This is a genomic window from Olivibacter jilunii, assembly GCF_900607235.1.
Lineage (GTDB): Bacteria > Bacteroidota > Bacteroidia > Sphingobacteriales > Sphingobacteriaceae > Olivibacter > Olivibacter oleidegradans.
In genome coordinates, this window is sequence record NZ_LR027850.1 from 230,686 (window position 1) to 461,371 (window position 230,686).

General features: G+C 41.5%; 198 protein-coding genes, 1 pseudogene and 1 riboswitch (2 of these 200 running past the window's edge). Of the genes and pseudogenes, 132 read left to right on the forward strand and 67 right to left on the reverse strand.

Annotation, left to right across the window (positions count from 1 at the left end; genetic code table 11):
* From E0E36_RS12210 to E0E36_RS12255, 10 genes are all read left to right on the forward strand, one after another.
* Positions 1-373: the final stretch of a DegT/DnrJ/EryC1/StrS family aminotransferase gene (locus E0E36_RS12210; protein ID WP_130856198.1), read on the forward strand. It extends 707 nt beyond the left edge of the window; the window shows 373 of its 1,080 coding nt (coding positions 708-1,080); the start codon falls outside the window, past its left edge; the stop codon is at positions 371-373.
* A gap of 40 nt (positions 374-413) precedes the next feature.
* Positions 414-1,559, forward strand: coding sequence for a TDP-N-acetylfucosamine:lipid II N-acetylfucosaminyltransferase family protein (locus E0E36_RS12215; protein ID WP_130856199.1), 1,146 nt, complete (start codon positions 414-416; stop codon positions 1,557-1,559).
* A gap of 22 nt (positions 1,560-1,581) precedes the next feature.
* A complete protein-coding gene (locus E0E36_RS12220) occupies positions 1,582-2,382 on the forward strand; it encodes a polysaccharide biosynthesis/export family protein (protein ID WP_130856200.1) in 801 nt (266 codons plus the stop codon).
* 20 nt (positions 2,383-2,402) lie between these two features.
* On the forward strand, positions 2,403-4,748 hold the full coding sequence (locus E0E36_RS12225) for a GumC family protein (RefSeq protein ID WP_130856201.1): 2,346 nt from the start codon (positions 2,403-2,405) through the stop codon (positions 4,746-4,748).
* A 3-nt stretch (positions 4,749-4,751) separates the two neighbouring features.
* On the forward strand, positions 4,752-6,065 hold the full coding sequence (locus E0E36_RS12230) for a hypothetical protein (protein ID WP_130856202.1): 1,314 nt from the start codon (positions 4,752-4,754) through the stop codon (positions 6,063-6,065).
* Positions 6,052-7,062 (forward strand): glycosyl hydrolase 53 family protein, encoded by a 1,011-nt coding sequence (locus E0E36_RS12235; protein ID WP_130856203.1) that lies wholly within the window; start codon positions 6,052-6,054, stop codon positions 7,060-7,062. Before E0E36_RS12230 ends, E0E36_RS12235 begins: the two co-directional genes overlap by 14 nt.
* A gap of 27 nt (positions 7,063-7,089) precedes the next feature.
* On the forward strand, positions 7,090-8,157 hold the full coding sequence (locus E0E36_RS12240) for a glycosyltransferase family 4 protein (protein ID WP_130856204.1): 1,068 nt from the start codon (positions 7,090-7,092) through the stop codon (positions 8,155-8,157).
* Positions 8,145-8,693, forward strand: coding sequence for a serine O-acetyltransferase (locus E0E36_RS12245; protein ID WP_130856205.1), 549 nt, complete (start codon positions 8,145-8,147; stop codon positions 8,691-8,693). The genes E0E36_RS12240 and E0E36_RS12245 overlap by 13 nt, the downstream gene beginning before the upstream one ends.
* Before the next feature lie 156 nt (positions 8,694-8,849).
* Positions 8,850-10,004: a glycosyltransferase gene (locus tag E0E36_RS12250; protein WP_130856206.1), complete on the forward strand. Its 1,155-nt coding sequence runs from the start codon at positions 8,850-8,852 to the stop codon at positions 10,002-10,004.
* A 52-nt stretch (positions 10,005-10,056) separates the two neighbouring features.
* The gene (locus E0E36_RS12255) at positions 10,057-11,289 is read left to right on the forward strand and encodes a glycosyltransferase family 4 protein (RefSeq protein ID WP_130856207.1); all 1,233 of its coding nucleotides are present in this window, start codon (positions 10,057-10,059) and stop codon (positions 11,287-11,289) included.
* A gap of 91 nt (positions 11,290-11,380) precedes the next feature.
* Here the strand turns inward: E0E36_RS12255 and E0E36_RS12260 are convergent, their stop codons facing one another.
* Positions 11,381-12,415, reverse strand: a complete 1,035-nt coding sequence (locus E0E36_RS12260) for a glycosyl hydrolase 53 family protein (RefSeq protein ID WP_130856208.1) — start codon at positions 12,413-12,415, stop codon at positions 11,381-11,383.
* A gap of 312 nt (positions 12,416-12,727) precedes the next feature.
* Here E0E36_RS12260 and E0E36_RS12265 point away from each other — a divergent pair, with 312 nt between their 5' ends.
* From E0E36_RS12265 to E0E36_RS12275, 3 genes are all read left to right on the forward strand, one after another.
* Positions 12,728-13,726 carry a UDP-glucuronic acid decarboxylase family protein gene (locus E0E36_RS12265; protein ID WP_130856209.1) on the forward strand — a complete coding sequence of 333 codons (999 nt, stop codon included), beginning with the start codon at positions 12,728-12,730 and terminating at the stop codon, positions 13,724-13,726.
* Positions 13,727-13,972: 246 nt separating this feature from the next.
* The gene (locus E0E36_RS12270) at positions 13,973-15,049 is read left to right on the forward strand and encodes a GNAT family N-acetyltransferase (RefSeq protein ID WP_130856210.1); all 1,077 of its coding nucleotides are present in this window, start codon (positions 13,973-13,975) and stop codon (positions 15,047-15,049) included.
* A gap of 21 nt (positions 15,050-15,070) precedes the next feature.
* Positions 15,071-16,459: an undecaprenyl-phosphate glucose phosphotransferase gene (locus tag E0E36_RS12275; RefSeq protein WP_130856211.1), complete on the forward strand. Its 1,389-nt coding sequence runs from the start codon at positions 15,071-15,073 to the stop codon at positions 16,457-16,459.
* Between the two features lie 353 nt (positions 16,460-16,812).
* On the opposite strand, the gene E0E36_RS12280 is transcribed toward E0E36_RS12275, so the two are convergent.
* A complete protein-coding gene (locus E0E36_RS12280; protein ID WP_130856212.1) occupies positions 16,813-17,337 on the reverse strand; it encodes a hypothetical protein in 525 nt (174 codons plus the stop codon).
* 376 nt (positions 17,338-17,713) lie between these two features.
* Between E0E36_RS12280 and E0E36_RS12285 the strand changes: the two genes are divergently transcribed.
* Positions 17,714-18,346: a response regulator transcription factor gene (locus tag E0E36_RS12285; RefSeq protein WP_041387262.1), complete on the forward strand. Its 633-nt coding sequence runs from the start codon at positions 17,714-17,716 to the stop codon at positions 18,344-18,346.
* A gap of 173 nt (positions 18,347-18,519) precedes the next feature.
* Here E0E36_RS12285 and E0E36_RS12290 read toward each other — a convergent pair whose 3' ends face one another.
* A complete protein-coding gene (locus E0E36_RS12290) occupies positions 18,520-18,945 on the reverse strand; it encodes a hypothetical protein (RefSeq protein ID WP_130856213.1) in 426 nt (141 codons plus the stop codon).
* Between the two features lie 256 nt (positions 18,946-19,201).
* Between E0E36_RS12290 and E0E36_RS12295 the strand changes: the two genes are divergently transcribed.
* The 6 genes from E0E36_RS12295 (at position 19,202) to E0E36_RS12320 (ending at position 25,511) form a co-directional block, all read left to right on the forward strand.
* Complete coding sequence (locus E0E36_RS12295; RefSeq protein ID WP_130856214.1) at positions 19,202-19,699, forward strand: hypothetical protein; 498 nt, start codon at positions 19,202-19,204, stop codon at positions 19,697-19,699.
* A gap of 124 nt (positions 19,700-19,823) precedes the next feature.
* The gene (locus tag E0E36_RS12300; protein WP_130856215.1) at positions 19,824-20,912 is read left to right on the forward strand and encodes a hybrid sensor histidine kinase/response regulator; all 1,089 of its coding nucleotides are present in this window, start codon (positions 19,824-19,826) and stop codon (positions 20,910-20,912) included.
* A gap of 51 nt (positions 20,913-20,963) precedes the next feature.
* Complete coding sequence (locus E0E36_RS12305) at positions 20,964-21,362, forward strand: response regulator (protein WP_013665325.1); 399 nt, start codon at positions 20,964-20,966, stop codon at positions 21,360-21,362.
* Positions 21,363-21,422: 60 nt separating this feature from the next.
* A complete protein-coding gene (locus tag E0E36_RS12310) occupies positions 21,423-22,547 on the forward strand; it encodes a ThiF family adenylyltransferase (RefSeq protein WP_130856216.1) in 1,125 nt (374 codons plus the stop codon).
* Between the two features lie 2 nt (positions 22,548-22,549).
* A complete protein-coding gene (locus E0E36_RS12315) occupies positions 22,550-23,248 on the forward strand; it encodes a hypothetical protein (RefSeq protein ID WP_013665327.1) in 699 nt (232 codons plus the stop codon).
* Between the two features lie 28 nt (positions 23,249-23,276).
* A complete protein-coding gene (locus tag E0E36_RS12320) occupies positions 23,277-25,511 on the forward strand; it encodes a sensor histidine kinase (RefSeq protein ID WP_130856217.1) in 2,235 nt (744 codons plus the stop codon).
* Here the strand turns inward: E0E36_RS12320 and E0E36_RS12325 are convergent.
* On the reverse strand, positions 25,485-25,949 hold the full coding sequence (locus E0E36_RS12325) for a response regulator (RefSeq protein ID WP_013665329.1): 465 nt from the start codon (positions 25,947-25,949) through the stop codon (positions 25,485-25,487). The two genes, E0E36_RS12320 and E0E36_RS12325, sit on opposite strands and share 27 nt — an antisense overlap.
* Positions 25,950-26,185: 236 nt before the next feature.
* Between E0E36_RS12325 and E0E36_RS12330 the strand changes: the two genes are divergently transcribed.
* The 3 genes from E0E36_RS12330 to E0E36_RS12340 all read left to right on the forward strand — a co-directional run bounded on the left by E0E36_RS12330 (position 26,186) and on the right by E0E36_RS12340 (position 29,887).
* Positions 26,186-27,256, forward strand: a complete 1,071-nt coding sequence (locus E0E36_RS12330) for a Gfo/Idh/MocA family protein (RefSeq protein ID WP_130856218.1) — start codon at positions 26,186-26,188, stop codon at positions 27,254-27,256.
* Positions 27,257-27,453: 197 nt separating this feature from the next.
* Positions 27,454-28,911 carry an MBOAT family O-acyltransferase gene (locus E0E36_RS12335; RefSeq protein WP_130856219.1) on the forward strand — a complete coding sequence of 486 codons (1,458 nt, stop codon included), beginning with the start codon at positions 27,454-27,456 and terminating at the stop codon, positions 28,909-28,911.
* Position 28,912: 1 nt separating this feature from the next.
* A complete protein-coding gene (locus tag E0E36_RS12340) occupies positions 28,913-29,887 on the forward strand; it encodes a hypothetical protein (protein WP_130856220.1) in 975 nt (324 codons plus the stop codon).
* A 312-nt stretch (positions 29,888-30,199) separates the two neighbouring features.
* Here E0E36_RS12340 and E0E36_RS12345 read toward each other — a convergent pair whose 3' ends face one another.
* Both E0E36_RS12345 and E0E36_RS12350 read right to left on the reverse strand, forming a co-directional pair.
* Complete coding sequence (locus tag E0E36_RS12345) at positions 30,200-30,895, reverse strand: response regulator transcription factor (RefSeq protein WP_013665333.1); 696 nt, start codon at positions 30,893-30,895, stop codon at positions 30,200-30,202.
* Positions 30,892-32,355, reverse strand: coding sequence for a sensor histidine kinase (locus E0E36_RS12350; protein ID WP_130856221.1), 1,464 nt, complete (start codon positions 32,353-32,355; stop codon positions 30,892-30,894). The genes E0E36_RS12345 and E0E36_RS12350 overlap by 4 nt, the downstream gene beginning before the upstream one ends.
* Positions 32,356-32,732: 377 nt before the next feature.
* Between E0E36_RS12350 and E0E36_RS12355 the strand changes: the two genes are divergently transcribed.
* From E0E36_RS12355 to E0E36_RS12380, 6 genes are all read left to right on the forward strand, one after another.
* Positions 32,733-35,678, forward strand: a complete 2,946-nt coding sequence (locus E0E36_RS12355; RefSeq protein ID WP_242627197.1) for a SusC/RagA family TonB-linked outer membrane protein — start codon at positions 32,733-32,735, stop codon at positions 35,676-35,678.
* A gap of 30 nt (positions 35,679-35,708) precedes the next feature.
* Positions 35,709-37,355, forward strand: a complete 1,647-nt coding sequence (locus tag E0E36_RS12360; RefSeq protein ID WP_130856223.1) for a RagB/SusD family nutrient uptake outer membrane protein — start codon at positions 35,709-35,711, stop codon at positions 37,353-37,355.
* 42 nt (positions 37,356-37,397) lie between these two features.
* A complete protein-coding gene (locus E0E36_RS12365) occupies positions 37,398-38,840 on the forward strand; it encodes an alpha-L-fucosidase (RefSeq protein ID WP_130856224.1) in 1,443 nt (480 codons plus the stop codon).
* Positions 38,841-38,843: 3 nt separating this feature from the next.
* Positions 38,844-41,156 carry a GH92 family glycosyl hydrolase gene (locus E0E36_RS12370; protein WP_371718394.1) on the forward strand — a complete coding sequence of 771 codons (2,313 nt, stop codon included), beginning with the start codon at positions 38,844-38,846 and terminating at the stop codon, positions 41,154-41,156.
* Positions 41,157-41,227: 71 nt separating this feature from the next.
* Complete coding sequence (locus tag E0E36_RS12375) at positions 41,228-41,953, forward strand: basic secretory protein-like protein (RefSeq protein ID WP_013665339.1); 726 nt, start codon at positions 41,228-41,230, stop codon at positions 41,951-41,953.
* A gap of 217 nt (positions 41,954-42,170) precedes the next feature.
* Positions 42,171-44,456: a GH92 family glycosyl hydrolase gene (locus E0E36_RS12380; RefSeq protein WP_130856225.1), complete on the forward strand. Its 2,286-nt coding sequence runs from the start codon at positions 42,171-42,173 to the stop codon at positions 44,454-44,456.
* Positions 44,457-44,529: 73 nt separating this feature from the next.
* Here E0E36_RS12380 and E0E36_RS12385 read toward each other — a convergent pair whose 3' ends face one another.
* A complete protein-coding gene (locus E0E36_RS12385; protein WP_130856226.1) occupies positions 44,530-44,784 on the reverse strand; it encodes a hypothetical protein in 255 nt (84 codons plus the stop codon).
* A gap of 159 nt (positions 44,785-44,943) precedes the next feature.
* Between E0E36_RS12385 and E0E36_RS12390 the strand changes: the two genes are divergently transcribed.
* Genes E0E36_RS12390 through E0E36_RS12400 form a run of 3 tightly spaced genes read left to right on the forward strand, consistent with a single transcriptional unit; the run spans position 44,944 to position 46,104 of the window.
* Positions 44,944-45,708: a sensor histidine kinase gene (locus E0E36_RS12390; protein WP_130856227.1), complete on the forward strand. Its 765-nt coding sequence runs from the start codon at positions 44,944-44,946 to the stop codon at positions 45,706-45,708.
* A 7-nt stretch (positions 45,709-45,715) separates the two neighbouring features.
* Entirely contained in the window at positions 45,716-45,871 is a 156-nt protein-coding gene (locus tag E0E36_RS12395; protein WP_130856228.1) for a response regulator, read from the forward strand.
* A 17-nt stretch (positions 45,872-45,888) separates the two neighbouring features.
* On the forward strand, positions 45,889-46,104 hold the full coding sequence (locus tag E0E36_RS12400; RefSeq protein WP_130856229.1) for a response regulator: 216 nt from the start codon (positions 45,889-45,891) through the stop codon (positions 46,102-46,104).
* Positions 46,105-46,349: 245 nt separating this feature from the next.
* On the opposite strand, the gene glmS is transcribed toward E0E36_RS12400, so the two are convergent.
* The 10 genes from glmS to E0E36_RS12450 all read right to left on the reverse strand — a co-directional run bounded on the left by glmS (position 46,350) and on the right by E0E36_RS12450 (position 58,024).
* Positions 46,350-48,185 carry a glutamine--fructose-6-phosphate transaminase (isomerizing) gene (gene glmS / locus E0E36_RS12405; RefSeq protein ID WP_013665344.1) on the reverse strand — a complete coding sequence of 612 codons (1,836 nt, stop codon included), beginning with the start codon at positions 48,183-48,185 and terminating at the stop codon, positions 46,350-46,352.
* A 174-nt stretch (positions 48,186-48,359) separates the two neighbouring features.
* The gene (locus E0E36_RS12410; protein ID WP_013665345.1) at positions 48,360-48,902 is read right to left on the reverse strand and encodes a DUF6934 family protein; all 543 of its coding nucleotides are present in this window, start codon (positions 48,900-48,902) and stop codon (positions 48,360-48,362) included.
* A gap of 51 nt (positions 48,903-48,953) precedes the next feature.
* Positions 48,954-49,709 carry a sugar transferase gene (locus E0E36_RS12415; RefSeq protein ID WP_013665346.1) on the reverse strand — a complete coding sequence of 252 codons (756 nt, stop codon included), beginning with the start codon at positions 49,707-49,709 and terminating at the stop codon, positions 48,954-48,956.
* Positions 49,710-49,884: 175 nt separating this feature from the next.
* Positions 49,885-50,796, reverse strand: a complete 912-nt coding sequence (locus tag E0E36_RS12420; RefSeq protein WP_130856230.1) for a glycosyltransferase family 2 protein — start codon at positions 50,794-50,796, stop codon at positions 49,885-49,887.
* 6 nt (positions 50,797-50,802) lie between these two features.
* Entirely contained in the window at positions 50,803-52,512 is a 1,710-nt protein-coding gene (locus E0E36_RS12425; RefSeq protein ID WP_165446976.1) for a right-handed parallel beta-helix repeat-containing protein, read from the reverse strand.
* Positions 52,513-52,569: 57 nt separating this feature from the next.
* Positions 52,570-53,556 carry a glycosyltransferase family 4 protein gene (locus E0E36_RS12430; RefSeq protein WP_013665349.1) on the reverse strand — a complete coding sequence of 329 codons (987 nt, stop codon included), beginning with the start codon at positions 53,554-53,556 and terminating at the stop codon, positions 52,570-52,572.
* Positions 53,557-54,765, reverse strand: coding sequence for an O-antigen ligase family protein (locus E0E36_RS12435; RefSeq protein ID WP_130856232.1), 1,209 nt, complete (start codon positions 54,763-54,765; stop codon positions 53,557-53,559).
* Positions 54,737-55,936, reverse strand: a complete 1,200-nt coding sequence (locus tag E0E36_RS12440) for a glycosyltransferase family 4 protein (RefSeq protein ID WP_013665351.1) — start codon at positions 55,934-55,936, stop codon at positions 54,737-54,739. Before E0E36_RS12440 ends, E0E36_RS12435 begins: the two co-directional genes overlap by 29 nt.
* 70 nt (positions 55,937-56,006) lie before the next feature.
* Positions 56,007-57,083: a glycosyltransferase gene (locus E0E36_RS12445; protein WP_130856233.1), complete on the reverse strand. Its 1,077-nt coding sequence runs from the start codon at positions 57,081-57,083 to the stop codon at positions 56,007-56,009.
* Positions 57,083-58,024, reverse strand: a complete 942-nt coding sequence (locus tag E0E36_RS12450) for a glycosyltransferase family 2 protein (protein WP_130856234.1) — start codon at positions 58,022-58,024, stop codon at positions 57,083-57,085. The genes E0E36_RS12445 and E0E36_RS12450 overlap by 1 nt, the downstream gene beginning before the upstream one ends.
* Before the next feature lie 179 nt (positions 58,025-58,203).
* Here E0E36_RS12450 and E0E36_RS12455 point away from each other — a divergent pair, with 179 nt between their 5' ends.
* The gene (locus tag E0E36_RS12455) at positions 58,204-59,733 is read left to right on the forward strand and encodes an oligosaccharide flippase family protein (protein ID WP_130856235.1); all 1,530 of its coding nucleotides are present in this window, start codon (positions 58,204-58,206) and stop codon (positions 59,731-59,733) included.
* 11 nt (positions 59,734-59,744) lie between these two features.
* Positions 59,745-60,938, forward strand: coding sequence for a polysaccharide pyruvyl transferase family protein (locus E0E36_RS12460; RefSeq protein WP_130856236.1), 1,194 nt, complete (start codon positions 59,745-59,747; stop codon positions 60,936-60,938).
* On the opposite strand, the gene E0E36_RS12465 is transcribed toward E0E36_RS12460, so the two are convergent.
* Entirely contained in the window at positions 60,924-61,127 is a 204-nt protein-coding gene (locus E0E36_RS12465) for a Sec-independent protein translocase subunit TatA/TatB (RefSeq protein ID WP_013665356.1), read from the reverse strand. The genes E0E36_RS12460 and E0E36_RS12465 overlap by 15 nt on opposite strands.
* A gap of 194 nt (positions 61,128-61,321) precedes the next feature.
* On the opposite strand from E0E36_RS12465, the gene E0E36_RS12470 reads away from it, so the two are divergent.
* Positions 61,322-63,061 carry a sensor histidine kinase gene (locus tag E0E36_RS12470; RefSeq protein WP_013665357.1) on the forward strand — a complete coding sequence of 580 codons (1,740 nt, stop codon included), beginning with the start codon at positions 61,322-61,324 and terminating at the stop codon, positions 63,059-63,061.
* A 243-nt stretch (positions 63,062-63,304) separates the two neighbouring features.
* Complete coding sequence (locus E0E36_RS12475) at positions 63,305-64,315, forward strand: 3-oxoacyl-ACP synthase III family protein (protein ID WP_130856237.1); 1,011 nt, start codon at positions 63,305-63,307, stop codon at positions 64,313-64,315.
* Here E0E36_RS12475 and E0E36_RS12480 read toward each other — a convergent pair whose 3' ends face one another.
* Both E0E36_RS12480 and E0E36_RS12485 read right to left on the reverse strand, forming a co-directional pair.
* Positions 64,316-65,218: a magnesium transporter CorA family protein gene (locus tag E0E36_RS12480; protein WP_013665359.1), complete on the reverse strand. Its 903-nt coding sequence runs from the start codon at positions 65,216-65,218 to the stop codon at positions 64,316-64,318.
* Between the two features lie 164 nt (positions 65,219-65,382).
* Positions 65,383-66,438 carry an endonuclease/exonuclease/phosphatase family protein gene (locus E0E36_RS12485; protein WP_130856238.1) on the reverse strand — a complete coding sequence of 352 codons (1,056 nt, stop codon included), beginning with the start codon at positions 66,436-66,438 and terminating at the stop codon, positions 65,383-65,385.
* 196 nt (positions 66,439-66,634) lie between these two features.
* Between E0E36_RS12485 and E0E36_RS12490 the strand changes: the two genes are divergently transcribed.
* From E0E36_RS12490 to E0E36_RS12505, 4 genes are read left to right on the forward strand one after another with little or no spacing between them, the layout of a single operon-like run.
* Positions 66,635-67,582: a glycoside hydrolase family 43 protein gene (locus E0E36_RS12490; protein WP_130856239.1), complete on the forward strand. Its 948-nt coding sequence runs from the start codon at positions 66,635-66,637 to the stop codon at positions 67,580-67,582.
* A 60-nt stretch (positions 67,583-67,642) separates the two neighbouring features.
* On the forward strand, positions 67,643-68,506 hold the full coding sequence (rfbD, locus tag E0E36_RS12495; RefSeq protein WP_130856240.1) for a dTDP-4-dehydrorhamnose reductase: 864 nt from the start codon (positions 67,643-67,645) through the stop codon (positions 68,504-68,506).
* Positions 68,507-68,531: 25 nt separating this feature from the next.
* A complete protein-coding gene (locus tag E0E36_RS12500; RefSeq protein ID WP_013665363.1) occupies positions 68,532-69,062 on the forward strand; it encodes an NUDIX hydrolase in 531 nt (176 codons plus the stop codon).
* A 53-nt stretch (positions 69,063-69,115) separates the two neighbouring features.
* On the forward strand, positions 69,116-70,426 hold the full coding sequence (locus E0E36_RS12505; protein ID WP_013665364.1) for a hypothetical protein: 1,311 nt from the start codon (positions 69,116-69,118) through the stop codon (positions 70,424-70,426).
* A 68-nt stretch (positions 70,427-70,494) separates the two neighbouring features.
* On the opposite strand, the gene gcvP is transcribed toward E0E36_RS12505, so the two are convergent.
* Positions 70,495-73,377: an aminomethyl-transferring glycine dehydrogenase gene (gcvP, locus tag E0E36_RS12510; protein WP_130856241.1), complete on the reverse strand. Its 2,883-nt coding sequence runs from the start codon at positions 73,375-73,377 to the stop codon at positions 70,495-70,497.
* A gap of 255 nt (positions 73,378-73,632) precedes the next feature.
* Between gcvP and E0E36_RS27755 the strand changes: the two genes are divergently transcribed.
* Positions 73,633-73,809, forward strand: coding sequence for a hypothetical protein (locus tag E0E36_RS27755; RefSeq protein ID WP_165446977.1), 177 nt, complete (start codon positions 73,633-73,635; stop codon positions 73,807-73,809).
* 94 nt (positions 73,810-73,903) lie between these two features.
* Here the strand turns inward: E0E36_RS27755 and E0E36_RS12515 are convergent, their stop codons facing one another.
* On the reverse strand, positions 73,904-76,621 hold the full coding sequence (locus E0E36_RS12515; protein ID WP_130856242.1) for a carboxypeptidase-like regulatory domain-containing protein: 2,718 nt from the start codon (positions 76,619-76,621) through the stop codon (positions 73,904-73,906).
* A 458-nt stretch (positions 76,622-77,079) separates the two neighbouring features.
* Between E0E36_RS12515 and E0E36_RS12520 the strand changes: the two genes are divergently transcribed.
* Both E0E36_RS12520 and ruvA read left to right on the forward strand, forming a co-directional pair.
* Positions 77,080-79,377 carry an NADP-dependent malic enzyme gene (locus E0E36_RS12520; RefSeq protein WP_013665367.1) on the forward strand — a complete coding sequence of 766 codons (2,298 nt, stop codon included), beginning with the start codon at positions 77,080-77,082 and terminating at the stop codon, positions 79,375-79,377.
* A 76-nt stretch (positions 79,378-79,453) separates the two neighbouring features.
* Positions 79,454-80,038 carry a Holliday junction branch migration protein RuvA gene (gene ruvA / locus E0E36_RS12525; protein WP_130856243.1) on the forward strand — a complete coding sequence of 195 codons (585 nt, stop codon included), beginning with the start codon at positions 79,454-79,456 and terminating at the stop codon, positions 80,036-80,038.
* Here the strand turns inward: ruvA and E0E36_RS12530 are convergent.
* Positions 79,990-82,542 carry a hypothetical protein gene (locus tag E0E36_RS12530; protein ID WP_041387270.1) on the reverse strand — a complete coding sequence of 851 codons (2,553 nt, stop codon included), beginning with the start codon at positions 82,540-82,542 and terminating at the stop codon, positions 79,990-79,992. The two genes, ruvA and E0E36_RS12530, sit on opposite strands and share 49 nt — an antisense overlap.
* Positions 82,543-87,338: 4,796 nt before the next feature.
* Between E0E36_RS12530 and E0E36_RS12535 the strand changes: the two genes are divergently transcribed.
* The 10 genes from E0E36_RS12535 to E0E36_RS12580 all read left to right on the forward strand — a co-directional run bounded on the left by E0E36_RS12535 (position 87,339) and on the right by E0E36_RS12580 (position 109,138).
* Positions 87,339-97,733: an Ig-like domain-containing protein gene (locus E0E36_RS12535; protein WP_423213032.1), complete on the forward strand. Its 10,395-nt coding sequence runs from the start codon at positions 87,339-87,341 to the stop codon at positions 97,731-97,733.
* 115 nt (positions 97,734-97,848) lie between these two features.
* Complete coding sequence (locus E0E36_RS12540) at positions 97,849-98,856, forward strand: PorP/SprF family type IX secretion system membrane protein (protein WP_013665372.1); 1,008 nt, start codon at positions 97,849-97,851, stop codon at positions 98,854-98,856.
* A 36-nt stretch (positions 98,857-98,892) separates the two neighbouring features.
* Positions 98,893-100,836, forward strand: coding sequence for an OmpA family protein (locus E0E36_RS12545; protein ID WP_130856245.1), 1,944 nt, complete (start codon positions 98,893-98,895; stop codon positions 100,834-100,836).
* 219 nt (positions 100,837-101,055) lie between these two features.
* On the forward strand, positions 101,056-101,694 hold the full coding sequence (locus E0E36_RS12550; RefSeq protein WP_130856246.1) for a response regulator: 639 nt from the start codon (positions 101,056-101,058) through the stop codon (positions 101,692-101,694).
* An 823-nt stretch (positions 101,695-102,517) separates the two neighbouring features.
* Positions 102,518-103,489 (forward strand): polyprenyl synthetase family protein, encoded by a 972-nt coding sequence (locus E0E36_RS12555; RefSeq protein WP_130856247.1) that lies wholly within the window; start codon positions 102,518-102,520, stop codon positions 103,487-103,489.
* Between the two features lie 47 nt (positions 103,490-103,536).
* Positions 103,537-105,483, forward strand: coding sequence for a 1-deoxy-D-xylulose-5-phosphate synthase (dxs, locus tag E0E36_RS12560; RefSeq protein WP_130856248.1), 1,947 nt, complete (start codon positions 103,537-103,539; stop codon positions 105,481-105,483).
* A complete protein-coding gene (locus tag E0E36_RS12565) occupies positions 105,470-106,699 on the forward strand; it encodes a 4-hydroxy-3-methylbut-2-enyl diphosphate reductase (protein WP_130856249.1) in 1,230 nt (409 codons plus the stop codon). Before dxs ends, E0E36_RS12565 begins: the two co-directional genes overlap by 14 nt.
* 58 nt (positions 106,700-106,757) lie before the next feature.
* Positions 106,758-107,732: a terpene synthase family protein gene (locus E0E36_RS12570; protein ID WP_130856250.1), complete on the forward strand. Its 975-nt coding sequence runs from the start codon at positions 106,758-106,760 to the stop codon at positions 107,730-107,732.
* A gap of 444 nt (positions 107,733-108,176) precedes the next feature.
* Entirely contained in the window at positions 108,177-108,449 is a 273-nt protein-coding gene (locus E0E36_RS12575; RefSeq protein WP_130856251.1) for a YtxH domain-containing protein, read from the forward strand.
* Between the two features lie 86 nt (positions 108,450-108,535).
* The gene (locus E0E36_RS12580) at positions 108,536-109,138 is read left to right on the forward strand and encodes a chemotaxis protein CheB (protein ID WP_130856252.1); all 603 of its coding nucleotides are present in this window, start codon (positions 108,536-108,538) and stop codon (positions 109,136-109,138) included.
* Between the two features lie 18 nt (positions 109,139-109,156).
* Here E0E36_RS12580 and E0E36_RS12585 read toward each other — a convergent pair whose 3' ends face one another.
* Entirely contained in the window at positions 109,157-110,233 is a 1,077-nt protein-coding gene (locus E0E36_RS12585; protein WP_242627198.1) for a sensor histidine kinase, read from the reverse strand.
* A 121-nt stretch (positions 110,234-110,354) separates the two neighbouring features.
* Between E0E36_RS12585 and E0E36_RS12590 the strand changes: the two genes are divergently transcribed.
* Positions 110,355-111,083 (forward strand): LytR/AlgR family response regulator transcription factor, encoded by a 729-nt coding sequence (locus tag E0E36_RS12590; protein WP_130856253.1) that lies wholly within the window; start codon positions 110,355-110,357, stop codon positions 111,081-111,083.
* Here E0E36_RS12590 and E0E36_RS12595 read toward each other — a convergent pair.
* Positions 111,076-111,594 carry a lipocalin-like domain-containing protein gene (locus E0E36_RS12595; protein ID WP_130856254.1) on the reverse strand — a complete coding sequence of 173 codons (519 nt, stop codon included), beginning with the start codon at positions 111,592-111,594 and terminating at the stop codon, positions 111,076-111,078. The genes E0E36_RS12590 and E0E36_RS12595 overlap by 8 nt on opposite strands.
* 290 nt (positions 111,595-111,884) lie before the next feature.
* On the opposite strand from E0E36_RS12595, the gene E0E36_RS12600 reads away from it, so the two are divergent.
* The 3 genes from E0E36_RS12600 (at position 111,885) to E0E36_RS12610 (ending at position 115,024) form a co-directional block, all read left to right on the forward strand.
* On the forward strand, positions 111,885-113,918 hold the full coding sequence (locus tag E0E36_RS12600; RefSeq protein ID WP_130856255.1) for a PAS domain S-box protein: 2,034 nt from the start codon (positions 111,885-111,887) through the stop codon (positions 113,916-113,918).
* Between the two features lie 60 nt (positions 113,919-113,978).
* Complete coding sequence (locus tag E0E36_RS12605) at positions 113,979-114,560, forward strand: DUF4142 domain-containing protein (RefSeq protein WP_130856256.1); 582 nt, start codon at positions 113,979-113,981, stop codon at positions 114,558-114,560.
* 77 nt (positions 114,561-114,637) lie between these two features.
* A complete protein-coding gene (locus E0E36_RS12610; protein WP_130856257.1) occupies positions 114,638-115,024 on the forward strand; it encodes a DUF2784 domain-containing protein in 387 nt (128 codons plus the stop codon).
* Between the two features lie 140 nt (positions 115,025-115,164).
* On the opposite strand, the gene E0E36_RS12615 is transcribed toward E0E36_RS12610, so the two are convergent.
* The 3 genes from E0E36_RS12615 to E0E36_RS12625 all read right to left on the reverse strand — a co-directional run bounded on the left by E0E36_RS12615 (position 115,165) and on the right by E0E36_RS12625 (position 119,161).
* Positions 115,165-115,995, reverse strand: a complete 831-nt coding sequence (locus tag E0E36_RS12615) for a ferritin-like domain-containing protein (RefSeq protein ID WP_130856258.1) — start codon at positions 115,993-115,995, stop codon at positions 115,165-115,167.
* A gap of 10 nt (positions 115,996-116,005) precedes the next feature.
* On the reverse strand, positions 116,006-116,722 hold the full coding sequence (locus E0E36_RS12620; protein ID WP_130856259.1) for a ferritin-like domain-containing protein: 717 nt from the start codon (positions 116,720-116,722) through the stop codon (positions 116,006-116,008).
* 339 nt (positions 116,723-117,061) lie between these two features.
* Entirely contained in the window at positions 117,062-119,161 is a 2,100-nt protein-coding gene (locus tag E0E36_RS12625) for a CehA/McbA family metallohydrolase domain-containing protein (RefSeq protein ID WP_242627199.1), read from the reverse strand.
* Positions 119,162-119,408: 247 nt separating this feature from the next.
* Here E0E36_RS12625 and E0E36_RS12630 point away from each other — a divergent pair, with 247 nt between their 5' ends.
* From E0E36_RS12630 to nudK, 4 genes are all read left to right on the forward strand, one after another.
* Positions 119,409-119,699: an HU family DNA-binding protein gene (locus E0E36_RS12630; protein ID WP_041387273.1), complete on the forward strand. Its 291-nt coding sequence runs from the start codon at positions 119,409-119,411 to the stop codon at positions 119,697-119,699.
* A gap of 251 nt (positions 119,700-119,950) precedes the next feature.
* Positions 119,951-120,541, forward strand: coding sequence for a Crp/Fnr family transcriptional regulator (locus tag E0E36_RS12635; protein ID WP_130856260.1), 591 nt, complete (start codon positions 119,951-119,953; stop codon positions 120,539-120,541).
* 57 nt (positions 120,542-120,598) lie between these two features.
* Positions 120,599-120,955: a DUF4406 domain-containing protein gene (locus E0E36_RS12640; RefSeq protein ID WP_130856261.1), complete on the forward strand. Its 357-nt coding sequence runs from the start codon at positions 120,599-120,601 to the stop codon at positions 120,953-120,955.
* Positions 120,945-121,523, forward strand: coding sequence for a GDP-mannose pyrophosphatase NudK (gene nudK, locus E0E36_RS12645; protein ID WP_130856262.1), 579 nt, complete (start codon positions 120,945-120,947; stop codon positions 121,521-121,523). Before E0E36_RS12640 ends, nudK begins: the two co-directional genes overlap by 11 nt.
* Here the strand turns inward: nudK and E0E36_RS12650 are convergent.
* On the reverse strand, positions 121,518-121,949 hold the full coding sequence (locus tag E0E36_RS12650) for a VOC family protein (protein WP_242627201.1): 432 nt from the start codon (positions 121,947-121,949) through the stop codon (positions 121,518-121,520). The genes nudK and E0E36_RS12650 overlap by 6 nt on opposite strands.
* A 285-nt stretch (positions 121,950-122,234) precedes the next feature.
* On the opposite strand from E0E36_RS12650, the gene E0E36_RS12655 reads away from it, so the two are divergent.
* Positions 122,235-122,591, forward strand: coding sequence for a response regulator transcription factor (locus E0E36_RS12655; protein WP_130856263.1), 357 nt, complete (start codon positions 122,235-122,237; stop codon positions 122,589-122,591).
* 19 nt (positions 122,592-122,610) lie between these two features.
* Here E0E36_RS12655 and E0E36_RS12660 read toward each other — a convergent pair whose 3' ends face one another.
* Together E0E36_RS12660 and E0E36_RS12665 are read right to left on the reverse strand one after the other, a co-directional pair.
* Entirely contained in the window at positions 122,611-123,084 is a 474-nt protein-coding gene (locus E0E36_RS12660) for a hypothetical protein (protein ID WP_130856264.1), read from the reverse strand.
* A 78-nt stretch (positions 123,085-123,162) separates the two neighbouring features.
* Positions 123,163-123,516, reverse strand: coding sequence for a response regulator transcription factor (locus E0E36_RS12665; protein WP_130856265.1), 354 nt, complete (start codon positions 123,514-123,516; stop codon positions 123,163-123,165).
* Positions 123,517-123,829: 313 nt separating this feature from the next.
* Between E0E36_RS12665 and E0E36_RS12670 the strand changes: the two genes are divergently transcribed.
* Together E0E36_RS12670 and E0E36_RS12675 are read left to right on the forward strand one after the other, a co-directional pair.
* A complete protein-coding gene (locus E0E36_RS12670; RefSeq protein ID WP_130856266.1) occupies positions 123,830-124,369 on the forward strand; it encodes an RNA polymerase sigma factor in 540 nt (179 codons plus the stop codon).
* A gap of 1 nt (position 124,370) precedes the next feature.
* Positions 124,371-125,204: an anti-sigma factor gene (locus E0E36_RS12675; protein WP_130856267.1), complete on the forward strand. Its 834-nt coding sequence runs from the start codon at positions 124,371-124,373 to the stop codon at positions 125,202-125,204.
* A 57-nt stretch (positions 125,205-125,261) separates the two neighbouring features.
* Here E0E36_RS12675 and E0E36_RS12680 read toward each other — a convergent pair whose 3' ends face one another.
* The 3 genes from E0E36_RS12680 to E0E36_RS12690 all read right to left on the reverse strand — a co-directional run bounded on the left by E0E36_RS12680 (position 125,262) and on the right by E0E36_RS12690 (position 128,404).
* A complete protein-coding gene (locus E0E36_RS12680) occupies positions 125,262-125,714 on the reverse strand; it encodes an OmpA family protein (RefSeq protein ID WP_130856268.1) in 453 nt (150 codons plus the stop codon).
* A complete protein-coding gene (locus tag E0E36_RS12685; protein WP_130856269.1) occupies positions 125,695-127,299 on the reverse strand; it encodes a hypothetical protein in 1,605 nt (534 codons plus the stop codon). The genes E0E36_RS12680 and E0E36_RS12685 overlap by 20 nt, the downstream gene beginning before the upstream one ends.
* A 130-nt stretch (positions 127,300-127,429) precedes the next feature.
* Positions 127,430-128,404, reverse strand: a complete 975-nt coding sequence (locus E0E36_RS12690) for a YihY/virulence factor BrkB family protein (protein ID WP_130856270.1) — start codon at positions 128,402-128,404, stop codon at positions 127,430-127,432.
* 872 nt (positions 128,405-129,276) lie between these two features.
* On the opposite strand from E0E36_RS12690, the gene E0E36_RS12695 reads away from it, so the two are divergent.
* Genes E0E36_RS12695 through E0E36_RS12710 form a run of 4 tightly spaced genes read left to right on the forward strand, consistent with a single transcriptional unit; the run spans position 129,277 to position 136,562 of the window.
* Positions 129,277-131,604: a TonB-dependent receptor gene (locus E0E36_RS12695; RefSeq protein ID WP_130856271.1), complete on the forward strand. Its 2,328-nt coding sequence runs from the start codon at positions 129,277-129,279 to the stop codon at positions 131,602-131,604.
* An 18-nt stretch (positions 131,605-131,622) separates the two neighbouring features.
* Positions 131,623-132,216: a MotA/TolQ/ExbB proton channel family protein gene (locus E0E36_RS12700; protein WP_130856272.1), complete on the forward strand. Its 594-nt coding sequence runs from the start codon at positions 131,623-131,625 to the stop codon at positions 132,214-132,216.
* A gap of 1 nt (position 132,217) precedes the next feature.
* Positions 132,218-132,562, forward strand: coding sequence for a DUF2149 domain-containing protein (locus tag E0E36_RS12705; protein WP_130856273.1), 345 nt, complete (start codon positions 132,218-132,220; stop codon positions 132,560-132,562).
* Positions 132,552-136,562 (forward strand): cobaltochelatase subunit CobN, encoded by a 4,011-nt coding sequence (locus E0E36_RS12710; RefSeq protein ID WP_165446978.1) that lies wholly within the window; start codon positions 132,552-132,554, stop codon positions 136,560-136,562. Before E0E36_RS12705 ends, E0E36_RS12710 begins: the two co-directional genes overlap by 11 nt.
* 22 nt (positions 136,563-136,584) lie before the next feature.
* On the opposite strand, the gene E0E36_RS12715 is transcribed toward E0E36_RS12710, so the two are convergent.
* Positions 136,585-137,028 carry a pyridoxamine 5'-phosphate oxidase family protein gene (locus E0E36_RS12715; RefSeq protein WP_130856275.1) on the reverse strand — a complete coding sequence of 148 codons (444 nt, stop codon included), beginning with the start codon at positions 137,026-137,028 and terminating at the stop codon, positions 136,585-136,587.
* Positions 137,029-137,733: 705 nt separating this feature from the next.
* On the opposite strand from E0E36_RS12715, the gene E0E36_RS12720 reads away from it, so the two are divergent.
* On the forward strand, positions 137,734-138,039 hold the full coding sequence (locus tag E0E36_RS12720) for a hypothetical protein (protein ID WP_130856276.1): 306 nt from the start codon (positions 137,734-137,736) through the stop codon (positions 138,037-138,039).
* A 249-nt stretch (positions 138,040-138,288) separates the two neighbouring features.
* Positions 138,289-139,782: a glycoside hydrolase family 130 protein gene (locus tag E0E36_RS12725; protein WP_130856277.1), complete on the forward strand. Its 1,494-nt coding sequence runs from the start codon at positions 138,289-138,291 to the stop codon at positions 139,780-139,782.
* Here the strand turns inward: E0E36_RS12725 and E0E36_RS12730 are convergent.
* Positions 139,779-140,789 carry a glycosyltransferase family 4 protein gene (locus tag E0E36_RS12730; protein WP_130856278.1) on the reverse strand — a complete coding sequence of 337 codons (1,011 nt, stop codon included), beginning with the start codon at positions 140,787-140,789 and terminating at the stop codon, positions 139,779-139,781. The two genes, E0E36_RS12725 and E0E36_RS12730, sit on opposite strands and share 4 nt — an antisense overlap.
* Positions 140,740-143,022 (reverse strand): glycosyltransferase family 4 protein, encoded by a 2,283-nt coding sequence (locus E0E36_RS12735; protein ID WP_130856279.1) that lies wholly within the window; start codon positions 143,020-143,022, stop codon positions 140,740-140,742. The genes E0E36_RS12730 and E0E36_RS12735 overlap by 50 nt, the downstream gene beginning before the upstream one ends.
* 301 nt (positions 143,023-143,323) lie before the next feature.
* Here E0E36_RS12735 and E0E36_RS12740 point away from each other — a divergent pair, with 301 nt between their 5' ends.
* Positions 143,324-143,515, forward strand: a complete 192-nt coding sequence (locus E0E36_RS12740; protein ID WP_130856280.1) for a cold-shock protein — start codon at positions 143,324-143,326, stop codon at positions 143,513-143,515.
* A 194-nt stretch (positions 143,516-143,709) separates the two neighbouring features.
* Here the strand turns inward: E0E36_RS12740 and E0E36_RS27760 are convergent, their stop codons facing one another.
* Positions 143,710-143,868 (reverse strand): hypothetical protein, encoded by a 159-nt coding sequence (locus E0E36_RS27760; protein WP_165446979.1) that lies wholly within the window; start codon positions 143,866-143,868, stop codon positions 143,710-143,712.
* Positions 143,869-144,294: 426 nt separating this feature from the next.
* On the opposite strand from E0E36_RS27760, the pseudogene E0E36_RS27765 reads away from it, so the two are divergent.
* Together E0E36_RS27765 and E0E36_RS12745 are read left to right on the forward strand one after the other, a co-directional pair.
* Positions 144,295-144,365: pseudogene (locus E0E36_RS27765) on the forward strand.
* Between the two features lie 360 nt (positions 144,366-144,725).
* Complete coding sequence (locus E0E36_RS12745; protein ID WP_130856281.1) at positions 144,726-145,787, forward strand: PAS domain-containing sensor histidine kinase; 1,062 nt, start codon at positions 144,726-144,728, stop codon at positions 145,785-145,787.
* Positions 145,788-145,874: 87 nt separating this feature from the next.
* Here E0E36_RS12745 and E0E36_RS12750 read toward each other — a convergent pair whose 3' ends face one another.
* Complete coding sequence (locus E0E36_RS12750; RefSeq protein WP_130856282.1) at positions 145,875-146,060, reverse strand: hypothetical protein; 186 nt, start codon at positions 146,058-146,060, stop codon at positions 145,875-145,877.
* Positions 146,061-146,284: 224 nt separating this feature from the next.
* Positions 146,285-146,473, reverse strand: a complete 189-nt coding sequence (locus E0E36_RS27770) for a hypothetical protein (RefSeq protein WP_149105288.1) — start codon at positions 146,471-146,473, stop codon at positions 146,285-146,287.
* Between the two features lie 441 nt (positions 146,474-146,914).
* Between E0E36_RS27770 and E0E36_RS12755 the strand changes: the two genes are divergently transcribed.
* The 13 genes from E0E36_RS12755 to E0E36_RS12815 all read left to right on the forward strand — a co-directional run bounded on the left by E0E36_RS12755 (position 146,915) and on the right by E0E36_RS12815 (position 160,300).
* Entirely contained in the window at positions 146,915-147,388 is a 474-nt protein-coding gene (locus E0E36_RS12755; RefSeq protein WP_130856283.1) for a hypothetical protein, read from the forward strand.
* A gap of 111 nt (positions 147,389-147,499) precedes the next feature.
* Positions 147,500-148,006, forward strand: coding sequence for a spore photoproduct lyase family protein (locus E0E36_RS12760; RefSeq protein ID WP_341273587.1), 507 nt, complete (start codon positions 147,500-147,502; stop codon positions 148,004-148,006).
* Positions 148,007-148,530: 524 nt separating this feature from the next.
* A complete protein-coding gene (locus E0E36_RS12765; RefSeq protein ID WP_130856285.1) occupies positions 148,531-148,785 on the forward strand; it encodes a hypothetical protein in 255 nt (84 codons plus the stop codon).
* Between the two features lie 179 nt (positions 148,786-148,964).
* Positions 148,965-149,612, forward strand: coding sequence for a carbonic anhydrase family protein (locus E0E36_RS12770; protein ID WP_013665407.1), 648 nt, complete (start codon positions 148,965-148,967; stop codon positions 149,610-149,612).
* 343 nt (positions 149,613-149,955) lie between these two features.
* Positions 149,956-150,276, forward strand: a complete 321-nt coding sequence (locus E0E36_RS12775) for a hypothetical protein (protein ID WP_130856286.1) — start codon at positions 149,956-149,958, stop codon at positions 150,274-150,276.
* Positions 150,277-150,438: 162 nt separating this feature from the next.
* Complete coding sequence (locus E0E36_RS12780; protein WP_130856287.1) at positions 150,439-151,140, forward strand: ABC transporter ATP-binding protein; 702 nt, start codon at positions 150,439-150,441, stop codon at positions 151,138-151,140.
* Positions 151,141-151,152: 12 nt separating this feature from the next.
* Positions 151,153-153,645, forward strand: a complete 2,493-nt coding sequence (locus tag E0E36_RS12785; RefSeq protein WP_130856288.1) for a TonB-dependent siderophore receptor — start codon at positions 151,153-151,155, stop codon at positions 153,643-153,645.
* 14 nt (positions 153,646-153,659) lie between these two features.
* A complete protein-coding gene (locus E0E36_RS12790; protein WP_130856289.1) occupies positions 153,660-155,108 on the forward strand; it encodes an ABC transporter permease in 1,449 nt (482 codons plus the stop codon).
* 2 nt (positions 155,109-155,110) lie between these two features.
* Entirely contained in the window at positions 155,111-156,466 is a 1,356-nt protein-coding gene (locus E0E36_RS12795; RefSeq protein ID WP_130856290.1) for a DUF3526 domain-containing protein, read from the forward strand.
* Positions 156,467-156,470: 4 nt separating this feature from the next.
* The gene (locus E0E36_RS12800) at positions 156,471-158,909 is read left to right on the forward strand and encodes an outer membrane beta-barrel family protein (RefSeq protein ID WP_130856291.1); all 2,439 of its coding nucleotides are present in this window, start codon (positions 156,471-156,473) and stop codon (positions 158,907-158,909) included.
* 101 nt (positions 158,910-159,010) lie between these two features.
* The gene (locus tag E0E36_RS12805) at positions 159,011-159,205 is read left to right on the forward strand and encodes a hypothetical protein (protein ID WP_130856292.1); all 195 of its coding nucleotides are present in this window, start codon (positions 159,011-159,013) and stop codon (positions 159,203-159,205) included.
* 53 nt (positions 159,206-159,258) lie between these two features.
* Entirely contained in the window at positions 159,259-159,750 is a 492-nt protein-coding gene (locus tag E0E36_RS12810) for an RNA polymerase sigma factor (protein ID WP_130856293.1), read from the forward strand.
* Positions 159,740-160,300 (forward strand): hypothetical protein, encoded by a 561-nt coding sequence (locus E0E36_RS12815; protein ID WP_130856294.1) that lies wholly within the window; start codon positions 159,740-159,742, stop codon positions 160,298-160,300. The genes E0E36_RS12810 and E0E36_RS12815 overlap by 11 nt, the downstream gene beginning before the upstream one ends.
* Positions 160,301-160,338: 38 nt before the next feature.
* On the opposite strand, the gene E0E36_RS12820 is transcribed toward E0E36_RS12815, so the two are convergent.
* Positions 160,339-162,729: an ABC transporter permease gene (locus E0E36_RS12820; protein ID WP_130856295.1), complete on the reverse strand. Its 2,391-nt coding sequence runs from the start codon at positions 162,727-162,729 to the stop codon at positions 160,339-160,341.
* A gap of 162 nt (positions 162,730-162,891) precedes the next feature.
* On the opposite strand from E0E36_RS12820, the gene E0E36_RS12825 reads away from it, so the two are divergent.
* The 3 genes from E0E36_RS12825 (at position 162,892) to E0E36_RS12835 (ending at position 164,596) form a co-directional block, all read left to right on the forward strand.
* The gene (locus tag E0E36_RS12825) at positions 162,892-163,386 is read left to right on the forward strand and encodes an AAA family ATPase (RefSeq protein WP_130856296.1); all 495 of its coding nucleotides are present in this window, start codon (positions 162,892-162,894) and stop codon (positions 163,384-163,386) included.
* 146 nt (positions 163,387-163,532) lie between these two features.
* Entirely contained in the window at positions 163,533-164,039 is a 507-nt protein-coding gene (locus E0E36_RS12830) for a hypothetical protein (protein ID WP_130856297.1), read from the forward strand.
* A gap of 101 nt (positions 164,040-164,140) precedes the next feature.
* The gene (locus E0E36_RS12835; protein WP_207303756.1) at positions 164,141-164,596 is read left to right on the forward strand and encodes a GNAT family N-acetyltransferase; all 456 of its coding nucleotides are present in this window, start codon (positions 164,141-164,143) and stop codon (positions 164,594-164,596) included.
* Here the strand turns inward: E0E36_RS12835 and E0E36_RS12840 are convergent.
* Positions 164,593-165,096, reverse strand: coding sequence for a pyridoxamine 5'-phosphate oxidase family protein (locus tag E0E36_RS12840; protein WP_130856298.1), 504 nt, complete (start codon positions 165,094-165,096; stop codon positions 164,593-164,595). The two genes, E0E36_RS12835 and E0E36_RS12840, sit on opposite strands and share 4 nt — an antisense overlap.
* Positions 165,097-165,428: 332 nt before the next feature.
* Between E0E36_RS12840 and E0E36_RS28340 the strand changes: the two genes are divergently transcribed.
* Positions 165,429-165,485, forward strand: coding sequence for a hypothetical protein (locus tag E0E36_RS28340; protein ID WP_371719644.1), 57 nt, complete (start codon positions 165,429-165,431; stop codon positions 165,483-165,485).
* Here E0E36_RS28340 and E0E36_RS12850 read toward each other — a convergent pair.
* A complete protein-coding gene (locus E0E36_RS12850; RefSeq protein ID WP_130856299.1) occupies positions 165,469-166,212 on the reverse strand; it encodes a 3-keto-5-aminohexanoate cleavage protein in 744 nt (247 codons plus the stop codon). The genes E0E36_RS28340 and E0E36_RS12850 overlap by 17 nt on opposite strands.
* A 108-nt stretch (positions 166,213-166,320) precedes the next feature.
* Between E0E36_RS12850 and E0E36_RS12855 the strand changes: the two genes are divergently transcribed.
* From E0E36_RS12855 to xth, 4 genes are all read left to right on the forward strand, one after another.
* The gene (locus E0E36_RS12855; protein WP_130856300.1) at positions 166,321-166,839 is read left to right on the forward strand and encodes a GNAT family N-acetyltransferase; all 519 of its coding nucleotides are present in this window, start codon (positions 166,321-166,323) and stop codon (positions 166,837-166,839) included.
* Positions 166,840-167,104: 265 nt separating this feature from the next.
* On the forward strand, positions 167,105-168,139 hold the full coding sequence (locus E0E36_RS12860; protein ID WP_165446980.1) for a right-handed parallel beta-helix repeat-containing protein: 1,035 nt from the start codon (positions 167,105-167,107) through the stop codon (positions 168,137-168,139).
* 88 nt (positions 168,140-168,227) lie between these two features.
* Positions 168,228-168,416, forward strand: a complete 189-nt coding sequence (locus tag E0E36_RS12865; protein WP_130856302.1) for a hypothetical protein — start codon at positions 168,228-168,230, stop codon at positions 168,414-168,416.
* 20 nt (positions 168,417-168,436) lie between these two features.
* Entirely contained in the window at positions 168,437-169,129 is a 693-nt protein-coding gene (gene xth, locus E0E36_RS12870) for an exodeoxyribonuclease III (protein ID WP_130856303.1), read from the forward strand.
* Between the two features lie 118 nt (positions 169,130-169,247).
* Here the strand turns inward: xth and E0E36_RS12875 are convergent, their stop codons facing one another.
* From E0E36_RS12875 to E0E36_RS28350, 3 genes are all read right to left on the reverse strand, one after another.
* Positions 169,248-169,607: a nuclear transport factor 2 family protein gene (locus E0E36_RS12875; RefSeq protein ID WP_130856304.1), complete on the reverse strand. Its 360-nt coding sequence runs from the start codon at positions 169,605-169,607 to the stop codon at positions 169,248-169,250.
* 423 nt (positions 169,608-170,030) lie between these two features.
* The gene (locus E0E36_RS28345) at positions 170,031-170,294 is read right to left on the reverse strand and encodes an aldo/keto reductase (protein WP_207303762.1); all 264 of its coding nucleotides are present in this window, start codon (positions 170,292-170,294) and stop codon (positions 170,031-170,033) included.
* Positions 170,295-170,297: 3 nt separating this feature from the next.
* Entirely contained in the window at positions 170,298-170,486 is a 189-nt protein-coding gene (locus E0E36_RS28350) for a LytTR family DNA-binding domain-containing protein (RefSeq protein WP_371719646.1), read from the reverse strand.
* 72 nt (positions 170,487-170,558) lie between these two features.
* Here E0E36_RS28350 and E0E36_RS12890 point away from each other — a divergent pair, with 72 nt between their 5' ends.
* Positions 170,559-170,960, forward strand: a complete 402-nt coding sequence (locus E0E36_RS12890; protein ID WP_256377672.1) for a DUF5675 family protein — start codon at positions 170,559-170,561, stop codon at positions 170,958-170,960.
* Positions 170,961-171,146: 186 nt separating this feature from the next.
* Complete coding sequence (locus tag E0E36_RS12895; protein ID WP_130856306.1) at positions 171,147-171,359, forward strand: hypothetical protein; 213 nt, start codon at positions 171,147-171,149, stop codon at positions 171,357-171,359.
* A 55-nt stretch (positions 171,360-171,414) separates the two neighbouring features.
* Here the strand turns inward: E0E36_RS12895 and E0E36_RS12900 are convergent, their stop codons facing one another.
* The 4 genes from E0E36_RS12900 to E0E36_RS12915 all read right to left on the reverse strand — a co-directional run bounded on the left by E0E36_RS12900 (position 171,415) and on the right by E0E36_RS12915 (position 178,134).
* On the reverse strand, positions 171,415-172,995 hold the full coding sequence (locus E0E36_RS12900) for a SusD/RagB family nutrient-binding outer membrane lipoprotein (protein WP_130856307.1): 1,581 nt from the start codon (positions 172,993-172,995) through the stop codon (positions 171,415-171,417).
* An 11-nt stretch (positions 172,996-173,006) separates the two neighbouring features.
* On the reverse strand, positions 173,007-176,351 hold the full coding sequence (locus E0E36_RS12905) for a SusC/RagA family TonB-linked outer membrane protein (RefSeq protein ID WP_130856308.1): 3,345 nt from the start codon (positions 176,349-176,351) through the stop codon (positions 173,007-173,009).
* Positions 176,352-176,486: 135 nt separating this feature from the next.
* Positions 176,487-177,464: a FecR family protein gene (locus E0E36_RS12910; protein WP_165446981.1), complete on the reverse strand. Its 978-nt coding sequence runs from the start codon at positions 177,462-177,464 to the stop codon at positions 176,487-176,489.
* 91 nt (positions 177,465-177,555) lie between these two features.
* Positions 177,556-178,134, reverse strand: coding sequence for an RNA polymerase sigma-70 factor (locus E0E36_RS12915; RefSeq protein WP_130856310.1), 579 nt, complete (start codon positions 178,132-178,134; stop codon positions 177,556-177,558).
* A gap of 280 nt (positions 178,135-178,414) precedes the next feature.
* Between E0E36_RS12915 and E0E36_RS12920 the strand changes: the two genes are divergently transcribed.
* Genes E0E36_RS12920 through E0E36_RS12930 form a run of 3 tightly spaced genes read left to right on the forward strand, consistent with a single transcriptional unit; the run spans position 178,415 to position 182,181 of the window.
* Positions 178,415-178,912 (forward strand): (2Fe-2S)-binding protein, encoded by a 498-nt coding sequence (locus E0E36_RS12920; RefSeq protein WP_130856311.1) that lies wholly within the window; start codon positions 178,415-178,417, stop codon positions 178,910-178,912.
* On the forward strand, positions 178,905-179,924 hold the full coding sequence (locus E0E36_RS12925; RefSeq protein WP_130856312.1) for an FAD binding domain-containing protein: 1,020 nt from the start codon (positions 178,905-178,907) through the stop codon (positions 179,922-179,924). Before E0E36_RS12920 ends, E0E36_RS12925 begins: the two co-directional genes overlap by 8 nt.
* A gap of 16 nt (positions 179,925-179,940) precedes the next feature.
* Complete coding sequence (locus tag E0E36_RS12930) at positions 179,941-182,181, forward strand: xanthine dehydrogenase family protein molybdopterin-binding subunit (RefSeq protein ID WP_130856313.1); 2,241 nt, start codon at positions 179,941-179,943, stop codon at positions 182,179-182,181.
* 19 nt (positions 182,182-182,200) lie between these two features.
* Here the strand turns inward: E0E36_RS12930 and E0E36_RS12935 are convergent, their stop codons facing one another.
* Entirely contained in the window at positions 182,201-183,517 is a 1,317-nt protein-coding gene (locus tag E0E36_RS12935) for a DUF389 domain-containing protein (RefSeq protein WP_130856314.1), read from the reverse strand.
* Between the two features lie 90 nt (positions 183,518-183,607).
* Here E0E36_RS12935 and E0E36_RS12940 point away from each other — a divergent pair, with 90 nt between their 5' ends.
* The 8 genes from E0E36_RS12940 to E0E36_RS12975 all read left to right on the forward strand — a co-directional run bounded on the left by E0E36_RS12940 (position 183,608) and on the right by E0E36_RS12975 (position 189,589).
* Positions 183,608-183,850, forward strand: a complete 243-nt coding sequence (locus tag E0E36_RS12940) for a hypothetical protein (protein WP_130856315.1) — start codon at positions 183,608-183,610, stop codon at positions 183,848-183,850.
* A gap of 97 nt (positions 183,851-183,947) precedes the next feature.
* Positions 183,948-185,024, forward strand: a complete 1,077-nt coding sequence (locus E0E36_RS12945) for an AI-2E family transporter (protein WP_130856316.1) — start codon at positions 183,948-183,950, stop codon at positions 185,022-185,024.
* Between the two features lie 64 nt (positions 185,025-185,088).
* Entirely contained in the window at positions 185,089-185,274 is a 186-nt protein-coding gene (locus E0E36_RS12950; protein ID WP_130856317.1) for a CsbD family protein, read from the forward strand.
* Between the two features lie 433 nt (positions 185,275-185,707).
* Positions 185,708-186,559, forward strand: a complete 852-nt coding sequence (locus E0E36_RS12955) for an STAS domain-containing protein (RefSeq protein ID WP_130856318.1) — start codon at positions 185,708-185,710, stop codon at positions 186,557-186,559.
* Positions 186,560-186,583: 24 nt separating this feature from the next.
* Positions 186,584-186,997, forward strand: coding sequence for an STAS domain-containing protein (locus tag E0E36_RS12960; RefSeq protein WP_130856319.1), 414 nt, complete (start codon positions 186,584-186,586; stop codon positions 186,995-186,997).
* Complete coding sequence (locus tag E0E36_RS12965; RefSeq protein ID WP_130856320.1) at positions 186,969-187,391, forward strand: anti-sigma regulatory factor; 423 nt, start codon at positions 186,969-186,971, stop codon at positions 187,389-187,391. The genes E0E36_RS12960 and E0E36_RS12965 overlap by 29 nt, the downstream gene beginning before the upstream one ends.
* The gene (locus tag E0E36_RS12970; protein WP_130856321.1) at positions 187,384-188,391 is read left to right on the forward strand and encodes a SpoIIE family protein phosphatase; all 1,008 of its coding nucleotides are present in this window, start codon (positions 187,384-187,386) and stop codon (positions 188,389-188,391) included. The genes E0E36_RS12965 and E0E36_RS12970 overlap by 8 nt, the downstream gene beginning before the upstream one ends.
* 1 nt (position 188,392) lies before the next feature.
* On the forward strand, positions 188,393-189,589 hold the full coding sequence (locus E0E36_RS12975) for a sensor histidine kinase (protein ID WP_165446982.1): 1,197 nt from the start codon (positions 188,393-188,395) through the stop codon (positions 189,587-189,589).
* A 169-nt stretch (positions 189,590-189,758) separates the two neighbouring features.
* On the opposite strand, the gene E0E36_RS12980 is transcribed toward E0E36_RS12975, so the two are convergent.
* Entirely contained in the window at positions 189,759-190,214 is a 456-nt protein-coding gene (locus tag E0E36_RS12980; protein ID WP_130856323.1) for a PA2169 family four-helix-bundle protein, read from the reverse strand.
* A gap of 171 nt (positions 190,215-190,385) precedes the next feature.
* On the opposite strand from E0E36_RS12980, the gene E0E36_RS12985 reads away from it, so the two are divergent.
* The 4 genes from E0E36_RS12985 to E0E36_RS13000 all read left to right on the forward strand — a co-directional run bounded on the left by E0E36_RS12985 (position 190,386) and on the right by E0E36_RS13000 (position 192,547).
* Entirely contained in the window at positions 190,386-190,850 is a 465-nt protein-coding gene (locus tag E0E36_RS12985) for a BLUF domain-containing protein (protein WP_130856324.1), read from the forward strand.
* Between the two features lie 61 nt (positions 190,851-190,911).
* Positions 190,912-191,772, forward strand: a complete 861-nt coding sequence (locus E0E36_RS12990) for an SDR family oxidoreductase (protein ID WP_130856325.1) — start codon at positions 190,912-190,914, stop codon at positions 191,770-191,772.
* A 52-nt stretch (positions 191,773-191,824) separates the two neighbouring features.
* Entirely contained in the window at positions 191,825-192,238 is a 414-nt protein-coding gene (locus E0E36_RS12995; RefSeq protein ID WP_130856326.1) for a winged helix-turn-helix transcriptional regulator, read from the forward strand.
* Positions 192,239-192,292: 54 nt separating this feature from the next.
* Complete coding sequence (locus E0E36_RS13000) at positions 192,293-192,547, forward strand: hypothetical protein (protein WP_130856327.1); 255 nt, start codon at positions 192,293-192,295, stop codon at positions 192,545-192,547.
* Here the strand turns inward: E0E36_RS13000 and E0E36_RS13005 are convergent.
* On the reverse strand, positions 192,540-194,381 hold the full coding sequence (locus E0E36_RS13005) for an FG-GAP-like repeat-containing protein (RefSeq protein ID WP_130856328.1): 1,842 nt from the start codon (positions 194,379-194,381) through the stop codon (positions 192,540-192,542). The two genes, E0E36_RS13000 and E0E36_RS13005, sit on opposite strands and share 8 nt — an antisense overlap.
* Before the next feature lie 349 nt (positions 194,382-194,730).
* On the opposite strand from E0E36_RS13005, the gene E0E36_RS13010 reads away from it, so the two are divergent.
* Positions 194,731-194,964: a hypothetical protein gene (locus tag E0E36_RS13010; protein WP_130856329.1), complete on the forward strand. Its 234-nt coding sequence runs from the start codon at positions 194,731-194,733 to the stop codon at positions 194,962-194,964.
* A 210-nt stretch (positions 194,965-195,174) separates the two neighbouring features.
* On the forward strand, positions 195,175-195,831 hold the full coding sequence (locus tag E0E36_RS13015) for a response regulator transcription factor (protein ID WP_130856330.1): 657 nt from the start codon (positions 195,175-195,177) through the stop codon (positions 195,829-195,831).
* 96 nt (positions 195,832-195,927) lie between these two features.
* On the opposite strand, the gene E0E36_RS13020 is transcribed toward E0E36_RS13015, so the two are convergent.
* From E0E36_RS13020 to E0E36_RS13030, 3 genes are all read right to left on the reverse strand, one after another.
* Entirely contained in the window at positions 195,928-196,839 is a 912-nt protein-coding gene (locus tag E0E36_RS13020) for a molybdate ABC transporter substrate-binding protein (protein ID WP_130856331.1), read from the reverse strand.
* A 71-nt stretch (positions 196,840-196,910) separates the two neighbouring features.
* Entirely contained in the window at positions 196,911-197,384 is a 474-nt protein-coding gene (locus E0E36_RS13025; RefSeq protein ID WP_130856332.1) for a DsrE family protein, read from the reverse strand.
* 19 nt (positions 197,385-197,403) lie between these two features.
* Complete coding sequence (locus tag E0E36_RS13030; protein ID WP_130856333.1) at positions 197,404-198,444, reverse strand: c-type cytochrome; 1,041 nt, start codon at positions 198,442-198,444, stop codon at positions 197,404-197,406.
* 392 nt (positions 198,445-198,836) lie between these two features.
* On the opposite strand from E0E36_RS13030, the gene pncA reads away from it, so the two are divergent.
* The 3 genes from pncA (at position 198,837) to E0E36_RS13045 (ending at position 201,520) form a co-directional block, all read left to right on the forward strand.
* Positions 198,837-199,427, forward strand: coding sequence for a bifunctional nicotinamidase/pyrazinamidase (gene pncA, locus E0E36_RS13035; protein ID WP_130856334.1), 591 nt, complete (start codon positions 198,837-198,839; stop codon positions 199,425-199,427).
* A gap of 227 nt (positions 199,428-199,654) precedes the next feature.
* The gene (locus E0E36_RS13040; protein ID WP_130856335.1) at positions 199,655-200,488 is read left to right on the forward strand and encodes an MOSC domain-containing protein; all 834 of its coding nucleotides are present in this window, start codon (positions 199,655-199,657) and stop codon (positions 200,486-200,488) included.
* Positions 200,489-200,789: 301 nt separating this feature from the next.
* A riboswitch (TPP riboswitch) is annotated at positions 200,790-200,884 on the forward strand.
* 48 nt (positions 200,885-200,932) lie between these two features.
* On the forward strand, positions 200,933-201,520 hold the full coding sequence (locus tag E0E36_RS13045; RefSeq protein ID WP_242627204.1) for a CDP-alcohol phosphatidyltransferase family protein: 588 nt from the start codon (positions 200,933-200,935) through the stop codon (positions 201,518-201,520).
* Here E0E36_RS13045 and E0E36_RS13050 read toward each other — a convergent pair.
* Positions 201,517-205,566 (reverse strand): chemotaxis protein CheB, encoded by a 4,050-nt coding sequence (locus E0E36_RS13050; RefSeq protein WP_130856336.1) that lies wholly within the window; start codon positions 205,564-205,566, stop codon positions 201,517-201,519. The two genes, E0E36_RS13045 and E0E36_RS13050, sit on opposite strands and share 4 nt — an antisense overlap.
* A gap of 27 nt (positions 205,567-205,593) precedes the next feature.
* The gene (locus tag E0E36_RS13055) at positions 205,594-207,096 is read right to left on the reverse strand and encodes a GAF domain-containing protein (protein WP_130856337.1); all 1,503 of its coding nucleotides are present in this window, start codon (positions 207,094-207,096) and stop codon (positions 205,594-205,596) included.
* 282 nt (positions 207,097-207,378) lie between these two features.
* Between E0E36_RS13055 and E0E36_RS13060 the strand changes: the two genes are divergently transcribed.
* On the forward strand, positions 207,379-207,633 hold the full coding sequence (locus E0E36_RS13060; protein WP_013665435.1) for a hypothetical protein: 255 nt from the start codon (positions 207,379-207,381) through the stop codon (positions 207,631-207,633).
* Positions 207,634-207,678: 45 nt separating this feature from the next.
* On the opposite strand, the gene E0E36_RS13065 is transcribed toward E0E36_RS13060, so the two are convergent.
* A complete protein-coding gene (locus E0E36_RS13065) occupies positions 207,679-207,894 on the reverse strand; it encodes a CsbD family protein (protein ID WP_013665436.1) in 216 nt (71 codons plus the stop codon).
* Positions 207,895-208,139: 245 nt separating this feature from the next.
* Here E0E36_RS13065 and E0E36_RS13070 point away from each other — a divergent pair, with 245 nt between their 5' ends.
* The 6 genes from E0E36_RS13070 to E0E36_RS13095 all read left to right on the forward strand — a co-directional run bounded on the left by E0E36_RS13070 (position 208,140) and on the right by E0E36_RS13095 (position 214,384).
* Positions 208,140-208,595, forward strand: coding sequence for a hypothetical protein (locus E0E36_RS13070; protein WP_013665437.1), 456 nt, complete (start codon positions 208,140-208,142; stop codon positions 208,593-208,595).
* Between the two features lie 206 nt (positions 208,596-208,801).
* Positions 208,802-210,118, forward strand: coding sequence for a ribulose-bisphosphate carboxylase large subunit family protein (locus E0E36_RS13075; RefSeq protein ID WP_242627205.1), 1,317 nt, complete (start codon positions 208,802-208,804; stop codon positions 210,116-210,118).
* Positions 210,043-211,446, forward strand: a complete 1,404-nt coding sequence (locus E0E36_RS13080; protein ID WP_242627206.1) for a four-carbon acid sugar kinase family protein — start codon at positions 210,043-210,045, stop codon at positions 211,444-211,446. Before E0E36_RS13075 ends, E0E36_RS13080 begins: the two co-directional genes overlap by 76 nt.
* 12 nt (positions 211,447-211,458) lie before the next feature.
* Positions 211,459-212,121: an aspartate/glutamate racemase family protein gene (locus E0E36_RS13085; RefSeq protein WP_130856338.1), complete on the forward strand. Its 663-nt coding sequence runs from the start codon at positions 211,459-211,461 to the stop codon at positions 212,119-212,121.
* Between the two features lie 8 nt (positions 212,122-212,129).
* Positions 212,130-213,416: a bile acid:sodium symporter family protein gene (locus E0E36_RS13090; RefSeq protein WP_165446984.1), complete on the forward strand. Its 1,287-nt coding sequence runs from the start codon at positions 212,130-212,132 to the stop codon at positions 213,414-213,416.
* 74 nt (positions 213,417-213,490) lie between these two features.
* A complete protein-coding gene (locus tag E0E36_RS13095; RefSeq protein ID WP_130856339.1) occupies positions 213,491-214,384 on the forward strand; it encodes a glycoside hydrolase family 43 protein in 894 nt (297 codons plus the stop codon).
* Between the two features lie 7 nt (positions 214,385-214,391).
* On the opposite strand, the gene E0E36_RS13100 is transcribed toward E0E36_RS13095, so the two are convergent.
* Complete coding sequence (locus E0E36_RS13100) at positions 214,392-215,762, reverse strand: alpha-L-fucosidase (protein WP_130856340.1); 1,371 nt, start codon at positions 215,760-215,762, stop codon at positions 214,392-214,394.
* 283 nt (positions 215,763-216,045) lie between these two features.
* Here E0E36_RS13100 and E0E36_RS13105 point away from each other — a divergent pair, with 283 nt between their 5' ends.
* Positions 216,046-216,402 (forward strand): response regulator, encoded by a 357-nt coding sequence (locus E0E36_RS13105; RefSeq protein WP_041388145.1) that lies wholly within the window; start codon positions 216,046-216,048, stop codon positions 216,400-216,402.
* 114 nt (positions 216,403-216,516) lie between these two features.
* Entirely contained in the window at positions 216,517-217,131 is a 615-nt protein-coding gene (locus E0E36_RS13110) for a LuxR C-terminal-related transcriptional regulator (protein WP_130856341.1), read from the forward strand.
* Here the strand turns inward: E0E36_RS13110 and E0E36_RS13115 are convergent.
* The 3 genes from E0E36_RS13115 to E0E36_RS27775 all read right to left on the reverse strand — a co-directional run bounded on the left by E0E36_RS13115 (position 217,128) and on the right by E0E36_RS27775 (position 218,945).
* The gene (locus E0E36_RS13115) at positions 217,128-217,835 is read right to left on the reverse strand and encodes a DUF421 domain-containing protein (protein ID WP_130856342.1); all 708 of its coding nucleotides are present in this window, start codon (positions 217,833-217,835) and stop codon (positions 217,128-217,130) included. The two genes, E0E36_RS13110 and E0E36_RS13115, sit on opposite strands and share 4 nt — an antisense overlap.
* A 6-nt stretch (positions 217,836-217,841) precedes the next feature.
* Complete coding sequence (locus E0E36_RS13120; RefSeq protein WP_130856343.1) at positions 217,842-218,519, reverse strand: DUF421 domain-containing protein; 678 nt, start codon at positions 218,517-218,519, stop codon at positions 217,842-217,844.
* Positions 218,520-218,780: 261 nt separating this feature from the next.
* Positions 218,781-218,945, reverse strand: coding sequence for a hypothetical protein (locus tag E0E36_RS27775; protein ID WP_013665448.1), 165 nt, complete (start codon positions 218,943-218,945; stop codon positions 218,781-218,783).
* A 280-nt stretch (positions 218,946-219,225) separates the two neighbouring features.
* On the opposite strand from E0E36_RS27775, the gene E0E36_RS13125 reads away from it, so the two are divergent.
* Both E0E36_RS13125 and E0E36_RS13130 read left to right on the forward strand, forming a co-directional pair.
* A complete protein-coding gene (locus E0E36_RS13125; protein ID WP_130856344.1) occupies positions 219,226-219,726 on the forward strand; it encodes a hypothetical protein in 501 nt (166 codons plus the stop codon).
* A gap of 5 nt (positions 219,727-219,731) precedes the next feature.
* The gene (locus tag E0E36_RS13130) at positions 219,732-220,184 is read left to right on the forward strand and encodes a DUF421 domain-containing protein (protein ID WP_013665450.1); all 453 of its coding nucleotides are present in this window, start codon (positions 219,732-219,734) and stop codon (positions 220,182-220,184) included.
* Between the two features lie 34 nt (positions 220,185-220,218).
* Here the strand turns inward: E0E36_RS13130 and E0E36_RS13135 are convergent, their stop codons facing one another.
* Positions 220,219-220,575: a response regulator transcription factor gene (locus E0E36_RS13135; protein WP_013665451.1), complete on the reverse strand. Its 357-nt coding sequence runs from the start codon at positions 220,573-220,575 to the stop codon at positions 220,219-220,221.
* A gap of 345 nt (positions 220,576-220,920) precedes the next feature.
* On the opposite strand from E0E36_RS13135, the gene E0E36_RS13140 reads away from it, so the two are divergent.
* The 5 genes from E0E36_RS13140 (at position 220,921) to E0E36_RS13155 (ending at position 223,207) form a co-directional block, all read left to right on the forward strand.
* Positions 220,921-221,154 (forward strand): hypothetical protein, encoded by a 234-nt coding sequence (locus E0E36_RS13140; protein ID WP_013665452.1) that lies wholly within the window; start codon positions 220,921-220,923, stop codon positions 221,152-221,154.
* Positions 221,155-221,440: 286 nt separating this feature from the next.
* Complete coding sequence (locus tag E0E36_RS27780) at positions 221,441-221,614, forward strand: hypothetical protein (RefSeq protein WP_165446985.1); 174 nt, start codon at positions 221,441-221,443, stop codon at positions 221,612-221,614.
* 12 nt (positions 221,615-221,626) lie between these two features.
* The gene (locus E0E36_RS13145) at positions 221,627-222,427 is read left to right on the forward strand and encodes an SDR family NAD(P)-dependent oxidoreductase (protein WP_130856345.1); all 801 of its coding nucleotides are present in this window, start codon (positions 221,627-221,629) and stop codon (positions 222,425-222,427) included.
* A gap of 170 nt (positions 222,428-222,597) precedes the next feature.
* Complete coding sequence (locus E0E36_RS13150) at positions 222,598-222,954, forward strand: nitrogen regulation protein NR(II) (RefSeq protein ID WP_130856346.1); 357 nt, start codon at positions 222,598-222,600, stop codon at positions 222,952-222,954.
* A gap of 34 nt (positions 222,955-222,988) precedes the next feature.
* On the forward strand, positions 222,989-223,207 hold the full coding sequence (locus tag E0E36_RS13155; RefSeq protein ID WP_130856347.1) for a hypothetical protein: 219 nt from the start codon (positions 222,989-222,991) through the stop codon (positions 223,205-223,207).
* Between the two features lie 274 nt (positions 223,208-223,481).
* Here E0E36_RS13155 and glgB read toward each other — a convergent pair whose 3' ends face one another.
* The 3 genes in view from glgB to E0E36_RS13170 are tightly spaced (at most 18 nt apart) and all read right to left on the reverse strand, a layout consistent with a single transcriptional unit that may run on beyond the window.
* A complete protein-coding gene (gene glgB, locus E0E36_RS13160) occupies positions 223,482-225,407 on the reverse strand; it encodes a 1,4-alpha-glucan branching protein GlgB (protein ID WP_130856348.1) in 1,926 nt (641 codons plus the stop codon).
* An 18-nt stretch (positions 225,408-225,425) separates the two neighbouring features.
* Positions 225,426-228,743 (reverse strand): maltose alpha-D-glucosyltransferase, encoded by a 3,318-nt coding sequence (treS, locus tag E0E36_RS13165; RefSeq protein ID WP_130856349.1) that lies wholly within the window; start codon positions 228,741-228,743, stop codon positions 225,426-225,428.
* A gap of 6 nt (positions 228,744-228,749) precedes the next feature.
* Positions 228,750-230,686: the 3' portion of an alpha-1,4-glucan--maltose-1-phosphate maltosyltransferase gene (locus E0E36_RS13170; RefSeq protein WP_242627207.1), read on the reverse strand. The gene runs 7 nt beyond the window's last position; the window shows 1,937 of its 1,944 coding nt (coding positions 8-1,944); its start codon lies off the right edge, out of view; its stop codon occupies positions 228,750-228,752.

Consider the following 230,686-nt stretch of genomic DNA (forward strand, 5'->3'; position numbering starts at 1 on the left):
TCTTCCTTATATTGATGAGATTATGAATTATCGAAAAACGCTTTATAGCTATTACGATCAAAATTTAAGTACCTTAGAAGCAAAAAGAATCGAAATCAACAAGGACTCAGAATTCAACTACGCATACTATCCCCTAATTTTTGATTCGGAAGAAACATTAACAAAAAATGTTGCGGAATTAAATAATAACCGGATTTTCCCCAGGCGATATTTTTACCCTTCGTTAGCGAATCTGCCATATGTAGGGTCTTCAAACACACCAATCGCAAATGATATAGCCAAGAGGGTACTTTGCTTACCACTTTATCATGAACTCTCGTTGGAAGAAGTCAATTTTGTATGTCGTATTTTGTTAAGAGTACAGAATAATTAAAGAAATCGATGTATAAATATTTATGTGAAAAAGAAAAGATATGAATCTACATATACTTGATGACGAGAAGTTCTTTGACCCTTTTGTCCAGAAGCTTGAAGCATTGGGACTGTTAGGTAATAACATTTTTGTGGTAAAAGAATGTGGCTCGCTAAAATATATAAAGCGGCAAGACCTGATTTATTGCAGAATGTGTGATTCTCGGCGGATCGGTAATACAAGACATTATGCAAAGGTCTTCATTCACTGTTTTACGCGAGATCTATTCGAATGGGTATATGATAATGATTTTCAGGAGCTAAATTGGATTATTTGGGGAAAAGACCTTTACCTAACCGAAGACCTATTTGAAAAGCAAACGAAACATATTGTAAAGAAGATTAAAGATCGACGTTCTGCCATTGAACTTCGTTTGACTCGTGCTCGACACTTTTTTCTCAATATTGACTTAAGCAAAGTTTATACAAAGGTGGCGAACGTTTTAACTTGGATAAAACCTGAATATGACTATGCAGTAACCCATATTAAGGGGTTAAAAGCTAATCATTTGGATTTTGCTTACATGTTTGAGTACGATGCCGAATTTATCGTAAGCCAATTTTTGTATAATCGTAATTTTAAACACAAGAAAATTAGTGATTTTAAGATCGTTCTTGGCAATTCGGGTGTTGCTTCCAATAATCATTTAGACGCGTTGGAAGAGTTAAGACAGCTCGGATTTGAAGAAATAGTTATTCCGTTAAGTTATGGTAACGAGAAATATATTAAGATCTTACAAAAAGAAATTGAAAGGAAGCCGTTATTAACAAAAATAACCTACCTTACTCAGTTTTTAACGCTACACGAGTATCTAACCGCTTTTTATAAGTCTGATATATTTGTTAGCAATTCGATTCGACCGCTTGGTATGGGCAACATTTGGATTGCACTTCTTTTGGGTAAGCTTGTTTTCATGAACCCAAAAAATCTTGTGTTCGATTTTTTAAAATCAATGGGACTTCAAGTCTTCGCTATTGGGGAGCTAGAAAGCGTAGAAGATATTGCGCAAACTATAGACGTAAAGGCCAATGTGGACATTGCTATCGATTTTTTATCGACAGCACGAATAGACGCAATGTATAGAAACCTTTTTAGTGCAACTGTAAGAAACACCTCAGAGCTACACCTATGTACATCTACATTATAAATAAATATACCAAATTAAGACTATGAAAACTAAATGCAAAAAGCCTTTGATGATTTTCGTAATGGCAATAATCGCGATTACCTCCGCTTGTACTAGTTCTAGAAAGTTGAAATACTTTCAGGATCTGCCCGAGGTAAAATCGGGAACAGAGTTCGCGATGATCAAATTTGAAGAGGTGAAGATCAAGCCAGATGATATTTTGAATATCCGTGTAAATACAGTAGATCAGGAAGCATCGGAAGCTATTAATAGTGGAAATACGTCAGTACCTGGAAATATTGTAGGAATTGGAACGAGTGTTAACAGTCAAATGGTCTTAGGGTACCTTGTTGGTCAAGATGGAACTGTTGAAATTCCTATTCTAGGCAAGATTGATCTTGCTGGTAGTACGCTTCTGCAAGCGAAGGAAAAAATCCGTGAAATCGCTTCTCAGTATTTTAAGGGCGCTACCGTTAGCCTGAGATTCTCTAATTTTAGGGTTTCTGTATTAGGTGAGGTTGGACGTCCTGGTACCTTTATCATTCCGAATCAACGTGTCTCGGTATTGGACGCTATCGCTTTTGCCGGTGATTTATCAGTGTATGGCCGCCGTTCCAATGTGCTTGTTGTGAGGAAAGATGATGAAGGAAAGGCAGTCGCGGTAAAGATGGATTTAACTTCTAAAGATGTTTTTAATTCACCATACTTCTATTTGAGGCAGAACGATATTGTATATGTTGAACCATCAAAAGCCAAGCTATTAAACGCAGACACTTCTCTTGTTAGATATTTAAGCTTATTAGCATCATTAGTATCGGTGGGTATACTGGTGTTTAGAAATTAATCTCCGTAAAAATTAGGATTATGAAAATGCAAGTAGATAGAGACAACGATAAAAAAATGTCAAGGTTTTTTAAACGCATGGCCAGCTTCTGGTACGTTTATCTTTTAGGAGTTTGTTTCTTTGTTTTGTTGGCATTCGCTTACTTGAAATATTCAACACCTCAATATTTGGTGTCCGGGGTTTTAATGTTAAAGGATCAAAAGAGTATGACGGAGAGTAAAGCTGTAACATCATTTGCAAATGATAACGGACTTTCTTTTCTGCTCAAGCCGACAGAGAACGTAATGAATGAAATGAAGGTGTTGTCTTCTAGAAGTTTAGCACTTGAGGTTGTAAAGGAATTAAATTTGAATATTAAAACGGGAATAAAAAACGGTCCTACATTTAAGGAACTTTTTGATAAAACTCCATTCAATGTATCTGTCAGCAAAATTATTGTCGATTCCGTTAAAGAACGAAACTTTGAAGTCGAAGTTTTGGAAGGTGAGAAGCTCCGTATTATAAGCGAAGATGAAAATTTTAACAAGGTAATTGCGGTCAATAATATCCTTAATACAAAACAATACAATATTGGCATTTCGAAGAAAGAATCGGCGGAATTGCGGATTGGAGAAAAGTATTGGATAAACATTATCTCGGAAAATGCGGCAGCCAACTCATTACTAAATAGTTTTAGTGTAGAGCTAACCGATAAAACTGCTACAACAGCCAACTTACAATTATTCTATCCTGATCCGAAACGGGGCGAGTTGATCCTTCAAACTATAATGAGTAGGTATATAAGTGATAATAAAGATAAAAAAATTAGGTTAGCGGATAGTATGTTGGTGTTTATTGACGACCGATTGAACTTGGTAGCATCTGAATTGACTGATGTCGAAAAGGAGTTGGAAGGATTTAGAAGCAGCAACCGAATTACCGACTTATCTGAGCAATCAAAAATGCTAGTTGGCAACGCGAATGAATATTATAACAGGTTGAAAGACCAGCAGGCTCAATTGAAAGTGATACGTCAACTAGAAGCTTACGTGCAAAATCCTTCGAATAGCCATATACCTAGTTCTACAGTAATCCAAAATGCTGCTTTTAATTCTTCTTTGAACCAGTATAATGTATTGTTGCAAGAATATGAAAAGAAGAAATTATCATATACAGATTCGAACCCCGTAATCATCAACCTTACACAACAGATCAAATCAGAAAGAAATAATCTACTTCAGAACATAGCGTCTTACAAAAAGGAATTGCAAGTGACAAATGAAGAGTTGGGACGGGTAAATAGCGGGTTTAATAGCCAAATAAGCCAAGTTCCAGCCAAGGAAAGGCAGTTTGTTAACTACAGTCGTCAGCAGGAACTTAAACAACAACTCTATGTATATCTATTACAGAAGCGTGAAGAAGCTAATATTGCAAAATCATCTAACGCGGAGCTCGCCAACATAGTTGATGATGCAAAAAGCAGCGAAGGCCCTGTAAAACCCATGCCTTCTGTCATCTATTTAATGGCAACTATGATGGGGCTGATTGTGCCTTTTGGCTTTCTAAATTTGAGAGAATTAACACGTACAAAAATCCAATCTGAATTTGATTTTGAGCGGTATAGTGATGTTGAAATTATCGGAAAGATTGGACATAGTGCTTCCGAACAACAACATGTGGTGGGATCAGGAGCTAGAAACTCAGCACTCTCAGAAGGGTTTAGGAGCTTGCGAGCCAACCTGTACTACGCCTTGCAGTCTAAGCAGTCCAAAACTATAATGGTCACTTCTACTATCAAGGGAGAGGGCAAAAGCTTTATGTCTCTCAATCTAGGTCTTTCTCTTTCATTAACTGGGAAAAGGGTGGTTTTTGTTGAACTTGACTTGCGACAACCTAAGTTGGCAGCGATGATGGGTATTAACGAGCCTGTAGCGGGATTTTCGGAAGTAATTTCAGGCCGTTTAGAGGTGGAAGATTGTATTGTGCAAAGTCCACTTAGCCCGTCATGTTTTCTGTTAAGCGCTGGCATTTCAATCGAGAACCCTGCGGAACTAATTCTTGATGAAAAGGTTGAAGCTTTGTTCGACAAGTTAAAGCATCGATTCGATTACGTCGTTGTTGATTCACCTCCAGTTGGGTTAGTGTCAGATGCTTTTATAATCCAACAATATGTTGAGATGACGGCCTATGTGTGCCGGCATAATTATACTAAAAAAGATCAGTTCGATTTTATTAATGAATTAAATAAAAAGAATCGGCTCAAAAATATGTATTTGATAGTTAATGATATTAATGTAAACAGCTCAGCGTACTATAGCTATGGATATGGATATGGTTACGAAGATACGTTAGAGAGAAAGAACTGGAGAAAACGATTGAAGCTTTAAAGTATGAAAAATGAAAATTTTCCTTTAGAACTTAGTTCTTATGAAGGAGTGGTAAATGAAACATACGGTGTGATGCCATTTTACAGAAGTAGTATCAATTTTGCCGTTTTGTTCTTTCCAATAACATCATTTTTACTTATCCCCTCTGTACAAGGCACAACCATCATAAGTGTACTTATAGCGATTCTTTTTGGGGTTGTATGTGCGTTTCCTGCAGGGAATCAAAAAAAAATGGTCTTAAGAGATTTAAGCGTTTTCTTTTTGATTTATATCTGCTTTAGTATAATCTCTCAATTTCTTAATCTGATCTATGAGTTAAAATTAGATGAGCGAATCGTGCTAATAAATCAGGGTATGTTTTTGGATTACTTTTATCGACCTTCCCATTTGACACAATCTCTCTATTTAATGATCTCAGTTATAATTTATTTGCTGGTTAAATATTACGCCGATCATTCCATTATAGATTATATTTATTGGGCCTTACGTATTTTATGCTTTTACGCGATTTATGAAGTGATCTTTTATATGATAACGGGTAGCCCTGGAGATTTCGTGACCAATAGAAAGTTTGGAGAAACCTCTGCATCTTTGTTTCAAACAACTACTATTGCTGGTATGAGATTTCAGAGGATGAAAGGATATACAGGCGAACCATCAATGTTCACCTTTACTATACAACCTTTTTGGGTGCTAAGTTACGCCTTACGGAGAAAGTTTGATTCTGTGTTATTACTTGTTTGTTTAATTTTTACTTTTTCTACTACCGCATACTTTTCAATCATTGTTTTTTTTATTGCTTGGTTCGTTTACAGAAAACGCTACAAACAAATTTTTTACGTAATGATTGTCGTACTCGCGGTGTTGGCAATACTACAACTGGACGCATTTCGCAGTACATTTGATGCACTTTACGACAGCGTGTTTGGGAATAAGCTCAGCGGCGATAGTAGTTCGTCGCAAGATAGGGGTGGTAAGTTCTCTTATCATCTTGCTTACTGGACCGGGTTACATTTTCCACATAAACTCTTTGGAATAGGATTTGGATATATTCGATCAACGGACTTTATTACAACGATACTTGTAAATAATGGTATCATAGGCTTCCTGGTGTTTTCCTTCTTTATATTGAAGCATACGCGTATTTTTATTCTTCAGCGGGATGTGGCTTTTTGTTATAGTATAGGGCTGTTAATTCTCTATTTTAATTTGATGGCAACGGTCCCTGAGTTTATGTACCCTTCTTTTTGGATTTTTCTAGCGCTAGGCTATATATTGAAAGTTTATTATAAAAACAAATCGGATGCTGTATTTTGAGAAACTCCTTGGGCTTATATTTCTGATATTCTTTTTATCATCGAGTAACCGTGTTAACGGGCAGACAAAGGAAAACAGAGTATTTATTTGGGGAATAAATGGGCATCCTTTTACGCAACAGGCATATAACAAACGTACCTGGGCAGAACAACTTTCATTTTTGAAAGATCTGAAGGTGGATTATTACCGGATTGATGTGCCTTTAGCGAATACAGGGCGATCGAAAAACGAAGCCGCATTTTACGCATTTGTAAGACAACTAAAGTCCATCAATGTGAAACCGATGCCAGCCGTTTTTCCAAGGATTGATACTACTGTAATTGACTCATTGAACACCTATAATTTGTATTATGAACAAGGGAAAACATTTGCAAAAGAATATGGAGACCTAATAGATGTTGTGGAAGTAGGAAACGAGTGGGAAACAAAATTGATAAAAAGCAGAAAGCTTGATGGAACAAGAGCCTCTCACTATGACCTAGTAAAGGCGAAGAAGCGGATGTGGTTGCTGCAAGGGTTTATTAACGGTATGAAGACAGTTAAATCATCTTTACGTGTAAGTATCTCTTTGGGTTGGACGCATTGGTATTATCTAGAGTTGTTAGAAAAGCATCATGTCAACTACGATATTATTGGGTATCACTGGTATTCAGACATGGGGGATATTACAAATGCTAGAAAGCCTTACGGTGATTTTTTGCCGACGCTTAAAGAAAAATATAGAAAGGAAATTTGGGTTACTGAGTTTAATACTCATGCGGGAACAGTAAAGCATTCGTTTGCGTCTCAAAAAGACTATATAGCGAAAAGTATAGAGCGAATTTTGAAGCATAAAGTAATTAGTGGTTTATTTATTTATGAGTTATTCGATCAACCTGCGCTAAAGCCAAGATATCCAGATGAACCGAATTATGGTTTGATATACATGGAAGGAAATCAACGTCGTTTAAAACCTGCTTATTTAATTTTTAGACAATTTATAGCTTCGACGAAATAATAACTAATTTTATTTCTCTCATAATTCATGACAATATATATTAATGGTAAATACCTTACACAGCGACTTACGGGTGTGCAGCGCTACGCTTTTGAGATTACAAAAGCGTTAGTATCACTAGAGGTAGATGTTAAAGTAATTATTCCCTCTTTCTTGGAAACTACTGAAATTGATCTGCCGGGGCATGTATTGTTACCTCTAGACGGATGTAAAAGCATAATACTTTGGGAACAGCTAACTATTGCACGGTTTTTAAAAAACAAAAATGACTATATTTTATTGAACCTTTGTAATATAGGCACTCTTTTTAACAAAAATCAAGTGCTTTGTATTCACGACATGACATATAGGGTAGATCCTAAATGGTTTAGTTGGGCGTTTAGCAAATATTATCAATTTATGATACCAAAACTGGTAAGGATAGCAAGGGAGATTGTAACCGTTAGTGAATTTTCCAAAAAGGAAATAGCCGATCACCTTGATGTGAGTAAGGATCGTATTACAGTAATTTATAATGCACCATCGAATGATTTTGTATATAGCAGTGTCGAAAATATAGTATGTAACAAAGAAGACTTCTTTTTGTTTGTAGGGTCTATGCATCCCAGGAAGAATATAAATCTATTAATTAAATTATTTTCTTTGGAAGAGTTCAGAAATCAGAGACTGGTCGTTGTTGGAGCTAAATCGAAAGAGTTTGCAGAAGTGGATTTCGATTTGCCTACAAATGTTGAGGTATTTGATAAATGCAATGATAGTCAGTTAGCAAGTTTATACCTTCGAGCAAAGGCACTATTGAATCCGTCGATATATGAGGGTTTTGGAATACCGATAGTCGAAGCAATGGCTAGCGGATGTCCTTTGATAATATCTGATATACAAGTTTTTAAAGAAATAGCTGGGGATGGTGCTATTTATTTTAATCCAAACTCTTTAATGAGTTTAAAAAATGCTTTTAATACTTTTTTAAGTAAATCTCAAGAAGAGGTAACCCATATTATTCAATCTAATTTTACACGTAGTAAAGAGTTTACTTGGGAGCGTTCGGCAAAAAAATTATTGGATCTTATAAATAAATCGCAATGGGTTGGATAAAAGAGACAGGACGAGATCTTCGACAGCTGAAAAAAGTTTATGAAATCAATTATTTGCTGGCAGTGTTAGCGAATCGTGGCTTTCACGCACTTTTTGTATATAGATTAAGCAACTGGTTGTATAAAATAAAGATCCCATTACTACCTTTAATATTAACAAGATGCATCCAAATACTTTATGGTATAGATATCGATTACCGATCGTCCATCAGCGGCGGGATTGTGATCATACATGGAGTGGGGTTAGTAATCGGAGAAGGAGTTGTTATTGAGGAGGGCGTGACCCTGTACCATGGGGTTACCTTAGGTAGAAAGAGACAAGGAAAGGTAGTGCCAAATGATGATGGGTTTCCCTCCGTTGAAGCAAACAGTGTAATAGGTGCCGGTGCCAAGTTAATCGGTCCGATAAAAATCGGTAGAGGGAGTTTGGTTGGGCCAAATTGTGTCCTTACTCAAAGTATTGATGCAGAAACTCTGGTGAAAATAAGTCAACAAAGTTATATATTAAAAAATATTCGATCAACTTCAACTAGTTAAGGGTCAAGAAATAAAGTCGACAATCCTATTTGAATAAGGAAAACTTTGATGTTTTAATATCATCACAACTATTACCCTAGTCATTAGTTCGCTTAAATCTTGAATCTTTATAAAGAAGATTTTTAGTCAAATTACAGACCGCAAACATTACTATATATGAAATTAGCAATTGTTCAAGACGATATTGTTCGAAGAGGGGGGGCCGAGCAGGTAGCCTTAAGTTTTCATCAGGCTTTTCCAGATGCACCGGTTTATACACTTGCATATGATCCTCACGCTACATATGAAGAATTTAAACAAGTGAACATTAAAACAAGTTGGTTTGGTAAGCTTGTGAGAAATGAGGACACGATGAAAAAGCTCTTTTTCCCTTTTGGAGTTTGGGCAATGAGACAGTTAGATCTAACTGCCTATGATGTTATACTTCAATCTACGACACATTGCGCTAAGTATATCAAAACAAGAAGTGATGCATTGATCATTACGTACTGCCATACGCCATTTCGCTTAGTTTGGCGATCAGAAACCTACGAGCAGGTGAGAAATGCGTCGTTCTTAAAGAGAATAGCGTTTCAATATGTTATTAATCGTTTGCGAAAAATTGATTTAAAATCTGCGAGAAGGACTGATTGGTTTGTTACAAACTCTAGCGAAGTTGTACCCAGAATTGAACAGGCTTATCATCCTAAGCAACCAATTAGCGTTATTAATCCATCAGTTAAATGCAAAAATTTTTATGTGGATGAAAATCCTGAAGATTATTTTTTGGTTGTCTCCCGATTTGAGCCTTATAAAAAGGTTGACTTAGTGATTGAGGCATTTAATCAAATGCCTGATAAAAAGCTATTGATAGTGGGAAAAGGAACAAAGGAAAATGAATTACGCTCTATGGCAGGACCTAATATTCAATTTCTTAAATCACTAAGCGCTGATGCATTAGCAACGGTTTTTGCGAGATGCAAAGCACTGATATTTCCGCAGCTTGAAGATTATGGTATAACACCTCTTGAAGCAAGTGCTTCAGGCAGACCTGTAATTGCTTATGGTAGTGGGGGCGTACTCGATACTATGATACCGGTTAGTGATATTTCAAGCGCTGAGAGATCGACGGCTCTATTTTTCAACACACAAACAACCGAAGCGATTATACATGCCGTGAGTATATTTGACAACTTTGCTTTTAATTCGGCCTTTATCAGGAAACATGCTGAATCATTTGATGAAGAACAATTTGTAATGAAGATAAAAAAGTTTGTAATTGAAAAGCATAAAGAGCATTGCGAAGCTAAGGTATTCGACTTTGTGAATTAATTCAAAGAGCTCGAGGTGATTATATATTTAGCGTAAAATTAATATAAAAGTTGTGAGAATACTTTTGGTGAATACGTTTTATTATCCGAAGCTCATTGGAGGAGCTGAGGTTTCAGTTCAGTTACTTGCTGAGGGGTTGAAAGAACAGAAGCACGAGGTATTTGTAATAACACTGGGTGCTAAGGATGAAGTGGTGAAATTAAATGGTGTGGTTATAATACGGTTGAAAGAGAGAAATATTTTCTCCCCCTATTCAGGTATAAAGAGAAATCTCATTCAAAAAATAATCTGGTTCTTTATTGACTCGGGAAACCCTTTTTATAATTCCAAATTGGGGAAAATTTTAAAAAGAATTAAGCCAGATATCATTCACACAAATAATATTCAAGGCTTTTCGCCGCATATTTGGAAAACGTTTAAGAATATGGGATTTCCTGTCGTTCATACGATGCGTGACTACTATCTGCTCTGCCACCGCTGTAATATGCACAACAAGCTAGCAAATTGCGAAACATTATGTACGCCTTGCGCTTTTACCCATTATATCAAAAAGAGATATATGGATTATCCGGATGTATTTGTGGGAATATCCAAATTTATTGTCAATAAACACCGAATTTTTGGTGATTTCTCGAAAATGAAACATGCTAAAGTGGTATACAACGCTGTTGATATGCCAAAATCGACCCTTATAAAGGCTGCAAACGAGAAGGTCGTTTTTGGATTTATGGGTAGAATAGCGGAAGATAAGGGGGTCAGTTACCTGGTTGAACAATTACGAATCGTACATGCTAAGTTCCCAGATAGCTTTTCTTTGGTGTTAGCAGGGAAAGGGGATGATCTTTATCTGAACATTATTAAAGAAAAGCTTGACGGTATAATCTGTCATTTTGTTGGCGTAGTAAGTCCTACGGAATTTTACAAGCAAATAGATGTATCCATCGTGCCATCAATTTGGGAGGAGCCCTTTGGTAGGGTTGCGATTGAATCTTTAGCTCATAGCGTGCCAGTTTGTATGTCAAGTAAAGGAGGGTTGCCCGAAATCTTTAACGGCGAATGCGCATGGCTTTTCAATCCCGAAAATGACGAGTTATCGGAAATTTTATTAGAAATAATAGACAATAGGGAGTTGATAGAACAGAAAGGCAAGCTCTCGAAAAAACATGTTGTTCGATTTAACAATGAAAATAATATCACAAACTATCTGCGTCTATATAGTCAAGTAACCAATAAAGAGGATTTACTTCATAAGGATAATCATGATGATATGCACCTTATAGTCTAGCATTTTCCTATGGTGTAAAAAAATAGAGGCCCCTTTTAGAGAGCCTCTACTTAGCAGTGATCAACAGTCTTAAATACTAATAAAAAAATGGCTATCTAGCGAAAGATTTCGCACGGTACTCGGTATATTGTTTAGCCCATTTAAAAATGCCGTAATTAGCTTCCAGTCCGGTCCCTTTTTGTGGTTCGTCGAATAATTGGTAAATGATGGCAGCGCGGACTTGCGGATTATTCCTGCATTTAGCAATGAATGGATCGAGAAAAGCTTTCTGCTCAGCTTCTGAGCGAGTGCCGGTTTTGTTCCGGACACCGACTTCTAGGAACCATATCGGTTTATTAAACTTAGACGATAAAAATTGTGTAATGTCACTGATGTTATGGTTTTTTAAAGCTAAGGACTCCATTTCATCGTACCAATGATATCCAACAATGTCAAATTTAACTCCATGGCGTTCGAGCATGAGAAGGTACTGATAGTGCATCCAGTTGGCGTTAATTATGGTTTTCGCATTTGGATCTTTGGATTTGATACCATCGTTCATCCCTTTTAAATAAGCGGCGACTACTTTGAACTTTTTTTGATCATAATGCGATACTGACGCTCCAGAGAGTGACCCCGATAGAAGGCACCTTAATTCCATTTCGTTTCCGATATTATAATAGGTGAAATCATTCCCATATCGACGGGCAAAACGATCGCCAAGAACACGTCCTCGTTCGTAGGATTGACGCTCAGAGAGATTTATGTCAAAATCTCTTGGATAAAGCATAGGTAGTAACGTAACTCCCGCAGCGTCAGCGGCTTCTTTAAGCGGTTTATACAAATGAGGTACTGTTATATAGCCGTTATCTAATTGAGATTGCACATCAATTCGATAAATGTTCATGCCCATACCTTTTAACAGATTAATTTGAGTTTTCGCGGGTACACTTGTGTAGGGTTTGGTGCCCAGGGGATGACCGTTTACTCCGTAAAAAAAAGTTGACGAACTTTTCCCCGATGTGGACATAGTAGCTGAAGGACCTTCAGTTAGTTGCGTTTCTTCTATTAAATCTTGTTTTGAACATGCGGCAGCCAGTAACAGCGCACTTGCGGTTGAGAAAATAAAAAAGAATTTTTTTTTCATTTAAGTGTTGAATTGTGTAATAATAACGAAACTGAGGCAAAAGAAAACACAACGGTTGGTTGTAAATTGTAAACTCCGCCAAAAGTGAGCGTTATTCGTTACGGTTGGATTAAAAAAATAACGTTGATCACTGCTTAATACTAACGGCTGTGTGCCAAAGAAATTGTACTGCTAGTGTAAATCTGACACGCAAAGATAGATAAAATTTTCTAATTGATAAGTTTTTAAGTATATAAATCGGAAAAATGCCTTAGAATAGGCGTGACTAAACAGTATATAACTCATATAAATCAATCATTTCAAATAAAAGCAATGAAAAAAGAAAGAGTATTAATCACCGGAGCTGCTGGTTTTTTAGGGTCTCATTTATGCGATAGATTCACCCAAGAAGGATTCCACGTCATTGGTATGGATAACCTGATAACAGGCGCCTTGGCTAACGTAGAACATTTGTTTAAATTACCAAACTTCGAATTTCATCATCACGATGTTTCTAATTTCGTACATGTTCCTGGAAAACTCGATTACATTCTCCATTTTGCGTCGCCAGCAAGTCCCATAGATTATCTCAAGATTCCTATACAAACTTTGAAAGTTAGTTCTTTAGGGACTCATAATCTTCTTGGTTTGGCTATGGAAAAAAAAGCCAGAATTCTAGTTGCTTCTACGTCAGAGATATACGGTGATCCTTTAGTTAATCCGCAACCTGAGGAGTATTGGGGGAATGTCAATCCTGTTGGACCTCGAGGTGTCTATGATGAAGCGAAAAGATTCCAGGAAGCGATTACCATGGCCTATCATACTTTCCATGGTTTGGAAACGAGAATAGTGCGAATTTTTAATACCTATGGTCCTAGAATGCGGCTAAATGATGGGCGAGTTTTGCCAACTTTTATTGGGCAAGCATTAAGGGGAGAGGATTTGACCGTTTTCGGCGATGGTTCACAGACGCGTTCTTTTTGTTTTGTGGATGATCTAGTAGATGGAATTTACCGACTACTTTTAAGTGATTACGCACTTCCTTTGAATATCGGTAATCCAGATGAAATTACTATCCGTGAATTTGGAGAAGAAATTTTACGTCTGACTGGTGCGAATCAAAAACTGATATGTAAGCCACTACCAACAGATGACCCTAAACAAAGACGTCCTGATATAACAAAGGCGAAAGAAATATTGGGTTGGCAACCTAAAGTATCAAGATCTGAAGGATTAAAAATTACATACGAGTACTTTAAGCAGATAAAAGATAAAAATCAGCAATTTAAAGATTTTACTCACTTTAATAAACATACAATTTCAGTGAGGTGACGTGAAGGATTTCTCTTTTTTTTACATAGAATATTCTCATGTTTTAAGGTTTTTTCACACTTCTGCTTTCCTTATACGATAATCCACAATAGCGTAACATGTGCTGAGAAGATACGCTAATCGATCTCGATTAGCGATATCTTTGCTTTGTCATTCAACTATGTGTTTTATATGAGCTGTTGTTTATGAGGGCGCTTTTGGGAAATAGCTTTTGGTATTAATAATAATTTCTCTAACACACAAAACATGAACATACTTTTAACGAACACATTTTCTACAGCTAAAATAACAGATGCAAATGGTATAAAAGAGAAAGATACTTGGAATCACTATATTAAAGAGAGTACCGAATTCGACTTTTATCATACGCATGACTATCATTTAATGGACCATGGAGGTGATCCTTTTATTTTTGTTTACCAGGAAGGTAGTCGATTTCTGAGCTTACCTTTTATTAAACGCAAAATCGAACAAACACCATATTTCGATTGTACATCGGTTTACGGTTATACTGGTGCGCTAACCAACATAGATAGAACTAATTTTGTAGACGATGGCTTTATCGATAGGTTTTCAGATGCACTTAAAAAATTCCTGCTAAAAGAAAATATCATTTGCTGTTTTAGTGTGCTTCATCCGTTATTTGATCAAAAAGCAATTTTTAAAAGTATTAAAGATGGGCAATTATTAGACGTTGGGCAGACTGTTGCTATTAATCTTCAAACTTCACTAGAGGAACAACGATCAAAATATCGGCGCCCCATACGGATGAAAGTTAGCCAGTTGAGACGCAAAGGCTACGAGGTGCATCGGGCAGATTCTGAATTACAATTAAGAGAGTTTATCACGATTTATCGAGAGAATATGATAAAGGTGGGTGCGTCTGAAAAGTATTTTTTTGAAGATGAATACTTCGAACGTTTTATGCATGCTACAGATTATCAAACAGAGTTACTGCTGGCATGCTATGAGAATAAAATAGTGGCTGGAGCGATGGTAGTATTAACAAACGACATTATGCAACTTCATTTAGCTGGAACTAGGAGTGAATTCTTTTCGGAGTCGCCAATGAAGCTAATCTTTGATGAAGCTACGCTACTGGGCAGAGCTAGAGATGCTCGGCTTCTGCATCTTGGCAGTGGAGTAGGTGGAAAAGCCGACTCCCTTTTTCATTTTAAAATAGGTTTTTCTGATAACCTATTCGACTTTACGACATGGCAGTTTATCGCTAATGAAACGATTTACAATGAATTGGTTCAGAATAAAATTGAGAGAGGATTAACTCCGAATCCGCTCTATTTTCCGTTATATCGATCTTGTTAATATTTACCTCATCTATCTACTATGAAAACACGTTATTTATACTTATTGATTTTTATTCTCGCTGTAAGCGATCTTTTAATAGTAAACGTCAGTTACCTTGGCACTTTCTATTATTTTGTGGCAGATGATTCTCGCTTGCAAGGAATTTATATGGACGGATTGATTGTGAGCAATTTAATTTGGCTTGTATCATCCTTCTTTTGCAAGTTGTATACTGAGAAGACGGTCCGTCGAATTGATTTTATTTATTCAGCCACCTTAAAAAGCTTTTTATTGCATTTTGCCTTATTTGCCTGTTATACGGCTTTTTTCAAAGAAAAAGCGATTTCTCGCGAATTTCTGCTGGTTATGTATATAGGTTTGTCGCTGTGTCTCTTTGTCAGTCGTTTTTTGGGAACCTTTTTTGAAAACAGACTTTTACGGTATTTTAAGGCAAGCAGGCCGGTCGCGGTGTTGGGAATGAACAAAATGGGACTTCGTTTAGCGGCCTTTTTTGAACAAAAAAAGAATCAGTATGAATTCAATGGCTTCCTAGATGATAGTGAGGAGCTCAGTATTGGCGAGGACGGACGGCTACTGCCTATGGTTTGTCAGCAAATAGAAGTTGCCGCCAAAAGCGGTATTCAAGAGGTATACGTACCCCTTACTCCTGAAAATATGGCGAATGCAAATGTCTTGTTGCGGGAAGGTGAGCGGCAGTGCGTCCGTATGAAATTTGTCCCTGATTTAACTGGAACGCTTGTTACACCATTTAAGTTGAGTTATATGGAAGAATTCCCAGTGATTAGCATGCGGCATGATCCTTTGGAAGAAATTGAGAATCGATTTAAAAAACGTATTTTTGATATTGTTTTTAGTCTATTGGCAATTGTTTTTGTCTTGAGCTGGTTATATCCTATCATCGGACTTATTATTAAGATTCAAAGTCCAGGACCTATTCTTTTTAAGCAAAAGCGTGACGGGCGCAATAATCAGACATTTTACTGTTATAAATTCAGGAGTATGAAGGTCAATAATGAGAGCGATACTCGTCAGGCTACTAAGAATGATGACCGGATTACACCAATTGGTCGCTTCATTAGAAGAACTAGCCTTGACGAACTACCTCAGTTCTTCAACGTATTGTTTGGAGATATGAGTGTAGTAGGACCAAGACCTCATCCACTTTCTCTTACAAAGCAGTATCGTGAAATAATTGATCAGTACATGGTAAGGCATTTTTTGAAGTCAGGGATTACGGGCTGGGCGCAAGTGAACGGTTTTAGAGGCGAAACTAAGGATCCCGAGCTCATGAGAAAACGCGTAGAGTACGACGTTTGGTATTTAGAAAATTGGTCTATTTGGCTTGATGTCAGAATTATTTTGCAAACTGTAATCAATATGATTAAAGGCGAGGAAAATGCTTATTAATACGCATCATTCTTCAGTTCATTGAGATACATTCTACAGAAAAGCCGGTTTATCTAAAAGCCGGCTTTTTTCTGTAGAAAATGTACGGATAAATTTGTTGTTCAATTTAAATCCGAAACATTTAACTCAGATGATTGAAGTACCATATGCTCATTTCTCTTGAGATACTACAGCGTCATTTCAGGAATATTAATATAGTAAATAAAATAGAACCCGCTTACTATATTACTATAATTTCTTTCTCAATATATTAAACATTGAATTTTTGGCTAACTTGTTTAATAAAATGCCCCTAGCAACATGTTGCTAGGGGCTAATGCATTTCTACTTAGAATAGCTGTTTCGGTAAGCGATTAATCTCTACAAGGACAATGTAATTCAATACTCCCTTGGCGGCTAGCCGCTGTTTTCGTCTCTCCGTTCTCTTTATACTGTATATCGGAATTGTCAGTCGATACAATAGACCAGCTCATCGTCTTTTCAGTGAATGCGGTCACTTCATATTTGTCTAACTTTCCCGAGTCCCAGGTAATATTTACATAGTCTTTTTTATCCTCTCGCGAAATATTCCAAGCTCCTGAAGTCAGCTTATTCGTAAACTTGTCTAGTCGTGTCACCCGATGATCGTCCGGAGTTGCCTCGTTAGGTCTAAAGTTATACTGTATACTTTTATTTCTAAAATCTTCGTATACTTTACTGCTTTGATAGACAGTGGTTCCATCACTCGCTTTGTACTCGTATTTTTCCGAAACGGTATTCCATACCGTGCGGATAAGCGTTTGATCGATGGTTTTCGGGATTTCTACTCCAGGATCCTCTGTTTTATCACATGATAAAATGAATAATACCAATGGTAAAAGTAAAATGCGCTTTGACATAATAATAGATGTTTTTAATAATTTAATTACTCTCCAAATTTCGCAAGTATATCCTAAGAAAATGGGCGTAAAAGCGGATTGTATAAGGAAATAGGAAATTTTGGGTATGAAAATATGGGAATTAATAAAGTACTTGTTGGGCACTGTGTTGCACTTGTGCTTAAAATGGGAAAATAGAGCCATACATTTGAAGTATTTTTCCTATTATAGTGATAGTTTATTTTTTGTGTTATATCTTTAAAGAAAAAAATCAAAGGTATTTGAAAGATTGGTCGAGACGGGCAAAAACCACATTTGTTAATCTTTAGAAATCTTCAATAGATGGAACGAGATTTGTTAGTTAAGCAACGTATTTTATTTAAAAGGTGGTAAACATATGATGAAAGGAACTATCGGTATAGTTGACGATCAACAATTGTTCTTGAAAACTGTAGGTATGTTTGTCAATACCTTCCCGGATTTTGAAGTGATATTATATGCATCTAATGGACCCGACTTATTACAGAAGCTAAAATCTCAGAACCCCTTACCTGACATTCTGTTGATTGACGTTAACATGCCTGAAATGGAAGGAGCTGAGATTGTTTCAACGATTAGGAAGACATATCCAAGTATTAAGATGGCAGCACTCTCCATGATGGAGGATTCGCAAAACGTAATTAGGATGATTAAGGCAGGGTGTTGTGCTTATCTTTTGAAAAATATGAATCCCAATGAACTGGAATTGGCATTAAAGGAAATTTTACTACGGGGATTTTATAATACCTATGTGACAAATATGTGTTATCAGGAGATGTTTAATAAGGACTCTATAGATTTGAAAGATAGAGAGCGTGAGTTTTTAGAACTAGCATGTAGTGACTTAACCTATCAACAAATAGCGTCGAAAATGTTTTTGTCAATCAAGACGATCGACGGCTATCGAGCAGCTCTTTTTGAAAAGTTCCAGGTTAAAAGTAGAGTAGGTCTCGTATTGGAAGCTATCCGGCAGAACGTTATATCTGTATAATTAGCCAGCCGTACGTATAGGATTTTTCCTGTTTGATTTTACGGCTTTTCCCTTAATATAACTAAAATAATAATTGTTAATTTGTGCGGCAAATTAACGCGTTAATGAAGATGAAACCAACGTGTTTCAGTGTGTGGAACGTGTTTTTTTAAGTTTGGTGCCATTTAAGGTCATTATCGCGGAGTTGATTGTTCTTTGATTTGCAGATTGGTCGTTAATTTCTCGAGGGAATGGAGGATGTCTTGCATTGTTAAAACTTCCGAACGGATACTTCGGATTTCAGCTGCTGTATTTAGCATGGTTTCCTTCCGGTATGAAGATGTCGTTGATAATGTCGAAATGGTTGATAGATCTATATCAGACAATTTAGTGCCGTCTTGCGGAGATGAAACTTTGATGTCGCTCCCGAGATCAGTAAAGGGTTGGTGTTCCAGATTGTTTTCTACTCGTGCTATGTAACCGTTGGCAAACACTTCTAAGGACACGGATATGTTATTATAAATACCATCATAAATGCCTTCGATAGAGTTTTGTTTATTCTCTGCGTACATCGTCCTGCAGAATCCCAATCCAATTAAACCATTTCTAATACTGATCATAAAAAAAATACCTATTGCAAATATAAAATATCTTTATTCGCATTAATCGATATGAAGAATATTTTAATATTTTGTGTATCGATAACTGTGCCAATTGCCAATGAAGAAATAAAGGAAGATTGTATTTTGTATAAGATCGATCTGTATATTGATAAATGGCATGATTCTTTGTGATTTAAATTGCTTAAGTTTGACATTAAAAAGAACTTTTACGTCCAACCGTTATGAAGATTTACGTTTTTTTAGAATATTTTTAATGAAGGATTTGAGGATAAAACAAACACCAGGGAAATCTTTTATCGATCTGAAGCCTACAAAGGACGATCATATAAGGCAGAACAATTTGTTACTGTCGGTAAATGAATGGTCTGGTGAAGGAAGTAAAGTATGCAGTATATATTTGAATATCGAGCAAACGAGCGTGCTTTATGAATATTTGAAATCTTTTTTAGAAGAAAAGGGCGAGGTACTTGCTTACCACCATCAAGAAATAAAAGAAAAAAAGCGTATGTTGAATGATGTTTACGAAGAATCTAAAGACAGCGGCTTGATAACAAGCGGGCAGATCAATAACTTGAGTAAAATAGGAGTTCCGATTGTGTCGCTACTGGCAAAAGATCTTCAAGTCCCCGCGCACGAGATTATAGCAATAGCAGAAAGCAATCCGTTGCCCTTTGCTCTTTTGAACAAACATTTCCGAACTTGTTGGGAATCGGTTCTAACAGAACCTCTTCCTTCCAATTATTTGTTCTAAAAAATGAGTATAGAAAAAATGTCAACAAGCGAAGTGTTAAAATAAAAATTATAGTTGTTACATCTTTACTTGTGCAAATAACATTTCATAAAAATGGACAAAGAAATAAACCGAGTTGATCAGTATGAATGAAGAGATAAAAATTTTATACTTGGATGATGAAGTGAACAACTTGGTTGCATTTAAAGCATATTTTCGACTGGATTATCAGATTTTTGTTGCTGAAAATACAAACGAGGCACTTAAAATATTGGAAGAGCACCCTGATCTGCGAATTATATTTACAGATCAACGGATGCCGGACAAATTGGGTACAGATTTTCTGGATGAGATTCGAGTAATTTATCCGTTACCGGTTAGAATTCTGCTAACAGCTTATACGGACGATTTAAATACCGCAATAGATGCGATAAACAAAGGTAATGTTTATCGTTATGTGAAAAAGCCGTGGTCGGTTGAAGCAATTTCAGCTGTTATAACCGATGCCAATAGGTATTATTTAACGAACTCATTGCTATCTGTAAAGAACAGAGAATTAGAACAAGCTTATAACGAACTGGATAAATTTGCTCATAGTGTAAGCCATGATATCCGTGGGCCGTTAGCAGGCATAATGGCCGCTGCTCAGCTGGCACAAGATATAAGTGATCTTAGTGAAATTGGTGAACTTTTGCAAATAATAGTCAATTCTGCCGAAAAGCTTGATCGCTATATTTTGACAATACACGACTATTACAGTGTCCGGCGAGGTGAGTTTAATATCATGGATATCGACCTTAACACCTTAGCTGACGATCTGCGGGTAATGTATGAAGCTATTGCGAACGCGAAAGGCATCCGATTTACAATAACGATCAATAACTCGGATGTTTTTAGGTCGGATGAGGTTTCTGTAAAGTTAGTGTTGAATAACTTATTATCTAACGCCTTTAAATATCAAAAGAAGGATTACAATTACAAGTATGTGCACTTGGAAATGGGAGTAGAGCGAGGTGTTGCTACTTTTGTTGTAAAGGACTCCGGAATAGGTATTCCGGAAAAATATCTAGGCGAGATTTTTAAGTTGTTTTTTAGGGCTACTTTGCTCGAGGCTGGTAGCGGGCTCGGACTTTATAACGTTAAGAATATTTTAACGAAGTTAGGAGGGCAGATAATAGTGAACTCTGTTGAAAACGTTGGTACTGAGTTCGTTGTGGCCATTCCGACAAAGTGATTTAATGTTAGATGGAAAATTTGAATTGAATATTAATGTATTGTTAGATAAATGAAATATCCTTTTATAGTTATTGATGATAGTCCGATCGATTGTCTCATTGTAAAGAAAGTGATTGGTTTTAGTGGAAAGAGCTCGGACGTAAAGGTTTTTAATGACGCTACACTTGCCCTTCAATACATAGAAAGTAACGAAGAAAGCCTAAGCGCGTCTATTTCTTTTATAACATTGGATATTATGATGCCGATCATGAATGGTTTTGAGTTTTTAGATAAATTTATAGATCTGCCAAAATCAATTCAAGAGCGCTATAAAATCATTATTCTCTCCTTGTCTAATAATGAACATACAATAAAAAGATTGCAGAAATACAAGGTAATAGAGGCCATTGTAGAAAAGCCTATTACCATGGATAAATTCGCTGCGGTCATCGGGAAATTTCAAGAGTAACGAAGATCGTTCATCAGATCTTGCATTATCTATATAATATAGGTGCTATAAAATCATCAAATGGGAGAAACACGACAAGAGGCCGTCGGGAATAATTTTCGGCCTATTATTTTTAGAAGAAGGCATCTTGAGGATAGCAAAGAAATGGATAAGTTATTGGCAATTGAAGGAGCCGTACAAATAATCGATACCATTGATATGCAGTTAGCTGAATTGATCAAGATCGAAAATCCGTCAGAGGGTTTCGATGAAAAGAAGCTCAGAACATATATAGATGCTTATATATATCCATCTTCATCTTTTGATTTTGGCGCATGGGTTTATTATCCCTGGTTAAATAAAATTATACATTTATTGGATGAGCCTGAATTTGTAAAGGTTAGGACCAGCAGAAATATATATAAGATTAAGCCTGAAGAGATCAATGTGCTAAAGGAAAAGAAAGTAGGAATAGTTGGATTATCCGTTGGGCAAAGTATAGCATTGACTTTAGCAATGGAGCGGAGTTGCGGAGAGCTACGCTTGGCCGACTTCGATTCAATTGAATTAAGTAATATGAATCGTATCCGTGTTGGTGTACAGGATTTAGGACAGAGTAAGGTTATTACTGCTGCAAGACAAATCGCCGAGTTAGATCCGTATATCAAAGTGCTTTGTTTTACGGACGGTTTAGATACCGGCAATATGGACCAATTCTTACTCGAAGGAGGAAAACTAGACATGCTGGTTGAAGAATGCGATGGTATTGACATTAAAATTATTAGTCGACTGAAAGCAAGAGCATATGGTATACCGGTAATCATGGATACAAACGACAAGGGTATGTTGGATATAGAGCGGTTTGATTTAGAAAGAGACCGCCCCATTCTTCATGGACGACTTCAAAAAATAGAAGGTTATACCATTCAAGACATGGAAGTACAACTAAAAGAACTGGACCTTGAGCAAAAGATAGCGTATTTAGTGGATATAATAGGTTTTGAAAATGTTTCTGAAGCAATGAAACTATCACTCCATTATATGAAAAAAACCATCATTGGATGGCCACAGTTGGCCTCAGCTGTCACGTTGGGCGGCGCAATGGTTACTGATGTGGTAAGACGGGTGTTTCTTGATCAATTTAATGATTCAGGGCGGTATTTTGTTGATTTCGAAGAGTTAATTCATAACACTAAAGTTGATTAACTATGATCCATATACGAACTTTTAGAGCACCAGATGATCCGGAAGCATGCGAAAAGTTCATAATTGGACATAGAAAATTATTGGAAATTTTTGGCATTAGCCAGATTACTTCTAATCGGCAAGATTGGGTGGACGATAGGGATACTATTGTTATCTTAGTAGAAAATACGGAAACAAAAACGGTATATGGCGGTGCTCGCGTCCAAATGGCCAATAGTAAATATGCGCTGCCTATAGAAACTGCAATTGGAAGATATGATGCTAAAATATACGACCTAATACAACATGACCAAGCTCGTGGAGGAACTTGCGAAATTTGCGGATTGTGGAATTCAAGGGAAGTAGCTGGTATGGGAATCGGTAGTTATATTCTGTCGCGAGTTGGGGTCGCAATCACAAAGCAGCTGCCAGTTGTTAGTCTTTTTGTACTATGTGCACCTATTACAGTTAAAATGGGAATCCGATTGGGTTGTAAGGTAGAAAAGACGTTGGGGAACAATGGATTGTTCTACTATCCAAAAGATGATTTAATTGCGACCGTAATGCGTATGGAGGACATAAATGACCTGTCGTTAGCAACAGATCTGGAAAGGGAAAAAATTTTGTCTTTGCGAGACAGGCCCCACCAAGAAGTACTGGAGCGAGGCCCGAAAGGTGAGTATCCTGTCACTTATGATCTCGTTATTCCAAATTTTCCTTAGTCATGTAACATAAAAAAGACTGAAAGCAATGAAAAACGTTAGTATCTTTTCGAAATTCAGAACTTTTTTAATACCTCTTGTCGTGCTGTTATGCCTTTGCAAAATAGGTCATACCTTCCAGCACGACCGTATAGTCAGATTTAGTGATGCGAGTAGCGAACTTTTATTAAATCGTCATATTTCTATTTTTAAAGACGCTTCAAAGAAGCTGCCTATTAATTCCGTTAAGCAACAAAACTTTGCAGGTTATCCAAAAGACGGTATTATCAATTTAGGAGCAACAAAAGACAGGGTGTGGCTAAAATTTACCGTTCAAAATGATACCGACGATGAAGATTTATATTTATTATTGCAGCAAGCAACAATTGATGAAGCCATTTTATTCCTTGAACATTCGAATGGTGACGTTTTAATCGATACTTTAGGAAAATATAAACCATTTGAGGAAAGAGCGGTTTATGCGCCCGATTACATCTTTCCAATCAATGTGAAAAAGGCAAGTAACGCAACCATTTACCTCGGCGTTTCTTCAAACGATCAGATGCAGTTGCCTCTCTATATCGGCAGCAAGGAAGTCATCTCGACAAAAATGTCAACGAAAAACCTTTTGTTCGGATTGTATGCAGGGGCAGTGTTGATCATGATGCTGTATAATCTATTTATTGGCCTTTCTACACGCAACGGCAGTTATATCTATTATATTGTTTATATATTCACTGTAGGACTTACGCAGGCAATGTTTCAAGGATATGCTTATATGTATCTTTGGTCCAATAGCCCTTGGATGGCAAGTCGAAGTTCTATTATTATTCCCTTCCTTTCCGGTTTAGCCACGATCGCATTCATCAAGACTTTTCTACATACGAAAACAAATACCCCTAAACTCGATAAAGGAATTAACGTAATCGTTATTTGCTATTTCGTAGGTTTATTCATTGGCCTATTCGATGTTTTTCAGGGGGCCATCGTTTTGCAAACAATGGCCTCTTTGGGCATTATATATGTGATGTATGTCGTTAATCAGATCCGTAAAAAAGGATATAGACCGGCAGTTTTTTTTCTAATTGCTTTTACCTTGTTTTTTTCCTGTGTTATAGCGTTTGTTCTCCGTAATTTTAACCTAATTCCTTACAATGGATTCACCGCTTATATTCTAGAGATTGGTTCGATTGTAGAGATTTCATTACTTTCTTTTGCATTGGCTGATCGGATAAATTTCTATAGAAAAGAGAAGGAGGCATCGCAAGCGCAGGCGTTGCGAATATCACAAGAGAATGCGAGAATTATAAGGGAGCAAAATCTATTATTGGAAACGGAAGTTGATAAACGAACCAAAGATCTGAAAAGAACTAATGAGAGTTTAAATGAGGCCATGTACAATTTAAAGCAAGCTCAGGCTCATTTGGTTGAATCCGAAAAACTAGCTTCATTAGGTATGTTAACTGCAGGCATTGCTCACGAGATTAACAACCCAATAAACTTTGTAACCGGCAGTATAAAGCCTTTAAGTAGAGATGTGGATCAATTAATTGAGGCGCTGAAGGTTGTTGAGGAAATAGCATTCAAGGATATTCCCGAGGAGTCAAAGATTGCCGAGCTGGAGAGTTATAAAGAAGATATTGATTTAGCGTTCTTAAAAGAGGAGATTCAGTTATTATTAAAAGGGATACAAGAAGGGGCTTTTAGAACAGCGGAGATCGTAAAAAGCTTACGGGTTTTTTCAAGGGTGGACGAAGACGACTTAAAACTGGCAGATATTAATTTGGGACTTGAATCCACTTTAGTCATCTTAAACAGCATGTTTAAAGATAGGATCAACGTTAAAAGACATTACGATGAAATTCCATATGTGGAGTGTTTCCCGGGAAAGCTAAATCAGGTTTTCTTAAATTTGCTAACCAATGCCTTCCATGCCATTGACCAAAAATTCAAAGGAAAGCAAGGAGGGAAAATCACTATCAAAACGTACTATAAGGACGATTTGGTATATATTTCTATAAAAGATAATGGGGTAGGGATAAAAGAAGAGTTGAAAGATAAAATATTTGACCCCTTCTTTACAACCAAAGATGTAGGAGAGGGAACGGGATTAGGTCTTGCAATCGTTTCACAAACGGTGGCGAAGCACCATGGTAGTATCTCCCTGGTTACTGAAGAAGGTAAGGGATGTGAATTCATTATTAAGATACCCACAGTTCAACCAAATGATAATCAACTAAACAACGAAAATGTCCAATCAGGAGAGGAGTTTCTGTCGAAGTAAAAATTCCAATTGTTCATTGGTAATGGACAATAACTGATTCTCATCTTTCATCTTTTTCTTTTCCAAATATAACTGATAGGCTTTTTGAATTGTACTATCCAACTCTTCTTCATTCCAAGGTTTGGTGAGATAATGAAAAATCTTTCCCTTATTAATAGCATCAATAACAGCAGCCATATCCGTATAGCCGGTTAAAAGGATGCGAACGGGGTCGGGGTGTGTCTGTATGATCTGCTCGAGGAATTCAACACCGGTCATCCTAGGCATTCGCTGATCGGTTATGATAATATCAAACTCTAGATTCTTAAGTTTTTCAATCGCCTCTAAACCACCAATGGCTGTTTCAATTTTATATCTGGTTCTAAAAGTAGCTTTGAAAGAGATCAAATTGTGTTCCTCGTCGTCGACAAAAAGGATTCGAATTTTCTGCGGTTCCATAACAATCCATTTAATAAGTGTACCTTAACAATTCTTCTGCCAAGACGGCTCTAAAAAGAAAAAAATGCTGCAATTTCGAGTCGATTATATTTTATGTATCGATCAAGTGCTATGCATCACCGTTAACTTCGTTAAATGTAGAAAAATATAGTGTATTAACTCATGTTTTCCGAAAACGAGCAAAATAATTTTGAAAGAGCTATCTTGCAAGATTAAAAAGCAAATGTTGACAAATTATGGAGAAAATCAAAATTTTAGTGGTGGGTTGCGGTAATATGGGGGCTTCACATGCCAAAGCCTATCATTCGATGGATAAATTCGAGATTTGCGGATTGGTTTCCACCGGTAAAAGTAAAGAAGTGCTAAACCGGGAACTAGGTGGTTTGTATGAGCTATATGACAAATATGAAGAGGCCTTGCGTTTAGCAAAACCGGATGCTGTTTGCATAGCTACTTACCCCGATACGCACGAAGACTTTGCGATTAAGGCTTTTCAAGCAGGATGTCACGTTTTTATCGAGAAACCTTTAGCAGATACCATTGATGGAGCAGAAAGGGTAGTGGCTACAGCCAATAGATATAATAAAAAACTAGTTGTCGGTTATATTTTGCGCTATCATCCTTCTTGGGAGATGTTTATTGAGCAAGGGAGGAAGCTTGGTAAACCCTTGGTAATGCGCATGAATTTAAACCAGCAAAGCCACGGTTACATGTGGAAAGTACACCAAAATTTAATGAAAAGTTTAAGTCCTATTGTCGATTGCGGTGTGCATTATATTGATGTTATGTGCCAAATGACAGATGCGAGGCCTGTTCAAGTAAGTGCGATTGGCGCAAGGCTAACTCAGGACATTCCTCCGGATAATTACAATTATGGCCAGCTGCAAATTAAATTCGAAGACGGATCAGTAGGTTGGTATGAGGCGGGTTGGGGACCGATGATAAGCGAGACGGCCTTTTTCGTAAAAGATGTAATTGGGCCGAAAGGCTCTGTATCGATCGTTGCGAAGGAAGCATCAAAAACCGGAAAATCCGATGCCGTAGAGTCGCATACAAAGACCGAGTCTCTTAAAATACATAACGCTCAATTAGATACAGATTACAACTTTGTTCACAGAGATACTTTGGTTAATTTGGAAGATGAACCTGATCACCAAGAGTTGTGTAATAGGGAACAGCGATTTTTCTTGCAGGCTATACTTGAGGATTTAGATTTAACAAAAGCTAATATCGACGCCATCAATAGCTTACGGATTGCTTTGGCATGTGATGAATCCGTAAAAACAGGAAATATTGTCCGTATGTAAGGTGTATTCACGTACAAAGTTATTCCTTCATTTTATTATAATAAATGGTTTAGAGGTTTCCATAGATAATTTGAGAATAAATGTGATGTAAGGCAACATAAAATGTACGTTCGGGGAAGAATGGTTGGTAGGCGTCCTAAATAACTTTAATATTGTTCTCGCTGAAATAAGATTTTATTAACTAAAGCGGTGACAATATGTTGTTTAACTCCATCAGCTTTGCTGTTTTTCTACCAATTGTTTTCATTCTCTATTGGTTTGTTGTAAACAGGTCTCTTAAGCAACAAAATATACTTTTGTTGATCGCAAGTTATTATTTTTATAGTTGTTGGGACTGGCGCTTTTTGTTTTTACTTGCTTTTTCTACTTTTCTCGACTACTTCTCCGGCTTGGCAATTCATCGTGCCGAAAGTCAGAAAAGTAGAAAATTTTGGCTTATTTTAAGTATAGGAATCAATCTAGGCTTTCTCGCATTCTTCAAATATTATAATTTTTTTGTAGAGTCGTTCGCTGATCTCGTTGGCCAGTTTGGGTTTAATCCGAATATATCGACGTTGAACATTATTCTGCCTGTTGGCATCTCTTTTTACACCTTCCATGGATTATCTTACGTACTGGATATTTATAACAGAAAGATCGAACCTAGCACGAATTGGGTGCATTACTCGTTGTTTGTCAGTTTTTTTCCGCTCCTGGTAGCGGGGCCAATCGAAAGGGCCACGCATTTGTTGCCTCAAGTAGAGAGAAAGCGGAACTTTGATTATACGCGAGCTGTTGACGGATTGAGGCAAATTCTTTGGGGCTTTATTAAAAAAATCGTTATTGCGGATAATTGTGCGGAATATGCAAATATGATTTTCAACAATTCATCCGCTTACTCCAGTGGCGTGCTAATCATAGGCGCTGTTTTATTCGCATTTCAAATCTATGGCGATTTCTCTGGTTATTCTGATATTGCCTTAGGGGTGGCACGGCTGTTTGGTTTTGAACTTTTAAAGAACTTCAACTTCCCTTACTTTTCGAGAGATATTGCCGAATTTTGGCGCAGATGGCATATTTCCTTATCGTCATGGTTTAAGGATTATCTATATATACCCTTAGGAGGCAGTAGAGGAGGTCTATGGATGAGCATACGCAATACATTTATCATATTTTTAGTAAGTGGATTCTGGCACGGCGCGAATTGGACGTTTATAGTTTGGGGCGGATTGAATGCGCTCTTCATTATGCCGTCTATAATTTTCAGGACGAACCGGTCGAATCTCGATATTGTTGCTAAGGGACGTTTGTTCCCTAATTGGCGAGAATTGCTCCAGATAGCAACTACGTTTATTTTAACGGTGCTGGCGTGGATCTTTTTTCGAGCCGCAAGCCTCGATCATGCCTTTAGTTATATTGGCGGGATATTTTCACATGTTGGAGATGGATATATTCCTTTACAATCGAACGAGTTAAGAGGTACCTTCATTTGCTTCCTGCTCATTATACCATTTGTCATGATAGAATGGCTTGGGCGAGAACAGAATTATGCAATCGAAAAAATCGGCTTTATTTGGCCGAGAATCATAAGATGGTCTTTCTATTCTATCATGCTCTTTGTCATCTTGATGTATATGCAAACAGGAGGAACAGAGTTTATATATTTTCAATTTTAACATGAAAAAGTTCTTCATATCCTTAATTGCTTTTGCTGGAGTCGCATGCATTATTTGTTGCTTGGGAATCATCGCTTTTGGACGCTTTGTTCCCTTTTCCGTTCGATCAAACTTACCTTATGTTTTGGGCGGCGTGGGGTATTCTTACACAAGATTTAACGAAGCGAAAGAAATTGATAGAAATGTAGATGTGCTTGTTGTGGGATCCTCTCATGCTTATCGTGGTTATGATCCTCGAATTTTCGAGCAATATGATTGGAAACTCTTTAATTTAGGCTCTTCCGCACAAACACCTGTTCAAACTGCATACCTATTCGATAAGTATATTGCTAAATTCAGACCTAAATTGGTTGTTATTGACGTTTACCCCGTTCTGTTCAAATCCGATGGGATAGAGTCGGTTATAGATTTGGTTTCAAATGGCGAGCTTGATGAAGAGCTCGTACGTTTAAGCGTTGCTCAAAATAATATCAGTGTGTATAATACGCTGTTTTATAGAGCTTTTGCAGATGCTTTTGGATTCAATAAAGGTTTTGTTGAGAAGAATCCAAGCAGCACCGGCGACTTGTATGTTTCAGGTGGATATGTAGAATCAAAGGGCCGTTTCAAAGGAAAGAAAGAATTTAAAGCAACGAGTTATTCTTTTCTGCCAAATCAGGTCGATGCGTTTGAACACATCATTGCGAAAATGCGGCAACGGAATATTCCCTATATCATTCTACAATCGCCTATTCCGCAGGCGAAATATGCACGTGTTACCAATAATGCCTATGCTGATGCATTTTTTTCTAAATATGGCTTTTATAGGAATGCGAATGAAGTATTAAAGTTGCCTGATAGTTGCTTTTTGGATGAAAGCCATTTAAATCAATGGGGTGTTAATCGATATAATGAATATGTGGTTAATTTGATAGAGGAAAAGGGGTATTTGAACGTGAAGAAGAGGGAATATCGATTCGCTTCTAAATACGAATGATAAAAAGTCCCTCAGTTCTTGTCGAGAAGACTGGCGGATTGCTTATTCCTGGCTTCTTTATAAAAAGTAAGAAGAAATATAACAGAATCAATAAAGATTATAGGAAAATCTTCAAAATGATCGTTTTCTTATCATAAACTCATCGTAAATACTGCGTAAAATTTACGATCAATTTACGATAGATTTACGATGAATTTACGACAACATTGAATATTAATCAGGTTTCTTTATTTTTTCTAACGATGTTTTAAGTAGCTTTTATTGTGAAAAAAGGAAAAAAGAAGGGTATAACGAACCTCAATTGATCTACGATTAGGAAACACTGAAAATAAATCCAACGCCATACACGTTTTCAATATTGACGCGAGTGGAATGTGTCAAGGCCTTCCGAAGTCTGGAGATAAAGACATCTAGGCTTCGTCCCAAGAAATAATCATTTTCACCCCATAGATGCAATAAGATTTCTTCTCTTTTTAAAATACGATTGCTGTTGAGGTGTAAATACTCCAGTAGCTCCGCTTCCCTTAGGGTAAGTGATACTGCTTTTTTATTTGGCAACGATAACTTCAATAACTCCTTTTGAAAAATGAGATCACCGATTTGCAACTCACCGGGAAGTATTTCAGGGCGTATTTCTTTATTATTTCTCTTAATGATGTTTTTTATTCTTAATACCAGCTCGTCAATGTCAAATGGTTTGTTGATATAATCGTCTGCTCCAATATGGAGTCCGTGTATGCGATCTTTTTTTTCATTTCTTGCTGTTAGAAAAAGAAACGCTTGGGTTTTATTCTCTTTGATTATCTTTTCCGCCAGTTCAAAACCATTGTAATCAGGTAACTGTACATCAATGATGAGCAGGTCATAACTGTGACTTTGTTGATAATGTAGAAGCGCTTCATGAGCACTCATGCACCAGATAACATTAAAGTTCATGAACTCTAAATACTGTTTGACAACATTTCCAAGATCTTGTTCATCTTCCACGAAAAGTAAACTATGTTTCATAAGCCTGTATTATTGGTATGATAGGGGATAAAGATACAAAATTCACTTCCTACACCAATTTGACTTTGTAAGTGTAGTCGCCATCCGTGCGCTTCTAACGATTGTTTCACATAAAAGAGACCTAAACCTAAACCACCGGTTTGTAAATTATGCTTTCCACGGTAGAATTTTTCAAAAATATGTGAAATCGTACTCTCTGCCATTCCAATGCCATTATCTTTGATTGAAACAGTTAAGTGTCTTTCCTTCCAATCCGTTATTACGGTAATATTTTTGATAGCAGCGTTATTGTACTTTAACGCATTGTCGAAAATATTGTAGAGCATTGTGGTAAAGAGAAATCTATTTAGCAGGACGATCGAGCCAGATGTAAAAGCAGTGTATCGAATTTGAACTTTCTCCGGGGTTTTCAATTCATAATCGTTTATAATTTCTTCTAACAATTTTTCCAAGTCATGTGATTCTTTTTCAATATTTTCTTTACTCATCGAAGTGATATCCAATGCTTGATTGACTAAGGTTTGAAGGCGGTCTGTCTGCCTTTTTATAATGCCTGTTAAGGTGTTGACTCGTGTATAATTCGTTATGATGTCCGGGTTTTGCAGGCTTTTGTTCGCTACAAGAATAGCTGAAATGGGTGTGTTGAACTCGTGTGTAATACTGTTCAGAAAATCAGACTTCATATCCGCCAATTTTTTTTGTTTCAGCCAATTCCTATACGTAAAGTAATAAATGAGCAACACAAAGGCTATGGACATCAAAGACAAGCTTAGGGTAGGGACCATCTGTTTTAAAATCGCTATTTGCCTATTATATTGGTCAACGTATAAACTGAAGCTAACTTGTAGGGTATTGGGCGAGGGGTCTGAAATGCTGATGCTTGTGACCAAATTTTCCCGATTAGCGAAGGACAAATCACCATCAATCAGCATCCCTTGGCTTACCTCACGAATATTAACCGGAGCATCGCCAAAAACACCTTTATGGTATATCGGTATATAGCTAATACCATCGAAAGTAATGGCGATATTGTTTAAAATAAGAAGGAATTGTAGATCGTTTGTCAGTGCAAGTTGCGTATGGATTGCCCGAAATAAACTATCCATTGTGCTATAGCGGGTAAGATCTTTGTATAGCTCTTCACTGACCTGCTTTTGAAAGGCTTCAAATTCTTTTGGCCCGTTGGTGTAAAGTTCTTGGAATTTCACCAGGTTATTGTCTATATGTTGCTTCAGGATTTTCGCACCACCGGGAAATAAGACTTCATTCCGAATCGCCTGTTTGTAAGCGTCGTTGATAAGTTCTTTTTCATCTAGATTATATTGGCGATTCTTCAGCTCATAGGTGTTGTATATGAGTTTTGCCTGAACAACAATGAGAATGGCCATACAGCAGATAGCAATCGATCGATATAAAATGATCGACGGTAACAACAATCGATTAATCTTTTCTTTAACCATTTGATTTTCGTTGATTGTCTTGTTAAGATTCTGTTAACAATCTGTTATGATTTGGTTGACAACTTTTTCTTTCGTCTAGACTTACCTTTACGCGAGTAATCAGACTAATACTTTAAGCCTGTTAAACTTTCGGGATAGAAATAATGATCTCTTTGCTATAGCTAGTGTTTAGGCAAAGCTAAAACGTTTTTATTAACAAAACAAGATACAATGATAAGATAGTTTACGAATTACTTTCTAATTATGACAGGTCAACAGTCGCTTGACTAGCTTACAATTAAACAAATACCAACCAATCATTTAACAATATGTATCATTTTTTACCAATCAAAAAAAGTAAAAGGACAATATTTCCGAAATGGCAGTTTCTTTTTACGATGTTTATTTTATTCAATACTACGCTTTGGGCGCAAAATCGAACAATTACGGGTATTGTTACAAGTGGGGTGGATCAAGCACCTTTACCTGGGGTTTCTGTTTTAGTAAAAGGTACTAGTACCGGTACTACCACGGATGAAAAAGGAAGATTCACTTTGTCTGTACCGGAAAAGGCTGTTCTATCGGTTTCGTATATTGGGTTTTTGTCAGAGAACGTGGATGTCGGTAAGCAAACAAACTTGTCAATCATACTTCAATCAGATACTAAAAGTATGGACGAAGTAGTCGTAGTAGGATATGGCAGCATCAAGCGAGGAGATTTGACATCTGCAACAGCGCATGTAGGCCCAAAAGATTTTAGACAAAGTGGCGCCAGAAATGCGATGGATTTATTGCAAGGAAAGGTTGCTGGTTTGCAGGTCACTAGATCTGGCAGTAATCCGAACAGCGGTGTTTCAATCCAATTGAGAGGAGCTACTTCGATCATGGGAGGAAACTCGCCACTGATTGTTGTCGATGGGATACCTGGTGGTAACATGGACTTACTTCAACAAGAAGATATCGAGTCAATCGATGTGCTTAAAGACGGCTCCGCTGCTGCAATTTATGGTACGCAGGCAAATGGCGGAGTTATCTTGATAACGACAAAAAAAGGGAAGCCAGGGCAAACGCGTTTTGATTATGCGAATTATTTCCGAAAAGAATTTGTTCAACGTCAACCGAAGTTTCTTTCAGCTGACGAATATCGAAAAAAAATGGAGGATGGAGTTTTTACGGGTACAGATGGCGGAGCTAATGTAAACGCTTTCGACGAATTAATCAATAAAGACAATATCAGTCAATATCATACCTTGGCTATCTCTGGTGGCGGAGAGAATAACAGCTTTCGTGCGAGCACTTACTATCGGAATTTAGAGGGGATTGCCAAAGAAAACGGGCGACAAGAGTATGGCATTAGAGCCAATTTCAATGGGAAAGGGCTCAATGATCGCTTAAATACCTCCGTTAATTTAGTTACCAATTACAACAATGCAAATTTATTAGGTGGTGGCGGATGGGAATGGGCTTATACCAGAAATCCAACACAACCATTAAAAAATGCTGATGGTTCTTGGTATTACGAGCAAACAACGACGAACGAAGTAGCTCGTTTGTATGAAGAAAAATATAGGCGACAGCAACAGACATCTTCGCTCGACGGAAAAGTGAGCTATATGTTCTTAGATGGATTAAACGGATCTGTTTTTGGATCTATACAGCGAAATTCCTATACAGATAGTTATTACGCAAGCTTGAATTCAGAACCGTCATTTAAGAATGGTAACGGTTATAAGGGTGAAGCGGAACAAACTTCTTTTTTGCGTACGGATTATGCGTTTGAGCCTACAATCGATTATAAAACGATTGTTAACGAGGATCACTCAATTACAGCAGTAGCGGGTTACAGTTATCGCCGTTCGGTAGAACAAGGATTTGATGCTAAAAATTTCGGTTTTTCAAGTGATGTACTTGAAGACAATAAGTTGCAAACAGGAAACGCCTTAATTGACGGGAAAGCCGAGATGAACAGCAATAAATGGGATAGCAAATTGATTGCCTTCTTCGGTCGAGCAAATTATTCTTATAAGGGGAAGTATATGTTCCAAGGAATTTATAGAAGAGAGGGATCTTCCCGTTTCGGGGCGAATAACAAATGGGGAAATTTTGGATCAGTGTCTGCTGGTTGGAATATTTCTGCAGAAGAGTTTATGAAAGAGGTCTCTTTTGTGGATGACTTGAAACTAAGGGCAGGCTACGGAGTTACAGGAAATCAGGATATCGGAAACTATAACTCTCTTGTAACGTTGGGCACAGGGAATTTTTATATTTTTCCGGAAGGAGAGAATGGAATTTGGAGACAGACCTACGGCCCTAATAGAAATCCTAATCCAAATTTAAAATGGGAAACGAAAAAGGAATTCAATATAGGTTTAGATTTCTCTCTGTTTAATGGGAAATTAGGTGGGTCAATTGACGCATATAAACGAGTTACGGACGATTTATTGGGCGAATATAAATCGCAGCAACCTCCTTTTATAAGGGATTTTTTAGTTACAAATGTAGGCCAATTATCCTCGAAAGGTATCGAATTGACTTTAACGGCATCGGTAATTCAGACGGATAAAGTTACATGGCGAACAGATTTTATAGCTAGCAGCAATAGTGCCCGAATGGATAGCTTTTCAAATGATGTTTATAAGGTTAGCTATCGTGACTTCGGCTCAATTGGAGGTGCTGGCGCACTTGGTGACGCTTTCAGAGTAATGGAAGGTGGAAAGCTCGGAAATTTCTATGGAAAACGTTTTGCTGGATTTTCTGAGGATGGCAAATGGCTTTTTTATAAAAAGGATGGTTCAGCGGTGCCGTTTGATCAAATAAACGACTCGAGAACGGATTTAGAAAATACCGATTTGGCGGTTATTGGCAATGCCATTCCGAAATTTTATGCTAGCTGGAATAATACCATAACCTATAAGAATTTTGACCTAAGAGTGTTTTTTAGGGGACGTTTTGGATATGATGTTTTAAATACAACAGAGCTTTCCTACGGCAATCGCGTGGCGTTACCTAATAATGTGTTGGAATCAGCCTTTACTAAACATGAAGCCTTGAGTGACACTTATATGTATTCCGACTACTATATAGAGAGTGGTTCTTTTGTGAAGCTTGACGAAGTGACTTTGGGCTATACATTTAAGCTTAACACAGCGAAGTTGCGTAATTTTAGAATATACGTAACCGGACAAAATTTAGCAACCTTTACAAGTTACTCGGGTGCCGACCCGGATTTTATCCTAGATAATGGCTTCGGAAATGAAATTAATGGTAGAAGGCTAGGTTTGGATCCAAGAGACCCTTACCCAAGTACGCGCTCCTTTTTAGTTGGGCTGAATATCGGATTCTAGTTTAGTTGATTCACTGAAAATATTTTTGAAATGAAATACTTAAAAAATATCGGTCGTGCTGTATGTTTCTTGGCACTGTCGTTACATATAAACGCATGTACTAATTTGGATGAGAAAGTTTATGATGAATTGGTAACAGATAATTATTATAATAATAGAGAGCAGGTTTTATCAGCTGTTTTACGACCGTATACCCATGCAAATGCTTGGGCTACGCCTGGACAGGATGGTTGGTGGAGACTCAGTGAGTATGCAGCTGACCAGTTGGCGTGGCCAGTTAAAGGACGTCATGGACAGGATGGAGGAAAGTGGATGCGCTTGCACTATCATACTTGGATTCCCGACGATACCTTTATTTCAGGTGCCTGGAATTTAATGTGGTGGGGTATGGGTTTATGTACTGATCCTATCGAAAACTTAGAGAAACGTGATATTGCTGCAATGGGAATAACAGAGGAAGAAAAGGCGGCATTTATTGGAGAGCTAAAATTATTTAGAGCCTTCCACTATCTAAAAATTATGGATCTTTGGGGCAATGTTCCAATTGTGACCAAGGTTGGTGAACCCCTAAGCCCGGAAACTGCTTCGAGACAGGACGTATTTAATTTTATTGAAAAAGAGATTCTGGAGAATATGAATAATGTGCCTGTTCTTTCTAGGCAAATGTTGGGAAGAATGTCGCGTGCGGGAGCTTACGCGATGTTGGTAGAATTATACTTAAACGCAGAAACATGGACTGGCACACCTAGATGGGACGATTGCATAAAGGCTGCGGACGCCTTAATCAATGGGGAGGCTGGCGGACAAAACGGCGCTTTGGTATTGGAGCCCAATATTTTTGACGCATTTAAACCCCAAAATGATATTTCAAAAGAGGTGGTGTTTTCCATTGCGTATGATTTTCAACGAGCTAACACCCAGCCGCAGTGGACAGGTGATATGTTTTATTTTAATCAACGTGGTATCACGGGAGGCGGAAGAAATGGCAACGATGGTTGTGTCGTGATTCCCGGTGTATATAGTACATTTAATGAAAAAGATAAAAGGAGAAATGAATGGCTGCTAATTGGCCCGCAATATCGTTTTGATGATCCAACAAAGCCTGTTTTAGGAGCCAATGATGAATATCAAGATCAGCCTCTAGTGTTCGTAGATAATATCCGTAAAAATCTCGAAGCAATCAACAACGGGACGGATCCGGAAAAATTACCTTCCAATATGAATACAGGGGAAGGCAATAGTGGAGTACGTTTCAATAAGTACCAATTAGGCGATTTAGCTCATCCATATTATAATAGCACAGATTGGAACGTGTATCGTTTAACTTGGATTTACTTTGCCAAGGCGGAAGCACTGATGCGAAAGAATGGCGGTGTAGCGACACAAGAAGCTGTAGATCTCATAAATGCAAGTAAAAGACGCGCTTTCGAAGCCGAAGATTGGGATGCGATTGCTTATACTACAGGATCATTAACTCTGGATGAATTACTCGCTGAAAGAGGACGTGAATTTATTTTTGAAGGTTTTAGAAGAACGGACTTAATCCGCTTTGGTAAATTTCATACGGAAACTTGGTGGGATCATCAACCAACCGATGCCACAAAGGCTTTGTTTCCAATTCCCAATCAACAGCGTATATTAAACCCTAACCTTCAACAAAATCCAGGTTACAATTAAGTACATTTGATCCATGGATGCAAAGAAACCTCATTTGCATCCATGGATACCAATACAAGCCATTATGAAAAGCATATGATACGATACCTAAAGCAAACAAAATCTATTCTAGCTGTAGTCATTGCCATTAGTTTAAGCTGGTCTGTTGCCTATGGACAGCAGAATTCTTCCGTACTCAAGGATAGGCAACAAGCCTTTATTGATTTGGCATTCGGTATGTTCATCCATTATAATATACCTACGTATATGGAAGATGACTGGGCTGATCCTGATGCATCACCGGCCATTTTTAACCCCAAGCGGCTAAATACTGATCAATGGGCAGAGGCTGCGAAAAGCGCGCACATGAGTTACGGATGCCTTACAACCAAGCACCATAGCGGTTTTGCTATTTGGGATACGAAGACAACCGATTATAACGTAATGAATAGTCCCTTGAAACAAGATGTTGTAAAAGCTTACGTCACCTCCTTTCGTAAAGCAGGACTGAAGGTCATGTTGTATTATTCCATTTTGGATATCCATCACCAGCTTAGACCGGGCCATATAACAACCGAGCATATTAAGATGGTAAAAGACCAATTAACTGAACTACTTACTAATTACGGAGAAATTGAGGCACTAATTATCGATGGATGGGACGCACCTTGGTCACGTATTTCTTACGACGATGTACCCTTTGAGGAGATATATAGACTTATAAAGACCCTACAACCAAATTGTCTGGTAATGGATTTAAACGCTGCGAAATATCCCACAGAAGCACTTTTCTATACAGATATAAAATCTTACGAACAAGGAGCAGGGCAGCATATATCGAAAGAACAAAATAAATTGCCGGCACTTTCTTGTTTGCCTTTACAGGCGAATTGGTTTTGGAAGTCGTCTTTTCCAACTTCTTCCTTAAAAGATGTAGAAAGTTTAGTGAACGACAACCTTATACCTTTTAATCAGGTTTATTGTAATTTTATTCTGAATGTAGCTCCAAATCGTGATGGTATAATCGATGACAATGCTCTCGAATCATTAAAGAAAATAGGGCAGCTTTACCAAAGACCAAAGAATCTACCAACATTACCACCCAACGATGGGCCAATTATTTCATCCAATTTGGCTAAAATGAAGTCAGCTAATAGTAGTTGGAGCTATGACATGAATATTATGGACTTTGCCAACGACGATAAATTTAGCACCTTCTGGCGTGCTCATCCAAGTGTAAAAGAACCTTGGCTAGAGATCGATTTGGGAAGAGAACAGCCGTTCAATAGCGTGGTAATAACAGAAGAGAAATCCAATGTGTCGGCTTATACATTAGAGTATTATGCAGAAGGAAAATGGACACCCTTAGCAAATGGACGCGATGAAAAACGCGTGAAGATTATTCGTTTTGATACTGTTTGGGCACAAAAATTAAGAGCCCGCTTTGGTAGTTTCAAAGAAGCACCTGCCATAGCGGAATTTGGCATTTATAATGAAAGACGATAAGATATGATGATAAATAAAATAAAGGCGTATGCTTTTGCTGTCTTCATGATCAGCGGCTTAGGGGCCCTGCAGCCTGCATGCGCGCAAAGTAATGAAGTAATGGTCGACCCGGTCGACTACGTAAACCCCTTAATGGGCACCGACTCAAAAGTTTCCTTGTCTAACGGAAATACATATCCTGCAATTGGATTGCCTTGGGGAATGAACTTTTGGACACCGCAAACGGGTAAGAATGGCAATGGCTGGCAGTATACATATGCGGCTGATAAAATTCGAGGTTTGAAGCAAACGCATCAACCATCCCCTTGGATGAACGACTACGGACAATTCTCTCTTATGCCGGTAAGTGGTAAAGCGGTATTTGATGAAGAGGACCGAGCCAGCTGGTTTTCGCATAAAGCGGAAGTATCTAAACCTTATTACTACAGCGTGTATTTGGCAGACCATGACGTAACCGCCGAGGTAACGCCTACCGAAAGAGCAGCCATGTTTCGTTTCTCTTTTTCCAAAACCGATAGTGCGTTTGTAGTATTGGATGCTTTTGACCGTGGTTCGAAGGTAAAAATAATCCCGGAAAAGAATATGATCGTTGGATATTCTTCCCGTTACAGCAGAGGAAAGCTAAAGAATTTCAAAAATTATTTCGTAATCGTCTTTGATAAACCGTTCAGCAATTTCGCAACTTGGGCCGATTCAACGAAATATCCCAATCGAACGGAATTGGCTGCTGATCACGTAGGTGCCGTTGTAGGGTTTTCAGTGCGTGGAAAGACAGATCAGGTACATGCAAAAGTGGCCTCTTCTTTCATTAGCGAAGAACAAGCATTGCTTAATTTGAAAGAACTCGCCAATGATTCATTCGATCAAATTGCCGGCAAAGGACGTGCAGTATGGAATGAGAAGCTGGGCAGACTGCAGGTAGAGGGTGCCAGTGTTGATCAGTTGCAAACTTTTTATTCCTGCTTATACCGTACGCTATTTTTCCCCAATAAGCTTTATGAAGTAGATGCAAAGGGCAAAATTGTCCATTATAGTCCTTATAATGGTGAAGTTCTTCCAGGATACATGTTTGCCGGGACAGGTTTTTGGGATACATTTAGAGCTCTTTATCCATTTTTAAACCTGATGTACCCTTCCATCAATAAAGAAATGCAAGAAGGGCTTATTAATGATTACAAAGAAGGGGGATTTTTACCTGAATGGAGTAGTCCTGGTTTTGCTGATATTATGGTCGGTAATAACTCAGCTTCAGTTGTAGCTGATGCGTATATAAAAGGCCTAAGGGGATATGACATTGAGAAATTATATGAAGCCTTGATTCATGGCGCCAATAATGAGGGGCCGATGTCTGCCGTTGGAAGAAAGGGCGTTGAATACTACAACAGTTTAGGCTATGTTCCCTACGATGTAAAGATTAATGAGAATGCGGCGAGAACATTGGAATATGCCTATGATGATTTTGCCATTTATCAACTGGCAAAAGCACTTAAAAAGCCAAAGAAGGAAATCGAATTGTATGCAAAACGCAGTCAAAATTATCGTAATCTGTTCGATAAAGAATCGAATTTAATGCGGGGAAAAAATAAAGACGGCTCTTTTCAGTCGCCTTTTAATCCGCTTAAGTGGGGAGATGCGTTTACCGAAGGTAACAGCTGGCATTATTCCTGGAGTGTTTTTCATGATGTGCAGGGACTTATCGACTTAATGGGTGGTGAAAAGATTTTTGTAACCATGCTCGATTCTGTATTTAACCAGTCGCCCACCTTTGACGATAGCTATTACGGAGGTGTTATTCATGAGATTAGGGAAATGCAGATCGCTAATATGGGGCAATATGCTCATGGAAACCAGCCTATTCAACATATGATCTATCTTTATAACTATGCGGGGCAACCCTGGAAAACCCAATATTGGGTACGAGAGGTTATGAACCGGTTATACTTAGCTACTCCTGACGGCTACTGTGGAGATGAAGATAACGGCCAAACATCGGCATGGTATGTATTTTCCGCGTTAGGCTTCTATCCGGTATGTCCTGCCACTGATCAATATGTTTTGGGTGCCCCTTTGTTCAAAAAAGTAATATTACGCCTCGAGAACGGTAAAAGATTCGAAATTGCGGCGCCGCAAAATAATAATGAAAATCGTTACATCAAAGACGCCTTGTTAGACGGTAAGGCTCTTGATCAAAATTGGATAAGCCACCAACGTATTTTAGATGGTGGTCAGTTGTTATTTCAAATGGATAAAACACCCAATAAAACGAGGGGGACCAACGCAAAAGCATATCCTTTTTCGTTTTCATCAAGCAATTAGTAACGAAACCAAAAAACGCAGCAAGACACGTTGCTTAAAAGGCTTCTGGTCATGCATTAAAATTTTCAATAATGTTTATTTCAAAATTCAAAGTACTTTCACTAATCGGGTTCATTTATATACAGTGTCAGGTCGCTCATGCTCAAAATCGCTGGGATGCAGTAGATGAAGATATAAAAATAGCTACGTCTGTCGATACAATGAAGCAGGGAAAATATAGTTTGATATTTATTAACAAATCGGTGGACTTCGATACGGTGGTTAAAAAGAGGCTTGTTGAAGTCTTTTTTATAAATTATCCCAAAGAGGCTAAAATATATAATAAGAAAACGACAAGGAAGGTTGTTTTTGTAATTGATCCCGATTATAAAGGTGTTGCTGCTGCGGCTGGAGGTGTCGTACGTTTTAATCCCCTATGGTTTAAGAAGAATCCAGGTGATGTAGATGTCGTTACGCATGAAGTGATGCACCTTGTCCAATCTTATCCGGACGGTGCGGGGCCAGGCTGGATAACAGAGGGGATTGCGGATTACGTGAGGTTTACTTTGGGTGTCGACAACGAAGGGGCAAACTGGAAACTACCGGAATTTGACGAAAAACAATCTTATGAAAACGCATATCGGATAACTGCCCGCTTCTTCTACTGGATTGAAAAAAACATAAAAAGGGGCACGATTAAAAAACTAGATGCAGCAATGCGCACTAAAACGTATTCGGATATTTTTTGGGAAAAGAATACCGGTAAAACCGTAGACGAACTATGGGCTGAGTATGCAAAAAAACCAACAATTAGCTAATATATTTACACGTAGACGGCCGTTCAATCCTCATTTTGGTTTGTTGATAAGGATTGCGGCTGTCTTTATTATAAGAGCAATAACGTATTCCTCTTAACGTTTTATAAAAATATTTCGCTTTTAACACTAAAATGGCTTATTTTAAGAAGTAGGTGTAGTGAAGCGAACCCTTGGGTACTCTTTAAGATAGCAGTGGATAATAAATAAGTAACTATATATGAATAAATGGAAGAAAATCTTGATTTTTCTTATGCTCCCGATAGGGGCATATGCGCAAGATTTATCGTTGGTGCAGTATGTTAAACCAATTATCGGAACAGCAAAAATGGGACATACCTTTCCCGGAGCGACGGTACCGTTCGGTTCGGTACAGCTTAGTCCGGATACCGATACCATTCCGTATGCCGTGGATGGGAAATATAATGGGGAAGTATACAAATATTGTGCGGGTTACCAGTATGCGGATCCTACAATCGTAGGTTTCAGTCATACGCATTTTAGTGGAACAGGCCACTCCGATTTAGGCGATTTTTTAATTATGCCTACCACAGGAGACGTGCAGATGAATCCGGGAACGAGTGATCAACCTGAAAATGGTTATCGTTCAGCCTACAGCCATGATAATGAGGTTGCAGAGCCTAATTACTATCGGGTAAAACTAGATGATCATCAGATTTTGGCAGAATTGACTACCTCTGCTCGGGTTGGATTTCACCAATATACGTTTCCAAAATCAAGTAATGGTCATATTATTCTCGATTTGATGGCTGGAATTTACAACTATGATGATAAGAACGTATGGACTGTTGTACGGGTAGTCAATGATAGTTTAGTGACCGGTTATAGACAAACTAATGGTTGGGGGCGAACGCGAACGGTTTACTTTGCGATGAGTTTTTCGAAGCCTTTTAAAGAATATGGTACCCAAAATAATGACCCTGTACAGGTATACAAAGGCTTTTGGCGAAAATTCAATCAAGAGAAAAATTTTCCGGATCTTGCTGGAAAAAAACTCAGAATGCACTTCGATTTTAGTACTGAAGAGGGAGAAAAGGTCAAAATAAAATTTGCCATAAGTCCTGTAAGTATGCAAAATGCGCTGGCTAATATGCAAGCTGAAATTCCGCATTGGGACTTTGACCGAGTTAAACACCATGGACAGCAATTATGGGAAAAAGAGTTGCAAAAGATCGTTGTTGATGTTCCAACTAATGAGGATCGTATTAACTTCTATACGGCAATGTATCATGCGGCCCTTATGCCGACAATGTACATGGATAACAACGGTCAGTATAAAGGCTTGGATCAAGAAGTGCATCAGGCGGATGGATTCACGAATTATACATCTTTTTCGTTGTGGGACACGTTTAGGGCTTTTCATCCCTATCTTAATCTCGTCAATCCGAAACGAAACGCCGATATGGTAGCTTCTATGATGGCACATTATCAACAAAGTGTTTTGCATATGCTTCCTATTTGGTCGCATTATGCAAACGATAACTGGTGTATGAGCGGTTATCACAGCGTATCGGTTATTGCAGATGCTATCATAAAGGGTGTTTATAAAGGGGATGCATTGGCCGCATTAGAGGCTTGCATCCAAACTGCAAATGCCAGAAACTATGATGGTATTGGTGCCTATATCGACAAAGGATATGTTCCTGCCGATATTTCCGGAACCGCTGTATCCAATACACTCGAATATGCCTATGACGATTGGTGTATCGCTCAGTTAGCTAAAAAATTGGGAAGAATGGATGTGTATCAGGATTTTATTAAACGGTCATCCAATTGGAAAAACGTATATGATCCTTCCGTTGGATTTATGCGTCCGCGGATGACTGATGGCACCTTTAAAAGAGATTTTGATGTACTTAAGACCGATGGACAAGGATTTATTGAAGGGAATGCATGGAACTTTAGTTTATATGTGCCTCACGACCCTGAAGGAATGATGGTCAATATGGGCGGTAAGAAGCGTTTGTCCCGCTATTTAGACTCGCTATTTAGTATGCATTTGCCAGATGAGTTCTTCGCACATACGGAAGATATTACAAGAGATGGCATTATCGGGAATTATGTGCATGGAAATGAGCCTTCGCACCACGTAGCTTACTTGTATAATATAACAGGTGAGCCTTGGAAGGCTCAGCAAAAGATCCGAATGATTCTTAAGCATCAATATCACAATGGGGCAGACGGTTTAGGTGGAAATGATGACTGCGGCCAAATGAGTGCTTGGTTCATCTTTAGTTCGCTAGGCTTTTACCCGGTGGCTCCGGCATCTGACGAATATTGGTTGGGAAGCCCCGCCGTTCGAAATGCAAAATTACAGTTCGACAATGGGAACACCCTCATAGTAAAAGCGATTAATCAGTCAGATAAAAATGTTTTTGTTAAGAAAGTAACGCTAAACGGTGAAGAAGTTAAGAGCTATAAGCTAAAACACGCTGATTTAATGAACGGAGGAGAGCTCATCTTTTATATGAGTGAAAAAAAGTAAATAAAAAGCCGATGACTGCCGCGTAACGGCAATCATCGGCTTTTATGACGCCTTAAACGCTTAACTGATTTCTCTATTCTCCTGCATCAATTTCGATTTCAATACCTTTCTCTTGATAATAAGAAAAGTTATTAAGTACTTCGTCTATACCCAATAACTCCTTTTCACTTAACGCTGTAACGGACGCATCGTCCATAAGTTCCCCTCTTTCAGGCTCTTTGCTCGGAATGTATACTAAGTCGTCGCCGTCCCGGGCACTTGCTATTAATGTAGTAAATCCGTTTTCCTTCAATTTTTTTAATAAAGGAACAGTTATTGGCTCGTTCATAAAAATTTGTGTTGATAACTACTTAACAAATAGAGGCATTTGGGTGTTTTATTATTTTATATAAATATGCGCAGAAAAAATATTAGCTTTAACGATAAACATCAAAAAGACAATATTTTTGAACAATGGGTTTGGTGTTTTCTAATCGATTTGTTATAAATGCTATCAAAAAGTAAAGAGGAACTATTAGCAGTCATCGCAGAGCAAGAGAGAACTATCTTGAAGTTGGAGGAGAGTAATCAATTGAAAATAAAGTGGATTAGTTTGCTTGTGCATGACCTGAGAGGTTTTCTGGGAAATACAATTTGGTTTGTAGATAACTATTTAAAGCGCGGAATTGGCGACGAGGTGTTTTTGGAGCTATTACCGGAATTAAAAAAAACAGCCGAGCTGCAGTTGGAGGGGTTTAACAAAACCGTTGTTTGGGCAAGAGAGCAATCGGTGGTGTTAGATGAGGACCCCGTAGCACTTAATTTGAAAGCCATTATAGCTTCCGTATTGGAACAGCATAATGCTGCTATCCAAGCAAAGCAAATAACAGTCTCCGTCTCTTATTATGAAGAAGTAATGCGCGCTAGTGGCTATCCAATGCTGACTCAGTTTGTTATTAAGCATGTGCTGGATAATGCTATTAAATTTACTGATAAGGGAGGAAGTATCTCTATTAGATTGGAACAAGTGGATAATAGCAGAATATATGTTGACATTGTAGATGCCGGAATAGGAATGAATGAAGAAACACTCAAAAATATTTATAATCCAGGTAAGATCAAGTACCTTGGGACTGCAGGGGAAACAGGAATTGGGATTACGTTAATGATTTGCCGAGATTTTATGGATATGCAAAAGGGAAGACTTTCTGTACAGTCGTCCCTTGGAAGCGGAACAACAGTAAGACTTGAATTTATAAAAGCTACTAATTGATGAATTTATGGCCACGCCCCACATATTAATAGCCGACGATCATTCTATTGTTAGGTTGGGTATTTCCCTTATTATTCAAAAGCAATATCCCAAAGCCATTATTAGACAAACGGATAACTACCAGGGGGTATTGGACATGGTAGCAAAAGAAGACTTTCATTAATCGTATTAGATATCAAAATGCCAAATGGAAGTTTTCAAAAGACCTTGAATTTTATCAAAAAGAAACGATGCGAAACAAAGGTATTGGTTTTTTCTACACTTGAGGAAGAACTTTACGCCGCTAAATATTTGAAGGCAGGAGCTGACGGCTTTCTTCAAAAACAAGTAAGTGAAGAAAGTGTGAGGACTGAATTGGAGAAAATGATACGGAAAACAGGGTACACCAACAGCTGATAGCTAGGATAGCAGCTTGTAAAACCAAAATTGTTTGTGTACCAACTGTTCCTTTTTGTAAATAAGTAACACTTTGAAAAAATATTTGAATTTTTTTTATTAAAATAAAAAATAAATTGTATTTTTATCAAAGAATATAAACTTATATCATATCGACGTTTTTCATGTGTGAATAGTCTAAGCACAATAAGTACCCGTTGGTGGTTCTACGGGTACTTGTGCTGGACGCTTTAAAATCTTAACCATTATTCTACCGTTACTGATTTTGCCAAGTTTCTAGGCTGGTCGACATTGCAACCCCTCATAACGGCAATGTGATAGGATAGCAGTTGCAGCGGGATTGTGGCTAAAATAGGTGTTAATGCTTCTTCACAAAACGGAATTTCGATGATATAATCTGCTATGTCTCGGATGACCGTATCTCCCTCGGTTACAATAGCGATGATCTTACCTTTACGTGCTTTCACTTCCTGTATATTACTGATAATTTTTTCGTACGAAGAATCTTTAGTAGCAATAACTACAACAGGCATTTGCTCATCTATTAAAGCAATCGGACCATGCTTCATTTCTGCGGCAGGATAGCCTTCGGCATGAATGTAAGAAATTTCTTTTAGTTTAAGTGCCCCTTCAAGTGCTACAGGAAAGTTGATACCGCGGCCAAGGAATAAGCAATTCGTACTGTCCTTAATTTCGCTTGCAATTAATTGTACAAGTGGCTCGCTTTTTAAGCAGCTTGTGATGAGATCCGGTGTTTTTTGCAATTCGGCTAGTAAGGTCGCAATTCTGGAGGAAGGCAAACTGCCTTTATGCTTTGCTATATAAAGGGCTAAAAGTGAAAGCGCGGTCACCTGCGCCGTAAAGGCCTTGGTAGAAGCGACGCCGATTTCCGGGCCTGCATGGGTATACATCCCGGCATGCGATAGTCGTGGAATAGAAGATCCGACAACATTGCATATTCCAAAGATCGTTGCTCCGGCTTTTTTTGCTAACTCTACCGCTGCCATCGTATCTGCTGTTTCGCCTGACTGCGAAATGGCAATGACTATATCGTCTTTACCGATAATAGGATTCCTATACCTAAATTCGGAAGCATATTCTACCTCCACGGGTATCCGTGCATATTCCTCAATTAGGTACTCACCTACCAATCCAGCGTGCCATGAAGTTCCGCAAGACACAATAATAATCCGTTGTGCCTGCAAAAATTTATTGGCGTATTCGCTTATTCCTCCAAGGTTGATTCGTGCTTCCTCTGCATGGATTCGTCCGCGCATACAGTTGGCAATGGAACGCGGCTGCTCATGAATTTCTTTAAGCATAAAATGTTCGTATCCACCTTTCTCTAACGCTTCCAGTTCTAATTCAAGCTCTTGAATATATGGAGTAATTTTCAGATTTGCGAGGTCTCTTATCTCCATATTTTCTCTGTTAAGAAATACAAGCACATTATCATCAGGATAATATACCTGCTTCGTATACTCAACAATCGGCGATGCATCAGAGGCAACAAAGTATTCATGTTCTCCTATTCCAATTACCATAGGGCTCCCTTTCCTGGCAGCAATTAATAAATCCGGTTCTTCTTTACTTAAGATTACGATGGCGAAAGCACCTGTAACATGTGTCAATGCAACTCGAACGGCTTCTCGCAAATCAGATTCACCCTCCATTTGAATCTGTTCTATTAATTTAATAAGAACTTCCGTGTCGGTGTCGCTTAAAAATGTATGTCCTTTTTGAACAAGCATTTCCTTGATTGCAGCGTAATTTTCTATAATTCCGTTGTGAACGATAGCTAATTTTTGGCTCCCGGAAAGATGGGGGTGTGCATTTCTGTCACTCGGTGCTCCATGAGTAGCCCATCGTGTATGCCCCATTCCTAAACTACCGGACAGTTCTTCATTTTCTGCAAAGCGCTCGAGGTCATTCACTTTACCGGCTTTTTTGTAAATGTTCATTTCTCCATTTACAAGTGCGACACCCGCACTGTCGTATCCTCTGTATTCTAATCTTTTTAACCCTTTGATTATTATTTCCCAGGCATCCCTATGCCCAATATAGCCTACAATTCCACACATAAATAAAGCGTTTTTTTGAACGTGATTGTTTATAATATTTGTAAGGAGCTAAAATAGAACAAAAAGATAATCAACGCAACCGATTGCGTAACTATTTTATGGAGGCAATAGAGAAAGGTCAGTGCACAAACTTTATATTACATGTGAAGTATATTCAGCTAAAATATACCTGGCCTATAGTTTGGATTTTCGCCGCAAAGAATAGGCTTTGTAATCCAAATCAGGCTTAACTGAAACCCAAGAGCCATCATAAAGCCCCTGAACGTCAAAAAGTGCTGTAAATTCCTTCCACAAACTTTTTAAAAGGACTTGAAAAAGCCCCGTATCTTTCTCAATAATCAATAACGCATCGGGTTGGCTGATCATAAAATCTACTAAAATTTGTGCAAGCGTATCATGGAGATTATCTGAAGGAATGTAAGTGTAATTAATAAAGTTGTTGATCTCGTCATCGTTCAGATTGCTTTGTTGTTTGATGTTAAGGTAATAGCTGTTCTCAATGACTAATTTCCGAAATTGAATGACTGCATAGTTTTGTTGCGACGGTTGGTCACAATAAAATACATAATTCAATATACCCTCTTTTGGAGAGGTTGGCTTGCCGCTTTGTGTATGCAAAAAAGAAGAGAAAGGCCTTAAGCTTCTCTTCTTATCTAGTATGGTGTGGTTTATGTAAGGTGGTTTGGAATTGCTGTCTCCAATAGTTTGTTTTTTCATTATATAAATAGATAGATGCTATAACATTTTTACAAAAATGATGCCTAATATCTATTTACCTTTTCCTTGAAACATGACCTTTACCGTCTTAAAAATTATTTGGAGGTCGGCAAAGAAGTTAATTCCTTGTAAATATTGCAAGTCTAATAACATCCGCTCACACATTTCATCAACCGTTTGCGCATATCCAAAATTAACCTGTCCAATAGAAGTAATACCTGGTTTGATAGTCAATAATTTTTTATAGCTCGGGGCTTTATCTACAATTTGCTTAATAAAATGTGCTCTTTCCGGACGAGGACCAACAATTGACATATCACCTTTTAACACATTCCAAAATTGCGGAATTTCGTCAAGGCGCGTTTTACGCATCAGCCTTCCCCATGGTGTGATACGTGGATCTACATCCTGAGCTAACTGCGGACCAAACTTCTCCGCATCAATATACATGCTTCTAAACTTATAGATGAAAAATGGTTTCTCATGTAAGCCGATACGTTCTTGTTTGTAAAAAACGGGCCCTTTTGAGCTTAGCTTGGTAATAATGGCAACTAATAAAAATAGGGGAAAGCCAAGAATCAAAGCCACTAGAGAAAATACGATATCAAAGCTTCTTTTGAAAAATTTAGACGTTATATCGAGCGCTTCACCTTTATTAATAAGAATGATAGGGAAGTCTGCATAGTGCAAAAAATTGTTTTCAATTAAACTGGTAAACGATGTTCTTAGCATCACATTAGGCACAACAATGCTTTGATCTACACTGGTAGCCTGCTTCATTTCTTGTATTTGCGAATCTCTTAACATGTCTCTTCTAATTATATGTTAAGCAAAAGCCAAGAAATATGCCAAATCCCCGAATGCCTGTTTATAGGTATTTAAACCCACTTTTTAGATTCAATTTCAATTTGTTAGCGATAATAAGTGGGGATTTTTTTCCACAAAATGGAGGGTTCGATTAGCGATCTATATTGCTTTGAGATCATTTCCAATACGCTTTATGCATGGAAAAGCATTTATTCCAAAGGGTGGGTAAATATCTATGGGCCAGTCCAAGCTTGTAACCGAACCATTTGGCGGCGGTAGAGAAAAAAGCTTTTGGAAGTTCAGTAACATGATGTTTAACGATATAAGAAAATTCAGACTTTACATATTTAAAACCTTCCGATTCTGCATGTCCAAAGTTTTGAAATATCCACGCATTGGTGGCGTGGAAAACGCCGATATCGAAATATCGTTTGAACTCTTCTTTTACCGAATAACTATGGGAATGATGGGCTTGCGCATCTGCGAGGTAGGCAAGTTGCCAACCATTTAAGATAATACGCCCGGCTGCTATAACATCTTCTCCCAAAATAGTGCCGCTCGGAAAGCCACCGGCTTCTTCAAATGCTGTTCTCCGATAGGCAGCAAAAGAGTTTGAGCAGGAGGCCGTTTTAATACCATACTTACTTCTATTATCCAGCCCGCGCAATTGCGAGTGTGCGGGGTAGTTAAATAGCCGGGCATGAGCTTCTAATCCTTTCGCTCCAATATGTGGAAGTTGGCGTCCGTAAGCTACTCCAATTTGAGGATTTTTGTCAAATACCTTTATTAGATTGCCTAGGGAATGCGCATTGGCAAGGACTGCATCTTGTGTCAGAAAAACGTATATGTCAGCATCGGGGAAGCGATTAACCGCCATCTGCCTCGTCCCTCCATGGTCAAAATCTTTTTTATCAATGTGGATAATCTCGAAATCTTTCATGGAAGGGTGCGACAGTGTACCATCGGTTGAGCCGGAGTCAATAATTACAACCTTATCGGGTTGAACAAGCTGTGTCTTAATGCTTTGAATTACGTCTGCCCATAACTTTCCGGCATTTAGGGTGGGAATATATAATATCGTTTTCATTTCTAACTACAACTTCTTAACAACAACCTTACCATAATCAGGATATCCGCTAACAATTTCCTCGTCGGCAATATAGGCGTGTCCGGTACCTTCTAAACGGATTGAGTTGTCCGTTTTGCCACCTTTATGCGTATTGCCTCTCAGTATAAGGTTGTTAGGGTTTTGGCTTATTAATGTTCTATTTAATTTTCCACCCTGAAGAGAAATAAGTTCGTTAAACTCTACTACTAAGTTCTTGGAGCCTTCATCTATAATACAAGCGTTAACCGATTCGATAATATTGTGTTCCAGACGAACTGCATCGGCTGTCTTTCTAACAGTAATAGCATAACCGGAAGTACTCTTTATACTATTATTTGCAAGTGAAGCACTCTTTGATTTGACAAGTAGGACGGCGCCGGTTGGTTGGTTGCTGAAAATCTTATTTTCGTTCAGTATTACACGACCTTGCAGGTTAATATTCAAGCTCGCATTGGTAAGCAAGTTACGGGTTAAAATGAGCGAATCTATCGTAATACCATTTGGTAGCAATAAAGTTCGGAGCTTATTCCCTGCTAATTGTAAAGTAGTACCTTTCGTGTTTGCAAGTGCAGTTAAGGCATCGAACGTGTTATTCTTTAAAAAAATCGTATTAAACGACTTTACAATTTCTACTTTATTATCAGTGATATTGTTTTCGGCCTGGATAATACCGCAGCGTTCTAAGTAAAGTGCCGGGCGATTCGATCGCTGCGATCTATTATTGAAGAGTTGAACTTCGCTTACATTAACTAAAGTAGCCAATCCCGATCCGTCCACTGTTGATTTGCCTGCAACAAATCCGTTATTCAAGCTCCTGTTGCTTTTTATAATACAGTGAATGGGAAAAGGGTCGGAAGTTATTTTATTGTTGATATCAATAGCATCGGCCGCGTTATGATTCAATGTATTGTTGGAAATGTCAAAGTACTGCTCTTTTTTTGCTTTCCCGAAGCCAATCTGAATAGCACTCATTCCATTGTACGCGATGTGGTTATTTTTTATAGTTGCTCTGCCGCTTCCGTGCATAAAAATACCATTCTCGCCATTTTTTATTATCTGATTGTTTTCGATCTTAATGTTACTGCAAGATAGTAATCGAATCCCGGTTCCTGCTTGGTAGGTCGAGGCTGACTGGCGCGCGGAACCGTAGGAGGTGATGTTGCTGTTCCTAATAGCGATGGTATCACACTCATAAAACAGCATGCCGGGAAAGGCATATATTTTTTTGTCATTTCCTTTGATGTGGGTATCTGTAATGCGAATATTGGTGCTTTTTGAGACATACAATGCTTCGTTTACGGTAAATGCGCGAAAACGCAGGTTTACGTTCCTTAAATTTCTTCCAAAGAATAGAGGAGCGGAGGAATTTTGGACAACACGGGTGAAGTTCTGTGTGTCGCTCGGAAGAACTTGTTTTAATAACCCTAAACATTTTATATTAATATCCGACTTCAAAACCAGTGTTTTTACTAAGTAGGTCCCTTCCGGGATCAAAATAGTATCTCCTCTTTGTGCCGCCTTGATGGTTCGTTGTATATTTTCCGTATCATCTGCCTTACCGTCTCCTTTCGCTTGAAAGGCTTGTACATTCAACACCTGATAAACTTGTGTGTTTTCGGTTTTCTTGGTATCGGCGCCCTTGTTGGATTTCGGCTTTGTTTGGCAGCATGAACAGCACCAAAGAATGAGGCTCATAGAAATAAACCAGAATTTTGTAAGTAGCACTTTTTTCATCTTGACATGCTCTACGAGTTATGAAAGTATTGCTTTCCAGGTCTGAATTGCGGTATGTTCCCACTGAAAAGCGTTTATTCGTTTCCTTCCTTCTTCGATATAATAATTCCTAAGTTCGTTATTGTTAACCAATTGCTCGATTCCATTTGCCATTTCGTTAATATTGAAAGGGTCAACGCATAAAGCACCGGGGCCGGCTATTTCCGGAAGTGAGCTGACGTTTGACGTCAAAACAGGCGTGCCGGATGCCATCGCTTCCAATATAGGTAATCCAAATCCTTCCATTAAGGATGCGTAAAGAGTGACCAAAGCACCCTTATAAAGTTGTGGCAAAGTCTCTTCTTGTATGAAACCTAAAAATTTTATTCTTTCGCGGACGCCCGAACGTTCTGCCTCTTGAAGCAAGAAAGTATCAGGCTCACCCGAAAGCGCGAAAATTATCTCTTTATCTATTGCAGCACGCGCAAAAGCGCGAATCATTGCAGGAATGTTTTTATTCTTGCGCCGGTTACCAATATACAATAGGTAAGGACGGTCAAGCTTTATACGCTCCTCATTCTGAATAAACCGTTCGTCTACACCGTTGTAAATGACTGTAATGAGGTGTTCATCAATACCAAGAAGTTGGACCAGTTGCTGTTTGCTGTGGTGTGAAACGGTGATTATTTTTTTTGCTTTCTTTGCTAATCGCGCAATGACTTGTTGATAGTATATTTTATGTAGAGGAGAGTAATAAAATAAGTGCATCAAGTCGTGTATCGTAATGACAAAAGGTATGCTAGAGAAAGCGGGTGGCATAAAGGATGGACTGTAGAAAATGTCTGCAGTAGAAGAACGGATTGCTTTTCCCAACATGAAGGGGGAATAAAGGCTCCCCAATCGCATATTGCTTTTAACATGCTCACCCACTACATGTGGTGGTTTTCTGTCCATTACCTCTCGGTACAGCCTGCCAATTCCTGTATTTCCTGCCCACCTGCTGTCAATAAGCACCTTTGTGTTCATTTAAAATCCGATTTTTATTTTTTCCTTAACTATTGTTTGAAAAGTTCCCAATACAAATGCCAACTGTAAATAAAGTATGATGTCGTTATCATATCCTGAATAGAGAATCATCATAATGGCTAGTAGAGGCAAAAATACTGCCAGCCAGAAACTACGGAGATTATTCATATGTATACAGTAGCGATAAAAAAACCAAAGGAAGAGGCAATAAGAGATGAATCCTACGATACCAAGTTCCAGGTAATTGGACAAAAAAGTGTTGTGAATATGAGGCTCACCATGGTAGTAAGCTGCGTGTCGCCGTAAAAAATCCCCTCCCTTCAAGAAACCATTGCCCCACGGACGGATTTCATCAAAATGTTGAAAAAAGGCCTTCCAATAAGTTATTCGTACCCCCATACCATCATTGGAAGCCGTGAGTGTGTCTACACGTAAAACTTTTACAAATAGGTAAGGCGTCAATGCGCATAGACCAACAAGCAAAGCAGCTCTGATTGGCTTTTTTGCAAAAAACCAAAAAACAAGAAACACGCCAATGAGTAATGCTACGATAGGCGTTCTCGATAGTGAAAGAAAGGCGAGCAAAAAAACAAGTAAGATCCGCAGACAACTTATACGGGAATCCCTTATCAGCGGAATTAAGAGGTAGATGAAGCCTAATAAGGCCAGTCTGGCTCCAAACATATTTTTATCACTTAATCCCCAAAAAAATAATTCTTTATTATATAGAGCGCTGCCCTTAGCGGAAGAAGAGGCACCTGTTAACAAATGAAAATGGAACGCTTGATGGTATACAAGTAATTGTATAAAACACAGTAAAAAGATAATATGCATCGTCCAGTCGATTATACGGACAAGACTTGCTTTGTCAAGCTGATTTAACCGGTAAATGCCGGTTATAAAAAAACAGATATTGATAAGCATTTTTATCAGGCTGTCCCGTATTTGCGGTTGTCCATTTGTTGTAAGGAAGAAGCTTCCGCAGGCGTAGAGAACGAACGCACTGATAGCTAAAAACCAGGGTTGCCGCAGGAACTTTTTCAGGCTTTTTGGATCCAATTGATATGCGCTGATAAAAAATATAACCGATGCAAGAAGAAACACAATGGGGTATACTTTCCACGGTAGAAACACACTCAGTATGGCTAAACAGAATAATAGCTCTGTTAAAAAATAACGTTTATGCCCTGCTTCCACGGATCGTTTCATTTAATACAGTTGAATACTCATTTATCATCCTTTGTTTGCTGAGAATAGCTTCTACCGATTTGCGCGCATTTTTTACCAAGGTATCGTACAATAAGGGCTCGTCATACAAACGCTGTATCGCATCGCCCAACGAGTTCATCTCTTCTGATGTACACAATAACCCATTAAAGCCCTCTATAACGGTCTCTTGTAAACCTCCCACGGCATTCGCAATAACCGGCAGATGGTAAGCAAGCGCTTCTATTGCCACCATGCCTAAGGGTTCCTGCCAAAGTGATGGAACCACTAACACATCAATAGTTTTATAAAATGCCGCCGGATCTGTATAGCCGATAAACGAAATATTCGCACCCTCGGCTTTGGCTTTTAAGAAGCGCTCATAGTCTTCTTTTCCACCACCGGCAATTTGTAGTTGAGCATTGATCGAAAGGCGTTTAAATTGGTCTAATAACCATTCAATCCCCTTCTTTTCTGCTAAGGTGCCTATATAGCCAATGGTGAAATTAGTATCATGCGCTCTTGGCTGTGGTAATGGCGTTTCAGGTATTTCCCTGGTATTGTATATGACGTATTTTTTGGCTTTATCAAAGTATTGATACTGTTCAAAGCGTCTCAGAATAAACTTACTAATACCAATCACCGCGTCTACTTTACCCGACAATTTTTTATGCTTTTGCCTTAATAAAGCACAACTAAAACACTGCGTGTCGCACGAAGCATCATCTTTAAACATATCACTGTTTGGACATAGCAAATACAAATCGTGGAGTACCTGAACAATTGGGATATTCGCAGCTTTTATTTCATCCCAAACCGCAACACTCCAGCCAACTAAATTATGACATGAAACAATATCAGGCTTTTCTTTCTCGATAACCTTTTTAACGACTTGCCTCATGGCTGCATTGTATCGATCCCGTGCATGCCAAAACATTCGATCTAGTTTTCCTGCTCGTATTTTTTCAAAAGGCCAGTATAAATTTTTTAATGCCGTTCTATAAACTTTTATATGGTCAATCTCTTCTGTGCTCAAATCACCTGTGGGCTTTAAACTCAGTACAGCAACTTCATGCCCGGCGGCTTGCATCCCCTCCGCAATAGCTTTTAGGGAGATTTCTGCTCCCCCCTGTATAAGGGGGCTATATAAGGCATTTATATAGAGTATTTTCATGATAATAAATTATCTTAGCGCGATGATACTTCATCTATCAGAGGTACAGTTTATGTTTTCTTTCATCAAATTAGGTATTCTTATTGAATTTATCCGTTAAAAGTTCCCTATACGTACGGATTAAATCCACTCCGATTTGATGGTTATTATTTCGATATTGCACGTACCTAAGTAATCGATCCCCTTTTTCCTTAAAAATATGATTGCTATGCTTCTTTAACGCAACGGCCTTGGCGATGGTTTTTCTCAATATAGGTTCGTGCTCATGCTTGTCGTCATAGTTATAGATAAGCATATCAGCATGCATTTCATCCATATCTGCTATTGTACCAATAAGGGGGCAAATCACAGTTTTTCCGTAAGAAAATGCTAGAATAGCAGTGCCCGAATTTAAACTGCTTTCTAAATCATAGGGTAATATTAATAAATCGGCTTCGCGAAAGAGGCTGGGTATTTCGGCGTCGTCAATAAAACGTAACTGAAGATTTAAGTTATCCGTACCTGTAGCCATCTTTTCCAGTTCTTGTCTGTATTTATCTGTCGAAGGCTTTCCAGCTATGGTCAATTGTAATTCCTTGTTAAATTCCCTTGCTAATTTAATCAACAATTCAATGTTTTTATAAGGCTTAACGACTCCCATAAAAAGCAACTTTAATAAGTTGGAATCTTCCGGGCCCGGTTGAATAGGTCCATATACGTTAATAAAGTTTGGATGGGGTATGTATATGATTTTGGCAGTGGTTTGTCTATCGCGTTGTGCTAATATACTGGCTGAGGCATGGCTATGAATAATGATGCGGTCGGCCCATTTGACAAGCAGGGCAGTAAGGGTGCGACTAAAGAAACGAAGGCCTTTTTCATGCGAACTTCGATTATGCATGGTCCATATGAGCGGCTTTCTAAATAATTTAATCGCTAGAAGTACAATCATTTTTCGGAAAAAACTCCGAAAAGCGACAAAAAAACTGCTGTCATCAACATTTTCGAACCAGTTAAGATGCACTAGATCAATTGATTTGAAATGCTTATATGACGAAAAGAAACTGTCCAACGGGTAGATCTCAAAACCCGATTCACGTAATGGGGCGACCATTAAGCTGATATATTGATTTTCTTTATTATCCGGCGGGTTGAATACAATCTTCACTATTTCGTTTCTCTTAAATTTATACTCTTTACTGCGGCAATAAAAATATCCTTTATTTGTATGTCAAACACGCGACGGTGTTTGAGCCACAGCCAAAAATTGCCAAATAGGGAATAGCGCATGGATAGCGCCATCGTGAAAATTTTTCTTTTGCTCATGAGATAATCTTGCTTCTTCACAAGATACCTGTGAATAACAAGAGCCTCTTCATTAGCTGGTTTTTCACTAAGAAATGCTCTTAACCAGTTCGCATAGCCGATGTTTGCCTCCATTTTATGTAAGTTATTTCCCGTTGAGGTGATGGACAAAGCGTTACTTCTGTATCGGAAAACAGCCTTATTAGTATGTGCAATACCGAGTTGTCCCGTAGCCATAAAAGCTGTTATATCGTCCGAACCCCAGGCAAGGGGGAGCTTATAAAATCCATCTTGCTTTCTAAGTGGTTCAACGCGATATACAAAGTCAGAAATGTAGTTTGAACGATACTGAGCCAAGCGGTGCCAAATGCTATCATATACGTTTTCAAACGACGGATGTGCCGGTGTTAGCATCATGGTTTCACCTTCGTCGTTGATTATTTTGCTTCGACAATGATATACATTTAATGTTGGATATTGTTGAATAAGTTTCGAGAACTCCTGCAAATAATCCGGCTCTAATTCATCATCATCGCCCATAATCATCAGATACTTTCCCTTGGCTAGCGATAAACACTTATTCCAATTGTCAACGAGATTAATGGCTCCGACATTTTTGTCATTGCGGTAATAATGTATCCGATTGTCCTCAAATTGTTGCACGATAAGATCTACAGGTTCGGGGGAACAGTCGTTCAATATAATCAACTCAAAGTTATCGATGGTTTGTTGCAAAATACTTTCTATACACGATTGTAGGTATCGGCTTTTATAAGCAGGTATGCAAATGGAAAATTCAACCATGGATGTATAACGTTTTCCCTTAACTAACAATTTTCAGTCCAATAGTTCAATTTTTAAAGAGGAACGGCACGATTTTTATATAGGTATGGCCGTGTTATTAATTTCGTAGCTTGAAAAGGAGACGAAGGGTTTGACTATATATCTTCTAAGGCCAACACAAAGGTAACTAAAACTAACAAATGCGTGCAGCGAATAGAGTAGCTCTTAATACATCCATACTTTACCTACGAATGTTGGTTACTACCGGCATAACGCTCTATACGACAAGAATAGTACTAAATATACTTGGAAGTACTGATTACGGCTTGTTTAACTTGGTTGCGGGTATTGTATTGATGCTGTCCTTCCTCAATACCACCATGGCCTCATCTACACAGCGTTTTTTGTCATTTTACCAAGGGGCGGGCGACTTAGCGATGCAAAAACGTGTGTTTAGTAATAGTATGCTATTACATATTGTAATTGCTATTATTATCGTAGCCGCTCTGGAAATCGCGGGTTTGTTCTTGTTTAACGGAACATTGAATATTCCGGCGAATAGACTGGAAGCAACACGCTTTGTCTATCATTTTATGGCGGCCACCGTTTTTTTTAATGTAGTGGTTGTTCCTTTTAATGGGGCTTTAATTGCTCATGAGAACATGATCTGGGTGGCTGTCGTGAATGTAATAGAAACATTATTGAAGTTGGGGATTGCCTTATTATTAACAGTGCTTTCTTATGACAGACTAATGGTTTACGGGGCACTTACCGCTCTCGTTAGTGTTGTCAGTTTCTTACTTTATGCTTTTTATTGTTTACGAAAGTATGCTGATTGTTCTTTAAGTGGAATTACAGTACAAGCTGATAAGCCATTATTAAAGGAGTTGTCCACTTTCGCCGGATGGAATCTATTGGGTACACTATGTGGGCTAGGAAGAACACAGGGTCTAGCCATCCTCTTGAATATATTTTTAGGGGCCGTTATCAATGCAGCGTATGGGATCGCTAATCAAGTAGCGGCCCAACTTAACTTTTTTTCCGCAACCTTACTGCGAGCACTCAATCCTCAAATTATGAAAAGCGAAGGGGCCAATGATCGGCCGAGAATGTTACGTCTGGCTATGATGGCCAGCAAATTCGGCTTTTTCTTGCTCGCGGTTATTGCCGTTCCGGCTTGTTTTGAAATGGAAGCGATCCTGAAACTTTGGTTGAAAAATGTACCACCACATACGGTCGTTTTCTGTCAGCTTATTCTCATAGCTACCCTGATCAATCAATTAACAATCGGTTTGCAATCGGCAGCACAAGCTATTGGCAATATTAAATATTATCAGATAGTGGTAGGTACTACGTTGCTATTAAATTTGCCAATTGCTTATATTTTACTCTCACTTCATTACCCGGTATATGCTGTCATCATAAGTTATGCCGTTGTTGAATTCATAGCCTGTGTGCTACGAATGTTCTTTTTAAGACATTTAGGAGGCTTATCCATTCGCACTTACTTGTCAAGAGTAGTCTATCGGGAAGTTATTCCGTTAATAATAGTTTTACTCGTAGGCGTATTGGCAACAAAATATATCCATTATCATTATCGATTTTTAATTACGATCCCGCTCACGGGATTTGTTTTTGGATTGAGCATCTATTTTTTCGGTTTATGTGCAGATGAAAAAATATTGATGCGTAATTTTATGGACAAGATAAAACAGAAAATAACCGGCTAAATTGCTAACAAATGAATAAAATATTAATTATAGGGGCTTTTGACCGATTTAACTACGGCGATTTATTATTCCCGATTATCATCGAGCAACAATTAAAAACATATGGACACCCGCTAGATATCGGATATTTTGGAATGATAGAAAGCGATTTAAGCGATTTGGGAGGAAAACCGACTCAAGATATACAGGCATTTTATCGTGCGTGTAATGCGAACAATGAAAGAGCCAATATCATCGTTGCGGGAGGCGAGGCTATCGCAGTCACTTGGAATTCTTTGTTGGTGGCTTTGAATGAAAGGTATCGGTTAATAAGGCGTTACCAGCATCATTTAGAGAAGTTTATTGACCTTAATAAATGGGCGAAACGCAAATTGAAAGGACAAACGGTGCTTCCTTTTGTGTTCAATAAAACAGATTTTAAGAGCGTTGATCACGTCTTGTTCAATTCACTGGGTGGCTCGGAAATACCAGAGCAAATTTTCACTAAAATAGAGGGCTTACAGCAGAAACTAAAGAATGTCGACTATTTTTCCGTGCGAGACACCATTACCCGGAAAAATCTGAAAAATAAGGGAGTCGAGACGAAATTATACCCTGATTCGGCTATCCTTATGTCTAAATTTTACGCTATTGAACACCTGGACGAATTGGTAAATATTGATGTGCGGCATTTTGTGGCGTTAAAAAAAGGGAAATATGTGTTTTTTCAGATTAATCGAAATCACGCAAAACAAAAAGAGGAAAAAATAGCTGCACTTCTAAATGCTATTCACCATGAAACCGGGGCAGACATCTGTTTATGCCCGATAGGAAAAGCATCAAATCATAATGATGACGAAGCTTTGCAATTGATTTTCCCTCATTTGGACGGCGATGCTCAATTTTTTAACGACGTTACTATTTGGGACATTATGTATTTAATTGCCAATGCGCAATGTTACATCGGTACCAGTTTACACGGCGCCATAACAGCCATGAGTTATGCGGTTCCTTACGTCGGAATAAATGTTAAAAAGCTAAATAGCTATCTCGGTACTTGGGGGGTGGAGAATCTGCAAAATGTTGTAGCCATTGAAAGTCTCTATGATCAATATCTAAAAGCGATCAAAGTTCCGAAACAAGACTTGATAGAATCAAAGAACAAGCAGTTTGCTGCGATAGAAGAGTCGTTCAATCTCATGGCTACACTTTTATTTAGAAGCTGATTCCTCCTTATTTGCAGGCTCGGGTGTTGGCTTTTCATCATATTGTCCTTCTTTAAAGGCACGTACGCCTTGCCCCAATCCACGCATCAGTTCGGGGATTTTCTTGCCGCCGAAGAGCAATAACAATGCAATAACAATGACACCCAATTCAGGCCCGCCAATGACACCTAGTAATATTGAATAAAGCATAATATATTTTTTAGTTTAACTTTGCAAAGTTAACCTGTCTAATATTAGATACAGATTAAAATAAGATTAGGATTGGTAAACAGGAGACCCGTTAACGATTTGGATCATATGGGGAGTAGTATGTTGTAGGTTGGTATACGGGAATGCGTCATTATAGGTGGCAGAAAAGAAGGGGATAAATAGAATGATGATCTATGAAGTTTAAGGTGCAAAGAAAACGAGAGAAGACTTCCGGTATTCTACAAAGACTACTATTTGTCTTCTTAATATTTGTGTTTTTACTCACGGCCGGTTCGCTTCTTTTAAGACACTCCATTGCAGAGAAGCTGGCTTATTTAAGCGTAAAACTTAAAGCACCTCCCGAAACAGGCGAAATAAGTAATGTCTTACTGGAGCTAAGTAGCGCCGAAAATGACTTTCAGCAAGCTAGTCTTTACGGCTATGGTGATAAACTCGATGAGTATCAACGAAAAGTATTGAGCGTCTTTGCTAAAATCGATACTATTTTGCACGAATATCCAATATTGGCGGACAGTCTAGGCAATTCATTGGACGAAAGAGAATTTAAAAAATATGTGGATGGAAAGCTGGATCTTTCGCTCAAAGTTTTCGCGCTAAAGAAAAGTTTCGACTCTTTACTGATAAAAAGTACGGATGAAAATATTTTTGGGAACAGCAAAGTTAGGATAGCTAAGGAAAGAAGACAAATACGCCGAAATGCAGAGCAAGATACCATCATAAGGGAAGTGGCGTCAGCGGTCAAGAAAAAAGGGTTCTTAAAACGTTTAAGGCAAGTTTTCTCCCCTGGTTCAGATACACTTCGTACAAAGTTACTACTCGTTGCGCGGGAAAATGCTGTGCGGGATTCGATTGCAAGAGAGTTGCAGATTCAGAATGAAAAAGGGCAGCAACAGCTCTTGGAAAGGTTAAGCAAAGAACATACATTACTTGCTCAATCTCAACAACAGCTCATATCTTCGAATTTATCACTCATCATACAATTACGGCAGCTTATCGATCAAATCAAAGATAATTACTTATTGACTTGGGAAAGAAATCAACGGGAAACCTTAGCTCAATATGAAGAAGCTGTTGATGATTTAGACAGTTTTACGATTACTGCCACTATCATGGTGCTGATTTTTGTTGCGCTTCTTTTGTTCTATATCAAAAAAGCTGCTAAAGCAGAAGATCAGTATAAAGTTGAAAACGCTCGTGCTATTGCGCTTGCGGAACAGAAATCGGAAATGCTTGCTACAATGAGCCATGAAATTCGAAATCCGTTGACAGCGATAACCGGGTTCGTTTATTTGATGAAAAATACACCGCTGACCGCTGAGCAGAACCGTATGGTAAGCTCAATAAAAGCTTCTTCAGATATGTTAATGGATACCGTGAATGATATTTTGGATATGACTAAAGTTGAAAGCCAACAGTCAGAAGTACTTAAAGTTGTTTCTTTTACTCCATTTCATGAAATTAAGGAAACGGTAGAAACCATGCGCTTCATAGCCATTAAGAAAAATATATCCTTAAATTTTAGTTTTGACGGTTCTCAGGACGAGATGGTTTATGGCGACCCTTTTCGACTGAAGCAGGTGGTCATCAATTTACTTGGGAATGCCATTAAATATACGGACATTGGAGGGGTGGAGGTGTATTGCACAATGAAAAAAGGTGAGCAAGACGGTATGCAGGAACTTACGGTACGTATTAAAGATTCCGGTATTGGCATTCCGCAAGAACAACAGACCAAATTATTTACTAAATATTATCAAGCGGGAAAGGAAAATGCAAGGCCTGGCACCGGTTTGGGCCTGTATATCTGCTACCAGCTGATTAAATTGCAACATGGGGACATCTACGTAGAGAGTGAAGAGGGAAAAGGTTCTACGTTTAGTTTTCGTATTCCCTTTAAATCAGCTAACGTTTGATCAATTGAATAGTAAAAATACAAAAGACTCTCTTATTTATTAAATAAACAACGTCATCCGTTGTAAATATCTTGTTTGATGTGTTTAGTTGATTTTTTGAACCAAATACCGTTTCAGGGTTTGATTTAAAGCCATTTTTCTCCGCCACTTTTATGTAATTTTCTTTGTCGGTTGTGTGGAAAATACCCTGAAAAGGAGTAGGTTTGCACTCTTTATTGAAATTTTGTTAATATAAAACCTTTTATGGGTGCTAGAATACAAGCGATAGAATACTATTTTCCAGAACAAAAAATTACCAACCAAGATCTTAGTGAGGAATTTCCGGATTATGATTTTTCTAAGTTTGAATATAAGATAGGTATAAGTAGTCGGTATGTTGCCGGAACAAATGAAACCGCTTTGGACTTAGCCGAAAAAGCTTGCCTAAAACTTTTTAAACGCATTAATAAGGCTAAAATCGATTATATTTTGTATTGTACCCAAAGCCCCGAATATATTATGCCGTCAACGGCTTGTATATTGCAGGATCGCCTGGCTCTTAATAAGACAGTGGGCGCTTTTGATTTCAATTTGGGATGCTCGGGTTATACCTATGGCTTGAGTATGGCGAAAGCTTTCATAGAAAGCGGCCAAGCCAATCACGTGTTATTGGTAACAACAGATACCTATTCAAAATATATCAATAGGAAAGACCGGTCTAATCGAGCGATCTTTGGCGATGCGGCAAGCGCAACCGTTATTTCGTCAAATGATGACAACGGAATCCATAAATTCAAATTTGGTACCGACGGAAAGGGGTATAATAAATTAATCGTTAAGAACGGTGGTACTCGATTTCCTGTTGATGGCCAAGCTGTGGAGCACCTTTATGGTAGAGGCAATGTTTATACGGAAAATAATCTTTATATGAACGGGCCCGAAATATTCCGTTTCACCAGTACTGTGGTGCCTCCTTTTATTGAGGAAGTTCTTACGCTCAACGCTGTAAAGAAGGAGGACGTTGGGCAGTTTATTTTTCATCAAGCAAATGCCCACATGTTAAAAGTGATGCGAGAACGCTTAACAATATCTCCTCAAAAGTTCTACATCAATTTACGTGATGGGGGAAACACCGTTTCTTCTACCATACCCATTGCATTGAAAAACTATTGCAAGGAGGATCTAACAGAAGAAAAGGCCTCCATTATTGTTGCCGGTTTCGGCGTTGGCTTGTCCTGGTCTGCCGGATTAATCGAAGTTTCAAAAAATCTATAATTATAGCCACCCTTTTTTTCTGAACCAAAAATAAATGGCTAAGGTGATAATCGCCATGACAAGCATTACTATTGGGTACCCTAAGTGCCAGTTAAGTTCCGGCATATAATGGAAGTTCATGCCGTATATCCCTACTATAAACGTTAATGGCATAAAAAAAACAGAGAAGATCGTTAATATGCGCATGATTTCATTTGTTCTATGGGAAGCGATGGAAAAGTAAGCCGATAGAAGCTGTGCGGTATTCTCTGAAAGATTGTCGTATATATTTTGCATTCGCACATATTGATCCCGTAAATCCCGGGTATAGATATTTCGTTGTTTGGGAGTATCTATTTTATCGATAATCTCATAAGACAAGATCAAGAGACGTTTGATCACATCGACTTTTCGTTTTACATAATAAAGCCCTCTTAAAACGGGTGCCTTGCGCTGCTTCAGGAAAACATTCTCTTCAAAATAATCTAACGACTGTGCCAACTTCACACTAGGCTCTTCAAAAGTAAGCAAGGACGCCCGTACAATACGGTTTACTATGCATATGGTGTCCTTACAGCCTCCTGCATCTATCGCTTTGGCTTTAACGTCGGCGATAAGAGGTTGTTCAGTTCTATGAACAGTGATGACATAGTCGGAAGTATAAAAAATGGCAATTTTATTTGTTAATTCCTGTATGGTATCCGCGTCATTCATGGGGTCCTGTGTGTATACTCGGACGATTATAAAGGTATAGCCGTCTACGATTTCATGCTTCGGTAAGTGGTCGGGCTGCATACAATCTTTAATAGATGTTTCATGTAATGCAAATCGTTTGCTTATGTCCAGGATTTCTTCCATAGAAGGATCTGTTAAATCGATCCAATCGAAACCGTGCGTATCCCTTGATGCGAATATTTTTTTCATTAGAATAAATTGTCTTTTAATGGCCATGAAACCCGCTTGCCTACTGCAAGTAACTATAAGCTTGGTTTATTCATGTCGTTCTCTACATGCTGTAGCATATAGTGTTTTCTTAACATCATTCCTTACCTCATCGTTTTTTGATAAACCAACTAAACTCGCTCGTTTTAAATTTCTGTCGGCTCTTGCTTTTTCTCTGTTGCTTCCTGTATGTCTTCGGCATCGGGTATCAAAGCCTCTTGTTGCTCTGAAGCCTTTGCTTCATATTGTATTTTTATAAAGATAGGGAAATGATCAGAATTAAAATTCGATAGTCGTTTCAACTCCCTAAGTTTGAAATCTGTCGAGAAAAAGGCATGATCAAGTGGAAAACGCAAAAAGGGATAATGTGCATGAAACGTGTTGTAAAATCCCCTGCCGCGGCGTGGATCGAGTAATCCACTCATTTTTAAAAATAATTCCGTTGTATAGCTCCATGCTACATCATTTAGATCGCCGATGACAATAACCGGTCTACTGCTTCGTTTAGCTAAATCTGCTATTAGCAACAGTTCTTTGTCTCGTTCCGTAGATCGTGGGTTTTCATTCGGCACAGGGGGAGTAGGATGCACAGCATATAATTGCACCTCAAGTCCACTCCGGAGCGTTAATACGCAATGAATCGAAGGAATGTCCTTTTCAACCAAATAGCCGATCTTGGTAGCTGACAATGGTAATTTGGAATATAGCAGCATGCCATACGTATTCTCTAAGGGCACGCGTACATGATAAGGATATTCTTGGGATAAACTGCGTGTCTCAAGGTCCCATCGCTTGTTGGTTTCAAGCAATAAAACAACATCGGGATCAGCCCGGGTTATTTCTCCTAAGCACCCCGCAGTGTTTTTATTGTCTTGATAAACGTTAGATACCATTAAACTCACCGATTGCTCTTGTATATTGCCTTTGGCATATAATACCTGCTTTTTTGCAAGCGGCGTAAAGGGCATAATTTGTGACGATAGGTAAATGCCATTGATCATGATCACGGTAAGTGCAATCCAGTCAAAGATTACCGAACGGTCAAAATAACCAAGTAATAGTGCAAAACAAATGGCTGTCAATACTAGTTTTTGCAATCGCGGATAATCGAAAACCCTAAAAATCCAATATTCGTGTTTAATAAGGGGAATGAGGGTAAAACAAATAGTTAATAAAGAGAGACTATATATAAAAACGTTCATAGGTAGTATATGCTGTTAATAGTCAAACATAAGAACAAAAACAAATGAATAAAAATTTTTCTTTTTCAGCTGCTTAAACTCTTTGCCGCCCGATTTAAATTAGAAAATCGATTTAGCATATAAAGGATAGTCGCATTAATTTGTTACTTTTAGGCACATTATTTATTGAAATCTTAAACAGATAATATTGATTGAAATGATTCGAGTTTATCGCTATTACGCAGCACTTCTTTTACTAAGCTTTTTCTTAGCCGCTTCAGTTGGTAAAGCGCAAACAAATCCGATTTTCGATGGTTGGTATGCCGATCCCGAAGGTATTAGATATGGCAATGAATATTGGATTTTTCCAACTTATTCAGCGCCTTACGAAGAACAGGTGTTTATGGACGCGTTCTCATCCAAAGATTTGAAAAATTGGAAAAAACACGCCGGAATAATTGACACTGCTGCGGTAAAGTGGGCAAAAAAGGCAATGTGGGCGCCAGCTGTTTTAATGAAGGATAAAAAATATTACCTGTTTTTTGGCGCAAATGATGTTCATGAAGGCGAAGTTGGTGGAATTGGTGTGGCGGAGGCTGAAAAACCACAGGGCCCTTATCGCGATTTACTCGGCAAACCCCTAATCAATGAAATCGTGAATGGCGCTCAACCAATCGATCAATTCGTCTTTAAAGATACTGATGGAACTTATTATATGTACTATGGGGGATGGGGGCATTGCAATGTGGTAAAATTAAAAGATGATTTTACCGGGATTGCTCCTTTTGAAGATGGCACTACCTATAGGGAAGTAACACCGGAAGGCTATGTCGAAGGGCCCTTTATGTTCGTCAGAAATGGAAAATACTATTTTATGTGGTCGGAAGGTGGATGGACCGGGCCCGACTATAAAGTAGCATACGCGATAGCCGATTCGCCTTTCGGCCCTTTCAGACGAATCGGAACAATTTTACAGCAGGACCCCGCTATTGCTACAGGCGCAGGACATCATTCCATCATACAAGGAAAAGGAAAAGACGAGTGGTACATCGTTTACCACCGTCGTCCTTTAGGAGAAACGAGTGCCCACCATCGCGTTACCTGTATAGATAGAATGTATTTTGACGAAAATGGTTTTATAAAACCCGTAGTAATGACTAAATAGTTATCTCTTTATACGTATAATGATCGAAGAAGAGATACAGGTTTAATTGTCAATAAAAAAATGAGTAAAATTATAGTACTAGGAGGCCAGGGGCAACTGGGGCAGTGCTTGCAATCCGTTTGCGAAGATAAGGCCATGGTTTTTTTATCATCGAAAGAGGCCGATATTAGTAATGAAGCTCAATTGGAGCAATGGTTCATTCAGTATAACCCCAGTCATATTATCAACTGTGCGGCCTATACCGCCGTTGATAAAGCGGAAGATGAAAAAGAGGAAGCAAGTAAAATCAATACGATAGCACCGGGTATCCTGGCCGGGTTATGCAAACGCTTCGATGCAATTTTAATTCATATTTCTACTGATTTCGTGTTTGAAGGTAATCAAACGGGTCTGTTAGAGGAAACGAGTATTGCCAATCCGACCGGTGTTTATGGACAAACTAAGTTAGATGGCGAAACGACCATTCAGCAAATATGGAATAAGCATATTATTATCCGTACAAGCTGGTTATATTCTGAGTATGCCAATAACTTTGTTAAAACGATGCTGCGACTCGCTCAAGATCGCGAGGAACTCAAGGTAGTGGCAGATCAGGTCGGAACTCCTACTTATGCACGCGACTTGGCCGAAGTCTTATGCAAAATTATTGATAACAATATTACAGAAGATGAATACGGTCTTTATCATTATAGCAATGAGGGAGTTGCAAGTTGGTACGATTTCGCCTATGCCGTTTTTGAATTGAGCAATACCAATATCCGCCTGTTTCCGATTAAAACTGCTGATTTTCCTACAAAAGCGAAGCGTCCGGCGTATTCTGTAATGGATAAATCAAAAATAAAAAAGCAATTCAATTTGGTTATACCGAATTGGCGGGATAGCCTAAAAAACTGCTTACAACGGTTAAAAGAAATTCAAAACTAATACGCCTCCCATCTATCTTAAACACATGAAGTGGAAAACCCTAACATCCGAATATTTAGTAAAGGCCCCTTGGGCCGTCTTAAGAAAAGATTCGTGCGAAATGCCTAATGGCCATATCGTGCCGGAATATTATGTATTGGAATATCCGAATTGGGTAAATGTGGTAGCATTTACTGAAAGAAACGAAATAATCTTAGTAAGGCAATATCGCCATGGCGCTGGTAAAGAGTTTTTGGAAATACCGGGAGGAGTCATTGATGAAGGTGAAGATGCACTGACTGCTGCTAAACGCGAAATGCTGGAAGAAACCGGCTACGCTTTCACGACAATGGAAAAACTCGTGGATTTGTATCCTAACCCTGCAACGAGCACTAATATTACGACAACTTATGTGGCTAAGGGTGGTGTGAAGGTGAAAGAACAGGCTTTGGATGATCAGGAAGAAATTGAGATTTTGCTTTATTCAGTTGATGACGTCAAAAGGTTGCTAAAAGAAAATAAGATTGGCCAAGCGCTTCATACGGCAGCACTCTTTTATGCGCTTTATGAGTTGTAAAAAACTCCTCATTCATCGTTTAGAACTCTTAACTAAATCTTTACCTTTGCCCCATGGCAAGAGAGATTTTGGAAAATAAGCGTAAAGCGCTAAAAATTAATTTAAGTGAACAGATCTACGGCACTTTTGCGGAAATAGGTGCCGGACAGGAAGTAGCACGAAATTTTTTCACCGCTGGAGCGGCGTCGGGAACCATCGCTAAAACTATGAGTGCATACGATATGGCTTTTAGCGATGCCATTTATGGCGCTGAGGCAAACGGACGCTATGTGAGTAGTTCGCGTTTGGAGAAGATGCTCGATCATGAATACCAGCTGCTTACCGATCGACTGAAAGGGCCTAAATATCAGAACCGTAAGTTCTTTGCCTTTGCCGATACGGTAACTACCTTGAATTTTAGTAAAACGAACGATCCACATGGGTGGATTGGACTTCGCTTTCAATCGGAAGTAGGAGGGGAGCCAAATGATATTATTTTTCATGTACGCCTCTTAGATAGCGACGCTTCATTGCAACAAAAAGTTTTAGGGGTATTAGGTGTTAATCTTGTATTCGCGGCTTATTTTTATATTCATGATGTACAAACGATGATTGAAAGCCTGGTGGACAATTTAGCTGCGGGATCGGTTGAAATCGACTTAGTTAAGCTGAATGGATCTGCATTTAAAAATGTGAGTGAACGGCTGGTTAATTTGTACCTCATCGCTAAAGGCTTCTCACGGGCTGCAATCTTCGATGAAGAGGGGCATGCACATCAGGCAAAAGACTTTCTTTACAAAAAGGATGTTATTATTCTGAGAACAAAATATAAACAGAAATCCAATCCAAATTTTGATTTATTCAATTTGGCTGTTGATCAGTTTAAGCGCAACCTGGGAATCAAGGATAAAAATCTTCTTGTTATGATTGAGGTGCTGATGTCAAACGCGTTGGAGGATCATCCCGTCCTGAGTAACGAAGATTTGGAATATTTCGCTAAGCGAGCTGAAGAACTATGTGCTACGGGGAATCATATTCTGGTGTCTAATTTCACGAGAAATCATAAATTGGCTGAATTCCTTGCCCAGTTTAAACCAAACAATGTCGGTATTTCTACCAATATTTCCAATCTCCGTAATATCTTCAACTCCAAAAACTACGGTGAAAGTTATGCTGATGAGTTGTTAGCCTACGTGAGTGGCATGTTCAGTAAAAACGTAAAGCTGTATGTTTATCCTTATCTAGATAGAAAAAACAATGAAATCATAACTACTCAAAATATGCCGGTATCTCCTGAAGCCAAACCACTCTTTGATTTCCTCATTCAAAACCATTATATTATTGATATAGAAAATTACGACGAACGTTTTGTGAAAACGGTTTAATTAGCTGTTAGCATTTAGGTATTAGCCATTAGCGAACAACTAATAGCTAATACCTAACCGCTTACCTCCTAATAGCTCGCGGCTGCCTCCTCATATTCACTTAAAGGCGGGCAAGAACATACTAAAGAGCGGTCACCGTAAGAATCATTCACTCTTCCTACTGCGGGCCAAAATTTATGTGCAGCAACATATGGGAGAGGATATGCGGCTTCTTCCCTTGTATAAGGTCTATTCCATTCATTGGCACTAACTACTGCCAAAGTATGTGGCGCATGCTTTAATACATTTTCGTTTTTATCCACCGCTCCCGACTCAATGGCAGCAATCTCCCTTCTGATAGCCAAAAGCGCATCGCAAAAACGATCTAATTCTGCTTTTGGCTCCGATTCTGTCGGTTCTACCATAAGCGTACCGGCAACAGGGAAAGACACCGTTGGTGCATGGAAGCCGTAGTCCATTAAGCGTTTAGCAATATCGCCTACTTCAACACCATAACTCTTGAAGCTTCGACAGTCGAGAATCATTTCATGGGCACATCGGCCACTAGCGCCTGCATACAATATTTTATAATCGTGTTCAAGCCTAGCCTTAATATAATTGGCATTAAGAATAGCAAATTTAGTAGCATTGGTTAGGCCGTCGGCACCCATCATCGCGATATAAGCATGCGAGATAAGTAAAATAGAAGCTGATCCAAACGGTGCTGCTGCAACGGCAGAGATAGACTTGCCTTCATTAATATTAACCACTTCATGGCCAGGTAAGAAGGGTACTAAATGCTCGGCAACACCAATAGGTCCCATCCCGGGGCCACCACCACCGTGCGGAATACAAAAAGTCTTATGAAGATTGAGGTGGCAAACATCTGCGCCGATACTTGCAGGACTTGTTAAACCAACCTGCGCGTTCATGTTGGCACCATCCATATATACCTGACCGCCATTTGCATGGATAACCTGGCAAATATCGATAATCGATTCTTCAAATACCCCATGGGTAGATGGGTAGGTAACCATCAAACAACTTAAATTATCCTTATGCAGTTCAGCCTTGGATTGCAAATCGGCCACATCAATATTACCACGCTCATCACAGTTTACAACAACGATTTTCATGCCGGCCATCGAAGCAGAGGCCGGGTTGGTACCATGTGCAGACGATGGAATGAGCACGACGTTGCGGTGATGGTCGCCTCGGTCTTCATGGTATGCTCTAATAACCATGAGACCTGCATACTCACCTTGTGCACCGGAATTGGGCTGAAAACTCATTTTAGCAAAGCCGGTGATGGCAGAAAGCCACCGGTTTAGCTCGTCAAGCATTTGCATATAACCACCAACCTGATCGATGGGGGCAAAAGGATGTACTCTATTGAACGACTCCCAAGATACAGGTATCATTTCGGTTGTAGCGTTTAACTTCATCGTACAAGATCCCAGTGGAATCATCGAATGGCAGAGCGATAAATCTCTAGCTTCGAGCGATTTGATGTAGCGTAGCATTTCGTGCTCAGCATGGTGCGTGTTAAACACTTCATGCGTTAAATAGGCCGAGGTACGTTGCAGCGCGGTTGGGATTACGCTTTCCAGTGCTGATGTTTTGAATTCAACATCCGCCAAATTTTTTGCTTTTACCTTCGCAAAAACACGAACAATTTCTTTGATATCCTCCAAGCTGGTGGTCTCATCTAATGAAATATGGACGGTTTCGCCTTGGTAGTGAAAGTTCATTTCATGGTTCAGCGCTTCTGCATGTAACGGATTACATAAATCACCAAGATGGAAGGTTAGGGTGTCAAAATAGGCCTCATTCTCTTGTCTATAGCCAAGCGATGTAAGCGTATTAGACAAAAGCACGGCTAGTCCATGAATTCTTTCTGCAATAGCGCGTAAGCCTTGTGGTCCGTGATAGGTGGCGTAAAACCCCGCCATAATAGCAAGAAGCGCCTGCGCCGTACAAATATTAGAGGAAGCTTTGTCCCTTCGAATATGCTGTTCACGTGTTTGTAAAGCCATTCGCAGCGCGTAATTCCCCGATGAGTCGATGGTGACCCCAATAATCCTGCCCGGAATATTACGTTTATAAGCGTCCTTTGTTGCAAAGAAAGCTGCATGAGGACCGCCAAAACCCATAGGGACACCAAAGCGTTGCGAGGAACCAACCACAATGTCTGCTCCCCATTCTCCCGGTGGCGTTAGCAAGGTAAGGCTCATCAGGTCGGCCGCAACACTCAAAGTTGCTTGATGTGCATGAACCTTTTCAGCAAAGCTGCGGTAATCAAATACCTTACCGTCGCCGGCCGGATATTGGACTAAAGCTCCAAAGATATTTTCATTAAATTCGATCGAAGTATGATCACCAACTAAAAGTTTGATGCCGTAAGAAACGGAACGTGTCCTTAATACATCTAAGGTTTGTGGAAAAACATTCTCTGATACAAAAAAAGTATCGGCATCTTTATTTTTACGTAGGCTATACTGCATAAACATCGCTTCTGCAGCAGCAGTTGCCTCGTCTAATAAGGATGCGTTCGCTATTTCCATACCGGTAAGGTCAATGATAACCGTTTGGAAATTTAATAAAGCCTGTAATCGGCCTTGTGCTATTTCAGCTTGGTAAGGTGTGTATTGTGTATACCAGCCTGGATTTTCAAATACATTTCGCAAAATAACACTGGGTGTAATCACATCGTAATATCCTTGGCCGATGTAAGATTTGAACACTTTGTTTTTAGAAGCAATTTGCTTCAATCGTTGTAAATATCCCGTTTCAGTTAAAGCCGGTGGTAAGCTTAAGGGACTTTTTAAACGAATTTTAGTTGGAACGGTTTCATCAATCAACTGATCGATGCTATTAACGCCAATAGTTTTAAGCATCTCAGGAACATCTTGCTTATTCGGCGCAATATGGCGTTCCTCAAATTTCTCTTGAAAATTTATGTTTAAGTTCATTCATGTATGAATTATAGACGCAGTTTCAATCTAAGTAACAGAGCATAAAGCTGTTTAAGAGGGATTTAGCTGGTTGTTACCCATTTTAAGATCTCTTCATTTAAGGGCACAAACATAGATAAAATGCCCTTCATTTGCAAGTCATTAACACAGCTTATCTATACACACTTTGTCATTTTTATGTGGCGATAAAATTAAAGAATGGACGCTGTTAAAAAGATTTTACCTAGCTTTGAATATCGAAGACTACTAAGTATGAAAAAATCGTTACCACTGATCGCGATGGTTTCCGGGTTTATATCTTTTATTGGAATTATTTACATGATGCTGCATCCCGAATTACCCAGTATATTGGTTTTTCTAATCTACGGGCTAGCTACCTGTGCAGGTGTATGTGGTTTACTTTTAATCGGAAAAAAAAGAGAACGTTAGCCAATACAACATTTGCATATTGGCTAACTACTCGCTAATTGTAATCGCAAGGTTATGAACCCACTTTGTGCGGTTATCACATTGACGATTGTTTTTATTCCACCTTGTAACGATAAACAGCCCGCCCGATATTGCCGTTCTCATCGATTCCTTCTACCACAGCTTTATAAGTGCCTAGGCCGCTAGCATTATAGAATTGGAAACTCGCTTTCCCTTGACTATCGGTAATAACATCCGGATTCCAATAAACGGTGGTACGCCAATCGATTCCGGGAGTACTGGTTGCCGTATATTTCGGTAGGTAAAAGCTGCGTTCAGCTTGGTAGCCTAAAGGTGTAATCGTTACGATGTTAGATTTTGGCAAAAGATTTTCCAATTCAGCCTTGCTGATGCGCGTACCTTGTGGTTTCTTTTTCGTGTTGATCACCAATACGCCATTGCTTTGGTAGGTTCTGTTTACGGTGCCCAGATCATCACGTAAAAATATCTCCACTGACTCCACCTCTGCCGGACTAACGGTATTGATGCCATTCACATCAATGGCCATTCCATTTAAAAACACCTGTACCGGTGTCCGATTTCCTTGGTTATAATCTCGTGTGATGTAAAAGTTGTTGTCCATAAAGGTTAAACCCATTGCGGCTGTCTGTAAGCAATTAATAAGCAGATTACAACCGGTGAATCGAGCGCCGTCAATCAGGTGGTCGGGGATCGGGCTTAAGCCTGATAAAGCCGGGTACTGCGTATGGCGAGGTTTTGGTGCTACTCTTTCCGTAATAACGACTTCTTCTAAAAGCCGCTCAGTTCGATACTGCCTTGCACTATTTTTAAGATAGGGCGTTAATGTACTATCTATATTAAGTATTTCGTCCGGTGCGGTGAAACCTGGTGTGATAGCAGGAAATGCGTCTCCATTCAATGTGATCTTTAAATTTTTATAGTTCTCATTGTTCCTTGCGCTGATAGTGACCTGTGCCGAGTCAGTAAACATAACATTGCTAAACTTGAAGTTACCCTGTTCATCGGAGTAAGTTTCAACTGTCTTCTTATCATTGCCTATGCTCAATTCGAGTTTGCCGTTAGGTACTGCTATTCCGTTTAATAGGCGGAGTGTGCCGGTGATATCAATGCCCTGTTCCGGTAAGAAAGAAACAGGAGGTATTTTATCACCGATAATATCTTTATAATCAAAACGGCGATACCCTTGCGTCAACATAAGTATGTCTAAATGGCTGCGAGTTTCAGGTGTTACTTTTTTGAAGTAATAGTTCGGTTGCTCCACATAACCCTTGATATCTGAGGTTAACAACAGGCTGCTAAGAATTGTTGTCTCTGCATTTTCGTTGAAAGGAACCTTCGACTCGTCAATAACCGAAACAGAAAAAGTTCCAACGGATTGTGAGCTATCCGTGGATGCATTTAAATGTAATTGAACGGCCTGCTTCGCTGCATAACTTTTTTTATCGGAGCTTAATGTAAGTTTAAGTTCGTTCGCACGTTGAATAAAGACCAGTCGCTCACTCAAAGGGATACCGGAAGGGGAAAGTAGGGTGAATTGTACAATGCCTGACGGAAATTTATTCTTTGGTACGGAGGCATTGATGCTCGCACTGTTCAAAGGGGTTTGCGCTGCATAATAGATTACACCATCGCTTTGCGCGACTAATGAGAAAACTTTATTCTGATTTTGTTGTAGATAAAGATCATTCGAAATAATTTTCACAGCTATGTTTAAACTGTCTGAGGGATCAACGGCCAGACTCGTTCCGAAAGGTCGTACCTTCGGAAGTTGATAACTGTACGTAGCACCGTTTTCGGTTGTAACTTTTGCAGTGTATACAGCATCCGCTTTAGGCGTTAAACTAAATTTGCCCATGCCTAGATGTTGGGTCTCAATGCTTGCAACTTCCTGGTCCTGTTGATCTACCACTTTGCCTTTGATAGCCACTCCCAATCCATCACCTCCTACCGCCTTGAAGGCAACTTCACTTGGTAAATCGGCAATTAAATATCCGCCTTCCGGAAAAAATTGGACATCCGGTGTCTGAAATGCCCCACGTAGTTGATAACTTGTGTTAACGGAGCGGTTATTGTCCAAACTAATGGACGTATTTAATATCCCGTCTTTTAAAGCCTGTTGTTGCTCATTCGATAGACTTACTTGCAAATAGCCATTTTTGTCAGTATTACCTCTTCCTTTGCTTAAGCTGCTTGTGCCGCGTATAAGTTCCCAGGAAACCCGTTTATCTATTAATGGCTTCCCTTCTTCGTCTGTATAGCGGATTCGGCCGTTAACAGTTGTTGCTTTTCCTCCGGGGGCAGCAACAAAACTAGCGTGAGTTTTTACCCTTTTATTGAAAACGTCTCCAATAATGATATTTTTATTAAAAAAATAATTCGGGTCAAAATTCATCATGTATTTTGTATATGCTCTAATGCGATAATTCCCCTGTTTATAGATAAGCGGGTCTAAAACGAGACTTCCATTGCCCGTGCCGTTATTGCTGGGAATCATGGAGGTTTTCATTAAGGAATCTCGGCTATTGAGCACCTCTATGTAGACAACCTTACTAAGATTCGAAAGTTGATGATGACTGGTCAAATAAGATTTAAACCATATGGTGTCGCCCACAGCATAATAGGGTTTGTCAAAATGGAGATAAACTTTTTCAATAGGTTGCTGCGTAGCTAAGGTATTGGTTTTTTCAACAATGGTATTTAAATTAATTCCCTTTTGTCGGGATTGACTCCAGACTTGTAGGCTGTAAAACGATAAAATAGCAAAAAGTAAATATCGGTTGAGCTGTCTCATATAGTGATTGTCGAATTTTTTATAAATCGCTAATTTATCGATTTATTCATTTACTTCTGTTTTTTAACAGATTTTTAACAAAACTTATACTATATCATAGGCCCTCGTTAATCATCATGTACTGCTGCATCCTTAACCTCCTCATCTGCTCATAGCTAGGGTTTAAATAGACATGAAGTAAATGTACGAGCCAAAAATATGTATTTACAGAGAAGGTACTTTAAGGTTACACGAAAGATACTTCATAGGTGCTTTAAGCTGGCATTGCTGTTAAGTGATACCGATTAGGGCATATATTCGCGTTTCCTTCCATGATCTTAACACTTGCTCAAATCAATAGGTGAAATGCTAGGTAGTACTCACAAAACTTCCTACCTTTGGTGCTTCATCAGATTTGCCATACAAATACGATTGTTGGTAAAAATGAGAAAGAATATAGAATAAAAGAAATAATTAAAATGAGCAAAATTAATCGTAAGCAAGATGCGCTAGACTATCATGCTAACGGCCGTCCGGGTAAAATTGCCGTAATACCTACCAAACCAACGAATTCGCAACGAGATTTATCATTGGCCTACTCACCGGGCGTTGCTGATCCCTGTTTGGAAATTGCCGCCAATAAAGAGGATGTCTATAAATATACAGCCAAAGGAAATTTGGTGGCTGTTATCAGCAATGGAACTGCCGTGTTAGGACTGGGTGATATCGGACCTGAGGGGGGGAAACCTGTTATGGAAGGAAAGGGTCTTTTGTTTAAAATATTTGCCGATATTGACGTCTTCGACTTAGAACTTGATACCAAGAATGTAGATGATTTTGTCCGCACGGTTAAAATATTGGAACCTACGTTTGGAGGAATCAATTTAGAGGATATCAAGGCGCCGGAATGTTTTGAGATTGAGCGTCGATTAAAAGAGGAAATGTCTATTCCGGTTATGCATGACGATCAGCACGGTACCGCCATTATCTCCGGTGCTGCCTTAATCAATGCCTGTGAGTTACAAAAGAAAAAGCTGGAAAAAGTTAAAATCGTTGTTAATGGAGCTGGGGCTGCTGCTATTTCTTGTTCACGTATTTATGTTTCGCTAGGTGCAAAGCCGGAAAATATTGTGATGATTGATCGGGCGGGTGTAATAAGAAAAGATAGGGAAAACCTAGACGCATTAAAGGGTGAATTTGCGACTGATCGGAACATTCATACTTTAGAAGAGGCTATTAAAGACGCCGATGTATTCATCGGCCTTTCTGCGGCCGATGTACTAACAGCCGATATGCTAAAAACCATGAGCAAAAATCCCATTGTTTTTGCCATGGCAAACCCAAATCCTGAAATCGCGTACGACTTGGCCGTAAAAACGCGTAAGGATGTTATCATGGCGACAGGCCGTTCTGATTATCCAAATCAGGTGAATAATGTATTAGGTTTCCCTTATATATTCAGAGGTGCCCTTGATGTACGAGCTACAGGTATTAACGAAGAAATGAAATTAGCGGCGGTATATGCTATTGCGAAGTTGGCGAAAGAACCGGTGCCGGAATCTGTAAATCTCGCCTATAATATAAACAACCTCAAATTTGGTAAAGACTACATCATACCTAAACCAACTGATCCGCGTTTGATTACGGAAGTTGCCCCTGCTGTTGCGAAGGCAGCTATCGAATCTGGTATTGCAAGGGCAGAAATTAAAGATTGGGAAGCATATAAAGAAAATCTTAGAAAGCGTTTAGGTTTAGATGACGTCTTAATGCGCGACTTAAGTGCTGCAGCGCGGCAAAGCCCTAAACGTGTTGTTTTTGCGGAGGCAGATAACTATAAAATCCTAAAAGCAGCCCAAATCGTTAAAGATGAAGGTATTGCTCACCCCATTCTGCTGGGTAGAAAGGAGAAGATCCAGCGTATCATCTCCGAGCATGCTTTAGACCTACCAAATGTTACAATCATTGATCCGTTGGAGGAGATCGATACGCCAAAATTTAAACAATATGTAGAGGCACTTTATAGAAAAAGGCAACGTCGCGGTATTACCTTGTTAGAAGCTAATAAATTTATGTTAGATCGTAACTACTATGGCGCAAGTATGGTCGAGTTCGGTGAAGCAGATTGCCTGATTTCCGGTTTGACAAAAAATTATGCGACAACTATTCGTCCGGCACTGCATGTCATTGGTACTCGTTCAGGTAGCCGCGTTGCAGGTATGTATATGATGCTAACAAAGAAAGGGCCTGTTTTCTTTGGAGATACAACTGTAAACAAAAATCCAACTGAAGAAGAATTGGTAGACATCACGGTACTCCTGCATGATGCGGTCAAGAAAATGAATATTGACCCGCGAATTGCCATGTTGTCCTACTCAAATTTTGGTTCAAACGAAGGGGAGATCCCTACAAAGATGCGTAATGCAGTTAAAACGCTGCATGAGAAATATCCTCATATTGTAGTGGACGGAGAAATGCAGGCCAATTTTGCCACTAATAGTCAAATGTTGGCAGAGAATTTCCCGTTTACCAATTTGAGTGGCGGCCCCGCCAATGTATTGGTTTTCCCTACTTTAGAATCAGGTAATATTGCTTATAAATTATTGCAAGAGTTAGGAGAAGCAGAGGCAGTAGGACCAATTTTGTTGGGACTTAATAAACCGGTGCACGTTTTACAGCTAGGCAGTTCTGTCCGAGAAATTGTGAACATGGTCACTATTGCGGTCGTCGACGTGCAAGCCAAAGAGAAAGAAGCGGTAGGGAAAGAGAAAAAGAAGTAGATTTTTTAACTAGCTAGTCGGTGATAACCAACTAGCTAGTAATTATACTAACAACTAAAGGTTAATACCTAAAGAAATGTACGAATATTTAAATGGAAAACTGGCATACAAATGTCCCACGTATGTGGTACTGGATGTGAATGGCGTCGGCTATCATGTTAACATTTCTTTGTATACATTCGGTAAGATCAAGGATTGTGAGCAATGTAAGCTCTATGTTAGTTTTCAGGTTAAAGAGGACGCTCATTCACTATATGGATTTGCAGAAGAAGGAGAACGTAAATTATTCAATCACTTACTGTCTGTTTCGGGTATTGGAGCGAGTACAGGACGAATGATTCTGTCATCGATTACGCCAACTGAAATCCAAACCGCTATTGTCCAAGGCGATGTAAAGCAAATACAACGCATTAAAGGAATCGGACCTAAGTCTGCGCAACGCATTATATTAGAGCTGCAAGACAAGTTAAAGAAAGAGGGTGCCGACACCCTGATATCGGTTCCACAACATCAGTCTGTACCTGAGGAGGCTCTTACAGCCTTAGTAATGCTTGGTTTCAATAAAGCGCAAGCTGAAAAAGTACTAACCGAAATTCAAAAAAACAATGCCGCTCAATTTACCGTCGAGGAATTGATTAAAGAGGCCTTACGGAGGTTATAAAAACTTTCCGGTTTATATCGACTGTGCTCGAACAAGGCTTGCAAAGCAGTTTGATGTTCTGCTATTAAACTCTTTTGATCTTCTTGTAATGAGGAAAGAACATAAACTCTGACTTTTGCCTCGTAAAACTTCAGATTAAACTGTTTTGAAATCAATATTAATTGGCGGGCAAGGTGCAAGAAATCTCTATGCTGGTTTCTTAACAAGTCCAGATCCAATAAGCCTAATTGTAGTCGATTGATCGTGTGGGAGCTATTTGTCTGTACAGCCTCTTCCTTTGCTTGTAAAGCAAGGTCTGTTTGATCCATCGCTAGATATCGTTCGGCGAATGCCAGCTGAATACAGGCTTTAAAGTCGCTGGTCACTTTCCTATTCATATCCAAGCCATACTGATTTACAATCTGAAGATATTGCAAGGTGATTTCCTCGGAAGTTTTAATCTTTAACAAAATGTAGCCCAAGACATAAATAAGTTGTTTATGTACAAGATTTGTGCTCCGCTCAGGATAACGGCAAAATAAACGTATTTCGTCAATGGCATCTTCTTTTAAAACGTTATGCCGATAATAATGGTGGATATTTTCGATAATGAGCAAGGGATTCAATGAAAAGTCTGCAAAATGCTCTCGAGGCATTGAACGTAATATTTCAATATGTTTCAAGGTCTCTTCATCACGCAGATATAGCAATTCAAAAAAGGCTAGTGAAGTGTGAAGTAAAATTTTTTGTTGTGGAGAAATATGATATTGAAGCAATTTTTTAAGTGCTAGCTCATATTCTGTTTCCAATAGTATATGGTCCAGGGCGATATCAATAAAGGCTGAGTTGGCAAAAGCCCGATTAAGGGTGCTACCGATCGCTGGATTAGCATTTATTACGTAATCGAGGTTGCTACAGGTAAATAAAATGAGCGAAGCTTGATAGGGTTCAATGAACTCAACGTCTTGCATGTGGTTGAAAATATCCAAATCACCTGTTTCAAGTGAAAAAATGATAAACCACTTTAATAATGTAAGTTTTATGCTATCCGTATAAGGGCTGCTTTGAACCCAATCGATCAAGGCTTTATCGACCTGCCCATGTTGTTTGTCGAGAACATCCTGAGTGATAAAATAGGAAGCAAGAACTAACGACTTGAACCTTATCTGGTAAGCGGCTCTCGTACCTTTTTCTTCTTGATGTTCATAAAGGATGCCTGCATGCAAAAGTTCGCTATAAATGCTGTTATTTTCTTTAATAATGGCATATGCTTCTTTTTTGTTGATGTATGCGTGATCATCCGAAAAATTCACCATTCCAATCAGCTGGCTGAGCATAACCTGTTTTTCAGCAGCCAATGCGCCCTTAAGAATATTCTTGTGTAAGTATAAAGAGGCAATTGCAAATTCATCTGCCGGATTTAATTGATCAACTCCCAGACTATCACCTTTTAACTGATAGTAATATTGAAAGTGTAAGGGCAAGCTAATTACCGGAAAATATTTTCTGGCATAATCTGTGTCGATAGCCTTGGCATTGCTAATCTTGTCAATTAATTCATGAATCTCCTGGCTTGTAAAGGCTGGTAGGTTAACGGCATTTGCGCGTTTGCTGCAAGGGAAATCGGTAAACCAGAGCTTATTGATTTCTGAATGATTTTCGATGAGGTGCCCGTACTTTTGCCAAGTAGAGGGACGAAGCGTAATGATGATCTTCATCCAAGGATAATTGGATAGATAGACCGTCATATCAATCAGTTGTTTGAAAACAATGTCAAATAATCGATTATTGATAAGATTATTGTTGAAATCGTCTATGATGATATAAAAATTTCCCGGTGCTCCCTTTTCATACTGTAAGATAAAATCTTCAAAATGTTGTTGTTGAGGAAAATTAAGTAAATGTGCCAGCCATTTGTTGCTATGAAATCCAAAACCCGCAGCAAAAAAGAGCGAAGAGCTGTTCACATGTAGAAAAATGTTACTCCTGTTTTCTACATGGTTTGCTGCCAATTGCCTATCTACCCAATGCGTGATACCAATCGTTTTGCCCATTCCTGAAGGTGCACTGATAATGCAGCCCGTGGTATCGGTCTCTAAAAAACGCTGAATATGATCTGTGATCGACTGCCGTTCAATGGTATATAAATAGGAAATTCCACACTTATGTTTATTTGTTTGGATGGTAAAACGTGTGATATTATGTGCAGCTTGTGCGATTTCGTTCCAGGTAATATGTTCTTTGGAATCATCTTTTTGCGTCTCCATCTGTTTGATGAAGTCTGTCCAACTATCGTAACCACAATACTGCGATAGCGCATTCAACGTAAAAGTAGAGGGCGCATAACGGGCGTGTGCAAAACCGTATACACGCTTGATCGTCGTTTGACTGATCGTTTTGTGCGTTTTGGTTGAGATATCCAATGCAAGTTTATAGCAATCAGCGGCGATGATGTTATCAATCTTCGCAATTTCTAATACCTTATTTTTTAACTCTTGAATATGAGGTTGTAAAAATATCTTCATGCTTTCTGTTTTGGTCAACAACTGTGTTAATGCACCGTGTGATAAAGATAAGAGTTAAAGTTTTGGTTAACAAAAACAGAAAGCTTAATAAAAATGAAAATTTCTTTCGCAAAATTTAAAAGCACTTTTTTTTCTTGAGAGCGTAAAGTAGGAGAGCAGTTAGTGTTTTCCATCTACTTAATATGTAAATCCTTTGTTTTATAGCTTTTTAACAATCTTTTTACATCAATAACCTAGCAATCAATTATTGATAAGTAAGTTCTGAACAGTGTGATTAGTGTGAAAAAATTGTGAATAAATGTGTTGTTTGTTTTAAAAACTGAACAAACTGAACATGAATTTGTATTAGTGAACACCGTGAACACGCCTAATTCTAAATGAACATTGTGAACAACTAATTCTTCATTTTGGTGAAATACATTTGTATGACAATTATTATGCGATAATAATGAGTAATACTGTGTGTATTGTATCACTAATTACTCACCATTTATACAACGAATAGTTCACTAATTTATTATTATCGGTTTCGAATGAAAATGTTTGCATGGAGGGAAACTATAGTTGCCTTTTTAATATGCTTTTATTTTAATGCGGAGTGATAGCTGAATTTGGATTATTCTTCAAAAATAGACATTCTACTTAACAGCTGTTGTATGGAAACAACTTTTACGTTCAGAAAATCTTTTTCCCACTTTGTATTTACTGTCCTAGCGGTATTCTTTGCCGTATTTGGTATGACCGGAAAGGGATATGGGCAAACGAAATCTTATGCGACTTGGACACCTAACTCCGGACGAATCCAAATTGGGTTATTTAATGGTGGAGGTGTAACGGACGCGGGTAATGCTGCAATAGCAGATGACACCTATGCAACTATAACATCCCAGAGAACAGTATTGTTGGCTGGAGGAGATGGGTGGTTACAGTTGAAATATCCAACCGCCCAAGCTGCAAATGCAATTTCGTTCATTAAAGTTTCCGAGCTAGCAGAGTCGGGCCTTGGTCTCAACTTAGGTCAATTGTTAGGAGCTCCTAATGATATTATCATTGCTGATTTATACCAGAACGCGAATAACGGTTCAACGACCGCTGATGAGGGAACTCGAATCGCAGGCCTTAATATAGAAACTTCCTTTGTGCGAGACAATAATGGAGATCTATATTTAGCAATAGCTGCGCCTCAAAATACTATTCCATATAACGGCGTAAGAATTAGATTGACATTCCCTCCAGAGGTAAACGTCGCTTCAACTATATCAATGAGGGTTCACCATGCTTTTACCCTATCTGGCACTTCATGTGGATTAGCAACTTACACAGATGTAGGTAAAAGCACGGGGCTAAACGTTGCCTTAACGGATGTCGTCCAAAATCCACAGAATGCAGTTGATAGCGATCCTAACAACTATTCTACAATCAGTACAGGCACCTTGCAAGTTGCGGGCTCTGTATTCCAAACTTTCTATTTTAATGGCTTATCGGCCCCACAGGATTACTTCAAAATCAAATTTTCAATCGGGGGCGGCAGTTTACTGGACCTTAATTTAATAGGTAGCTTTGAAATCCGTGCATATAACGGAAATCAACAAGTCTTTTCAAAGAAATTACAAGGAGGACTCATCAATGGTGTCGATTTATTAGGTCTATTGCGTAATGGCGAAACTGTAACTTTGCCGTTTGGTCCGGGTGTACCGTTCGATCGGGTAGCGATAGGGGTGAACACTTCGGTAGGATTAAGTTTAGCCAGCTCGCCATTAAGAGTCTACAGTGTTGAACGATATGGTGGAGCGAATAGTGGTATACTGACTTGTCCTGACCCTAATCCGATTATTCCTCCAAATCCAACGGATCATATGCTCAGTCAGAAAGATTGCGCAACCAATCTCATTTCTTCTGAATATGCTAATTTTCCTTATAACGCCGTTGACGGTAACAACGACAGTTACAGTACTTTAGAAGCAAGCTCAGGTACAGCCGCTGGTATCGGTTCTTATAGTGGCCATATTGAGCTTGGATTTAGTCAAATAAGACCAGCAGGTACCACCAGCTATATTCGTATAGATTTTGATAATGAGGTGCTCGGAGGATTATTGAATGGTAGTGTTGGACAATTGTTAGGTGGCGCAGTTAATAATGTTTTATTCGGAAGTCATTATTTTACGGTAGAAGCAAAAAATAATGGTGCTTCGGTCTTAAGCGGCTCTAGCAATACAGGTTTTTACAATACTGAAGGTCGTGTAAAAGTTGTTCAAGATAAGTTCGGACGCTACTATATCGCAATTACGCCAAATGGCGATTATAATAGTATACGTATCACAGAAAGCCTCGGAGCCTTGCTTGGGCTCGGAGAGGTGCGAAATATGAATGTCTATCATGCTTGTGTCTCAACCGGTTTCGAGCCATGTGAACAGGCATTTGCTACTTATACTGCTTCTAACGGGATTTCACTTGATTTACTAGGCGTAGGAAATGCCGGTGTAACCAACGCACAGAACGCTATTGACGGTGATGTAAATACTGCTTCTTCTATTAGTATTGGCGCTGCGGGTATAGCAGCAAGCGTTTATCAATATGTCGATTTCCATGGGGTGTCGGCGGAAACAGATCACTTCCGCGTAAAATTGAGAATGGACGGTGGTTCTGCTTTATCAGCCGAGGTATTGGGAAGTATCGTGGTGAAAGCCTTTAACGGTGACCAAGAAGTCTTCTCGCAACGACTTAGAGATGGACTGGTCTCTGATCTTGACTTGCTCGATTTATTACAACGCGGACAAGTACTATCCTTACCATTTGGTCCCGGAAGACCTTTCGACCGTGTAGCGGTAGGTATTGAGTCTTTGTTGAGTGCAAACGTAATTAATAATCCATTACAGGTATTCAGCATTGAGCGTTTCAGTGCAGCTTGTCCGGATCCGGAATTACAAGATCCACCTGTAACGACACCGCCGTTTAATAACCAGGATTGTGGAACAACGGTAACAAGTTTCGAAAACACGAACTTCCCTCTTAATACGATCGATGGGAAAAACGATACGTATGCTACGTTATATGCCGGTACAGGTACAGCGCTAGGCTTGGGTGCCTTTAGCAGCCACATTGAACTGGCTTATTCGAATGCTATCCCGGCAAAAGAAACGTCCTATATCCGTATTGATTTCGAAGATGATATGTTGAACTCCTTATTAGGAGGAAGTTTAGGCGGTGCCCTGGCCGATTTAGCTGGTGGCCTATTACTGGGCAATCACTATTTTGAAGTGATGCTGAAAGACGCAAACGGTAACCAGATATATAACGCATCCAGCGTCGACGGCTTTAGCGATCAAGCGGTAAAAGTAGTCAAAGACGCTAATGGTCGTTTTTACATAGCAGTGACGGCTGATGTCCCTTATCAATCGGTTCGTATCACGCATGGTTTGGCCGCATTGATCGGTGGTAATAACACCGCTACCATGAACGTCTACAGCATGTGCAGAGAAACTGAGTTCAATCCTTGCGAGCAAGCAACCTTTACTTCGTTCGATGGTTCGGGACTTACTTTAGATTTATTGGATATCAGTAAAGGAGGTGTTTTCAATTCACAATATGCAATCGATGAAAACTCATCTAATTACTCCACCATCAATTTAGGTGTCGCAGGCGTCGGTGCTACCGTGTATCAAAATATCTACTTCAAAACAAAATCAGCTGCAACAGATTCACTGAGATTACGGGTACAATTAGATCAGCCAGGGATTTTAAACGTAGATTTGGCAGGATCTTACCGAATTAAGTTATTTAATGGAGATGATGAAGTATATAACCAACCACTTCAAAGCTCACTGATCAATAATCTAGACCTTTTAGGGCTGCTTAATACGGGTGGCATCATCCAATTGACCATTGCACCAGGTGTTGTGTACGACCGCGTACAATTTGGCTTGCAATCGGTAGCAAGTATAAATACCAGCGCTCCTCTGAGATTTTATGGAGTAAGTCGAATCTCTGAAAATTGTCCTGACCCGGATTTCTTGGAACCTCCTTATCGGAACCCGGTTTGCGCCGATGATTTGGTAAGCGCTGAACATACCGACGATTTGCAGAACTTATTTGATGGAAATCATAATAGTTATGCAACGATTCGTTCGGACGCAGGTTTAACCAAATATTCAGGTCATGTAGAATTCGGTTATGCTGCCCCAGTTGCAGCAGGTACTACGTCGTATATACGCATTGATACCGAAGGTGGGTTATTAGACGCATTGTTAGCCGGAAGTGTAGGTAAAGTGTTGACGGATATTCTGAATAACGTCGTACTTGGAAATCATTACTTCCATGTTTATGTAAAAGACGCGAGCGGAGCTACTGTAGTTTCAGGATCGAGCGAAGATTCGTTTACAGGGTCAACAACGGGTATGAACCCAAATAAACAAATTCGTGTCGTTCAGGATAATGCAGGGCGATACTATTTAGCTATCACACCTAACACGGCCTACCAAAGTGTTCGCATTGAAGACCATACTGATGCATTGTTATTGGGACAAAATAACAGCATGAATGTTTATGGTATGTGCTATGAAACCGACTTTGAAGGTTGTGCAGAAGCATTTACTACTTCTTTTGATGGTTCAGGCTTAACCGCTGGCCTAACAGGTATAGGAAATTACGGAGTACAGAATCCTTATCGTGTACTTGACAATAATAATAACGGTGACTATTCCGAGATTAGCCTAGGTGCATTAAGCGTTGCCGGAGCTATTCAACAAAATGTTCAATTTAACAAAGAAATCGAAGCAAACAGCATTTTCAAAATTAAAATGGCTGTTGGCACAGGAACATTGGATGCCGGTGTCTTTGGAAGAATTGATGTGGTAGGATATAACAACGGACAGGAAGTGTATGTTGAAACCTTAGAGAATGCGGTTGTCGGAAATGTTAACCTATTGCAATTATTCAACAACGGCGCTAGTCCCGAAATCAGTGTGTCACCTGATGTAGCAGTAGATGAACTAGCGATTCGTTTAAGATCGCTGGTAGGTGTTACCGTGGTTCCGAATGTAAGGCTCTATTATATTCAACAAGATTGTGATGCGGTATCAGATTTCGTAGCTTGGAAGAGCTATGCAGTAAATGCCGATCCTTCTATTGCTTCAGTAAAAGGAGGTGAAGAAGTAACTTATACGATCCATATTAGAAATACGGGTACGGTGGATCTGGCAGGATTGTCTGTAACAGATACAATACCAGCCCATACTACCTATGTCGACGGATCGGGCGGTGTGTTGGCTGGCAATGCTGTTACATTCGAGAATGTGGCTGTCGCAGCAGGTGCTACCACTACATTGAGCTTTAAGGTGACCGTAAATGCCGACCTAACCGGTGTTGCTCAAATTAGTAATACGGCTTTTGTAAAAACGGATGCCAATGACCCTGGTAAACCAACTTATCCGCCTGCAAATAATGCTACTCCTACAGATCCGGATACAAGCGGACCTACCGGAACTAATATTCCTGTAGATCAAATTTCATCTCTCGTGTCCTGGAAAGCTTATAAAGTAAATGGCGATGCTTCTATCACGTCTGTTAGTGGTGGTGAAGAAATTGAATATACCATTTATGTACGAAATACGGGTAACCAAGCTCTGACTAACGTAAATATTACAGATCCTATTCCAACCGGAACTGAGTACGTGTCAGGTGGGACATCGGCGAACAGCGCTGTAAGCTTTACGATACCAACTTTAGCTGTTGGTGAAACTTCAAGCCCTCAGGTATTTACGGTTAAGGTGAAAGCTAATTTAACCGGGCTTACAGAGATTAGAAATGTCGCCGCTGTGACAAGCAATGAGGTTGGTACGCCTACGGAAAGCTTCCCGCCGGTAGATAATACAAATCCGACTGAACCAAATGATACAGGTGGTACAGGTACGGTTATTCCGGTAGCTCCAGCCGACAACCTGGTATCTTGGAAAGCTTATAAGGTTAACGGTAGTGCTGATAGTACGGCTGTTCGCGGAGGTGAGACGGTTGAGTATGCAATCTATGTAAGAAATAATGGAAATCAGGATCTAACCAATGTGGTGATTTCCGATGTCTTGCCTGCGGGACTTACCTACGTTTCAGGAGGTAGTTTTGCTGGCAATACCGTAACATTTACGATACCTAGTTTAGCGGCAGGTCAGACTTCCACTCCGCAGATATTTACGGTTAAAGTAAATGAAGATTTGACCGGTATCGATGTAATCCGGAACTTGGCGACTGTGGTAAGTGATGAACTGACCACACCTATTGAAAGCTTCCCTCCGGTTGATAATACAACACCAAGTGAACCGGATACTACCGGTACAACCGGCACACCGTTGGATGTAACGCCTCTTCACGATTTAGATTTAGCACTGACTGGTACGAGCGATGGCGCAAATAGTGGACAAGCTGTATCGAATGATGTGATCACTTATACGGTTACCGTAACCAATAATGGTAATAAAGCCTTAACCAATGTTAATTTGGTGGATGCAATTCCACAAAATACGGCGCTTGAAAGTGCTGGCGACTTTACGCAAAACGGAAATAATCTTGAATTAACAATTCCGACACTTGCTGTTGGAGAAACCCAGACATATACCTTTACGGTACGTGTCAATACAATTGACCCAACGGTTGTTACGTCCATCGATAATAGTGTAACAGCAACTTATCGAAACGAAGATAATACGGCCGATAAATCAGAAACGGCTACGCATAGTATGCCAACGGATTGTACGCCAATTGACGCCTCTAATATTACACTTGCCGGGGCTGAAAATCCGATATGTGCCGGCGAAGAGATTACCTTGACCGCGGCATTCTCCGGTTTAACAACGCCACCTAGCGCCGGTTCGGTGAAATGGTATACCACTGCGGATCTTTCCGGTACACCGTTAACCGGTTTATCTATTACCGTGAATCCCGAAGTCAATACCACGTATTACGTAGTGGTTGAAGGTGACGGATTCTGCTTTAATAATCCACCAGCTCAGATTAGCGTAACGGTGTCGGCGATGCCTGAAACACCTACCATCACAGCTACAGGAGCCAATCCTTTCTGTGAAGGAGGTTTCACTACCCTCGTAGCCAGTGGCAATGCCGACTCGTATAAATGGTTTAACAATGGGGTGGAAATTACCGGGCAAACCAGTGCAAACCTTGAAGTGAGCACTGCCGGCCAGTATACGGTAATTGCTTTGAATGCTGGCGGATGTGAAAGTTCAGTGTCTGCAAGTTTTGCTGTGCAAATGAATCCACGTCCTACTCAACCAACTGTTCAATTAGACGGCGACGCGGCTATCTGCTCCGGCACTGAAGTTACTTTAACTTCGAGTGCTACTGATGGAAACCAATGGTTTAAGGATGGTGTTGAAATTCAAGGTGCAACGCAGCAAACACTCACCGTTAATGAGGCTGGCACCTACACGGTTATGGTAACTGATCCAAACACCGGTTGTACAAGCCTTGCTTCTACTGACCTGGTAATCACGGTGAATCCGACTCCTGAGATTACAATAAATGGAAATGCAGCTATTTCCGCTAAGGTGGGAGAGGCTGTTCAAATCCCTGGTGTGACAACAGATCCTACTGGTCTAACACCAACATGGTATGATAATGATGGTAATGTAACTACTAATTTAAATCCAACATTTAGTACACCGGGTGTATATACCTATACAGCTGTTGTAACGAATGGTGGTTGCTCGGCTTCTGCAACGGTTGTAATAACCGTATACGATGAGAATGCTTGTCCTCCATTGGTAGAACGGGTTTACGCCAATACGCAAACTTGGAGTGCGGTGCTTACAGGAGATGTAGAGAACCCGACTAATGCAGTAGATGGTAACCCGCAAACACATGCTACGCTAAGAACATTATTGGGCGTAGCCGGAATCGGTAGCGTTCGCCAAAACTTGCTATTTGCGCAAGAAGTAGAAGCTGGAACACCGGTTAGCGTGAAATTTGGTAAAGAACTGAGTGCTGTGGGTCTTATATCGGGTGTTTCGGTAGTAGGTTTAGATGCAGATGGAAACGAAATAGGAAGACCACAAAATGTACAAGGCGGATTGCTAGATTTATTGGTAGGCGACAATGTTGCTGAGTTTACTTTTGTACCAGCAGATAATAGTGGTCCTAAAAATTATAAAGGAGTACGTGTTATACAAGCGGCCGTATTAAGTGTTGCACAGAATACAAGAGTGTACGGAGCTTACGTTACGCAGAATAGCACAACAAACAATTGTGCACCTGTGGTTCCTGGTGTTAAAGCGAACGTGATTGATGTATTACATGGAGTGAGGGATATTGGCTTAGGAGCGTTAAGTGCGACTTCTTCTGTAAGCAATGCTTGGAATGCGGTAGATAATGATACAACGTCGTTTGCAACGATTTCAAGAGCTGCAGCTGTATTGAATGAAGCATTCTTAACCGTAGCGTTCAAAACACAAAGTCAGCTGAACGATTCGATCCGCATCGTTACAGAAGTGCCTAATGATCCGATCTTACAACTTGAGCTTTTGAAAGGCTATACGATTCAACGCTACCTAGGTGAAACACCAGTAGGTGAGCCATTGGATGAGGACAGCGGTTTATTAAATCTTAAGCTCTTGGGTTTACTTGGCAGCAGTCAAAGGGCAGCAATTATTGTTGCGCCAACCAACGAACCTTTTGATCGAGTACGTATCAGTTATGGAAGTGTAGCTAGTGTATTGGGTAATACAACCAATATTTACGATATCAACTTAAAGCCAACCATTAGTCCTGTAGTGGACCCGGATGGTGAGTTAAAATTATGCCTGGGCGATTCAATTGAATTGAACAAAGTTGATGATTGTACAGTTTATAAAATCTTTGATGCTGCTGAAGGCGGTAATGAATTGACTACTTCCGATGGTTTCCGTTTCGCTTTACCTGATGGTTTGGCTGCCGGCGAACACACATTCTATGTACAGGCGGTTCGCCAAGGTTGCGAAGTAGGCGCTAGAATAGCAATCACAGTTACCATTAAACCAACAGCTGTTGAAGCGGATATTAATAACATATTGGTAAATGGAGCTGAACCTACGGCGCCATTATGCTTGGAGCCAAATGAAGAAGTCGTATTGACGGCATCGTTAAGCGCAACCAGTACCGTTGTTAACCCCGTGTTCCACTGGTATAATGAAGCAGGGGCAGCCGTAAGTGGTGGCGAGAATGGTACCTTAAACTTAGGTGTATTAGCTGCCGGAACTTACACCTATCAGGTCGGTGTGAGTGGGGATAATGTATGTGAAAGCTTACCTGCTGATCGCAAATCAGTAACTTTTGTTATCAACAAACAAGCAGTTGACACTGATATCAATGTAATCGGAGAGGGGGCGCATTGTTTCGGATCGCCGGTAGTGTTAACTCCTAGTGCGAGTGACGCTAATGTAACAAACCCAATATTCAAATGGTACAGCTCGGCTGATAAATCGGTTGAGATTGTCAACGGAACTGTAGCGGGCATCACTTATGCGATAGACGCGGCAACGGGAGTATTAACAATAACCGGTTTACCAATAAATGCAACTCCATACACCTTCTATGTAACAATGTCAGCAGATGGTTATTGTGAAAATGAATCAGGAAGAGCGGTGGATGTAACCGTGAGCAGTGAACTGGATGCACCGACATTTGATACAACTAATCTATTAGTTTGCGAAGGTGAAAATGCAAGCTTTACGCTTACAAATAGCCAGCCAAGCATTACCTACCATTTCTATGATGCAAATGGCGTAGAGATAACGGATCCGGCTCTAATTAGTCATGATGCAACTACCAATGCTGTTGTTATTCACAATGTTACAGCGAGCGTTAGCTACCTGGTAGAATCACGGGATGCAGGAGGCTGTATAAGTGGTGAACGTACTACAATTACTGCCGGTGTGAAACCAGTGTTCACTGAACCAATTACGGTAACGATTAATGGCCAGACGCCGAGCACCGGTATCTGTACAGACCCCGCTGGAAATGTGGTGCTAGCTGCAACGGTTGATGCTGCTATTACGTTAACTAATCCGGTATTCCATTGGTATGATGGTGCAGGAGCAGCTGTTACAGGTGGTGAAGACGGTACTTTGGAACTAGTCTTAACGCCTGGTACCTATACGTATACTGTGGGTGTAAGCAGCGATGAATACTGCGAGACACCAGCGGCTGATAGAACTTCTGTAACCTTTACCATTAACCGTAAGGGAGTTCTGGGAGATATAGATATAGCGACCTATCCTACTGATTTATGCGCAGGTGAAGAGGTAACCTTCACGGCCAGCAGTACGACCGTTACCAACCCAATATTCCGTTGGTATACAACGGCTGACTTATCTGATACACCGGTAGAAGGAGCTAGCTTTATGCCAACTACATTAGCAACAGGTGTGAATACGTTCTATGTGACTGTATCCGGAGATGATGTATGCGAAGGCGATGCATCCGCTGCGGTGTCAGTAACTATCAATGTAAATGCGACTGTTGAAGCACCGCGTGTACAAACAGAGGTGACTGTGAGTGTAGGTCAAAGCATCGATATAACCGCCGCTTTAGGCGAAACACAAACAGGCGATCCTGCAGATTATGAGATTGTCTGGACATATGATAATAACGGGACACCTGCCGAATTTATAGGAGCAACCTTTACGGTGCCAAATGACTTGCCGGTAGGCGTTAAAACATATGAGGTATCTGTTCGGAGCAAGGTGGGGGCACTTTGTGAATCGCCAAAAGTAACGGTTACTGTTAATGTAACCGAGGTGATCAATGATGATTGTTTGGAGGCAAATGCGCAAACAAATGGTACCAATGGCATATGCTTATTATGTGGCGTTTCCGATGCCGGCAATGCTGTAGATGGCAATCCGGAGACATACGCTGTGCTACAGAGAACAGTCAATGTATTGGGTAAAGTATGGCAAGAATTAATCTTCCCGAATGGGGGTAAACAAGGTGATACCGTTTCCGTATGGCTAAGTGGAAACAATTCAATCTTAGATGCAAGCATCTTAGGAGGCTTAAATATTGGTACTTACAACGGTGCAACTAATAATAATGATGGAAGTCAAACAGGAGCGATATTAGATATCACCTTATTCCCTGGAAGTACAACAATACAACAATTTAAATTTATTGCAGGTGCTGATTTCGACCGTGTTCGTATTGAACAATATGAAGCAGTTGGTTTACTGGCAAACGGTCTGCGCATACATGGTGCAAATCTCGAATTACCGGCACCAACCGATATCCAACCGGTTGATGGTACTGCCTACTGTCAGGGTGATGAAATTACCTTATCCGCTACAGCAGCACCAAATACGCAATTGCGCTGGTTTGACGATGAAGGTAATCTAATAGGTGAAGGAGCGACCGTAACAACTACAGCACCGACGGATAAAACGGGCGAAGTTATTTATGAAGTAGTAGCCTTCCGTACAAATACCGGTGGTGAAATCTGTTACGGTGAGCGTATACCGGTTAAATTGGTTATTAATGATAAGCCGGAAATAACAGAACAACCCGCTAATTTAACGTTGGCGCCGGGAAGCACGGCTACCTTTAATGTTGTCGCTACAGGAACCGGTTTGACTTATCAATGGGAACAACTGGAAGGAACTACTTGGACAGCGCTTCCGGGTGAAACAAACAGTAGCTTGAGCTTGACGGTTCCATTGGTTCCTGCGGGTACAGTATACACTTATCGTGTAGTTGTTTCTTCAACTACAGGATGTGATGTGATTTCTGCACAAGCTACATTAACAGTTACTGCTCAAGAAGTAGACTTTACGAAGAGCAATCTTGCAGTAACGAAGGATGGTGCAATTGCAGACGGCGTAGACTATAACGAAGTGACCGCAACCTTACTGGATGCCTTCGATAATCCGGTAGCCAATAAGGATGTAGTCTTCACTATTGTGAATGTGGACGGTACAACGAGAGATACGACGATTACGACCGATGCTAATGGTAAAGCACTTGCCACAATAACTAGTATAAAAGCTGGAGAAGCAAGTGTGACTGCTACGGTAGATGGCACAGCAATTACTGTCGGAAGTCCGGCGATCGTAACCTTCGTAGCGGGCCCTGTTGATCACGACAAGAGCAGGCTGGAGGTGACGAAAGACGGAGCAGTAGCGGACGGAGTGGATTACAACGAAGCAACGGCGACCATCGTGGATGCGAACGATAACCCGATCGCAGGCCAGGATGTGGTATTCGATATCACGAACGTTGACGGCACTACCAGCCAGCAGACGGTAACCACGGATGCGGCAGGTAAAGCGATAGTCCGTGTGACCAGCACAAAAGCAGGTGAGGCAACTATTGCAGCAACGGTAGGCGGAACGGCCATCAGCGGCAGTCCGGTAACGGTAACCTTCGTAGCGGGTCCTGTTGATCACGACAAGAGCAGGCTGGAGGTAACGAAAGACGGAGCAGTAGCGGACGGCGTAGACTATAACGAAGCAACGGCCACGATAGTGGATGCGAACGACAACCCGATCGCAGGTCAGGATGTGGTATTCGATATCACGAACGTTGACGGCACTACCAGCCAGCAGACGGTAACGACGGATGCGGCAGGTAAAGCGGTGGTACGTGTGACCAGCACAAAAGCAGGTGAGGCAACTATTGCCGCAACGGTAGGCGGCACGGCCATCAGCGGCAGTCCGGTAACGGTAACCTTCGTAGCGGGCCCTGTTGATCACGACAAGAGCAGGCTGGAGGTGACGAAAGACGGAGCAGTAGCGGACGGCGTAGACTATAACGAAGCAACGGCCACGATAGTGGATGCGAACGANGGCAGTCCGGTAACGGTAACCTTCGTAGCGGGCCCTGTTGATCACGACAAGAGCAGGCTGGAGGTGACGAAAGACGGAGCAGTAGCGGACGGCGTAGACTATAACGAAGCAACGGCCACGATAGTGGATGCGAACGACAACCCGATCGCAGGCCAGGATGTGGTATTCGATATCACGAACGTTGACGGCACTACCAGCCAACAGACGGTAACGACGGATGCGGCAGGTAAAGCGGTGGTACGTGTGAACAGCACAAAAGCGGGAGAGGCAACTATCGCGGCTACTGTAGGCGGCACGGCCATCAGCGGCAGTCCGGTAACGGTAACCTTCGTAGCGGGCCCTGTTGATCACGACAAGAGCAGGCTGGAAGTAACGAAGGACGGAGCAGTAGCGGACGGTGTAGACTATAACGAAGCAACAGCCACCATTGTGGATGCGAACGATAACCCGATCGCAGGCCAGGATGTGGTATTCGATATCACGAACGTTGACGGCACTACCAGCCAGCAAACGGTAACCACGGATGCAGCGGGTAAAGCAGTAGTACGTATAACCAGTACAAGTGCTGGTCAAGCGACTATTGCAGCTACGGTAGATGGAAAGGGTATCAGTGGTAGCCCGGTTGTTGTAAACTTTGTAAGACCTTATAACTTAAGTATAACCAAGGTTGCCGATCAAGCGAGAGTAAAAGCCAGCGAAAATACTACGTTTACAGTGACAATCACCAATGAAGGTCCGACGGCTATTCCTAGCGGAAAAGTGATTAGCTTGACAGAGCGGCCAGGAAATGGTGTAAGCATTACCGGTTACGAAGTGACATCAGGTAACGGAACCATCAATGGAACAGGTAATACGCCTACGGTGACAACCAGTGCAAACATACCGGTTAATGGAACCATCGTGGTGAAAGTGACTGCACAAATAGCAGTTGACGCTCCGGCAACCATCACAAATGGTATCAGCGTTTGGGGTCCGGATAAACCTATAACAGAGGATCCGGATGATGAAGATGATACACCGGAAATACCTGTTGATCGTGACGCGCAATTAAGCATAACAAAAGTTGCAGATCAAGCAAGGGTGGTGGCTGGTACAAGCACCAGCTTTACGGTAACAATCACGAATAATGGTCCTGCTGAAATCGCTAGCGGTAAGGTGATTACCTTAACTGAAAGACCGGGAAGTGGCGTAAGCATCACTGGTTACGAAGTGACCTCTGGTAATGGAACAGCTAGCGGAAATGCAACGGCTGCAACGGTTACTACAAATAAAGTAATTCCTGTTAACGGAACCATTATCATCAAGGTAACTGCGACGATAGCAGCGGACGCTCCGGCAACCATAACCAATGGTATCAGCGTATGGGGTCCGGACAAACCGACAACAGAAGAACCGGACGATGAAGACGACACACCGGAAATACCAGTTGATTATGTATCAAACTTGAGTATTACAAAAGTAGCGGATCAGGCGAGGGTCCAAGCGGGTGAGTCTACCAGCTTCACCGTAACTATCACGAACAATGGTCCTTCAGATATTTTGAGTGGTAAAGTAATCAATATTGCTGAACTACCAAGTGAAGGATTAAGCATCACCGGGTATGAAGTGACTTCAGGTAATGGTACAGCAAGCGGTAATGGAAATACAGCTACTGTCATAGCTAATACAAAAGTAGCTAGAGGTGGAACGATTACGATGAAGATAAGGGGATTGGTTAATGCAGAAGCGCCGGCAGTAATTAGCAATGGTATCCAAGTTTGGGGTCCAGATAAACCGGTTACGCAAGATCCGGATGATGAGGATCAAACACCGGAAATACCGGTTGATTATCAATTACCGGAAGCGGCGGATGACGAAGCGGAAACAACCTCGGCAACACCGGTTACCATCAATGTGTTGGCAAATGATAGAGCTACTAGATGGCCATTGAATGTCGCCTCAGTAGAAATTGTGAATGCGCCTCAGAACGGTAAAGTTGCAGTAAACGCAGACGGAACGGTGACGTATACATCGGATAAGGGTTATGTCGGTACGGATAGATTCACTTATACAGTGAAAGACGAAAAAGGCAATGTAAGTAATGCTGCCACTGTCATGGTTAATGTGATTCCGAACCCATTGTTCATACCGAATGCCTTTACACCGAATGGTGATGGTAAGAATGACCAGTTTGAGATTATGGGAATAGAAGGCTATGATCGGGTTGAACTCTATGTGTTCAATCGTTGGGGCAATGAAGTATATAATAATCCAAATTACAATAATAATTGGGATGGTCAGAACCTGAATGAAGGTACTTACTATTACTTGATCAAACTGATTAAGGAAGATAAAGTGGAAACGCAAAAAGGTTGGGTATTATTAAAGAGACAGTAGATATTGGACATAGGTTGTAGGGATTGTCCAAAAAGAAACAGGCAAACTTTTTGGACAAGGCCTTACAAACCACATTGCTTCATAAGGCAAAGGACTCGAATGAAAATAAAACGCTATGGATAAGCATAATATAAAGAGATTAGTCATCGTACTGACATTGGCACTCGGTTTGGGAGAGGTCAAAGCGCAGCAAAATATCCAATTCACGCAATACATTTTTAACTCACTGAGTGTAAACCCAGCTTATGCAGGTTACAAAGAGGAATGGTTTGCGCAAATGGCTTTGCGTAGTCAGTGGACTGGTATTGACGGCGCGCCAAAAACGGGACAGGCATCAATAGACGGCGTGTTGGGGATGAATAAGAATACAGGGGTAGGTTTGCAGGTTACTGCAGATAAATTGGGGGCACAAAGTGCTACTTCCGTCTATGCCAATTATGCTTATCGTTTGCGCTTAGATGCTGAAGATACCCAAAGGCTAAGTTTTGGAATCGGGGCAGGTATTACCCAATACGGACTGGATGGAAATGAACTGAGAACAACTTATCCGGGCGATCCAACAATTCCACCGGGAAAAATCAGTAACACGATTCCGGACATACGTTTTGGCGTTTACTATTATAATCCTCGTTGGTACTTAGGTGTTTCTATGATGGACTTACTTTCAGGTGATCAATCCAATAATATTTTCCGTTGGGACGCGAATGCTACTTCCAATTTAAAGCGTAAGCGTCATATGTATTTGATAGGAGGGGCCCTGTTTGATCTATCAGAAGATATGAAACTTCGACCAAGTGTAATGGTTATGGAGGATTTTAAGGGACCTACAAATGTTGATTTGAATGCCATGTTTATCTTTGGGGAACGAGTGTGGTTGGGAGCGGGATATCGAATGGGATTAAAAATGGGTAAATCATACGCCAACGGACAGCAGAATCTGAGAAGCTCTAATGCAATTACAGGTGTGGCGCAATTTTACGTCACCGAACGTTTGCGAATTGGTTATTCATACGACCACATATTAAGCCGTTTGAGCTCTGTTCAAAACGGAACGCATGAGGTCACTATTGGTTTAACCTTTCCTCAAAGCGGTTATAGACTCATAAGTCCACGATTCTTTTAGGCCAGGTAACGAATTAATCAGCTAATGCAGAATCCAATGAAGAAATTATACATATATCCCTATTTATTAGTGCTCATCCTTTTAGGATCGGGGGTACAAGCACAAGAACAACCTACGCTGCGCGATCGGGCAAATCAACTGTATAATGAATACCAATTCGCGAAGGCCGCTCAATTATATGAACGCTTGGTCGATAGTAAAAAACCGAGGCAAAGCGATTTGGAAAATTTGGCGGATTGCTATAGGAAGATGAATAATTACGGAATGGCTGAGAATTGGTACGTTCGTGTATTGGAAGATAGCACAAGCAATCCGATTAACAAACTGCGATATGCTGAAGTACTAAAGGCCAATGCAAAATATGCCGAAGCAAAAAGGGCTTTTCAGGACTATGCAGATAAAGCTGGCAGCACGAATGAAATTGATTTACAAATAAGGGGATGCGATTCTGCCATTGTTTGGATGCAGCAACCGACTACGCATAAGTTAAGAAACGAGTCTTCTGTAAACACAGCCTTGGCAGAATTTGGAGGATATACCGTTGGAGATAAAGTTTATTATGTTGGGGAACCTGATGCTATTATGTTCAAGAATGTTTACGGATGGACGGGTAATCCTTTTTTAAGAGTTTATAGCGCGAAGCATAACGAAGGAAACATCCTGAAGGAATCAAACATTGCAGAGGCGTCATTTAACAATGAACCTTATCATGTGGGGCCCGTGGCGTCTAATAAAGAAGGAACGACACTTTATGTAACGCGTACTCATCCCGGAAAAGAGGTGCAAAAGGAGAAAGAAGATAGAAAAAGATACCGTACCAAAAATTTGGAATTATATATTTATACAAATGATAACGGTACTTGGAACGAAACCCCTTTTGCTTACAATCGAGTGAATGAATATTCAGTAGGCCACGCTGCCTTGAGCCAAGACGGTGAAACATTATATTTCGTCTCGGATATGCCGGGAGGACAAGGTGGAACCGATATATGGTATAGTGAGCGCTTATTGAATGGTGAGTGGGGCGAACCTAAGAATGCCGGTCCGATGATCAACAGTGCCGGAGACGAGATGTTTCCCAGTATAACAAAGGAAGGTGTTCTGTATTTCTCAAGTAATGGTTGGCCAGGTATGGGGAATCTAGATGTTTTTACCGCAATGGGAACTAAAGAAACTTGGTCTAAGGCGGTTAATATGCGTTTTCCTGTTAATTCTCCTGCTGATGATTTTGCCTACACGGTTAACGATATTACCAATCTCACCGAGGCGGGTTTTATGTCTTCAAATAGAAAAGGAGGCTTGGGTAGTGATGATATATATTCTTTTACTTATTTAAAACCGAAATTTACGGTGCTGCTTGCCGGGGTAACTTACGACAAGGAGACCGAAGAACCTTTAGCTGACGCAAACGTTAGTTTGCTTGATGAACAAGGTACCTTATTGGCTAAGAAAACGAGCGAATCGGCAGGTCGATTTGAATTTGAAGTGGATGTAGAGCAGGCTTATCAAGTATTAGGCGAAAAAGTTGGCTACATTGCCGATTCGGCATTTACTAATACCAATGGATTAAATCCGGGCGATACGGTGAAAGTTGCTTTATACCTAGATCAGTTAAAACAAGGGAAGACTTTCCGGTTGGATAATATCTATTATGATTTTGATAAATTTAATATCCGTAAAGATGCCGCGGTTATTTTGGACGGACTCGTAAAAATCATGAAAGACAATCCGACCCTAAAAATAGAGCTCTCATCCCACACAGATAGCAGAGGAAGGGATAAATACAATATGACGCTTTCTCAAAAACGCGCACAGGCTGCAGTTGACTATTTAGTCAGCAGAGGAATTGCGAGAGATAGGATGATTGCTAAAGGATACGGTGAAAGTAAGTTATTAAACCGTTGTGCTAACGGCATCAAGTGCTCAGAAGCAGAACATCAACTGAATAGAAGAACTGAATTTACTGTATTGGAACTTTAATTATAACATGGTTCAAGCAAAAGCGATAAAGTCCATCATCAGGGTATATCGAATCGTGAAAAATACTGAATCTATTCATTCGTTTAACCGTCACAACAGATAAACTATGTCAACATAAGTCAACGCATTATTATATAGTTATTATTCGTTAAACTACTGATCCGGTCAACCTAAACCAATAAATTAAAGTAAGTATTGTTTTAACGATAACGAATAAAAATGAATATCTTGTTAGTCGATGATCACAGTGTTATCCGGTTAGGTGTCCTTTTTATTATTAAGGAAATGTTCGGAAATCCCGTTATTCACGAAGCCGAAACATGGGGCAAAGCGACTGAGCTGATTGACCACTATCCAATTGATTTGGCCATTTTGGATATCGAAATCCCGGGAGGCAAAGGTCTTGATATGATTTCCCTGTTGAGAACAAAAAAGCCCTATCTTAAAGTATTAATGTTTACCGCTTTTGACGAACATGTGTATGCCCTGCGATATCTAGATCAGGGAGCACATGGATTTATACAAAAAACGGCAAATGACCAAGAACTTAGAAAAGCGATCGGCAACGTGTCGGCTGGTAAGCAATATATCAGTACGGCGATAAAAGATATGATTTGGGAAAGCCGGCTCAAAAAAGGTAAATCGATACAAAGTAATCCATTTGAATTATTGTCTAACCGTGAATTGGAGGTCTGCAAATTGATGGTCAAAGGTCTTCGATTAAGCGATATTGCCGCACAGCTGCAATTGCATACCTCTACCGTTGGGACTTATAAAAATAACATTTTTCAAAAGCTTCAGGTTAATAATATACGGTTGCTTCTCGACAAGTTTCACTTATATCAAATGTATAACTGAAGACCAAAACATCATCCATCGGTGCGACTAGTGCCGAACTTTCTAAAGCCAAGCGAAGCTGATTAGTTATGTCGCTTTCAGGACCTGCTAGTGTAAACTGTCGGACCAATTTACTCCACTCCACTTTCATAAACCGTTTACTTATTTAAAAATACATAACCACCATACTATTGTTTGCTTAAAAAGTAGGTAGTCCAAAGCCTACAAGAGATGTTCGGTTTTCTGAAATCCAATGCAAGAATGGTTTTGGGCTACTGCGGGCGGCTTTTTTGTCGTTAAAGCAAACAACGAGTTCTTTCTCTCAAAAAAGAAAGCTACGAACAAGTAAAGCCCTTTTTGTGAATGACTAATTAACTTATTAATTCGTGTAGGATATGTGTACGGGCCTCTTATGGAAATCTCTAGTCTCGAGCTTATCCTAAGATCGCTTAATTAATTAGAGATATCTGATGCTGCTGTCAGTTGAACTGTCTATGGTTTGGCCGAAAGTACCCAAGTTACCAATCGTAAATAGGCGTCTTCCGTACGGTATTAGTTATGATCGAAAGCTATAGTTAATATTGATATTATATTAATTTACGCGCAACTGTTCGAAATTAATTGGGTAATTTTTTATTTGCTGGTAAAGCAAGTTTGTGTGGTGTTTTTAACACGTTGTTTGTTAGCGACTTTGTTGGTGTTAGATTCTTAATAAAGAAAAACTGAACAAGTTGAACATTTATTCTTCCTGCAAAATTAGTTAATTTAGAATAAACGGATTATAATTTCTGATTGGCCGTAAATTCCGTGAGAGTCGGTTTTCTTCACTAAATTATGAGATACCATGCATTCTTTTTCAGCAATATCTGACCTCTATCAGCAAAAAAGAGATTCGTTAGTGTTCCCGCTTACCCCCTCAAATCTTTACGGATCTATCAATTATTTTTTGGATTTACCCGGTAAGAGGATAAGGCCCGCTCTCTGCTTGATGGCCAATGAATTATTTACTCCTATTCGATCCGATAGTTATAGAATAGCGCATGCAATCGACCTCTTTCATAATTTTACGCTCATTCATGATGATATCATGGATCGATCCCCCCTGCGCAGAGGTCGCGCTACCTTACATACAAAATATGACGAAGGTACAGCCATCCTCGCTGGCGATACGTTATTTATTTATTGCTATTTGTTACTCAACAAAGTGGACTTAATTCACCGAACGCATATTGTCGAATTGTTTTCAGAAACGGCCAAACAGGTTTGCGAGGGACAGCAGATGGATATCGATTTAGAAAAGAAGGAAATGGACGCTGTACATTATGCCGATTACCTGGAAATGATCACCAGGAAGACATCGGTACTGTTGGGCTGTGCAGCTCAGTGCGGAGCTATTATGGGTGGTGCGAATGAGCAACAACAGATCAGTTTGTATGAATTCGGCAAGAACATTGGTATTGCTTTTCAGATACAGGATGACTATCTGGATACCTTTGGTTTGACTGCCCGGACCGGGAAACAGGTAGGGGGCGATATCTTGGAAAACAAAAAAACGGCGTTGCTGGTCAAAGCTTTTGAAGTGGCCGACTTCAAACAGAAAATAATGTTAAAGGAAGCTTTCTTACAAACGGGACAAGATAAAGTCCAAGCCGTTATAAACAGTTATAAAGCATTGGAGGTAGATCAATGGGCCACCAAAGCGATCGAGTCATATACAGCAATTGCCTTCGGTAATCTAGAAGAGATTGATGTGCCTGTTTTTAAAAAGGAAAAGCTGATGAAATTGGCGAATTCCTTATTAGTAAGACAGTCTTAAATAGGTAAATCTACGATTATATAATCACCGTCAAATTGTACGCCGTTATGAAGAAAACCAAGTTGTCTTTGCTCGACCAGATCAATAATCCCACCGATCTTAAAAAGTTGAAAAGGTCGCAACTTCCCCAGTTATGTGACGAACTAAGGGAATTCATAATCGAAACTGTAAGCAGGCACGGAGGACATTTCGGAGCCAGTTTAGGTACGGTTGAGCTAACGGCTGCCCTGCATTATGTTATGAATACGCCCTACGATCAGCTAATTTGGGATGTAGGGCATCAAGCTTATGGTCATAAAATCCTAACGGGGAGACGTGACACTTTTCATACCAATCGCAAACATAAGGGCATCAGTGGCTTTCCACGCAGAGAGGAAAGTGTATACGATGCATTTGGAACAGGCCATTCTTCGACGTCTATTTCTGCCGCCCTCGGTATGGCGCTCGCTGCCAAACTTAGTGGACAGCACGATAAGCAGCACATTGCGGTGATAGGTGACGGTGCCATGACGGCAGGTATGGCTTTCGAAGCGCTCAATCATGCCGGTGCGTCAGATACCAACTTAATCGTTATTCTAAATGATAATTGCATGTCCATTGATCAGAATGTGGGCGCCTTAAAAGACTATCTGACACACCTGACCTTAACCGGAACTTATAACAAGTTCCGTAAAAATGTAGGAAAAACAATCACGAAGTTACCACTGGTCGGGGAACGATCTAAAGAGCTGCTGCATAGAACAAAGTCAGGAATCAAGAGCATGCTATCCGAGCAAGCAAATTTTTTTGAGGCATTAAATTTGCGCTATTTTGGGCCACTGGACGGACATGATGTATTGAAATTAGTGGAAACATTGCAGTACATGCGCCATATTCCGGGCCCTAAATTACTCCATGTAATTACAACCAAGGGTAAAGGTTATGCACCGGCAGAACAGGAAAAAACATTATGGCATTTTCCCGGACTTTTTGATAAGGTCACGGGGAAGATACAGAAAGCGATCATTGATGGACCGCAACCTCCCAAATACCAAGATGTGTTTGGACATAGCGTGGTCGAACTCGCCGAGCGCAATGATAAAATTGTAGGTATTACGCCTGCCATGCTGTCCGGTTCTTCTCTCAAATTTATGATGGAGAAGATGCCCGAACGAACCTTTGACGTAGGCATATGTGAACAACACGCGGTAACTTTAGCTGCTGGACTAGCTACGCAGGGAATGACGGTATTCTGTAATATTTACTCATCTTTCATGCAAAGAGGCTATGATCAGCTCGTGCATGACGTCGTGTTGCAACAGCTACCGGTTATTTTCTGCCTTGATAGAGGAGGACTGGTAGGGGAAGATGGCGCTACCCATCATGGCATATACGATATTTCCTATTCGCGATGCTTACCGGGCCTAATTATCAGCGCTCCCATGAATGAATCTGAATTGCGAAACCTGATGTATACTGCGCAACTTTCCGGACTCACACAGCCTTTTATGATCAGATACCCGAGAGGACAGGGAGTAATGCCCAATTGGAGAACTCCATTCCGAAAAATAAAGATCGGCACCGGTCGGAAAATTCGTGAGGGGCGGGACCTCGCCATCCTTTCCTTTGGTCACCCCGGGAACTTCGCCCTGGAGGCCTGTGAAGAATTGGAGGCGGATGGAGTGAATGTGGCACTGTTCGATATGCGATTTGTGAAGCCGATTGACAAGCATCTTTTGCATCATGTTTTTCAGCATTACCGACAGCTGATTACCGTTGAGGATGGTACAATAATCGGTGGGCTGGGAAGTGCGGTATTGGAATTTATGGCAATTAATAATTATCACGCCGACGTACGGATATTAGGCGTTCCGGATCGTATCGTCGAACACGGTAAAGTAACTGAATTGCATAAGGAATGTGGCTTTGATAAAGATGGAATCAAAGCGGTTGTAAAAGAAATGCTTCAACAAGAACGGATCATACAAAAGCTGGTCAAACATGAAAGTCTTTGATATTCCAACCGCATATAAAAGTGAAATGGTTACGGCTATTAAAAAGAGCAGGCAGGAGCGTGATCATCTAAAAAAGGATTTCAGCCCTTCTATTCTTGATTTTGGAAAAGTTCGAATTAACCTGGCACGTCACTTCGGTTTTTGTTATGGTGTGGAGAACGCCATTGAAACCGCATACACTGCCATACAGGAAAACCCACATAAGCGGATTTATCTATTGAGCGAGATTATCCATAACCCACACGTAAACCAAGCCCTTCAGGAAAATGGCGTTAAATTTATTATGGATACCTATGGCAGACAGCTTATCCCATGGGAAGAAATTACGCCTGCGGATGTAGTCATTATGCCAGCCTTTGGCACAACGGTAGAAGTAGAGCAGATGCTAAAGCGGAAGGAAATCAACCGGATATATTACCGAAGTAAATGTCCATTTGTCGAAAAAGTGTGGACAAGAGTATCTCAAATAGCGAATAAAGGTTATACCGTGATTGTGCATGGAAAACCTGACCATGAAGAAACGAGAGCTACTTTTTCGCACAGTAGAAGCGTCGGTGCTTCGATGGTTATTAAAGACCTAAAGGAAGCAGAACTATTAGCCGACTTCATCAGAAATCGAAGGCCCCCAGCTGATTTTTATAGTCTATTTGAAGGACGGTATTCCGAAGGCTTTCACATCACGCAAGATCTAAAGAGAATCGGTGTAGTAAATCAAACTACTTTACTTGCTGACGAAACACAGCAAATAGCTGATTTTTTGCAACAGACCATGGTCGAACATTACCAGTTGACAGATGATCATATAACGGATCACTTTGCCAATATGCGGGATACACTCTGTTATGCCACGCATGACAACCAAAGTGCCGTAACAGAAATGCTCTCGCTGGATGCCGATCTGGCAATTGTAGTAGGCGGGTATAACAGCTCTAACACATCTCATCTTGTAGAATTATGCGAAGCAAAGCTGCCTACTTATTTTATTTCCGCCAGTGAAAGCTTACTGTCAAAGACAGCGATAGAGCATTGGGATATTCACCATCAGCAATTAAAGCTGACGAAAGACTATTTGCCGTCGGAGTCTGTAGTAATACATTTAACAAGTGGTGCGTCTTGTCCGGATATTCTGATTGAAAATGTGATACGTAGGGTGCTCTCTTTTTATCATCTGTCGTTCGATAATTGGCAGATTGCAAGTAAGCTTAAAAATAAATAATGTTATTGACATTCCGAAAATAAAATCTTGTTGGATATTATACTAAACACAAAACAAAATGGAAAAAATTTTTCGTCAAATTCGTTATCCATTCTCCTTTGGCATTTCGCCTTTTGTCGAAGAAACCCATGATGAAATTTTCAACTGGATTAGTAGCTTTGGACTTCTTTCTACGGAAGAATCGGTTCAGCGTTATAGAGAAGAAAAATATATTTGGTGGGCTGCCAGAACCTTTCCCTTCGCCGATAAAACCGGTTTGTATCTGGTAGGATGCTGGACGGCTTTGTTTTTCATTGCTGATGATATGATGGTAAATCCAAGCAATCATAACGAAAAAATTTTAACATCCCTGAAGGATGACGTAATCGACATTCTTATTCATCATAAAACGGTACCGATGCGTATCGGCAATAACCTTGGTGCTTGCTTTAGTGATCTTTGGCAGCAAATAAAGCAACATACGGATCAAGATTGGCAGCGATGGTTTGTGGAAGAGATGTTAAAAATGCTCAAGTCTTGGCAAATGGAAGCGGAGCTGATTAAAACGGAGAAGGGGCTAAGTCTAGCGGATTATATGAAAATGAGGCCTTATTTTTCCGGTGGTAATGTGTGTTGCTGCTTGCTCTCCTTGGCAAGCAAGTTTAGTTTTCCTTTCTATGTCTACCAGCATCCTGTGGTCCAACAAATGCTGCTGATGGCAGTTAGAACGGCTAGCTGGGCTAATGATATTCATTCCCTGGGCAAAGAACTCAACAAAGAGGGAGCAGAAAATATAGTGATCATCCTGGCAAAAGAAAAGAAGTTATCCTTTAAAGAAGCAATAAAGGAATCCCTGCATATACATGATGCTGATCTAATGCGCTTGCAGGAATTGGAACGTACTCTTCCTTCATTTGGTGAAGAAATGGATCGTGAGCTAACTCGTTACATCCAGTCGATAAAAGCACTGATTAGTGGCAATCACGAATGGGTACTGTACGATACCAGTCGTTATAAAGATACAAAAGAGATAATGGAAAGATTGGAGGCTTAATCATAGAAATAAAGCGGATCTGATTGATGTCCTAATGAATTTTCTTTATTTGGATGATGTGGTGGTTGCTAATGAAGGTCGATGTTCAAAGCTCTTTGGTGCAGTCATTTGGGGGATAGGTATCTTTGCTTTTGCATTGGACCTAGCTCCCCCAAATGCCGCGTATATTTATAGTAATTATCGAAACAATAAAACGAGCAGATCCTAAAATTATTGTCTCTTACACCATACTTTTTTTTCAAAGCTAAGCTGGCTAATATTTGTAACGGATCTTGAATAACCTTTCCGCAGTTGATTGCTTGTTTTTTTCTTGCATGCTTGTAAATTCTTATATTGTCTTCTAAAGACGATATGCGAGTTGTTGAGGTAATAACCAAACTTTTGCTTCTGAATATTGTCTTATAAAAAACATCGCAAGTTTAATGAGCTGATAATACAAGAAATATGAACGACGTTGGAAGAGTAATTACATTTTTAGCAGGTTTGGGAGCTGGAATAGCTATTGGGATATTATTTGCACCCGATAAAGGTGAATATACAAGAGAAAAATCAGCTAATTCAATGAAAAACCTGGCGCAAGGTTTTCGAAAGCAGGCGGTAGATCAAATTGAACATTTCAACCATATGAAAAGCGAGTTGACAGAAGCCATTAAGTCTAAGTTAAAAAAGGAACCTTGGGAAATAGAAGGGCAAACGGACGAGCACGCTTGGATATAAGTCCTTTGTACTTAGCGATTACTAACATCGTGTTCCGATAGCCCGCTTTTCCATAGAAGCTATAAACACGAGAGTTCTATGCTGTTATGAAGACAGAAGCAAATGATTTCTTTCTTGTAGGAATAGGCGGATCGAGTGGAGGGATACAGGCCATGCAGACCTTTTTTGAATCAATGCCCTTTCTTCCTAATATTGCCTTTGTTGCTATCACTCATTTATCGCGTGGGTATGTCAGTAATTTGAGTGCTATTTTAGCACGTTATACGCCTTATCGAGTTATCGCAGTGAAGGACGATGTGCAGCTCGCATCGGGAAATATATATGTTATTACCGAAGATAGTTATTTGGAATGTGCTGACGGAAAGCTGTTGAAAAGGCCGCGGCCAAAGGAATCAGACATTAACAGGGCCGTTGACATCTTTCTTCTTTCTCTTGCCGAAACGTTTCGAGAACGCGCCATTGCTATTATTTTATCAGGTGGGGGCAATGACGGCTTGAAAGGGGCCGTTGCCGTTGAAAAACGAGGCGGTCTGGTCATGAGTCAGAGTCCCATTTCTTCGCAATTCCCTCAAATGCCATTGGCTGTGATCAGGGATAATAATCCCTCTGCTGTTTTAGAGCCGGCAGCACTGGCTGAGGCGGTTGTTCAACGTGTTCATGAGAAATCTACTAACAGAATCAGAAAATAACTGAAGCGGAGTAAATCTTTATTGGTTAGTCGGGATTGGAATGCAAAATTCAAAGCATAATCCTTGCGAAATGTTACGAGAAACAGCTAGCTCTTCGCCATAATGTCGCTCCAGTCTTTTGGCTGTGTTTGAAATACCAACACCCTTACGCTGAAAGAGTTCTTCGAGGGATCCGGGGTATGCACTGCCGGTATTATTTACCTTAATCCAAACCTTTTTGCTCTTTACTATACACGAGATCTCTATCTCTCCTCCCTCCAATGCCGGTTCAATGCCATGTTTTACAGCATTCTCAACCAGCGGCTGCAACAACATTGGAGGGATCTGTACTTGAGGAACGTTGGGGGCTATGTTTATCCGGTACTGAAGACGTTTGCCAAATCGCACTTTTTCGAGCGAAAGGTACTTTTCCATAAAACTAAGCTCGTTTGCAAGTGGCACAAATGCTTCTTTCGTTGATAGCAGTGCATACCTAAAAGTGTCGGCTAAGCGAGCTATCAATACCCTGGTTTTTTCCTGTTCCGGAGGCAGTGAAGCGCTTATACTGCTTAATGTGTTGAATAGGAAATGAGGTTGTATCTGCGCTTTCAAGGCGTTAATCTCGCCGCGATAGGCAAGTTCTCGTAATTCCTTTTCAAGACGGACTTGCATTTCCCGCTCGCGGAAAAAATGATACATGTGGAGGATGCTGAATACTTGGATATAAAAAAGTAAATTCGGACCTAAATTCTGCAATATCTGCTGATTGGTCATAGGTAGCTTTCCATCCAACGGATTATAGAGCTGATATAACAACATCCAGATACTATAATACAAAACCGCACTAAATAGGTGAAGGAAAAATCTTTTTTTTAACGACCAATGAGCTAGCCTTCGGAAATGTAGCCACCATACAGGTAAACAGGCTATAGCCATAAACAGACAGTCGACTAATAATTCCTTGATATAGCGAGCTGTCACACTGGTATTTATGAGACTTGGGGTTGCATAAAGGATGCTCATTATAAGGAAACATGAAACAAAAAGCAGGATTTCCTGACGTGTTGCATTGGATATGGATGGATTACGTTGCATTTCGCTTGTAATAAAAATCATTGTACAATTTAAGAATAAATCGGAAATATGATTTGTCGGTCACATTTGTTATTAAACAGACGATGCTACCGCTTGTAGAAAATTATGCTAAATTTGATGTTAACATAATACATTAGGTTTTATGTCCAAACAATCTGTTTTGATCGTCGATGACGAAGAGCATGCGAGGCTGCTCATTAAGCAATACCTAAAAGAACATGCCGGATTTTCGCTAGCGGGCGAATGCCATAATGGTATCGAAGCGGTAAAATATATTAATATGTTGGAACCAGAACTGGTTTTCCTGGACATCCAAATGCCTGGATTAAATGGCTTTGAAGTTCTGCAACGGGTGGAACATGTGCCGAAGGTTATTTTTACAACGGCGTTTGATCAATATGCTATCCAAGCCTTTGAGATAAATGCTATCGACTATTTATTAAAACCCTATACCAAAGATCGGTTCAACGACGCCATAACCAGAATCGGACCGATACCTAAGCTCCTCCCAAATCTTGTCTCGCATTTTTCATCGCGTAACGGAAAATATCCCGACCATGTGATGGTAGAAAGTAGAAGGCGCTTTGTGAATCTCCGAGTCGTAGATATTGTTTACATGAAGGCTGATCGCGACTATACCGAGATATATACTACTGCTAACACTTACATAAGTTCCGTTGGCATAGGCGCCATTCTTCAACACTTTGATCCTGCTCTGTTTCTTCGTATACATCGGTCGGTAATTATCAACTTGGCTCATGTGCGTGAGCTGTATAAAGATATTCATAGAACCTTTATCGTATTGGATAATGGGGTGGAATTGAGCGTGGGAAGGAATTACCTTCCCAATGTCAAAAGTCTGATTATTTGATTTTATACGTAGCGGTTAGAAGATGGCGTCCGTCACTGCCATCTAAATAATGGTGAAGTACCAGGGTGTTCGCATTCGTTGCGGCCACAACATAAACCCGTGCCTTTTGTTGATCATCGGTCATCGTCAGTTCTTTCGTGGAAGGCATATATTTCCAGGTGCCGTTTTCTTTTTCGACCTCCTCCTCTTCGTCACATTTGTCACTTCCAAGATGTCGGTATATTTTATTGTCGTTACGGAATATAATGGCATCGTCTTTATCACAGGGATCAAGCTTTGCCAAAATATCCGTCTCGATTTCGCCATCTATATCCCAATCGATCCCCGGCTCGGCTTTAAAATCAGTGAGCACCCAATATTTATCAGTAAAAGAACCGTCTAGGGTATGGGTGTCATTGTTGTCAAAATGATTCTTACTAAGGCCGGATTGGCAAGAGGACTCCGTATAGAGTACGGCGATGATCATAGCGATAGCAATGATCCAGGCAATGTTTTTCGTCTTTTTATCCATATTGAAAAATGTTAACAGTCAAAAATAGTTTCGGTGATTCGTTCTTCCTTTTATTTTCTACGAAATGCACAAATAGCGGACGAAACGCCTAGGTGAGACTATTAAATTTCGTTGTGCCGGAAACATTTATGGCTAAATCCGAAGCCTCATGAAGGCGTCCGTCAATTTCGTCTTTAAGTTTATTTAGTTGAGGACAAAAGAACATTAGCTTGCTTGAATTGTTGTATAAGAACATTTAGCTACGAGTTAATTTTGAGGGCTCTACCTGAAAATTACCGGCTATACTTATTATGGAAGATAAAGAGAAAACGGAGCATGGCACATACGGCAAATCTGAAGACCGAAGTAGGCAGGGGCACTCATCTGTGCGTCGTGGCAACGCTACATCAAGTAGCTTATCAACCCAAAGGCGGTTCAAATTATCGGACGAAACCTACTATAATCTTTTTAATTCCATAGATGAGGGCTTTTGCATAATTGAAGTGATTTTTGATCGCCAAGAGCGTCCGGTCGACTATCGATTCATAGAAGTTAATGAACCATTCGAGCAACTGACAGGAATTGTCGATGCTGAAGGGCGACGAATGCGAGATATCGCTCCATTGCATGAAAACCTGTGGTTTGAAGTCTATGGTCGCATCGCATTGACCGGCAAACCGGAGCGCTTCCAAATGGTCGCAAGTCAATTGGATCGCATTTACGACGTATACGCCTTTCGAGTGGGAGAACCGGCAGACAATCAGGTGGCCATCCTTTTTAAAGATATCACCGCTCAAAGGCGTGAAGATTTGGATTTGGCCGAGCTTGCCGGTATGGGAGAGCAACTTTCCCGTGCCGATAGTGCGGAGGTAGCCCTTGCAATCTTTTGTGAAAGATTGGGGAATTACTTAAACCTCGGCTTTTGTGCATTTGCAGAAATTGACCAGTCAGAGCAACAGGCAACCGTTGTACATGAGTGGCATAGAAAGGGCTTTCATTCGATAAAAGGTGTGTATGCTATTGCAGACTATATTTCGCCTGGTTGGGAACAGGCCATGCGAGCAGGCAAAAACTTTATTGTAGAAGATTTAAAAGGCTCAGCCCATCCCGGCTTTGAACGATATGCCATGCGCGGTATTGCCTCTTTCATCAGCATTCCGCTGATCCGTAACGGCCGGTGGCTGTGTATGGTTAATCTGTACGATAGTAAACCCCGTAAATGGCTAGATACTGAAATTAAACTGGGCAACGAATTGGCAAATCGCTTTTGGAATCGATATGAAAGACTACGGGCAGAGGAGGCGCTGCGAAAATCGGAAGAGAGTTATCGGGCAATCGTTAATCAAAGCATCGTAGGAATCCTTCGGCTGAATTTTCGAGGCGAAGTTGTTTTTACAAATGATCAGTTTTGCAAAATGCTGGGTTATAGTCCTTCAGAAATGATGAAATTAACGGTGCTTGATTTGATGTATCCTGAAGATTTGGAACGCAATAATCTTCTCTTCAGTAGAATGGTAGCAGAGGGTACTCCTTATGAGATTGAGAAAAGACTAATTTGTAAAAATGGATCCTTGATTTGGGTCAATAATCACGTATCACCAATTTTTAATTCGGATGGGAAGCCGGAGTCTGCGGTGGTAGTGTCAGTCGATGTTACCAGACAAAAAGCAGTCGAGAAAATGAAAGACGATTTTATAGGTGTGGCTAGCCATGAATTAAAGACACCGCTTACTAGTATAAAGGCTTATACTCAGTTATTAAAAAAAAGTACGACAGACGATACACCTGCTTCTTTTATCAATAAACTAAGCAAGCAGGTAGATCGGTTAACAAACCTTGTGTACCTGTTGCTTGATACTTCTAATATTTCCGGCGGGCACTTGATGCTGCAACTAGGCGATATAGACTTGAATGAATTGATCGATGACTGTATTCAAGATTTACAGCCCATCAGTATCGATCACAAACTGATTTTTCATAAAGAGAAGATTCCGCACCTGATCGCAGATAAAAATCGGATCAATCAAGTGCTGACTAATTTAATTTCAAATGCGGTTAAGTATTCTCCTGAAGGTAAGGCAGTACATATAAAAGCGATAGATGTAGGCTACGGCGTCAAAGTAAGTGTACAAGATTACGGAGTTGGTATTGCGGCTGAAGACCAGTCAAAAATATTTAATCGTTTTTTTCGGGTAACTAATAAGGGAAACGACAATATATCAGGCATTGGACTCGGTCTATATATTGTCTCCGAAATTATTAAAAAACATAATGGCATACTAGGCGTAGAAAGCGTTCCGGGACAGGGTGCAACTTTTTTCTTTGAAATCCCGTATCAAAACTAGTAAAAAATCCAGAACATTTTCCCTGTACACACTGTTCTAGTGTAAACAAATAGCTATCTTATGAAAAATAGGTTAATTTTATGGGCGGCCGGTATTATACTGGCCCTTAGTAGTTGCGGTAATGCTTCCAACAAGGATGCAAAAGAAACCGCCGACAGTATTAACGAATCCATGGCAGACACGTCGACAATGTCCACCGATACGACTGCCGCGCAAACAGAGGATGCGAAATTTGCTACCGAAGCGGCAAGCGGTGGTCTTGCTGAGGTAGAATTGGGGAAACTAGCCGAGCAGAAAGCGTCGGACGCAAAAGTTAAGGAGTTTGGGGCTATGATGGTGAAAGATCATTCAAAAGCCAATGAAGAGTTAAAGGCGCTCGCTGCAAAGAAGAACATTGCGCTTCCCGCAGCGCCTGCAGAGGAGAAGCAAAAGAAGATGCAGGAAATCTCCGCAAAGACAGGTGCCGATTTCGATAAAGCTTATGTGGAAGAAATGTTGGCGGATCACAAAAAAGATGTGACACTTTTTGAAGAAGCTTCCAACAGGGTGCAGGATCCGGAGATGAAGCAGTTTATTGATAAAACACTCCCCGTGCTGCGCACGCACTTAGATCATATCCAAAAAATTGCAGAGAAAAAATAGTGTGATAAAGTCCCCCATAAAGCGTCTGACTTTTTGGGGGCTTTGCAGTTCAAGGGCACTTCAACGCCTTCCTGCTTATGCAAAGTAATCTGTTCCATCTACTTGATCTGCTTTTTACAATCATCCACATCTTAATAATAGTTTTTAATCTCTTCGGTTGGATATGGGAAGTAACGCGGAAACTTCACTTTTATATGGTGTGTTTAACGGCATGCTCATGGTTGGTGTTAGGGTTCTGGTTCGGATTTGGCTATTGTCCCATAACAGATTGGCAATGGCAGGTGAAGGATAAGTTGGGCGAACGTAACTTGCCCAATTCATTTATTAAGTATGTGTGCGACAAACTTTTCGATCGCAGTACAAATGCTGAATTCATAGATATAACAACAGGCGTATGTTTTGGCCTAGTCGCAATTTTGTCCGTCTATTTCAATTTTTTCCACAGGAGACCGTTGAATAAATAAGCAGTTCCAACCTTCGGGCGCTAATGAACGATCATGACTTTTTCGATATTGAAATTATGAAAAAGCACTGAAGTAAAAGAAAGAAGAAGTGCCCTTTTGGACACTTCCCCCTCTACACATAACATCCCCTTTGTTTAAGGTTAATTCACAATAAAAAGCCCGGCAATTTGAAGCACCGCTTCTTTTGAAAGAGCTTCGTCAAAAGCTTCCGTTGCAGCGTTTATACTGATTTTTCCTCCCACACCATTCAATGTCGTAATATCGGCACCTGCCTGTACTTTATTGTCTTCGCCCGCATAAATCGGATCCACCGCACCAACGCCTGTGTCGTTAGCCCCGGTGATCCATGGCTTGAGATTTGCTGCAGCACCCCCTCTCGCTCTGCGCATTTGTCTGATATGCGATGCATGCCTGGCCTCCACCGAATGTATATTTAAAGCGTAACGAAGAATATCATCGTTTTCCATTAAATTACCTGCTTGACCCTTATAAGCCCTTACACCCGTATCCTCGAAGGCGTTGGCAACAGCGAGAAATGTATCATAATTTGTAAACACATCGGAAAACGCACCACCGGCAGTAAAATCGAATGTCGGTTTTGACACTGCGGCTGACCCTAACGCGCTTTTAAGAAATGCTACATGCTGGTCTTCATGGTCTTTGATAACCGTTATAGCACCTCTGGCCGTTGCATTAGGGATTAATCCGCCGGCAGCAAGGCCCTTCGTGTAAAATTCGGCTTCTAAATACTCAAGGGTTAAGGCAAAATTTAGAACGTCTACTATTTTCTGTGGAATTGTTTGTCCATATGCTTTTTTAAACATGGTACTCACTGCCAGCGGTATACCCGCCAATGCTACCTTTGCACTGAAAGTGCTGAGGGCTCTGATCGCGGCCCGACGTGGATTCAATCGCTCGTGGATTTCAGCATCCACATTTTCAATTTGCTTAATTATTTCAAAAAGATTCATAATAGTCAAGTTAATAAGTGGGTAAATCTCTTGCGTTTATTTTTGTTTTAATAAAAGGGGCGGCAGCTGTTAATACCTTTGTCGGGCTTAACGATTTTTCAAGCCCATTCATATCCACTACATCGCTACCTGCAAAACTTCCGTTTTGAATTAGATCACGAATTAAGGCAGCGTGCCTTGCCTCCACCGAGACGATTTTGCCTGCCAATAGTAAATATTCTCCTTTCTCAATCAATTGTCCTGCTCCATTGTAAGCCGATACACCCAGGTCTTCGAACACTTTCGCTGTGGCCAGTACACTATCCCTACTGCCAAAGTTAATGGATGAAAAATCAACTTCTAAATCCTGAATAGCGTTCGCTTGCAAAGCCGCTTTGAAAAACTCGCGATGCGCAATTTCATGGTCGCGGATGTCGGTCAGTAAATTTTTTTCCAGCTCCGAAATACCACTATAAGGTGTTTCCGCAACCTTCGTATAAAAAGCTGCCTCTAATTGTTCTAATGCATAAGCATAGTTTAAAATGGCAATATCTCCTTTTCCCAAATACACACCTTCATCCATTCCCGGGAAGTCATCATCGTCTTTGTTACAGCCTGTAACGGCTATTGCTGTAACGGCCATACTGGCGCTGGCATATTTCAAAAAGGAACGTCTTTTTAATGACGAAGTAGTTAAGTTCTCTGTACTATACAAAGTTTCTTTTTCCTTTAAATAATAATCATTCATAGATAATTTATTTAGCGTTTGCAATTGTTTAAAGAGACTTACGATAATAAGGGGAACTTGGATTTACGTACCGCATTTTTTTCTTTAGTGTGATGAGTAAAAAAAGAAAGTTTCAAAATGGAAAGAGGGGATGATGCCAACTGCATTGCCAATGGGCAAGCAATACCGGTCAGGGGCAATCGACGATGGAGAGCTGTTAAGTAAAGATGTCTACACAGGTAATAATCTCCCGTTCTTTAGAAAATGCGTTCTGCTCATCGGACAGAAAGGCTTACGGCGAGTGAGTTTTAACTATAAATTTATAGGGAGCGCCCGATGAAACTGCCGTCATTTACCGGATTACTCCGCTATGTAAAACGACTGGCTAAAGGCTCCATTAGCGGCAACATCCCAAGCTTCAAGGCGTACCCATGCGCGTTTCTCAAGCTTGGTCTTAAACCGGAGCACCTGCGAACCAAAGGCTTCTGTTTTAGTTAAGTCGATCCTTTCCCGGTATACCTGCTGTCCATCGCCGGAGATAACTTCTACAAAATTCATGGGAAAAGTCCAATTTAGTGCCAGTTCAATGGTGGCCATTCCTGAATTATCGAGCGTTATAGTTTCACCCGAATGTTTACCGTTGATGGTTAAGCGTGGCATCAATACCTCGCCGGTTGTAGTGAAAAATCGGCCCTTTTGCATACTGTTGAGTATGGGATCCCAACTATCGGTAAACTTAGGTAGCGAGTCGAGCATCAAATAATTCACATTCATGTGAGCATACATCTCGTTTGCGGGCGTTATCGTAAAAAGATCGGCTTCAGCAATAACGGTTTTTTTTAAGCCCCAGTTATTCATATCATCCATTAAATCAAGCACGCGTTTGCCTAATCTTGGCGAAGATAAATCGGCGGGCATAGGCTTCCAGGCGGCACCCATAAAGCGATCCGATTTAAAAAAGTCCTCATTTTTATAAAGATCGGGTGTGTTTACCGAACCTTTAGTGCGTGCATGAGCGGTCCATGCAAGGCCCTGCTCTTGCTCGAGAAGCTTCAACATGTCTTTCTTGTCTCCAATATGGTATATTTTCCCATAGGAAGGGTGGTTTTCTGAATAGGCCGCTCCGTTTTCACGAGACATAATCCAATAAACCGGTTTGGGGAAGAGAGCAAGCCAGTGGCCTCCAAAGAACTCATTGGGCTCTTCGCCGGGGAGCAGAAGAAAGCGATCATCTGATAAGCGTTTACATTGTTCAAAAAGAGCATGCAGCTCTTTTAACCGTTGTTCATCAGGTCCTTTAGGGTGCGCGGTATAGTGAAACTCTGCTAAGTGCACCATGTCAACTCCCATTCGTTTAAACACGGTGACAAAGTCAGGGACTTCCGGAATGGGTTTGTTTGCCAGTACAACATTCATGATGAATTCATTATGAAAATGGCTGGACATGGTTTTATATCCGGGAAGTTTTACATAGGCATCATTGTGCGTGAATTTTTTTATGGCAGCGAAGGCATTGTCTTCATCTTCCGTACTCAACATGCAAAAAAAGTTCAGGCGCTGTTTGGTCCCCGGAGGAGCATTGAACCAGGGAACAAATCGCTTATCTCCCTGTAGGTCTTGTCGGATTCCGATGCCATATCCATCAACCATTTTCCGATAGTTGTTTCCATACCAGGTAAATTTCAAGTTGAAGGCCTCATCCAATGGATAAAAGTATTGATGTGGAGCAGGAAACAGCGTCAAAATACCCTCTTTTCCCTTTGCGGCAATGCTGCGATATTTAACCGCCACGTTTTTGGAAGTATCCGTAGCAATCATATCCGTAGTTTGCAGGCTATCCGCTGTGTTAATCCAGGATATACTTTTCCATTCCGGCTCACGACTTACCAAACCGGCGTCATAAACAATGGCAGAAGAATCTGCATTTGTAGACATGACAGCGGCAACATTAAAAAGCGGGCTGCCATTATAAAAAGTAATCTCAAGGTCGCCGCTAAAGCGATCGGCCTTAAGCGAAGAGATTTTTACTACGGTGCGACTACCGATGGTTTCCACCGTCGCGTCGGATTTTTCTAGTTTTACTTCATGCGTGTTATAAGGCTTTTGGGGAACTTTATCAAAAAAGATATTCCAGCCATTCTGCGAGACTAAATCCCGTTTACCGATAGTCAGAAGAAAAGATGGATCCAGATTCGATGAGATAAGTTTGCTCACTTTGCCTTTCGTCAGCAAAATACGACTGAACAAGGGTTTCCCTGCTTGCATATTAAGTTCAACCTGGCCATAGCGGTTATCCCCGGCAGGCCATTTTATTTCCAATATATCATTGCGGTAGTTTAAATCCGCGCCGGCTTTTTTGTCGAATTTTTGGCGGCTTACGGTTGGTGTTTGAGCCAACAACGTGTTTGTATAATAGACTAAGAGGAGGCTAATAATTAGGCAGCTGCGCATGTGAATCATTTATAATGGGTTTATACAAAAAAAGGAAAATCGATTTTATCCACAAAGGCAATGCGTTTCAAAATTTCGATAATGCGTATCAACAACCTGCATAATATTGAAAATATCATAGATAATTCAACAAAAGACGCTCGCTAGCTAATATATCTTTTGGAGACAGTAGATAAAAAAGTTATATTTATGGCATATAAAACCAATGGGTATTAGGTCTATTGGTTTGCCGATTTGTAAACTTAACTCTATTACAATGAACAAAGCTGATCTTATCACAAAGATTGCCGCAGATGCGGGCATTACAAAAGTTCAGGCAGAAAAAGCGCTGAGCAGTATCACTAATTCGGTTACTACAACCTTGAAAAAAGGCGAGAGCGTGTCGTTGATAGGCTTCGGAACCTTTACAGTGGGCCAGCGTGCCGCCCGTAGTGGACGTAACCCCAACACTGGAGCCGTCATTAAAATAAAGGCTACCAAGGTCCCTAAATTTAGACCCGGTAAGTCACTTCGCGAAGCCGTAGCCTCAGCAAAAACAAAAAAATAGGACCCTGCGGACTTATTTCATGTGGTCCGATTCCATTAGATCGGACCACATAATCACCGATACGCTTACCATTCCGTCATTACCTGAATCATACTTCCGAAGAAATTACCATCAGATACCATCAATACGAAATCGATATCATCCCTGAAGCACTGTTACAAAGATCGTTTGGAACCTTACTAATTTTAGGTCTTCTTGAGAACAATGAAAAATAATTTAGATATTGTGCTTTCATTTTAAGAGACGCGCCCATGGCCTACGATGTAGTCTTGAAAAACATAAACAAACACATTTCACTGGATACGGATGAAATTTCCTACTTTACCTCGCTCCTGAAAGAAAAGAAAGTTTCCAAAAGAGCCATGATCTTAAAAGACGGGCAGGTATGTAAAGAGATCAGCTTCGTTAAATCGGGTGCTTTGCGAGCATACTACAGAGATAAAACTGGGAAAGAATCAACCATTATGTTTGCTATCACAGATTGGTGGGTTACCGATATGTTTTGTTTCGTAAATGAACAGCCCGCCATGCTCAATATTGAAGCAATAGAAGATAGCGTTGTGCTGCAATTGTTAAAAGCCGATCTGGATAAATTGTACATCAAAATTCCAAAGTTCGAAAGGTTTTTCAGAATAATAATGCAGAATGCATACATCAGAGAACAGCTTCGCGTTATTCAAAACCTCTCGCTCCCGGCTAATGAACGATATAATCTTTTCTTAAGCAAGTATCCCGAGATAGTAAAACAGGTTAAACAAAAGCAGATTGCTTCCTACCTAGGTATCACACCGGAATTTTTGAGTATGCTGCGAAGAAATAAAAGAACAAAAAGGATTTCTTAAACTACATTATTTTTTTTCTTACGTCCGTTCAGTTTTTTTGTAACAAAATAAAAAACTATGTTCATACTTATTGCAGGTCCTTACCGAAGCGGAACTAACGATGATGTAAACTTAATGCGGCAAAATTTAAATAAACTTGAATCGGTCGCTTTACCACTCTTTAGAAAAGGCCATGTCCCTATCATTGGCGAATGGGTCGCACTCCCTCTTATCCATCTTGCAGGCTCTACAAAACCGGGCGACGAAGCATGGGAGGAGGTGCAATATCCGGTGGCTCATCGCCTACTTGAAAAATGTGATGCCGTACTTCGGATAGAAGGGGCATCCAAAGGCGCAGATGAAGATGTGCGAATTGCAAAAGAAAGAGGATTAAAGATCTACTATCATATCGAAGATGTTCCCGATGCAGAGTAATGTGAAAATCCTAAAGACAGAAATCTTGTCTGATAATTGGTATATTTTGAAGAAAATTACCTACGAGTACCTAAAAGGCGACGGGAAAAAACAGGTTCAGACAAGAGAAGCTTACGATAGAGGAAATGGTGCCACCATTTTACTCTATAATAAAGAGCAAAAAACGATCATTCTAACTCGGCAGTTTCGATTACCAACCTTTATAAACGGCAACGAAACCGGCATGTTAATTGAAGCCTGTGCAGGTTTATTGGATAAGGATAATGCAATAGATTGTATACGCCGAGAAACGGAAGAGGAAACGGGCTATAAGGTTACAAATATCACCAAAGTATTGGAGGCTTACATGTCGCCGGGCTCCGTAACGGAGATGCTATATTTTTTTATAGCAGAATACACGAATGAAATGAAAATCACAGCTGGAGGTGGCTTGGAATACGAAGGAGAAAACATTGAAGTATTGGAACTCTTTTTTGACGATGCCCTCCGTATGATGGAAACCGGCGAAATTAAGGACGGCAAAACGATTATATTACTGCAATATCTTCGCCTTAAAAACCTTTTATAATAAAAAGTGATACATTGAGAAAACGAATGATACGCAGATTTTCGAACAAACTCGCTTAAATAGGATTATTCTGACCACACCGCTAGCTCGTAACCATCGGGGTCCGTGATGAAAGCGCTTACCCCCTGGAAAGTTAAAGATATCCTTCACAAGAACACCTCCGGCACTTATCACCTTACGCTTGCTTGTTTCAATATCTTCCGAATAAAGAACGATTAAAATACTTCCGTTAATTGGCTCGCCGGAAGTAAAGCCGCCATCAACATAGTCGCCTTCGAAAGCGGTGTATCCCGGTCCGTAATCCGTAAATTTCCAACGGAAACTATCTGTGTAAAATTTTTTGGCTCGATTAATATCAGTTGAGAGAAACTCGATATACTGTACCTGCTCATGCTTTAATTTTTTTTGCGATTGTATCTTAGTCATAACGTCATCTTTAGTATACAAATGTATCCCTTAAATGACAAGATTAATAATTTTTTGAAATGAGTGCTATTATACGCTAAATGCCGCTAATAGTCAAAACTGAATAATATTCGATTTCTTGATAAATTTTATCTATAGTTTGATTCTGAAAAAAAGCACCATATATTATTGTCGCGCTAAAAAGGATGCATATATTTGGGATTCAAAATAGGCTTATGGCAATGCGGTCGCCTATTGCAGATGTACGATTGAGTTGCTAATAGATCTAAAACAGAATTGGCATATATGGGAACCAAAATTATGGTGCTGGAAGATGATCCTGATATCCGTCGGGTTATCGCTTTGATCTTACTTAGAGAGCGCTTCGAAGTACAGAGCTACGCCAGTGCCACCGCATTTTTAAATGAGATATCGGACATGGATGCCGACCTTTTTCTACTCGACGTCAAGTTACCCGATGGTAACGGAATGGATATATGTAATCAGTTAAAACAGGATAGTCGGACTCGCCATATTCCCGTTATCATGATGTCTGCGCATTATAATTTAGCGAAGGCCGGTGAATTTATCGCTGACGATTTTATATGCAAGCCATTCAATATTACGGATTTCGTGGACACCATTCGGAAGCATATAGCGTGATTTTGGCTTGTCATTGGTCTCATATATTGGAATCAATAATTTCTTTTCCTTTTTGGTATAAATTTTTAAAAAAAATGAAAGGCAGGTTATTCAGTGCCAAGTAATCTTTAAGCTCTTGAGCGGACATTCTCAGTTCTGCCGCCAAGAAGGAAATAACCGGAATACCCAATGCACTTAATTGCTCAATGGTTTCCAGTGTGAAAAAACCTAGGCTTTCCGATTCACGATAGAGCTGTTCAAGCCGTTCCATTCGTCGGGCTACTAACCGCTCCTGTGTGCTAATCTCCTCTTGCCTTTCTTGCAGTATATTTCCGGTAAATAGATGTAGTTGCTTTACATGATGTAACATGATGTTTGCTTCCAAGGTAAGGACATCGTTACCTTTTTTCTCCGATAATCGTATCCGGTATCTTACTTTCCCTTTCGATACTTCCTTCTCTTCCAGTTCAAGGTAAGTAAAGCCGACCTTAAACTTAATCGCTTTATCGGGCATACTGATCTCTATGGCCGTGAGAAAATAGCATTATATTTACCGGCACTCGCTGTAGATTTGGCTGCATAATGATCCTGGTTAACGTATAAGGTGCTTTATTCGACTCACCAGATCGTCGATTTCAAACGGCTTTCTAATAAAATCGGCGGGTATACAATCGCTATTAAGAATGCGATCGGTATGAGCGGACATCATAACAATAGGGATACCTGCCGTCTCTTGTCGAGATCGAAGGTCGCAACATATTTCTAATCCGTTACCGTCGGGCAAACGGATATCCAGCAAGAATAAACTGGCGTCGCTGTGTTCCTCCGCCCAAAAACTCTTAGCCTTATTATAACTCTTCACTTCCATCCCTTCTTTTCGCAAAATATATTCTATTATTTCTCTAATATCTGTATCGTCCTCAAGGATCACAACTGTCTTTTTCATAATACTTGTAACTTTTCCGATAGCTACCAAAAATCTAGCTCCACCATATTTTATATATACGAAATGAGGTAAATTTTGGTTGACCACAAGATCCCTGTATTAAAAAAGTTACGAAACTCATCCATCAGCGACTATGGCGATGCTAATCTTAATGGGCGTAATGCACAAATACAGCACAATATGAAGTTTATAAATCCTATCTACGAATTTTACCGTATATCGTTTCGAGACGACGACCAAAACAATTGCATAGAGGAACATGTTGTAAAGTGAAAAAGTTAACTATATTTACTAGATTTTTATCTGATTATCTTTGTCAACAAAATCCGTCTATACAGAAGAAGAGTTGGTAGCCCTCCTAAAGCGCAGGGATCAGCAAGCGTACAGTTACCTGTATGATAGCTATGCTGCCGCTTTTTACGGGGTTATTCAGCGTATAGTAGGGGAGGGCGAAGAGGTAACCGATATATTGCAGGAGGGCTTTGTAAAAGTATGGAAGAATATTGAACAGTATGATGTAGGCAAAGGAAAGTTGTTTACCTGGATGCTCAACATCATGCGTCATGTAGCCATTGATTATTTGCGATCGGGGATGAGAAAGAAAGAACAGCATACCGACAGCTTGGAACCCGGCACGCATGTAAGAGGAAATGAAACGCATACGAAGGTCGATCACTTGGGCCTGAGCAATGTGTTGGATAAATTGAAGGATGAGCACAGAATTATTATCGAATTGGCGTATTACCAAGGATATACACAAGAAGAAATAGCAAAAGAATTGGACATACCGTTGGGAACGGTAAAGTCAAGAGCAAGGTTAGCACTGGCACAATTACGACAAATATTGAATTAAATTGGATATAAAGGCATACATATCGTCAGGAATTATTGAGATGTACGCGCTCGGTATTGCCAGCGAAGCAGAAGCTCGTGAGCTGGAGAACCTATGTATACAATATCCGGAAATAAAGCAAGCTTTGTTGGAAGCTCAGGAAGGAATGGAACGCTTCGCTCAAGCCAATGCTTCCACCCCGCCTGCAGAGAGTAAGAACCGCATATTACAAACCTTGCAGCAAGAAGGTTTATTAAGCGATCGAGATACCCAATCGGACTCAATTGCATCGTCAACATCGGAGATTATACCCATCCACGATAGCAGGCAACGCCGAAGCTCTACAGCCGTCTTTGTCGCTGCAGCAGCAATCATATTATTGATATTGGGAGCTATCTACCATCTTTATACCGTTAATAAACTCAAAACGGAAATCCTACTAATGGCCACCCAACAGCGATCTTTAAACGCTGAGCTCACGCAATATCGAGATCGGGCAGATACACTCCGGCAACAGCTTGCAATTGTGGCTAAACCGGGCATACGGAAACTGGATCTACAGGGGGTGCCGGGCCATGAAGGAAGAGCGGCTGCTATCTATTGGAACACGACTACAAAAGAAGTTTATTTGGCGCCTAATCAATTAGCGGTACTACCGAAAGGAAAACAATATCAGTTATGGGCCATTATTGACGGAAAACCGGTAAGTGCAGGTGTTTTCAATCAAGGAAGTTTAGAGGCGGTGCAGCAGATGAAAACGGTGCAGCGAGCTGAAATGTTTGCCATTACCATCGAAAAGGAGGGCGGGGCTGAAATACCTAGCTTAGATCAAATGGTGGTTGCCGGTAAAATCTGACGTAAAGCATAAAAAAAGCAGGCCACTTAAACGTGACCTGCTCTTTCTCAAAAAGATTCAATCAACTATTTCGATCTCTACCCGACGATTTTTTTTCCGGCCCTCCGAGGTGGCGTTGGAAGCAATGGGTTTGGTATCGCCGAACTCGGTGGAGGCAATTTTAGAAGCGCTTACCCCCTTGTTTACTAAATAATTTTTAACCTGGTCTGCACGCGATTTAGATAATTTCCAGTTGTAAACATATTCACCTATAGCATCGGCATGTCCGCTGAGTTTAATGGCGTAACCATTTTCTTTTGCTACTGCTACCAGTTCGTCCAGTTCGGCTTCAAAATCTCTTGAAATAGTCGCTTTGTCAAAACCGAATTCAATGTTGTTAAAAGATTCCTTGGCTTTAACAGATTTCGTTATCTCCTTTTTTATCAGATTACCATTTGCAAACGAATAGGTTGAGATGGTGGCCGCTGAAAATAGGGCGGCCAAACCTAAATTAATGGCTGTTTTTTTCATGCTTTCTTTGATTTAATTGTTTATATATAGTGGATTTATCGAGTATATTGATTGTCTTTTTATCCTGACCGGCACCTTGCCTAGCTATTTTTTCGGCGGATCGCCTATTACAGGCGTTATACTTAAAAATATTTAGATACATATCGCTGCATGATAAGTACAATGGAAAATATACCGGATCAATGGGGGGCGGCTGTAGGATCAATACATAGTAATGATCATTTTTGAGCACCTGTAGAAGAAACTTGAAACGTTCGCTGAGTAGACTGCGCTGTAGGAACCAATATGAATCATCGGAGACTAAAAGTGAATTTTCCTGTTTCGCCTTTAAGGATGGGGGACTGAAAAAAATGTGGTCAAGTGGCAAAGCCCTATCACGATGTACTATTTCTTCGATGTGTACAGAAGGATCCAGCACATAATCTTGTAAGAATTTTCGATCTTTATAGACTTCGAGTTCATCTCCCATGGGCGCAAGGTGTATAAGTACCACACGCACGCCAGTCTTCAGTAGCGGCTCGATTAAATTTTCTTGTAATTCTTTCGGGTAGCTCGAATACGTCAGGGCAGTAATATTGACGATGGTTCCGGCAGACAAGGAGTTGTTTTTTATTAGATTGAGGAGATTCCTTTTGGAATCGATGTCCGTCCAGACGTGAAAATGGGCCTGGTCGTTGCTCGTTAAATCCGCAGTTCTCAATACGAATGGAAAGCGATATTTTTTGTAATAAATAATGAGAAGACTTATTAGTAACGAGAGCAAAAATGAAATAACAGCGAACCGGAAAGGTGATCGGGAAAGATTTCGATTCGTTAATGGTTTTAAAGGTTTAGCTTCTGTTAGCTCAATGGATGTGACAAGCTGTTTTGGTAGTTGGTCAAAAGACGACTGATATCGGTGTAGCATGAGTTCGTATCGTTTGGCCGCTTCATCCCGAGATTTTAATAAGCTATTTAACCGATTTATCAAAGAGGATGATAAGGGGTAGTTATGCCCGGGAGGACTTAGTCTTAGCATGGAATCTAATGATGTCAGAATCGCTAACCGAACTTGTATAAGCGTTTGGCTTAAGGATACTCCGCTTTCCGAATCTGCTGCTTGGGTTTTCGCTCTTTCGGTGTGCAATTGGTTGTAAGAAATAATCAAACTGTCTAAAGAACGGTTGTCTGTCGGAAAAGTTGGGATTTGATTAAATTGGGATATAGGAATTTCAGTGTAATTTTTAATCGTTTGCAGTTTGCTTCGCCATAACTTGCTAAACTTTTTCGTTTGTGTGTGCTTTACTAACAATTTGGTCGCTTCTATACTGTCCAGCAAAGCAACTATTTTGCTATCGAATTGATGAATCACCGCGTTTTCCTTCGCCAAATCATTTTCGAGCCTTTTTAGGATAGTTAAGCCGGTCAGCTCGTTCTCTTCCATGGGTAGTTTTTGCTGATCAATTTTTGCCAATACGGATAGAACAAGAACGATCAGAAAAATGCAAGCAGCCAACGGCAGCCAGCCCTTGTTGGGCGAGCAACATTCGGCAACACTTTCTTTTAAAATGACCAGGCTGCGCCGGTATTTTCCTACAAATAACATTAAGGGTATATACGGCTGCGCTTAATGCAAGGATTTTATGTCGGATTGATTGTATAAAAGAATAACGCCAATTGTTAAAAAGTGAGAACTTTCATGAAATGCAACCGATTTTCGCTGTAACACTCGTGTGCTACAATCCTTTCAGAACCTGCTTTGCTTTCTCATCACTCTCTTGTACGGATGCCTTTCCGGTTTCTATTTCAACTTCCTTCGTGGTAACGGCGTAGGTGTTCGGTCTGATTTCGGAACCATATGCTATCACATAAGCTTTGGTGAATTCTGCACCGAAATAAAGGATCATAGCCGAATAATACGTCCATAGCAGTAAAATTACAAGAGAACGAGCAGAACCAAAGGCGTCTCCTGCTCCGCTCCGGCCAATGTAGAACGAGATGGCAAATTTCCCCAAAATAAACAGGATTGCAGTAACAAAAGCGCCTGTAAGTACATCTTTCCATCGTATACGGGCATCCGGAAGCACCTTGAAAATCACCGCAAAGATAAACCAGATAACAGCAAGCGTTATGACCTGGTTTAATATATAAAAGAATACAATAGAAACATTCTCATATCGAACGCTCAGTCGATCACTGAAGCTGTCCAAAAAGGTCGTTATAAGCAGAGATACCAATAAAATGAAGCTTAAGCTTATAATCACCGAAAAGGACAGGAATCTGTTCTGAAGCATTTTTAACCATCCTTTTTTCGGTTTGGGTTTGATGCCCCAAATGTGATTAATGGAGTCCTGAATATCGGCAAAAACCGTGGTGGCCCCTATCAATAATGTTACGGCACCTATAACAATGGCCGTGGTACTGCTGCCATTGATGTTCGCGTTCTTTATCACTTCCTGTATCTGCAAGGCCGTATTCTTGTCAAGAAAAGTACTCAACTGGCCGTATATTTGATTCTCGGCCGCTTCCCTCCCTAAAAAGAAGCCGCACAAGGCGATAACGAGTACCAATAAGGGCGCCATCGAAAATACGGTATAATAGGCTAAGGAACCACTCATTTTCGTAACATTATGCTCCATAAACCCGTTGATTGAAGCCTTCAATATCTGAAATGCCCTGGGCATTAACTTCTTTTTTTCCCTTTTTTCCATAAGATGTTAGAAAATGTTGTCCTTTAATTTCAACAATTGAAGATGCCAATGGTTGAGATGAAATTGAACTACTTGTCCCAGGGATCAGACAGACACAGAGGCCCGTCAGGCTATAAAAAGTAGTTGATAAAATTACCTTGTTTCCTGTAGAAAAATTGGTACAGGTTATTACACTGCCAATACACTAAATCATACATGTTTCTAAATTAAAATGCAATATAGTTGCATATTTGTAGGAATGGGTTTATCTTTGATATGTGTTTGTTTTAAAGAATATCACGCATAAGAAAATTATTGCCCATATATTGCTGGCATTAGTGCTGATTGTTCATGTGGCAAAAGTTTTTCATGAACATGCAGGCTGTTTGGCGAGCAGCGACAAACACGGTATCAAAATTTACCAACATCAGGAGGAGTGTAAGATCTGTACCTTTCACTTGCTGGGGAGCGGCGAGTTCTGTGAATTGCTTTTCACCTTTCTTGTACCTCCAGTAGCGGATGCATTCAATATATTGCCAGTAGATCTTCGCTATTTTAGATGTTGTGACGCCCTTTACCTACGCGGCCCCCCTAGCCGTTATTAAGCAATTTTTCATACATATTGATTAAACCATTCATCTAGGCATCGTTTTGACACCTTTGATTTACATAAAATCAAATTAATAGAAGCCGGAGAAATAGCTGGCATACTTTCAATCGTCGGTCGCCGAGGTTTGGTAGGCCGAGGTGCGAATTATAATGGTTTGTAAGTGCTCGCTATGATCGATCGTTAAAGCAATTGCTTCCTATTCATGCCTTTAATTCGTTTTTAAATACACATAGTTGCATAATTATATCCGTCCGATATTTACGACACATTATAGCTGATTTTCATGAAGTATTCTGAATATTTTACAAACTGTTCCAAACGGTTTGCACAATTCTTATCCGTTGTTATTTTTTTTCTATTAGTTGTTTTTCATCTACCTGTATCTGCTCAAAATGCCAAACCTTCGGACCTGACCGGATTCGTGACCGATTCTACAAAAAAGCCAATCTCCAGTGTTACGGTCGAAATTCGCGGGAAAGGGACTGTAGCTTCTTCCAACAGCAAGGGCAACTTTTCTATCTCTTTGTCGCAGATCAAGTCCTTTACCTTACGGCATATCAACTATCAATCTGTGGAAGTTGATGTCGATTCCATTTCCGCATCCTCTTATCATTGGGTTCTTCAACCCAAAGTCAATATGTTGGACGTTATTTCGGTCACGGCCTCTGCCAAGCCAATTGAGCTTAGAAAAATTGCATCCAGTGTTTCTGTTTTACAAAAGGGAGCCCCGGAACTTCGACAGATCCAAACGATAGACGAGGCATTGGCCTATTTGCCAGGTGTTTCAGTCGACCGCTCTCGGGGTTTAACAACTACCGGAACACATACGAGCGTCATCATGCGTGGAACCGGATCGGCAAATAGAACCCTGATACTGAAAGATGGGGTGCCCATCAACGACGCCTATACGGGAGGAGTTTCCGAATGGAATAGCTTGGCAGGTAATAGCATTGAACGCATAGAAGTGGTAAGGGGACCGGGCTCTTCGATTTATGGTTCTAATTCCATGGGAGGTACCATCAATCTCGTTACGCAAAGCCCTTCGGATAAGCCTACCCTTGGTGCAGATTTTCGCTACGGTTCGATGAATACCTATCAGGCAAGTGTTAAGGCAGGCAAGCAGTTTTCCGATCGGTGGGGGGCAATAGTATTTGCAGAATACAAGAAAACGGATGGTTATGCCTATATGGCCGACAGCCTCTGGAAGAATTATTATGTAAAGCCGAGCATGAAACTGCTCAATGTGAATGCCAAAGTAGCTTATCATTTCCCCTCTGCAGGAACCCTTACGGCCATAGCGGATTACAATCTGCAACAGCCTTTATCGGGTACTACCACCATTTACGATGATCGTAGTGTCGGGGGAAACTATCAGTTGCGTTACACCAATCCAGCAGCTGTATACGCTCCGGATGTACTTGTCTACTATAATGTGCAGGATCGTGAGTCGAACGCCATTAAATGGAATCAGGAAAGCAATGCCTTTGATGAGCGTTATTACGATTCACGAGTGCCATTGGACACCTACGGACTGATCGCCAAGGTACATCGTACCTGGGGAGCAAATGTGGTTACGGTGGGAGCGGACATCCGATTTACCGAAGTAGTATCCCGTAAATATTACTACGAACAAGGTATTCAGGATTTTACCGGCAGACAGGATTTCGTTTCTTTCTTCGTTAATGACGATTTGGATATTACAGATCGCCTCCATGCTAACATAGGACTAAGGTATGACCATTGGGCTAACCGAAACGGGAAATTCTTTGACAATATGTCTGGCAATGATATAGCCATCGCTTACGATAACGCTAGTTCTGACATCGTCAATCCCAAAGTGGGAATCAGTTACGATCTGCTGCATAACCTGCGCCTAAGGGCGGTGTACGCTACCGGATTCCGCGCACCAAGTAGTTTCTATATGTACAATGCCGCCCCCTTGGGCTCGTCTTTCCGTTTGGGAAACCCACGCTTGAAGCCCGAGCGGATGCGGTATTCCTATGATATTGGTGTGGATTTTCAACTATCGGATAAACTGGAGCTTTCCGGTACATTGTATACTTCCCAATACAGTGATTTTCTTGCGGCAGTGCTGATTGATGCCAATGAAGTTCCGGCTTACCTAGATGTTAAGGGCCTGCCGGTACGGCAATATATCAACATTGGAAAAGTGAATCTATGGGGAGCGGAAAGCTTTGCCCGTTACCGCTTAACTTCAGACTTTTCGGTACAGGCTAGCTACTTCTATAATTCATCGGAGATAAAACGGTATGAAACCAATCCGGAATACGAAGGAAATGACATGAGTGATAACCCGTCCCACAATGTGAGCGGGGCATTCATATTTGATCGCGTCCAACTGTTTCATTTGAGCCTGTGGGGCAGACATACGGGAACTTATTATGGTGATCTGGAAAACACGCCGGAAAAAACCATGCCTGCTGTTACGGTTTTCGACATCAAGTTCGGTAAGGCGATCGGACCGTTGACACTCAACGTCAATGTGACCAACCTGTTTGATAAACGCTATTACGGAAGTTATACCTCTCCAACAAGTTATTACTATGCTCCGGGAAGGAGTGTCTTTGCCGGAATAACTTATCAATTGTAAAACAAAAAACTAAAAAAAATGACCGAATTTATTGATCGTTTTCTCTTTCAGCTCACAGAGCTTCTGCATGCCCCGGTTTTATTGGCACTTTTTGCCATGGTAGTCTGGACATTGATCAGTATTGGGGCCTTTTTTCGCACCTGGTTGATGCGCGTACGAAAACCCAGGGAAGCTGTTCATACATTTTTCGCTCAGCACGAAGGCGAAATAACAGCTTTACTAACCGATAGCCCCTATGCTGATATACAGTTGACCGAACTGGTTCGCTCTTGGGAAAAAAAGCAGAACAGCCGTTTGGATAACATTCGTTTTTTAATCAAAACGGGGCCATCCATCGGCTTGGTAGGTACGCTGATTCCTATGGGTCAGGCGCTGTCTTCCCTTTCCAGTGGCGACATGGCGGCCATGTCCGGTAACATGCTGACCGCCTTTACCTCTACCATTATCGGACTGGTCTGTGGAACGGTGGCCTACCTGATTAGCTTGAAATGGGAAAAATGGCTGCATGCAGATTTTCTTGCCTGCGAAGTAGAGGCGGAAACCCGTTTAAGGTTTGCCGGTTTAAAGCAAGCGGAAACCGATTCTACCCTCATTTACAATCAATCGCTTTAGCATGAAATTACTAAGAGTACACCAGGGGCGCGAGGATCAAACACCTCTCGAGGACCCCATAAGTGGCATTGCCAACCTTTTCGATATCAGTGTTGTGCTTATTGTCGCTATGATAGTTGCGTTGATGACGGCGCTCAACATGCTGGAGTTGTTCGATCCCAATACGGAGGTAACCTTAACAAAGAAAAATGCACAGGGTCAGATGGAAATCATCTCCAAGAAGGGAAGGGAAATCAAAGTTAAGAAATTATCGCAAGAAGAAGCTGCCGGCCATGGCGAACGCTTAGGTACGGCCTATCAATTGGAAGATGGACAGATTATTTATGTGCCGGAAAATGTTCAGTAAAACAGTATTTATTCGTATCGTATTATGGAGTCAGCTTGTTCTGTGCTTTGCGTTGGAGGCTTTTTGTGCGCCTGCACCGAAAAAGATAGTGATACTGGTTTCCGAAAATTATAGTAAACCTGTTGCCGAGGCAATTGCCCAACTGCACAAGCTTCCTGGCTTCACCGATGCTTATCTGGTATCAACAGCCATTGACGGAAATGCCGTAGCGGATGTGGGAGGTGCAGATCTAGCCGTCTGCTATGTGCATACCCCGGTCGTACTACAGCGTTTTTCTGCGGAGCTACAGCGCATCGTTAAACGTGGCGGACATGTATATGCGCTTGGTAACACGCCGGAAGCGGATAGTTATGGCAAGCAGGGCATTCGCTTCGACCCGGAAGTGGCTGCTTATTTCGAGCATCCCAGCCCGGATAATCTGGCCAATATGATACTAATGCTGTTGAATAGACATTTGGAATCGACCTATCCGGTAAAGCCGGTTGTCCCCTTTCTGGAAAATGGCATCGTTTCTCTTCGGAGTGGGGAGGTATACGCAAGCTTTGAACGATATGCCCAAGCCGAAAGACTGGGGGAGCGCCCGTTGGTAGGTTTGTATATGTTCCGTTACGAAGCAGTTACCCGTCAGTGGGAGTATATGAAGTCTTATGCGGATGCCTTAGATACGGCTGGTTTCGATGTGATGCCCTTTTATGGCCATCCACTTGATCAGGCAATCGAAGATCATTGTTTGGATGCCGACGGAGGCTCTCGTTTATCGGCCCTGTTGAATTTTTCTTCTTTGCCGGGAGCGTCCAACGAACGGCTTCAGGCGGCATTTTCCCGTATGGGTGTACCGGTAATCAATGCCATCACAATCAGTGACGATACAGCAGCTTGGCATGCCTCCTCCTTGGGGATACCACTTGCGGCGCGTGCCTTATCGCTTGCCCGTCAGGAACTAAGCGGTCAGATACAGCCGATAATAGCGGCAAGCACCGAATCTGTAGCATCCGCCGGTGCGGCTGGATACCGCGTCAAATACGCGCCTGAAAGCCGTGTACGAAGATTGGTGGGGCGTGTAAAAGCGTGGTCAAGATTGCAAAGCCTGCCCAACCGGGATAAAAAAATTGCGCTGATTTATTATAACGGGCATCCGGGTAAAAATAATATTGGTGCCAGTTACCTGAATGTGCTGCCCAAGAGCCTTACGGCCATTTTAAAACGTATGGGTGAAGCGAAATATGATCTTGGTGGTCAAACTCCTGATCCCATTACCGTATTTGATGACGTCATGAACGGAGGCCGTAATATCGGTACTTGGGCACCGGCGGAACTGGATCGGTTAGTGCAGGAAACGCATCCCGTACTGGTTCCGGTGGAGACCTATAAAAAATGGTTCGGACAGTTGCATCCTGCTTTCCAAAAGCAGGTAATAAAAAAGTGGGGTGAACCGGAAGATTCAAAGATCATGACCTGGCGTGATCCGGAAGGAAAGATTTATTTTGTTTTGCCTCGAATCGCCTACGGCAATATTAACCTGATGCCCCAACCGGCCAGGGGTTGGGACGAAGACGCTCAGGCCTTGTACCACGATGTTTCGCTTCCTCCACATCACCAATACGTTGCCTTTTATCTGTACCTACAAAAAGGTATGCCCGCCGATGCGGTCATCCATCTGGGAACACATGGAACACAGGAATGGCTTTCAGGACGTGAAGTGGGGTTTGATGATGACGATGCGCCAGAAGCACTGATGGGTAACCTGGTTAACATTTATCCCTACATTATGGACAATGTAGGGGAAGGAACACAGGCCAAAAGGCGTGGAATGGCCGTGATTATTGATCATTTAACGCCGCCCTTTGATCAGGCCACCTTAAGACCCGAGTTGCGTGAACTTGCGGGGACCATCAACGATTATGATGTGGCTTCCGGCAAAAGTGAAGCACTCGCTGCTGTTCACCTGCGCACAATCAATCGGCTGGCCAGGGAGGCAAATATAGGGAAGGATCTAGGTATTGATGGCGACATTAAAGCAGAAGATGTACAAAGACTGGAACATTACCTGCAGGAAATCCAGGAGACGCTTAGCCCAATGGGAATGCATACCTTTGGGCAATCACCGGATTCGGTGATGGCGATAAAAACGGCAGAAGCTATCGTTGGGCGGATGCAGGGGATACCCAAGGATTCACTTGCCGTGCTACTGATGGATGTTTACCAGCGCATTATGATCAGTGGCCAACGAGAGCTGGATGCACTGATGACAGCTCTTAATGGAAAGTATGTGGAAGCGGGTTCAGGTAATGATCCTATTCGAAATCCTTCGGCACTTCCTACAGGAAAGAATTTTTATTCCTTTGACCCCGACCGTATTCCCACCACAGACACTTATCGAGAAGGAGAGAAGCTGGCTAATCAGTTGATCGCTGATTACCGTGGCAGACACGATGGCCAGTATCCGGATAAGGTGGGATTTAATCTATGGTCGGTGGAAACCATCCGCCATGAAGGTATTATGGAATCTCAGATATTGAGTTTATTGGGGATAAAGCCTACTTATGATGGCTTTGGGCGGTTGAAAGGAGTAGAAGCAATTGCAGATACTGCGCTTGGGCGACCGCGTATCGATGTGGTCATCACGCCCTCCGGCTTGTATCGCGACCTATTTCCCAATCTAATGCTGTTATTAGATAAAGCGGTTTCTTTGGCCTATCAGCAAGATGGTGCTAACTATTTGCGGGAACATATTGACCAAAGTGTGGACAAGCTGTTGTCTTCCGGACTCAAAGACACTACCCTCGCCCGTCAGCTGGCTAGTATACGCCTGTTCAGCACGAAGAGTGGAAGTTACGGAAACGGCTTGAACGATGTGGTTCAGGCCTCCGATAAGTGGAAAAAAGACCAGAAGGTTGGGGCTGTTTACTTTAACCGGATGGGACATTTATATGGGCAGGGTCTTTGGGGAAACATACCGGATGGGGAACTCCCGGAAACAGCAAAGGACCTAGCGGTATCGCTTTTTAAAAGTGCCTTATCCGGGACGAAGGCAGTTGTTCATAGCCGCTCTACCAATGTTTACGGCGCGTTGGATAACGACGATTTTTTTCAGGCATTGGGTGGGATGGCGATGGCGGTACGCCATGTTGACGGGGCGTCGCCCGATGTGATGATTACCAACCTGGCCGACCCGAGAAATACCCGCCAGGAATCGCTAAACAAATTTATCGGAAGGGAGATGAATACCCGTTACCTTAATCCCAAATGGATTGAAAAAATGCTAGATGAAGGATACGCTGGAGCACGGATGATCGGCCAGGTAGCAGATAATATGTGGGGATGGCAGGTCACAACGCCGGAAGCGATCGATGCACAGAAATGGGAGGATTGGATGGATACTTATGTCAATGATCAGTACAATCTGGATGTTAAAGGGCGGTTTGCAAAAGCCGGTAACACTTATGCTTACCAGACGATGCTGGCCCGCATGCTGGAAGTGGTCAGGAAAAACTATTGGAAACCCGACGAACAGCGTTTGCAGCAGCTGATGACCGAATACCTGAAAACTGCCGAAGAAACGGGACTTTCCTGCGCTGACAATGTATGTGGAAATGGAGCCTTGACAGATTTCCTAAAGCAAAGGGCTAATAACACAGGAAATAAGGAGCTAGTAAGCAATCTGATAGAACAGTTGGGTAAAATCCATACAAGTTCATCCAGCTCTGTAAAGGGTAATGCTGCGAAAGCGGTGGCAGAACCTCGAAAACCTGTTAAAGGTCGGGCAAGATCAGGGCGGTGGTCGAAAGATCCCGGAACGACTGGGCAGAATGCTCCCGTAGAAAAAGAAGCAGGGAAGTCCACTCCCGTCAAGGGCTATAAAATGGAAGAAACCAGTTGGCAAGCGAACGATAAGAATCAGAAAGCACAACACGTTTCATCAGCATCTTATGATGGTTTGTTGATAAGCGTCATTGCCTTGTTGATTGGCTTCGGATTTTGGTTTGGCAAAAGGTACTAATCGATATTTTCTTTTATCCACCCTATTGCTCCTCATGAAATTCAAAGCGTCCGGTTCCTTCTTCTATATTTATTCGATAAACGATCAAGCTATTCCGAAGCTCAGGACTTATCGCGTGAGAAGGGTCCCGTCCCGGATCATTGGTGTTTGGCATAATACGTAAAATGAGGCCTTGCATGGCCTGTTGACGCTCCATGTCTTTCAGTTCTTCAAAGGTTCCCCAAAGAATAGCACTTTTCCACTTGAACATGCTTTCAACTTCATCAACCTGAAAACAGACGCGTGGATTTTTCCGTAGCATTTCTATTTTTTTACCTTCACCGGAATGAGCATATATCGCATTATTTTGGTATACATAGTTGATTGGCACTATATAAGTTTCGCCGTTTGCGTGGCATCCAAGCCGGCCGATGAATTGGCTTTTCAATAAATCGACTATTTCTTTCTTATTTAATTCTCCAAGCATGATGCATCTTTCACTAAAAGTACGTAAAACCTTCGATCTTTAAAAGTAATAGTTTTTCAGATAGCTAGTGAGATTCTATACATTGCAGGTGTGAGCATATTTGGAACTATATAAAAAACGGATCGGAGTGCCATATTCCTCATGCCCTGATGGTATTAAATTTTTCGATCAGTTTATAAACATCCGTATAAGGCTCCCCCTTTTTCGTAGGCCGCTTCTCAAATAGTAATTATCTTCTATTTCGTAGATCTCAGTTTAGCTGAGATCTATAGAGATTCAAAAGAATAGGCTATGCGTTTATCGCTACCATCGAACTAGGTGCGTCTGGTATCGATCCCGTTAGAGCTGGTAATACTGCTATTGTACAATTCGCTGTTCGGTTATTACAATCACTTGATTTTGTGGTGTATTGAATTTTGTGTTAAATATGTCAATGATAAGTACAGTCCCCGAAATCCCTGGGCGACTACCGAATCAACAAACTTGTATAATTAATGATGTCTATGAATTAGACATCTGTCCGCCTAAAGTATAGGCATATTTTTAGAATTCAAAAAAAACGCTGCTCGAAATGTAAAGGAAGTTTCAATAACCAGATCAAAACTTTCATCTACTCAATTTTTAAAATTTGTTGCAAACTAAAAGCAAACGTTATAGATGCTCTTTTTATATAAAAAATAACTATATTTACTAAATACATAAATCATGAGTGGTCACACACAAATAAAAGATCCGAACGGTGAGGCGATAATTTTACCCTATACCATCTCGAAGAAAGAAGTTCAATTGGCCGTCTACGGTATTTCCGGAAAAGAATACCGCCTAATTACATATCGAGGAACACAGCAGGTGGATTTTACGATAACTTATTCAAAAGGGCACTGGATACAGCTCGACAAAAACAACCGTGTGATATTAAAAGCCAATCGGATATATGAACTCCTGTTGTCAATTTATACACTCGAAGACGTAGTCAAAAAAAATAAAAATCTTGCGGCTTTGGTCGTATAAACTCCAGCTCTTTATTTATAAGCAGCCACTTCCATTGTTGCCATAAATCCCGTTGTTCTACACGTTCTCATTTTTTTCGACTTCTCCCCACTGATTTTAATCGTGAACTCAGCATAGGTATTCGAGTGAAAACGGCACTTACTTTTAAACAACGTCAACTAAATCAAGTTCTAAAACAACTAACCAGCTATTGATAGGAACCCGATTTGAAGCGAATTCATAACTAAATAACGCCATAAAATAAAGAAAATGCTATTAGAGACAATTAGAAAAGAAAAAATATTTCAACCCGATTCACGTCGGGTCATTGCAAGGTTTCTGTTTGCCGGAGAAGAACGGGCAAAACGTCTGATTTTGGCGATATTAGATCTCAGTCACAAGCAACAAGAAGAACAGTTTGATCAAGTCATCCGCAAATATTCCCGAAGGCATCGTAATATTAGAAAGCGACTAGCGGGCCATTTCCGCCGTCTTATACCCTTGATGGAGCAAATGGAGCTTAATCCCGAAAACTTACGAGAGCACCTGCAATTGCTCATCGGCTCCTATTTTACCATGGAGTATTCCATTGAAGCTGCGGCTTTTTTTAACCCATCTATAGTGGAGCATCCCGACCAGACGCAGCTGAATACAGGACAAAAACGCATTATAATTAGCTTCCGTGCAACCGGCGAGGGGCATATCTCTTCCATTGTTTTTAGAGAGGGGATACTGGATAGGAATCAAAATATCGAAATCTTCGAACCTGGGATGTTGTTAGAAGCTCCTGAACATGTAAAGAACCATGTCTACCATAAAAAATCTTTTTTGAGGAAGCTAAGAGAAATGTGCGACGAAAGCGGACAACATAATGAAGAAGCCTATCAAACCATAAGTAAAGAACTGCAAGATACGTTTACCTATGATGAATTGAAGATTTCATTGCAGAATGCGCAAGCAGTGTTAGAAGTCAAACAGGAAAATACCCTCTTTTTACAAGAAGCGAAATGGCTGGCATCTTCTAATTATGAAATGACATTCTCAACAGACACATCCCTTAGTGAGAGAGTGATCTTTCCGATAGCGGATACAGAGAGAAACGGTATTGAAGATGCTCGCTTCGTGCGTTTTGTGTCGGAAAGTGGTATGGCAACATATTACGCTACATACACTGCCTATGACGGCACTGCTATATTGCCTAAATTACTGAAGACCCACGATTTCCTACATTTTACGGTCATGCCGATTCATGGGTATATAGCCCAAAACAAAGGTATGGCATTGTTTCCTCGGCAGATTAACGGCCGTTATGTTATGTTGTGCAGAATCGATGGGGTGAATAACTATATCGCCTATTCAGACAATATCAATGTTTGGCGCGAAGCAAAACTGATACAGACACCGAAGTATCCCTGGGAATTGGTTCAAATGGGAAATTGCGGTTCACCTTTGGAAACCGAGGCTGGATGGTTGATGATTACACACGGAGTCGGCCCTATGCGTGAGTATGTATTGGGCGTATCCCTCTTGGATCTCGATAATCCAGAGCGGGAAATCGGACGTTTAAGTGAGCCGGTGCTTATGCCGAATGCCAAGGAGCGGGACGGATATGTGCCCAATGTAGTTTATTCCTGTGGTGCCTACATACACGAAGGTGAGCTCGTCATACCTTATGCTATGTCTGATTATACGTCCACCTACGCAACCATCAATGTGAAGGTGCTTTTGGCGGAGATCCTTAAGGAAGAAGTTGCTAGCACTTAACCGTCCAAAATCCGACGGTATACGGTAATATAGTCTTCCGTCATTTTTTCTTTCGTAAATCGGCTTGTAGCCCAATGATAACATCTATCTCTACCAAGATTATGGATACGGTGTATAGCTTGCACCGCCTCTGGTACATCGCTTACCAAAAAGCCTGTTATGCCATCTCGGATCAGTTCGGGCATTGCGCCCTTATTCATCGCAATTACAGGAGTACCACATGCCATAGCCTCCGCAACGCTCAATCCAAAGGGTTCCTCAAACTCGATCAAATGAAGCAATGCTGATGCACCACGCAGTAAATTATTTCTGTCGGCTGGACCGACGTTACCCAAGTACTGAATCTGATCATTGTCAATATGCGGTAGAACCTGTTCGGTAAAGTAAAGCTGATCTTGGATCAATCCCGCCAAGAGCAGCCTTTTCCCAGCAAGCTTGGCTGCCCTAATAGCCAAATGGGCCCCTTTTTCAGGGTGTATACGGCCAAAATAAAGCAGATAGTCTCCTCCGATGGCCGAAAATTGCAACTGAGAGGTGTCGATGCCATTATAGACAGTTGCTATATAATCCAACTCGGAAGACCGATCCGAATTGCTAATAGCAACATAAAAACTATGCTTGTTGTATTTTTTGTAAACAGGAATAATTTTCGGAGATGAAAAACCATGGATGGTAGTCACCATAGGGGTATTTATCAGTTTTGCGTAAGTAAGCGGCAGAAAATCAAAATGATTATGAATGATATCGAAGTCCGCTGCGTTTTCCATAAGTTCACTAATATGCAAGCATTCTTCTACCTTCGGATCCAATGTAGAGTCCTCCGCATAACCGGTAGGACTACTATATCGAAGCTGCGCGTTCGTCAAGGAATCTGCTGTCGCAAATAAGGTCACGTCTATACCCTGTTTAAGCAGTCCTTCCGTTAAATTCGAAGCAACTTGTTCCCATGGGCCATACTTACGTGGAGGGGTGCGCCAGGCGATTGGGGCTAATATTGCGACTTTCATCTTCTATAAATTTGCCGTAAGGTTTTTCAAATGTATGTTGGACAGCAAGGTACGAAATGATATACGCAAGCGTACTTTCCGCTCCCTGATTGCGGTTTACACCGTCCGGTTGCAGGCCATCGCAGCACCCGTGTGTCTCGAAGTCGTACAGGCTGACACGAAGATCGTTCTCTCCCAAAAACCACATGAAAGACGTATGGAGTGAACCGAGATAGCTGAGTTTTCCACTATGGTTATAAGCCTGCAGGTATAGAAGTACCATGGCCATGGCATCGACAGGTTGTTGTGCAAATGGTGAGGGTGTCTCTGTTTGCCGATACCAATTCTGATTGCCGATAAGGCTCAAATGGCCTTTCTGTAAGGTGTGCAGCTCTAGAAAAGCCATACTTTCAAAAGCAGTTTCTTCATAGGTTTTATTTGTTAATACTTCGGCGGCATATAACATCGCCAAAGGAAGCAATGCATTATCGTAAGCTAAAAGTGATTCGTACCAATGCCATCCGTCTTTACGGTGAATTTGGTACTCGTGATGAAGACGAGCCGCTAGTTTCCTTATCAATTCAATCATGCCCTCGTCTGAAGGATTATCTTGTAAATAATAGTACAGACCTATAATGGTGTTGGCAATACTACGTATCGACCGGAGCCTTTCGAATTGTGGCATCGCTCTGAAGAAAAGTTGACGTGCCATCTGGTAATAGGCATCCATAGGTGAATAGGCCATTGCATAGCCTAGGGCCCAAACAGCGCGACCGAAAGCGTCTTCGGAGCTTGTTTCATCCAGGAAGCTACGATTAAACCCCATAAAATTCCGGAAGGTGCCATTTGCGTTCTGTGCATAATTAATATAGCCTAGGTAGATTGCGATGTATTTAATTGTCCTTTCACTTTTTGTCCGCCGGTATGCCATTAGCATCATCAGTAGCGCACGGGCATTGTCATCCAGGCAATATCCCTCGTGATAATTTGGAATACCGTACGTAGCATGCTGAAATATTCCTGTACTATCGGTCAATCTGTCAATATGGTCGAAACGCAACGGCGGGAGTACATTGAGATCCAAAGCCGGATCTTCCTTGATAATCAATTTCGGTGTGATTTCATTCAGGTGTTCGGCCAGTGCATAATACCTACCTCCGGTTTTGGGCCAAGTGATGGTTTTTCCATATTCTCTCGCGCAGGAACGCATTGTCTCTAACTTATTGGGATGAGCAAGTAAATCTAGCAAAATAGCAGCTAATTGCTTGTCATCATTGAAGTTGAACAATTTGCCGCGCCCGCCATCCAGCAATTCAGCGGCATGCCAATAAGGTGTGGATACTACGGCCGATCCGACGCCAACGGCATACGATAGGGTACCGCTTGTGATCTGTGCCTCATGAAGATAGGGGGTCAAATAAATATCCAAGGCACTGAGATATTTGAATAAGTCATCTTGAGAGGCATATTGATTCAGAAATATAACATGATCTTCCAGATTAAGTTTTTTAACAAGCCTATGTAAAAACAAACGATATTCTTCACCGGCATGTCTCACAACGTTGGGATGCGTTTTGCCGAGTACGATATAAACGGTATCCGGGTATGCTTGCACCACTTTAGGTAACGCGCAGATAGCTGTTTCAATGCCCTTGTTGCGCCCGATGAAGCCAAAGGTTAATAGTACGTGTTTTCCTGTAAGCCGTAATTCCTGTCGGACCACCGTTCTATCATATCGGATGTCAGGTACCCCATGCGGTATCATTTCGATTTTTTCCACGGGTACGTCATACAACTCGATGAGCATCTCTACGGCCTTGTTTGCCATTACAACCACTTTTTCCGCTGCCCTTACTATTTCTTTCAAGATCATGGACTCATTGTAAGATGGCTTTTTCAAAACCGTATGAAAAGTCACTATTGCCGGTATTGCTATATGATGCAGTAGGGTTAGGACAAATACACCGTTTTGCCCACCAAAAATGCCGTATTCATGCTGCACCACACAAATATCAATGCCGTTATTGTTTATATAATCGGCAGCTTTGAGGTAGCTATGATGATCATCTTGTTCAATGATAAACTTTACCTCCGGAGGATAAGCGTAAGTATTGTCGGGATCATTGATGGCGATTACAATGTTTTCGGATGCTTGGGAAGATGCTAAATCCTGAATGCTTTCAAACAAGTTCTGCGAGAAAGAGCCAATGCCACACTGCCGAGGTGCATAGGTGCCTATGAATGCGATTTTCATTTTCTTTTTGTTTATCTGTGTGCGTGCCCTTTATCTATAATACATAAAGAAAAGAGAATCTATATTTGTTTGCTTCGGATCGATGCGAATAACGAGGTAGATAGTCCGAAGGATATCGAAGTGATTAAATATACTCATTTTTAATGAGATATACCGTGTTTTTCCAGGCAAAATGAATTTGGTTCTTCGCCAAGCAGTTGCCGATTTTTTATATGTTTAATATACTTTGTTTCGTATAAAGTTATATAACAATAAATTATATGTATCTTTATACCAGTTATTTATTTTTAATTTGTTTTAAATGCAAGAAGGCGTAGTAAAATTTTTTAACGAAACCAAAGGTTTCGGTTTCATCACCCCTACAGACGGTGGACGTGAAATTTTTGTTCATTCATCGGGTCTTAAAGATCGCATACGGGAGAATGATGATGTATCTTTTGATGTAGAACAAGGCCAGAAAGGTCTTAATGCAGTAAATGTTAAATTGATCTAATTAATTTTCGCATATATTGTGAAAGCCGTCTCGAATTTTTCGGGACGGCTTTTTTATATGTTGTTGAATGTTGCTCTATGTGATCTTTTTACCTCTGTCCTTTCAGTATTGTCAACTTATCTATTCATGCCCTCGCTTAATTGCATTTCTCTTTCTTTATACCGAAAAGAACAATACCTTTATTCTTATTTAGCCTACAAAGGCGCTTCTAAAATTGAGGAATTATCACCTTCAGCAAGTCTATTCGCTGAATAAGGTCGGTCGTCCGCTACCATTTCGCTAGCGGATTTGCCGACCAAATCTGCCAGCTTGAAACCAAGCACTGTGCTAGCAACCGCTGTTATTCGATCCATTCACAAAGCTGTAAAAAACAAAACCCCTGTTTCAAAGGGGTTTTGCTATTACTAAAACAACTTGTAAAACTATAACTTTTAATGTATACAACTACTTTAACAACAGGGCAATCATGTTAATGTTTGTAAATCTTCAATAAATGTTTGGTAAAGTGCTTTCTTCAAACTGTTTTTTTCAAGCTCGATAAGTCTTTGGTACTTCTTGATCAGTAAGGATAATTGATGTTTATTCATTTGGATGTGTTTGGATGCCACGAAGCTAATGCCTTAAGATGAAAAATGCATAACCTTTCTGTAAATTTTTTAGATACATTCTAAATAATATTCAATACCCTTTGGAATAAGCAACGCTATTTGTGCAAATTCCGGGCAGGAATTGGGTAGTGCAAACTAACCGAACATTCTTAGATTTGTTTCCACAAAACAGGTCGGATGGCTGAGTGGTTAGGCAGAGCTCCGCAAGAGATCTCACAGTGGTTCGAATCCACTTCCGACCTCAGTAGCACATAGATGTAGTTTTTATTTGTAAAAGTAGCATCTCGACACAAACTTTTTCTCTTGATCAACGTTTGATATCATTGGTTAGAATTGCCAGTTGTTCTTAAGCATAACAATACGACGAACGTTGAAATTGTTAAAACTACATATTGATCTGTAGACTAATAGTGCATGTTGCCCTACCTTTTGGAATCACCTTAATAAATAACGAAGATAGGACAACTTTGTGAACAATCGCTTTTTGGGCTTGACGTGCAATGCATTAAAGCTTGATTTATAATCTGTTAAACAATAAACTCGTATCAAAAAACGTTACAATATATTTGTAGCACCCGCGAACAGATTTATTTATTTCTCTTATGACTATATTGCCGCCCATCACCTCATTAACTGAAAGTTCTAAGTTGCTCTTCTTCTCGTATGATTGCAAAACAAACAGGTTTACTTATGTTAATCCTGCTTTCGAATCTTTTTTTGGACGATCGAGCGACAACTTAGATCTTGCTTTTCTGTTTGAAAAAGTTCATTACGAAGATAGGCAATATGTAAAAGAGAAATTGCTCGATTGCTTAAACGGTCAGGTAGTTCACAGTCTGGAATGTCGAATTGTTTTGCATAAAAAAAAATATTGGTTCCGAATTGAACCGCATTTAGTACGTGATGACGACAATCAACTGCTGGTAGGACACGCAGAAGACATCAGCCTTTATAAAGAACATGATGAAAACCTAAATAGACACAACGATAAAAAAAATGCTATTTTGGGTATCATGTCGCATGATCTCGCCGGTCCCATTGGACTTATAACAAACATCACGGTGCTTTTGAATCGGGAAGTAGATCCCGATAATGTTAAAGTCAAAAAATTTCTATCCATAATTGACAGGGCAAGTAGGGAATGCTTACATCTGATACGCGATTTTTTGGATACGGAATTTTTGGAGACCGCGGAAATCAGATTACTGAAAAGGAGAGCAGACGTGGTGCAGTTAGTTCAGCGTATGATAGAGGAGTATGCCGGAATGCAAGTGGAGTTGAATCGGTCAATATCCTTTGAGTGCAATAGGAAAACCATTTACGCAGACATTGATGAAGCGAAGCTGCCACAGGTAATAAATAATCTCATTTCCAATGCGCTTAAATTTACGAGGGCGGACGACCGCATTACAATCTCACTTGATGAAAGCGATACAACTATTTACATAACGGTTGCCGATACCGGAATTGGCATCCCGAAAGAATATCATGCGACTTTATTTGATAAATTCAGCCCCGCAAGGCGTAGAGGCCTTGGTGGTGAGAGCTCCACAGGCTTGGGCATGCATATCATTAAAACGATTATCGAATGGCATGGAGGTACTATAACCTTCAAAAGTGAAGAAGGCCAAGGCACTACTTTTTATATACAACTACCGAAATAGATGCTAGTAATGCGCTGCAGAAGAGATCTTGGCATGGTTTGAATCTACAAATTACTTAACCTATACACTACTTTCAGTTTGGCTATTCTAATTTTTCCGTACTTTCTTTTCTCTTAAGACTTCACTTTTTCCAGTGGTGTCTTCATCAGAGTCCGGGTCAAATTGTGGTTCGTCCTTATCGATCTGTTTTGCTTTTTCTTTCTCAAACTTTTCCTTCTGCCGCGGAGTAGCTGCCGGTTCGGTAGCTACTTCTTTCTTTTTATCCGATTTCATATGCCTATTAAGAATATAAAAATAAATGTTCGTTGGATTATTCCTTGCTTCAAACGACAGTAACGGATTATTGGTCCCAAAGCTCCTCATCAGGGGCTTTATTCCTTACGCTTTAAAGTGGGCGAAGGTATTTATTTACTAAAAACAAGGTAGAAGAGAATTTCTATTGTATTAAACAAAAAATAAGGTTCTTTTTGTTCAGCAAGGCTAAAAAACTTCTCCTGCTACCTGAAGAAAAAATAGGCTATTGCCAGCGCAATTACGGCAACAATAATCGACCAGTGGATCGTAAAGCCAACTTTTTTGTCATCCTTTTCGTCAAGAGCCACTTTCGGTAATCCCGGATTATCTTCATGCTTGGCATAATTTGTTTCCATTGTCGTTTTTGAACTATTCGTTTTATCCTGTTCCATCTGTTATATGTCTGATACCTATAAATAACGATTTAAACTTCTTAGTGTTTGCGGAGGCTAAAAAAGCAAAGCCCCGCCATAAGGGCTCTGCTCTTACTATGAACAACTTGTAAACTAAAACTTTTATGTAAACAACTATTGCAACAACAACGCAATCTCAATAAGGTTTTAGGATTTGCTGCTAAATCTCATATTCACAATAGTGTTTGCGGATCCTCTATAGCTGTGGTAAAGTACTATTTCCAAACTGTCTCTTTCAAGTTTCAAACGTCTTTTATATTTTTTAATAAGTATGAATAATTGGTGTTTATTCATTTAGATATGTTTAGATGCGCTAAGTTGATACGTAGAGATTAAAGATCCATTTGCGATCGGTAGTCAAACTATAACAAGGTGTTCTTGTTAATGTTATATAGTCAGTTGAAAATAATATCACATATTATGGAAAAACATCATCCCATAGTTGCAGGTACCGTCGGAACAACGTTGATGACACTATTTAGCTATATGGTAGCGGCGTCTAAGGGCGAGAAATTTGAGGAACCGGCTCTTTTGGCCGAAATGGTCGAAAAATTAACAAAAGAAAAAGAACTCGCTCGTATAAGTGGCTGGACAATGCATTTCGCCATGGGCTGCAGTATGGCCTTCGTTTTCCAGCAAATATGGAAACAGACAAAAACCAATCCCGGTATAAAGCAAGGTTTAATTGCCGGTGTACTTAGTGGTTTGTCGGGAATATTAATTTGGAAAGTGGTGTTCAAGTTTCATCCAAATCCGCCTCCGATTCCGTTTAACCGGTATTATGGACATCTGCTATTGGCTCATGTAGTTTTCAGTATGGGCGTGGCATTAACCAGTAGAAATTATAAAAACGAAAAGATACAACAATCTATCGGAAATGAGGAATCTAAATAATTAACTGTTGAGGTTGATCTCGTATCGAAGGGAGCCGAATATCAGTTCATTTTCGGATAAGTCGATTTGTTTGCCAAACTATACCAAATTTAATTCGAAGGGAACTAATTCATGCTAGAGGATAATAAAATCTGTCAGTTGCTATCAATCAGCAGAATATACCACGAGCCAAAGGTTATGGCATATCCGAGAGGACGCGAAATACTCGAGCGGTTCCCTGATGCAGAGCGGATTCAAGTGGCCTCCCACCAAGCTATACCAGAGCTTTTTGGTTTCGAAGGAGCGGTAGAAGACTGGTTATGGAATAAAAAGAATGTGCTGATACTCGGCACCAAAAAAGCACTGCAGGCGCGTCCCAATGCCCGAAGTTCAAACTGGGTAGCACCATCGCATTCCAATGGTTGTTCTTACTGCTATGTGCCCCGGCAGAAAGGGTATACGGCCTTACGGTTTACTTGCATCCTTTTCGGCAACACTGTCGGTTTGCATCGGATACATTTTTTCACTGAGCGTGGAGTCCTGCTCCTTTGGTGCGTCTATGGTATCGGCATCAAACTGTTCCTGGACATCGTCGGGCGATTGACTATCGCATCCACATGCGTAAATCATTACCGTTGAAGAGATAATCAGCAATCCACCAATCAGTTTTTTTTTAAAATTTTTGTGATTCATCATTGTTTTTCGGCTTAACTTGGCTACAAGTACATGTTAAGTTTGCCTTCTATTAAATCGTCAAGCGTTTTTCTAGTATCTCGTTCCTTCAATTCCCATGTTAGAAATCAAAATCATTTATAGCCATTATCAACAAGAAAACCCCAAAAGCGATTGAAATGTTTGAGACCGGCGGCTATTAGTTACCTATAACGCGATAGGCAATAAACAGGAGCATGTAACAAATGTGTGATGGGTATGTTTTGGCACTTCTATTGCTTCAATATACGCAATACTTTAACACCCTATGAAAAACGTAAAGGCTCTTGATCAAGGATCGGGAGCTTTTTCCTTTTTTTCTGCCAACAAATTATGACTTAGGGCATCATGATAAACGATAAATTATCCTCTACAAACATGATGGCTTGTGAATTTGTTAGAAAGTCTGTATTGCTTGCGTTATCACTGCAAGTTATAGATATAAATTAAATATGATTGTAACGCTTACTCCAGACATCGTGCAACAGCTTCACGCAAAAGGCATAACCTTTCTTTATGCTCCGCTCCAATTTAGTCTTGACGATCCAATTTGGGTACCTATGGTTGTCGAATTTTTTGACTGTGATTGGATAGATCCGCAAGCAGATGCTGTATTGTTGCTAAAAGCAGCGCTAGAGATACCCTTCGAGCAGTTTCTAAATCACCGCGTAATGCTGCCCAATAATTGGGATATGCATGTAGTTTAACAACTGTGGAATCAGTCAGACCAATCGGTCGGCTTCGATCTCATTTAACAGCCTATGCCCTTGCTAATAATGCTATAACCATATACGAATTATTTATTGTGAAAAGACGGCAGTGAATTGCTTTCAACTTTTTAACGTTTTTCATAGATTGCACAACATAAAACATCTAAAACATCAAAATGAGAACGCTAACAAAAGAAGATCAACAGGCAATAACACCTCAAAAGGCCTTAAACCTATTGGAAGAGGGCAACAAACGGTTTGTTAATAATTTAAAAATCAATCGAAACCTTTTGCAACAAGCAAATGAGACCTCAGACGGCCAACATCCCTTCGCTGTAATTCTAAGTTGTATCGATAGTCGCACATCCGCCGAATTGATTTTCGACCAAGGCTTGGGCGATGTTTTCAGTATCCGGGTTGCCGGTAATATTGTTAACGAAGACGTTTTAGGAAGCATGGAATTTGGTTGCAAAGTGGCGGGTGCAAAAATAATTGTCGTGTTAGGCCATACCAAATGCGGTGCAATTAAAGGCGCATGCGATCATGTGGAAATGGGAAACCTAACCGCTTTACTCTCGAAAATTAGACCCGCTGTTGATGAAGAATTGACCATAAAGGAGAACCGTAGTTCCAAAAACAGCGAATTTGTTGAAAGGGTCTCTGCTATAAATGTTAACCGTTCGGTCAAATCGATAATAGAACGCAGTCCAATTCTCAAAGAAATGATAGAAAGTGGCGAAATCGGAATAGTCGGCGGCATTCACGATATCACAACAGGCGTAGTTACCTTTTACCCGGACACCTCAATCTTCGGTAAAAATTGATCACGGTCCGGTTTTACCAACCAGAGGAGATGATATGGTAGCCGGCCATTTGATCATTAACACCTATAAGAAAAGTAAAGGCTCTCGATCCCTGATCGAGAGCTTTTTCATTTAAGTTTCGGCTGTAGAAAAGAGGCAACGGATCAGATTAGCCTTATAGGATAGCTGTTTATTTTGTCGCGATACACGAAATAGTTTTTTTGGTAAACCCACTTTTGACGACGGTGAAAAAGACATTAAAAATAAAAAAAAGCATTATATAGATATGCTTTGAATAAAATTGCAACTATATTGCATTTTATGGAAAATGGTTTATCTTTGACTTGTGTTTGCCTCAAGAAATATGATCTGTCGGAGAATAATTGCCTATGCGTTACTCATGCTTATGCTGGTAATCCATATGGTAAAAGCCCTACATGAACATCCTGTTCCTGTCTCGAGCAAGCACAAATATTGCGGTGAGACAGAACAGATCGTTGCCCAGCATAGCGCTCATTGTAAGATCTGTGATTTCCATCTGATAGGAGACAGTGATGTGTCTGTACTGTCTTTCCGTTTCCTTATACCCCAAATTGCTGAGGTGTACGATACGCCTAACGCAAGCTTTTGCTACGCTAAATATTTAATCGTCGTCAGTCTTCGCGGTCCCCCCATATCCTGCTAACGCATTGCATTATTCCATAGTTATATAAGCGGATCATCTGATAGTCACTACTCTCTAGCATTAACCGGATTCCGGCAGCTGAGCGTTCAGGCTGGTTGAAGTGATGAAAATCTTTTCAGATTCCGTTAAACATTATTTCAATCATTCCAAATTTCTTTAAGCGTGAGCGTACTCAAAGCAGAACAGCTTAGCAAGGCGTATAACGACACCTTTGCTTTGCGCAATCTCAATCTATCCGTAGAAAAAGGCGAAATCTTTTGTCTACTCGGACAAAACGGTGCCGGTAAAACAACCACCATCAATCTAATCTTAGGGTTTTTAGCCCCCACCAGTGGCCGTGCCCTTATCAATGGCATTGAAGTTAGACAAAATGACGTTGCCACAAAAAAACATGTGGCCTACATCCCTGAAGTCGTGCAATTGTACGGCAATCTTTCAGGCGTCGAAAACCTTGATTTTTTTAGCCGTATTGCGGGCTATCGCTATCCTACAGAAGCACTCCATGAGTTCTTGGATAAAGCTGGTCTGCAACGGGAGGCAAGTGCTCGGCGATTATCGACCTATTCGAAGGGTATGCGCCAGAAAGTTGGCATTGCTATCGCATTGGCCAAAAAAGCGGATCTGATTTTAATGGACGAACCTACCTCAGGGCTCGACCCAAAAGCAACGGACGAATTTACTACCATATGCAAAGGACTTATTGGCGAAGGTAAAGCAATTTTTATGGCAACGCATGATATCTTCAATGCAGTTAACATGGCAACACGCATCGGCATCATGAAACAAGGCGAACTGGTACATACCATTACCAACAGTGGGATCACGGCGAATGAATTACAAACCTTATACCTCGAAACAATTTAGCGTTAAGGCAGTATGAGATATCTATTGATAATAGCGATTTTGCTATTGGCCTCTCGCGGCCTAGCGCAATCCAGCATCGATGGTTTAGTGACGGATGAAACCGGTCGGTCGATTGCCGGTGCTTCCGTTTCTTTGAAAGGGAAAAATATGGACCGAACAGGTCGTACCGATGAGAACGGACACTTTACGCTTACGGCATTGCAGGAAGGTGCTTATGAGATTAATGCAAGCCATATTGGTTATGGAAACTTCCATGAGGCGGTGGTGTTGGGAAAGAAACCCATTGCTGTAAAAATCGTCCTCATATCCAAATCGAGTGAGCTGCAGCTGGTGGAAGTCAGTGGCCGGGTGGCCAGAAAATATACCAGTAACTATTCTTTCGGTGCCACGCGGACCTCTACCCTGACAAAAGAGATTCCGCAGTCTATATCCGCCATAACGAAGGAGCTTATTGCCGACAGGCAGGCATTCCAATTGGCAGACGCGGTTAAAATGGCCAGCGGCGTTACGCCTTCCAGCTATTACAACCAATATGCTATTCGCGGTATCAGTCAGAACGAGGAGGGACAGATCATTAATGGGATGCGCACAAGGCAATATTATTTCCTACAACCTTTAACTAGCAATATCGAGCGTGTAGAGGTCATCAAAGGCCCTGCAAGTGCCACCTTTTCCAGTGTGGACCCCGGTGGTAGTATCAACCTGGTAACCAAGAAACCATTGGCAATAGAGAGACGAGAGGCGAATATCAGTGCAGGTAGTTTTAGTACCATTAGAGGGAGCTTAGATTTTACGGGGCCATTAAATAGTAATAAAACCCTGCTGTACCGGATAAATGCCGCATATCAGGAGGCCGGTAGCTTTCGCGATCTGGTAGATAACAAGTCCTTTCTTGTCTCACCTTCTTTCTCCTATATCCCCAATGATAAAACGGCCGTTAATGTAGAGGTGATACTTAGCGACCTCACCGGGGATCTGGATAGAGGGCAACCTATTTTTGGTGCCGTTGCCGGGCAGACGAACCTGAACAGCACGCCTATTAACCGCAACCTTGCCGCCCCTGGCGATTTCTTTAAATCAAAGGACCTGATCGTGATGGGCAACTTTTCCCACAAATTTACGGATGCGATCAGTTTGAACGCTTCGTATATGAAGCAGAACTGGCATGAGGACCTACAGGAACATCGCACCACCGGCGCATTTGCTCCCGACACGGTGGGCAACCCCGTTAATTCGCTGGCGGCGATGCAGTTTGTGCAGCGCAAACAATCTTGGAGTACCGATAACTTTCAGGGCTATTTTAACTTCGATCTGAAGACAGGAAGAATACAACATAAATTACTGATGGGTTATGATCTGAGCCGTTGGCAGAAACTGAAAGGTGGTGGACAGGACGCAGCCCGGGGCTTTCTGTTGAGAGATGGAGGCGTAACGAACACCTTTTCGCCCACTAATCTTGCCGATTATCAGGTGATAACGATTGGAAATGTAACCATGCCACGACCGAATGTAGATTATTTCGATCTGAACAACCCGATCTATACCATGAAAAGACCAGAGGATTATAATTTGAATATAAGAACCGCATTACCGGCAGCGCTTACCACCACGCATGCCGTTTATATACAAGATCAATTACGGTGGAATCGTTTTATCGTACTTTTAGGTCTTCGTCAGGAATGGTTTAGGGATATTACGAATTATAAGTCCTCAAATGAATCTTCTTTTACCAATAAAGCTTTCCTACCGAGGGTAGGGATTACCTATGTGTTGAATAAACAGGTTAATATTTATGGAACCTATCTAGAGGGATTTCAACCGCAATCAAATACCGTAACCTTGATGCCCAGTACTGGTGGCTTTTTTGGCTCTCCCGAATCTGCTGCTAGGTTTAAGCCGCTGACCAGCAATCTTAAAGAACTAGGGACAAAAACCACCTGGTGGGAGGGGAAGTTGAGCGTGAATGCCGCTGTTTATGAGATCAACCAACAAAATATTTTAATGAATGCAGGACTTCCGGCTTATCCCGATTCTTTGGTTACCAGAGGTGCAGACAGGAGTAGGGGATTTGAAATCGAGGTTGCGGGTTTTATCCGGTCCAATTGGCAGGTAAACCTGTCTTATAGTTACATCGATGCAAAAATTTTAGAAGATGCCAATGCAAGTATAAAAGGTAGCCGTAAGGAGAATACACCCGTTAATAGTGGCAACCTTTGGACTCGCTATGATTTCCAGCAAGATGGCGTTCTAAAAGATCTAGGTATCGGACTGGGGCTGCAATATAGTGGCGATAAAATTCCCTGGTTTACCCGCGAGTTTAAGGTGCCCGCCTATACATTGCTTGATATTGCCCTTTACTACAAACCGGGCAAAGGCAGTATGCAAATTGCGTTTAACATGAATAATGTGACCAACAAAAGGTACTGGATCGGTGCGCAGAATTACCTTCGTTTATTCCCCGGGGCACCGAGAAATATCATGCTGACAACTAGTTATCAATTTTAAAACGGAAGATTTTTATGAGGATTGATGTATTGAAATTATTCGCTAGGCAAACTTACTTAGATGTCTTCAAAAGCAAGGCAATCATGGTATTGCTTGGCATTATTGTTATTTTATTAGTTTATGCCGCTTTGAGTGGTGCAGTCATTTACCAACAACAAACGGAAAGCCGACAGCTGTACCAAAAGCAGGTGCGGGAGAATTGGGAAAATATGCCCGATAAACATCCGCACCGTATGGCACATTATGGTTATCTAGTCTTTCGATCTAAGCATCCATTGAGCTTCTTCGATTTCGGGATGGAAAGTTTCACCGGTAATGCTATTTTTCTGGAGGCCCATCGACAGAATACCGTTAACTTCTCTGAAGCGGGTTTCAGCACCGGTATGTTGCGGTTTGGCGAGATCAGCATGTCTATGATTTTGCAGTTGTTACTGCCATTGGTGATTTTTTTCATCGGATTTAATACAGTTGCCACCGATAGAGAAAACGGAACATTAAAAATACTATTGAGCCAGGGTGTTTCATGGAAGGAGATATTGATCGGAAAAGCGGCTGGTCTACTCGGTATCAGTCTTTCCATTTTGATGCTGGCCATAGTTATATTGATCATGGGGTGTCTTATTCTTTCGCCCGCCGGGTTAATGACTGATGCGATAAGTCGCGCAGCTTGGCTTTCCCTTTTTTATGTATTGTATTTTGCAGTCATAAGTGTGATTGCGGTATTAGTTTCTGCCATTAGCAAAACAGCAAAGGTCGCGTTGATTTCCTTGATAGCAATCTGGTTGGTGTGCGCCGTGATTTTTCCGCGGACAAGCCAGGCCCTAGGTAATTTACTTTACCCATCACCTTCCATCACTGAATTTCAATCCGCCATTGAAAAGGACCTGATAAAAACGGGCGATAGCCACAACCCGGACGATCCCTATTATAAGGCACTGAAAGATTCCATATTAAAAGTATATAAAGTAAATTCCGTTGAGGAGCTTCCCTTCAACTATAGCGGTTTCCAGATGAAGGAAGGCGAGCGGATCAGTGCGGAGTTGTATAACATACATCTGGAACGTCTATTACAGACTTACCAGCGGCAAAACAGGTTGGCCAGGCTTTCCACCTTCTTCAATCCGATCGCGTCGATCCGTAACATTTCGATGGCCTTATGCGGAACCGATTTCAATACATACATAGGGTTTCAACAGCAGACCGAGGCTTATCGTTATCAACTGGCACAACACATGAACGAACTGCAGATAAAATTGATCAGCAACAAAAAATTGGGCGATCATGATAAACCCTACAGCATAAGTCGAAGCCACTGGAAATCATTTCCGGATTTCAAGTATAAGTTTACCGCCCTGCAAGTGCTAATGAAAGGCGAGGCCTACTCGCTAGTGGCCCTTTTGAGCTGGATTGTGCTATTGGGTCTTCTAATAATGACTCTTTCAAAAAGACTAAAAGCGATATAGTTATGTTCCTTTTGATATTAAAACGTTTCCTGCGATCAAAGATCGCCATCATAGGTTTATCTGTAGTACTTGCGGCGGGGGTACTGAGCCTTTTTATCGGTAAGCAGCATATGGATAAACAAAAGAAGAGCTTGCTCCATACCGAACATTTCCAACAGGAGCATATTAAGCGGAATGTTCAGTTCCATCAAAGCGAAATCGGCTTGTTGTTATACTATATCCGATTCAGTCTGGTCAATGAGTCGCATCCTTTAAATGGTCTTTCCATAGGGCAGCGGGATTTGAACAGCTCCATTCAAAGCCTAACAATACGAAATCTGAAAGGCCAGAAATATGATACAGACCTGTTCAATCCATCAAACCTATTAGCAGGAAACCTGGATTTCAGCTTCGTGCTGATCTACTTATTTCCCCTGCTAATTATCGGCTTCAGTTATAATTTGCTTTCCGAAGAAAAAGAGGGCGGAACTTGGCAGCTGCTAGCCGCACAAAGCACAAACCCACTGAGAATATTGGTATGGAATCTAATCATCAGAGCATCGGTGGTTATTGTAACACTGTTGACTCTGTTACTATTAGCGATTCTTATATTGTCACTACCCCTTGACAAGTACCTGTTGGCAGCCGTCATGATCTCATGCCTGTACCTGCTTTTCTGGTTCGCCGTTTGTTTTCTGGCGATTTCTTTTCAAAAGGATTCAAGTACAAATGCAGCGATGCTTATCAGCGCCTGGATGTTACTGACCATCATTTTCCCCACAGTAGTTAATAACTATATAACCAGTAGATATCCCGTACCGGAGGCACTGGCAACCGTTGTTGACCAGCGGGAAGGGTACCATGAGAAATGGGATATGGACAAAAAGCTCACCATGGATAAATTTTATGCACATTATCCGCAATTTCGTAAGTACGGCTTTCCGGAAAAACAATCGAGTTGGCTCTGGTATTACGCTATGCAGCAGCTAGGTGATGATGATGCAAAAGAGCACACAGCGCAAATGCGGAATAAGCTTTGGCAACGCGACCAGGCGAGCGAATTGATCGCTATTTTTCTGCCCACCTTACACACCCAACATCAGCTGAATACAATAGCAAGATCAGGGTTGAGCAATCACCTGCGGTTTCAGGACAGCATGGCATCATTCCACGAGAAGATGCGCCTGTATTTTTACCCGAGGATTTTTGAAAATGCGGCCGTCAATGATCAGAATTGGGACACGTTCGGAGTCGAGCATTACGAAGAGGAAGTCCGGATTGATTGGATTACCGTTTTGTTACCCTCTATTGTGGTTATCTTGATTTTCGTGTTTTGGGCAGGAATAAATTATCGTAAGAAATCTGTGGTTGCTCTGTAAAATAATGCGATCAGCTAAGGAGAAACAAAATATGCAAGCTTTGGGTGTCTGGTTCTTATGTTTGACATTATTTCTCATGAGCCCATCGGTTGGACATGGCCGGGCACCTGATGGGCGAATTGAAGTAGTTGTAAAGGATGAGGACAATATTGCTTTACGGGGAGCGACAGTCAAGCTGTTTAAGGAGCAAACCGATAAATTGATATCACAAGTCTCTGCAGATGAGAACGGCTTTGTTCAATTTACAGTAGATACAGGCAGGTATCGAATCTGTGTTGTTTCTGTTGGCTATCAGGAACAATGCTTAGATACCTCGGTAAGTAAAAATGGACGGGAGCTTGTAGCGCTTTCATTTTCACTGAAAAGTTCGGTGAAGGTGCTAGATGATGTGGTGATAGTAGCACAGCGACCTACTATACAGGCGGAGGGCAACAAACTGATACTAAGCACCGAAAACACATTATCTGCAGGGAACTCGGCCATGGAGTTGCTAAAAACCATGCCGGGCGTGAGTGCTGGACAAGATGACGAAATTTTGTTCCGCGGTGCACCCGGTGTGCAGGTAACAATTAATGGTAAAATGACCTATTTGTCGGGAAAGGAGCTGACCGAAATGCTGAATGGGTTGCATGCCGCAGACATTGCAAAGATCGAGCTACTGTCTTCCCCATCGGCAAATTTCGATGCTGCCGGAACGGGAGGAGTCATTAATATTGTTACTAAAAGGCGGCAAGAAAAAGGTTATGCAGTAGAATTGCGCTCTACGGTATCCAAAGGTCGATATTGGATGGTAAACGATAACATAACAGGAAGTTTCAAACATGACAAGTTACAAGTTGATGCATCATTCGATTATAATACACCACACAAAAACACCATAAGTACCAGCTCACACATCATATCCTATGGCAGCAACGATATGCTCCTTGAACGCGCAAATGAGGTGTCGTTCAAGATCAAGTTCTATACGTACAAGATTGGTGCGACGTGGCAATTGGCACCCCGTCATCAGCTATCGGCCAATTATCATGGGTATACGGACGACTTCACGGCACCGAAAACATCTTCGATTACCATGCGTGATCGATCGGGCACGACCGTGGAGTCGATATATTCCACCGTCAATATTATCGAGCCCTATTACTTCGATGCCTTTAATGCCGGCTATCAGTTCGATATTGATACTTTGGGCAAGAAGATTACTGCTGATGTACAGCTAATTTCTTATCGTAACTTTTCCAACAGCGAGATGGAAACCCGTCGCTATCGCAAAACGGGCAACCCCGATGGAGATCTGGATATACTCCGGTCTAATCAACCCGGTTTTATCCGTGTTTCGGCCTATAAGGTGGATGCCCTGTTACCTTATTCCGGAGTCGATCTGAAGGCTGGACTAAAGTATGCGGTAGCAAGCAATGATAATAATGCCCGTTTTGATTCTTTGCTGAACGGACAGTATGTTGAGGCACTGTCGCTTTCCAATAATTTTAACTATCGGGAAACGATTTCGGCAGCCTATGTGTCTGCATCTAAAATATGGAAAAAAACAACCTTCAATGCGGGCCTACGCCTGGAACATACCGATGCAAAAAGCTGGTCGGTATTGTCGTCCGGAAGCAATCAATGGAACTATACCCGTTTGTTTCCATCGCTGTCTATCAATACGGAAATCAATAATGATAACCAGATCGATTTTTCGCTAAGTCGGCGGATTGAACGGCCTCCATATGCCGCACTGAATCCGGTACGTTGGTATAACGACCCCTATTATATGTTTGCCGGCAATGCCAATCTACAACCCGAAACGAGTTGGCTATATGCTGTAACTTATACGTTGAAACGAAAGTATTTCTTTCTATTCAATTATAGCGCTAGGAGCAATTATCTTTCCCGAAACATGATCAAAGACACTCAATCGGAGGCATTGATAAGCCAACGGGCTAATTTCGACCATTTCAGGCGTTTGGATCTAAATGTTGCAACTACGCTGTTGCCTAGCAGCTGGTGGCAGATGCAATGGAGTGGGGGAATCAACTTTACCACCTATCCGGTAGATCAACATCTTCAGGCGGATAATTTATCACAATGGGCAGGTAATCTGCAATGTATTAATCAACTTAAGCTTCCAGGGGATGTCAACATGGAATTGGCCGCTTACTGGTATTCCCGGGAATTATTTGGGATTTTTCAGAAGAGCAGTTACTTCTATGTAAATGCAGGTTTAGCTAAGTCATTTTTCGATAAACGGCTGGGGGTTAGAATTACCTTAAATGATGTTTTCTTTACGAATAATTTTAGCGCACACTCCCTCGCAGCAATTACCGACTATCGATATTTCGATAAGCCGGACACCAGAAGGGCAATGTTTTCACTCACCTATAGTTTGGGTGGTAAGCTACAGTCGGCAAAAGAGCGCAGAACGGAAGAGCAGGACCGGCTCTGATGTCAAAAATTGCTAGTGCGAAACAATATGGGCTCAAATTTTTTTTCGTAATCTGTAAGGTTTCCCCTATAAAATGCAACTAACCTCCAAAAATTATTAATATGAAAGCACTAGCCATGATTTTTCTTTTCGCAATAAGCGCATGTGGCCGCGAATCTTCTCCAGAAGGCAGGTCGATTATTCGAGACAAACAGATCGTCGAACAGCTTGACTCATTGAAACGGCAGAACCACGTACTTCTTGATAGCATTGGAGCCCTTAATAAAAGAATAGAAAAGCTAGAAAGGATAAGGTGAAAAGGAAACAGTCGCAAAAGTATTGATATCTTAGCAGAACGCATGCCCACAGTATGAATGAAGACCAATTTTTACAACTTGTTTCAGTCCACCAGGGAATCATTCATAAGGTCTGTCGATTATACCGGGACACGCCGCCTGATCGAGAAGATCTATTTCAGGAAATCGTTTTTCAACTATGGCGTTCTATTGATGATTTCAGGGGGCAGTCAAAAATCAGCACATTTATCTATCGTATTGCTCTTAATACCGCTATTGCAACATTCAGGACTGATCGAAAAAACGTGATAAGCTATGTGGATCAAGTGCCGGAAATGTCGCCCCAAAACGAGGATGGAGCTTTAGCCGATCGTAAGGACCGCTTGATGGCTGCAATTAAACTGTTGGCAGAAGGAGATCGTGCCATTATAGCTTTAGTCCTCGATGAGTATAGTTATAGAGAGATCGCAGAGATCATAGGCATAACAGAGAACAATGTTTGCGTGAGGGTTTCCCGGATAAAAGATAAAATCAGAACACTATTAACTAGCAATCATGAGAATTGAAGAAATGAAAAGCCTTTGGGCAGCACAGCCCATTGAAATAAAGCCGAATGAAGCACTGGCAGAAATGCTTACAGAAAAATCTCATCCAATCCTTAAAGGAATCAGAAAACAGCTGTTACTGGAAATCGGCTCGTGGCTAATTATCTTATGTGTATACTACAATATGTTTGACGGTGAAAAGCGACCTTTGGCAGCTAACCTGGTACTTATAATCTGTGTGCTGCAAGCAATTGCCTTTAATTTTACCGGCTATTTGGCCGCAAGAAATCTTGTATATGGTGATAATATAATAACTTCAATAGCCGTATATCTAAAAAAACTCAAGCGATTTAAATGGGGCTCTTTATGCTCGAGAATAATCTTCACGGGTGGCATGCTGTTTTTTTTCTTTTACGGATTGGATGTGGCTATTTTTAGGATATTATCTATTGCTTTTATCGGCCTTGTATTTATAGGTCAACTCTGGTTACTTCAAAGACAGTGGTCTCAAAGAATTAAAAAGCTCGCGGAGTTAAAGTTCGAACTGATAAATACCAACGAAAAAAACTAAATCGGTGAGCACTCCCGGGAAAGGGATAGACTAAACAATTATTCATTTCTCAGGCTTTTTGCCGGATCAGCCATGGCAGCTTTCATCGATTGAAAACTAATAGTGATTATTGCTATGAGGAATGCCACGATACCCGCTACTAAAAACATCCACCAGCCAATATGAATACGGTATGAATAGCTTTGCAGCCAATTGTGCATGATCCACCCCGCACAGGGAAAAGCAATTAGGCAGGAGATACCAACAAGTTTTAAAAAGCCTATAGATAGGAGGGATACAATGCCCGTGATACTTGCACCCAGCACCTTTCTGATGCCGATTTCCTTGGTTTTTCTTTCGGCGATATAAGCAGAAAGCCCAAACAGACCAAGACAGGAAATCAAGATGGCAAGCACGGCGAATACGGTAGAAACTTGACCGGTGAGCGCTTCGTTTTTAAATAGCTGATCGAACTGGTCATCTACAAATCTGACGTCTAACGGATAATTGGGATTATTCTTCTTCATAACGGTTTCTATCGTTGAAACCGCTTGTCCGATATCGGCGCTGTTTTTTATCCGTGCATAAATAAAACTTTGAAATTCAGGTTCCTTGCAGAAAAGAACCATTGGGTCTGCCTGTCCATAAATATTGCCATAGACGAAGTTGCTTACAACTCCTATTACGGTCATGTCAGTAAAAACTCCATCCGGATTACCGCGGGGCGATTGTATTATTTTTCCAACAGCAGACCCTTCGCCTATCAGGTCTGCCATGGATTTATTAATAATAACGTTCGCTCTTTCAGCCAACGTGTTTCCGCCAAAATCTCTCCCCTCCAAAATTTTCATACCGGAGGTGGAAATAAATTCAGGGCTTACATGCCGTTGCGCTACCGGTATTTTCTGATCCGCCGGCTTGTTCGCCCACCTGAATCTGTCGTCGGTATCACCTCCATAAAGCGTTACATGACCGGCAAGGGCTGCATTTTCTATCAGGCCCGTATGCAATAAATCCTGCTTTATAATAGGAAATATAGCAGAAACGTTATGCTGCGGATTGATTTCAATGAGATTGCTTTTGTTGAAGCCCAGGGGTCGGTTCTTCACATGCTGTATCTGCGCATACACCACAATTGTACTGATTGTAAAAATGATAGAAATAGCAAATTGGGTGACCACCAGCCCTTTCCTTACAAGAGCGGCACCATGCGTTTTAATTTTAGCCCCCTTTAAAACTGCAAGCGGATCGAAGGACGATAGATAAATGGATGGGTAACTTCCCGCTAACAATCCGCAAATACCTGTAACTGTGATAAGGAAAATAAGATGATTAGTATTGAGTATATTCAGCACAAGATTCTTTTGCATAATTGTATTGAATGCAGGCAGTGAAATATACATGAAGAGCACTGAAAAAATTGCAGCAATAGCAGCCATCATAAAAGCCTCGCCCATGAATTGTGCCAGCAGTCGCTTCTTTCCCGATCCTAAAACTTTGCGCACGCCGACTTCCTTTGCTCTTTTTTCACTTTGTGCGGTCGCAAGATTCATAAAATTAATACAGGCAATTAGCAATATGATCCACGCAATCATTGAAAGCATGCGGACTTGCGCGATACGACCGCCACCGGTGGGCTTTCCATTGGCAAATGCATCGTATAACCGCCACTTTTCCATAGGAAAGAGAAAAACCTCGCTTTTTTCAGCAGGTGCTTTTTGTTTAATGTAATGCCTTAGTTGATTGTTGACAGCTGCAAAGTTTGCATTTTTATCCAGTTCAACGTAAGTAAAGGGCCCATAACTGTCCCATTCATCGATATTTTCTGACCGATTTTCCATGGTGATGTCATAGGGAGCTAGCCATTCAAACTGAAGTGATGAGTTTTCGGGCATATCTTCTACCACACCTGTGATAACATAGTTCTGTTTGTTATCTATCCGTATAGTTCTACCAATGGAATTTTCATCGGTACCAAAGAATTTCTTTGCCGTACGCTTTGTGATCACAAGTGAATATAATTGTGGGAATGGATTGGATGCATTTCCCTGCAAAAAGGTAAATGTAAACATACTAAACAAAGATGCATCTGTATAACGACCTGTTGCATATACGGATGTGTTATCGAAACTGAAAAGTAGTTTTTGATCTCCGTCTGAGTATCTTGCTGTATTGGCTATACCCGGGATGTCAGCTTTGATAGTTGCAGCTAGGGGACGTGGTGTAGACTCCATCGTAAAGACACTTTCGTTAAAAGGTGCATTCACTTTCAGCTGATAGAGTTCGTTTTTTTTACTGTTAAAATGGTCAAATGTCAGTTCACTTTCACCCCATAGAAAAATTAAGCCCGCACAGGTAATGCCAAGGGCTAAGCCAAAGATATTGAGAAAGCTGTAGGCTCTGTTCTTCCAAAGATTGCGCCAAGCGCTTTTGATATAACTTTTAAACATAAAATGGTTTCTATTCTACAAGACGCAGCGATTCAATAGATGTTGCATTTTACCGGAAATTGATAGCGGTATAAGCGAACCAGATCCGCCAATTCTTGCGATATTTGTATCTTTAATCTACAGTGTACCGAATTTCTGAAGGCAAACTTATCATGCTATCATATGCTATCAATTACCTCATCGGCAAAGCGTATTTATTTAACGGGAATGTCCGGAACCGGTAAATCTTCGATAATAACCAATTTACGAAATCGCGGTTACCGCGCAGTTGACACCGATTACAATAATTGGAAAGTATTTTCTGAATCCGATAGAGAGTGGATATTAAACGAAGAAAAGATGTATGATTTTTTGGAGTCAACAAAAGAGGACGCTCTTTTCATTTCCGGATGCTGTAGCAATCAATCCAAATTCTATAAATTTTTCGATTACATTATTTTACTATCTGCTTCAATTGAAACTATACTTAAAAGAGTTTCCGAGCGGCAATCGAATGCTTACGGGCGGACCGTAGCAGAACGGAACGAGATTATCCGGAACTTTAAAAATATTCAACCACTATTGAAAGAGACAGCGGACATTGAGTACGACACAGAAAAGCTAACGATCGAACAGATCACCAATAACTTAACGAGTCTTCTGCGCCACTGCAAATGATAGCTATTATGTCTATAGGGGGAATAAATGGTATTTGCGTATCATTCAAGGGATTATTCTAACGGTTTTATTTTTACGTTCATGTAGCGAATCAACTATAAAAAGTGTTTGATTCTAAGAAATTGCTAACGATTAAGACCATAAATATGAAAAATCAACCGCTACTTAGGCCATCAGTGTTTATGCTCGCTTTGTTTTCAGTATTTTTTTTCAGTTGCGGAAAGGCGAACAACGAAACGCATATTGAAGAGCCATATAAATTGGAAACCAACCTCTTCGTAGGGAACCAGCTGTTCATCAACACGATGAAGGCTCGAAATTCGGAAAACGTTTTCGAAATTTTGCAGGTAGTCCGGAAGAATGATATGTTGGATGTCACAGTAAAAGGCGGGGGTGCCGCAGCGTCATTTCAGTTCATTTGGGATGGTCTCGTACAAGAGTCATATCCAATGGGAGTGCGGTTGATAATGCTATACGATAATACGAATAAAGATTTCGACCGAAATAAGGAAATATCCGTATCTGTGAACCTTCAAAAAATTGTTGGTGAACGAAATAATGTGAATGACTATCACTTCAATGTGATTAATGGATCAAAAAAACAGACAGTAATATTGAATCCGGACGGCAGCACGTCCAAAGAAGATAAATAATCAGTAGTCGGCATTATATCAGTTATGTAGATTTTGAAGGGCACTGTACAACCGGTGTTGCTGCATTAATTCGATATTTAAGTTACTAAAAATAAAAGAATATGATGAATGATTTGCATATCAAGAAGTTGTCAGTCAACGACCTATCCTGTTTCGAAAATCTTATTATCATGTTTGAAGAAGTTTTCGAAATGAAAAAATTTTCTATGCCAACAAGTGAATACCTCGGTGAGTTGCTGGGGAAGGAAAACTTCCATGTATTTGTAGCTCTGAAAGAGGATTCCGTAATAGGAGGTTTAACCGCTTACACGTTGAATCAATACTATTCCCAGAAACCGTTGGCCTACATTTTTGATTTAGCAGTCGCCAGCCTATGGCAACGGCAAGGCATAGGAAATGCCCTGATTATGCATACAAGATCTTACTTCCAGCAGAATGGTTACTCGGAGGTCTTTGTACAGGCCGACAAAATAGACGATTATGCTGTCGATTTTTATAGGAAAACAAAACCTACGGAAGAAGAAGATGTGCTTCACTTTTACTATACATTGGATTAAAGGTCCAAATTGCCATGTCTTCCAATATCCGATTGACTGTCTGTTAGGGCATTTGCCGCGACTTTAAAGAAAGTTACCAATTTATTGGTTTTATTATCCCAATAATGGGCTGCTAAGGGTGTAACTTTTAAAATTCGGATGGTCGGATCATCTTTTCCCTTTTCAAACCAGGCCTCCATCATTTTATTCCAATACCTATCAATCCGAGCCCTATCGCTGGAAATTTCAGCTGTACCGTTAATACTAAGGAAATTATAATTTTTAGTGTCTGAATATAAAAGGCTTACATTTTTATTTTTTTGGACGTTTTGATACGTATCGCTTTCTGACGAAAAGAGAAAATAGATGGCACCGTTTTCATCTACTTCTTGTCGGCTCATAGGGATAGCATGCAATGCTTCCTCTGCTGCATTAGAACATAACATACCAATATCAATTTTATCCACCATCTTGCGTAATTTTTGAACAGCGTTTTCTCCGTGCAAATTTTCAGTGCTCATATTGTTTAAATTTTGGTATTCACTGCCGTCTATGTATTTATCGTTCTGATTTATCAAGACTGACAAATCCTGCTTCGTTAATTTATTTAGGATAATAACTTACAGGCCCAATAAAATGTTTTATTGATTTGCGATGATTCCGGTTAGCACGTAGAATATGCGGATTCATCCTTTGATAAAATTTCCGAAACAAAATAGCCTTAAAGATTATTACTAGTTAACACAAAACGAAAACACTATGGGGAATTTACTTATATCATTACCGTGATACTGGTAATCAGTTGGGCAATTAGTTTTTTGGCGGTTATGCAGATGGTGGAATTATTCACGCGTTGTTGGTTATTGCCATCATTGCGATATTGCTGAGAGTGATTAGGGGGGCGACTTAATTTGATGCAGGAATAGCGCTTTCTTAATAAGTTCCGCATTGGTTTCTGCTTTGGTAGTTTCGTCTATGTACAGGGTATCCTCAAATCCAACCCTCGTACTATAATTTCGCTCGAATGCTTTTTCAATCAAAGGCCAGCAAGTCTCATTTAAACCGTGTAGAAGAATCTCCTGTTCGAATACGACCGGCAATATAGCTTTTTCAATTGCATAAAGGTTTTCCAGCGCTCCTGAAAGTGCATGCTCCTGCGGTTCGATCAAAATTCGGAAACAATATTTATGGAGACCCGAGTTTATCAATTTCTTTGCGTCGGTTACATTCGAAATTCCTGCTTCAATAGAAACACCTTTATCTAAAAGCATTTTTACGACTTGCTCACAGTTATCTTCGCTAAAATTAACAGAAACAAAATCTGGAAAAATCGTCCATCCGTTTATTAAATTCTTTCTCAATTCGAAATCTGGTTCTATCCAGCTACCGGTACTGATACCTACCGGAATATTTAATAAATGCTGCCTCACTAACGATATTTGTTCGGCCACAAATTTTCCATCCAATGTTTCTCTACCATTGTCGTCCCTAACATGAAAATGAATTTGTTTGGCACCGGCAATTACCGAACGCTTAGCCTCCTCTAGAATTTCCTCCTTGCTCGTTGGTATATTTGGACTATCCAACTTAGTTCTAGAGCCGTTTATAGCTGCCTTAATAATCGGTGATCGCAACATAATGTTTGTTAACCATTTTTATCGTGAATAAGTTTGTTATCAATTCATATTTGTCGTTATTCGGGATTACAAGAAGTCAAAACTTGTAGTACCTTTACATCGGGGACTATGAAAATAACTAAACAAGAGGAACATCCGAAACTCCAAGATGAGCATGTACTGTTAGTGCCTCTGCAGCTGGCCGACGCAGACAGCTATTTCAGCCTGTATTTAGCGTTGGACGCTCTTGATATATATGAAGAAGCTGCTATCCTTCCAAAGGAAACGAAATGTGATTTTACCGGCAGAATCGCCTCCCTTTGCACCTACATCTGGACGATTCGATTAGCCGACGACCCAGACCGCATAATTGGTGACTGTGCATTGCACCATTGGAATAAAACGAAGCATGAAATAGAAATCGGAGGTGCTTTATTTCCAGCCTACTGGGGGCGAGGGATCATGTCGCATGCTTTTCAACTGGTAATGAAATTTGCAGCGATGACCCTTGAAATAAAAACCATTGTTGGATCCACTCAGACCAACAATGTAAATGCACAACGAATGGCTCATAAACTGGGGTTTAATACCGCATATGCGGACGGCAAGAATACAGTATTGAAATTGAATGTTTCCAAGAGCATTTGATGGGCTTTACTGATGGCCGCCCGACTTATCATGTAGTTCGATGTCGCCATTAGCAAGGTGCAGTTCCGTATCTGTTGATAAAGATGATGATTCTATTAGACAAATAGATACATCCAATGCATGAATCTTATTTTGGTATCAGGTCGTTCAGCTATCTATAGCCATAATAAAGTTGAGCGGATTTGCATGAGATTGAACAGCTTTGAACCTTTAAAATCCACTAAATCTACCCATGTTTGTGCCAGTGTTTCTCAATAATCATTTTATGAGTAAATTATTTATCGGCCTATTTTTCGTCTCCCTGTTTCCTTTAATGAATATGCAGGCCCAAACCTTATTTGTTGATCCTGTAAAGGGAAAGGATACCGGTACGGGGACCGAGCATGATCCGTTATTAAGTCTTGGCAGAGCGGTTACCGTGGCTAATACTTTTACAGGTAAAAATCCCATAAAAATTAAACTGTACCCGGGGCTCTATATGCTCACCGATCAGCTGGAGCTGAAACCACCTGCAGGAAACGGATATGCTACAGATTATACCATTGAGGCCGTAATTCTGCCAGATGATAAGGGTTGGATGCCTTCGGCCATGCCGGTTATTCAATCTATTTCTCCGAATAATAAGAACTGGGCAAATTTTGACCATTGTACCGGCCTGCAGGTGGAACGAAACAATACCCATTTCAGGGGACTTAAGTTTGTAGGCAATACCAATCCTGCCGTGGTTTACTATTACGCCATTGAGCGCCACTTCCCGGAATTGAAAGGAATGGAGATCTCCCAATGCATTTTTGCAGGGAGTAGAAATACAGCACCGATCCAAGGCGCCGTATTTGCACAGGGAAATGACATTAAGGTTGATCACTGCATATTTTACGAGTGTAAGAATGCCCTTTTACTATTCCTTTCAGTAAATGGTTTTTCCCTAACCAATTCCATCATCTACGGTTCTTATGAAGGTGCTATATGGTTCGGTAAGTATTCTGATTTTGATTTTCGCAACAACATTATAGCAAACAACAAAGCTTTTTGGATAGGTATGAAAGATTACACACCGCATTATACCTTCGCCAACTCTCTTATTACCGATAATGAGATTTTTATGGGTTTGAATAATAATGGCTCTATCGAGCTGGACAGTAGGAGCAAGCCCGGAACAAAAAATGTCCAACGGTCTGGAAAGGTTGTATTAAATGTAGCGAGTTCGGATACTATTCCCGCAAATTATCTCCAGCCATCCGCTGTTTCAGCTGGTAAGAATATCCCCGCAGGAATTTTTAACACTAATAAGCGGGACTGACCGGACGATCGCTTATATATCATTTCATTTAATTTTATCGAATCGTTGCATTGAGGACAATAGCAATGTGCTTATATGAATGAGGAAAATGATGGCGCTAATTGCCACTCCAGTAGCAGATCTTTATACATTTAAAATTGGTGAAGTATTGGAAATCCCACTTTTCATTTGGTGCTACCTAATATTCCTTATTACCCTCGTGTTGATCATACTGAAAACCGCTAAAGACATCAACAGGGAAAAGGAGCTGCTCATTTTCGTTCCGAATATTGTTTAAATATCTTATTGCCGATTAGCATGGAGCTGTTCACGATTGTTCTTAGTGAGACTTTACATGTTCAGGTATGTCCGAACCAAGAGGCCGGTTACCAAGCTACCTGGCATGGGCACAAAAGCTGGACCGGGGTGGCAATTTTATCGAAATCGAAAGAGATCACAGAGGTGACCCGCGTGCTTCCCGGTAACGTGGAAGATAACCATAGCCGGTACCTCGAGGCGATCATTGATGACACGCTTATCTGCTGTTTGTACCTGCCCAACGGCAATCCCTATCCCGGGCCTAAGTTTGACTATAAGATGGCCTGGATCAAACGCTTTAAAAAGCGAGCTGCCCAGCTGATAAAAATGGATATTCCCACCATTCTGATCGGTGATTTTAACATTATCCCTACAGAGCTGGACGTATATAAACCCCAAAAATGGGAAAACAACGCCCTGTACCGCATGGAGGCAAGAAAGGAATTTAAATCCCTGCTCAAACAGGGATGGACGGATTCCGTCCGTAGGCTATTTCCCGATCAGGCCGTCTATACCTTTTGGGATTACCTGTGGAACGCCTACGGCCGAAATGCCGGTCTCCGATTGGATCACATTTTATTGAGCCCCAAGATTGCGCCCCGATTGATCGAGGGTGGTATCGACCGGCATGTTCGTGGCTGGGAAAAGAGCAGTGACCATGCACCTGTATGGATCCGCTTGAAAGCAAAGTGAATCGGTTAGATTTTCTGCTGCAGAAGGTTCTGTAAAGCACATTTTATTAGAGCTATCCTACGACTGATTGCATCATTTTCCGGCAAGTATATAACCCGACGTAAAGTCGTTTATGTGCTTAGCAAAGCACGCTGCTTGCAGTAATCACCTTCCGGTCCCCGTTAAATAACTTCCAGACTCTGGTAAACTTAACACGGCTTTCAAATGGCTGGTTCAGGTAAACGCCCCTAATCTCCTTAGTGACCACCACTGTGCAGATATCTCCGAATAGGTGCAACTGCCGGTCTGAGGCAGCCAGTTCGGTAATCTTTAAATCCCCGCTGATATGAGAGGCCATATCATCCTTTTTGGAAAGCACCATTCCCAGGTGATTAACAAATAGCAACTCATCGTGAAGCAACTGATCCAGTACCTCTACATTGCTGTTTAAGATGGCTGTAATAAGTTGTGCTTCTAACTTTAAAATTTCGCTCTCCATGGCGGTTTGTTTTATAGATGATACCGCTAAAAATATAAAATTAATCTCTAAAACACCACGCGAAACGTCAGTTGGATATTCTAGGATAAATTTCCAGTGAGTTTTGCTAACTCCTCTGTGGTAAATTCATAATCTGCCGACCACATATTTTCCTGTAAGTGTGCCAATTTGGTTGTACCTGCCACTGGAACAACAAATGGTTTCTAAACCAATAACCTAGCTATACCAACCTGTGCTACGGTTAACTTTTGTGGTGGCCAAATTCTTTAAAAACATCTATTATGCCCCAATTAGCAACGATGTTTTCGGGCTCATACCGAGGTAATGAAATCCTGTTATCATTAGTTGGATTGTATTTTGTCCGCTCATTGATATATTCCGAAATAAAACCACGACTTAACGGGCTATACGTTTACCTTTCCCTCAGCAATAAGGTCTTTTACTGTTCCCGCTACAACTTCCATTGGTACGTTCGGGTCGATATAATAGGTCTATGTAGTCTGTCCTTAGACTTTTAAGCGAATTTTCAACAACCTGTCTAATCCGTTTCGGACTACTATCAAGACAGATTTCCGGTTTTTCCTCCTCAAAGCCGAATTTTGTGCAAATGATTATGTCTTTACGGATAGGTTCGATAGCCTCTCCAACTAATTGCTCATGACAAGGCGTTAGTAAATCAAGGCAAATATGTCAACTTGCAACCCATTGCCGGAACTCAGAAGCACGGTTTTTACTGACGTAGAGACTTTCCGGGGTTTCGGTGTCCAGGGAAACCAGCAACCTGTTATCGAACCAAATGGTAATGCCTTCGATGGCCCGTTTGGCGATAATGAATTGCTTGTTTGCCCGAAAAAAGCTATTGGGGTCAAGGGCTAGCATAATATTTTCCAATCGCTTATTGTAGGGCAACTTTTTTCCATCTTTGGTAAGGATGGATGTATCGCCGAAGGCATTAATACGACCCTCGGCCAGTTATACATTGACAATCTCTTCCAGTGCTATATCTTGGAAGATAAAATACGGGATGAAAAAATCCCCGGTGAAACGGCCATCCCGGCCGGAACGTATCAATTGGGTTTGAATAAGCTGGCGGGTATGAACGCGAAATATCAGAGCCGATACAGTTCCATGCATAAGGGAATGGTGGAAATCAGAGGTATCCCCAATTTCAGTTTGGTGTTCTTCCATATCGGCAATTACCACACCGACACCCGTGGTTGCCCCTTAACCGGAAGTTATTATCAGCTTATTGACGGAGACTATCGAGTGCTGCATTCGGCAGATGCTTATAGAAGGGTGTATCCTTTATTAGCAAAGGCCGCTGCCGCGGGGAGTAGTTTAGTTGTCGAGTAGTTAAGTAGTTAAGTAGTTGAGTCGTTCAGTAGATTTATTAGTGATGAATTATAAGTGATGAGTGATGCCTGCCTGCCGGTAGGCAGGAATTTTGAATGAGTGGCTTTGCGGTAGTACTGGTATTCCGAAATGCGTCATGGCGAGGAGGGGCCATGCTTTTTACTTTTTACTTTTTAATTTTCATTTATGAACGAAATAACAGAAAGAATCAAATCCCCCACACCAAAGTTCTTTAAAAAAATAAGAACCATCGGTTTAACCTTGGGTGCAGTAGGAGCGGCTTTATTAACAGCTCCTATTACGTTACCGGCAACGGTAGTTACCATAGCCGGTTATTTGGCAACGGCGGGTATTGTAGCCTCGGCCATTTCTACAGTGGCAAAGGAAGACAAGCCTTAGCATTAGAAGCGCCCGGTGATTTTAGATGCCGGGCGCTTATTATAGCAATTACTCCTTATTCGCTATCCCACCATACTCTTCCGGTTAATAAATCACCTCCGATAACGGCACCTGAAGCGGCACGATAGTTTTCGGGATTCGTATTCTCCTCTGCGATGGGGTAAGGGAATCGTCTTGGGATCGTAGCGTTGGTTGCGTTATTGATGTAATTGACCGGTGTTAGGGCAGGAACGCCCGTTCTGCGCCAATTGAACCATGCTTCATAAAAATTAAAACTGGTACAGGCGTTGGCCCAATATTGATTGCCAATATCGTTCAGGGCATTGGCCATATTCAAGGGGTGCGCTGAAGCATACATCTCCGCGTCGCCATCGGAAATCGCCAACGCATTGCCCCATTGCGACAAAAAGGTTAGCGAGGCCTTTAAACCATTTTTGTAATGTTCGGCGGCATTGCCCAGGCCCCATCGAACGGCCGCTTCAGCCAGCAAAAATTCTGATTCTGCATAAGTAAAGATGAAAGTAGGTGCATTGCGCGTAATCATTTGCGGATGCGGCGATGAATAGTCGGGGAAGCCGGTATAGCTGGGATCATCATTGATCCGATACAAGGGGTTATTGCTGAGGTCCTTGCCGTTCGGCATACCCTTTTGGGACGCTCCCCCCACTATGTATCCGGGGTTCTGTTCTTTAGACCCCTCCGACATATAGATGTTGTTTACGGCAATTTTGTCCAAACGGGGGTCTTCATGCTGTCTGAGAAAATCAATAAAGGTATCCGACCACTTTACATAATAGTTTTCCTGTCCACCATCGCCAAGCAGCACCTGGCTGTTTCGGTTTTGGGTAGCCCTGCCTCCACTTTCATCATGCAACAGAAAAGCATTGTCTCCGTTCCCTTCCATGGTATTGCCGATTGCTCGCTCTACATAGCTGCGAGCCAGCGTTTCATCCACCTTGGTCAGGCGCATGGCCATGCGCAACATCAGCGAATAACCGAAGCGTCTCCATTTAGCCAGATCGCCATTGAAAACTACATCGCCGGTTACCGCATCGCCCGATGGATTGATCGCATTGATCGCTTCGTCAACTTCTTTTAGGATATCGGTATAGATGCTCTGTTGACTATCAAATTTTGGGTAAAGTATCCCGGTATAATAGGCGCCGCCAGCTTCTGTATAGGGTATATCCCCATACAGATCCGAGATCCGTTGAAAGGCCATGGCTCGCCAGATTCTACCCACCTGATGAATATTGTTGTATTCGGGTTTATCCCTGGTGAATTCAACAATGTCCACAATCCGTTTGATCTGCTCATCGTAGGCTCTCTCCCAGTAGGCCGAGGTATAACCGGGATTATTCTGGTACTTATCGCCGGCCCAGTAAGAAACAACCGTTGCCATGCCCTGCATCATGGTGGCCGAGTAAATGAGGTTAGCCCGCCAGGTGTCATAAGCGAAATCATTACTGCCGGTATAGGCAAGCTGCGCGGTTGTCAGCAGGTAATTCGGATTAAATCCGCTGCCCGGCGAAGCCGTGGGATCGGTATTGATTTCGTCAAAATCGCTGGTACAGCCCGCAGCAAAAAGACAGGCCAACACCGTTACATATAATTTATGGATTATATACTTCTTCATATCATCGTGATTTAGAATCTAGCACTTAAGTTAAGTCCGAATGTTCTTATAGGCGGCACACCACCCAGCTCCAAGCCCGGTATACTGGCATTGTAACTCGCTTCGGGGTCGATGTTATCCGTTCGCCTCATCAAAATAAACGGGTTGCGCGCTACCGCGCTGATGTTCAACGACTTGATCTTGTTGTTGAACATAGCGGAAGGAAACGTATAGCCGATAACGATCTGGCGCAACTTGATAAAACTGGCATCCTGCACGAACTGTTTCGATACATTATTGGCATACTGACTGTAATATTCCGATGCTTCCACCCCGCTTTCACCAAAGCTGCCCTCTCTGTTTTCCAGCGTAGCCTGATGCAGACCGAAGATATATCCATAGTAATCGGTAGCCGAAAAGATCTTACCTCCCCACTTGCTATCAATCAGGAAGGAAAAATTTAGATTTTTGTACCGGAACTCATTGTTCCATCCCAACATCCATTTATGCATGGCCGAGCCGTAAGGCTTCAATTCACCCCGTACGGGTGCCCCGTTCGGTAAGTACATGATATTTCCGTTTTCGTCATAACTGAAGTCAAAGGCCATAATCTGAAAAGCTGGCAGGCCCTCGCGATGCTGGAGGAAACCGACGTTTGACCGGGAGGTGGCCACGGGCTGCACGGTAGTCCCTTCGGCCAGGGATTTTATTTTGTTGTTGTTCAAGGTGCCGTTAAAGCTGGTGGTCCAGTTGAATCCATCCGGATTGCGGAATACATGTCCCGTTAACAAGAGTTCAACACCTTTATTTTCCATCTCGCCCACGTTAAGTACGGCACCGAGATAGCCCGTGGTGGTTGACGTGGTGACGTCGACGATCTCGTCCTTGGATTGCTTGTTGTAATAGGATACGTCCACATTCAGCCGGCTATCGAATAAGCTGAGTTCTGCGCCGAATTCTAATTCGGATGCGGAGGAAGCTTTTAAGCCTGAGTTGGGTATGGCGGTGTTGATAATATTGCCCAATGGTTTTCCGTTGAGCGTTTCACTGAGGAAATTGTACATCAGCTGGGTTCTGTAAGGGTCCGTTGCCTGTCCAACTGTAGCGTAGCCTAACCGCACTTTACCAAAGGAAAGGAAGCTCGGTTGCCACAGCTCCGAGAATACAAAGGATGCATTTACCGAGGGGTAAACGGTATTCAATTTGTTGTCAATGCCCGGTGTTGCCAGTGTAGAGAACCAATCGCTGCGCAAGGAACCGGTAAGATAGAGCATATCCCTGTAGGAAAACTCAACATTTCCGTAAACGGATTGCGTTTCCTGATCGCTTGGCACAAAGCCTAAGGTTTTATTCACGGTATTCAGAATATTATACAAGCCGGCAACGGAAAAATCCTGTCCGTTTTGAATGGACAGTTCACTTTTCGTTCGCCGAAAGGCGGCGCCAACGGCGGGTGTAATGACAAAGTCATCCACGGAGAAGGAACCTCCCGCCAGGAAGTCTGCATTTAGATCGGAGAAAAGTGTGATCTGCTCGGTCATTGAACCCAAGGGCCTATAGGCAGTTCCGCTCGGTACCACATTGGTGTATTTATTGGAGTAGTTATCGCGTCCCACACGGCCCTGAATGAAATAACCGCTATCGAAATCATATCGGGCCGTAATGGAACCAATGGTACGTTCGCGCTTGGTATTGTTCCGGAATTCATAGGCGGCAAACCACGGGTTGGTGGCAAAGGTATTGCCTGCATTGTAAGCGCGTTCTGTTCCATCCGCGTTCACCCAAGGTTTGAGATCCGTCACATTGACGCTGGTGGGCAGGAAGGTTACATTGTAATTGGCATTTCCTGCCCCGTCTGATAGATAAGGCCTGTTTTGCACATCTTCCATGATATAATTGACCCGTGCATCAATTTTCAGGTTTTTGATCGGATCGAATACACCACTAAAGTTGAAGGTCTGCCGATCCATGCCCGAGTTAGGCACAACCGAGCGGTTATCCAGGTTGCTTCCCGAAAGTCTGACCGTCCCGAAATCAAAGCTTTTGTTCAAAGCCAGTGTATTGGTCCAGCTGCCGCCGGTACGGTAAAAGTTCTTGAGGTTATCGCGCTGGGCCACATAAGGCCTTTCTACCCCATCGAACTGCACTACCTGACTTCCGTCTAGACGTGCGCCCCAACTGGAACCTCCTACTTGGGCTGCGCCCGCCTGATCGATCGGCTTGGCATTATTTGAACCCTGCCCATATACATATTGCCAATCGGTCATGTTCATGACCTGTTCGGCAACATAATTGGAGCTGAAATCAATGCTGTTTCCTTTGCCGCTTTTGGTTGTAATCATAATGACACCCGCTTTGGCACGGTAGCCATATAAAGCGGAAGCTGCTGCGCCCTTAAGCACCGATATGGTTTCAATATCGTCGGGGTTCAGATTGGAGATCGCATCACCCATATCCGGCGCGTTGTCCCACTGACTTCCTGAATTACCGTTCGGATTCGTATTGAACCGACCGACGGGCTTGCTTTCCATCGGTACACCGTTGATAACATACAGCGGCTGATTGCCCTGGCCGATACTGGATACACCCCGTATAATTACGTTGCTGGCGGCACCAACGCCACCCGAGGTAGCGCCTATGTCAAGGCCCGCTACTTTTCCTGCCAGCGAATTCACGAAGTTATTCTCTCTTGCCGTAGTTATCTCTTCACCTTTTACCTCCGTAACCGCATACCCCAATGCTTTTCGCTCCTTACGAACACCCAGGGCGGTCACTACCACTTCATTCAGTTCATTGTTGTCTTCATTCAACTGGATATCAATCACATTTCTTCCACTGATGGGGATTTCCTGTTTCACATAGCCCGTAAAGGAAAATACCAATGTCGCGTCCGCCGGAGCGGTGAGGCCGTAACGACCATCTTCGTTGGTACTGGTGCCTTGATTTGTTCCCTTAATCCGGACAGAAACCCCGGGCAGGGGTGCTTTTGTCTGGTCAGTTACCAGGCCACGGATCTGCTGTTGTTTTGTTTTGGCATTGATGACTACTTCTTTTCCCATGACGGTGTAAGAAAATAGACTTGCATTGATCATCTTATCGAGCACTTCCCGCACAGAAATATTTTTCGCATTGATGTTTACACGTTCGGTGCGGTTGCTGAACAGATCACTGTACACAAAGGCAATCCCGGTCTTCTCCGTTAATAAGTCCAGCGCTTCCTTGAGCGAAGCATTATGCAGGTTAACGGATATTCGTTTGTTCAGAAGCGGATCGGCATTGCGGTTAGCGAAGGACAGCAGCGGCTGAAAACCGATGAGCAGGAACATCCATGCGACCAGCCTCCATCTTTGTATTTGTCGGTATAGATAGTTATTCATACATTTATGGTTAAGTTTAGCATATTCGCGGGAGTAAAAGGTGAAAGGTTTCTCCCGTTGATTTATTGTCTAGGATCAATCGTCTGCTCTAAGCAGGCGATTGTCATTTTATCTTTTCATCAGATCATATCTACACTATTTAATTTGTTGAATGCTATATTGATTATCGCCCGTTTTTTTCCATGTGGCATGTACCGTCATTGCCAGTTTATCCAGAAAGAAAGATAGTCTCCCCCTTGTATCCAGATCGCCGAAGAAGAGGCGCTCTTGTAGTTCCTGCGCGCAATTGATTTGCACACCGTAAGACCGTTCAAGATCTCGGATGAGCCTTTTAAGGCTTTCACCTTCATACACCCTAATGCCGGCATCAATCTTCGCTATCTCCTTTTTGTCGTATTTCTTCGTCTTCAGCTTTTCATGTTTGTCGTACACCAACTCTTCACCATATTCCAGCACCGCGGTCGAAGCGGGTCGCTGTGTGGCTTCCACTCTCACTTTGCCGGAAGTCACCTGTACCGTGGCCTCTTCATCGCCGGCATAATTTTTCAACCGAAAGGAGGTGCCCAGCACATCCACTTTCACCGTCTTGCCGGACACACTGAAAGGATGTCGTTGGTTTTTTGCTACCCTAAAATAAGCGCCGCCTTCCAGCGTTACGCTTCGGTCAGACTTTCCGAATGATCTGTGGTAACTCAATTTACTGTCCGGTTCGAGAACGACCTGCGTGCCATCGGCCAAATACAGCTTCTTGGTTTCTGCTTTTGCCGTCAGTATTTCCACAGCGCCATAATTTGTTTGATAGATGATCGTCGAGAGTATAATGAGCACAATGGCAGCAGCGTAAGGCAGATAACGCTTATATGACAGCCCGGCACTTTTATTTAATTTCCCTTTAACCCGATCGAGTGCTACCTCAACACGGAGATCGTATTTCGATCCAATGAATCTGTGCTCGCCTTTCAATTCCCTCAGCACTCTTTTAAATTGGGCACGGTTTTCGGGACTGGCTTCAAGCCATTCGGTAAGTTTCTGCCGTTCGGTCTCATTCAGCTGCTGCTGGTGGTACCTGTGCAGCAAAGCTGCCATTTCGATCGTCTTTTCTATGTTTTTCACATTCAGATTTTGAAACATTAGGGTTGCTCAACGTTTTTATATAAAAACAACACCAATGGAAAAATCTCTAAAAGCAAAACGATATTTTTGGTTAGGCTAATAAAATAGGGAGAAAAGAGAGTAAGCCAACCTTTGCAAGTGATTTCTTCAGCAATTGAATGCCCCGTGCCCGTTGATTGTCAACGGTGCTGACAGATACACCCATTGCCTCGGCTATTTCTTTGGATGATTTTTCATTGTGGTAACTCAATTCAATTACCTTTTTGCATCGTTCCGGTAGGTCGGAAATTGCGCGGTCCAAGATAAGCATCATCTCCGTATAAATGATGCGATCGGTAATGTCCTGTTCCGAGAAGGGCAGTTTTTGGGAAAGCTGCTGTTCTATTTTGAGCCTGCTTTTTTCTCTTTTGAGGTGATTGAAGGCGTCATTTTTTATCACGATATACAGAAAGGCTTTTATTTTTAATAGTGAAACAAATCCGCTCCGTTTTTTCCATAATTTGATAAAAGCAGCCTGTGCGAGTTCTTCGGCAATATATTCATCGCCGATGATTCCTTCGGCGAAGGTACATAGCGGACCGTATAACTGCCTGAACAGATAATCAAAAGCAGATTCGTCCCCCTTACGGAAGCGATCGACAGAAAATTCATCAGTAGGGCGTGCTTTCATGACACTTGCTATTTTTACACCCTCAAAAAATGCTTATGGTAGGCTATATTGGTTTCGTCAAGTTAAATATAACCAAACTTAAAGAAATTTTCCTGTTCTCGCAAGTAGTTGTCCGGGAAGTTTCATTTTGGGTAGCAACAGAGCCAGCACACCTAGTAACCAACATATCGATTTTCTACGGTTCTGCAAATTATCCGAAACTATCGCAAAGGCAAATTGTTCAATGGATAGCAAATGACGTGCTTTCAGGGAGCATAGGTTTTGGTTAGAATCGAATCCAATGGAAAATAAAGAGCAATTCAACGGACTGCAAACGGTTCGCTTAAGGGTCAATGGGGAAGAGTATAAATTGCAGGTATTGCCCTGGGTAAGTCTCTTGGACGCCCTGCGCGAACACCTAACCCTCACGGGGACAAAAAAAGGCTGCGACCATGGGCAATGTGGTGCCTGCACCGTTCTTTGTGATGGCAAACGCATCCTAAGCTGTCTGACGTTGGCTGTGTTAAAAGATGGCGCTGAGATCTTAACAATAGAAGGCATTGCCGGTGATACGCAACTTCATCCAATGCAGCAAGCATTTATTGAACATGACGCTTTTCAGTGCGGCTACTGTACCCCCGGACAAATATGCAGTGCAATTGGTTTGCTGAAAGAAGGAAAGGCAAAGACGCGGGAAGAGGTGCAGGAGCTGATGAGCGGAAATCTTTGTCGCTGTGGCGCCAATGTTGGCATCATCGATGCTATTATGGAAGTAAAGGACGGAGGCCTGTATGAATAACTTTGCTTTTTTGCGAGCTGAAAATGCGGATGATGCCGTACGTGCCGTTAACGCCAATACCCACGCCGCTTTTATTGCCGGCGGCACTAATCTCATTGATATTTGGAAATATAACCTGAGGCACCCAGAGCTGTTGGTCGATATTAATCACTTGCCGGATTGTAGCGCGATCACCGAAACGGTGGATGGTGGACTAAGATTAGGGGCATTGGTTACCAATGCCGATACGGCTTATCATCCTTTGATTGAGTCGCGATACCCTTTGCTTTCTAAAGCGATCCTTGCCGGGGCTTCTGCGCAGATACGTAACATGGCGACCGATGGCGGTAATTTGTTGCAGCGAACACGCTGCTATTATTTTTACGATGCCAATGCGCCGTGCAATAAGCGGGTTCCGGGTTCCGGTTGTGCTGCGATCAACGGATATAATCGCATACATGCCATTTTGGGAGCAAGTGAGCACTGTATCGCCGTTTTTCCTTCGGATATGTGCGTAGGTTTGGCAGCTCTCGCGGCGGTTGTGAACGTAACCGGCCCAAATGGCGAAAGGCGTATTCCGTTTGCCGACTTTCACCGATTACCCGGTGATCAGCCTGACCTTGATAATAATTTGCAGCATGGCGAATTGATTACTTCGATAGATTTACCTCCAAAGGGATTTGAGCAAAATTATTCCTACTTGAAACTGCGCGACCGGCAATCGTATGCGTTTGCCCTCGTGTCTGTGGCAACCGGGCTTGAACTGGATGGTGATGTGATTAAGGACGCGCGGATCGCTTTAGGCGGTGTTGCGCATAAACCCTGGAGGGTTGCCGAAGCCGAAGAGTCGCTAAAAGGCAAGGCAGCGACACCTGAAAATTTCGCTGAAGCAGCAGCTGTTATTTTACGGGGCGCCAAAGGATACGAACACAATAGCTTTAAAATAGAATTAGCCAAACGGGCGATCATCCGTAATGGTATGATGGCCACGGAACCTGAGTCACAGCGACCGGGTGCAAAACCTTCACTTTGATTTAATAGGCAAGATTATGGCAATGAAACCCAGCGTAGGACAACCGCTTAGCCGCTTGGAAGGAAGGCAGAAAGTGACCGGTGCTGCCGAATATGCAGCGGATTACAAGGTGCCAGGATTACTGTATGGATACGTAGTCAGTAGTACGATTACCAAAGGCAAAATTATTCGTATTGACACCAGCGCAGCAAAAGCGTTGCCGGGTGTGGTGGAGGTATTGACGCACGAGAACCGGCCAGGCCTTGCTTGGTTCGACCTGCAATATGCCGATATGGATGCGCCTCCTGGTACGGTCTTCAAACCATTATGCGACGATAAAATACGGTTTAACGGCCAGCCCGTGGCATTGGTTGTGGCGGAAGATTTTGAGATGGCCCGCTATGGGGCAACGCTCGTTCAACTGAATTATGAAGAGGAATCATTCGTGACCTCTGTTGAGGCCAATTTGGGTGCAGCACGAGCGGCCAAAAAAGGAATCGCTACGGCGTTGAAACCACCGCCACCGGCGCCTACGGGTGACTTTGAAAAGGTTTATAGTGCAGCACCGATTAAAGTTGATGCTGAATATCAGCACGGCATCGAACATCACAACCCGATGGAGCTTTTCGCAACCACAACCGTGTTTGAAGGCGATGGCAAACTGACTATTTATGATAAAACGCAAGGTACCATCAACAATCAGTTTTTCGTAGCCAATGTCTTCGGTCTTCGCTATAAGGACGTGCGTGTATTGGCACCCTATGTGGGCGGAGCCTTCGGTTCGGGCCTGCGACCTCAATATCAGCTTTTTTTATCGGTAATGGCGGCTCTTTATCTTAAACGCAATGTCCGGGTTGTGCTGGATCGCCATCAGATGTTCACCTTGGCGCATCGGCCACAAAATATGCAGCGACTACAGTTCGCTACCGACGAAAATGGAAGGTTGACGGCTGCTCGTCACGCGGCTTTTGTGGAAACGTCGTCTTATGAAGATTACACCGAAGTCATTTCATCTTGGAGCCACCGCTTGTATCCGATACCCAACACACGGTTTGAATACAAGGTGGTACCCCTTGATCTATCTACACCTATCGATATGCGGGCACCGGGCGGTGTAACCGCTATGCATGCCATCGAATGCACAATGGATCAGTTGGCATACAAATTAGGCATCGATCCGCTTGAATTAAGGCTGCGTAATTATGCAGAGGTCGATCCGTCAACCGGAAAACCCTTCACTAGCAAAGCGCTCAGGGAATGTTACCAACAGGCAGCAAGCAAGTTCGGCTGGAGCGAGCGTAACCCCGAGCCGGGCAGCATGAAACGTGGTAATAAACTGGTTGGCTATGGTATGGCAACGGGTGTGTGGGACGCTTATCAGTTTCCGTCGCGCGTGCAGGCTATGATAACAAAAGAAGGAAAATTGAAGATAAATAATGCGGTTACCGATATTGGAACCGGAACGTTTACGGTGATGACCCAGATTGCCGCAGATGAATTGGGATTGCCTATTGAAGACGTGATTTTCGGGTATGGAGACAGCAAAAAGCCTTTTTCCATGTTTCAAGGTGGTTCGTCAATGACCAGTTCTACCGGTGTGGCGATCGTTATGGCTGCGAAGGCCCTTAAGGAAAAACTGCTGAAAAAAGCAAAGGAGATGCCTGAGTCACCGCTGGTTGGCGTTGCTGAAAAAGATATAACCTTTAAAGATGGAAGTATCTCACTGCGGAACGATCCGTCTGTGCATGTCAGTTTCCGGGCGATTGTTGCGGCTAACAAGGGACAGGTTATCAAAACCACCAAAATGGGGAAGCCTCACTTGTTGAAGCTGCGAAAATATAGTAAAATGACGCATAGCGCATCCTTTGTAGAAGTGGAGGTAGACAAAGACTTAAAAACGATTGTAGTTACCCGTGCCGTTACCGCTGTAGCGGCCGGTAAAATTATCAATCCAAAAACGGCACGCAGCCAAATAAGTGGATCGATGGTATGGGGCATTAGTAAAGCACTTCACGAAGAGTCTGTTATCGACGAAAATCTCGGTAAATATGTTAACCCTAATCTGGCCGAATACCATATTCCCACCCATGCGGACATTCACCAATTGGAAGTTATATTTGCGGATGAAAAAGATGAGCTGATTAATGAGTTAGGCACGAAGGGAGTTGGCGAGATCGGCTTAGTCGCCATGCCCGCGGCGATTGCAAACGCAATATTCCATGCCACGGGCAAGCGCATCAATAGGCTGCCTATTCATTTTGATGAATTATTGGCATGAGCCGCATTTTTACGAGCCGCTATAAGGCTCTTTCGATGTACACCCGAATAGAGTCTTGTTGCAAGCGATGTTGGAACCATGTCGTAATACGTTCTTTGTTTGCAAACGTTTTTTTGATATCCCTACTTTGAAGTGTTAACGAATGATAGCGTTGCATTTTCAGCGAATCGTTGTAGAAAACTTGCTCTGCTGTAGCACATGCCTGCACTTCCGGAAATAAAGGCTTCAACTCCTTTAAAAGTTGCTGTCCTAAAAGGCTACGCTGCTGTATGCTATCTTGGCGCTTTAGATTGAGTGACAATTCGGAGCGCAATCGGTTTATTTCTGCTTGTTGCTGGGTTAGCTCAAGCAAATCATTATCCGCATCGGCAAAGGAAAAACCCTGTTGAATAGTGATTTGTGCATCCATCAACGCATAGTTCTTTAATTTTTCCTGTAACTTTTTCTTGGTGGGTTCGGGTATGAGCTTTCCGCCATAAGTTAAATGGATAATCTTCTGCAAAGGATCGATGTCCGACTTCAAGAGGTAATCTCCTTCGATGTACGTTTCGTTTTTTATAAAACGAGTCGCTTCTTGTTTAAACCTTTCTCGTTTGACAAGTACGTAGCCGAAGTATATACTCGGTATCATGGTTATTGTGACGATAATACTCACCCACATGTTCGCGCGTTGCTTAAGGCCTTCCTCGGTTTGATGCCAGATTGGATATTTCAGAAAGCGGACAGTTACTAAGGTTGCTGCCGCAATGAAGACTGTGTTTATAGTAAATAAGTAAAAGGCTCCAAAAAAGTATGACCAATTGGCGGTCGATAAGCCATAACCTGCTGTGCACAGTGGAGGCATCAAGGCCGTAGCGATCGCTGCCCCCGGAATCACATTGCCTTTTTGTTTACTGGAAAGGGCTACGATACCTGCTAAACCACCCACCATAGCAATAATAACATCATAGATATTTGGTTGTGTACGTGCAAGTAATTCAGAGTGGGCTTCACTCAGCGGGGTTAGCAAAAAGTACAAGGTGGAGGTGGCAAGACTGGCACCAACCGCGAAGCCGAAGTTTGCAAGGGCTTTTCGGAATAGCTTAAAGTCATAGGTAGCCAAGCTGTATCCCATTCCGAGAATAGGCCCCATCAGCGGAGAAATCAACATGGCACCGATAATTACGGCCGTTGAGTTGACATTCAGTCCCACACAGGCGATAACGATGGCAAAGATCAGAATCCAAAGATTCGTTCCCCTGAAGTAGATGCCTTTTTCTACGGTTTCATGGATTAAACCATATTCCTCGCGCTCCGACGATATATTAAATTTTTCAATCAGTTTATAAATGTCCATATAAAAGCTTCCTTTCTTTTTCGGAAGCGCTTCTAAAATAGTAATTATCTTTTATTTTAGGAGAGTGCCTACCGCTCTATGTATAATATCTTGAATAATTATTTTAAAGCGGGCTCGGCTACACCGAAAGATAGCCCTGTATGCCATCGCATACTGAAGGTTCAGTCGGGAAGAAATAACTTAGCCTATAAGGTATATGGACGGGCTTATGTAAACGGTAATATTATGGAAGGAAATAAGCAGGTAACTGAAGATAATTGGAACGGCGGCGTGCAGGAAGAAAATAAGGCCAATGCTGAACCGTATACAGAACATAAACTCAAAAATTATTGATACAACTTTTTATGTTATATTTTGTTTACCAAATCATGGCTATCAATAAAAGCAACAATTTAAGCCTTGAATAACTGGTTGCCGAAAAAAATACAATATGATTAAAACCCAACTAGCAGTTAATAAATTACTCTTACTTGTACTTGTCATCGCCATATTATATGTAGGGAAACCATTTCTTATTCCCATAGCTTTGGCAGGTGTGCTTGCTACTTTGTTTGTTGGTATAGCGAAAAGGCTGGAAGGCTGGGGACTAAATAGAGCCCTGTCCTCATTAATTGGTGTATTGTTGATTGTGCTTGCATTTGCAACAATAATAGCCTTATTAGTTTGGCGTTTAAGTGATTTTTCCGAAAACCTGACCGGTATGCAGGAGCGGGTGCTTGCCCTGTTCGAAAAATTAAAGGCTTGGATGGACCAGACTTTAGGTATTTCTTCGGATCAGCAAGCAGCGTTGGTGGATAAGGCTGAGCAGTCGATCGGAAGCGACGGAGGAAGCCGTACGATTTTGTCTTTTGCCGGCGGCACCATGAGTATTTTGGTAGACAGCTTGTTGGTACTGGTTTATACTTTTCTTTTTCTTCTTTATCGTTCTCGATTAAAGAACTTCATCCTTAAATTGGTAGATAATACCAAGAAGAATCAGACCGAAAAAATCATCAATAAATCCGCCGATGTTTCTAAGAATTACTTAGCCGGGCTTGCACTGATGATTGTCATGTTGTGGATCCTCTACGGCATCGGCTTTAGTGTTGTCGGTGTAAAAAATGCGCTGTTTTTTGCCATTCTTTGTGGAGTGCTTGAAATAGTCCCTTTTGTTGGCAATATAACGGGAACTTCCCTTACGGTATTAGCTACGGTTGCTCAAGGAGGCGGAAGCGATAAGATCATTGGCGTACTCGTTGTTTACCTGGTGGTTCAATTTGTGCAAACTTATATCCTCGAGCCTCTGGTAGTAGGTGATCAAGTGAATATTAATCCCTTATTTACAATCATCGCATTGGTTTTGGGCGAATTGATTTGGGGCATAGGGGGTATGGTATTGGCTATTCCGCTGCTTGGGATCATTAAGATCATTTGCGATAATGTTCCGGCCTTACAGCCCTTCGGATATTTGATAGGCACTGATCAGAAAAAGAAAAAGTCCTTTTTCAGATCTAAACAGGCGTCATAATATTATTCAAACAAATAGGCATGGGCGGCGTTATTAAATAAACAACAAAAAGAGGAGACAGGTTATGGACGATTTAAAATTAAAAGGTTCGTGGAACGAGCTGAAAGGAAAAGTGAAACAGAAATGGGGTGAATTAACGGATGACGATTTAACCTATGCAGAAGGACAGGAAGAAGAATTGATCGGTAAGCTTCAAAAGAAGACCGGCCAAACACGAGAAGAAGTTGTCAACTATTTAAATAGCCTTTAGACTAGTTCACATAGAAGAAGAGGCCTTATTCTTCGGAATAGGGCCTCTTTGTTTTTATTCGTAAATGTTTACCTCTTAATAATTGTCCAAATTGATAACACTATTTCCCGAACCGGATATAAACTCCCATTATTTCTCAAACTAACACGATAAATGCTATAATCAGTGGTAAAGATCTTATACCATGGCTATAGCTAGGCTTCTATATTTGGAGTGCTAACCCTTCGAAGGATAGTCGAAACAGCTGATCTTATTCATAAACCGAATAATGGCAAACATTAAGTTGGCATTTTATATCTGCGCTGTACTGGCAATGCAGCGAAGGGCCAGATTGCAAAAGTGACAGAAAAATATTCGGCGGATGAGAATCAGCTGACCAATTTTCTTTTTTGTGAAAAATACTGTAACATTACAAAATAATTTAACTAATACGATGGCAGCAGAAATCACAAAAATCTTTAAGAAGAAAAAGGCGGCAATTGCCGATCGCTGGATGAAAAACCAGCTCGCCGATGAGTTGTTAAGGGAGGACTTAATCAGCAATGAAGAGTTACGGGAAGAGTCGGACGAATTGGTTGAGGCGCTGATAAAAAGCATAAACGAGAAAAATCTAGGCAGTCCCGAATCTTCGGATTTCGACCATGTGATTGAGTTATTAGGCGGCATATCGTTGTCTAGAGCTAAACAAGGCTTTAGCCCGAGAGAAACGGGCCTCTATATTATGAGCCTGAAGGAAGCCTTGCTGCAAGTTTTGCAGGAGGAAATTAAAGATCCTGCTGAGTTATTAGCCGCAACATTGAATGTTAGCCGTTTGGTTGACAGCTTTTCCATCGTAACCTTCGAAACTTTTATAAAAGGCCGTGAGGAGGTAATTCTACGCCAGACAGACGAAATCAGCGAAATATCGACGCCGGTTATTCGTGTTTGGGATGGCATATTGGCCTTGCCGATTATTGGTACTTTAGACAGCGCGCGGACACAGGTGGTCATGGAAAACTTACTGACGGAGATCGTTGAGTCTGGCAGCAGCATAGCCATATTAGACATATCGGGCGTGCCCACAGTCGATTCGCTGGTTGCTCAGCATCTGCTCAAAACGGTCAGTGCGACCCGTTTGATGGGAGCGGAGTGCATCATCAGCGGGATCCGTCCCGAAATTGCGCAAACGATCGTTCATTTGGGTATCGACTTAACCGGCATTGTTACCAAGGCGTCCCTCGCCAGTGCCTTGGCATTTGCCTTTACATCATTAAAGCTAGAAGTAAAAAAAGTGGTCAGCAGGTAATTCCGTTGGTTTAAATTATAGGTGATGGATAGAATTCCAATATTGAAAATGGGCCAGTTTTTACTGGTCACAATTCAGGTAGATTTATACGATCGCTTAGCGCTGGAGTTAGAGGCCGACTTGGTAAAAATGGTAAGTAAAACCGGGGCAAAAGGGATATTGATTGACATCTCAGCCGTTAGTATCGTTGACTCCTTCATGGGTAGAATCATTGGTAATATAGGGGTGATGTCTAAGTTGTTAGATGCGGAAACGGTTGTGGTAGGCATGCAGCCCGCAGTGGCCATCACATTGGTTGAACTTGGTTTGCCCTTGCAGGGTGTCTACACGGCGCTAAATGTGGAAAGAGGCATGGATCTATTGAGATCAAAGGTTCAGTTGACAGAAGAAGATGAAACAGATCCTACAAATGATAACGAAGATTATCTCGCTGAATAAAGACAATATGTCTATTGGTAGGGAGCAGGATGTAGTGCCCTTTCGTAATCGGGTAAAGGAGTACGCCGTAAAAATTAAGATGAGTTTGGTGAATCAAACGAAGCTCATCACGGCGGCAAGCGAGCTTGTGCGGAACATGTTACGTTATGCTAACGGCGGTGATGTACTGATCGAGATCGTCTCTTTAGGTCGACAACACGGTGTAAGGCTCACATTTAATGATAAGGGGCCGGGGATAGCGGACATCAAGCTGGCCATGAAAGATGGCTATTCTACCGGTAAAAGTTTAGGACTGGGTTTGCCGGGCGCAAAGCGGCTCGTGAATGAATTTGAGATAAAAAGTGAATTAGGAGCTGGAACGAAGGTTACCATAACAAAATGGGCTAATGGTTGACGCTACGCATCAGCGCTTTTTTGCTGCAGACCGGAGTTATTTTTCCATCTTAAAGAAAGAGATACACAGCATGGTGGCTTCGGCGGGCTTTGATCCGAAGAAAATTGATAAAATTGATTTAATACTGGCCGAATTAACCTCCAATCTACACAAATATACAAAAGGTGGCGAAATTTTAGCAGGCATTATGGGCGATGCTGATCTTAGCTATGTCGAACTGATTTGCATCGATAATGGGCCGGGCATGAAGGATGCTAAATCGATGTTGGTGGACGGTGTATCAACCAAAAGTACCTTGGGGCATGGTTTGGGTAGCATATCGCGCTTATCAGACGAATTTGATTTGTTTTCCCAACCAAATTGGGGAACTATCGTGCTCAGCAGAGTATATAAACATACGGTGCGGAAAAAGGAAAAGGTTGCCGTAGATGTACGACCGCTCGTGATTGCCAAGCCGAGCGAGCTCACCAGTGGGGATGGCTTTTACAAAAAAATCATTGGAAACAACATCAAATTCATGTTAGCTGATGGTTTGGGGCATGGGCCAGACGCTAATTTAGCAATGAACGCTGCGGTGGAAGCGTTTAAGCGTTGTCCTTTCGATTCGCCAACGGAAATTATCCAGTTCATACATCCGGAAGTACGCAAAACACGGGGCCTGGTTGCGACAGTTGCGGTACTTGACACGAAAACAAAACATTTGAAAATTTCCGGTGTTGGTAATATCTCAACGAGATTACAAGGCGCTGTACTTTCAAAAACGCAGCTTCCGTATAATGGTATTATTGGACATAACATTCCGCGAACTATGAACGACCACATATTAGATATACGCTATTATAGCAAATTGATTCTATGCTCCGATGGCATCCGGTCACGATGGGAGATTAACAAATATCCGCAAATAATCCGGCATGATCCCTCCGTTTTGGCCGCAGCTATTTATAAAGACTATGCCCGACAAACCGATGACATGTCTGTTGTTGTTATCAATATGTAAAATGACTGAATTGGCCTATATTACCCTCGAAAATGAAATGGATCTGACGCTCGCTTATAAAAAGTCGATCCAAGTAGCCGAATTGATTAAATTGACGGTGGCTACGCAAACAGTTTTTGCTACGGCAGTGTCCGAGGTCAGCAGGGAAATTATGGATAAAGCTTTTGAAGGTGCCTGTACCATTGGCTTTACACAAGTGAAAGACCGCTATGCGCTCAGCGCGAAGCTGCGCTTTCGTATTGATGAAGACTTTCCAAAACATAATGAGGGTTTTGATTACGCGCGCAAGCTAGTGCCTTTAATGGAAGCGAGCTTCTCAGAACAAGAGGGTTTTGTTTTGCTACAGATGGCGATTCCAACATCCAGTAAGATGGACGAACAAAAGATGGTTCTTATTAAACGGCAGATTAGCCTTCAAGGGCCAATCAGTGCGTATGAGGAATTAAAATTGCGAAATGCCGCACTCAGTTCAACTAATCAGGAACAAGAGCTTGAACTCATACATGCGAAGTACTTAAGCGAGCAGAAGAGTGAGTTCCTATCAATAGCTAGTCATGAATTGAATACACCAATTACAATATTGAGAGCTTTATCACAAATTTCGCTGCGGCTGGTTGATCCCAATGAGATTAAATTGTACGGTCACTTGCAAAAGGTGGAAAAGCAGGCAGGAAAACTGGTGACGCTTACGCAGCAGTTGCTCGATGTTTCTAAAATAGAACACGGCCAATTTACGTACAATAAAGAGTGGGTGCCCTTCAAGGATTTTATGTTGTCGGTCATCGAGTCTTTTAAATTATTAGCCCCTGCCCATAAAATTTCGTATGAATTAGGTGCCGACTGTGAAATGCAAATCGATAAAAATCGCATTGAACAGGCGTTGGCTAATATTGTAGGTAATGCTATCAAATATTCCGAAAAGGGAACAACCATATCGATTAGGACAGCTGTTCAAGATGATGTCGTGCGGATTACGGTTGCAGATGAAGGTATCGGTATGTCGAATGAAACGCTAGCGAAGATCTTTGAAAAATTTTATCGCAGCGATATGGCTCATTCCCAATACAAAGGACTGGGTATCGGTCTTTTCGTGGCTTCGAAGATTATCAGTGATCATTTTGGATCCATAAATGTTAAAAGTGAAGAAGGAATGGGGTCATCATTCGCGATCGATTTTCCAAAATTGATACTCCGATAACCTATATATATTGAAATCTCCGTAACAAAATAGCTATACATCTTTTTTGATATTGTAATTGTCTATTGAAACGCAAATACGTTAACGCCGTCCTTTAAAAAAATCCCTCTTATGAGGGATTCATTTTTACGACCATAACCAAAGACTAAAAGGCAATTCTGTGATGTACTTACACTTCGCTGTCGCGTAAAGCTTTAATCTTATCGTGCGATAACTTTAAACTTGCTTTTTGTTTCTGAATAAGCGCAAGGGTGTCTGGCGCAAGTTCATTTTCTTCAATTGCCATCTTGTACGCTTTCTGTGCTGCATCTTCGCCTCCTTCGCAGCTTGCCAGTACCGACTTTCGATCGCTTCCCGTAAACATGGCTTTCACATCCATCCAAGCCCGATAGATTTTTCCACTGGCGGTGGTGCCTTCTTCAATTTCAGCACCGGTCTTTTGAACTTCTGATATCAGTTCCATGTTATAGTTCCGACTCTCCTGAATCATATCCCGAAAAAGAGCTGCCAGATCCGTATTCGCGTCATCCAATTCTTCGATGGCTCTTTCATAACCGGCGATCCGATCATTATTGATTTCGATTAGATCATTTAATACCTCTGCTTTAACTTTCGTGTTTTCCATTGTTTTTCTTTTTTTAAGTAAATGTATGGACGCCCATGTACTATATGGGTTCCCATAGAAGTCAACAGGTTTATTTTGAATTTGTTTTGTGTCGTCGCAAAACCGTGTAAATGACCACATCACAAAGGCGGCATGGTTTTGGTTCTTCTTTTATCGTACTAAAACAACCTTATGAAAGAAGAAACCTATCAATTAATCTATACGAGCCAAGCTACGTCTTTGTTGTCGGTCGATCAGCTCCGAAAAATAGATCAAAAAGCAACCTTTTATAACCCCATCCATGATATTACCGGAATCTTGTTGTATGCCGAAGGCTTATTTTCGTCCAAGCTACAGGGAAGATTTTTAGGCGTATTGGAAGGCTCTTTTGAAGCGCTTGAGAAGCTAGCACGGATTATTCAGAAAGACGGCCGCCATTTCAACCTTGTTGTACTGTATATGGGGCTACGCGAGCACCGAGATTATATCCGCTGGAGACTTGGTTATAGGAAGAAAGAAAATAAAAACGACATTATTAGTCTTGACGAATTTTTTGATATTGATTTGCTTTTCGCTGAAAATGACTTAGAGAAAGAACAATATCTGTCACAGTTTATATATTTTGAGAATTACGGCAATTCAATGAGCGGAGCCTAATGTAAACAAGTCCTGCTTATGGTTGTTAATTAATCATTCATAAACAGTATAAGATTACAGGATGATGGAAAACACAAAAAACAATCGACCGGAAAAGCAACACCGCCAGCCGGGTATAGAAGCAGAGATGAATCCCGCGCCTGAGTACATAAAAGATAGTTATAAGGCCGCAGGTAAATTGGAGGGAAAAGTCGCTTTGATTACGGGAGGTGACAGCGGTATTGGGCGGTCTGTTACCGTTCATTATGCCAAGGAAGGAGCAGATGTTGCCATTGTTTACCTGGATGAGGATGTAGACGCGGAGAGAACAAAGCAGTTAGTAGAGGAAGCCGGGCGAAAATGTCTATTAATAAAAGGCGACGTGAAAGACAGTGCATTCTGTAAAGATGCCGTAAAAAAGACCGTGGCGCATTTTGGCAAATTAAATGTGCTGGTAAATAATGCGGGCATGCAATTTCCACAAAAGGATGTGAAGAATATCACAGATGAGCAATTAGATATTACCTTCCGTACGAACATTTACGCGTACTTCTATTTTGCGGAAGCAGCATTGGAACACATGACCGCGGGCGATAGCATTATCAATACGACCTCGGTTACGGCTTATCGATCTTCCCCTGCCTTGATAGACTATTCATCTACGAAGGGTGCGATTACTACTTTTACGCGATCATTGGCTACGAATCTGAGTGAAAAGAATATTCGGGTAAATGGTGTAGCGCCAGGCCCGGTATGGACACCGCTGATTGTATCGACATTCGACGAGAAAAAGATTCAGGAGTTTGGTAGTGAAACAGCTATGAAACGTGCCGGGCAGCCTTCAGAACTCGGCCCCGCTTATGTGTTTTTAGCTTCGGACGATGCTTCTTTTATAACCGGACAGGTGATCCATGTGAATGGGGGAGAAGTGATCAATGGATAATTGGTAGCATAATTGCAATTTTTTTGTCTGCAATTGAATGGACAAATAAATTATGGCTATGACTACTGATTCCGTTGATGGATCGATATTTTATTTCGATGACGCTAAACTTGATTTCCTCGAAGAGACGATGTGTGTGTTGAACGGGAAGTGGAAGCTACGGATTATTGTTGCACTTTCAAAAGAAGTTTGCACGTTTAAAGATATTCAGGATGTGGTTGATGGCATATCGGCCCATTGCCTAGCGAAAGAACTCAGGCATCTGCAACTGCATGGCCTTGTGCAGAAAAAAATTAACATGAAGCTACGTCCCCTGCGCATCGAATACTATCTTACCAAATATGTCGAAACGCTTCAAGATGTATTTCAAACGCTGAGCGATTGGGGGCAAATGCACCGATTTAAGCGAAGCGGTGATACAGACTGCTACGAAGACTTGGGTAGAAGAAAACAGGAAAGTTTTTAACGATGCGCAACGAACGGAAAAAAATAGCGGCGGTAAAACTATTTTGGCAAATAGGTGTCATGTTTAGCAAATAGTACAGGTCGTACACAAAATATTACGGTTGATGGGGTGGAAGCGGACATCCGCCTATTATGTGTAAAAACGGGAGTGTCAAAAGGTGGTGAACACCTAGAAAACGCGTCATTGCGAGGGAGAATGACGAAACAATCTGCGGTTTTACATCGTTGTCATCGCCTACCAGGCCAGCAGGGCGGCAATGACAACGATGATGAACTTTATACACCTCCTTTTCTAATTATGATTACTTAGCGAAGTAATTCCGTAGGTTACCCTCATTTTCCGCATAATCCCATCGGATTTGATCTGCTTTTCCATCACCAGTGATGTCTGCATAATAGAAGTTGGTATTGGCGCTCTGCGAGGTGCCTCTTAGTGAATAAATAGGGCCGTCAAAAGTATTACCGGTAGTTGAATAGTAAGCTTTTATTTTGCCCAAATATAGATCCGGACGCCAGTAGATTTTATCGGCCCGGCCATCACCATTGATATCCGCAAAATAGAAGGTAGTGGATGCCGAAACGCTGGTGGCGCCTGAATTGCTGAAGGCGCTGGATGCTGTGAAGGTACCATCACCATCGGAGAGATACACCATGGTTTTTCCGGCGTTTAAGCTTGGATGCCATAGCATTTTATCGGCTTTGCCGTCACCGTTTACGTCAGCATAATAGAAAGTGGTACCGGCGGTGGTGCTGGCGCCTTCTGAACCGTTAACTACCATACCACTAAAGTTGCCGCCCGACGTGGCAAGGTATACCCTTGTTTTACCCGAATCGAAAGTCGAGTTCCAATAAATTTTATCGGCCTTGCCGTCACCATTCACATCGGCGAAATGAAATACTGTAGTCTTGCCTGCGCTCGTTCCTTCGGGATTATCCACGACGGTCGAACTGAAATTACCGCCCGTGGTCGCCAAATAGACGCGGGTGTGACCGGCATTTAAGTTTGGATCCCATAAAATCTGATCGGCCTTACCATCGCCGTTCACATCCGCATAATGATAACGGCTAGTGCTTAGGGAGGAAGTGCCGGCGGCATGCGCAATTGCCGAAGCGGCAAAAGTGCCATCTCCATTGGAAAGGAATACTTGTGGCCTACCGCTATCATAGGTGGGGTTCCAATAAATCTTGTCCTGTTTCCCATCGCCATTTACGTCGGCAAAATAAAAGTTGGTACCGGCACTGCTGCTTTTGCCATTGACATCGTTGTGCGGGCCGCCAAAGATGCAAGGGACATAAGTAGCTATGATGGGCCAATGATCGGAAGGCCAATAACCGTTATAGCTGGTGGTAATAACACGAGAAGAGGTGAAGGCCATGCTTCTGTCGCTCATAATCCAATCCAATTTGGAACTGCCTGTAGCATCCCAGCCGTGAAAGGTATAGTCGCCTGAGCTATCTCCCAAGGCATCTACCACGTCCAATTCATTTTTGAGATTTAAAATTTCGGTGGTACCAGGCTTTGCATTAAAATCACCAAACACAATCACCGGCAGGTTGTCCGTATTCTCTTGCTTTACCAAGGCCGCCAGCGCTTTCGCATTCTCAATTCGTATAGCTTGCGAATCATATTGCCAATGACTGTTACTGATAAAGTATCGGTTGGAGGTGATTTTATCTTGTAATACCACCCAGGTAGCGGTATTGATGATAGGTGAGGCACCTAATCGTGAGGTGCCGCTTCGTTGAAGACTAAAACGTACATTTTTAAAAAAAATGGCTTTGGGTGTGCCGGTGATCCTTGTGTCGTAATATTCGCCATAACCCAGATCAGCCATTTGGACTCTAAACCACGTTTCGAAGGAGTCGTCAGAAAATTCCTGTACGCCAAACACGTCGGGGGCACTGTCTACAATAATCTGACGGATACTTCCCTTTCGCTCATCAATGCTTTGCGGATCGCTGTCATCATGATGCCTGACATTAAAGGATAAGACTTTAAAAGGGTTTCCACTGGCGAGCAAGGCAAGATTAGGCGCCGCTTGTAAGGAGGCTGCTTTAGCTGAATCATTAGGGGCGTTCATTTCTACCTGTTTGCAGGCTGCTAAACATAACACGCTTGCAACGACTAAGACTGTTTTTTTCATCCTATAAATATTTAAGTTTTGGTAAGCTTATTTGTACGTTGATGTAAACTGCCGCCGCTGCCTCTATCTGAAAATCTATACCGATCTCGTCAACAATAAACAAGCATAAATGAATAATATTAAAGAGACAAGATAGGTGTTTTTAAGAAAATGAAATATTATTTAATTAATAAATAAATGTTAGGAAATGATGTACAACTTGTATAAGGGGACGTCGCTACATAATCTTCTGAGCCAAATCATTAGGTAGGCGACGTGATGCTCATTTAAAAAGGAAAACATGATAAAAGTCATTTTTTTTAAAATAAAATAGCGTAATTTTGTCCAACTATCTTATTGAAATGCAGTTATGCCCCTAAGTTTAGAATCCCTTGGAAAACTGCTCAAGGCAGAAATCCATACAATAGGCGATATTAGCCTTATTCCTTTGAATGAACATTATATCTTGACAGAAAATCCGATTAATAAAGAGGTAGAATTGGATAACTTGGAAACCTATGAATCTATTTCACTTTCGACGTATGATATTACCGATATCCTGGATTTTAAATCGATCCATCTACTCAAGAATTATTACCAATAATAGGCTTAATAGAAGCCTGCAATAAATACCAGATTTATTTGCTTGTGATCATTGAGAATATTTCCCACAATTTCGCATTTAATCATGCCGGCCCGATAATAGTGGCTATTATACTTGATGAACCGAAATAATTTCAGTTACTTTATTCATCAATTATAAAGCTAGGAAAGCGAATCAAACCTGGTTCGATCAACTATAATTCGGTAGCCTATGAAAGCAACCATTGGCATTGTGGAGGATCACACGTTAGTGTTAAAGTCCTTGGAAATTATTATTAGCTCTTTCTCTTGTTTTGAGGTGACTTTACTGGCGGATAGCGGTTTCTCTCTATTTGAACAGTTAGACAAAGGGGAATCGGTACCGGATATTTTGTTAATAGACGTGCTCATGCCTGAAATGAACGGAGATGAGGTGGCAGCACGCGTCAAAAAAAAATATGCAAACGTTAAATTGGTTGCGATTTCCGGGCTCGACGATTCGGTCAGTGTTATGAAAATGATCCGAGCCGGTTGTTGTGCGTATTTGCAAAAAAATATAGAATTAGAAGAATTGGAAGGTGCACTTCAGGAGATATGGATGAAGGGTTATTACAACAATTACCTGACGAACATGGGGTTTCAGGCTTCCAATACAGATTGGATGGACTTAAGAGACCGAGAATTGGAGTTTCTTCGTTTAGCTTGTTCCGACTTAAATTACCATGAAATAGCTGATTGCATGTGCCTTTCCATTAAAACAATCGACGGTTATCGGGCTTGCTTGTTTGCGAAATTTGGTGTGAAAAGTAGAGTGGGTTTAGTGTTGGAAGCATTAAAACATAATCTAATCTCTTTAACATCGCAAGCCTATTTGAAACGTAAGTATTAGTTTACTTGCTCCACCCTCCGCGTAATCAAAGGTGGTAAATAATAAAAAGAACAAGGCTGTCTTAAAAGCGAGACTGCCTTGCTCCATGACTAACTTTTAGTCGGTTTCAAAGCCATATTTCTTGTAGATCGCTTTTGCTTCATCGGAGGCTAAATAGTCGATAAAGTCGGCAGCCGCCCGAGGATGGGGTGCTTGCTTTAACTTACCGGCCATGTAAGTCGCGCGTATGTTCTGTTCATCCGCTATCGGAATCAATTCAACCGGGTGGCCGATCATTTTCTGATAATAAGCTTCGGAGTACCACACGGGGGCCACATCGCTTTGTCCGTATAATATACGCAGTGGACTTTCACGATGATGGATGCGTGTTAAATAAGTACGGTTGTTTTTTACTTTTGTCTGCATGATGGTTTCATACAAAGTTTCACCTCCGGCTTTTTTATAAGCGGCTTCAATCTGACGCCCGATTCCCTCCCAAGCCGGGTTCGGCATGCTGACCCGAATATCTTTTTTTCCTAGATCTTTTAAGGCCTTAATTTTTTTCGGATTTTTCTTTGGAACCATTAAGGCTAATTTATTGTACGCATAGACTTCCGTACGATCAAAATAGCTTGCCATCTCTGTTATCCGATTTTTTCCTGCGGTATAGACATCGGGTTGATGGGTAATCCGTAGATTGCCCATAGTCAGCGATCCGCCTTCTATTTGCTTTGCCAATATACCGGGCGGAAGTGTTTCAGCAAAGATGCGCTGGTACTCGGGATGCTTCTCCTTAAATCCACTAAGTAGCTCATCGATGCACATAAATTGATTACCCGCGAAGAATACAACGAGTTGCGGATTTTCCACATCACCATATAAATCAGGTGCATTGTTTATACCAGGCACGGTAAATTGGACACTCGATTCCGGTGGCGTATTCCAAGGCGGGTCATAATGGTGCCCTTGTTGTGCCTTAGCCAAGTGAAGGGTGAGTATACTTGCCATAAAAAAGAATGTTGTCTTCATGTTTTGATTTGTTATTGTGTTTGTTCTCTTGATCATTGTCTTGTTTCCTGTGTGTTCTGATTGGTAAGCGATCAAGGCTTAATAATCGTCCAGCCCTGGGCTGAGCGAATAACCAACTCGCCATTTCCACTGGGTACATAGGCAATAAAGTCATACAACTCTTCTTTTTTCAGTTTTCTTTCCTTTAAAGAATTTAAACATTGGGCTACAATTACGCCTTGATCGATTAAGCTTTTTAATGCGGCTTCATATTTGCCATTTTTTAGGTACGCTTCCGTACCTCCCGAGAAAGCAATCAGCTCTATTTCGATTTTTCCTTTTAGTCGCGGATCTTGCAGTACATTGTTGATGTTCCGTATGGCCTTTTCGATGGTAGCCGGAGCGTTACTATCCAGTTGATAGATGGCGCGATACCGAGGTTGGATCGCCTCGGCACCTTGATAAGCCCTGTTACGGATAATGGCTTGGCTATCTTGGGCATAAACAAAAGATGCTAGACTTAAAAATAAAGCAGTAGCGAGAATAAATGGTTTCAATGATTTCATGATCGATATGGTATTAATGTTAAAAATTAAAAGGTCCTAATTTATGTTGTGTTATGGTAATCCGATCTATATAAGGCGGATAAGGGCAATCCTTTGGCTTTTTGGTCAGATCGGGATAGTCCAATTCTTTATTTGCTTTTTGCGGTCTGCTAAAGGAATTGATATAAGCAGCTACGTCATAGGCCTCTTCATCCGTTAAAATCGGGTCTTCGGCAGTTGCGCCCAAGGGCATATTCCCTTTGATGAATCGAGCCGCTGTCAGTAAACGGGCCATGCCTGCTCCGTCATTGAAAGAATCGTTGCCCCAAAGCGGAGGGTATAGATAACCTTTTCCGTCGCCACTTTTACCTCGACGGCTACCCTGTCCATTTTCGCCATGACAAGTTATACAATATCTTTTGAATACAGCGGCTCCTTTTATCCTATCAGCTGCTCGATTGGGTTTGTTTAGTTGAACGAATCCTTGCCCCTCGATACGCTTACCGATTGCGACATCTCGGCTGAGATGCTTTATGTAGCTGATCATAGCGCGCATCTCTTTACTATCAACCGGAATAGCTTTTCCATTCATGCTTCGTTCAAAGCAACCATTGATACGCTCTTCTAAAGATTCAACTTTATTTTCGCGTCCGATGTAAATAGGGAAGACTCCGGATAAACCAATATAGGGTGCAGCGTAAGCTTTGGTGCCTCCATTTAGATGGCAACTGGAGCAGGCTAGATTGTTACCGGTAACCATTCCTTCCTTTACTTCCGGACCTAGATATTTATAGGTTTCCGTGATTAATCGATGGCCGTAAGCAGCTAGTTCACCTTCTTTACTATTGTCGAAAGGTCTGATTACGGCCTCACTTACGTAGGATAGATAGTCGCCTGCTGTCGTTTTTTCCGCATTAGGGCCGACTACGGGAACCTGTACGGTCCTGCCATGGAGGATATAAATACACGACCCGATTAATAGCAAGATAAGGCACGTAAGGATTTTCGTGTACTTTGTCAAGCGATAAACTTCCTGCCGGGCCGTCTCATCATCTGTAAAAGTTTCTTTTATCTTTTCCATGGTGGCAAATCTAGGTGCTATCTGTATCAGATTTAAACGAGCTTTTTTTATAGGGTATAACCGGAAGTTATGGAGGTTTTGGTTGAATTGTTAAGTAGTTGAGTCGTTGAATAGTTAAGTGGTTAAGTCGTTGAGTAGTTAATTTAGCTAATGTGATGATGTGACAATTAGCCAATGTGATGATGAGCATGCTAGTGGCTGAAAGCTGATTTCTGATACCTAAAAGCTAATGCCTAAAGCCTATTGCCTATGGCTTATAGCTTGATTAGCCAATGTGATGATGAACAGGCTAGTGGCTGAAAGCTAAAAGCTAATGCCTAAAGCCTATTGCCTAAGGCTTATAGCCTAAAAGGAAAATACGTATTTTTGAAAGTAAGTGAATAGTATCTGAAATGAAAGCACTAATTATTATCGATATACAACTCGATTTTTTGCCGGGAGGCGCTCTTGCGGTGGAACGAGGGGACGAAGTTATTCCGATTATCAATGAATTGCAATCGTCTTACAAGTTAGTAGTAGCTACGCAGGATTGGCATCCGGCAAATCATAAAAGTTTTTTTACTGAACATCCGGGAAAGCAGGTTTTTGAGCGAATTCAATGGAATGGCTTGGAGCAAGTGCTTTGGCCGGTACACTGTGTACAGGGAACAGAGGGAGCGGCCTTAGCACCGAAACTGTCAACGAATGCGGTCGAAGCTATTTTTAGAAAGGGCATGGATCAACATATTGATAGCTACAGCGGCTTTTTTGATAATGGAAGGAAGAAATCGACAGGTATGGCGGACTTTTTAAAGGGAAGAGGTGTAACAGAAGTAGCAGTTTGTGGTCTTGCAGCCGATTATTGCGTCTATTATACAGCCAATGATGCCCTTGACCTGGGATTTAAAGCCGGTATTATTGAACACGCCTCCCGTGCCATTGATCCGGAACGATATCAACGGCTGAAGCTCGATTTCCAAGAAAAAGGAGGACAGATTTTATAAGTATTACAAATAGAATGCTTTGTCGTGCCTCCTCGCAGAAACGCTCCTATCCACGTCCTTGCCTGCCTACCGCAGGCAGGCGACATGAAGAAGTGGAGTCTGGAAAGAAGTGAAGCAATCTAGGTATTATAAGCAGGCGTCATTTCCGATAATCATATTAAAAATATCCCACGTTCATTTGAAAACCACGCAAGCGTTTCTATTTTTGTTTACTATACTCATAGCCTATGCTAAAAATTAGCGAACTCTTTATTTATCCGATCAAATCGTTGGGTGGTATTGCGCTTTCGGAGGCCGAAGTCACCGATAGAGGCTTTAAATACGATCGGCGATGGATGTTGATCGATGAAAACAATCAATTTCTTACGCAACGCGTCCACCCGCAAATGGCTTTGTTTAAGCTTGAGATGGGGGGTGATGGCTTGTCGGTAACGCATCCTGAACGGGGGAAAATGCATATACCTTTTGAGCCGGTTGAAGCTCAATTAAGCGAAGTTGTCATCTGGGAAGATACTTGTCAAGCGGTTTCCGTGAGCCGTGAGGTGGATGCCTGGTTTAGTGATGCCCTGGGCTTGACCTGCCGATTGGTGTATATGCCTGACAGTACCACGCGCGAAGTGGATCAACGCTACGCGCCTAAAGGCATGATTACTTCTTTTTCGGATGCTTACCCTTTTTTGATAATAGGACAAGCATCGTTGGATGACTTAAACGCCCGGCTGGAGATCGCTCTTCCCATGAATCGCTTTAGGCCTAATATCGTATTTACAGGGGGCGCTGCCTTTGAAGAGGATCGCATGAACCATATACGAATTGGTGGCACGATCGATTTTTACGGCGTTAAGCTTTGTGCGCGGTGTGTGATGACTACAATTGATCAACAAAGTGCAAAAAAGGCGAAAGAACCGTTAAAAACATTGGCCTCGTACCGTTCAAGGGAAAAGAAAATTCTATTCGGACAGAATCTTATACATCAAGGTAGTGGTTTTGTTAAGGTTGGCGACCCTTTGGAAGTGCTGAGTACCCACACGGAGGAACGTTTTATAGTGGGAGGTAGTTGAGTAGTTGGGGCTTTAAATGGTTGAGTTGTTAAATAGTTAAGTCGTTAAATAGTTGAGTAGTTAAATGGTTGGCTTGTTAAATAGTTGGGTGGTTGAATGGTTCATTCGTTGAGCAGACTTATCATAGGAATGGCTGACAGTTACGATAGCAATAGCAGGAGGACGTTACGCGTAGGGCAAACTATTCACTATTAACAATTCCCTTATTCACTGTTTATAGCTTATAGCCTATAGCGTAAAGCTTTTAGCTTTTTTAAAAAAAAATCCAAACAAAAAAGAGACCACTATGTTATCTATATAGATTTTTTTAAAGGGGTGGCTTTTAATAAGTCTGAGAATAAACCCATTGAACCTGATTTGGGTAATGCCAACGAAGGAATTAAAAAAGTCAAGGCGGCCTAGGTAGAAACTTGGGCCGTCTTTTTTAGTGCAAAAGGCTTGTATATGCATAAGGGAAGCTATTATATGGTTAACGGCATTACGTTTTATCGTTTAATAGCCGCTCCTTTTCTCCTGTTTCTTATTTTTTCTGAACAGCTTAACTGGTTCAAATGGTTACTAGCCTTCAGCTTTTTTACCGATGCCATCGACGGGTTTTTGGCTAGAAAGTACAAGGTTGTGAGTGTTATGGGCGCCAAGATGGACTCCATTGCGGACGATTTAACCATATTGGTGGCCGTTATTGGGCTATTTGTCTATCACAAGGATTTCCTATACAGGGAGTATAGTTGGATACTCGTATTGCTTATTCTCTTTCTCATTCAAGTTGGCTCAGCGTTGATTCGTTACGGAAAATTTACCAGCTTTCATACCTACCTCGCTAAAGTGGCCGCCGTTGCCCAAGCACTTTTCTTAATACCGTCATTTTTTCTTACCACGCCTTCTTTACCCTTATTTTATATCGCGATCGCCTTGACGACTTTAGATCTACTCGAAGAAACCATCATGGTGTGGCTGTTGCCCAAGTGGAAAGCCGACGTCAAGGGGATAAAGGAAGCGCTGCGAGTGCGACGGAAGCAAAATCCAAGCTAGGCCTGTTGAATGGGTAGACTGAACCAAAACGTGGAACCTTCGCCTGGTGAACTGACTGCGCCGATTTGACCCTGATGACGCTTAATGATGTCCGACGAAATGAACAGGCCTAAACCCAGTCCTGAAAATTGTGACGACGATTCCTCTACGCGGAAAAAGCGGTCAAATACCAGATCGAGCTTTTCCTGTGGTATGCCGATGCCGTAATCTTTTACCGAAATCTTCACTTCGGACTCGTTCCGTTCTGTAAATAAGTCAACCTTGTCCGCTTTGGGCGAATACTTGATGGCATTGGTCAAAAAATTAATCAATACCTGCTCAATGCGGTTTTTATCGGCATATACATCGACATCTATATTGCCGTGTATTTGAATCGTATGGCCCCCCATATTTTTTACCTCGTACACACAATCTTGTATCAATTCATTGATGTTAAACGTTGATTTCTGTAAGATAATCTTTCCTGCCTGAATCTTCGTTACGTCCAGCAGATTTTCGATTAAGAAAGTAATCTTGTCGACCTGCTGATTAGCTTTCGCTACAAATGTTTTAAGCATACCATTGGGCCCGCCTTTTTCCGCTAGTCGATCGATAAGCTGCAAGCTGGCTTTCATGCTTGTAATAGGCGTTTTTAATTCGTGGCTGGCAATGCTCATAAACTCATCCTTCTTGGTAGCTAATTCCCTGGTAGCTAACTCGGCTTCTTTTAATGTACTTACATCCATTAATGAGCTGATTACTCGAAAAGGCATACCGGACTCATTATTCAGGATAAAACTTCTATCGAACACGTGGCAGTAAGAGCCATCCCCTTTGTGAAAACGATATTCGCCGCTCCATTGTTCGGCACCTTGGTTAATCGCTTTAAGCAAATCTTTTCGTACAGCTTTCACATCCTCGGGATGGATTTTGCTGAACCATTGATTGATTTCCTTTAAATTCTCTTCCGACTTATAGGCGAAGATGGAATAGAAATTATCGCTGTACCATACCGTATTATTAACAAGATCCCAATCGCGTATGCAGTCGTTGGTGGCACGAGCTACCAACCGAAAACGTTCTTCGCTGAGGGCCAATTCCGCTGTTCTTTTCGCTACCTCGTCTTCCAAGCCACTATTCAGATTCTTTAACTGTTCGCGGGTAACAACCAGTTCATTATAGTTTTTGCGCAGTCTGTCTGTCGTCTCTCGTTGCAGGGTAATATCATTAAAAGTGAGCGCCAGGCCGTCTCTCATTTTAACCATACTTATCTCAAACCACTGTTCGCGGTTGTCGATCTGTAAATTACAGGCAATCTTACGAGCAGTTCCGGAAGAATAGGTGTCAAGTAGTTTTTTGGTGACCCGCTGGCCGAGGCGTTTGCTTAAATGCCCGAAAAAGGACGGATGTTCTTTATGAATAGCTAGTTTATCTAACAGATTGATTCCTGCTTCATTCTGGGTGAGCAAGGCAAATTGTTGATCGGGGCTTGAAGCGTCTTTATTGACCGCTAGCACAAATATGGCTTCTAAGCTGGCATCAAATACGGCTTTGATGATGCTGTTCAGGTTTTCCAAAGCGGAAATATCAATGAAGCTTAATACAAGGCCATCAATCTCTTTGTCGCGCCGAACAAAAGGATAAATACGCATAAGGTAGATGCGGCTATCCTGTAATTGCACCTCTTTTTCGTAAAAGCCTTTGTCGCTTTGCGCTTTCTTAATATCTTCCAACAGGTTATCATTGGCAAGATTATTGGAAATATGGCCGATGGGCCGTCCGATGTCACCTTCTATTAAATTAATCAGGCGCATGGCTTGCGGGTTAAACTTCCGGATTTTTAAATCCTTGTCCAGAAATACCTGACCGACCTCCGTGCTTTTGAAGTAATTGTCAAGGTCATCATTCAACTCGATGAGCTCCTTAATCTTCAGCTGGTGCTCCGTGTTTAATGTATGCAACTCCTCATTGAGCGACTGCAACTCTTCGTTGGAACTTTGTAACTCTTCGTTACTGGATAATAATTCTTCATTGGAGCTCTGGAGTTCTTCATTGGTTGTCTCCAATCCTTCTATCGCCAATTGCAAATTATTACGTGTTTCGCTCAATTGCTCTTCCAGCTCTTGAATGTAGCGCTTTTCATCCGGGGAATCGCTGCGCGGCGTAAACGTCGATAGGGGTTCATGTTCCCGCAGCGGGATGGTTGCATCAATAAAGACCAGCATGGATAAATGCTCGTGTGGAGGTGCCGCTGGGTGTATGTGAATATTTACATGATTGATCTGGTCATTCTTATGGAAGCTTAAGCCGGTTAACGATACTTTTATTCCTTCTTGTCTCGATTCACGTATGGCATTGCTCAATGGTAGTTTTACCTCCTCGGGAACCATACTGAGGATATTCAAATTCAGCTTTTTTTTGGGAAGGCTCAAATAATTGTGGTAGTTGCCGAGGGTTTCTTTGACCTCATTGTAGCCGTCTATATAGATAACGGTATAACCGAGTTCGTCCAACATGAGTTGTTGAAAATCACGACGAAGGCTTTCACTGACACTCAGTGATTCAGTGGCTTTCCTGGGAACATACGAAGTGCTGACGGTACCAAGTGCATTGCCATATTCACCCAAGTACTTTTTCAGTTGATGTGGTGATCTTTTGAAAATTTTCCATTTGCCCGATATTTGCTCAAACCCATTTTCAAGAGCCCCGGTGGTTTCACTGGGTCCTAAAAATAAGGCACCGCCCGGTTTCAGGGCAAAATGAAAGATCGACAATATTTTCTCTTGCAATACCTTGTTCATGTAGATCAGCATATTGCGACAACTGATCAGATCGTTCTTTATAAAAGCCGGATCTTTGATGACATTATGGTGAGCGAAAACAACTTGCTTTCGAATACGTGGTATAACGGTATAGTGATTATCCTCTAGCGTGAAATAGCGTTTCAATATCGAAGAGGGTACATCTTTTTCAATGGATAAGGGATATCGATTTCTGCTGGCAAGTCGAATGTTACTTTCATCGACATCGGTGGCAAAAATCTTTACCGGAAGCCGAGTTGCCGTCTGCTGAAGGTATTGATCCAGCGATATGGCCAATGAATAGGCTTCCTCGCCGGTACTACAGGCACAAACCCATATCTTAAAGGTCTCCCCGGTTGCTTTTTGCTTGACCAGCGATGGGTAAACTTGTTCTTCTAGGTAACGGAACGCTTCGGGGTCCCGAAAAAAACGCGTCACATTGATTAATAAATCATTTGCTAAACTATGCACCTCGTCCGCATTTCCTTCCAGGAATTCGATGTATTTTTGAACGCTTTTTATTTGCTGCAGCCGTATGCGCCGCGAAATACGGCGGATAATCGTCGGCGTTTTATAATAATTGAAGTCGCGATCACTGTTTTCATGCACCAGCGCTAAAATACGATCCACCTGTTGATCGTTCAGCTCACCGCTCAGCGCTTCATCTTCCCCATTCATGAGCTGTATATAATCCAGCATCTGCTGAGGCATTTCCTTAGGAGACAATATCGCATCCGCATAGCCACTCATAATGGCCATATTAGGCATGCCGTCAAATTTAGCTGTATTCGGCTCTTGTACGAGCACATAGCCTTTGTTCTTTTTTATAGCCTGAATACCTTTGGTACCATCACTTCCCGTACCGGAGAGGATGACGGCAATGGCCCTTTCCTGTTGGTCATTTGCCAGCGAGTCCAAAAAAATATCAATGGCGTTGTTGGGAACATTGTTGACCACTTTTTCGGCTAAGCATAAGGTCCCATTATGAATGGTCATGCTCATCCGATTAGGGATGACATAAATAGCCGCTCGCTCCACCGCCATATTGTCTTTGGCTTCCAGCACTTTCATTTGGGTATGCTTGGAAACCAATTCCACTAAAAGACTCTTATAATCGGGCGATAAATGTTGTATAATGATAAAAGATAATTGTGAAAAATCCTGTACGGCATCGAAAAAGCTATTGATAGCTTCTAAGCCACCGGCAGAGGCTCCAATGGCTACTATATAATGGGCCGTTTCTCTTATATCCTTTTTTTCGGTCATAGAAAGATGATACTGCAATAATAATAATTATTCCTGCGCATTTTTACTTAAATACTCAAATACGTAGAGTCGGATGGCGTGAGCTGCCTCTTTTTCTTCCTCTTTCCAAGGGATGGATGAGTTCTTCACCTCTTGTTTCCAAATCCGGAAGGAATTACGTGGATGATAAGTGCCGGCATCCTGCTCGAAATTCACGGCTTCGTTTGGATTTCCTCCCCAGTCAATGGTATAAGGGTGTTCAGATCTAAAACACAACAGATAATTTCCCTTGTGTTTGTCTATTTCGATGGCCAATAAACCGCTGGCCATATTCGAGTACGCTTGCGCTTCTTCAAATTCATTTGTCATACTATTACTAACAAAAACCGGTTCTAATTGCTTTTCCTGTAACCAAAAGACAAGGTTTTGTAATTGCTCTTCGGTTGGAACAGCGCCGGTGCTATAGTATTTATTGTCGTATATTAATACGGCCCCTTGCGCACTAAATAGTTTCAATAAATGATATTCGTTATCAAAAAGTGCTTTTTCAAGGGAAACTTCGCGGTATAGATTGCGAAGGATAGCATTTTTATGAGTTGAGATGGTGCTGTTGAAAGCAAAGGTCTCGGCATTTAACAGATTGGCAAGTTGTTTCGAAACAAAATCAGCCAGTAGCTCAAACTGACAGCAGGTTTCGAAATTCGGGTAGCGCGGTGTATTATGATGAAAGGAGATCAGCCCCCAAAGTGTATCATTTACGAGAAGCCGCACAGACATGCTGGCATCTACTTCCATATTATGCAGGTATTCCAAATGCACCGGTGCAACACTCCGTAGATGGCAATCAGACAAATCAACAAACGACATACTGAGTGGGTTGATAATCGGGTAAAGCTTTACCGGTTCATAATGGGAGGTCGGTATCAAGCGATAGGGGCTTTTTTTATAGAGTTCTCTTGCGCTCTTCGGAATATCGGAAGCCGGGAATTGTTGGCCTAAATAGCTCACCTTCCCGCTATGGTTTGCCTCCGCAACGACTTTTCCATTCCAATTTTCATCGAACTGATAAATCATCACGCGATCAAAACCTGAAAGTAGCTGGAATTGATGGGCCGTAGCTGATAAAAGTGTGGGCAGGTCATGCTTTTGTTCTAGCTCTGCAAAATTATACCGAAGCGCTTGATAAATTTCCAAAAAACTTTTTTCTTCGCTTGTGGGGCTTAATTCTACTAATAGATAAGGCCCTTTCATATGGATTAGCGCTAAAAATAAGCTGTCGGCCAAACGTAGACGAAACGGAATCTTTTGACTGCTGAAGTGGTTGCCGGTAAGCCTTTCAGTATGCAGCGGTTCGTCCAGCCAATCATTGATAGTGGTTCCGATAATGGCATCTAGGGGCTGATTGAATAGCGCTGCTATGTTTTCGCTTACTTGTACGATCTCCAAATGTTCCGGATCTAAAACTAAGAGATACCCATGAGGCTGAATTAAATTAACATTATGTAGGGGTATTTTTCCGCAAAATTCAGCATCATAGTTTCTGATCGTCATGTTATCGTTCTCCTGTAATTTGTAGCGCTTTTTCGTAAAAGTACTATTTAATAAATTAATTGTTGTCTCTTCCGGTTTACAAAGTACCCTTAAGGGACTAAATCGGACTTAATCATCTTAATAAAACGAAGAAGCAAAACTTTTGTTTCATCCTGTTAGGATATTTTTTTTCTTTAGACGAAACGATTTGATTGCCTATCTGCCGTTTCAATTTCGTGTAGACCGTGGTTGACGCCAAACAATAACCGGGACATTGGGTTATCTTAAAAAAGAGCTGCGATTATGGCATTGAAGGAACCGATCTTGAAGCTGCTGCGTAAAAAGTATGATCCATTATCTTTGGTGGAATTAACTTTTCAGCGTTACGATCTGATGTTTAAAACCGATGAAGAGGGGAGGCCTATTTTGCTTTTTATGGGCAAGAAGGATGCGAATGGGAATATACGGGGTGAACGATACGCTAGAAGACTTAAGTTTGACAAGGAAGGACGTCTCATTAAAGACCACTGGGATCAGAAAGGGAAAGCCACGCCTTGAGTGAAACAAGGGGCCTGGTTGCCCATTTTAGCCCCTTGTTGTTCGTTAAGCTCTTAATTTAAGATCGGAAATAAAGGAGAGGTGATTGAGATAGTCAACGATATCCTCTCTACTTTTTCCTGTTTTCTGCTCTAAACGATGAACCAGCTCGATCTCTTTACCTTCTTCATAGTATAGGTCATCTTCCGTGAGCTCACTCCATTTCGTTCTTATCTGATTTTTAATCTGTCGCCATGATCTTTTTAATTTCCATTCACTCATATGCATTTCATGTTAGGTAAACGTATAGACGTAAATTTCACTTACTTTGTTTGCAAGCTAAGAATTATTTATTTCTTTTTAGTGACGTATACTGTGATTATTTCAATAATTTACACAGGGAAGCGGTGTTTGCGTGGTATGAAACTGGTTGGTATACAGTTTTTTCACAATTGGGTCTCAATTTTTTCTTTTTAACTAACGAACTTATTACTTTTGTCTCAGTAGAATCAACCTAAATTAATCTCATGACAAAAAATCCGCTGTTAGATGAGCAAACAATCGCCTTTCTGAAAGAGTTCGCTGAAAGTATTCGTGCCGAAATTGACGCCATACAATGTACCATTGATATCGTGCAGAAACGAAAGCAAATTTCTGTTTTTCATGAACCCAAAATGACGGATGCTGCAACAGAAGAGGCGGTTTCTTCCCCAGCGAAATGGAGGAGAGGTGTTCTGGTGCCTGTTGAAAAATTCGACCCTTTCGGTAAATTGGATAGAAAAATTGCCTATGCGCTCACACGTTTAGGAACGGGCGACCGCGATGCCATTTTAAACGAAATCCATCAGGCGCAACCGGACCGGGATAAATACAAACTGGAGAACGCTTTGGCGGTGCGGATGAATTACCTCTTGAAGAACGGTTTTGTGGATGCGCAAAAAATCGGAAGAAAGTATCAATACCAATTGCTCAAGACGGACTGAAAGAAATAGCTGTATGCAAAAAGCTAATATGCTACAATAGCTTGCATACATACTACAATAGCACTATTGTTCTCGCTGATAAATTTGTCAGTATAAATCTAATCTGTTTGACTAGTAGATAATCAATAGGTGTAAAACGGCAAAGAACCTTTTTACGCATAGCTTACTGATTATCAATCTAGCAGATTGGATTGATTCAATAGGCTATGGAAAGAATTATTGCGAAATACTATATTGAAACTCCCTTTGATCCGGAAAAAGCGGCTTTGATCTTGGCGGGCGAACAATCGTCGGGTACCTTCGTGTCGGTTCCGGGTGAAACGGAAGATCTAAAGCGACGCTTTGCTGCGCGTGTGGAAAGCGTTCACCTGCTGGGATCGGTTTCACAGCCGGCCATTCCGAGCCCGAAGTTCACATCCGAACGGTATCAACGAGCTTATATCGAAATCTCCTGGTCGATAGAAAATTTTGGCTATAATTTACCGGTGCTTATTTCCACTTTGCAAGGGAATCTTTATGAGCTCAGTCAGTTCACGGGCTTAAAATTATTAGATATCCAATTTCCTACCGCCTATGTCGCTCATTTTGAGGGGCCTCGTTTTGGAGTGGCCGGTTCCCGAGCAAGTACAAAGGTGGACGGACGACCCTTGATCGGCACCATTATTAAACCGAGTATTGGCATGAGCCCTTCGGATAGTGCTAAATTGGTGAAAACCTTGGTGGAGGCCGGTATTGACTTCATAAAAGATGACGAACTGCAATCAGCAGCAGCTAACTCCAAGTTGGAAGATCGGGTTGACGCCATTATGCGTGTCATCAATACGCATGCGGACAAAACCGGGAAAAAGGTCATGTATGCTTTTAACATTAGCGATGAATTGGATAGCATGTTGTCTCGTTATGACTATATCGTTAGGGCAGGCGGGACCTGCGCCATGCTCAGTATCAATAGTATTGGCCTTGCCGGCGTAAAAAAAATATGTGATCAGGGTGCATTGGTTATCCACGGTCATCGGAATGGTTGGGGTATGCTGAATAGGCACCCCCTGCTGGGTATTGAATTTACGGCCTACCAAAAACTTTGGCGCTTGGCAGGCGTAGATCAGCTACATGTAAATGGAATTCAGAATAAATTCTGGGAATCGGATGACTCGGTGGTACAGTCCATCGAAGCTTGCTTAACGCCTTTATTTTCTCGTGAAACATTATTGCCCGTGGTATCTTCCGGTCAGTGGGGAGGGCAAGCCTTTGAAACCTACAGGCGTACGAAAACCATTGATTTATTGTACATGGCAGGAGGCGGGATTATGGCGCATCCCAAAGGTCCCGGTGGGGGTGTGGTGGCCTTGCAACAGGCTTGGGAGGGCGCGGTTAAAGGACTTTCCATGGAAGAGGCCGTTCGACTATATCCTGAATTTGCCCAATCGGTTCAAAAATTTGGTCAGCAATGGACATGGATGCAATGCAGGCCCCTTTCTTCGCCTATTATGGTGATGATTTTACCGGATCTACCGACGCCTTAGAATGTCTCAATCAGGCGGGGTTAAAAACCGTATTATTTATTGATGTGCCGAACGTTGAACAGTTGGCACGCTATCCCGGGATACAGGCTATTGGTGTTGCCGGCATGACGCGAACCATGGATCCGGTGGCTATGGGAAACGAGTTGTCGCAAGCCTTTGCTGCTTTAAAAGCATTGGGAGTTCGACATGTGCATTACAAAGTTTGTTCAACCTTCGACTCCTCGCCGCAAATAGGGAGTATCGGTACGGCCGCAGAAGTTGGGATCAGTGTCTTTAATCCCCGCCTTGTTCCCTTATTGGTGGCTGCCCCGCCTTTGGGAAGATTTTGTTTATTCGGTAACCTTTTTGCCAAAATGGGAATCGGTAGTCGAGGCGATATTTATCGCCTGGATCGCCACCCTGCTATCAGTTACCATCCCGTTACACCCATGCAAGAGGCGGATTTGCGTTTGCATTTATCCAAACAAACGGAATTACCCATTGGCTTGGTGGACATTTTATCGGTTCACCAGGGGGTGGAGGAAATTAGGATAAAAACGCAGGCATGCTTAGACCTGGGAATTCCGATGGTGCTTTTTGATGCTCTTCATCTTTCGGATTTAATGCCGATCGCCGAGGTGCTGGATGCATACGGCACACTGGAGAAACCCCTGTTTTCAATAGGATCTTCAGGCGTAGAAATGGCTTTCGGTATGTATTGGAAGACCAGGGGGGTGGCGAAACAAACGGTGGATTGGCCAGCTTTAAACCGTGTCGGAAAGCTTTTGGTACTTTCGGGCAGTTGCTCGCCTGTAACGGCGAAGCAAATCGAGTATGCGCTTCTTCATGGTTTTCGGGCAGTCGCTGTTCCTGCTTCTGCTGTTGATCCCGCTGCCGATTTACAAACGCTTATGCGCAGCTGTATAGAACAAACGCTTGCTTTTATGGAAGCGGGCTTTCCCGTAATTCTGCATACCAGTTTAGGTCAAGAGGATGAACGAATTGCGGAAACGCGTGAATTGCTGCGTCAAAAAGGATATGCCGAAACGGAGATAAGTGCACAAACAGCCCGCATTCACGGGCAAGTGTTAGGTGAAATTGCTCGCTATATTGCAAGGACTACTGATTTGGGACGTCTTGGCGTAGCAGGAGGCGATACCTCAAGCCTCATTGCGCGTGCTTTAGGAATAGAAGCAGTAGAGATGATTGCTCCGTTTTCACCCGGTGCACCTTTATGCCGGGCCTTCGCACCTAACACACCCTTGGATGGAATAGAAATTAATTTCAAGGGAGGACAAGTAGGGGATGAACATTATTTTATTAAGCTATGGGGCGCGAACGCTTCTTAAATATTTTATGATATGATACCAAAAACTTTAGGACTTATTCATACGTCGGCTACGTTGATTCCGGTATTTCAGCAACTATGCCAGCAATATTTGCCGGGCGTAAATCTCTTCAATATTGTAGATGATAGTTTGGTGAAGAATATTATTGCACGAGGCGGTAAACTTACGCCGTCCATCTCCAAGCGGGTGGCAGATTATGTCGCCTCAGCGGAAGATTCAGGTGCCGATTATATTCTGGTTACTTGCTCGTCCATCGGTGCTGCGGTAGAGGCGGCAGCCGACACTGTCAGGGTGCCGGTACTTAGGGTAGATCAACCGATGGCCGACCTGGCTGTACAGAAAGGTAAACGGATAGGTGTTATCGCAACGCTCCGAACTACCCTGGAGCCAACAGCCGACCTGGTGCAACGAAGAGCTGCCTTGCTAGGAAAGGAAATTGAAATAAATGCACGATTATGTGAGGGCGCATTTGAAGCCTTAATGGGTGGTGATGCCGCTAAACACGATGAATTAGTAGCAAAAGCATTGCGTCAACTGACGCAGGAAGTGGATGTTATTCTATTAGCCCAAGCAAGTATGGCACGAGTGGTTGATACATTAGCAGATGAAGATAAGGGGGTACCGATCTTAGCCAGTCCTCCTAATGCCATCCAATATATTGCAAACTTAGTCTAAGGATGCCCATGATGCATTTACGAAGAGCCTGTTTGGGAGTAAGTGGCATTGCCGCCCTTCTCCTATTACTTGGGATTGTGTTGCAAAACGAAGCCATCTGGCAACCTGCTGCGGTTTGTACCGCCTTGGGCCTAGCGGTGGGTATCGGAAGCATCGATATACTGAGAAATTACCAATACACAGCCTGGATTATTGTTGCAGTCGTTTCGGCCATGATTTATCCACGAGCTTTTATGCAATGGGGTGAAGTGGATTTGAGGAATAAATGGTTAATCCTAATCATTATACAGCTCGTTATGTTCGGTATGGGAATACAAATGAGCATTCGTGATTTTTCGGGTCTAGGTAGTACGGGCAGAGGAGTTTTGATTGGCTTAATCTGCCATTTTTCGGTGATGCCTTTGGTTGGGTATTTATTGACACGTTTGTTCCCTTTTGATGACGAAATCGCTGCCGGCATTATTCTCATAGGCTCTTGTTCGAGCGGTTTGGCTTCCAACGTGATGGTATACCTGGCGCGGGCAAACTTGGTTTTATCGGTAACGGTTACGGCGATGGCCACGCTGGCGGCACCTTTTTTAACGCCTTTGCTGATGCGTTTGCTGGCAGGGACATTGATTGAAGTGAAATTTTTGCCGATGATGCTGGAAATTATACAGATCGTCATCGTGCCTATAGGAGCGGCCCTGTTACATGATTACCTCAAAACGGCCAAGCCCGCACGAAAGAAGCTTGTGGTCGTCATCGGACTCGTCTGCGCCGGTTGGCTCTTCTCGCAGGTGCTATTTTTATGGGATTTATTAGCCTCGCATTTCTCGGTGCCGGCCGGCCAATCTTTGACTGTCCTGAACTTTTTTACGGGGGCATTTATTGTGGGCGGACTATATCACCTTCTTTATCTCCGCTTTAAGCGTATTGATCAGTTAGTGCCCTATGTATCGATGTTTGGCATTGTTTATTTCACCACGGTAACTACCGCTGCCGGCAGGGAGCATCTGTTACAAGTGGGGCTGCTCTTATTTTTGGCTTCGGTTTTGCATAATGGTGCTGGTTACTTCTTCGGTTACTGGCTTGCCCGCCTTTTTAAATTAGATAAAAATTCCGCCCGCACCATTGCTTTTGAAGTAGGTTTACAAAATGGTGGGATGGCATCGGGCTTAGCAGGAAGTATGGGTAAATTGGCAACCGTAGGTTTAGCCGCTGCTGTATTCAGTCCATGGATGAATATTTCCGGATCTTTATTGGCTAATTATTGGCGGAAAAGACCGGTCATTGATGAGAACGAAGAGAAGTAAATACCGCTAATTTCTTTTATGCAAAACTTTTAGCAAGAATCGGAGGTTTCTATTGGGAACAGCAAGGTGTGGCTATGACGGCTTTCTTTAACCCCATTATTAAACATAAATATACAGCTGATCCAACAGTTATAAGTTACGGTGATCGCGTCTACCTCTACACCGGGCATGATGATCCGCCTCCTGGAGTTGATGATTATGTGATGAACGATTGGTGCTGTTTTTCTTCGAACGACTTAATGAATTGGGAAGAGCATCCGACTCCACTAAAGGCGACCGATTTTTCCTGGGCTTCGGGTGATGCCTTCGCGTCTAATGTGGTGTGTCGTGATCACATTTTTTACTGGTATGTAGCCGTTTCCCATCGATCAATTTTCGGAAAAGCAATCGGTGTAGCGGTGTCCAATAGGCCAACAGGTCCATTTACCGATGCTAAAGGGTCGGCGCTGATTACCGGCGATATGTTACCCTGTCCCACAACGGAAAAGGCAAACCTGGATCCGAGTGTGGTCATCGATGACATCGGACAAGCTTATTTATTTTGGGGAAATACGACCTGTTATTACGCGAAGTTGAAGGCGAATATGATCGAGTTGGACAGTGACATCCAAGTGGTGAATGTCCCCGCATTTGGGGAAGGGGCACACGTCCTTAAGCGGAATGGATGGTATTACTTGATGTATGGTTATGGTTTTCCGGAAGACATAGCCTATGCCATGAGCCCCACCGTGCATGGGCCGTGGGATTTCAAAGGAGTTATCAATAAGATGCCCTATAACTGTGAAACGAATCGTGCGGCGACACTTGATTTTCAAGGAAAATCTTATTTTTTTTATCATAATGGAGCTTTAGAAGGAGGAGGCAGTCACAGACGGTCGGTCTGCCTCGACCTCCTTTCCTACAGGCCCGATGGCACCATCGAGCCGATTATCGTGACCCGAGAAGGAATAACAGCCGATGAGGGTTGATCTGACTTTACTTGGCACCGTCTATTGCTGACTTTTCTACTTTTCGAGCTGCAGGTGTTTTAAACTGTGCATGCTCAATTTTTAGTACAATTGGATTGGGCCATTGGTTGTTGGTGTAGAAACGTTGCCCATTGACAGCACTCACAGCGAGGCCGGCCGGGCTTGTGCTAGCTATTGTTTTTGCTGATAACCCTTCTTGGTACTCAACTAGCTCACTTTTGTAACCCAGTATACTCACTTTGGTCTGTTCACTTCCGATGATATAGGGAAGTAAGAAGTTTCTCCGGGCGCCATAGGCCCAATCGGATGGCTCTTCACGTGTAACGAATGCGTAAATAGTCTCGTCATTATTTGCTTGAGTAAACCAGATGTCGCCATCACGTATAGTTGGCAAGGGCTTGACCTCATAAATTGATTCTCTGTTGGCAAAGTTCCATAAGGCAATTTCACGAAGCAGGTTCTCTTGTTCTGTTTGCATGGATCCATTTGGTTTAGGGCCTACATTTAATAGAAAATTACCACCTTTCGCCCGAATTTCAATCAACATGTTGATAATCTCCGTACCGCTTTTATGTGGATCATTGGTGGCTTTGTATTGCCAGTCGGTGCCCATCGTATAACAGGCTTCCCAAGGACGAGGTAAGGGAGCGTCAGGAATATGCTGTTCAGGTGTTTTCATCAGATCGCGCGTAATCACCAGATCAGGATTGATACTCCAGGCATATTCGCGAAGTCCATCTCCCGGGCCGTCGATGAAAAGGATATCGATATTTCCATAATGGGTTAGCAATTCCTTCAACTGCGCTTTATCATAGTCAAATAAGGCTTTGTTATTTGCCGGATAATGCATAGGATGCTGTAAGCGACCTAAAGGAAGTTTCTGGCGATGAAGGAAATAAAAATCTTCCGGCGAAAAATAAATGCCGATAGCGATGCCTTGCTTTCGAAAGGCGTCAATAAGCTGCTTCGTGATATCCCCTTTATAAGGCGTATTCATTACATTAAAGGGCGTTGTCTTGGTATCAAACATACAGAAACCGGCATGATGCTTTGCGGTAAATACTACATATCTCATGCCTGCCAATTTGGCCATCATCGCCCATTCGTCGGGATTAAACTCCTTCGGGTTGAAAAAATGAGGAAGCTCTTCGATGTAGCGATTCACATAATCGTCCGATGCACCGGCTAGGGAGTGACTAATAACACCACCCAAGGAGACGTCTACGTTCCAATGAATAAACATACCGAAGGCTAAATCCTGAAACCAGGCAACTCGCTCCGGCTTGTTGTCTTTCTGTTGGGCATTCGCGCATAAGAGGATATGAAAAATCGCAAAAGATAGATAGAAACATTTGAGGCGAAGTTTTGAAAATAGCATCGTGTAGCGTTTTAAGATCCCGGTTTATCTTCAGAAACTAAATTAGCAAAACTTACGACTTTTTCTATAGGAATATAGAATTACTTTTTTAGGTATACAAACATTGGTTGGGGGAGATCATTACCTACAGCTAATTTTTTTTCGTGTAAGCTAAAACAATACGGATTTCTTCTTGTTTTTGAAAACATGAGCGTTAAGCATGTTCTTATTATTGTCTAACCTGATGAATAAGAGCCAACCCGTTCTAAGAATGAAGTCAAAAGATACTAATCAGTTTACATACATGAAACAAATAATCGTTGTAGAAGATGACAAAGATATAAGAGAATTAGTGGAATATCTATTGGTTAATGAACAATTTGATGTGAAAAGTTGTGCAAATGTAAAAGAGTTTAGGCAACGTATACAAGGTAATAAACCGAACCTCATTTTGCTAGATATCATGTTGCCGGATGGGAATGGTGTCGATCTTTGTCGAGAGCTCTATCGGGATGAAAAAACGAAGGACATTCCAGTCGTACTCATGTCAGCACACGGTAGGCGCAATTTAGTTGAAACGGAGCATTGTGTGCGCGATTTTATCGAAAAACCTTTCGATATCGACCATTTCATTAATACCATTAATCACTACAGTGTGTAATTGACTTTAAACAATTCCACGGTTTTTCCCAAGTCATTTTTTTTAAAGAAAGAAACTACAATGACTATTATTTTGTTACTATGACAGTATTTAATTGTTAGTTAAATTTGAAACATGAAGATTGCTGTCGTAGATTATAATCCGATCCATCGGGAAGGCGTAAAAAAGACCCTCGAAAAACACGATTTAGACGTTGTATTTGCCGGGCAACACTTGGATGACTTACCGAAGAGCACGGAATTACTGCTTTGTTTTGTGGATCAGTACGGAAATCAACGATGGCAAAATTGCATTCAGCAAGCGGTTGCCTCCGGATTGAAAGTAATAGTTTATGATATTGCTTCGAACCTACAAAGACCAGCCCTGTTTAAAAAACTAGGTGCGCATGGTTATCTTTCCAGTACGTTTAATTTAGATGATTTTCCGCAGGTTTTAAGGGTTGTTAAAAAAAACAACTTTTTTATCGATCCATCTTTACCCTTTTTGTTTTTTGAACGTTTGGCACCTTACGAAAATTATTTGGATGCATTTAATCCTAACGTTGCCTTAACCGATCAGGAAAATGAGGTACTGGATCTATTAATCGAGGGTTATACTACAAAGGAAATCTCGAAACGTTTAACAAGCAATAAAAGATTGATCGATGAGACAAAAGAAAAAATTTTTGCGAAGATAGGTGCTGTAGACAACTTGAGCCTGATATTGTATCGCATTTGTAGCCGGCTTTAGAAAGAACTTTCGCGACTCGGTTTTTCACTTCGATAAATGGCTTGCACCCAACTGGACTTCCCGCAATTTTTACAGCTTGTATCTTTGCCCTGATCCAAGCCACAGTAAGCGCAGACGGTTTGATCGGTAAGCTGAAAGCGATGTAGGTAAGCCGTATCGTTCGCAGGAATAATGGATAAACCGGCGAGGTCGTCTTCATTTTCAATTAAGGTAAAGCTGCCGTTGGGCTCAATGTAAAGTCTTTTCACCTGACCTAGATGAACGATATGCTCGGAACGCAATTGTGCAAAAACGCGTTCTCGGGTCAATGTAGTGCTTCTTATATTTTGCAGGCATAGGACTCCGTTTTCAACCAACGTATCGATATTACCTTGACTAATGCGCTCGAATTTTTCGCTCTTACTGGCTCGCTTGGCGATTATACGGCCAAAAAAAACGACTACGATCGCGATAATAATGGCTGGGAGAATACCTCGTTCCGGTGACTGAATGGGAACCCCAATAGCAGCGGCTAAGGTGACAAGGGAGGCCTGTTCGGTGCGACTTAACTGGCCTGCCATACGACTGCCGATTAGACGGAAGCCGATCATAAGGATCGCATAAATAACAATGGTGCGGATAACGATTTCAATAAAGAAGGCACCTGGGGCCTCTCCTATAAATACTCTCAGCCAGTCGCCAAGTTGAATGTCTTCTTTTTTCATCGGATATTAAATAATGGCTTGGATAAATTCGGTAGCTCCACAGTTGGCACAGGGATCTTGTTGGGTCCTACTTACCTTGCCACAGCTGCAGCAAGCGTAATCACCGTCGTTGTATTGTGTATCGGATAAGCGCAGGTCATTTAGTGGATAAAGGGATAGGCCCGCTCTTTTACCCTGATGTTGATAAACGCTAAAGAGTCCGCAGGCTTCTAAATAAACGCGATCCACTTGCCCTAAATTGAATATTTTCTGATTTCGGAGTTTGGAAAATAATTGCTGCCTGGAGATATTCATTTTTTGCAGCGTTGGTAAATCGATTATTCCGTCTCTTACGAGTAGGTTTACTTTTCCTTGTATAACATCCTCCGCCTCGTGATTTTTATACGAAAGATAATTAAGGCCCCGTAGAAAAGCGACCGCGAGCAGCAGTATGATTATCCCTTGTACAATTCCTCGATCGGGGATTTGCATAGGCACAGCCACAATGGCACCCATGGTAATCATCACCGCCATTTCCGCTATCGTCAACTGCCCCGTCATGCGTTTTCCTAATAGTTTGAGGACAAGCAATAAGGCCAAATAAATAATAATCGTCCGTATGAACACTTCTAGCATAAAGGCCGCGGGCGTTTCTCCAAATAGGATACGTTGTATGTCCGTCAATTTTATTTCTTCTTTCTTCATAGGATCGCGCTTGTGCCCTTGGTTTACCCTCAGAAGAAATTCAAAACATTGGCCAAATTACTGCAGTTAGTTGGCAAGCTCATGGTGCGACGGGAGCCAGCGCTCTTACTTTTTAATTGTTTTGATTTATATACAACAATGAGGCAAGAAAGCGACAGACATCTACTTTTTGTTGTACCATCGAAATCCATATCCGAAGAGGTTTATACATTGGCGCTGTTACGCAGGTTCTACCCTGTTAGCAGCATCCGCGTTTGATTTTTAGCTCTTTTTATGGTGATGTGGCTGTGAATAGGAGGGTGGATCACTGGCAGGAAAGCTCTGTTCGATCTCATCGTCTAACTCTTGATCCATTTTCTTCTTCGCCTCTGCCTGTTGCCTTTTTTCTTCGTTTTCAGCGTCGACCGCTTTTTTATCCTTTTTCATAACTTAATTTTTTCCGATAGCAACAATCTGCTACCCTTTAGTAACAAGCTATAAATGATACAGTTTTGGAAAAAGGATAAAGAGCCCGAACAAAAAGTAAAGGATACCTGGAGACGATGTTAGGCCTTGGAAATCTATTTGACGTCATACGGGCGAAAATAAATTCCACTGATAAGTGGTAGAACAATCGGGTTTGTTTTCTGTTTATTTAAAGCCGATCTTTTTGAGAAGTGAACGTAGGCATCGGCGGGCTAATCGTGTATGTAGCTTAAAAAAAGATATGAGCGCAAACAATGCAATTGAAAGAGTAAACCACTCGTTAACACTCGAAGAAGATCTATCCTTGCATATAAAGGGATGGAAGACCCAAAAAGTGGGTGGTCTGCTCATCTTGATTTTAATGATTTTGACAGCTCTTGGGTTGTTCGGTGAAGGGCCCTTAAGTGCCCGAAAAATAGTAAACGGGGATATCACAGTGGAGTATGAACGTTATCTACGGTATCAGAAAGAGATGGATGTTAGCCTTCGTCTTTCGAATCAAGCCAATGTGCAGGTAGCTATTCCAATTGAATACCTCGATTGTTTTAAAATCGAAAAGATAGTACCGGAGGCAAATGAGAGCATCATTTCCGACGGAAAGGTCGTTTATACTTTTAACGTTGATAAAACGGGGGAAACTATTCTCCATTTCTATTTGCATGCACAAAAACCGGGGAGCGCAAAGGGAACATGGGAAGTTAATCACCACAATTTTCAAATCAATCAGTTTATTTATCCTTAAATACGATGAATCCAATTATACGAGGTATTGCCATTTATCTCTTCTTGCTGGTACTTTTTCGGGTATTGGGCAAACGTAGTTTAGCAGAGACGACAACTTTTGATTTTGTTTTGCTATTAATTATAGGAGAAGCTACGCAACAAGCGTTGTTGGGCGAAGATTTTTCAATGACGAATAGTTTGATTCTCATTACGGTGCTGATCGGGCTCGATATGATTTTGGGCAAATTTAAGGGGCGTTTTCCACGGTTGGATAAGATGCTGGAAGGGACACCCCTGATATTAATTGATCAAGGTCAACCTTTGAAAGAGCGAATGAAGCGAGCAGGTGTGGAAGAAGAAGATATTATGGAAGCAGCTCGTCTTAATCATGGGCTGGAACAGTTGAACCAAATAAAGTATGCCGTTTTAGAAAGAAACGGAAGTATTTCTATTATCCCATTCACTGCTCAAAGCTAATTAAGTCATTCGTTGGTTTGCCACCTGATCGTATTTACAACAGCTGCTTCTGAATTCGTTGTACAAAATCGTGAATATCAAATGGTTTTTTGATAAAATCCTCTGCGGGGCATTTACCATCGCCCATGAGTTGATGGTGCGCCGACATAATAATGATGGGTATATGTGAGGTAGATTGATTGGCTTTCAGTTGGTTGCATATGTCAATCCCGTTTCCGTCAGGCAACATCACATCCAACAAAAAGAGATCGGCGTGATTATCTTGAACATCCTTCCAAAAACTCTCTGCCCGTGCGTGGCTTTGAACGGCTAATTTCTCTTCTACTAAAATGTATTCGATGATTTCGCGAATGTCGGCATCGTCCTCAAGAATAACAACTTTCTTTTCCATAAAATGGGCTTTGTCTTTAGCTTATAGTTTTGCAACAATAGCTGCGCCATTATTCTCAACACAAGCCTGAATTCTACAGAATGTGTAACAAGTGTGTAATTAAGTCGTTGACCGGTATCGGTTTTCACTTAAGATAAATAGGCTCTTAATTCATAACCGTGGCAATATTTTGGACACAATGTTCAATAAAAATGGGAGCGAGCAAAGATAGCATAGGAGCTATTTTAGTTGACGAAATGGGCGGCCCCGGGAGTTCCCTGAGCATTTGATATGCTAAATGAAATTTTCAAAAACTTTAAGCGATTTAGGTCGTTGTTTTAATATCTACTTTAAAAACATGCAGTTATGGCAAATTTTGGAACGCCCGACGAAGGGCAACACACAAAGGAAATCGAAAATCAAACGGCAAAGATCCCATCGACAGTTTTTTTGGCAGCTGCTGTCGTTTCGATGGGCGCATCGTTAACCTTAAAATGCATGGGATGCAAGCATAGTGCTCTTTTCGTAGGGCAATGGGCGGCTCCTTTCCTACTTTTAGGGATTTACAACAAAATCGTGAAAACGTCCGGTAATGATTAAGAGATGCCAAAAGGCCTGGACATTACCGGGCCTTTTTTATGCTCTTTAAGACCGACTCGGCCTCTACCTCGGTTATGTGGAAACGCGTGGAAACATAAGCCAAACCCAAGCAATACTGTTCATTGCCTTGATAAATAAACACATCAATTTGCTAATTAGGACACTGCATCCATACCAAAATCGATGCGTTGTTTTTTACCTACCCTGTATGGTGTAATAGAACGCAAACGGAGATTGGCAACATATTGGTTTACTTATAAAGGAATAACCATAAACATTTAGGGAAATGAAAAAGCATGAAAAAGAACCAACACCGAAACCCACCCAGTTTGATGTGGATGAATCGGTCGGGGATTCCGCATTAGCGACGGAAAAGGAAGGTAAGAAGGAACCAAAGTCGTTCGATGAAGATGAATCGATCGGCAATAGTAACATGGATAATAAAAAAAGGAACAAGTAAAGTGTTGATATTATGAACGATAGAGAAAATACAGGAAGATACGCCTTAATTACCGGCGGGACCAGCGGTATTGGCTTGGAGCTGGCAAAGTTGTTTGCAGAGAATGATTACAATTTAGTGTTGGTGGCTAGAAACGAGCAGGAGCTGGTTCAGACTGCCGAAGAATTACGTACTAACGGAAGAGAGGTTATTACGGTGGTCGCCGACTTCTTTAACCCGGATGCTCCCTTTTCTGTATACGAGGAAGTGAAGGCTTATGGCATTGATATCGATGTGTTGATAAACAACGCCGGACAAGGGGTGTATGGAAAGTTCATAGAAACGGAATTGCAGCGCGAGTTGGACATCATACATCTAAATATTAGTGCTTGTGTCGTGCTCAGCAAATTTTTTGTCAAGGATATGGTACAACGAGGTTATGGTAAGATCTTAAATTTATCGTCAATAGCAGGCAAAATTCCCGGCCCTTATCAGGCGGTGTATCATGGTACTAAAGCCTTTGTTCATTTCTTTAGCGAGGCAATCCGTAGCGAATTGAAGGATACCGGCGTGACGGTAACGTCGCTATTACCCGGAGCAACCGATACCGATTTCTTTAGGAAAGCAGATATGGGAGAATCAAAGATTGTCCAAGAGCAGGAGTTGGCAGATCCAGCTTTCGTTGCCAGAAAAGGCTACGAGGCGCTCATGAAAGGAGAAGATATGGTGGTCGCCGGATTTAAAAACAAAATGCAAGTCGCCATCGGAAACTTAAGTACGGACGAAGCGGCAACGGAGCGAATGGGTAATATGCAAAAACCGACTGACCAATAAATTGGTGCCGCTGTTCTAAAAAAAAATCACGTCTGTCTTCTTTATAGATCATGCTTAGTGGTAGCGGCCTTGTATTGGACGCAGAAGAAAGATTTGACTAAGGGCACCTATGGTGTGCGCCTCTATTGGAACGATTTTGGCAATAGCTTACCTACCTGTTACTTATAAACATGAATAAACTTTCTTTAAGCGAACCACCTACACGGCCGCGAGGCGGCATTCGGTGGAAACCGATTGGTGACTCAGGCTCGTTAGACGTAGACCCGCGTCTAATGATTCTGGATATCGATTATACAGCGGCTAAATTACTTAATTGTGATCAAAGGAGCGTTAGAGGATATAATGTCTGGGATGTCTTATGTGCCTCCTTGCCTGCCTATCATCATCAGGTGGTGAATGCAGCGATCACGAACAGGGAAAGGCGTGTTATTCGCACCCGATTAAGTGGAACGAATGTTCCTGTTTTTCTAACAGTAGTACCTAAAAGCAATGGCTGCATGAACATTATGGTATCAAGAATTTCTTAAGATTAGATGCAGTTCGCACGTAAACCCAAAAATAATGGTGCTTAAAAAAGAAACAACGAAAAATGAAGCTGTTCTAAACCTTACCGCTTCGCTTAGAGCAGCCTTGGAAGGAGACGGTGTATTTCAGTCGCTTGTGAAGGAAGTGAAGTTATTGGCTTCTAATAAGGAAGGGATATATAGATTGGAGCAAGTGCTTGTCGATCACGAAGGACAGCTAAAGGAAGTTGTTTTTGATGGCAAACATTATAGATAAATAAATTTTCTTCTAAATTGTAAAGTTTAGTGCCACCACGTTGTCGAGATGACATCGTGGTTTTTTTTGCCAGATTAACGACAATAAAAAAATATAGGTTACCTACCCGCAACTGTAATAATGGTAGGATTCTTGTTTTTATCTATGTGACGTGTTGTTTTTAGTATTTTTTCCAAAAGCCCTTTGCTGTCGTGAGATAACAAAGGGCTTTTTATCGATAATTTGATACGGTACCATACGCAAAGCTTTATTGAGCTAAGCCGCGCATAGCAGATTATTCGTCATATTGATATTTCAACACAATCACAGCGAGCGGAGGTAATATTAGGGACAAAGAATGTGTCCGACCATGATAAGGAATAGGGGCAGTTTCAATAATTGCATCGTTTAACACATCGCTTCCATGATATTTGAGATTGTCTGAATTAAGGACTTCACTATAAAATCCTTTTTTGGGTGCACCTATGCGGTAATTTTTACGCACTACGGGCGTAAAGTTAGCTACAAATAAAAGACTATCATCTTGCTCATCACTTTTTCTAATCCAGCTGATAACACTGTTAACGGCATCGTCTATTGCATTCCACTCAAAACCCGCGGGATCATAATTGTGTACATGCATCGCCGGTTCGGTTTGATAAAGCTTGTTTAAGTCCTGAATAAACGCTACGAGCCCCCGATTGGGCGCTCCAAGAGATTCGTCCCAGCTTAAACCATCATCGTGTTTCCATTCGTGCGACTGACCAAACTCAGCACCCATATAAATCATTTTTCCGCCCGGATGTCCGTACATGAAAGCGTATAATAAACGAAGGTTAGCAAATTGTTGCCAGGCATCGCCCGGCATTTTCTTTAACAAAGATGCTTTTCCATACACTACTTCGTCATGCGATAAAGGAAGAATAAACTTTTCTGAATAGGCATAAACCATGCTGAAGGTTAATTGACCTTGATGATAACGACGATAAAGAGGGTCTTTTTGAAAGTAAGATAGGGTATCATGCATCCAACCCATCATCCACTTGAAATCGAAACCCAAACCGCCAAGCTGTACGGGGGCTGTTACTCTAGGCCAAGCGGTTGACTCTTCTGCGATTGTAAAGGCCCGTGGACAATATAGATGCACGGCCTCGTTTAGCTCTTGCAGAAATTGAATAGCTTCTAAATTTTCCCTACCTCCATACTTATTCGGAATCCACTGGCCTTCGACTCGCGAATAATCGAGGTATAACATAGAAGCAACGGCGTCGACACGTAGGCCATCAATGTGGTACTTTTCTAACCAAAAGAGGGCATTGGAGATCAGAAAAGAACGCACTTCGTTTCGATCGTAATTAAAGATGCTACTTTTCCAGTCGGGATGGAAGCCTTTCTTGGGGTCGGCGTGTTCGTAGAGGTGGGTGCCATCAAAATAGCCTAAACCGTGCTCGTCTGTTGGAAAGTGTGAGGGTACCCAATCCAGTATGACACCGATATCGTGCTGATGCAACGTATCTACGAGATACATAAAGTCTTGTGGCGATCCATATCGACTGCTTGGTGCGAAGTAGCCCACAACCTGATAGCCCCAGGAGCCATAAAACGGATGTTCCATCACGGGCATAAACTCGACATGGCTGAATCCAAGTTCCTTACAATAAGTTGGTAGTTCTGAAGCCAACTGGCTATAGCTTAAAAAGCTTGTGGGATCATCGTTGTGGCGTTTCCATGAACCAATATGCGTTTCATAAATTTTCAATGGAACGGTGAAGATATCGGTGCGCCTTTGTTTTTCTAGCCACGACTCATCCTGCCAGGCATAGTTTAAGTGGGCAATTCGTGATGCCGTCCGCGGCGGTTCTTCCCAAGCATACGCGTAGGGGTCGCCTTTTTCCACTTCGTAGCCATTGTATCCTTTAATATAGTATTTGTAACACTCACCTTCCAACCGATCGGGAATGAATAGCTCCCATATTCCGGAATCATCAGGTCTTCGTCCCATCGGATTAGCCGTTCGATCCCAATGGTTAAAATCGCCGACAACGGAAACTTGTTCGGCATTGGGCGCCCACACAGCAAAGTGAACTCCTTGTGCATCCGTTTCGCTGACAAGATGAGCGCCCAACTTACCATAAAGCTGGTAATGTTTGCCCTCCTTAAACAAACTGAGATCAAAGGCGGTGAAACGTGACTTAGGGTCGGTATGCGGAGCGGTGTTCATGATCGTTGATTTTATGCCTTAAACTTCTTTTAAAATGGATTTAATGCCTCGGAGCGGAACTAGTACCCAGTCGGGACGATTGTTAATCTCATAATTCAGTTCATATACGGCCTTTTGTAGCAAATATACGTCCATCATGATTTGTAGATCCTCCAACCGGGTTGGTATAAATGCTGCTTCATTAACCTTGTCAAGGTAGGCACGCATGAAAAAGCCGCTCATATAGTGGTACCATTGCTCGATAAATGGAGTTAGCGTTTTGATGTCGTCCTCTCGGATCTGGTTATCAAGAAGCAGGCTGCCGAAGGCAGCGTAGTGTAAGGAGCGCAACATACCGGCTACGTCACGTAAGGGCGAAAACTTCAAGCGCCGTTCACTATAACTTCGAGCCGGCTCGCCTTCAAAGTCGAGTATTAAAAAATCTTTGCCCGTAAAAAGTACCTGACCTAAATGGTAGTCTCCGTGAATTCGGGTTTTGACAGCATCTATTCGATGCTGATAGATACGTTTCATGGTACTGAGGACTCTCTCGCGGAGTAACAGCACTTCTTTTGCTTCTTCCTGAACCTCTGCACTTAGGTTTTCCATATTTTTTTGAAGACTCTGAAAGCTTGCTCGCACCAGTGATTGGAGTGAGGAATATAGGGAGCGCTGGTAATGGAGCGAAAAGGGCTCAGGTTTAAATTCGGGTAGTTCCGTTGGTTTTGCTAAAGCGAGATGCATTTCGGCAGTTCTTATACCTAACAGCTTTACCAATTCTGCAAGGTTGCCTTCCAGCAGCAATTTCATGTTGTTGGGTATCTCATCAAAATTTAAGGGAAGTAATAGCTTTCCCTTTACTTCTTCCAGCAGTGAATTGGGATCAGCGTGAGACAATACCCTTTCATTGAAATCGTTTAAGCGATCGAGCATATAAGTCCATCCATCACTGTTGCTTACGGCCATTTCCTGCATCATGGCTAAAACCATCGTATGGCCTGATTTAAATTCCCATTGTATTCTACCTAAATAAGCGGGGACGTGCTTGAACCGAGCCGTTCCCGAAAGATAGGCGATCATTTCCACGTCGGGATTAATGATTGCGTCGACCTTTCGATAGATTTTAAGATAAAACGTATTATCGTAAATAATAGAAGTATTGCTCTGCTCTGCACTCAATACACGAGGCCTGGGCCTTGGATTTTCCTTGATATGTTTTTTTACTTTTTTGTTTCCCAAAAAGCTTATTTGTCCGTTTTTTTGACCTATGTGTCGGTTACCAACCATATTGGCGATGATGGCATGCTGCAACTCAATTCCATAAATGGCGTCATAAAGAACGCCTTCCGTGTGGCCTACTTTCAAATGGGCGATTACTGATTGCGGGCAATTGTCTTGTAAACGATAGGAAAATTGCCCCTTGCCGAAAGCTACAGGCAATTGATAGGTTTCCGGTAAGCCATCATGATAGGATACCTCGATAAGCAATAAAAAGGCGGTTCCTTCTTCCAAACCAATAGTAGCGTGATCAATGATTCGGAAATTTTCAGGTCCCTTGCCTTTCCCTCCAAACCAACGTAATTTCATGATGTAATCCGGTAGAATACGGTTTTCCAGTTGTTCGATAACAGGCTCGTCTAACAGCTCTTTCCACTCGTCTATCTCGATTAAATGTAATCTTGCTTCATCCGCCAGCTCGGGATGTGCTTTTTCGAGTAAGAACACTTGACTTGCATAAGGGCCTAATGTGAAAAAATAGGGTATATCTTCCTTTATGACAGGGAAGCGGTTGCGACTTAGAATTTCGATCGGGGCAAACCCTTTGTAAGTCTCTAGAAATAGCTCCGCAGCCTGCGAGAAGCGGGACAAATTGGCCACTACGAGCATAATTTCATTGTCATATGTTCTTGTAAAGGCTAAAATTTTAGCGTTTTCCGTGTACACGAATTGAATGTCGCCACGACCAAAAGCCTTATACTTTTTACGAGTGCTGATCATTCGTTTCATCCACCAAAGTAGAGAAGAGGTGTTGCGCGATTGTAATTCAACATTGACTGATTCATAGTGATATTCAGGGTCTAGAATGAGCGGGAGGTACAATCGTTGCGGATTAGCTTCAGAAAAGCCTGCGTTACGATCGGGATGCCATTGCATAGGGGTACGAACACCGTCTCGGTCGCCCAAATAGTAATTGTCGCCCATGCCTATTTCGTCTCCGTAATAGATTACGGGAGTACCCGGTAATGAAAACAATAAGGCATTAAGCAATTCAATTTTCTTTCGATTGTTCTCTAATAAAGGGGCTAATCGGTGCCTGATCCCTAAATTAATTCTGGCTACAGGATCCTTGACATAAACCTTGTACATATAATCACGCTCTTCGTCGGTTACCATTTCCAATGTAAGTTCATCGTGGTTCCGCAGAAAAATTGCCCACTGGCAAGTAGGAGGGATGGAAGGCGTCTGTTCAAAAATATCGGTCAGAGGATATCGGTCTTCCATCTGTAATGCCATAAACATCCGCGGCATAATGGGGAAATGGTAATTCATGTGGCATTCGTCTCCCGCTCCAAAATAAGCGGCAGAATCCTCCGGCCACATATTGGCTTCCGCTAAAAGAAGGGTGCCTGGGTAATGCAGGTCTATGTGCTCCCGTAGTTTCTTTAAAAAGGCATGGGTTTCGGGTAGGTTTTCGCAATTAGTGCCGTCTCGCTCAAAAAGGTAAGGGACAGCGTCCAATCGAAAGCCGTCTACTCCCATGGCGCACCAATAATTTAGAATATCGAACACTTCCTTTTGCACCAAGGGGTTGTCGTAATTAAGATCAGGTTGATGATGAAAGAATCGATGCCAATAGTATTGCTGAGCAATTGGATCCCACGACCAATTGGAACTTTCGAAGTCTTGAAAAATAATCCGTGCATCGGCGTACCGATTGGGATCATCGGTCCACACATAATAATTTCGAAGTCCGGAGCCTTTAGGAGCTCTTCGCGCTCGTTGAAACCACGGATGCTGATCCGAGGTATGGTTGATAACGAGCTCAGTTATTACCTTTAGGCCGCGTTTATGTGCCTCTCTAAGAAGGCGTTTAAATTTTTTGATGTTACCGTATGCCGGATTGATGTTATAATAGTCGGCTATGTCGTATCCATCATCTCGAAGGGGCGAAGGATAAAATGGGAGTAACCAAATGGCGGTAATACCTAAGTCCTGTAAATAATCAAGTTTTTGAAGCAGCCCTTCAAAGTCGCCCACCCCATCGCCATTTCCATCGCGAAACGCTTTGATGTGCAACTCATATATGATGGCATCTTTGTACCAGTGAAGTTGGTTGTCTAATTGGCCGTTTTTCATAACAATTTATTGAGTTACATAAAAAATATGGGCAGGCATGAGGTAAGGATTCAGTTCTATATAATTCCATTCGCCAAACCATTCATACTTGTCTCCGCTTAGCAGATCGAATAAATGATAGGGCTTATCAGCATCTAAATGAAGGGCCGATAATGGAATCTTAACGAAGGCTCCCTGGCTATTGAAAAGATCAAGGTTCACGGCAATAATTAACCGGTCCTGCTTGCGTTGATCCGTTTTTACATAACAGATCAACTGGTCATTTTGTACCTCCGCAAACTCAATATTATACGTGTTTTGTAATGCGGGGTGCAGTTTCCGGATCCGGTTAAGTCGTGCAATGATTTCGCCTATCCGCGTATGTGCGTTCCAGTCCCAATGCTTTATCTCATACTTCTCATTGTTTGTGTATTCTTCTTTTCCCGGATGCGCTTCATTGAGACCAAATTCGTAAACCGGGCCGTAAATGCCATAATTGGCAGAAAGCGTTGCTGCGAGGATGGCACGCATGATATGGGCATTTTCTCCACACTCACTTAGCATGGGGGGTAAAATGTCGGGCGTATTAGGCCAAAAACATGGCCTAAAGTAGTATCGCATATCAGTTTTTGTGAGCTCATACAGGTATGTTTCGAGCTCCCATTTGGTGTTTCGCCAGGTAAAATAAGTATACGACTGATTGAAGCCTCCTTTTGCCAATTGCTCCATAATGCGTGGTCGGGTGAAAGCCTCTGCTAGGAAGATAGTTGCCGGGTGGTCTTTCCGAATTTCCGGTATCACCCATTCCCAAAAGGCGAGTGCTTTGGTGTGCGGATTATCAATACGGAAAATGCTAATCCCGATAGCAATCCAGTAGGATAGGACACTCTTTAGTTCGCTCCATAGATTTTGCCAGTCGGATGTCTCAAAATCGAAAGGTAGGATGTCCTCATAGCGTTTTGGTGGGTTCTCAGCGTATTGGATGGATCCATCAGGTCGCCATTTAAACCAGTTGGGATGGAGCTGCACATAGGGATGATCGGGGGCGCATTGAAAAGCGATATCCATGGCTATTTCGATATCATATTTCTTGGCTGATATGATTAGTTCCTGGAAGTCTTCTAAGCTGCCCAGTTGCGGATGAATCGCTTTATGTCCGCCATGTCGATTACCGATTGCCCAAGGTGACCCGGGTTCTTCCGGATTAGCGATAAGTGCGTTGTTCTTTCCTTTTCTTTTCACTTCACCGATGGGATGAATAGGAGGGAGGTAAAGCACGTCAAAGCCCATTTTTGCGATTCTCGGTAATAGCCGCTTGACGTCTTGGAAGCTTCCATGTTGTCCCGGTATCTCAGCGGTGGATCGTGGAAAAAGCTCATACCAGGTGCTAAAACCAGCCTTTTGACGTTCTGCCTCAATTTTGTAAACTTGGGTGATAGAAGTAAAGGGCTCTAAGCGGTACTGCCGCATAATGGGTAATGTCTCCTCCTTTAATGTCTTTAGTAAATCCTTTTCTATTGCGCCTTGTCGCAAAACCGCTCCCCACTTTTGCAGTTCGGGGAGCAATAAAGGAAGTTCGGTTGTGGCCTCTTCGAGCAGATTTGCGCCGATTAGCAAATCAACGTAAACATCTTGTTCGGCCTCTACCTTCTTTTGCAAGCCATTGATCCAGGAAGCATAGTGATTGACCCAAGCTCTTATACAGAAAAAGTAAACACCTATCGCGGGAAAGCGGAAGGTTGCTGCCCAATGATCATTGATCACATGCTGCATGGCAACCTCCTGCCACTCGTTTGCATGCTGCGCCTTTATGAAAAGGCTTGCAGATACTTGGTCGTGTCCGTCAGCAAAAAGATCAGCGGTAAAGGAAGTTTCATCATTTATCACTGCTTTTGAGGGATAGGTACCATTATCGATAGTGGGCATCACGTGCGTGATATAAACCCTTTGCCGACCCATTATAT

What these genes read in the sequence shown, in the direction of transcription:
- E0E36_RS12745 (WP_130856281.1), top strand. Translation starts at nt 144,726, where the DNA reads ATGACTATATTGCCGCCCATCACCTCATTAACTGAAAGTTCTAAGTTG.
- E0E36_RS12850 (WP_130856299.1), bottom strand. Translation starts at nt 166,212, where the DNA reads ATGTTGCGATCACCGATTATTAAGGCAGCTATAAACGGCTCTAGAACT.
- E0E36_RS12355 (WP_242627197.1), top strand. Translation starts at nt 32,733, where the DNA reads ATGTTTATTTTATTCAATACTACGCTTTGGGCGCAAAATCGAACAATT.
- E0E36_RS13110 (WP_130856341.1), top strand. Translation starts at nt 216,517, where the DNA reads ATGAAGATTGCTGTCGTAGATTATAATCCGATCCATCGGGAAGGCGTA.
- E0E36_RS12795 (WP_130856290.1), top strand. Translation starts at nt 155,111, where the DNA reads ATGTTCCTTTTGATATTAAAACGTTTCCTGCGATCAAAGATCGCCATC.
- E0E36_RS13100 (WP_130856340.1), bottom strand. Translation starts at nt 215,762, where the DNA reads ATGCTATTTTCAAAACTTCGCCTCAAATGTTTCTATCTATCTTTTGCG.
- E0E36_RS12455 (WP_130856235.1), top strand. Translation starts at nt 58,204, where the DNA reads ATGCGTGCAGCGAATAGAGTAGCTCTTAATACATCCATACTTTACCTA.
- E0E36_RS12330 (WP_130856218.1), top strand. Translation starts at nt 26,186, where the DNA reads ATGGAGAAAATCAAAATTTTAGTGGTGGGTTGCGGTAATATGGGGGCT.
- E0E36_RS13085 (WP_130856338.1), top strand. Translation starts at nt 211,459, where the DNA reads ATGATACCAAAAACTTTAGGACTTATTCATACGTCGGCTACGTTGATT.
- E0E36_RS12260 (WP_130856208.1), bottom strand. Translation starts at nt 12,415, where the DNA reads ATGAAAAAAAAATTCTTTTTTATTTTCTCAACCGCAAGTGCGCTGTTA.
- E0E36_RS12565 (WP_130856249.1), top strand. Translation starts at nt 105,470, where the DNA reads ATGAAAGTCTTTGATATTCCAACCGCATATAAAAGTGAAATGGTTACG.
- E0E36_RS13080 (WP_242627206.1), top strand. Translation starts at nt 210,043, where the DNA reads ATGGACATGGATGCAATGCAGGCCCCTTTCTTCGCCTATTATGGTGAT.
- E0E36_RS12470 (WP_013665357.1), top strand. Translation starts at nt 61,322, where the DNA reads ATGAAGTTTAAGGTGCAAAGAAAACGAGAGAAGACTTCCGGTATTCTA.
- E0E36_RS13040 (WP_130856335.1), top strand. Translation starts at nt 199,655, where the DNA reads ATGCTAAAAATTAGCGAACTCTTTATTTATCCGATCAAATCGTTGGGT.
- E0E36_RS12215 (WP_130856199.1), top strand. Translation starts at nt 414, where the DNA reads ATGAATCTACATATACTTGATGACGAGAAGTTCTTTGACCCTTTTGTC.
- E0E36_RS12290 (WP_130856213.1), bottom strand. Translation starts at nt 18,945, where the DNA reads ATGATCAGTATTAGAAATGGTTTAATTGGATTGGGATTCTGCAGGACG.
- E0E36_RS12920 (WP_130856311.1), top strand. Translation starts at nt 178,415, where the DNA reads ATGGAAAATAAAGAGCAATTCAACGGACTGCAAACGGTTCGCTTAAGG.
- E0E36_RS12810 (WP_130856293.1), top strand. Translation starts at nt 159,259, where the DNA reads ATGAATGAAGACCAATTTTTACAACTTGTTTCAGTCCACCAGGGAATC.
- E0E36_RS12785 (WP_130856288.1), top strand. Translation starts at nt 151,153, where the DNA reads ATGAGATATCTATTGATAATAGCGATTTTGCTATTGGCCTCTCGCGGC.
- E0E36_RS12855 (WP_130856300.1), top strand. Translation starts at nt 166,321, where the DNA reads ATGAAAATAACTAAACAAGAGGAACATCCGAAACTCCAAGATGAGCAT.
- E0E36_RS13065 (WP_013665436.1), bottom strand. Translation starts at nt 207,894, where the DNA reads ATGAGTGAATGGAAATTAAAAAGATCATGGCGACAGATTAAAAATCAG.
- E0E36_RS13045 (WP_242627204.1), top strand. Translation starts at nt 200,933, where the DNA reads ATGCATAAGGGAAGCTATTATATGGTTAACGGCATTACGTTTTATCGT.
- E0E36_RS12305 (WP_013665325.1), top strand. Translation starts at nt 20,964, where the DNA reads ATGAAATATCCTTTTATAGTTATTGATGATAGTCCGATCGATTGTCTC.
- E0E36_RS12945 (WP_130856316.1), top strand. Translation starts at nt 183,948, where the DNA reads ATGATTAAAACCCAACTAGCAGTTAATAAATTACTCTTACTTGTACTT.
- E0E36_RS12630 (WP_041387273.1), top strand. Translation starts at nt 119,409, where the DNA reads ATGAACAAAGCTGATCTTATCACAAAGATTGCCGCAGATGCGGGCATT.
- E0E36_RS12800 (WP_130856291.1), top strand. Translation starts at nt 156,471, where the DNA reads ATGCGATCAGCTAAGGAGAAACAAAATATGCAAGCTTTGGGTGTCTGG.
- E0E36_RS12875 (WP_130856304.1), bottom strand. Translation starts at nt 169,607, where the DNA reads ATGGAGAGCGAAATTTTAAAGTTAGAAGCACAACTTATTACAGCCATC.
- E0E36_RS12935 (WP_130856314.1), bottom strand. Translation starts at nt 183,517, where the DNA reads ATGGACATTTATAAACTGATTGAAAAATTTAATATATCGTCGGAGCGC.
- E0E36_RS12230 (WP_130856202.1), top strand. Translation starts at nt 4,752, where the DNA reads ATGAAAAATGAAAATTTTCCTTTAGAACTTAGTTCTTATGAAGGAGTG.
- treS (WP_130856349.1), bottom strand. Translation starts at nt 228,743, where the DNA reads ATGAAAAACGGCCAATTAGACAACCAACTTCACTGGTACAAAGATGCC.
- E0E36_RS12835 (WP_207303756.1), top strand. Translation starts at nt 164,141, where the DNA reads ATGATGAATGATTTGCATATCAAGAAGTTGTCAGTCAACGACCTATCC.
- E0E36_RS13130 (WP_013665450.1), top strand. Translation starts at nt 219,732, where the DNA reads ATGAATCCAATTATACGAGGTATTGCCATTTATCTCTTCTTGCTGGTA.
- E0E36_RS12430 (WP_013665349.1), bottom strand. Translation starts at nt 53,556, where the DNA reads ATGAACACAAAGGTGCTTATTGACAGCAGGTGGGCAGGAAATACAGGA.
- E0E36_RS12375 (WP_013665339.1), top strand. Translation starts at nt 41,228, where the DNA reads ATGTTTATTTCAAAATTCAAAGTACTTTCACTAATCGGGTTCATTTAT.
- E0E36_RS12340 (WP_130856220.1), top strand. Translation starts at nt 28,913, where the DNA reads ATGAAAAAGTTCTTCATATCCTTAATTGCTTTTGCTGGAGTCGCATGC.
- E0E36_RS12985 (WP_130856324.1), top strand. Translation starts at nt 190,386, where the DNA reads ATGAAAGAAGAAACCTATCAATTAATCTATACGAGCCAAGCTACGTCT.
- E0E36_RS12320 (WP_130856217.1), top strand. Translation starts at nt 23,277, where the DNA reads ATGAAAAACGTTAGTATCTTTTCGAAATTCAGAACTTTTTTAATACCT.
- E0E36_RS12280 (WP_130856212.1), bottom strand. Translation starts at nt 17,337, where the DNA reads ATGTCAAAGCGCATTTTACTTTTACCATTGGTATTATTCATTTTATCA.
- E0E36_RS13145 (WP_130856345.1), top strand. Translation starts at nt 221,627, where the DNA reads ATGAACGATAGAGAAAATACAGGAAGATACGCCTTAATTACCGGCGGG.
- E0E36_RS12580 (WP_130856252.1), top strand. Translation starts at nt 108,536, where the DNA reads ATGAAGACAGAAGCAAATGATTTCTTTCTTGTAGGAATAGGCGGATCG.
- dxs (WP_130856248.1), top strand. Translation starts at nt 103,537, where the DNA reads ATGAAGAAAACCAAGTTGTCTTTGCTCGACCAGATCAATAATCCCACC.
- E0E36_RS13120 (WP_130856343.1), bottom strand. Translation starts at nt 218,519, where the DNA reads ATGAAGAAAGAAGAAATAAAATTGACGGACATACAACGTATCCTATTT.
- E0E36_RS12335 (WP_130856219.1), top strand. Translation starts at nt 27,454, where the DNA reads ATGTTGTTTAACTCCATCAGCTTTGCTGTTTTTCTACCAATTGTTTTC.
- E0E36_RS12465 (WP_013665356.1), bottom strand. Translation starts at nt 61,127, where the DNA reads ATGCTTTATTCAATATTACTAGGTGTCATTGGCGGGCCTGAATTGGGT.
- E0E36_RS12395 (WP_130856228.1), top strand. Translation starts at nt 45,716, where the DNA reads ATGGCCACGCCCCACATATTAATAGCCGACGATCATTCTATTGTTAGG.
- E0E36_RS12715 (WP_130856275.1), bottom strand. Translation starts at nt 137,028, where the DNA reads ATGCTTGGAGAATTAAATAAGAAAGAAATAGTCGATTTATTGAAAAGC.
- E0E36_RS13005 (WP_130856328.1), bottom strand. Translation starts at nt 194,381, where the DNA reads ATGAAAAAAACAGTCTTAGTCGTTGCAAGCGTGTTATGTTTAGCAGCC.
- E0E36_RS12350 (WP_130856221.1), bottom strand. Translation starts at nt 32,355, where the DNA reads ATGGTTAAAGAAAAGATTAATCGATTGTTGTTACCGTCGATCATTTTA.
- E0E36_RS13135 (WP_013665451.1), bottom strand. Translation starts at nt 220,575, where the DNA reads ATGGAAAAGAAAGTTGTTATTCTTGAGGACGATGCCGACATTCGCGAA.
- E0E36_RS13075 (WP_242627205.1), top strand. Translation starts at nt 208,802, where the DNA reads ATGGAAAGAATTATTGCGAAATACTATATTGAAACTCCCTTTGATCCG.
- pncA (WP_130856334.1), top strand. Translation starts at nt 198,837, where the DNA reads ATGAAAGCACTAATTATTATCGATATACAACTCGATTTTTTGCCGGGA.
- E0E36_RS12245 (WP_130856205.1), top strand. Translation starts at nt 8,145, where the DNA reads ATGGGTTGGATAAAAGAGACAGGACGAGATCTTCGACAGCTGAAAAAA.
- E0E36_RS12725 (WP_130856277.1), top strand. Translation starts at nt 138,289, where the DNA reads ATGCTATTAGAGACAATTAGAAAAGAAAAAATATTTCAACCCGATTCA.
- E0E36_RS12975 (WP_165446982.1), top strand. Translation starts at nt 188,393, where the DNA reads ATGACTGAATTGGCCTATATTACCCTCGAAAATGAAATGGATCTGACG.
- E0E36_RS12765 (WP_130856285.1), top strand. Translation starts at nt 148,531, where the DNA reads ATGATTGTAACGCTTACTCCAGACATCGTGCAACAGCTTCACGCAAAA.
- E0E36_RS12960 (WP_130856319.1), top strand. Translation starts at nt 186,584, where the DNA reads ATGGATAGAATTCCAATATTGAAAATGGGCCAGTTTTTACTGGTCACA.
- E0E36_RS12370 (WP_371718394.1), top strand. Translation starts at nt 38,844, where the DNA reads ATGATGATAAATAAAATAAAGGCGTATGCTTTTGCTGTCTTCATGATC.
- E0E36_RS12360 (WP_130856223.1), top strand. Translation starts at nt 35,709, where the DNA reads ATGAAATACTTAAAAAATATCGGTCGTGCTGTATGTTTCTTGGCACTG.
- E0E36_RS12840 (WP_130856298.1), bottom strand. Translation starts at nt 165,096, where the DNA reads ATGAGCACTGAAAATTTGCACGGAGAAAACGCTGTTCAAAAATTACGC.
- E0E36_RS12965 (WP_130856320.1), top strand. Translation starts at nt 186,969, where the DNA reads ATGATAACGAAGATTATCTCGCTGAATAAAGACAATATGTCTATTGGT.
- E0E36_RS12310 (WP_130856216.1), top strand. Translation starts at nt 21,423, where the DNA reads ATGGGAGAAACACGACAAGAGGCCGTCGGGAATAATTTTCGGCCTATT.
- E0E36_RS12345 (WP_013665333.1), bottom strand. Translation starts at nt 30,895, where the DNA reads ATGAAACATAGTTTACTTTTCGTGGAAGATGAACAAGATCTTGGAAAT.
- E0E36_RS12820 (WP_130856295.1), bottom strand. Translation starts at nt 162,729, where the DNA reads ATGTTTAAAAGTTATATCAAAAGCGCTTGGCGCAATCTTTGGAAGAAC.
- E0E36_RS12915 (WP_130856310.1), bottom strand. Translation starts at nt 178,134, where the DNA reads ATGAAAGCACGCCCTACTGATGAATTTTCTGTCGATCGCTTCCGTAAG.
- E0E36_RS12250 (WP_130856206.1), top strand. Translation starts at nt 8,850, where the DNA reads ATGAAATTAGCAATTGTTCAAGACGATATTGTTCGAAGAGGGGGGGCC.
- E0E36_RS12605 (WP_130856256.1), top strand. Translation starts at nt 113,979, where the DNA reads ATGAAAAATAGGTTAATTTTATGGGCGGCCGGTATTATACTGGCCCTT.
- E0E36_RS12865 (WP_130856302.1), top strand. Translation starts at nt 168,228, where the DNA reads ATGATGGCGCTAATTGCCACTCCAGTAGCAGATCTTTATACATTTAAA.
- E0E36_RS12435 (WP_130856232.1), bottom strand. Translation starts at nt 54,765, where the DNA reads ATGAAACGATCCGTGGAAGCAGGGCATAAACGTTATTTTTTAACAGAG.
- E0E36_RS12825 (WP_130856296.1), top strand. Translation starts at nt 162,892, where the DNA reads ATGCTATCAATTACCTCATCGGCAAAGCGTATTTATTTAACGGGAATG.
- E0E36_RS12600 (WP_130856255.1), top strand. Translation starts at nt 111,885, where the DNA reads ATGGAAGATAAAGAGAAAACGGAGCATGGCACATACGGCAAATCTGAA.
- E0E36_RS12700 (WP_130856272.1), top strand. Translation starts at nt 131,623, where the DNA reads ATGACCGAATTTATTGATCGTTTTCTCTTTCAGCTCACAGAGCTTCTG.
- nudK (WP_130856262.1), top strand. Translation starts at nt 120,945, where the DNA reads ATGCAGAGTAATGTGAAAATCCTAAAGACAGAAATCTTGTCTGATAAT.
- E0E36_RS12595 (WP_130856254.1), bottom strand. Translation starts at nt 111,594, where the DNA reads ATGGATAAAAAGACGAAAAACATTGCCTGGATCATTGCTATCGCTATG.
- E0E36_RS12285 (WP_041387262.1), top strand. Translation starts at nt 17,714, where the DNA reads ATGATGAAAGGAACTATCGGTATAGTTGACGATCAACAATTGTTCTTG.
- E0E36_RS12695 (WP_130856271.1), top strand. Translation starts at nt 129,277, where the DNA reads ATGAAGTATTCTGAATATTTTACAAACTGTTCCAAACGGTTTGCACAA.
- E0E36_RS12805 (WP_130856292.1), top strand. Translation starts at nt 159,011, where the DNA reads ATGAAAGCACTAGCCATGATTTTTCTTTTCGCAATAAGCGCATGTGGC.
- E0E36_RS12450 (WP_130856234.1), bottom strand. Translation starts at nt 58,024, where the DNA reads ATGGTTGAATTTTCCATTTGCATACCTGCTTATAAAAGCCGATACCTA.
- E0E36_RS12830 (WP_130856297.1), top strand. Translation starts at nt 163,533, where the DNA reads ATGAAAAATCAACCGCTACTTAGGCCATCAGTGTTTATGCTCGCTTTG.
- E0E36_RS12365 (WP_130856224.1), top strand. Translation starts at nt 37,398, where the DNA reads ATGGATACCAATACAAGCCATTATGAAAAGCATATGATACGATACCTA.
- E0E36_RS12585 (WP_242627198.1), bottom strand. Translation starts at nt 110,233, where the DNA reads ATGATTTTTATTACAAGCGAAATGCAACGTAATCCATCCATATCCAAT.
- E0E36_RS13010 (WP_130856329.1), top strand. Translation starts at nt 194,731, where the DNA reads ATGCCCCTAAGTTTAGAATCCCTTGGAAAACTGCTCAAGGCAGAAATC.
- ruvA (WP_130856243.1), top strand. Translation starts at nt 79,454, where the DNA reads ATGTACGAATATTTAAATGGAAAACTGGCATACAAATGTCCCACGTAT.
- E0E36_RS27775 (WP_013665448.1), bottom strand. Translation starts at nt 218,945, where the DNA reads ATGAAAAAGGATAAAAAAGCGGTCGACGCTGAAAACGAAGAAAAAAGG.
- E0E36_RS12990 (WP_130856325.1), top strand. Translation starts at nt 190,912, where the DNA reads ATGATGGAAAACACAAAAAACAATCGACCGGAAAAGCAACACCGCCAG.
- E0E36_RS12460 (WP_130856236.1), top strand. Translation starts at nt 59,745, where the DNA reads ATGAATAAAATATTAATTATAGGGGCTTTTGACCGATTTAACTACGGC.
- E0E36_RS13090 (WP_165446984.1), top strand. Translation starts at nt 212,130, where the DNA reads ATGATGCATTTACGAAGAGCCTGTTTGGGAGTAAGTGGCATTGCCGCC.
- E0E36_RS12380 (WP_130856225.1), top strand. Translation starts at nt 42,171, where the DNA reads ATGAATAAATGGAAGAAAATCTTGATTTTTCTTATGCTCCCGATAGGG.
- E0E36_RS12240 (WP_130856204.1), top strand. Translation starts at nt 7,090, where the DNA reads ATGACAATATATATTAATGGTAAATACCTTACACAGCGACTTACGGGT.
- E0E36_RS12610 (WP_130856257.1), top strand. Translation starts at nt 114,638, where the DNA reads ATGCAAAGTAATCTGTTCCATCTACTTGATCTGCTTTTTACAATCATC.
- E0E36_RS12540 (WP_013665372.1), top strand. Translation starts at nt 97,849, where the DNA reads ATGGATAAGCATAATATAAAGAGATTAGTCATCGTACTGACATTGGCA.
- E0E36_RS12270 (WP_130856210.1), top strand. Translation starts at nt 13,973, where the DNA reads ATGAACATACTTTTAACGAACACATTTTCTACAGCTAAAATAACAGAT.
- E0E36_RS13155 (WP_130856347.1), top strand. Translation starts at nt 222,989, where the DNA reads ATGGTGCTTAAAAAAGAAACAACGAAAAATGAAGCTGTTCTAAACCTT.
- E0E36_RS27760 (WP_165446979.1), bottom strand. Translation starts at nt 143,868, where the DNA reads ATGGATCGAATAACAGCGGTTGCTAGCACAGTGCTTGGTTTCAAGCTG.
- E0E36_RS12625 (WP_242627199.1), bottom strand. Translation starts at nt 119,161, where the DNA reads ATGATTCACATGCGCAGCTGCCTAATTATTAGCCTCCTCTTAGTCTAT.
- E0E36_RS12950 (WP_130856317.1), top strand. Translation starts at nt 185,089, where the DNA reads ATGGACGATTTAAAATTAAAAGGTTCGTGGAACGAGCTGAAAGGAAAA.
- E0E36_RS12680 (WP_130856268.1), bottom strand. Translation starts at nt 125,714, where the DNA reads ATGAAAAAAACAGCCATTAATTTAGGTTTGGCCGCCCTATTTTCAGCG.
- xth (WP_130856303.1), top strand. Translation starts at nt 168,437, where the DNA reads ATGGAGCTGTTCACGATTGTTCTTAGTGAGACTTTACATGTTCAGGTA.
- E0E36_RS13070 (WP_013665437.1), top strand. Translation starts at nt 208,140, where the DNA reads ATGACAAAAAATCCGCTGTTAGATGAGCAAACAATCGCCTTTCTGAAA.
- E0E36_RS12220 (WP_130856200.1), top strand. Translation starts at nt 1,582, where the DNA reads ATGAAAACTAAATGCAAAAAGCCTTTGATGATTTTCGTAATGGCAATA.
- glmS (WP_013665344.1), bottom strand. Translation starts at nt 48,185, where the DNA reads ATGTGTGGAATTGTAGGCTATATTGGGCATAGGGATGCCTGGGAAATA.
- E0E36_RS12660 (WP_130856264.1), bottom strand. Translation starts at nt 123,084, where the DNA reads ATGCCCGATAAAGCGATTAAGTTTAAGGTCGGCTTTACTTACCTTGAA.
- E0E36_RS13025 (WP_130856332.1), bottom strand. Translation starts at nt 197,384, where the DNA reads ATGAAATCATTGAAACCATTTATTCTCGCTACTGCTTTATTTTTAAGT.
- E0E36_RS12485 (WP_130856238.1), bottom strand. Translation starts at nt 66,438, where the DNA reads ATGAACGTTTTTATATATAGTCTCTCTTTATTAACTATTTGTTTTACC.
- E0E36_RS27755 (WP_165446977.1), top strand. Translation starts at nt 73,633, where the DNA reads ATGAAAAAATCGTTACCACTGATCGCGATGGTTTCCGGGTTTATATCT.
- E0E36_RS12440 (WP_013665351.1), bottom strand. Translation starts at nt 55,936, where the DNA reads ATGAAAATACTCTATATAAATGCCTTATATAGCCCCCTTATACAGGGG.
- E0E36_RS12555 (WP_130856247.1), top strand. Translation starts at nt 102,518, where the DNA reads ATGCATTCTTTTTCAGCAATATCTGACCTCTATCAGCAAAAAAGAGAT.
- E0E36_RS12300 (WP_130856215.1), top strand. Translation starts at nt 19,824, where the DNA reads ATGAATGAAGAGATAAAAATTTTATACTTGGATGATGAAGTGAACAAC.
- E0E36_RS12425 (WP_165446976.1), bottom strand. Translation starts at nt 52,512, where the DNA reads ATGAGCCTCATTCTTTGGTGCTGTTCATGCTGCCAAACAAAGCCGAAA.
- E0E36_RS12640 (WP_130856261.1), top strand. Translation starts at nt 120,599, where the DNA reads ATGTTCATACTTATTGCAGGTCCTTACCGAAGCGGAACTAACGATGAT.
- E0E36_RS12685 (WP_130856269.1), bottom strand. Translation starts at nt 127,299, where the DNA reads ATGTTATTTGTAGGAAAATACCGGCGCAGCCTGGTCATTTTAAAAGAA.
- E0E36_RS12635 (WP_130856260.1), top strand. Translation starts at nt 119,951, where the DNA reads ATGGCCTACGATGTAGTCTTGAAAAACATAAACAAACACATTTCACTG.
- E0E36_RS13055 (WP_130856337.1), bottom strand. Translation starts at nt 207,096, where the DNA reads ATGACGATCAGAAACTATGATGCTGAATTTTGCGGAAAAATACCCCTA.
- E0E36_RS13020 (WP_130856331.1), bottom strand. Translation starts at nt 196,839, where the DNA reads ATGAAGACAACATTCTTTTTTATGGCAAGTATACTCACCCTTCACTTG.
- E0E36_RS12500 (WP_013665363.1), top strand. Translation starts at nt 68,532, where the DNA reads ATGAAGTGGAAAACCCTAACATCCGAATATTTAGTAAAGGCCCCTTGG.
- E0E36_RS13095 (WP_130856339.1), top strand. Translation starts at nt 213,491, where the DNA reads ATGACGGCTTTCTTTAACCCCATTATTAAACATAAATATACAGCTGAT.
- E0E36_RS12755 (WP_130856283.1), top strand. Translation starts at nt 146,915, where the DNA reads ATGGAAAAACATCATCCCATAGTTGCAGGTACCGTCGGAACAACGTTG.
- E0E36_RS12295 (WP_130856214.1), top strand. Translation starts at nt 19,202, where the DNA reads ATGAAGGATTTGAGGATAAAACAAACACCAGGGAAATCTTTTATCGAT.
- E0E36_RS12705 (WP_130856273.1), top strand. Translation starts at nt 132,218, where the DNA reads ATGAAATTACTAAGAGTACACCAGGGGCGCGAGGATCAAACACCTCTC.
- glgB (WP_130856348.1), bottom strand. Translation starts at nt 225,407, where the DNA reads ATGAACACCGCTCCGCATACCGACCCTAAGTCACGTTTCACCGCCTTT.
- E0E36_RS12265 (WP_130856209.1), top strand. Translation starts at nt 12,728, where the DNA reads ATGAAAAAAGAAAGAGTATTAATCACCGGAGCTGCTGGTTTTTTAGGG.
- E0E36_RS12545 (WP_130856245.1), top strand. Translation starts at nt 98,893, where the DNA reads ATGAAGAAATTATACATATATCCCTATTTATTAGTGCTCATCCTTTTA.
- E0E36_RS12575 (WP_130856251.1), top strand. Translation starts at nt 108,177, where the DNA reads ATGAACGACGTTGGAAGAGTAATTACATTTTTAGCAGGTTTGGGAGCT.
- E0E36_RS13125 (WP_130856344.1), top strand. Translation starts at nt 219,226, where the DNA reads ATGAGCGCAAACAATGCAATTGAAAGAGTAAACCACTCGTTAACACTC.
- E0E36_RS12590 (WP_130856253.1), top strand. Translation starts at nt 110,355, where the DNA reads ATGTCCAAACAATCTGTTTTGATCGTCGATGACGAAGAGCATGCGAGG.
- E0E36_RS13030 (WP_130856333.1), bottom strand. Translation starts at nt 198,444, where the DNA reads ATGGAAAAGATAAAAGAAACTTTTACAGATGATGAGACGGCCCGGCAG.
- E0E36_RS28350 (WP_371719646.1), bottom strand. Translation starts at nt 170,486, where the DNA reads ATGCTAGCCCTTGACCCCAATAGCTTTTTTCGGGCAAACAAGCAATTC.
- E0E36_RS12925 (WP_130856312.1), top strand. Translation starts at nt 178,905, where the DNA reads ATGAATAACTTTGCTTTTTTGCGAGCTGAAAATGCGGATGATGCCGTA.
- E0E36_RS12420 (WP_130856230.1), bottom strand. Translation starts at nt 50,796, where the DNA reads ATGAAAACGATATTATATATTCCCACCCTAAATGCCGGAAAGTTATGG.
- E0E36_RS12995 (WP_130856326.1), top strand. Translation starts at nt 191,825, where the DNA reads ATGGCTATGACTACTGATTCCGTTGATGGATCGATATTTTATTTCGAT.
- E0E36_RS12730 (WP_130856278.1), bottom strand. Translation starts at nt 140,789, where the DNA reads ATGAAAGTCGCAATATTAGCCCCAATCGCCTGGCGCACCCCTCCACGT.
- E0E36_RS12650 (WP_242627201.1), bottom strand. Translation starts at nt 121,949, where the DNA reads ATGACTAAGATACAATCGCAAAAAAAATTAAAGCATGAGCAGGTACAG.
- E0E36_RS12275 (WP_130856211.1), top strand. Translation starts at nt 15,071, where the DNA reads ATGAAAACACGTTATTTATACTTATTGATTTTTATTCTCGCTGTAAGC.
- E0E36_RS13015 (WP_130856330.1), top strand. Translation starts at nt 195,175, where the DNA reads ATGAAAGCAACCATTGGCATTGTGGAGGATCACACGTTAGTGTTAAAG.
- E0E36_RS12930 (WP_130856313.1), top strand. Translation starts at nt 179,941, where the DNA reads ATGGCAATGAAACCCAGCGTAGGACAACCGCTTAGCCGCTTGGAAGGA.
- E0E36_RS13140 (WP_013665452.1), top strand. Translation starts at nt 220,921, where the DNA reads ATGGCAAATTTTGGAACGCCCGACGAAGGGCAACACACAAAGGAAATC.
- E0E36_RS12905 (WP_130856308.1), bottom strand. Translation starts at nt 176,351, where the DNA reads ATGAATAACTATCTATACCGACAAATACAAAGATGGAGGCTGGTCGCA.
- E0E36_RS12620 (WP_130856259.1), bottom strand. Translation starts at nt 116,722, where the DNA reads ATGAATGATTATTATTTAAAGGAAAAAGAAACTTTGTATAGTACAGAG.
- E0E36_RS12665 (WP_130856265.1), bottom strand. Translation starts at nt 123,516, where the DNA reads ATGAAAAAGACAGTTGTGATCCTTGAGGACGATACAGATATTAGAGAA.
- E0E36_RS12750 (WP_130856282.1), bottom strand. Translation starts at nt 146,060, where the DNA reads ATGAAATCGGATAAAAAGAAAGAAGTAGCTACCGAACCGGCAGCTACT.
- E0E36_RS12615 (WP_130856258.1), bottom strand. Translation starts at nt 115,995, where the DNA reads ATGAATCTTTTTGAAATAATTAAGCAAATTGAAAATGTGGATGCTGAA.
- E0E36_RS12480 (WP_013665359.1), bottom strand. Translation starts at nt 65,218, where the DNA reads ATGAAAAAAATATTCGCATCAAGGGATACGCACGGTTTCGATTGGATC.
- E0E36_RS12520 (WP_013665367.1), top strand. Translation starts at nt 77,080, where the DNA reads ATGAGCAAAATTAATCGTAAGCAAGATGCGCTAGACTATCATGCTAAC.
- E0E36_RS12515 (WP_130856242.1), bottom strand. Translation starts at nt 76,621, where the DNA reads ATGAGACAGCTCAACCGATATTTACTTTTTGCTATTTTATCGTTTTAC.
- E0E36_RS13060 (WP_013665435.1), top strand. Translation starts at nt 207,379, where the DNA reads ATGGCATTGAAGGAACCGATCTTGAAGCTGCTGCGTAAAAAGTATGAT.
- E0E36_RS12570 (WP_130856250.1), top strand. Translation starts at nt 106,758, where the DNA reads ATGGAAAAAATTTTTCGTCAAATTCGTTATCCATTCTCCTTTGGCATT.
- E0E36_RS12390 (WP_130856227.1), top strand. Translation starts at nt 44,944, where the DNA reads ATGCTATCAAAAAGTAAAGAGGAACTATTAGCAGTCATCGCAGAGCAA.
- E0E36_RS27770 (WP_149105288.1), bottom strand. Translation starts at nt 146,473, where the DNA reads ATGGAACAGGATAAAACGAATAGTTCAAAAACGACAATGGAAACAAAT.
- E0E36_RS12550 (WP_130856246.1), top strand. Translation starts at nt 101,056, where the DNA reads ATGAATATCTTGTTAGTCGATGATCACAGTGTTATCCGGTTAGGTGTC.
- E0E36_RS13050 (WP_130856336.1), bottom strand. Translation starts at nt 205,566, where the DNA reads ATGACCGAAAAAAAGGATATAAGAGAAACGGCCCATTATATAGTAGCC.
- E0E36_RS12225 (WP_130856201.1), top strand. Translation starts at nt 2,403, where the DNA reads ATGAAAATGCAAGTAGATAGAGACAACGATAAAAAAATGTCAAGGTTT.
- E0E36_RS13115 (WP_130856342.1), bottom strand. Translation starts at nt 217,835, where the DNA reads ATGAAAAAAGAAGACATTCAACTTGGCGACTGGCTGAGAGTATTTATA.
- E0E36_RS12740 (WP_130856280.1), top strand. Translation starts at nt 143,324, where the DNA reads ATGCAAGAAGGCGTAGTAAAATTTTTTAACGAAACCAAAGGTTTCGGT.
- E0E36_RS12410 (WP_013665345.1), bottom strand. Translation starts at nt 48,902, where the DNA reads ATGAAAAAACAAACTATTGGAGACAGCAATTCCAAACCACCTTACATA.
- E0E36_RS12325 (WP_013665329.1), bottom strand. Translation starts at nt 25,949, where the DNA reads ATGGAACCGCAGAAAATTCGAATCCTTTTTGTCGACGACGAGGAACAC.
- E0E36_RS12415 (WP_013665346.1), bottom strand. Translation starts at nt 49,709, where the DNA reads ATGTTAAGAGATTCGCAAATACAAGAAATGAAGCAGGCTACCAGTGTA.
- E0E36_RS12760 (WP_341273587.1), top strand. Translation starts at nt 147,500, where the DNA reads ATGCTAGAGGATAATAAAATCTGTCAGTTGCTATCAATCAGCAGAATA.
- E0E36_RS12775 (WP_130856286.1), top strand. Translation starts at nt 149,956, where the DNA reads ATGATCTGTCGGAGAATAATTGCCTATGCGTTACTCATGCTTATGCTG.
- E0E36_RS12655 (WP_130856263.1), top strand. Translation starts at nt 122,235, where the DNA reads ATGGGAACCAAAATTATGGTGCTGGAAGATGATCCTGATATCCGTCGG.
- E0E36_RS12790 (WP_130856289.1), top strand. Translation starts at nt 153,660, where the DNA reads ATGAGGATTGATGTATTGAAATTATTCGCTAGGCAAACTTACTTAGAT.
- E0E36_RS12475 (WP_130856237.1), top strand. Translation starts at nt 63,305, where the DNA reads ATGGGTGCTAGAATACAAGCGATAGAATACTATTTTCCAGAACAAAAA.
- E0E36_RS12735 (WP_130856279.1), bottom strand. Translation starts at nt 143,022, where the DNA reads ATGAAAATCGCATTCATAGGCACCTATGCACCTCGGCAGTGTGGCATT.
- E0E36_RS12530 (WP_041387270.1), bottom strand. Translation starts at nt 82,542, where the DNA reads ATGAAGATATTTTTACAACCTCATATTCAAGAGTTAAAAAATAAGGTA.
- E0E36_RS12900 (WP_130856307.1), bottom strand. Translation starts at nt 172,995, where the DNA reads ATGAAGAAGTATATAATCCATAAATTATATGTAACGGTGTTGGCCTGT.
- E0E36_RS12720 (WP_130856276.1), top strand. Translation starts at nt 137,734, where the DNA reads ATGAGTGGTCACACACAAATAAAAGATCCGAACGGTGAGGCGATAATT.
- E0E36_RS12895 (WP_130856306.1), top strand. Translation starts at nt 171,147, where the DNA reads ATGAACGAAATAACAGAAAGAATCAAATCCCCCACACCAAAGTTCTTT.
- E0E36_RS12235 (WP_130856203.1), top strand. Translation starts at nt 6,052, where the DNA reads ATGCTGTATTTTGAGAAACTCCTTGGGCTTATATTTCTGATATTCTTT.
- E0E36_RS12770 (WP_013665407.1), top strand. Translation starts at nt 148,965, where the DNA reads ATGAGAACGCTAACAAAAGAAGATCAACAGGCAATAACACCTCAAAAG.
- E0E36_RS12490 (WP_130856239.1), top strand. Translation starts at nt 66,635, where the DNA reads ATGATTCGAGTTTATCGCTATTACGCAGCACTTCTTTTACTAAGCTTT.
- E0E36_RS13105 (WP_041388145.1), top strand. Translation starts at nt 216,046, where the DNA reads ATGAAACAAATAATCGTTGTAGAAGATGACAAAGATATAAGAGAATTA.
- E0E36_RS12970 (WP_130856321.1), top strand. Translation starts at nt 187,384, where the DNA reads ATGGTTGACGCTACGCATCAGCGCTTTTTTGCTGCAGACCGGAGTTAT.
- E0E36_RS12505 (WP_013665364.1), top strand. Translation starts at nt 69,116, where the DNA reads ATGGCAAGAGAGATTTTGGAAAATAAGCGTAAAGCGCTAAAAATTAAT.
- E0E36_RS13150 (WP_130856346.1), top strand. Translation starts at nt 222,598, where the DNA reads ATGAATAAACTTTCTTTAAGCGAACCACCTACACGGCCGCGAGGCGGC.
- E0E36_RS12955 (WP_130856318.1), top strand. Translation starts at nt 185,708, where the DNA reads ATGGCAGCAGAAATCACAAAAATCTTTAAGAAGAAAAAGGCGGCAATT.
- E0E36_RS12385 (WP_130856226.1), bottom strand. Translation starts at nt 44,784, where the DNA reads ATGAACGAGCCAATAACTGTTCCTTTATTAAAAAAATTGAAGGAAAAC.
- E0E36_RS12315 (WP_013665327.1), top strand. Translation starts at nt 22,550, where the DNA reads ATGATCCATATACGAACTTTTAGAGCACCAGATGATCCGGAAGCATGC.
- E0E36_RS27780 (WP_165446985.1), top strand. Translation starts at nt 221,441, where the DNA reads ATGAAAAAGCATGAAAAAGAACCAACACCGAAACCCACCCAGTTTGAT.
- gcvP (WP_130856241.1), bottom strand. Translation starts at nt 73,377, where the DNA reads ATGAACTTAAACATAAATTTTCAAGAGAAATTTGAGGAACGCCATATT.
- E0E36_RS12815 (WP_130856294.1), top strand. Translation starts at nt 159,740, where the DNA reads ATGAGAATTGAAGAAATGAAAAGCCTTTGGGCAGCACAGCCCATTGAA.
- rfbD (WP_130856240.1), top strand. Translation starts at nt 67,643, where the DNA reads ATGAGTAAAATTATAGTACTAGGAGGCCAGGGGCAACTGGGGCAGTGC.
- E0E36_RS12860 (WP_165446980.1), top strand. Translation starts at nt 167,105, where the DNA reads ATGAGTAAATTATTTATCGGCCTATTTTTCGTCTCCCTGTTTCCTTTA.
- E0E36_RS12400 (WP_130856229.1), top strand. Translation starts at nt 45,889, where the DNA reads ATGCCAAATGGAAGTTTTCAAAAGACCTTGAATTTTATCAAAAAGAAA.
- E0E36_RS12710 (WP_165446978.1), top strand. Translation starts at nt 132,552, where the DNA reads ATGTTCAGTAAAACAGTATTTATTCGTATCGTATTATGGAGTCAGCTT.
- E0E36_RS12690 (WP_130856270.1), bottom strand. Translation starts at nt 128,404, where the DNA reads ATGGAAAAAAGGGAAAAAAAGAAGTTAATGCCCAGGGCATTTCAGATA.
- E0E36_RS12980 (WP_130856323.1), bottom strand. Translation starts at nt 190,214, where the DNA reads ATGGAAAACACGAAAGTTAAAGCAGAGGTATTAAATGATCTAATCGAA.